Origin of the sequence: Nocardia sp. GP40 (genome assembly GCF_050434125.1) — a bacterium.
GTDB classification, from domain to species: Bacteria; Actinomycetota; Actinomycetes; order Mycobacteriales; family Mycobacteriaceae; genus Nocardia; species Nocardia albiluteola.
The window spans coordinates 56,506-285,546 of record NZ_JBNPVW010000009.1; the positions used below are offsets into that span (position 1 = coordinate 56,506).

The window sequence follows — 229,041 nt, forward strand, 5'->3', positions numbered from 1 at the left end:
GCAAGTTGGCCGTGCCCGTGAACTCGTCATCGCCTCGGGCGCCGTGGACGAGGCACAGGCCGTCGCCGACGAATTCATCGACCAGGCCCAGGATCAGCTTGCTGGTCTGCCCGTCGACCCTCGCGTTCGTCACGCGATGATCGGTTATGCCCGGTCGGTACTCGATCGGCGAACTTTCCGCCCCGCCGTTTCCGAGCCCTCGCCACAGCCACCCCAGGCCGACAAGAAGGATTCGATCTCGCCGCAGGCCATGTCATGGCTGAGGAGCTGGATGACCGATACCGGCCTGATCGTCTCCTCGGCCGAGTTCGACCACAACCATCGGTGGGCAGGAGTATTCCGGTTGTCGGCACAACACTTCGTGGCCCCGGCGGATGCGGACCATGAACAGGCCTTCGCCGGCATGTCCGCGCTCGTCGCCGTGCTCGACGACCTGTTCGATGATCCACAGCTGGACGACCCGGAAGCTGTCACCGCGCTGAAGAATGGTCTGGTGGCTGTACTGCGCCAGGATCCGCAGGCACCGCCGCGGTCCGGCGCGATCGCGACGGCGTGGGCGAGTGCGTGGCCACGGGTGCGCGAGGGCCGCACCATCGAGTGGCAGCAGCGGTTCCTGGGAACCGTCGAGGCGTTGTTCGAATCCTACGAACGCGAAGCACACCACCGCATCAACCGCTACATCCCCGCCACGGCCGACTGGCTACCGCTGCGGAACTCGACCGGTGGGTTCGACATCGCTGCCGCCTTGTTGGAGGTGCACCAGGACTGGGAAGTACCGTCGACACTGCGGAACCACCCTGTGATCCACCGTCTCGAGGAACTTATCTGGTGGGTGGGCTTGGCGGAGAACGATTTGGTGTCACTGGACCAGGACGAAGCCGACCATCTCCCCTACAACCTGATCAGGGCGATCAGACATGAAACCGGGTGCACCCGTCGTGAAGCCGTCGAGCAGGTGCAGCGCCAGGTGACCGAGAAACGCGTACGGGTCGACGCGGTGATCCGCTACCTCCCCGCTCTCCTGCGCGTACTTCCCGGTCTATCCGGCCGAAGGAAGGAGTACATGTCGCTCTACGAGACCGCAAGGGATGCGGCATTCGCGGCGCGGAATGCCGATCGGTACACGCAGACCTGGGCGACCGCAGCGCCGGACTTGGAACGCCTGCGCCGCGAGGTCTACCTCTACCCGGCAGCCGACCCGGCTCCTGCCGGGCCGTAAACCCACGCAGCCGAAGCATTTTCACTGCTCCGCCGGCCTCTTGGACCTCGCCGGTCCGGACCGGCGAGCCGGTTCAGGGCCGGGGGTCTCCGTAGCCCGCGATCGCGAGGTTGTCGGTCACACGTGCGGAGCGCATCGTGCCGCGAATTGGCCTTTCCAGCACGGGTTTTCGTCGCTACTTGGTAGCATGCAAACCCGATGCCGGGCCACTGCATCGGCGGCAGACAAGGGGCGATGATGGAAGTGGAGAACGTCCACCACTCCTACGGCAGGCGGTCGGTGCTGCGTGGCATCGACATCATGTTGCCTGCAGGGACATTGGTGGGCATCGTCGGTGAGAATGGGGTGGGGAAGTCGACGCTGTTGAAGGTCCTCTCGGGAGGGCTGCGACCGGATCGGGGAACGATCCGGCATCGTGGGCGGTTCGGTTACTGCCCGCAGGAGGTGATCCTGAACGACGCGTTCACGGTTCGCCAGCACCTGGACTTCTTCGCCGCGGCGTATGCCGTTCCGAATCTGCGTCGGGCCGAGGAGACCATGGAGATCCTGCGGTTCTCCGAGTACATCGGTGAGCGGGTCGCGACGCTGAGCGGCGGCACCCGGCAGAAGCTCAACCTGACGTTGGCGGTGATGCACGACCCGCAGGTGCTGCTGCTGGACGAGCCGTACCAGGGTTTCGACTGGGAGACGTATCTGCGTTTCTGGGATCTGGTCACGGAGTTCCGTGACACCGGCCGGTCGGTGCTGGTCGTCTCGCATTTGGCCCACGACACCGACAAGCTGGATCAGGTGTGGCGGTTGCACGACGGGGTCCTCCAAGACAGACAGGAGACGGCAGCATGAGCAACGGTGTTCGCCTGTTCCTGATCGCCACCCGCTACGGCCTCATCGAGCACGCCCGCAACCGGTTCGCCATGCTGTTGGTGGCCGCGTTCATCCCCATACTGATCACCCTGGCGCGCGTGGCTATCACCGACATCGAGGTACCGTTTCGGCTTCGAGACACCGGTCTTGTTTTGCGCGCCAACGGCAATCAGCTCGCTCAGATCAGCGCCGCCCTGATGGGGGTCTCACTGATCGTCGGGTTCATGATGTTCGCGGCGACTTTCAGCAGTGGAGCATTCGACCGGCGACTGTCGATGGCCGGGTATCCCCGGGTCGCGCTGGGTATGGCGAAGATCGCCTGCTTGGTGTTGGCCTCTGCGGTGGTGTGCGCGTACGCCACCGCGATCATCTGCTGTTACTGGTCGCCTCGCCAGCCTGTCCTGCTCGCTGCGGCGCTTTTCGGCGCGGCGATGACCTACGGGGCGCTGGGTGTTGCCCTCGGTGCGCTGCTGCGCCGCGAGGTGGAGGGCATGTTCGCCATCGCGATGATCAGCTGCGTCGACATGGCCGTGCAGAACCCCATCGCCAGCGTCGGGGCAGACAGCGATCTCGTGCGCTGGCTGCCCTCCTACGGGGCAATGCAGGCTTCGACCGAGGCCGGTTTCTCCGACACCACGCCATTGGCGGGCTTCGCCGTGCAACTGGCCTGGTTCACCGCGAGCGCCCTCGCCGGACTGGTCGCTTTCCATCTGCGCACCCGCTCATCTCTTCGACCCACGACGTGGATCCGCATCCCCGGGCCGACGAGGTCCGGACAGCCAGCGAAGCACTGAGGGCGTGTCCTGCGGGATCCACCGGTGGATCCCGCGGGACCGCCGTCGAGGAGCATCTGGGAGAGAAGCGAACACGGACTGCTGTTCAAGCGAACACGGACTGCTGTTCATCGGCATGCCCGGCATCGAGAAACCTTCTCCCGCTACCCCCAGCTCTACAGCCGCGTCGGCTTCGCCCACCACTACCGACCCCTGACCGGCGAATAACTTACCTTCGGCCTCACCTTGCACTGGCACAAACTTGGCCTCGAGCTCGACCCCTACGACTTCACCGACGCCCAAGCGCCACCGGCGAAGCACTGAGGGTGTGTCCCGCGTGACCACCGCGGTGGATCGGGCGGGACACATCCTGCTTTGCCGCCTGCGGGGGCTTACGGCGCGGTAGGAGTCAGGTCGTCGGCCGGGTAGTAGATCTCACGCCGCAAGCGTTCCAAGTCCGGCGCTGCGGAAGGGGAGGTTTGCTCGTACCGGTCACTCTCACGCCCCCACAGCCCCACGTTCGCCAGGTTCATGTACATTTCCGCGTAGTCCTTCCCCCGGCCCGACAGGCCGGGAAGCACGCGGAAGAGCGCGGGGACGTAGCGGGTCAGCGCCTCGAGCTGGGCGCGATGCTCGGCCACCTGGCGCTGCACCTGCTCGACGGCTTCGCTGCGGGTGCACCCGGTCTCGTGACGGATCGCCCGCACCAGGTTGTAGGGGACGTGGTCTGCCTCGTCCTCATCCAACCCCACCACGTCGTTCTCCAGGAACGTCACCCAGAAGCCGAGTTCCTCGAGACGGCGGATCACGGGGTGGTTGCGCAGCTTCGGCGGCAGTTCCCGGTCCTGGTACATCTCCATGACGGCGAGACCGGTTTCGATCCCACTGGTCGACATCCGCAGCGGCAGGTAGTCGGCCGTGGGCGGGATGTAGCCGTTGATGCGATGGTGCGCTTCGCGTTCGCAGGCTTCGCACCACTGCTCGAGGCCGTCGAGGAACTGCTCCTGCCAGCGGGTGCTGCGGCCCTCGCGCAGTCGCGGCCACAAACTCGCCCACGCCGTCGGGATCGCGCCGGGCCGCCACGGTTTCTCCGGGTCCTGACGCAGCATCGCCACCATGCCACGCCGCAGCGCGGTCACGGCTGCCGGGTCCCTCAGCTGCGGATCCTCGAACAGGTCGTCCCACACAAGGGCCAGCACGGCCGTGGCGTAGGCGGTCTGTTCCCGGGCCGCGTCCGCTGTTGGGGCCAAGATTTGTGCCGGGCTCCGGATCGCTCCTGTCCACCGGTGATAGTCGGCCTCGGTCGGAGTGAGGGCAAGGCCGGTGTCCATCAGCCAGCTCCTCAGCCATTGCGAGATCCCCGGCGGGAGCCCATCACTGCGAGCTCCGGGGTCCTGCGCCGCCTGCGCGGGGACCGCGGGACCAGGAGTTCGCCGGTCGAGGATGGACCGGGCGTAGGCGGTCATTGCGTGGCGGGCGCGCGGGTCAACGGACAGGGCGGCGAGGTGACCGCCGGCCTGGTCGATGAATTCCTCGGCGACCGCTTGTGCTTCGTCCACGGCGCCGGAGGCGATGACGAGCTCGCGGGCACGTGCGGCTTGCTCACCCGTCATTGCTCTGCGCAGCAGGTTGGCAAGGTTTTGGTCGCGGGAAGCGGCGCGGATCACGGGAAGGGTGTAGATGCCCTCGGGCAGGTCCGCGTTGACGGGCTTGCCCATTTCCTCTGCGGTCGAGGTCACGTCGAGGATGTCGTCATACAGCTGGTAGGCCAGCCCGAAGTGGCGGCCGAACTCGGCCAACGCCTCTTCCTGATCCTCGGAGCAGCCGGCCTGCATTGCGCCCACCCGGCATGCCAGCGACAGCAGCGCCGCCGTTTTGCCGTCGATCGTGTCCAGGTAGGACTGCTCGCTGCGGGAGGCCACATGAAGGTCGGCGGCCTCGGTCACCATGCCCGCGCACATTCGCTCGCCCGCGATCGCCCCCGCGAGAACTTCACGCCCGCCGAGCTCGGCCAGCATGCGCATGCCCGAGAACGTCACCGAATCCCCACCCAATACCGCCATGTGCGAACCCCACACCACGTTGGCACTGGCACGGCCTCGACGCTCGTACGCGTGATCGACGACGTCGTCGTGATACAGCGAGCCCAGATGCATCAACTCCACACCTGCGGCGGCGCGCACCACCCGGTCGTCGGCCGGGACCGCGAGATCGGTGAGCAGGTAGTACGACAGCAACGTCAAAGTGGGACGCACCAGGCGGCGAGAGCTGTCGGGCCCTTCGTCGGTGAGCGCGGTCAGCTCCGGCCTGCCCCGCAACTGCACGGGGCCGAGAACGTCACGGACGCGGTCCAGGTCCGCATCCAGATGCGGGAAGACAGCCGAATCGATTTCACGTGGCACGCGGGCACTCCTGACTGATTACATCGATCATCTACAACACCGTCGATCAGTGGCAATTTGACACCACCCTGACGCGGAAGATGTTGGTATCGGCCGATTTTGATGGGAGACAACCCGGGAGCGCCCGGGGTGGGCGAACCCATCCGCGCTAACGCCATGGCCGACGGTAGGTAGCGGAAATCGGTCTGGCCGGTCGGCGGGAGCGACGGGATCGGCTCATCGGGAAGGTTGGTAGAGAAGCATAATTCGGCTAAGCACCCGTCTGTGGGATTGCCGGATCGGGGGTTTCGAGAAGTCGCTTCGGGTGCATGCCGTCGACGGCCCCCATGAACGGCGGGTGGATGCTGTAGCCGAGCATGCGGCGGATGTCCTCGGACACCGTTCGTGCGGTATCTCTGCTGGTCGACAGCGTGTACGCCTCCTGAGGGCGCAGCCACGGCTCGCAATACTGTGCGGTCACGGCGAGCCGAGGAGCGGTGGTCTGGTTCGCGCCGCCGCCGTGCCAGAGGGTTCCGAGATAAAACACGCATGAGCCCGCGGGCATCCGCGTGCCGACCCGGGCGTCGGATTCGGTCGGCTGACGTGAATCCCATCGGTGGCTGCCGGGCAGAATCACCGTGCTGCCGTTGCGATCCGTGAACGGGTCTATGGCCCACATCGTCGCGGCGCTCAGCGGCGGGCGGGGCCTGGGTATCGGATAGAAGCCGTCGTCGTGGTGCAGGAGCTGGGCCTGCTCACCGGGGAGGATGTTGATCACCTGCAGCTGGGAGAGCAGGTAGTTCGGCAGGAACAGCCGGTCGAGCAGGGCCAGCACGCGCGGATGGTCGAGCAGCCGGTCGTACACGCGGGTCTTCTCGAGCAGGCTGTACACCCGCTGGGTTTGTTTGCCCTCGAACGTATTTCGGCCGGGTGGGCCAAGCAGAGCCGTGCTCGCGGCGCGTATGCGTTCGCATTCCTCGGGTGTGATCAGGTCCGGTAAAATGACGTACCCGTCGCGGTCGAGGGCGCGCATATCGGCATCGACCACTGCGGGGTCGATCGTCGCTCCCGCGCTGGCCGTGGCCCGGTGGCGTCCAGCAAGGTCGACTCGCAGGTCGTCGAGTTCGGTGATGACATCGTTCACGCGGGGCGTGCGTCCCGGGTTCATGACTGACTCCTCGCCGGGTAGAGGGCGGTCACGCCTCGGGTGGCGGATCAGCCACCTTGCGAAGCGAGATTCGGTAGAGCACAAGGTGTTCCCGGTCGAACTGCCGGATGGACGCCTCCAGATAGCGTTCGTATGCCTCGGTGATGCGGGCGCCGACGAGCCGTTCCGCGTCCGTGCGGTGTGACCGGAGCCTGCGGAGCCACTCCGCGCAGGTGGTCGAGTAGTCGTGACGATCGTTGACCACCGAACCGATTTCGAAAAGTTTCTCCGCGGCGTGGGCGAGTTCGGACAGTCGCGGTGGATCCGACTCCGGAAATATCTCGTTCGCTAGGAACTGCACATCATTGAGCGCGTTGTGGTCGAGCGGCCGGTTGCCCTTGCCGATCGTCTGGATGATCAGCCCGCCGCCCGGGCGGACCATGCGAGAGCAGTGAGTGAAGAACTCTTGATAGGCCGCGGTGCGGTCGCGCCGAGACAGTCCGAATTTCACGAAGTGTTCGAGTGCGCCGACGCAGAATATGACGTCATAAGCACGGTCCGGACGATGTGTGTTCCAGTGTTCGAGCTGGACATCGATCCGATCTGTGGAATGCGTTCGGACGTAGTCGTATTGGTCTCGGCTCAGAGTGAGGCCGGTGATGCGGGCCTGCCGGTTCCGGTCGGCTACCCGCCGCATCAGGCTGCCCCAGCCGCACCCGATGTCGAGCACGCGCTCCGCGCCGGCGATGTCGGCCCGCTCGATCAGGTACTCGAGCTTGCGCTGCTGTGCGTGGTCGAGATCGTCGCCCTCGGACCATAATGCGCACGAGTAGGTCAGGCTGCTGTCGAGCCACAGCCGATAGAACTCGGTTCCGATGTCATAGTGATGGCGGACCGCATCCGGTGACGCGCCTTGGTATTCATTGATTTCCGATACCATCATCGAGTCCTTGCCGTTGCGAATCCCCCGGTGAAGTCGAGTCGGATAGACCGCTCAGCCTCGGGTGTGGCCCACAGGCCACGATGACGTCAGGAACCTCCCCGGGAGTGGCCGATCTAATGTGCCAATGATCTTCTCGGCAAACGTATTCCACCTTAGCCAATTGACCCAGTACCGGCAAGGATCCGGAGTCGATTTGACATGGCATGCACCAGAGCGGATTTCACCATGGCGGCCAGGGTCTGGGTAAGGGGGGTGCATGATCAGCGCCAGGAGACGGCGGATGTCGGCGACTGTGACCCGGCCCTGCCCCGCGTGGGCTTTTGGGTCGCTGACGGCGAGGAAAGCGTGGGCGAGCATGACCAGGATGATGTGGCGGTACTGGCGCCCGGCGACCCGTTCCCAAAACGGATAAATCGGATTAATCCGACTTCTGGTAGCCGAATCCCGCTTCAATCGTCAACGTCCCCCAGGAAAAACGCTGTTCAGCGCCGGTCCCATCCTTATAGTGCCCCGCCGGGGGGCACGAACCTGCGACAACAAGCACCGAGCCGATCGGGTTGGCATCGACCTGTCGGTCGGGTTCCTGGCGCCGATCCGCGTGGACACCGGACCGGTGCTGCGCACCGGAACCGTCCGGCACCTGGGAAGCCGGGTCGCCCTGGCCGAAGCGGCCATCACCGGCCGAGCGGGCAAGCTCCTCGCGACCGCGACCAGCAGTTGCCTGCTGTTCGCCGTACCCGGGACCGCCAGCGGGCCGTGCACGGCTGGACGATGCGAGCGGATCGCAGCTCTCGACAGCCGGTAAAACACTCGAGCTGCTGCTCCATCCACCGGCTACGCAGCTCGCGACCGATATCGACCATCGGAACCCCCCAGTTCAAGCTTCAAGATCTCGGTGACCGCAGTACTGATATCCGGTGTTGTCCGCAGGCTGAATCATGTTCTGCTGCAATCAGTTACCGTGCCCGTTGCGCCGTGGTCGGGAGTTCGCCCACCCGACCTGACAACCGATTGGGCACCCGGGAACGAACCTAGCAGCGCACGTGGTCCGCCGTGGCTCGAACGGATCGAGGGACCGGTGCAGCGGGGGCTTGACTAGATGTGAGCCGAACCCGTCCTGGCCTCGTCTTCGGCATAGCTACGGCCACGCTATCGGAGCGCCGGAAATCGACGAGACTGGTGCTGGGACCGTAACGAATGGAGGAAACATGCGAGCGACGGTCACCCACGGCCCCGGCGCCGTCACCTCGAACCCTGACCGAGCCTGAACGCGGTGACTCGAAGCCTCGGACCGGCGGCCACGGACACCCTCGACGGAAGAGGTAAGGAACCATGGAAGAAACGGAGCGAGACCAGCGATTGATCCACCGGGTCGACCATCTGTACGCGACCGACCCACAATTTCGGGCCGCAGCACCACTGCCGGAGGTAACCGACGCCGCGCACAGGCCGGGCCTGCGGCTGTGGGAAGTGGTGGAGGAGTACCTGGACGGCTACGCCCGCCGACCGGCCTTGGGGCAGCGAGCGCGGGAGGTGACGCGGGACGAGGCCACCGGACGTCGCACGACGACGCTGCTGTCGGGCTTCGACACGATCACCTACGGCCAGCTGCACGACCGCGTCATCGCGTTGGCCAACTCGTGGCAGTCGAGCGGCTTTCGTGCCGGTGACTTCGTCGCCGTGCTGGGTTTCACCAGCGTTGGTTACGCGGTGATCGATCTGGCGTGTATCCGCCTGGGCGCCGTGTTCGTGCCGTTGCAGACCAGCTCGACTGCCGCCCAGCTGGCGCCGATCGTCGCCGAGACGCAGCCGCGGATCTTCGCTACCAGCATCGAATCCCTCGACGTTGCAGTCGATGTCGTGCTCGGTGCTCCCACAGTCCAGCGGCTGGTGGTCTTCGACTACCTCGGTGACGACGATGAGCAACGCGAGCGTTTCGAGGCGGCGACGGTGCGGCTGGTCGCCGCAGGCCGCACGCTGGATGTGGTGCCGCTGCTGCAGGAGCTGGCTGTCGGGCGCGGGCTGCCGATGGCGCCGCCGTTCGTTCCCGCGGCCGGCGAGGATCCGCTGGCCACGCTGATCTACACGTCGGGCAGCACCGGCACGCCCAAGGGCGCCATGTACACCACCGATCTGGTGGCGAGACTCTGGCTACGGCCGCACAGTCCGTCGCTCGACATCGGTATCGAGGTCCCGGCGATTCACCTGCAGTACATGCCGCTGAGTCACGTCTATGGGCTGGCGTGGCTGATCAGCACGCTGTCCGCCGGCGGCATCGGATACTTTGCCGCCGAGAGCGACATGTCCACGTTGTTCGAGGACATCGGGTTGGTTCGTCCTACGGCATTGAACCTCGTTCCGCGGGTGTGCGACATGATCTTTCGGCGATACCGCCAGGAGCTGGATCAGCCGCCGGCCGACGGGCAAAGTCCCGACGAACTGGACGACGCTGTGAAATCCGAACTGCGCCAAGATTTTCTCGGTGGCCGAGTGGTGTCGGCGATGTGCGGCAGCGCGCCGCTGTCGAAGCAGATGCATGCTTTCATGGAGTCGCTGCTCGACTGTCCCGTCAGCGATGGCTACGGGTCGACGGAGAACGGCGGCGGAATCATGCGCAGCGGAAAGATTCTGCGTCCGCCGGTGACCGATTACAAGCTCGTCGACGTTCCGGAGCTCGGCTACTTCACCACCGACGAGCCGCATCCGCGTGGGGAGCTCTACATGAAGTCGACCAGCCTGATTCCCGGCTATTACAAGCATCCCGAGCTGACCGCCGAGATATTCGACGAGGACGGTTTCTACAAGACCGGCGACATCATGGCGGAGATCGCGCCCGATCAGCTGGTGTACCTCGACCGCAGCAATAACGTCATCAAGCTTTCGCAGGGCGAGTTCGTCGCGGTGTCCAAACTCGAGGCGGATTTCGCTGCCAGCCCGTACATCCGGCAGATATTCGTCTACGGCAGCAGCGAGCAGGCGTTCCTCCTGGCCGTGGTCGTACCGAACCACGACAGGATCGGCGACGGCGACGCCCGTGCGCTGATCGCGGAGTCGTTGCATCAGATCGCGGCCGAGAACGATCTTCCCGGCTATGAGATCCCGCGAGACTTCCTGGTGGCGTCCGAGCCGTTCACCCGTGCCAACGGCCTGCTGTCGGGAATCGGCAAGTTGTTGCGCCCGGCGCTCAAGGTCCGTTACGGCGAACGGCTGGACGCGATGTACGCCGATATCGCAGCGGGGCAGGAGAACCAGATCGATCAGCTACGCGCGGTTGCCCGGGAGCTCCCGACGATCGACACCGTTCGACGCGCCGCTGTGGTAACGCTCGGCTCGGAGGCCGCTGGGACGGGTCTGCCAGCCGACGCCAAATTCGTTGAGCTCGGCGGTGATTCGCTCTCGGCATTTTCCTACGGCTCGCTGCTGGAGCAGATCTATCACATCGACGTGCCGGTGCAGACGATCATCGGCCCCACCGCAACACTGGACACCATCGCGGATTACATTGACGGCGAACGTACTTCGGCCTCGACGCGGCCCACGTTCGCCTCGGTGCACGGCCGCGACGCGACCGTCGCCCGCGTAGCCGATCTGACATTGGACAAGTTCATCGACGTGCAGACGTTGGAGGCCGCGCCCGCGCTCGAGGCGCCGACCGGCACGGTGACCACTGTCCTGCTCACCGGCGCCAACGGGTATCTCGGCCGCTTCTTGTGCCTGGACTGGCTCGAGCGGCTGGCGCCGATCGGGGGAAGACTGATCTGCCTGGCTCGCGGCGCCGACCCGATCGCGGCGCGCCAGCGCATCGAGGCCGCGATCGACAGCGGTGACGCCGAGTTGTCCCAGCACTTCCGCGATTTGGCCGACAAGCACCTCGAGGTCCTCGTCGGTGACGTGGGAGCCGCGCACCTCGGCGTCGACACCCCCACCTGGAACCGCCTGGCCGAGTCGGTCGACCTGATCGTGCATGTGGCTGCGATGGTCAACCACGTGCTGCCGTACAGCCAGCTGTTCGGTCCGAACGTGGTGGGCACCGCAGAAATCATCAAATTGGGAATCACCAAGCGGCTCAAGCCGATCGATTACATTTCGACGGTGGCGGTGACCGCACTGCCCGACGGCAGCTTCGTCGGCGAAGACGTGGACGTGCGCGCGGCCAGTCCGTCCCGTTCCCTGGACGCGTCGTACGCCAGCGGCTACGCAACCAGCAAGTGGGCCGGTGAGGTGCTGCTGCGCGAGGCACACGATCTGTGTGGGTTGCCGGTAGCGGTATTCCGTTCCGACATGATCTTGGCGCACTCGCGGTACTCGGGCCAGGTCAACGTGACCGATATGTTCACTCGCCTGGTCCTGAGCCTGGTGACGACCCACATCGCGCCGCGGTCCTTCTATCAGCTCGACGCGGCCGGCAACCCGCAGCGCGCCCATTACGACGGGCTGCCAGCCGACTTCACCGCCGCGGCGATCGCCACCCTGGGTGGGATTATCACCGGCGAATACCGCACCTACAACGTGCTCAACACCTACGACGACGGTATTTCCCTGGACACGTTCGTCGACTGGCTCACCGCGGCAGGCAACAAGATCGACCGGATCGAGAACTACAGCGAGTGGCTGATCCGGTTCGAAGCGGCGCTGCAGGCATTGCCCGAGGACCAGCGGAAGAACTCCGTGCTACCGCTGCTGAGTGCCTATGCCCGCCCCGCGGCACCGATGCCGAAAGCCCCCATGCCTGCGGAAAAGTTCCGCGCCGCAGTGCAATCCGTCGCGATCGACAGCGCAAAGGATGTGCCACACCTGACCGAACCGTTGATCGACAAATACGTGACCGATCTACAGCAGCTGGGGCTGCTCGCGTCCGCCTCGGGAGCTTCCGCGGCCTGAATTCGCTAGGCGGAGCCGAGCGCTAGCGAGGTGGAGCTGTGACCTCGAGTGTCGAACTGCGGGTGTATGCCGAGCTGAACGACTTCGTGCCGGTGGCTGCGCGGTATGCGGCGCAGCTGCGGCCGATCCGTCCGCATCAGACCGTGAAGGACATCGTCGAGGCCGCGGGCATCCCGCACACCGAGGTCGACCTCCTGCTGGTGAACGGTGAATCGGTCGACTTCGGTCATCGCCCGCGGCCGGGTGACCGGCTCGCCGCCTACCCGGTGTTCGAGACATTGGATATCGGGCCGCTGACGCGGGTGCGTGCCCGTCCGCTGCGCGATCCGCGGTTCGTTGTGGACGTCAATCTCGGCGGGCTCGGGCGGCTGATGAGGTTGATGGGACTCGATGCTCGCGTCCCGGCCGATGCCGACGACACCGCGCTGGCTGCGGCCGCCGCGGCCGAGCGCCGGATCATACTCACCCGCGACCACGGACTTCTCAAGCGCCGCACCGTAACTCACGGGGTGCTCGTGCGTTCGGACCGGCCCTTCGAGCAGATCGTCGAGGTGATCCGCCGCCTCGATCTGGCCGATCGGTTGCTGCCGTTCAGTCGCTGCTTGCGCTGCGGCGGGGTCTTGGCCGACGTGGCCAAACAGGACGTCGTCGACAGACTGGAACCACTCACCCGGGACTACTACGACACCTTCAGGCAGTGCCGGGAGTGCAGCTGGATCTATTGGGAGGGTTCGCATCAGCAGCGGCTGAACGACCTCGTTACCCGGATCTGCGACGCGATCGGACCGGATTAGATGCCGTGCGCCCGTGCATAATTCGGTCCGGTTCGTGCCATACGACATTGTCGGCACAGGTCTCGGCGATGGCTGTGGCCCGGCGGGCTACCGTACTCGCTGCGACTGTGCTGTCCGGGTGGCGATCTGCGTCCGCGACGAGACGCCGAGTTTGCCCAGGATCTTGCCGACGTGGTGGTCGACGGTGCGCGGCGAGACCACCAGCTGCTGTGCGATCTGCCGGTTGCTCAGGCCCTGTGCGACCAGTTCGGCCACCTGCTGCTCGCGTGCGGTCAATACGACGCCATCCTGCTTCGAGGGTTCGACGGCGGCACACTCGTCACGCTCGAGGGCGCAGGCGATCGCCTGGTCGTGGTCGAGGCTCTCGCCGCGTGCGCGCTTCGAGCGCAGCACCGCCTCGGGCAAGGCCGCGGTGACGGTTCGTTCGCAAGTGTCGTGCAGCTCTCGGTAGGGACCGAACGCCGTGACCGTTGTATTGATTCGCCGCCACTCCGATGCGACTGCTCCGAGCAGCCCTGCCGCTCGCTGGTACTCGCCCCGGGCGGCGGTGCTCCAGGCCAGCAGTTCGATCATGAGTGCCGTGGCCACGCGGTCGTTGAGCTCGGTCTGGATCTCCAGACCGGCACGGGTCGTCGCGATTGCCTGGTCGTACTCGCCCTGCACGTGATGGTGCATGCCGAGGGCCCACAGGGCCAACGATTTACTCCATTGCTCGCCGCACTTGTCGGCCAGGGCGATCGCCTGCCGGGCGGTCTCCGGTGCTCTGTCGTCGCGGACGTGTACTTGCGCGATGGCGAGCCGGAACAGGGTCATCCGGGCCAGGTCGTCATCGTCGGGGTTATCGGCGAGGAGGCGCTCGCAGATGGCGACGGCCGCTGCGGGCAGGCCGTGAAAGCGCATCGAGGTGCCGCGCAGAACCTCCACCCAGGCAATGGCACGGTGATCGCCCACAGCAGCGGCGCGGGCGGTGCACTCGTCCAGTGCCCGGTCGGCCTGGTCATGGTCGCCTTGTAGCAGCATCACCCATGCCGCGACCCACAGCGCTGGGATCCGTTCTGGGTCGCCCTCGTCGGAGTTGCGCAACGCTCGCTCGATCCATCGTCGCCCGTCGCCGAGGTATTTATCGGTACACCAGTGGTAGCGCAGCGATGTGACCAGTGTCAGGGCCTCGTGTGTGGCGGTCGGCTCGTTGGTCGCCCAGTCCAGTGCCGCCCGGAGGTTGTCGTGCTCTGCGCGCAGCTCGGCCAGACCGGCCGCCTGGCCTGGCCCGTTCCATGCCTCGGCGGTCCGCTCGGCGAGCGCGAGGTAGTAGTCGCAATGTCGCTTGCGCAGGGCGTCGGTCTCACCCAGTTCGCTCAGCTGGTGCCATCCGTACTCTCGGATCGTTTCCAGCATCCGGTACCGCGGTGGGCCGTCGGTCGGCGTGAGCACGAGGATCGACTGCATGATCAAGCGGTCGATCAGGTCCATGATCTCCTCGCGCGGCAGGTCGGGGCCGGCGCACACGCCCTCCGCGGCGTCCAGGGTGAAATCTCCGGCGAACACCGACAGGCGCGCCCACAGCAGCCGCTTCGCCGGTCGCAGCAGCTCGTAGCTCCAGTCGATCAGCGCCCGCAGCGTCCGCTGCCGCGGCACCGCGGCCCGCACGTCGATGTCCAGCAGGGTGAACCGGTCGTCGAGTCGTTCCAACAGCGCCGGCATTGTCAGCGACCGTAGCCGGGACGCGGCCAGTTCGATGGCGAGCGGGATGCCGTCGAGCCGGCGGCAGATTCGCGTAACCGTGTCCATATCCTCGTCGGTCACAGTGAGTTCCGGACGCACTGCCCGGGCCCGTTCCACCAGCAGTGCCGGCGCTTCGAAAGTGGCAAGTGCCGCCGGTGTGACCGCCGTGCCCGAGTCCGGAATCGACAGCGGCAGTACTGGATACACGTGCTCGCACACGATCCCGAGCGCTTCCCGGCTGGTGGCCAGAATCCGCAGGCCGGCACATGCTTTCAGGAGGTGCTCGCACAGCTCACCGGACCTTTCGACCAGGTGTTCGCAGTTGTCCAGCACGAGTAGCGCCCGCAGGGGAGCGAGATGGTCGACGAGCTGCTGCTCGGCGCTCCGGTTCGACATGTCCACGATTTCCAGGCTGGTCATCACCGCCCGTGCTATCAGATCCGCGTCGCCGACGCGGGCCAGATCAACCAGCCACACCCCGTCTGGAAACGACTGGCCGGCCGCGGCCGCGACCTCGGTGGCCAGCCGGGTTTTTCCGACCCCGCCCACACCGGTCAGCGTGACCAGGCGCGCACTCGTGAGAAGCTTGCGGACGTTGCGGATATCCCGTGCTCGTCCGACCAAGCTGGTGACCGCGAACGGCAGGTTGCCGACCACGCGAGCAGGCTTGCTTCTCGCCACAGGACCAATCTAACCCCGCCGACTAGGATGCGGTCGTAGTTCGATCCTCGATGATCAGGGAGGGGCTCGACGATGACCATGATCCCACTGACCGCACCCGACGGGCCGATCGACGCGATGCTGGAGACCCCCGAGGGCTCCGGCCCGTGGCCTGGAGTCGTGGTCCTGCACGACGGCATCGGATTGAGCGAGGATGTCCGCGACACCTGCCGTCGCCTGGCCGCCAACGGTTATCTGGCCGTCGCCCCGAATCTGTACGCGCGCGGCGGCGCCCGCTGTGTGCCGGCCGTGATGCGGGAGGTCATCAGCACCGGTGGAGGTCGCGCCACCCGTGACATTCTCGCTGCCCGTGACCACCTCGTCGCCGACGGCGACTGCACGAGCAAGGTTGCCGTGGTGGGTTTCTGTCTCGGCGGTGGTTTCGTATTGCTGGTGGCCCCCAAGGGTTTCGACGCCGCAGCGCCGTTCTGCGTGTCACCGGCCTGGGGTACAACGCGAAGGCCACCGAGGACGCCTGGCAGCGCATATTCGCCTTCTTCGACACACATCTGAGCTGAGCGAACCTACGAGGCCTTGGATTCCTTTGAGCACCGGACTATTTCGGGGCATGGTGCGGATTCGGGTTCGTCGCCTCGATGCGCTCGAGCTGTCCCGGCGACAGCTGGATTCGCGGTAGTGTGCGGGAGTCGCGCTGCGCGCAGCCACCCGCTCACTGTCCTGCAGCCTGCTCAGTCGGTGATGTGGTCGAAGTCGATCAGCAAATGTCTAGGGCCGCGGAAGATTTGGCTTCGCCGATAGGGTGGCGGATCGACGACCAGGCGGGGTGTCGCGACGCGGCGAAGGAAGATTTCGAGTGTCAGGTTGACTTCCAGTCGTGCGAGCGGACCGCCGAGGCAGGTGTGGATGCCGCTGCCCCAGCCGAAATGCTCGTTGTCGGGGCGGTGGATGTCGAAGTGGTTCGGGTGGGCGAACCTGTTCGGGTCGCGGTTGGCGGCGGCGTAGACCAAATGCACCGCCGCGCCTTTCGGAATGATTGTGCCGGCGATCTCGATATCGGCGGTGGCGCTGCGGCTGGGGAAGAACTGCACCGCCGCTTGTAGTCGCTGGACCTCTTCGATTGCGCGGGGGAGCAGCTCCGGTCGGCGGCGCACCTGGTCGTAGCACCCGGGATTGCGTAGCAGCGTCATCACACTGTTGGCAATTGTGTTGACCGTCGAGTCGTGACCGGCGACAAGCAGCAGCATCGCATTGGACAACGCCTGCTCGGGAGGCATCGGGCCATCGGGGCCGTCGTCGCGAATCAATGTCGACAACAATCCCTGGCCGGGCTCGCGGTGCAGCGCTTCGATCAGGTCGGCCAGATATCGCAGGAGCGCCGCACGGCTTGCGCGGGCTTGCTCGGTGCGGGTCCTGCCCTGCTCGGTGGCCGCATCCGGGCCAAGATCGATGCCGGTCAACATGTCGTAGATCCAGGCATGGAACCGGGGCTCGTCTGCGAGCGGAACCCCGAGGATCTTGCAGATCACCGTCACCGGCACCGGGTACGCATAGTCGTCGACCACGTCCAGCCGGGTCTCGCCGGCGGCTGCGAGGTCGTCGAGCAGCCTGTTGCACACACGCACGATGTCGGGCTCCGCGCCGGGGATGACATCGGGTGAGTGCGGTGGACCGAAGTGGCGCATCACCTGTCGGCGCGCCCGATCGTGTGCAGGGGGATCGGACACGATGATGCTCGGCCGGCGACCGTAGGTCAGCATGTCCTCGGCGCCGGGTTCGGGGTCGGCGTCTGCTGTCAGTGTGGCGCCCAACGGACTGCGGCTGATGTCGGAGCTGATCCGCGGGTCGTGTGCCAGCGCCAGCAATTCCCGGTAGCCGGTCACCACGTACAGGTCCTCGGCCACTCGCGCGACCGGGGTCCGGCGCAGTTGGTCGAAGAACGGGTACGGGTCGGCGCGGTGCTCGTATTTCATTGCCTCTGCCCAGGCGGTCGCTGCAGTCATGCTGGCTCCCTTGGTCAGTGGAACTCGGCACCCCGTGAGGTGGGGTCGTGGCCGGTCAGCACCACGTCGGGAAGCCCGGTCGGCTCTCGCGGGTCGGGGAAGCGGGCCGGCACGGGGGTCGGGTCGGCGGCCTGGTCGTAGCCCGGCGGTGGTGGCGGGAAAGGCGCAGAGCGCTCGATCATCGCCGCGTAGTACGGCAGCCACTTGCCGTGGTTGAACGTCACGGCACCGACGATGCGACCACGGCGGCCGTAGGCGGCGGCAAAGCGATAGTCGCCGGGAGACCCCTGGGTGAACGCGATCTGATCGCCGAACGAGCACACCCCGACACCTTTGATGTTCACCCCGAATTGCGCCGACCAGAACGACGGCAGCGGCAGATGGGGTCGCCGGTCGGTTTCCAGGCTGATCATGTTGTTCGCGGCGACCTGCGCCCCGTACACGGCGTTGTCCCAATGCTCCATCGAGATGAACTGGTATTCGTACAGCACGTGTGGCTGACGCGCGATATCCCCGGCCACGAAGATGTTGTCGGTCACCACCGCGTTGATGTCGAACGCGCGACAGCCCGCATCACAACCGACTCCCCAGAAACCGGCGGCCAGCCCGGCGCCCTGCAACCACTCGACGTTGCGGATGGACCCCAGCGACGCGACCACCACATCGACATCCAGCGTGGTCCCATCCGATAGTCGGGCCCGGCGCACATGCCCGCCGTCGTCGCCGTCGAGCGCTTCCACCGACACGCCGGTGCGCAGGTCGACCCCGGCGCTGCGCTGCATGCGTGCGGCGATATCGCCGATCACCCCGCCCAGCGGCCCAACCAGCGGCCCGCTTCCCCGCTCGGTGACGGTCACCGGCAGGCCCAGTTGGCAGCACACCGAGGCCATCTCCGAGCCGACGAACCCCGCGCCGACGACGAGAACCCGCTTCGGGCCCGCGTGCAGCGCCGCCTGCAGCCGGGCCGCGTCATCGCAGGTGCGCAGTGTGAACACCCCTTGCAGGGCGCCCTCAGCCGGATCGAACCATGGTCGCGCCCGGACGCCGGTGGCGATGAGCAGCCGATCGTAGGGCACCGTGTCCCCGGTGGCCAGCAAGACCCGGCGGTTCACCCGGTCCAAGCCGGTCGCGGCCACACCGAGCCGCCAGTCCGCGTCGATGGCCCGCATACGGGGCAGCTTGGTGTGATCGGCGCGAACCGATCCCCCGAGGACCTGCTTGGACAACGGCGGGCGGTCGTAGGGTTCGTGCGGCTCATCACCGATGAGGGTCAAGGGCCCGCGGAAACCCTTGTCCCGCAATGTCTCCGCGGCGCGTAACCCGGCCAGCGACGCCCCCACGATCACGATGCGACCCTCGGCCCGAAACGTCGCAACGACGTCCGCGACCAGCGATGCGGTGCTCACGTCGCCTGCTCCGCCCCCTCGGGGGTGTAGCTCTCGATCAGGATCGCCTGCACCGGGCACGACGCCGCCGCCCGCAAAACCCGCTGGCGCTGGGTGTCGTCAGGATTGGGGTCGTAGGCCAATGCCTCCTCACCCAGCAGTGTGAGCACCTTCGGCGCCAGCGGAACACATTGTGCGTACCCCTGACACCGGTTCAGATCAACCACGATGCGCATCCGTCAGCTCCTCGTTCGAAGCGCTTTCCGGTGTAGCCACCGCCGATGCCGTGGCCTGTTCATTCGTCGGCTGACAACCATCTACGGTCTTCAGTTTCCCACGGTTGGGATCGGTTCGGGTGGGTGTCGTGGCGAAGGCAGTGGCGTCGCCAGTTCCCCCCGTCGGGCAGCCCGCCACCGCCGCTGCCCGGAGTCGATGGCACTGCGGATCTCTCCAGCCCGGTCGGTCGAGCCCGACTTTCCGTGACCGGTACTCGATGCCACCGAGCCCGGCACGCTGTGCGTGTCCGGACTCGGTCATCGGCGCTAGAAGCTGCCCCAGCTACCCCAACCGGGTGGCTTCCACCAGTTCCCCCAGCCGGGACCCCAGCCCCCACCGCCGCCCCAGCCGCCGCCGTGGCCGTGGCCCCAGCCGCCGCCGTGGCCGTGGCCCCAGCCGCCGCCGTGGCCGTGGCCCCAACCACCGCCGTGACCCCAGCCGTGGCCGTCGACGGGCTGGGTTGCAGAGGGGGGCGCCGATGCCTGCGCGGCGGGTGCTGGTGCCGCGGCTGTGATGACCGGAATCGCAGCAACTGCGGCTATACCCGCGGCAGCCGCCAACCGCGCGAACTTGGTGTGTGAATTCTTTCTCTCGATCATGATTGGGCTCCAGATGCTGTCCCGACCTGCCCGAATTCTACGCGGTTTCGCCGAAGTCCAGAAGTTGCCGCGTTAACCCGGCTATAATCCTCGACCGATTCTCCACGGGTGCTTCGGCCACAACCATTTCGAGGTCGCGCGCTAGCCAGTTCATCAACGGCCACTCCGATCTGCTGCTCGGGCTGGTCACCGGAACTCTCGATGCCCTCGCCGACGTTCGTACATACTGCGACCGCAGCGGCACCCACGCCGCACCGGATACCTGCTGGCTCACGCTGCGCGGGCTGCGCACACTGGCTGTTCGCATGGAACGCCACGAACGCTCAGCTCTCGCCGTCGCGCAGTGGCTGCAGTCGCAGCCCGGTGTTCAGCGGGTGCTCTTCCCTGCGCTCGATACCGATCCCGGCTACGAGCTGTGGCGCTCCCGATTGTCGTGGTTGGTCTGTGGTCGTTCATGGTCATCCGCAACCGTTCTCGTTGAAAGTTTTTGGGCGAGCTGCATGTTCGAATCAGAGGCAAGCACTCACGGCATGACCGAGCCGCCCGCGATGTCGAGCGTGATGCCGGTGATCCACGATGACGCGGCGGAGGCGAGGAACAGCGCCGCGGAAGCGACGTCGTCGGGTGTGCCCAGTCGTCCCATCGGGAAGCCGCGCAGCAGGTGCTGCCGTTGTTCGTCGCACATGAAGCGCCGCATCCGCTCGTGCTCGATCGTGGCGGGCGACACGCAGTTGACGCGAACCCCTTGGGGTGCCAGCTCTTTGGCCAAGTGACGACTCATCGACACCACTCCCGCTTTGGCTGCCGCGTAGGCGGCCGAGGCCGGGGTGGCCTGTCGGACCGACGATGACGCCATGGTGACGACGGAGCCGCGGCGGGCGATCAGGTCCGGTAGGAACGTCGAGACGGTCAGGAACGTCGCCGTGAGGTCGGAATCCACTACGTGACGCCAGTGGTCGGCGGTCTCCTCGATCGACGGACCGCGCAGGTCGAGCAGAGTCGCCGGCAGGTTCTCGACGCCGCCAGGGCTGTATTGGGTGAGGCCGACAGCTACACCGGATTCACGGTGGATGCGGTAGCCAAGCGCGCGGACGTGGCACGTGCCACGGTCTACTACCAGTTCGGGTCGAAAACGGGCCTGCTGGAAGCGGTTTGCGATGATCTCGGTATGGTCGGCGGCCTGTCCCAGCTGGTCAACGCGTTCACCAATCCCGAACCACTCGCGGGGCTCGCCGAATTCATCGTCTGCTTCGCGCGGTTCTGGCAGGCCGACCGTCCCGCCATGCGACGGCTGCGCGCGTTGGCCGCACTCGACGCCGACGTCCGCGCGGTCATCAGCGCCCGCGACGAGCGACGCCGCGAAGGTTTGGAGGTATTGGCGACTCCCTTCACCGACACCGACGGGAACCGGACGGAGGAAGGCGCCGATCGGCAGGTGCGAATCCTGCTGGCCCTCACCAGCTTCGAGACGTTCGACACGATGGCCGGCCCGGACGGCGACCTGTTCGACGCCGTCCCGGTGATCACCGGGATCGCGTCCACCGTGCTGGGAGCAAACGCATAGGAATATTCGGCCCCGGAAGACAAGCCCCGGCGGCGCATCGGCGCGCTGTGCAGGTGCCGGTCCCGCCGTCGATCAGGCGCTGCGTACGTGTTCGGCGGTATGGACTTCGGCCTTGTCGTCGGTTGGTGTGTCGCCGGCCCCAGCCTTGATCTGGGCGATTTGCTTGGCGGCGTCCGCGGTGAAGTACCCGCCGACGACGACGCCTGTGAGCACGGTGAAGTTCGCGGTCAGCGGATCCAGGGCGTGATCGCCTCGACTACCGACGAGACTCGAGAAGGCCGTCCAGGCAACGAGAATCAGATAGGTCACGACGAATCCGGCGGCGATGGCATCACGCATCGAGTTCCGGCTCGCCCGCCCCTGTGCTCGCTTGCGTTGCATGAGCCAGACCCCGAAGAAGGTCGCCGCGGCTATCACTCCGGCGCCGCCCGCGAGCGGGCAGTCCCTCCTTTTGAAGAAGTAGTCCCATAGTGGGGCAACAGCCGCGACGAGGACCGACGAGGTCACGAGAACCGTGGCGCCGATCGTGGTCGCGCTGAGTTCGGAAAGTTTGGGCATGGTGTTCTCCCGAGGGTAGGTCCGCCCGGCTCGGTATCAGCCTCCGGTTCCGTTGAGGGCGTTGATATCTGCGCGGAGTGCGGCGATGTCGATGAGCTGCGTGTTGGTGTCCTCCTGGGTGATCACGACCCATGCCTCGTCCAGGCAGGCCGCCGTCCAGGCGGTGGTGGACTGCTGCTGCGCGCCCCAGGTGACCCAGGTGTCGGTGTTGTTGCCGTCGGCGGCCACCTTGAGGATGCAGTGGCCTTCGCTCGGGTCGGGCTGTTCACCGTTGGCGACGGTCCACGGCCGGTGTCGGCTGAACAGTTGGTCGGCATCGTCGGTGAGGGAGACCCCGCAGTAGGTGCCGGCGAAGGCGGCCATAGCGGCGTCGACGGCGGCCGGGTCGGTGTGGTCGACAGGGGCGAAAGCGCTGATCTTGCCGGCCCGATACCAAGCCAGCAGCAGCTGGGCGATGTTGGCGCCCTTGTCCACCCCATGATCGTATTTCAGGTATTCCGCGACGAGATCGTTTGAGCTTTCCCAGCTTTCGCTTTCCTGGCCGCGGGCGGCCTTGGCCATCCGGTAGTGCTGGCGGCCGGCGAAGGTACAGTCGCCGACCCCGCTCGGGTGACTGTTACAGGTCGGGTCGGGTCCGTTGCCGAGCATGCCCCAGTCGGTGATGCCTTGGCTGACATCGACCGGGTATTCGGGTGCGGGCAACGGTTGGCCGGACCGGGTGTAGTCGTGCAGATATTTCAGCGGAAACCGGTCGGCGGGCGCCAGTGCGGGTAGCCGGCCGCGTTTGCCGGGTGTGCGGTGTTCAGACATGTGCTTCTGCCTTTTCTGTGACGAGTCTCGTGAAAGCCGGTGCGACGCCGTTGCCCGGGCCGCCTGTGAAGAAGTAACTGCGTTTCCTCCAGTGGAATCGGATGCCTTCCACTACACCCGGACACCGGACCTGCGGAAACGATCAAATCGAGCTGAGGTTTTCACCGTTTGCGATCACCGCAGGGAAACGGCGGGGATGCCGGGAGCGACGCCCGCCTCAGGCGGCGTCGTCGGCGGGGACATCCACCCGCACTTGGTCGATACCGACTTCGCGCAGCACAGAACCCAATGCAACGCTTCGGAATCGTCGGAGGCACGCCACAACAGCGACCACGGATAGCACGCGGCAGGCTCGATCAGTGGCAGCCACCGCAGCCCGGGAATCGGTGTGCAGGACCGGGGTACGCACAGTGCGCACCGGCGCTCCCGCAGCAGGATGCGTGCGCACATCATGCTCTGGACGGTGCCCGGAAATACGGTGGGGATGAATCCCGCCAGCAGGCACAGGTCCCGGACGAACTGGTTGTATTCCGGCGCGCGTGTCTCGTCCGCGAACAGCAGTGCCGTGTCGGCCAGATCGGCGACCGCCACCGCATCCCGGTCGCCCAGCCGGTGCCCGTCTCCGACGAGCACACCCATCGGGTCCAGCCGTACGATCTGCGAGGCGATGCCGTTCGGGGCGTGCGCAGCGCGACCGATGCCGATGTCCAGCCGGCCCTCGGCGAGTAGCCGATACTGTTCGGGCACACCGGCTTCCACGTGATGGATCTCGATGAGTGCCGGAAGGTGATCGCGCACCGCGTCGAGAATCAGCGGCATCGTGTCGAAGCTGGCGTCGCCGACCGCGACCCGGAGTTCGGCGGCTACGGTCGCAGCGCGGGTTGCGGCGACGGCGCGGTCGAGGTTATGGAGGATGCGGCGGGTCTCCGACAGCATGACGTCCCCGGCTGGCGTGAGCCGCACGTAGTGGGTGGTGCGTTCGAGCAGTGCGACCCCGAGCTCGCGTTCCAATCGCTGAATCTGCTGGCTCAGCGCAGACTGCACAATGTGCTCGCGGGCGGCGGCGCGTCCGAAATGCAATTCCTCGGCCACGGTCACGAAGAACCGCAGCTGTCGTATCTCCACCGGTAGTCTTTCGGCTCAGCAATCTCGGTAGACACAAGTGTGCGCGGTATCCAGGGCCGAGACCTGCGTACTCGGCTACCTGTTTCTGCTGGTCACGACCTCGCGGAAGCAGGTAGGAGGCAATGCCGAAGTGGTCGGCCACAGGGGGAGCGGCTTTCAGCTGTGATCGGTCCAGGCGACAGCTCGCAACGGAAATGACCCCGTCCCACGCACTGGCGCTGGCAGTGCGACCAGCCTGGCACCGATGTCGGGAACCGCGTCCAGGTTCGTCATCTGCTCGATAATCGGAATTCCCGCGCCGAGCAGTGTGTGGTGGCACGGTCGTGTCGGCAGTGTCGTGTCGTCGATGTCGAGCGAATCGATTCCGACCAGCGCTACATTGGCGGCGACCAATGCATCCGCGACCTCGCCAACCAGGAACGGATGGTCAGGGCTCCGGTACGCCGGCCCACCCCACCGGGCCGACCATCCGGTGTGCACGAGCACCGCCTTGCCCCACAACCGCGCGGGATCGCCGAGCACGTCCGGCCCCACCACACGGGTCCCCACCGCGCGGATCATCACGATCGCCACGTTGAACAGCCGTTCCAGCGGCAACTCGGCGATGTCGGCGCCATCGGCGTGGAAAAGAAAAGGCGCGTCGATATACGTCCCGGTATTGCCGACCATATCCACACTGTCCGAGATCGGATGGGACAGCTCCACAACCGCCCTTCGGCCGCCTGGACACCCCAACCAGGTCACCATCATTCCGGTCAGACGCGCAGCAGGAAGTAAGCGGCGGCTCCCGAACCGATCACGGCGCCGCCGTAGCAGGCCAGGCTGATCAGCACGCTGAAACGCCTCAGCCGCAAGCCGTCGTAGAGCGTGTAACGGAAGCGGTGTGCCCAATGGAACAGAGCCAGCACACAGAGTGCGAAAAGGACCAGCCGGGTGACAGGATTGCGCAACACCGAGAGCAGGTATGCGTGGTCCGGCGCCGAAAGCCAGCCCAGCGGGAAGGCGAGGCCGAACAGGAACAGCACCACCGGTACGAGCAGCGCAGCGGCCATGCCGCCGACGCTGAACAGCAGCCACACCAACGGTTCCGGGGATTTCCGGTTCGTCATCGCAGCACCACCCACGCCACGATCGCCGTAAGCAGACCCCACAGCAGGTAGTTCAGCCCGACGATGACGACCGGTGCGACGCGCCGGCCCCGCACGCGCACCACGATCGCCTTGGGCGTGAGGTTGAACCAGGTGACCGTGTGCATGAGCACGAACAGCAGGGCGATCGTGTTCAGCGCGAGCACCCACGAGCCGGCGCTCCAGCTCAGAAACCGTTGGTACTCTTCGCTTCCGGAGCTGACCGCGTGGACCAGAAGCAGGAGGTACACCACGAACCAGGCGACGAACACGCTGCTGAGTTCGCGCAGGACGAAGATCAGGTACGAGCGGCGTCGCACCCACCAGAACGTGGAGACCGGCTTTCGGTACAACCGGGGTGTCGTGGTCATCGTGCCCGCCAGGGCATGAGGAAGTCTCGGAGCGCTTGCGTGGCCGCGGTCAGCTTGTAGCGTTGGATCGCGCCGGCCGGGTCGACCCCCTTGGGGCAGGCGGTGGTGCACTCGCCGACAAAGGTGCAGGACCATACACCGTCGGCGGACGCGAGAACGTCCCGCCGATCGGCGGCTCCCTCATCGCGCGAGTCGAGGTTGTAGCGTTGGGCCAGCGCGATCGCCGCCGGACCCAGGAACTCGGGCTCGAGCGCGTAGACGGGGCAGGCCGAGTAGCAGAGCATGCAGTTGATGCACATGCTGTACTTCTGGTAGTCGTCCATTTCGGATGGTGTTTGGAGGTACTCGCCGTCTTCGAGTGGGCGGTGTTCCTCCCTGATCAGCCATGGCTTGACCTCGGTCAGCTTGTGCATGAAGTCGCTGATCTCGATGACGAGATCCCGAATCACCGGGAAGTTGCGCAACGGTTCGACCCGCACCGGCCCCGGCGCGTAGTCGGTCAGGAAGGTGGCGCAGCTCAGTTGTGGGTCGCCATTGACGGTCATGCCGCAGCTACCGCAGATGCCCATCCGGCAGGACCACCGGTACGACACCGTTCCGTCGAGGTAGTCCTTGATGTGGTTGAGGCCGTCGAGCACTGTCCATTCCTTGCGCAGCGGAACCTCGTACGACTGCAGTACCGGTGCGGCCTCTCGGTCCGGTCGGTAGCGCGCGACCTGCATGGTTATCCGGTCTTCCATTGCCATCACCTCCCGTATACGCGTTCGCCGGGTGGCCAGCGAGTAATCGTCACCGGGAGGTGCGAAACGCGGCCCGAGCCGTCCGGCTGCCGATGAATCACCGAATGGGCCAGGAATCGCTCGTCGTTCCTGGTGGGGAAATCGGTCCGCTGGTGCGCGCCCCGGGATTCCTCTCGCGCCAGCGCGCAGGCGATGATGCATTCCGCCACGTCGAGCATGCACGACAGTTCCAGCGCCGCAACCAGTTCGGTGTTGAACGCCCGGCTGCGGTCATCGAGGCGGGCGTTGCCGAACCGATCGCGAAGCCGGCGCAACGTATCGGCCGCCTCGGCAAGGGAGTCGCCATCCCGGTAGATCCCGGCACTGGTCTCCATCGTCTGCTGCATCTCGGTGCGGATGTCCGCGATGCGTTCGGAGCCCTCGGCGTGGCGCGTGAGGTCCCGTTCCAGCCGGTCCTGTTCGGCACGGCCGAGCGCTGCGGCTGCCGGCGTCGGGCCGGCCGTAGCCGAGCTCGCGTACTCGGCGGCGGCACGACCGGCTCGCGCACCGAAGACCAGGCACTCGGGAAGGGAGTTCGACCCGAGCCGGTTGGCGCCGTTGATGCTGACACAGGCGACCTCTCCGGCGGCGTACAGCCCCTCCAGGGGTGTCGCGCCATGGATGTCGGTATGAACGCCGCCCATCATGTAGTGGACGACGGGGCGTACCGGGATCAGCTCCCGGACCGGGTCGATGTTCTGGTACTTCAAGCACAGCTCGCGCACGAACGGCAGCTTGGTGTCGACGAGATCCGCACCGAGGTGGCGTATGTCGAGGTGGACGACGTGTCCGTACGGTGTGTCGATGGTCCGGCCCTTGGCCAGTTCATGGACGAAGGCCTGCGACAGTCGGTCGCGTGGCCCGAGTTCCATGCTTCGCATCACCGGCTGCGGTGATGGCGTCCCGAGGTCGTAATCCTGCAGGTAGCGGTAGCCGTCCTTGTTGAGCAGCCAGCCGCCCTCCGCGCGCGTTGCCTCGGTGATCAAGATGCCGGTGAACGGAAGGCCGGTCGGGTGGTATTGGACGAACTCCATGTCCTTGAGCGGCGCGCCCGCCCGATAGGCCAACGCCATACCGTCGCCGGTCTTGATATTGGCGTTGGTGGTGAACGGGTACACGCGGCCGCAGCCACCGGTACACACGATGACAGCGCTGGCGAGAATCGTTTCGACGCGTCCGGTGGCCAGTTCTATGGCCACGACACCGCACACCTTGCCGTCGTCGACGAGCAATGTTGTGGCGAACCACTCGTCGTATCGGACGATGCCCTGATAGGACAGTGCGGTCTGGAACAGGGTGTGCAGCAAGTGAAAACCGGTTTTGTCGGCTGCGAACCAGGTGCGGTTGTTCGTCATGCCGCCGAATGCCCGTACCGCGATGTGCCCGTCCGGCCGGCGGCTCCATGGGCAGCCCCAATGCTCCAGCTGGAGCAACTCCCGGGGTGCTTCCTCCACGAAGGTTTCGACAGCGTCTTGGTCGCAGAGCCAATCGCTGCCGGAGACCGTGTCGTACGCATGGTCTTCCAAGCTGTCGCCGGGACCGGCGACTCCCGCGGCGCCACCCTCGGCGGAGACGGTATGGCTGCGCATCGGATAGACCTTGGACACGATGGCGATACTCAGCTGCGGGTTGTGTTCCGCGATGGCGATGGCCGCGCGCAGACCCGCGCCGCCCCCACCAACGATCACGACGTCGTGAAAAACGGTCATGTGGCACCACCCGGGCGTCGTCTGTCAGACCTCGAAATCGGCGCTGTGCTCGTCCATCAGGACCTTGCCGTCATGGCGGATGATTCTGATCCGAACGCTGCCGTCGTGGAATTCGTGCCGAATCCGGCGGCAGCCACAGTCGTAACGCAGATCGTCGATAACCAGGCCCGCTTCGTCGTCTTCGCGGTGGCGAGCCCCGCCCCTCAGTCTCCCGCACGGGGCGCGTTCCTTGCTGAACTGCTCGGTGGCGCTAAGCATCTCCACCTCCCGGCGAACCGATGGCACACCTTACTGGCAGGTAGGCACATAAGCGTACGCGCATTGCGCCGCGGTCGCAGGAGGCGTTCTGCCCTGCCTGACGCTCCCAACATGCACCCGAGGCAGTCTGTGTTGCTTGGCGATCCGGCTCATTGGAGAATCGAGGAGACACGATCGAACTCGGTGTGTTGCGGGTGCCGGTTGGTTTCTGCTGCGATCGGCGGTGATGGGTCTTGTTGGCTCGGATGTCGATACGACGCGTATTTTCGGCGATCATTGTCGCGATCGCGCTGCTCTTCGGGGTGTCGGCCGCGTCGGCCGTAGTGAGCAGGGTGGTAGTCGGGCGGTCGGTGAATGATTTGAATAACCGAGTTTTCGTGGCGCAACGGTCCGCCTCGGCGTTGCTGCGAGCCTATGTGGATCAGGAGACGGGCCAGCGTGGGTTCCTGCTGACCGGTGACCCGGTGTTTCTCGAGCCCTATACCGAGGGGCGCGCCCAGGCCGCACAGGCGCAGACTCGGTTACAGCAAGTTCTCGCCGGCGACGCGCAAGCCATGACCGCGCTCGACGCTGTATCGGCAGCCGCGAATGCCTGGGAAACGACGGCGGCCCAACCGGAAATCGCCGCTCGAATGGCCGGCCCGGTGCCTGGCGAGCAAATCGAATCATTGGGCCTCCTCGGCAAAGGCCTGTTCGATGCGCTTCGCAACAAAGCTGCCCAGCTTCAGTCTCGAACAGACGAAATGGCCGCACGTCAACTTCAACGGGTGTCCGCTGCGCAGCATGTCGCCAGGGTCGCGACCTTCATCTCGGTCGGGCTCCTGCTGCTGATCGTGGTGACGGCCCTTACGGTGCTGCCGCGACTGTTGAACAGGCCCGTCACCCGTCTGCTCAGACAAGTACGGGCAGTATCGGAAGGGAACTACGCCGTCGAGATCGAGCGGAACGGGCCGGTCGAGATCGCCACCATCGCCGACGCCGTCAACCACATGCGCGCCAGCATCCTCGCGAGCATTGATGACCGGCTGGCAGCCGAGAATGCGCTGACCCGGCACGACGAGCAAGCACGGATGGCCGCCGATCTGCACGACCGCACGATCAACCGAGTGTTCGGGCTCGGGCTCTTGCTCACTTCGGCAGCGAACCGGCATCCCCGTGTGAGATCGACGTTGAAGCCACTGATTGCCGAGACCGACGAAATTATCAGCGAATTGCGTAAGGTTATCTTCGATTTGAGCCATACCGACAATCCCGGCGCCCATGCCGAGCGTGGCTTGTCGGCCACGGTGATCAGGGTCGTCGAAAACATCTTCGACGGCACCGACACCGTGCCCGCGCTGGAATTCAGGGGCGCGGTCGACGGATCCGCCATCGAGCCTGGACTGCGACTCGCCGTGGTCGAGTTCCTGCACACGGCACTGGGCCCGATGGTTCCCGTCGTGAACCCTGCCGACCTGACCGTTCGGTTGGTCGCCACAGACGACGCACTGTGTCTACAGGTTGCGATCCGCAGCGATCACGCTGACGCCGACCAGGCTGAAAACCTCGACCGGCTCTCTGCTCTCATTGCGCGGTTGGGCGGCACGCTGAGCGCCGTCACCGACGAATCCGAGACGACCATCGCGTGGACCGTCCCCGCCGGCATGCAGCCACTGGTTGGTGATTGATGGTTCAACGCTCGAGACCGACTGTCGATCAGTGTGATGCGGGCGGGATGCTCTGCTCGTACCGGAAGACGTTGTGGGGGTCGTACTTCGCCTTGATCCTGCGCAGGCGCTCGAAGTGCGGTCTGCCCCAATAGGCGGTCTCCCACTCTTGCATTCCGACGTTCGGCACGTTGACGTAGGCGCCGTCCACATACGGCCGCAGCGCCTGACTGAACTCGGCGATCCAGCCCTGGGCCTGCGAGGTCAGCGGGTCGCTGACGCCCGGTTGTGGTGAACGAGTCCCCCAGGCCGCGCCGATCTCGCCGTAGAAAAGCGCGTCGCGATGCACGAACGCCGTGCCGCCGCGCGGCTCCCTGCCGATCGCCCCACCGAAGGCATCGACGAAGTAGTTGCTCTCCTGCGAGGGAGCGTTTCGCATGAAGGAACCGATCACGTCGATCGCCTCCTTCGGAAACCGCTCTTTGACGAACTGCGAGAAGAACTTCCAGTTCGCGGGCTCCTGCGCGAGCGGGACCTGGGATCCGGCAAAGATATCGCCCCAGTTACCGACCTGCACCGTGACGTCGGGCGTGCCGACCGACAGGATCGGAGCCAGCATCTGCCTGGCCTGCGCCTCTGCCCCCTCCACAAGCCACGCGGACAGCTGCATCTCGGACTTGTGGATCTCGAACTCGGATCCCAGACGGCTGTCGGCAGACGGCACCGTACGCTGCCATGCCTCGAAGACCCCGGACAGGTCCCCGAGTCCACTCCACGTCGCCTGCACGTTGGCCAGCCGTGTGAGCGGATGCACCTTGTAGGTGAGTTGCGTGACGATCCCGAAGTTGCCGTTTCCCGCGCCGCGAAGCGCCCAGAGCAGGTCCGAGTGGTGCTGCGCGTCAACGTTGATCACCTCGGCGCAGTCGTGACCCGACGGGACGACGACCTCGACCGCCATCAGACTGTCGCAGGCCATGCCGAGCCAGCGGTTGAGAGGCCCGAGGCCACCACCGAGCGTCGCACCGCACACACTGACGCTGCCCTCGCTTCCGGTTGTGACCGCGAGGTTCTGCTTCGCGAGCGTCGTCACCGCCTCCAGCTGGTTCAGCCCGGCGCCGATCGTTGCGTTACCAGCGCCGGGGTCGATCTTGACCGACTTCAGCTCGCTGACGTCGATCACGATGCCGTTGTCCACGTTCGACCAGCCCTCGAGGGCGTGGCGGCCGCTGCGCACCCGCAACGCGACGTCGTGCTGCCGCGCCCACGTGAGAGCGTTCACCACGTCCCGGGTTTCCTGCGCGAAGACGATGACCAGCGGATAATGCGAAAAGAGCTGGTCCCAGCCGAGTCGCGCGTCCGTGTACGACACGTCACCGGGGCGGACGATGTGACCGGTCAGCGTCGCGGGCGGGCATCCCGGCGCGTTCGCTTCGGCAATATCCGGAGTGTCTGCGGCTGTAAGGCCCGAAACAACGACTGCTCCGACACCGACGGCCGCCGACGATCTGAGCAGGTCACGACGAGAAAGATCGCTCATGTCCGGGTCCTCTCGATCGGGCTACGCCAGTACCCGGCCGCTGAGGAAACAATTACCCGTCAACCGCCGGGCAGTCCTTCGTGGTCTTCCCGAATGGCAACGGGGTCACGTGGCGGTGTGTCCCGACACATCAATCGAGGACGATCACGACCGCCCAAAGCGTAACTCAGCTCCGAACGCCTACCGGCCCGATTTGAATTTCTTATCCATCGGCCGTCAGGGTGTTCGGGTGGCGGAGCGTTCGGCCCATCCCCCGGTCACCGAGCATTTGGCCGGTTCGATTTGGGTCGGCGCGCCGACACTGTGGGCATCAAACGGGGTAGGGGTGGCAGCGGCGCGGCCCCGGGGGAGGCATGGAACGCTTGGATCATGAGGGCGGCGAAGCGCCGGGAGGCCGCGAGGCGTGCTGCCGGCGTGGTCGCGTGGATGCCGTTGTTGGCCATGATCATGAGGATGAGGTCGTCGAGCATTAGATCAGGGCGCAGGTGCCCGGTGTCCTTGGCGCGGCGGATCAGTTCGGCGGCGGCGGTCAGCGAGGATGTGCGGATGGCGGCGAAATCCAGCGCGTTGGGGTAGGTGGACATGAAGGCCGCGGTGAAGCCGTGGTCGCGCGCTTGCAGCTCGCAGAGCTTCTCGATCGTGAGGCAGAAGCCGCGCCAGGGATCGGGGTCGGCGAGCCCGTCGTCCACGAGGGACCGACAGGCCAGCATCTGATCGGTGAACGCCTCCGCGACCAGCATCTCCTTGGTCGGGAAATGGCGGTAGAGGGTCGCGGGCCCGACCCCGGCACGCCGGGCGATCTCCCGCATCGGCACGTCCAGGCCCGCACTGACGAATACCGTGCGAGCCGCCTCGAGGATGCGTTCGCGATTGTCACGCGCGTCCGAACGCAGTGCGTGAGGCAAATGAGCAGTCACCGCTCTCACTTTAGCTAAACGGACGGGGGCGTCCGTTAGGTTCCGATGGTTGGTTCCGATCGAGGTGAATATGGAGAAACCGGTGAAAGCAGTGATGGTCCAGGCGTTCGGAGGTCCCGAGGTGCTCGCGGTGGCCGACCTATCCGACCCGAATCCGGCCGCCGGGCAGGTGTCGATCACGACCGAGGCGATCGGCGTCGGCGGTATCGACGCTCTTATCCGAAGCGGCGCGCTGGCCGCGTACGGCGCCACACCCGGTCGCATCCTCGGCAGCGAGGTCGCGGGGACCGTGACCGAGGTCGGGGAGGGCGTCGACACCACCTGGGTCGGCCGGCGCGTGTGGGCGCTCACCGGTGAGAGCGGCGGCTATGCCGAACAGGCCGTCGCACCGGCCGAGACGCTCGTCCCTCTCCCGGCGGACCTGTCGGCCGTCGACGCAGTGACGCTCGGCAGCTCGGCAATGGTGGCCCACTTTGCCCTGCGCCATGCCCACTTCGCTCGCGGTGAGTCGGTGCTGGTGCGTGGCGCGGCCGGCGGCATCGGGGTCATGGCGGTCCAGATCGCAGCCCGTGGCGGTGCCGGTGCGGTGGCGGTCACGACATCCTCGGCCGAACGTGGCGATCGCCTGCGCGAGCTGGGCGCGACGCATGTGCTGGACCGGCTCGGCCGGGGTGCGCCGGATGCTCCTGCGAGCTACGACGTCATCCTCGACATCGTCGCCGGTGCGGATCTGCCTTCATTCTTCGCCAGGCTCGAGCCGAACGGTCGCATGGTGGCTGTCGGCGCGATGGCAGGCATGCCGCCAACGGACTTCGGCATGGAGATGGTCGCGGCGTTCCGGAAGTCGATGTCGTTCGCCACCTTCAGCGCCGACACCGTGCCCCCACTCGAGCGACGGGCCGCGACCGCCGAACTGTTCACTGCCGCCAGTCGTGGCGAGCTGAAAGTCGTTGTGCACGAAACACTTCACTTGGAACAGGCGGTTTTGGCCCACCGGAAAATGGAAGCAGGCGAGGTATTCGGCAGGATCGCACTCACACCGTCGCGAAACTAGACCACATCGCTCGCGATGAAGCCGACGGCACGCGATGTGGCCGGCGTGACTGTCGGCGCGCGGCCCCCGACTCGTGGCGCGAGTGTTCTATCCGGATGGCGCTGTGGTTCACGCGCCCGTGGTGCGGTTGTTCCTAGGCTCGACGCGAGTCCGATCGGTCGGTTGTGGCGTTGGCAGCCGAGGACCGGCAATCATCATGCGAGATAGGGAGTTTCCATGAATTGGTCTACTGTTCGCCGGAACCTGTGTGCCGCGGGGTTCGCCGGGATGGCCGTGCACTGGCCACCGCCCAGGCGATATCGCTCATTCCGATCGTCCATGCGGACAACGCCGGTGACCCGAACACGGGGCAGAGCGGTCCGGGCAACCCGGGAACGCCGGGGGCCGGTCCGGGTAACCCGGGTACGCCCGGAACTTAATCGTCAACGGCCACAGCTCATTTACAGCATCGACGGCACGCCCCCTGCAGCGGAGCGGTAGCCCTTTTATCACGACACTGATCACCGGTCGGCCTGCCGCCTTCCTATGACTCGAAGGCGATGGCATTTCGATGGAAGATCAGTGTCATGGAGGAAGGGGGAAGGTCATGACGGAGCCGGAGAAGTCCGGACCCGGCCCGACGTTCGTCGGGAAGGCGGCACCCGCGCCCGGCCGGGCGGCAGAAGGCTTCGGCAGCTTCTGGCGCGGGTGGGAAGCGCAGCTGGGCCGCAAGCAGCCGCCGCGCCTGTTCACCCCGGGCGGCGGCGGTGGTGGTGACTTCCGGCTCGATGTCCGCGCCGTCACCGCACACGACATCGTGATCGCTGATGTCCGCAGTGAGTCGGCCACCGGCACGCATGCCAGTCCGTCCGGCGACGGCGACGGCCAGGTGATGCTGATGCATGTGATCAAGCAGAACTCCTGGCGGTTCGCCCGGCCGGACGAGGGCGACTATCGCGTTCCCGCAGGGAATTTCATGCTGCAGCGCAACGGCCCGCCGACGTTCGAGGACGCGCGGCATACCGCGGCGTCGGTCCTGATCGTGCCCGCATCGCCGCTGGACCGTCTGGTCCAGGACAAGCTGATCACCGGACCGGCCTCCACGGCCGAGATGCGGTTGCTCCTGGGCCACATGCATTTGGTGGAGCAGGCCGCCCCGGATCTCACGCCGGCCGGTGCACTGGCGGCCCGCAACTCTCTGCTCGAGCTCCTGGCCGGGGTGCTGCGGCAGCAGGCGGACAGCACCGAGCCCACGTTCGGCCCCGCGCTGGCGCAGGCGGCGAAGGACCTCGCGGACCGCCTGCTCGCCGACCCGGAGCTGTCGCCGTCGATGCTGGCCGGCGAGCTCAGTGTCTCCCTGCGCACGCTCCAACGGGCATTCGCCGCGGCAGAGGACAGCGTCGCGGGATACATTCGCCGCCGCAGGCTGGAGCAGGCCCGGCTCGAACTCCTCAGTGCCACAGGGCGTCCGAGCAACACGGAGCTGGCCGCCCACTGGCAGTTTGCCGACAGCAGCCATTTCGTCCGTGCCTTCAAGGGCCGATACGGTTGCACCCCAACCGAGTTCGCCCGGGCAGCGGCCAACGGTGATACCGACCTGGTCGTCGGGAGCGCTCGCAACTGACGACTTTTTGACGCAAATGTTCCATCGAGATGCCGCCCTGATTCACCTAGTGGCGCTGCCGAACTTCCTAAGCTTCCATGTGATACCTCGATCTGCGGTTGCGCGCGAGGTGTACGCGAGTGACCAGATGACGCTGCAAGGGCATGCGCGATGCCGCAACCAAGATGGACACCATGGATTTCCGGAAGGAGTAGTCTGCGCTGGCGCTGGGAGGGGAGTCAGCGCCGGACGAAGCGCGCCAGCGCGGCCAGCGTCTGCTCCATCGTCTGCCGGTTGCGCACCGAGCGGCGCCCGAAGCCGGTGGTGACCACCGAGGTAATCTTGTAGAACAGGTCGCGCCGGTCGGCGAATCGCTCGATGACCTCGCACCCACCCGGTTGCGCGGTGATCTCGAATTCCCAGGCCGACACCGGCCGGCCGGCGGCGTGGACGGCGAAGGCGAAGCGCTTTGCGGGGTCGGCCGCCGTCACCGTGCAGATCGTGCTCCACTTGATCCACGGACGCCGATTGTCGCCCCGGAACGTCGATCCCACGGCGCCGGGTTCGCCGGTGAGCCACTCGCCGCCCGCCGACTCCGGACTCCACTCGCCCATCCGGGTCACGTCGGCGATCAGTTCGTACACGGTCTCCGGGTCGGCGGCCATCACGTGCCGGACCTCGACTGTCGTCATGAAAACCTACCTCGCGCCTCGCCCGGAAGCCCTCGCGCGACCGGAATTCTCTTGCTTCACAGTCATTCTCGCCCGTCCGGCAGCGTACGACACCGCTCGTTCGGCTACTGTCCTACGGTACGTAGGTGAGTACGTATGCGCTTGAACCACAGCGCCACACGGACAGGACATTTGCGCCGAAGCCGATCGGGTTGTGGCAGTGGGCAACAGCGCGAGCGGCCTCGGGTTGTCCGGTGCTGGACCGATTTTCAGTGACGATAGGTTATAACCGCAGTGACAGATTTCAGCCTTGATCGTCCCTCGACCGGGTACCGCGAATCGGATCCGAGTGCGCCGCAAGAGGAGTTCGTCATGGACTCCACACCGCCGGACGCCCCGCCGCGTCCCTTCGACTCGCACCGGCACAGATGGGAGGCACGGTTTCCCGGGGGACGAACACTTCCCACCTTCACCCCGGACACGGTCGGTGACTTCCGGATCAAGGCTCATGCGGTCCGGATGCGTGAGCTGACGATGGTGGACATCCACGGCGCATCGACGATCCGCACGACGCGTCCGGTCGAGGACGTCGAGGGGCAGGTCCAGCTGCACCTGGTGTCGCGCGGCGCCTGGACGCTGGACGGCCGGTCCGATCGCGGCGAGCACACCGTGCCTGCCGGGCAGTTTCTGCTCCAGCATGTCCGGAAGCCGACGCATTTCGAAACGGCGCCGCACACGACGGCGAAGATCATCACCGTCATGCCACCCACCCCGCTCGAACCGATGCTCCGGGACCGGATGGTCACCGGACCGGCGGACTCGACCGAGATCCGCCTGCTGGTGGCCTACGCGGACATGGTCCGCACCACGATGCCGGATCTCGGTCCGGCCGGCACACACGCCGCCAACGGCGCCCTGCTCGAGCTGATCAAGGGTGTCGCCCTGGGCGGGTTCGACGACGCGGAACCCCAGCTCGCTCCCGCGCTCGCCCAGGCGGCGAGGGACCTCGCGGACCGCTGGCTCGCCGATCCCGGCCTCTCCACGACAACGCTGGCCCGCGAACTCAATGTCTCGATCCGCACCCTGCAGCGCGCGTTCGCTTCGGCGGGAGAGCCGGTGACCGCCTACATCCGCCGCCGCCGTCTGGAAGAAGCCAGACGCGCCCTCACCGCATCGCCCGACCGGCCGAGCATCTCGGAAATCGCCGCGCACTGGCAGTTCTCGGACAGCAGCCACTTCATCCGAGTCTTCAAGACCGCCTACGGCCGAACCCCCGCCGAGTACACCCGCTCGATATGGGCACGCCGTGAGTGCGAGCGAACTACTCGCCCGTAACACCATCCTGCCTTTATCGTGCTATCCGACAATGGCGTCGGGTCAGCGCACATGCGCAAACTTCTGCCCGAACGGATTCGACAGTGTCCTGCGCTATTCATCGTTTTCTGGTCCAGCCCGCCGACGCGGGCATCGTGGGGTCGGTCGACGGCGGCAAACTCCTGGAGTGGATCGACAAGGTGGCCTACGCCGCCGCAGCCCAGTGGAGCGGCCGCTACTGCGTCACGGCCTACGTCGGAAACATCCACCTCGACAGGCCGATCGCTGTCGGTGAACTGGTCGAATTGCACGCGAATCTCGTACATACGGGACGCACCAGCATGCACATTCTGGTCACGGTGTACTCGACCGATCCCACCCGGGTGAGGCCGGTGCAATCCGCCCAGTGCCTGACGATCTTCGTCGCCGTGGACGATGATCGGCGAACCGTCGAAGTGCCCCAATGGGTTCCATCGACAATTCTCGAGCAACAACGCAGTCGGCAAGCGCGAGCACGGATTTCGGTACGCAAACACATCGAGGACGCGATGGCCGGGCAGTCCTACACCAGCGCGGGCACCGCACCCAGCGCGACGCTGCGCTTCCTGGCCGCACCGTCGGATATCAACTGGGGCGGGCGGGTACACGGCGGTCGCACGATGCACTGGATCGACGAGGCCGCGTACGTGTGCGGCGCGGGGTGGGCCGAACAACACGTGCTCGCTTCGTACTTCGGTGGCATCCGTTTCTACCGGCCCATCGCGATCGGCGACGTCGTCGAGATCACCGCTCGTCTCATACACACCGGACCGCGCAGCATGCACATCAGCGTGCACGTGACCTCGGCCGACAACCAGACGGACGAACCCGCACTCGCCGCACACGGCCTGGCCGTGGTCGTGGCCCTCGACGACGATGGCAAGGCCCGGCCCGTCCGCGCCTGGCAGCCCGTCTCCGCCGAGGACCACGACCTCGATGTGCACGCGCGGCATCTCATCGAGCTGCGGAGCTCCGCGGAGCCGTTCACATCCGTGAGCGCAACGTCGGCAGACGTCGAACCGAGCTTCTTCCGCGTGCCCGCCCACACCGCCTGACCTGCCGCAGCCTTCGAAGGACGGAGGCCGCGACGGATTCCGTTGGGGTCATGGATGATTGGCCAAGTCCAGGTCCCTGTCGGTACTTGCCAGGTGAATATCAGCGGGCCCTGCCAGGCTGGTACAGATGACGACAATTTCCCTGGTCACCGGCGGCAGTCGCGGTATCGGACGCGAGGTGTGCCGGCAGCTCGCCGCACGCGGGCATGTGGTGCTGTTGACCGCCCGCACAGCCGATTCCGCGCGAGCGGCCGCGAAAGCCGTCGGGGCGATTCCGCTGCAGCTCGATGTTACCGACGACGAGAGCGTCGCCGCTGCGGCGCGTGCGGTCGAGCGTGACCACGGTCGGCTGGATGTGCTGGTCAACAATGCCGCGATCAGCTACGACACCTGGCAGCGGGCGGCCACCGCCGATCTGGCCGTCGTGCGCGACGCGGCCGAAACCAACCTCTACGGTCCGTGGTCGGTGGTGCAGCACTTTCTTCCCCTGCTGCGCATGGGATCTCATGCCCGCATCGTCAACGTATCGAGCGAGGCCGCCTCGCTGACCAGTATGGGCGGCGGTACCCCCGCCTACACCGCCTCGAAGGCGGCACTCAATGCGCTGACCCGCATGCTCGCCAGCGAGTTGCGCGGTGATCGGATCCTGGTCAATGCGGTGTGCCCGGGATGGGTTGCCACGGACATGGGCGGCCCCGGCGGGCGTCCGGTCACCGAGGGCGCCGCGAGCGTGGTGTGGGCGGCCACTCTCCCCGATACCGGGCCGACCGGGGGCTTCTTCCGCGACGGCCACCCGCTGCCCTGGTAAAACGGGGATCGACCACGACCGCGATCGGCCCGAGTCCGGAAGCGCCGGGCTCGGGCCGATGTCGGACGTCGTCGCCATTCATGCGTTGCGTTGCAGCCGCGCTCCGACGATCATCGCGCCGGTCGCGATGACCACCAGGATGGCGGCGAGTTGGACCGTGGTGGCCATTCCGAACGCGGCTGATGCGGCGCCGAAGGCGAACGGCGCGACCGCCGCACCACCGAACAGGCCGATCTGCACGGTCGCTCCGGCTTTTGCGCCCTGGCCCGGCAGCAGCCGCATGATCGCGGCCAGCAGCAGCCCGGTCCAGCCCCAGCCACCCGCGACGGCGAGCAGGGCACCGATCGTGAACGTGCCGATGGTCGCCATCGAGATCAGAGCCAAGCCGATCGCGCCACTGAACATCATCGCGGCGACGATTGCCGGGTTTCGGCGCGGTGCGCGGTCGGCGAGAACGCCGACCAGCAGGCGGACGACGACCGCGACAACGGCGGCCATCGACTGCATCAAGCCCGCCGTGGCAGTGGACAGACCGGACTGCGTGCCGAGCTGCACGAAGTAGGACGCGGCAATGTTCGAACCGATCGTGGCCAAACCGGCGGCAATGGTCCACAGCAGCAGAATCGCATTCGTCCGCGCTGACGGAGCGACCGGCGCGGTCTGCGGCGTACCGGGTGAGCTCGTCGTGGTCCGGTCCTGGTTCAGTCTGGCCAGTGGCGTTGTCAGCAGCGACACCAGGGGAAGCAGCGCGGCCACGCCGAGGGCGGCGTGCCAGCCGAGCGGCTGGGCGACCAACGCGGCGAGTACGCCGGGCAGCAGCGGTGCCGCGCCGAGCGCCGCGCTGAGCATGCCGGCCGCCATGGACAGCCGGTGGGACGGCACCCTGGCGGCGATATACCGGCCGGCGGCCGGCTGGGTCAATGCATTGGCGGCACCGGCCAGCAGCAGCGCGGCAACCAGGGCGCCGATGCCCGGCAGCAGCGCCCCCAGCAGCAGCGCGGTCAGCGCCGCGCCGTTGATCCCGGCCAGCATCAGCGGCACCCGGATCCGGCCGGCCAGGCGGCGGGCCAATGGCGCGCCGAGCGCGCTGACGGCGAAGAACCCGCTGAGCATCAGGCCGAAACCGGTGGACGAAATGTGCAGGTCGCGCTCGATCGGAGTGGCCAGGGCGGCGACGCCGAAGACCGGTGTCATGGCGGAGATCGAGCTGAGCACGATCGAGCCGACCCCGAGCCACACCCCTGGCCCTGCCGATCGCGTTGTCCGGCCCAGTTCCGCAGTGGTACTTGTCATGACTTTCCTTCGCTGATCCCTTGTGGGGGTTGATGATTCGCCGCTGGCGGAGAAGAGCTCAGGCCAGCCGGTCGGGCAGCGGGGCGAGTGCGTAGTTGTTCCAGACGTAGGTGTCCATCTGGTGCTGATCGGCGGAAAGGTTGACCACTCGGTCGACCTTGCCTTCGGCGTTGAAGTGCCACACCAGCGCCCAGAGGGTGTCGACCTTGCCGACGCCTTCGGAGGTCCAGCCGCGGTGGATGTCGACCACGTATTCGTCGTTGGCTTCCAGGAACAGCGGGTCGGCCTGGAAGCCGGCCTTGCCCAGTTGAGTGAGGAAGGCCGCAACCTCCTCCACGCCTCGCTTGGCTCCCGACAGGGGGTGGTGACCGGGGATGGTCCATTCGATGTCATCGGTCATCACGGTTCGCATGGCCGCGATGTCGTAGGTCGCGTAGGCGGCGAAGAACTTGTTGATGCTGTCGATCTTCGCGGTCGTGTCGCTCATGGCCCCATGCTGGTCCGTGCCGGTTGTGACCGTCCAATACCTGTATCCATAACCTGACGGCATGGATATCGACACCCGGTTGCTGCGCTACTTCGTCGCTGTCGCTGAAGAAAGCAATCTCACCAGGGCGGCGGGGCGGCTGTTCGTGTCCCAGCCTGCGTTGACCAAGCAGATCAAGCAGTTGGAGACCCAACTCGGAGTCGAGTTGTTCACCCCCTCCAGGGCCGGTATGGCGCTCACCGAAGCCGGGCACAAACTGGCGCAGCGGGCGCCGGCAGCGCTGGAGGCATGGGACGTGGCGTTGCGCGAGACCCGCAGCGCGTCGAGCCGGGCCGCTCATGTGCTGCGGGTCGGGTTCGTGGCCAGCGCCGCGAACGAAAGCACGCAGCCGATCGTGGGAACGTTCGCCCAGCGTCATCCCGGCTGGCGGGTGGAGATGCGTCAGACGGACTGGTCCGATCCCACCGCGGGACTGGCCGACGGGGCGGTCGACGTCGCGCTGCTGCGACTGCCGTTTCCCGGACAAGACCGGCTGCGGATCGAGGTCATAGTCACCGAGCCGCGCTGGGTGGGCTTACCCAGCTCCCACCCGCTCGCCGAACTCACCGAGATACCGTTTCGACAACTGTGGGACGAGCCGTTCGTCGCTACCCCGCCGGAGTCGGGCTGGTGGCGCGACTATTGGCTGGCCACGGACGAACGAGACGGCCACGAGGTCCGCATCGGCGCGGTCGCTCGCAATCCGGATGAGTGGCTGACGGCCATCGCCAACGGCTATGGAGTCAGCCTCACCCCGGAAGCCACCGCCCGCTTCTACCAACGTCCCGGGGTCGCCTACCGACCCGTCACGGGCGTCAGCCCCAGCCGAGTCGGGGTCGCCTGGGCTCCTGCCGATGACAACAACCCAGTCGTCGGCGGCTTCGTCCGGGCCTGCCTTCAGCACCGTCCCCCTGGTCAACGTTGCGCGAACACCGGCGCGATCTGATCGATGCGGTTCGTCCATACGCCGCCGGAGTAGCCGGCCGGTAAACGCTGTAGGTCCTGCGGCGAATCGAATCCGCTCGAGAATTCCTCACTGCCGTCGCCCTTTTCGACCACCACGGTCGTGTCGTTGTTCCTCATACGGTCGAGAAATACCCCGGGCCAGCCCCACTCCCAGCGCGCGAGCCGGTCCGGCAGGAGGAGTTCGATGTGCTTGCAGGAGGCGGGGACGTGCCCGGTCCATCCGACACCCGCGTACCACGCCGCGCAGCGCTCGATGATGGACTTCGACATGACGCGCAGGTGTGGAAGTTGTTGGCGCACTGCATCGATAGACCTGTCGCCGCCCTCGACGGTGAGCACGGATCGACGGGCGTCGGGCAACCCTGCGAGGATGTGCGCGAGCAGCGTTCCGTCGGCCGGGTCGTGGAAGACGACCAGGTGTTTGTCCCTGGTGGGCTGGACATCGAACTCGACTGTCCCGGCGCCGAGCCGGAACGCGGCCGCCATCGATTCGATCGTGTTCTCGAGGTATCGATGCACCGGGGGCAGTATTCGGCTCGCGATGCAGGTCTGATTGGTCAGTCCGACAGGCGAAAAGTGTTGCTGTATCCCACCATTGGCCAGAATGAACGGCTTGTCTGCGGTGTGGTCGGCGAGCGCGTTGGTGTTGTTGGTGTACGCGAAGGCTGCGAGCAGCAGCATGCTCACAGCACCCGATGCGCCGATCTGCCGGACCCGGAGCCGGTTCTTCCTCTTCGCGATACGCGGCACCGAAGATGGATCTTGCTCCGGCTCAATGGTTGCCAACGTTCACTCTCGTTCGATTGGTAGTAGGTGTGCAGATGCTACTTCTCGAGATTGGCGCGCAGGGCCTCGCCGAACCAGGTGAACACCGGGCCGAGGTCCTCCAGCGGAGGCCCGCCGTTGATGGTGGCGACCAGCCGCCAGTACCGCGCCACCCGGGAGTCGTTGGCGACCTCGAGCCGCTCGAGGATCCAACTCCTCAGCTCGGTGTTGTCGGCTTTGTCGAAGGTCTCGGCATAATGCGCGGTCAGCGAGTCGACGATGGTGGATCCAGCCTTCGAGTCCGGTGCGGTGCCCTCCGTCAGCGCCTCGCCGACCTCCGCACACACGGCTTCGGTCAGGTCGTGATGCAGGCCCGTGGTGTCGCCGGCGGCGCGCTCCTTCGCCTGGTATTCGGCCATCCGTCGCACCGCGGTGCGGAAGTCGTTGTCCTGCACCAGCTCCACGAGTTCCATCCAGGCTTGGACCTGCTCGGGCGTAGGATCGTCCGGAAGTTCCGGCATGGTCGTGCGCAGCAGTTCCACGAGGGCGGGGTTGGCGTCGACACCGCCGTACGTGTTGTCGATGAAGTCGTGGATGTAGCGGTCCCGTTCGGACTGCGACAGGTTCACCAGTTTGTGCATCAGATCCATCTCCTGTGGTTTCGATTCCCGCTCGGCCACCGCCCGCAACACCGCCCGCCGCAGGCGCAGCACCCGGATCTGGGCATCGAGCGCCGCCGCGTGCGCCGCGGCAACCTCGGCCAGCGAACTCTCGCGGGCCAGGATGCGGCGGACGGTGGCCAGATCGATGTCCAGCGCACGCAGGGTGCGGACCAGTTCCAGGCGGGCCAGGGCGTCGATGTCGTACAGTCGGTAGCCGCTCGGGCTGTGACAGGTCGGCGGAACGATCCCCTTGTCGGCATAGAAGCGGATCGTCTTGACCGGCAAGCCGGTTCGCTCGGCCAGCGCTCCGATGGTGAGGAGGTTCTCGTCGTCCATACCCATAGCGTGGAGTCTCCCCCTGGTGGAGACTCAAGCCCTAAGCGAGAAGTGACTTTCGCAGGAGCTCCAGGGTGTGGCGGTAGGCGTGCTGGGGCGGGGTGCCGTACCCGGCGACGAGTGCGGGGCGCACGCGGGATTCGTGGGCGAAGATGCCGAGCGGGTAGATGATCAGCCCGTTGTGCTGGGCGGCGTCGAGTGCCGCGCGCTCCCTGGCCAGGGTGCCCAGGTCGATGACGGCGTGCAGACCCGCCGCGATCCCGCTGACGGGAGTGTCGAGGGAGTCGAGCGTCTCCAGGAGTTGGGCGCGGCGCGCTCGATAGTGGTTGCGCGCCTTGCGGCGGTGGCGGTCCAGGGCGCCGGTATCGATGAGGTGGGCCAGGGATAGTTGGTCGATGACGCCGGATTGCCTGTCGGCGAACGACTTCACCTCGGTGAGCCGGTGCCGGAGCCGGCGCGGGACGACCATCCACGCCAGCCGCAGTCCAGGAGCGAGAATCTTGCTGGCCGTGCCGATGTAGACGACATGTTCGGGGGCCAGGCCCTGTAGAGCGCCGATGGGTTCCTGGTCGAACCGTAGATCGCCGTCGTAGTCGTCCTCGACGATGGTCCCGCCGGTGCGTTCGGCCCAGCGAACGGCCGCGAGCCGGCGCTCCGCCGACAGCGCCACTCCGAGGGGGAACTGATGGGCCGGGGTGAGCAAGGCCATCGCGTCGGTATCGCGGAGCCGGGTCGTGTCGGCTCCCTCGGCGTCCACCGGGAGATGGTGGATGTGGTATCCGGCCCGCTCGAACGTCAGTCGATTCGACGGCAGCGTCGGATCTTCGATGGCCACCGAGTCGCCGGTCGAAAGTAGTTGCGCGAGAAGGCTGATCGCCTGCGTGGTGCCGGTGCACACGAGGATGTCGGCGGGGTCGGCGACGACACCGCGGGCGCGGCCGAGATACGACGCGAGCGCGCGCCGCAGTCCGACCGCACCGCGCGGGTCGCCATAGGACAGCGCGGCGTCCGGGACCGTGGACAATGCGGCGGCCGTGGCCCGGCTCCACTCCCGTCGCGGGAACAGCCCGATGTCGGCGCGCCCCGGGGTGAGGTCGTGGTTGGTGGTGGGGTCGTAGTCGAGGTCGCCGGGGTCGGCGGCGCGCGGGGGCAGGGCGCGGACCCAGGTGCGTGCGCCGGCTCGCGCCTCGAGGTAGCCCTCGGCGACCAGCTGCGCGTAGACCTCGGCGACGGTATTGCGCGCGACTCCCAGGTCGGCCGCGAGCACTCGGGAGGAGGGAAGCGCGGTGCCCGGCCGCAACGTTCCACACTGGACAGCATGGCGCAGCGCATGCTCGATACCGCGCCGCACTCCCAGTGCGCGATCCCAGGACAGTAGTAGATCCGATGCAGAACCTGTCCAAGATTCCATGGGCCGATTAGACCATGCTTGTGGTCAGGTTAGCGTGCGACGGTCATGGGTGAGCGCGCTGCGAGCCGCAACCGGCCCAAGATTTATGTCGCCCATTGGCCCATGATTGTGGTCAGGTTCGCCAGTAGATTTCGTTGCGGGGCATTCGTCGGGCGAATGTCGTTGGGCCTGTGCCACAGGGAAATTCGAGACAAGGAGGCCGATAACCGATGGCTGTTCTGTTGATCACCGGGGCATCGGGCACGCTGGGGGCCACCGTTGCGGATCATGCCGTCGCGGCCGGGCACGAGGTGCGGCTGCTGAGCCGCCGGAGCCGTTCGTCGAACGACCCGGCGCGCGAGTGGGCGGTGGGCGATCTGCTCTCCGGTGCGGGGATCGACGCCGCGCTGGACGGAGCGGACGCCGTCGTGCACTGCGCGCACGATCCGGGGAAGCCGCAGGCGACCGTGATCGGCACGCGGAATCTGGTGGACGCCGCGCGCTCCCGCGGCCCGGCGCATCTGGTCTACATTTCGATCGTCGGCATCGATCGCGTGCCGAACGCCTACTACCGGGCGAAGCTGGACTGCGAACGGCTCATCGCCGAGTCCGGCGTGCCGTTCACGATTCTGCGGGCCACCCAATTCCACGAGTTCGTCCTCGAACTGGTGCGCAAGCTCAGCCGGGGACCGCTGGCGATGGTCCCGGCGAAGACGCCGTTCCAGCCGATCGATGTGGCCGAGGTGGCCGGGCGGCTGGTCGACCTCGCCGTTGCCGCTCCCGCGCGACGGGTACCGGATATCGGTGGGCCGCAGGTGCGTTCGGCCGAGGAGTTGATGCGCGCCTACCTGACCGCGGCAGGCAAGCACCGGCCCGTCGTGCCGCTACCGGTGCCGGGTAAGGCCGCCGCCGCCATGCGCGCGGGCTACCTGACGGTGCCCGAGCGTGCGGTCGGAGGGCGCACCTACGATCAGTTCCTCGCCGAACAGTTCATGTCGGCGAAGGCGTTGCCGCGCAAGGGTGTCCGTCGATGATTTCACGTGTGACCGCGTTGCGCGGAGGCCTGGCACTACTCGCGGGTTTCCAGATCGGGCTGGGGATCTGGTCGGAGTTCTTCCCGCGCAACTTCTTTGACGACTTCCCGCTGCCCGGGCACAGCTGGGTGTCGATGGTGCCGCCGTACAACGAGCATCTGATCCGGGACTACGGTGGACTGAATCTCGGTTTCGCGGCGCTCTACGTGGCGTGCGCGCTGTCGATGCATCCCGCGCTGCTGCGGCCGGTCCTCATCGGATTCGAGTTCTTCACGGTGCCGCACTTCATTTTTCACGCGATACACCTCAACGGATTCCCGATGCTCGACGCGGTGGCGCAGACGGTGTCGCTGGCGATCGTGGCACTGCTACCGCTGGCGCTGTTGGCGCTGGTCGGAGGCGAACCGCGGTACGGTGCTATCTGCCCAGCGGGAGCTGCTGCCACTGTTCGAGAATCTGATTGATGGTGTGGTTTTTCCAGGTCATCACGATCACGAACCGGGTGTAGGCGGGATCGGGGAAGAACGTCCACACCGGGGGGTGGGTGGTGTCGCGGTTGTAATCGGTTCCGGCGCAGGTGACTATCTCGGGGCGCTGCGCCTGCCTGGGATGGGCCAGGTTCTGGGGGCGCGGATCGCATTCGTTGAAGAGTTTCGAGACCAGGGCGTCGAGACCGAGGTTGGCGTGTACCGATCCGGTGCGGTCCATGACGTCGATGTTCAGCGGATCCTCGCCCATCGGGACGTGACAGGAGATGCGGGCGTAGTCGTGATCGGCGGGATCCTCCGTGGAGCCGGGATCATTCGGCGCGCAGGTCGCCCCGTGCCATCCGGTGTTGGCGTTCACACCGCCGATGAGTTCGGGGAAGGCCGCGGCGGCGGGGGAGTGCCGGGCATCCCACGCCGATGCGGTGCCGGGCGAGACCGATACGGACGCATCGGTTTTGCGCGACGAGCCGAACAGGTCGGTCCCCAGGATCAGGTACAGGACCACCGCGAGAATCACCACCGCGGCGCCTGCCACCGGCAGCACCCTGCGCGCCGCAAACCGGCTGCTCGATGAATTGTGCTGGGGTCTTTGGTTTTCCACCGGCGACGACACGGTGGTGAACTCGCTGGCCGGTAGTGCCCGCTTCACCTCGGCGATGAATTCGCTGCAGCTCCCGTAGCGGTCTTCCGGTTCCTTGGCCAGAGCCTTCCGGAAGACCGGATCCAGCGCGGCCAGGCCCGGCATCAGTTCGCCCGGCAACTGTGGCGGGGTATGAACGTGCGCATAGGCCAGGGCGATCGGACCGGTCACCCGGAACGGCGGCTGTCCGGTCAGTAAGACGAACAGGCTGCAGGCCAGGGAGTACTGGTCGGACCGGTGGTCGATGGGCCCGCCGGAGACCTGTTCCGGCGAGATATAGGCGACCGTCCCGGTCATCGAGCCGGTTCTGGTCAGACCGGTGGTCACATCGCGCAGGCGGGCTATGCCGAAGTCCGTCAGCAGGGCTCGTTCCGGACGGCCGGACGTGGGGGCGGCGATGAGGAAATTCGAGGGCTTCACATCGCGATGCAGCACCCCGGCCCGATGCGCGTAGTCCAGGGCGTCCGCGATCTGCTCCCCGATCCGCAGCACCCGATCGGGTGTGACGTCGGTGATCGCGCCGGCATCGGTGCCGTGCACGAATTGCATGGCGATCCAATGGATATCGTTGGTCACGCCGCGATCGAAGATGGTCACGATATTCGGATGGTCCAGCTGGGCGGTGAAATCGCCCTCGTGCTCGAACCGCTGCCGAGCCTCGGGATCGGCCTTGGTCGGATCGAGCAGTTTCAGCGCGACGGCCCTGGGCAACCGGGGGTCCTGCGCCAAATAGACGATGCCCCAACCGCCCACGCCCAGCTTGCGGTCGATGACGTAGCCGGCGAACGACTCACCGGCGTCGAGCTCGAGCATCGGTACTCTCCCGGGCCCTTCTCCGCATCCCACCTCGACGCATGCGCCGACCATCGAATCGACCATACCGCAGGCCGATCGACAGCGGGTCGCCACCGATCAGTGGCCTCGATGCCACGGTGAACCGAGGTGCACACGCGGTCCCACGACTACAGGGCGCAGGGCGGATGAACTGGTGTGGTGGCCGTTGCAACACCTACCTGAGCCCCGATCTGTCCGCCTGATCTCTCACGGTTTCCGATTCACCGGGTGCCCGGCCGACCGCGGCGGAGGGCATGGTGGGCGTGTTGGTGGGGCCGCCCACCTGCGTCACCTGGTCCTGCGGCGGGGGAGTCGGCGGGAATACCGGCTGCGGGCTCGTCTCCGGGACGCCGGCGGCCGCGCCCGCATCCAGTGCCCGCTCGATCGCCGTGACGAATTCCGTACAGCTGTCGAATCGGTCGTCCGGCTGTTTGGAGAGCGCCCTGGCGAAGACCGGGTCGAGCACACCCAGATCCGCACGGACGTCACTGATCGTCCGGGGTGGTTGCTGCACATGCGCGGCCATCAGGGCAATGGCGTCCTTGATCGCGAATACCCCATGGCCGGTGAACAATTGGAACAGGGTGCAGGCCAACGAGTACTGATCCGAACGATGGCCGATCGGCGCACCGGACACCTGTTCGGGCGAGATGAAGGCCCCGGTGCCGATGACGGCTCCGGTGGCGGTGAGGTGTGCGCTGTCCTGATACAGCCGGGCGACACCGAAATCGGTGAGTGCCACCTGCTCGGGACGGCCGTCCTCGAGCCCGAGCAGAATATTGGATGGCTTGACGTCCCGGTGCAGGATCCCCTCACGGTGCGCGTAGTCGAGGGCGGCGGCGATTCCGGCGCCGATCCACAACGCCCGCTCGGCAACCAGCGGAACGGTGAGCGCGGAGGCGTCGGTACCCGGGACGTACTGCATGGAGATCCACATGATGCCGTCCTCGACACCGCGGTCGTGGATCGTGACGATGTTGGGGTGTTCCAGGCGCGAAGCCAGATCGCCCTCGCGGATGAATCGCTGACGTGCCTCGTCGCCACCGGCGTTGTGGGTCAACAGCTTCAGGGCGACGAATCGAGACGGTCGCGGATCCTTGGCCAGATATACCGTCCCCCAGCCGCCCGCGCCGAGACGGCGTTCGATCGTGTACCCGGCAAATTCCGCATCGGGCTGCAGATCAATCATCCCGCTGTTCCAGACTTTCCGGCCGATCGTGCTTCGACCCTATGGCCGAGGGGTTGCGGCCCCGAGCGCACCACTTCGCCCACCTGGGTAATCGTACAGCGGGCGTCATAGTGCGGCGCGCGCCGAGCGGAACACCGATCTCGTCGATGGCGGGCACCTCACCGAGGCTCAGCTCGCTGAGCCTGCGGCGCTCATCGGCGAGGCGCTGTGCGACCGCGGCCATCGACCAGCCGGGGCGAGCGGCTAAGCGGGTAACCATGATTCGTACCGCCAGGGGGAGATGTCCGCAGGCCTCGGCGATCCGGCGGGCGGGTATCTCCGCGGCGATCCGGTCCGCGCCCACGATGCCGCGTAGCAGTCCGAGCGAGTGGCTGCGCTCGGCTCAGCGCCAGCGCTTCATCCCACAATCGCACGGCCGCAAGGGAATTCCTGGCAGCGCGGGGGCGCACCGAGACCGACCTCATGCGGAAATGAATCTTGTTGAGCAAGTGAACAACCCGGCTGGCCGAGATCCAGAGTGACTGCGAAGCGGTTGGATCCGGTGTCGGAGGTCAGCTGGTGGCGCAGCGCCGGGACAGTCGAGGGCTGCGCTGCGGCTCGCACAGCGCGGCGAGGTGGCCGAGGCCGAAACCTGACGTCACCGTGAAGTCTGGACCGGTGGCGCCGCTTCGCCAGTTGCCGGCCGAGCGGCTGATCCCGCTGCCCGCCATCGGGCACCTCTGACTAGGGCGTCTTCTTCAGAAGGATGGTGACACCGACGATCGCGAGCCAGACGGCCGCATAGCCGTTGAACATCGCGACCGCGCCCCAACCGTTGGAGGCGTAGAACTGCGACGAGTTGTAGCCGAAGAACATCGATGGCACACCCGCCAGATGCAGGGCCGCGATGGCGAACGAGGACCAGCCGATCCATCGCGGAAGTGCGCGACTGCGCAGGACCGCGTACCCGAAGGCAAGACCGAAGACCAGCAGCATCAGGTGGCTGATGCTGCCGTAGAGAAGGTAGGTGGGAACGGTCCGGGTCGGGTCGATCCGGGCGGCGGTCCTGATCGCGGTGCCACCCTCGAGGCCCTTGGCGACCATGTCGATGATCGTCCAGGCCACACCGGCGGTGCCGGCGAGCGCACCGAACCACTCGTAGCGAGCGTCCGCCCGCGCGATCAGCGGCCGGACGCCGGTCATGAAGACCAGGAACAGCGTGAGCGACAGAAAGTTGAACAGCGTGCGGGTGAGGATCAGCCCGGTCGGCATGAGGCTGCCGGTGTCGACGCTGCACCTCGGAGGGTTGCACGACGGTACGACGAAGTAGAGCGGGAGCTCGGCCATCGCGAAGACAGCGCCGAGGACCGCGGCAACCCCGACCCAGCGACGAGCAGAATCCGGAAAACCAATCTGTGTATGCCATGAAGTGTTCATGGCATACACAATAATGGTAACTGTGCATGCCGTCTACTGTTTCGTGCCCGCCTCTGGAAGGATTCCGGCTATGACCCCACCCAAGAGCTCCCGAGGTGTGGCCGCGGACGGCGATGCCGCATCGCAGGTCGAGTCCGCCGACACCGCCCCCGAGGCGCTACCATCAGGCCTGGCCGCAGCGTGGGGTGTCCTCGACACCGGAGGACGGCGCGGCCCCAAGCCGGCGCACACGGTCGAGGAGATCGTGACGGCCGCGATGCAACTGGCCGACGACGAGGGCCTTGCCGCCGCTTCGCTTCCGAGGGTGGCCGGTCGTGTCGGCGTCACCGCCAACGCGCTGTACCGTTACGTCAGTTCGAGAGATGAGCTGATCACGCTCGTGGCCGACCGTGCCTGGGGTGACCCGCCCGCGCTGCCGGACGGCGACTGGCGAAACGGGGCTGCGCTGTGGTCGCGTCAGCTGTTCCAGCGCTTCCTGTCACGCCCATGGCTGCTGGACGCACCGACGACCATCCCGCTGACACCACACAACGCGGCCTGGCTGGATGCCCTCATCACCGTCCTGAAGCCGACCGGCATGGCCGCACAGCAGATGCTGAACTGCGCGTACCTCCTCGACAGCCACGCACGGTACGGGGCCAACCTGCATCGCAACACCCCGGCCCCGGCTGCGCTGCGGCGCGCGAATCCCGATCAACAGCGGGCGATCCACACGATCAGCGCATTCTTGGACCAGCAGCTGCGCGCCCGCAACCTGAACGCGGTCGCCGAGGTGCTCCGAGACCCGGCATACCTCACCGACGAGCCACCGCTCGACGGTTTCGAATTCGGCCTCGCGAGGATCCTCGACGGCATCGAAGCATACGTGCGGCAGCAGCAACTCACAGCCGGTGGTCGCGGTACCGGCGCAGAGCCGGCACGCTGATCGCGCGATGACAGGCACGAGGGCGGCACTCGAGGCACACCCATGGCGGTGCTGAGCCATCCGCGTGTCGTAGGGATTACGGCCTGAACACGTTGCACGAAACTCCAGGACAGATTGATTCCGATTATGAGCTGTAAGCCGGCGCCGCGGTCGTGCTCGACTGCCGGAATGCTGTCCGCATTCGGAGGTCTCCGGGATGAACAGTCGTGGAAATGTGTTCGCGGGCAGTCTGTCCCGGCATTCTGTACAGTCGCCACCGACGCGCGATCGTGGCCGCCGTCACGATCATCTCGGTCATCGCATAGTGGTCGCCTATGCATTTGCGAATGCCGAGATTAAACGGAATGAACGCACCATCAGCGATGCCGGGGCGGCGTTCGGGCAGCCATCGGTCCGGATCGAATCGCATCGGGTCGTCGAACAGTTTCGGGTCACGATGCATCGTCGTCGGACTGTAGATGATTTCAGCACCAGCCGGTATCACCCAGCCGTCCAGCTGTACCGTGTCGAGAGCACGTCTGCTCAGAAACCAGGTCGGCGTGTGTAACCGCAGCGTCTCCTCGATCACGCGACGACAGTAATCGAGCCGAGGGATGGTGTCGGCATCGATGCGATCCGAGGAGAGGTGCTCATCCAGTTCAGCGTGCAAGCGCGCCTCGATGTCGCTGTGGCCCGCAAGTTCGTAGAACAGCCACGAGAGTGTGACCGACGCGGTCTCCGTACCGGCCGCGAACAAAGTAGTGACCTCGTCCAGCAACTGTGTGTCGGTCATCGCGGCGCCGGTTTCGGCATCCCGCGCGGCCACCAAGAGCGCCAGCAGTCCGTCCGGTTCGACATCCCCGGCTCGCGCTGCCGTGATGAGCTCGCCGGTCGCGCTCCGTAGCCGGCGGATCGCGCGCTGGTAGTTCAGATTGCCGGGCGTCGGCAAGAATTCCCAGAACTGGTAGGGAACCAATGTCCTGATGATCACCCCGCGCAACACGATAGCCAGAGAACGTTGCAACTCCTCGACGATCGATCGGCTCGACATATCCGGGAACATGGTCGTGGCGATCACGTCGGAACTCAGCCTGTGTAGGTCGTCGGTCAGTGTGATGGTCTCACCGTCGCGCCAACGAGCCGACAGCGATGCTGCGAGGTGGTTCATGGACTCGATGTAGTGCGCGATGTGTTTGCGATTGAACGCGGGCTGCATCAGCCGACGCTGCCGCGCGTGGAAGGAACCTTCGGAGTTGACCAGCCCGTTGCCGAGCAGCGGGCGTACCCGCTGAAGCAACAGGCCCTTACCGTATTTCGCCGCATCCTCGACCAATGCCTTGCGTATCACTGTCGGCGAGTTGAGCACGTAGAACTGCTTGGAGCCCAGCTGAAGCCGCACGATATCGCCTTCGCTGCGGACGGATTGCAGGAAGCCCAGCGGATCCCTTGCGAATGCGATGGCATGTCCGGCCAGGGGCAACCGCCGTCCGGCCGGCGTGACCATTCCTCGAAACCTCCCATCCACAGACGCTGCGCGTCCACATAGCGGTTGATGTGGTGCTGTTCCTGCGCTGGAAGGCGGTATCGATCGGCCAGGGTTGGTATGTCCGCCGTCAGTGCGATGAATTGAGCGACCTTTTCCTCGATGAACTTCCGGGCAGCGTCGAGCGCCTCGTCGCGATCGCAGCTATGTTGTCGTTCCAGCACCAGCACCAGGTTGTTGACCTCGCCGGCGTTTTCCTCTTTGGGCAGCGTGACCACATCATTGGTGAGCGCCGGGATCAGCGCGGCCAAGCGACGCAACTGTCGTAGCTGAGGTATGTGAAATGCCTTGGGAGTCATGTGAAACCCGCCGAGTCGTTCACACAGGTCGAGATAGTTCTCCAGGCAGACCGTGCCCCGGCGAAGGCACAGGAAGTGGTCGAGCGGCGGTATCCGGCCCAGCCCGCGTTCGGTCGCTTCGTGCATGTTGGCGCATAGATAAAACTCCCAGTTGTGCGCCGCGCGGCGTCGCCAGGATGCCGGCATGTCCGCGCTACACCGCGACCAGATATCGCTGAAGGCGTGCACCAACGGAGGGGCCGATCGTTCGACTGGCCGCTCCGGCCCTGTGAGCACGTCGATCAGCCTGTCGATTACCGCGTTGACGGACTGCAACTCGAGACCGGAGTCGAACCAGTCGTCGAACACCAGGGTCCAGCCGACCACGTCGCATCCGAGCTCCAGATCGGCGCCGCGCGCATAAGGCCACACCAGCGCCGCCAACCGAGGCAGGTCGGTGTTGCGATACTGTGCCAATGCCCTCGTGTCGTCGGTGCAGAGCAGTCGGTGCCGGACCATCCACTCGTTGTGGGATCGCCGAGCACTCTCCAGGTCGGGACTGATATCGACCGGAAAAGGCATAGAAATGCCGGCCGGCGAATCGACGGCCCCGGGAGTGCTGCCTCCGACTACCGGCTCTGAACTGTCGGGGTACATCACAGGGACTCCTCTCCGGTGCTGGCAACGAGTGTGTTCGTCCCGGCTGTGCGTGCACACGGACGTCATGCTGTGCAGAACCGCAGCGCTTTCCTATCACCTGTTCCGCGCACGGGAGACTGTGGCTATTGCCACCGCGGGGAACGGAGCGTTGCCGCCTTGCACCGTGCCGACCCGGCCCCGCCGCTGTCTCGAGCGCGACCCAAGGCCCCCAGCGGAAATGCGATCGAGGTTCCCGAGGGCGCGGGACCCGAACTGGAAAAGCGATTCGCCCATCGTGCCCACGCGGTGGAGAACTCGCCGGGCTTCCTCGGGTTCCAGCTCCTGCGCCCGGTCGTCGGGGACAACCGGTACTTCGTTGTCACGCAGTGGGATTCGGAGGAGGCATTCGCCGCCATGCGGCGGGACATCCGGTCGCTTTCATGTTTCAGTGTGGCGATCATTTCCGGTGTGGCATCGGAGAAGTGGATGGTGCGGACCGGATTTGAACCGGTCTTCGTTACTCCCGCCCAGGACTATGTCACCATCACCGGCATCCTTCTCCGGGCCGGCGAAGATGGACTCGATCTGCCCGCGGGACTCTTCGATGTCGCCGCGGAGGCGGCCCAGGTCGCGTACGGCGAGGCCGGACTACCGGTGTAGCGGCCCCGTCGCGTAATACGAGCGACAGACGCCCTGGTCCAGATCGGTGGCGGCTTCCAGGACCGAGGTTCCGTCGGCGGACGGGAGTAGGGGCGAGCTGTAGTTTTTGCAGGGGGCGTCGACGATGTCGGCGATGGGGATGGGCGCGGGGATTTCGTACCAGAGGCCGTTGCCGAGGTTGTTGTTGGCGAGTATGTCGTGGCCCGAGTAGGGGGTTTGTTGTCCGGCGATGTTGGACTGCATTTGGCCCGAGAGGAGGATGGTGCCGTGCGGGGCGGGGGTGGGGCTCCAGACGGGGTAGGGGGTGTGCTGGGTGTAGCCGTTTCCGGCCGCGGTGCGGACCATGGTTCCGAGGAAGCGGGGGTCGCCGTAGTTCCAGCCGTCGGCGGAGCGGCGGAAATAGATGAGGCAGGGGTGGACCATGTCGGTGTTACAGATCTCGTAGGTCATGAAGTACGAGCCGTCGGGCAGTTGGATGGCGTTGGCCATGCCGGGGCGCACGTCGGGGACGTCGCTGACCACGGTGTCTGCCTTGTCCACCCAGTGCATGGCATCGGGTGAGCGGACCTGGACGAGTTTCTGGCTGTGCGCGAGGCTGTCGGTTTCATCGGAGTAGTAGGCGACCAGTTCGCCGTCGCCCGCCACCGACAGGCTCGGTTCCCAGGCCGCGGGCAGACGCGGGCCCCAGTCGGCGAGGCTGAAGAAGGTGTCGGCGGATTCGATGCTGGAGACGTATTGCCAGTGGAAGCCGTGGTCGGTGCTGGCCCAGAGCCGCTGCTCGACATGCCGGACCACGTTCAGGATGTCGAAATACGTGGTGTCGGCCCACAACAGCGTGCCCTCCGGCAGGGTGCCGACCGCCAGCGGCAGTTCCATCAGGCTGGAGCAGCACAGGCGGCGGGCGGTGACGTCGGTGGTGACCGGGTCGACGATGGTGGCGCGCTGCTGGAAGGTCTTGCCGCCGTCGGTGCTGGCCAGGATGACGCCGGTCTGCTGCAGGGTGTTGACGCTGGCGACGATCGTGCCGTTGGCGTTGCCGCTGTGTCCCAGGCGAATCAGCCGCGGATAGAAGCTGCTTCCCGGATAGAGCAGGCCGCGCGCCGCGTTGCGGCCCGGGACGTGTGGGGCGGCATCGACCGGCGTGGCGAGGGCGCCCATGCCCAGTGCAGCCAGCGCGGTGACCAGCAATACGACCAGACGGCGCACCGAGGAACCTCCAAGCTGATCGGCGGACTATGGCAACCGTTCGACACCCGGAAAATGAACCCTAGCAGCGGATACGGTCTCCCGTCCCTCGAACCGCCCACGCAACAGCCGTCTCTCGGCTGGAACGTGTGCTGGAGAACCAACCGGTCCGGCTGCCCTCAGCCCCGCCCGGTTGATCCTTCGAGCTGGGCCGCCAGCGCGACCGCGGTGGCGGGGTATCGAGCGAGCAGGTCGGTTGCCTCGCGGTTTCCTGTCGGTTCTGGTTCCTGCCAGCCGTCCTGGATGCCGAGCAGTCCGGCGAGGGCGTCGCAGGCGGCGGGGTGGGCGGCCAGGAGCTCGGTGGCCGGGCCGCGCGGTGTCACGACGACCGGTGCTGCGGGGGTGGCGGATTCGGCCGACCAGGGTGGGACGAAGGTGTCGATGGCGGGCAGGGCGGCAGGGAAGGTGCGGGCCGCTTCGCGGACCAGGCCGGGGATCAGGTGGGCCGTTTGATCTTTGAGGGTGGTGATGAGCTTGGGCAGCCAGGGCAGCAGTACCGCGTCCGGTAGCGTGCCGAAGGCCTTCGACAACAGCTCCACCACAAAGGGTTTCAATGCCGGGGCGGGGTCGATGGCCTGGACGAAACCGCTCACGTAGTGCGGAACCGTCGGCAGCACCAGCGGGTTGGCGAGCATGTCGTCGCATCGCTCGCGCAGGTCGGGCATGGTGAGCAGGCCGAGCTGGAATCGTGCCGCCCACAGCAGGGCCACCTTGGCCGGCGCCTCCGGATGTGATTGCAGCACAGCCAACTCCAGCTGGGTGTGATCGCAGCCCAGCGACAGCGCAAGGTTCTCCATCCCGAACAGGAAGCCGAGCATGGCCGCGACCTGCGCCGGTCCGGTCTCCTCGGCGGCGAACGCGGTGGGCAGCAGGGTGCAGTAGTGCGCGTACCCGGCCGTCACGAACCGCTCGCACCACGTCGGCAGGCCGCTTTCGGTGGAGCGGAAGTAGTTGAGCAGCACCCGGATGTGACGCAGCACGACGGGCGCGTCGTCCACCGTTCGTTCGGCGGCGAGGAGTTCGACCGCGCGATGGCCCAGCTCGTCGGCGAGCCGGGCCGATCCCAGATAAACGAGCGCATCCTCGACCGTGGCCAGCGCCGCCGCCGCGGTCGCGCCGGGTGCGGCGACCGCGGCCCGCAGGCGCTGCTCCAGCACCTGTTCCACCGACACGCCCTCGTAGCCGAGCTCGACCAGCGAGCGCTGGTATTTCCCGAGCCCGATGTCCCAGCTTTCCTGGATCGAGGTCTCGCCCAGTCCCCGTGAGCCCATGATGGGTCGCAGCGCGTCGTGTGGGAGCAGCCTGCGCAGCAGCCACAGCAGATCCGAGCACGGCCGCAGGTCCGGATTCGTCTTCAGGTCCAGCAGGGCGCGGTGCAGCGTCCGTTTGGACAGATCCAGCCCGAGCGGCGCCAGCCGGTCGAGCACATCGCGCGCCAGCGGCGGCAGCGCCGCGTAGCCGACCTGGCCGATGCGGTCGCCGCCGAGCAGGATTTCGCACAGCCGCTGCACATCGCGCCGGCCCGGCACCGTGTCCTTCTCGATGCAGGTGACGGCCGCGTCCTGGAAATCGTACGGTGTCGGGCGGGCGCGATTGCGCAAGCCAGCCAGCAGGATCGAGGTCTCGAAGATGGCGATGGCGTCGGCCGTACTGGCCAGGTACCCGTTGCGCCGGGCCAGTCGGACGATATCCACCGACCACTCCAGGAGTTCGGCCTCGTCGAGCGGATCCAGCACCGCCGGGCGCGACAGGAATCCCGAAAGTCGGTCCGTCACTTCGGCTTCCGGCGTGGCGGGAAGCAACGGTTTCTTGACGCGCTTAGTCGGCTTCTGCTGGCCTTCCAGCTGGAACGACTGCAATCGGCTGCGCCGCAGGCCCTTCGCCCAGGTGGCCGCCGCGATCGACACCGCACCGCCGGCCAGCCCGAACTGCGCCTCGATGGCGGAATGGCTGGAGGGAATCAGCCCGTAGTGCCACACCGTTGCCGAGCGCGGCGAGATCTCGAACGTTGCGCTCGACGCAAGCCCGAACTGTTCGACCGGGCTGGCCGCGTGGGCCGCGCCGCACACGTACAGTGCCTGGGCGGGGTCGATGTCGTTGGCGGCCAGGTGTTCCCGCATGCGGGTCCACATGTACCGCTCGCGGTCCTCGTCCTCGGTGGTACTGCCGCGCCGCAGCCGCCGGAACAGGCTACCGATCATCACCATGACCTGGCGGTAGGTGTCGTAGTCGGCGTCCACCAGCGGCTGCTCGACGTATTGGTCCCACCATTCCGACCAGTGCCGGACCTTGCCGTGGTGCAGCAGGTGTTCTTCGAGATCTGCGAAATGCGGTCGCAGATCACCGATTTCGACGCCGATCGCGCCGCCGTGCAGGTCCCCGTCCGCTGGCTGCTCGCCCTCGGCGGACGGTTCCACGGGCTCCGGCCGGGGCGCCCACTGGAAGACATGATCGGTGGACCGGTCCACCAGCACCAGCTCGACGCCCGGCGTGTCCAGCGCGTAGGCGATGGCCTGGTATTCGGCCGACGATTCGGTGATCGGGGCGACCACCGACAGCGGCGCCCATTCCGCCGGGAAGCCCTCGGTGTCGGTGGCGAAGGCCTGCAGCGCGATCGGCAGCCGGCAGTTGCGCAGCTCGTCGAGCAGCGGCCGCATGTCCTCACAGAGCTCCAGGTAGATGACGCTCGGCTGCTTGTCGCGCAGCCGCCGCACCATGGCCAGACCGGAGGCGGGGGAGTGGTGGCAGACCGGGAAGATCTCCAGCCGCTGCGACAACGCCCGATCGACATCGTCGACCATGCCCGCCAGGATGTCGCCGGGCGCCCCGGCGAACGCGACGGCCGCGTCCGTGAGCTGATCCCGCAGGGCAGCAAAGGTATTCGGCGCGGGCCGGGCCTGCGAGACGGTCACGAGAGCCTCGCGATCGCGGCCCGGCCGCCCTCCAGGAATTCGCCCCAGGCGGAATCACCCTTCTCGGCCTTGGTGCGCGGCTCGACCACGCCGTGCAGGTACTTGTTCAGAATGGCCAGATCCTCCGGGGTGCGCCGGGCCAGGGAGCCGACGAGCGAGCCGGCGAGGGTCTCGGCGCGCAATTCCCGCTCGCCGAAGAACTGGCTGTGCAGGATGGCGTCCTCGAGCACGCCTATCTGCTCGGCGGTGGACAGCGCCGATTCCAGCTTGTCGTCGTCGCTGGTGGCGGCCGACGCGGCGGCGCGCAGGTCGGCGAAGCTCTCCAGCAGGATGTCCAGCAGCGTGGGCGGCAGCTCCAGCTCGATGGAATGGCGGCGCAGCAGTTCCGCGGTGCGGAATCGCACGATCTCCGCCTCGCTCTTCTTGTTGGACACCACCGGGATCCGCACGAAGTTGAAGCGTCGCTTGAGCGCGGAGGACAGGTCGTTCACGCCCCGGTCGCGGCTGTTGGCGGTGGCGATGATGGAGAATCCCGGCTGGGCGAACACCACATTGTCGTCGTCGAGCTCGGGAATGGAAACGTACTTCTCCGAGAGGATGGAGATCAGCGCGTCCTGTACGTCGCTGGTGGAGCGGGTGAGTTCCTCGAAGCGGCCGATCACGCCCTGTTCCATGGCGGTCATGATCGGGGAGGGGATCATCGACTCCCGGGACTGGCCCTTGGCGATGACCATGGAGATGTTCCACGAGTATTTGATGTGATCCTCGGTGGTGCCAGCGGTGCCCTGCACCACCAGCGTGGAATTGCGGCTGATGGCCGCGGACAAGAGCTCGGCCAGCCAGCTCTTGCCGGTGCCCGGATCGCCGATGAGCAGCAGGCCGCGGTCCGAGGCCAGAGTGACGATGCTGCGCTCGACGAAGCTGCGGTCACCGAACCACTTCTGCTCCACCTCGCGGTCCAGGCCGTCCGCGCGTTCGGAGCCGAGTATGAACAGCCGCACCATCTTCGGGCTCAGCCGCCAGGCGAACGGCTTGGGGCCGTCGTCGATGGACTCCAGCCAGTCCAGTTCCTCGGCGTATTTGACCTCGGCGGGGGCGCGCAAGACGTCGTTCATGGTGGCAGGTCTCCTAATCGAGGAAGTTTTTGAGTTCGTGTACGAGCTTCTGGATGCGTCCGGAAATCACCGGGGTGCCAAGGTTTTTGAACCGTTCGCGGAACCACGGGTTGACGCTCTGGTGGCCGGAGCTGTTCACCGAGCCGACCGGGATGAGCTTCACTCCGGAGCGGTGCACCGCCTCCATGGACTCGAAAAGCGGTTGGGAGCGGTCGAACTCGTAGAAGTCCGAGATCCACACCAGCACGGTATTTTTCGGGTCGGTGATCTTGGGCTGGGCCATGGCCATGGCGACCGGGCCGTCGTTGCCGCCGCCGAGATTGGTGCGAAGGAGCACCTCGAACGGGTCGTGCACCCAGGGGGTGAGATCCAGGGCGCGGGTGTCGTAGGCGATGAGATGCACATCCACCTTGGGCAGTCCCGCGAAGATCGATGCCAGGATCGTGCAGTTCACCATGGAGTCGACCATGGAGCCGGACTGGTCCACCACCACGATCATGCGGGCAGGGACGGTGCGCTTGGCGGTCCGGCGGTAGTAGAGCCGGTCGACATAGAGGCGTCCGTCCTGAGGATTCCAGTTGGGCAGGTTCTTCCAGATCGTCCGGTCCACATCCAGGTTGCGCAGGATGCGCTTGGGTGGGACCGAGCGATCGACGGTGCCGGCGCTGGTCTGCTGCACCTGGGTGCGGAGCACCTCGGCGACCTCGTCGATGTAGCGGCGGATGAGCCGTTTGGCATTGGCCAGGGCCACGCCCGACAGATTGTGCTTGTCCCGCAACAGCTGTTCGATGAGCGACATGCTCGGGGTGAGCTGGGCCGCCAGGTGCGGATCGGCCAGCACCTCGCGCAGCCGCATGCGGGACACCAGTTCGCCTTCCAGGCCGGTGAGCACCCCGTGTACCGCGCCGGCCTGCTCCTCGCCCAGGCAGCGGCGCAGCCAACCGGCATCGGACTGCCAGCCCGCCAGCTGGGTGGCGCTGACCGTGCCGGAGCCGGTGGCGAACACGTTCAGCAACAGCTTGGAAACCAGTGCGGCAGTGCGGACATCGGCCGCGCCGATGGCCGGCGCCGCGGCGGGTTCGGCCTCGTCGTCGGTGTCCTCGGAGAAGTCGAGGCGCTCGAACTCCGCCTTCATCTCCGGATAGCGTTGCACCACATTGTCGATGGAGATACCGGGATCGAGGAGGGCCAGCGGCAGGCCCAGATCGCCGGTAATGCTCGCGCTCGCCTGTTCCAGCGTCGGTTGCTGATCCGGGTTGAAGACACCGGCAAGCAGACGCCAGTACAGGATCTGACGTCGCGTCTCGTGATTCGTCATTGGCGCAACAGCTTTCCCGCGCGCTCGCGCAACACCGCCACGGCATCGCCCGACTTGGCCTGTGCCTTGGCAACTTTCGGGTCGGTCGGGCCCAATGCCCAATCGCCGTTGTGGAAGGCGGTGAGCGCGCTCTTGACCTTGCGCCGCACCGCCAGCGGTCGTACCGACCAGGCGCCGTCCCAGCGCAGCAGGCCGATCATGGTGCTGGAGGCGCTCACGCCCGCCGGAGTAATCGGACCCGCCGTCGGCAGCGCGGCCATGTCCACGCGAATTCGCTGGTCACCCAGCTCCAGTGCACCGTCGCGGAATCGGTACTCCTCGAGCAGAACCGGCTCGGCGATGTGCACTGGATCGCGATCCAGCGGTGTGACGGCCGGGGCATGGGCCTGCGGCAGCTGTACCGTGGCGGTGACGAATGGATCGGCGGCCTCCCCGGCCTTGGCCCGATCGTCGTCCCACAGCAGGTCTCCGGTGGCCGTCAGCGGCATGCCGGTCAGCTCCAGCATGCGGTGCTCGGCCAGGGCGGTGAGCAGTTGCCGATGCGCACCCAGCAGCTGCCAGATCGCCGGTCCCACAATGGTGTCCACCTTCGCCGCCGCCACGGACACCCGCACCCGGCGGGTCGGCACGCCCGCGGTCTCGACCACGCCGTGCAGCTGTGCCTGCACCGCGGTCCCGTGCTCGTGCAGCTCCACGCCCAACGGCAGCAGGCGACCCGAAACCAGCTCGCTCGCAGTAGATTCCGCGCCGCGCCAGGACAGCAGCAGGGCTCGGGCCCACAGATCGGCCCAGCGTCGGGCGGGCACCTGATCCATGGTGGCGATCGGTGCGCAGGCGCCCAGTTCGGCGGTGAAACCGTCCAGCAGCATCGCCAACCGCCGCAACGCGGGCTCGGCGAGCAGCGATTCCACGGTGCGATCCGCGGCCGCAACCAGGTCGTGGTCCACGCCGCGCCATCCGGCGATGGCCAGTTCGCCCAGCCAGCCGCGCGGGCCCGCGGCGAGCGGGTTCGGGGCGGCGGCATCCGGTGTGCTGGTCCACTCGAATCGACTGCGGCCCAACGCCGTATCGGCCTGTTCGGTCAGCGCGTCGTGCACCGCGCCCAGCAGGGCGGCCCGAGCGGCGGCCAGGGCCGCCAGGTCCTCCGTGCCGATCGCGCCCGTGCTCACCTTCGACACCGCCCGCGCCGCCGCCTCGGCCAGCGGCGAGCCCGCGACGGCCCCGGCCAGCGCGGCCAGCGCCGCGCCCTGCGGTTCGGATACCCGGGCGAATCCGTTCACCAGGGCGGTATCGAAGCCGCCCACCACCTCCAGGGCCGCCGCGGTGCCGGTGGGCAGATCCGCCAGCGCGGCCAGTTGTACCGCCTGCATCAGCGACCCACCCCCGCCGGAAACCAGTGCAACTCCGGGATCGGCGTGGCGCCGCCCGGCAGTTCGAGATAGGTCAGATGCCGCAGGAACCGGCTGAACACCGCGGCAGCGGGGGCCGGATCGCGAGTTCCGTTGAGACAGGCGGTAATCGAGCCGCCATCGGGGACCTCGACCCGCAGGAAGCGGGCCACCCGGTCCTGCCCGTATTGCAGCACCGCCTCATCGATGAGGGCATCGATGTGCTTGCAGGCCCACCCCTGATTCAACCCGCCGCACGGGCGATTGTTGTTGGTGCTGCAGCTCAGCCCGTGCGTGCCCGCGGCCACCGACGCGACGTACACGCGCGAGATATCGGAGCCGCTCGAGACCACCCCCTGTAGGCGCCCGTCGGCCAGCTCCACGAACGGCACCTTGTTCAGCTTGCGCGGCGCGATGGCGGGCAACACCCGCACTATGGAGGCGCCTTCCCAGGCCGGTCCATCCGGCGTGGCACTCGGATTCGAGCTCATCGTTCTCCCTCCCGGTCGATCACGATGCGCCCAAGGTATGCGATGCCACCGACAAGTTCCGCCCCGTTTCCGAATCGGCTGGTGCGGAACGTTTTCCCGCGACGCCGAGCCCGGCGTCGCCGATCCGCGTGGCGGCGGATCAGCGCAGCCGATTGTGCTGCTTCCACCAATTCATCAGGCCCGCCGCGTCATTCGGGCCGGCGGCGAAGTAGACCCCGAGAACGTTCTGGGGATTCGAGGTGAATTCGATCGTCGGCACGACCCCGGCGCCGTTGGACAGGATGCATTCGTATCGCCCCGCCGAGTAGGCGTTGTCCGGTGCGCCGTCGGCACAGGCCGTGTGCGCCGAGGACTGCCGGTCGTTGTCGTAGCTCTGCTGTAGTGTCGCGGCGTCGGGGTAGAGAAAGAAGGCCGCCTCCAGGCGGCCCGCGTGCGGGTCGCAGTGCAGCGCGGCCACCTCGCTCGGTTCCGGATTCTGGTGGTAGCAGTTCGTTTGGTCGTATCCGGCGGGCAGATGCTGCAGCAGCGCGGCATCCTCCGGTGTGTAGTCCGGGCGCGCGTTGCTCGACGCGGTCGCGGTCGCGGGTCCGTACGGCATGCTCGCCGGTCTGCTCGATCTGGTCCGGCCGGTCGGGAGCGCCACTATCACGATGACGACGACGATGATCGCGATCGCGATAGCGACTGCGAGAACGATCGGTCCCCAGCTTCCGCGCCGCGCCGGGGCCGGGGCCGGTTCCGCGGGCAGCTCCGTGAGTGGATGCGGGACCTGCAGATCACCGAGCAGGGCGTGTAGATCCCCGCGCGTCTTGGCTCGGGTAGCGGCCTCGAGGCGGGAGTGATACTCCGCATTGTCGAGTTCGCCGTCGGCATAGGCATTGTCGAGCGCGGTACCCGCCATCGATCGGTCGAGGTCGCTGGCTCGCAGGGCGGCGCCGTCCTGCGGATGTTCGGAAGACACCGCATCATGGTCGCAGCCGGATCGGCTCGGCGGTAGATGCTTCGGTCGGCAATCGGAGCGGCCCGAAACCGGTTCACGCCGATAGCCGATAGTGCGCCAATCCACAAATGTCGGAAGGTAGCGGCTCGGATTCTCGCCGATCCCGGCCATGTCGATGGTGTCGCACGCCGCGGGTGGGAACGCATCGACGCGCGGCGCTGACCGGGCGGCCCACGCCCGCCGCCCGCTTCCGATTCGCGCTACTTTGGCACACGTGCAGCAGATGGAGCGTGGCGGGGTGGAGGGCATATTCGCCCTGTGGTCGGCGCCGCGCGGCACCGAACGGCCCGAGCTGTCCCGGCTGGAACTGCTCGCACTGTGTGCGTCGGTAGCGGAATGGCGCCGGCACAACGGACCGGCGACGTTGTACTGCGACGATCCGTATGCCCAATACCTGGAATGGATCGGGCTGCTCGGCCTGTGGGACAAGGTCGACACCGCGTTGTTCGCCTCGATGCGGTCGCTGGATGTCGACCCGAAGGCATACTTCAGCCTGGCGCGCATTCTCGCCCTCGGCGCCGCCCGGATTCCGTTCGCGTCGATCGACTGCGATTTGATCGTATGGCGCAGCCTGGCAAGGGAATTCGATACCCAGGGCGTGGTGTTCACGCACTGGGAATCGACTTGGCCCACGGTGTGGTACCCGCCGCCGCACGAGTTGCGGACGCCGGATGCTTACACCCTCGACCCGCGGCGAAACTGGCGGCTCAACGCCGCCAATTCCAGCGTGCTCTATTTCGGGGCCGACGCCGCCCGGGTGCGCGAGGCCTACGTCGAGGAGGCGACGCGGTTCATCGTGGGCAATCCGGGGCGGTCCCATTACGAGGTCGGCCTGGCGCGAGAGCTGTTGTTCGCCGAGCAACGCCTACTCCCGGTGATCGCCCGTGAGCACGCGCTCACTGCGACGCCGATCATCAACGCCGTCCATTCGCCGCTCGCCGGTGAATTCATCACCAACGACCCACGTTACGGCGTGTGGAACAATCTGCACATCATCAATCAGCCCACCGGGATCACGCACCTGTGGTATCACAAACGCTGGCGCGGCGATCTCCGGCTGCTCGGGGTGGAGCGCATCCTTGCTGCCAGGCTGAAATCCGATCATCCGCACGTCTTCGATATGGTGCAGAAGGCCTGTGCGGTCATGGAGGCCGCCAAAGCGGTCAGGGTCGAGAGGCGGCCGTGGTGGGAAGGCGATGCGCCGGAATGACTTTCAGGACAGGTGCTTGCCGGCCTCCTTGCCGACCGATTCCTGATAGATGTCGGCATAGGTGCGCTCGTCCTTGACCAGGTCGTCGCAGAAGGCCGCGACGTCGTCGCCGATGAGTTCCATGACGCCCTTGCCGGACGCGACTCCCTCTTCGAAGAAATCGACGAGTCCCGAGAGCAGATCCCCGTCGGTGAGCCCGACCGGGCCGATCTTGAAGAAATACTTCTGAATCTCGTCGTAGACGATCCGGTAATCCGGCGGGAGCGCCTTGACCCGCGCCACGTGCGCGCGCCATTCCCGCTTGCCTTCGATGATCTCGCGAATGCCCACGTTATTCTCCCAGCCTGCTCAGTTTCTTCGCAACGTTCTTGTTCAGCTGATCGCGCCACTTGTCGCGATAGCTCTTGGCGCCCTCCTCGCCGGCGATCGCGGCACAGAAGCCCTGGATATCGCCGCCCAGTGCATCCTGGACGCTCTGGCCGTCCGACGCGGTTTCCTCCAGCAGTCCCAGGACGCCGTCGAGGATCGGCATCAGGTTGCGACCGGTGAAATCCGTGTAGGGCGAGAGATGGCCCTTGATTTCCTCCCAGGCGGCTCGATATTCGTCCGGAAGTGCCGCGGCCCGCGCGTCGAAGGCCTTGTATTCCCGGGTGAGGTCGCTGCCTGTGATTGTCTCCCAGAAGTTCATTTCCTACTGTCCTTCAGCTCGTTGATGCGGGACGATACATACAGCCATTTCGCCCAGAACGTCGCGAGCTCTTCACGTCCGGCGTCGTTGAGTGTGTAGAACTTGCGCGGCGGGCCGACCTCGGACGGTCGTTTCTCGACATCGACCAGCCCGTTCTTCTCCAGCCGCAGCAGAATGGTGTAGACGGTCCCCTCGATGACGTCCGCGAAACCGAGTTCGTTCAGCCGTCGCGTGATGGCATAACCGTATGTCTCTTCGGTGTCGATGATCTGGAGAACGCAGCCCTCGAGCGTGCCCTTCAGCATCTCGGTCAAGTTGTCCGTGGCAGACCTCCTTCGATCCTCGGTCCACTATTCGGTGGTACCGACTACCACTAGACTGTATCACAGGGTAGTGGAGTGGCGATCGTGCAAGAGGGGCCCCGTCGGGAGTGGATCAGCGCTGGCGTCCGGCGTCTGCCAGGGCCTGGTACCCCGCGTTGTATCCGGGAATGAAGCTGATGCCGGGGCCGCCGTGGCAGCCCGCGCCGCACAGATAGAGCCCCTCGAGCGGGATGGGAAGGTCGGTGAATCCCCGCGGGCCGGGCCGGTTGATCCCGATCTGGTCGGGATGCAGCAGACCCTGGCAGAAGTCGCCGCCGGGGGCGCCGAACATCCGCTGCATATTCATCGGCGCGAAGGTGGTGTTCCGGATGATCAGTTTCTCGAAATTGGGTGCATAGCGGGTTATTTTCGCGATCACCCGGCGGGCCATCTCGGCTCGGAGCGAGTTGTAGTTCCCGTGCCGGGCCTCCACCGGAAACCAGAGCGCGAAGGCGCTGGCCGCATGCTTGCCGGGCGGGGCCAGGCTGTCGTCGACGTCGCTGGGTATCTGCAGGGCGATGGACGGTTCCCGGGGCACCTGCCCGTGACGGCACTCCTCCCACTGCTGCTGCAATTGCTCCGTGGTGCTGAACAATGCGATGGATTCCTGCATCCCGGGAGCGTTCAGAAGCTCGTACGGCGCAGCGAATTCCGGGCGGCCGTCGAGGGCGAAATGCATCTGAAGATAGGCGCCGCGATGGTCCACGCGGGAGACCCTTGCGACGAGATCGGCGGGCAGCGCGCTCGGGTCCACCAGCTCGGTCAGGGTGACGTCGGGGGAGAGGTTGGACACGACGATCGGCGCGGAAATCGTTGAGCCGTCCTCGAGTTGGACCCCGGAGATCCGGCCGTTGGCGGTCGTAATCGCGCGCACCCTGGCGTGCAGGCGCAGTTCGCCGCCGTGCTCGGTGAACATCCGCCGCAGATGAACGGGAAGGGCCCCGACCCCACCGGCGAACTTCGTCATCATCGGCATGCCGTCGGGTGGCGAGGCCAGACCGTAGGCCAGGCCCGCGGCGCTGCCCGGCGTCGCCGGACCGCGATAGGTCGTGTTCACCGCCAGGTAGGCCAGCATGGCGCGCAGGGACGCGTGCTTGTCCCGATCGGGCAGGTGCCGGTCGACGACGTCGGTGACGGATCCGAACAGCATGTCGGTAATCGCCTGGCGCTCTTGCTCATTGGTCGCGCAGGCATACATCTCGTCGTAGGTCTTGGGCGGCTGCCGGACATCGAAGCGGCCCAGCGCCCGGGCCGGGGCCTGCGCCCAGAGGAACATCGCGGCCATGCCCATAACGGCCTCGTTGCCGTGCGCCTCGCCGAGATGAGCCATGAGCCGCACCGGATCTCGGTAGAAGATCAGCGGCGGGCCGCTGTCGGTGACATTGGTCGACATCACTTCGGGTTCGATCGTGGGCAACGTGTCGAGGCCGAGGTCCTCCCGGATGACGCCGGGCGTGGGAAACTGCACCGAACCGGCGATCTCGAAGTGGAAGCCGTCGACGAGCTCGAGCGAGGCGGCCATCCCTCCGGCGTAATGGTTCGCCTCCAGGCACACCGTCCGCAGGCCGCCGCGCTGCAGGATGGCGGCCGCGGTCAATCCGTTGTGTCCGGCTCCGACAACGATCGCGTCGTAGTCACTCATAGCATCACGCCTTGTCGCTGGTGACGTTGATCACGTCATTAGTGACAAAAAGCTACACCCGGTGGGCGCACTCGGGCAGCCCTCGACATTGGCTACGGCGCATGTGCCTTCAGCGCCGCGGCGACGAACGATGCGACGAGCGGCCGGCGGGCATGGGCTCCCCGCCCGCCGCTTCGGTGTCAGCGGGTGCGCCACGCCGGGCTGCTGGATCCGCGGGGCACCAGCGGTGGGTCCGGCCAGGACGGGGTGAAGTGCGAGAACCGGACGGGCGGGGCGAGCATGTGGACGTCGCCGAGGGGGCTGGGGGCATCGTAGGGTGTGGGGTCCCGGAGGGAGTGCGACTCGTCGGCGCCCGCGGCGGCGGGGTCGACCAGGCCCAGCGTCTGGTACCACATCGCGGTGCGCGTCAGGTTGACCGTGACGTGCCAGGACCCGCCCTCGGTGGCGCGCTTGTTCAGTGCGGCGAGTGCGCCGACGGCGCCCATGTAGCCGGTGATGAAGTCGTTGATCATGCCGGTGACGGGGAGCTTCGGGGCCTCGGGTGTGCCCTCGAGGGTCATCAGGCCCGAGGCGGCAGAGCCGTTCATGTCGAAGCCGCCGCGGGTGCGCCAGGGGCCCTCGGAGCCGTAGCAGGTCACCGAGACGACGATGATGCCCGGATGGCGGGCGGCGAGCCGGCCGGGGTCGAGCCCGAGCCGCTCGAGTTTGTCGCCGCGATGGTTGTCGACGACGACGTGGGCATCGGCCAGCAGTCGATCGGCGCGCTCGCGACCGACGTCGGTGTTCAGATCGAGGTAGGTGCTGCGGGAGCCGACATTCGCCTCGGCGTAGATGAAGTCGTGCTCGTAGTCGTTGGGCCGGGTGGCGCACAGCACGTCGGCGCCGTACTCGGCCAGGGTGCGCCCGACGGTGGGCCCGGCGATGGCGTGCGTGAACGACAGCACCCGGATCTCATCCAAAGGCCTTGTAGCGGAGCCGAAGTCGTGGATGGGCGCATCGCCGATCCGGCGCAGTCCGACTACCGGCTGCCCGGCCAGCAGCGCACCCTGCGGGTGAGCCAGCCACTCCTGCGGGGTGCGGGCGACGCACAGCGGCAGCCCCGCGGCATTCGCGGACTCCTCCAGCTCGAACGCGTCACGGGCGGCGAACGCCGCGGCGACCTTCGCGTAATCCGGTGGGACATCGAGGTATCGACACCACTTCGCGGCCAGATGCGGATAGACGCCCGAGGCCATGACGGTCCGTCCGTCGGCGGTGCGGTAGGGCGCGAGCAGGAAGGGATTGTCGGCGACGAGCGGGAACGGCGGCAGCTCGCCGGCAAGGGTGGGATGCCAGAACGCGTGCGGCGTGATGCCGTGCACGGCCTGGCGCAGGTCCAGGTGCAGATCCTGATCCGGACCACCGCGGCGGCGGTGCAGCGCGACCGCGCCGACGGCGGCGGCCATGATCGGAATGCCGATGCACGCCCCGAGCCGGTGCCGGGCCGCCACGATCGGATCGTGACCGGCGAAACTCACACTGCCCCCGGCGGCTTCGGTCGAGAGCCCGAGATTGGCCACGAGATCGTTCAGTGCCGCACCGTGATCCAGGTCGTCCATGGTGCCGGGGGTGGCGATCTGCTCAGTCATGGTCTGCTCCTTCGTATTCGAGCCGTGGGCGTACCGCGAAACCGGCCGCCAGAGCCCGCCGGGTGAGTTGTGGAGTGAGTACGCGCACCCGGGTCGAGGGGGCGGGCGGCGGTGACTCGGAATATCCCCGGTCCGGGGTCCACGCGTAGGCCGTTCCGGCCCAGAGCAATACGGGGCGACCGTCGTAGGTAACAAACGTTCCGGCTGGGAGGCAACCGATTTCGGCATACCCCGGTGCCAGGCGCTCCCGGTGCAGTATCGAGTCGAGCGTGTCCACGGACGCGGCCGTATCGAACATGGCCGCCTTGTACTCGCGCAGCCGCCGATGCTGGCATTCGCCGCACGGACGATGGCCGGCGGCCAGGGCCACGGCCTCGTCGAAGAAGAACAGCTCGGTGTATTTGCGTCCGGGCTCGCGGAATACGCGCGTACGCCCCTTGAAGGCCAGCCTGCAGTAGATCCAGTGCGTGCTCGCCCACTGCCTGCGCCCCGGGGTGCCGGAGATCGGGCCGCCGCGATTTCCCATCCAGCTCCCGCGATGCACGTCGGCGACTATCTCTCCGCCGGGAAGCACCCGATTACGGTGCGGCACAACCTATCCCCGCCCACTCGTGCCGCGTCCCGCCCGGCCGGACTCCGGCAACCGCGCACCGAGCGTCGCGGACGGAGAGGCCCTCGTGAGGAATTTCTGGATCCGGCAGCATTTCCTCACCCATGCTGCCAACCGAACCCGCCGAACGCAATGTGTGGTGCAGCCGTGCGCCGGAACTCGATCGGGATATACGGAACACACGAAAGGCGACGGCGCTAGTCGAGAGAACGGGAATGAATTCAAACAGATACCGCTCCCCTTCCCGTATTCATTATATAGCGCACCCGGGGGCTTGCGGCAAGGGCGGGGTGATGCCGCATACTCGCTGGCCGAGGCCGGAACCAGCGGAAATGGATGTTGAGAAACGACGGTGCGGTCCGTCGATCGCGGGAACTGTGCAGGGAAAGCGAGGGCGTGTGTCGGATCTGGGGTATGACGACGAATTGCGGGACGAGCGCGGCTACGTGGCCGGGCTTTACGCGCGCCTGGACGCCGAGCGGGCGCGGGTGCGGGGGCGGTACCGCGCGGCGCTGGGCGGTACCGGTGGAACGCCCATGGAACGGGATTTCGAGGTGCGTGCGCTTGCCAGGGAGGCGAAACGGCTGGACGTGGCCGACAACGGGCTGTGCTTCGGCCGGTTGGACACCGTGGCCGGTGAGCATGCGTATATCGGCAGGATCGGCCTGCTCGATGAGCAGAACGACTACGAGCCGGTACTGCTGGACTGGCGCGCGCCGGCGTCGCGGCCGTTCTATACCGCGACCGCGGCGACGCCGGAGAACATGCGGCGGCGGCGTCAGTTCCACACCCGCGGCCGCACCGTGGTCGATTTCACCGACGAGGTGTTCGGCCGTCCCGGCGCCGGCGAGCGCGGCGATGCGGCCCTGCTCGCCGCGGTGAACGCGCCGCGCGGCGAGGGCATGCGCGACATCGTGGCGACGATCCAGGCCGAACAGGACGAGATCATCCGGCTCGACCATCCCGGCGTGCTGGTGATCGAGGGCGGCCCCGGCACCGGCAAGACCGTGGTGGCGCTGCACCGCGTCGCCTACCTGCTCTACACCCAGCGCGAGCAGATGGAACGCCACGGCGTGCTGGTGGTCGGCCCCAATCCGGCCTTCCTGCGGCACATCGGGCGCGTGCTGCCGTCGCTGGGCGAGACGAACGTGGTGTTCACCACGACCGGCGGCCTGGTGCCGGGCCTGACCGTCACGGCCGAGGACGGCCCGGAGGCCGTGCGCCTGAAGGGCTCGCTGAAGATCCTCGACGTACTCGCGGCGGCGATCGCCGCCCGGCAGCGGATTCCGGCGACGCCGCTCGTGATCGAGCTCACGGACGTGGCGGTGCGGATCGATGCCGAGACCGCGGAGTGGGCGGTGCAGGAGGCGCGCGAGAGCGGACGGCCACACAACGAGGCCCGCGTGGTGTTCCGGGAGATCATCGAATGGGTGCTCACCGAGCGCGCGATCGCCCGGATCGGCAAGGGCTGGCTGCACCGCGAGGACAAGCAGGCGTGGGAGGACATGCGGGCCGATCTGGTCGCCGAGCTCGCCGACAACGAACAATTCACCGCGGTCCTCGATGAGCTCTGGCCGATCCTGACGCCCGAACAGCTACTGTCACAGCTGTATTCGTCGCGGGACCGGCTGCGCGCGGCGGGCGCCGACGGGGTGCTGTGGCGCGCCGATGGCGAGGCATGGACGGTGTCGGACGTGCCGCTGCTCGACGAACTGGTCGATCTGCTCGGCCGCGACACGGTGGCCGAACGGGCCGCCGAGCAGGCCGTGGAGCGCGAGCGCCGGGCCGAGGCCGAGTATGCCGCGGGTGTGTTCGACACGCTCATCGAGCGCGAGGACCTGAACGACGACATCGGCTTGATCGCCCAGGACATCATCGTCGCCGAGGATCTGGCCGGCCGTTTCGTCGAGCACGACACCCGGGAACTAGCCGAACGCGCCGCCGCGGACCGCGAGTGGACCTACCGGCACATCGTGGTCGACGAGGCGCAGGAGCTGTCCGCGATGGACTGGCGGGTGTTGATGCGGCGCTGCCCGGGCAAATCCTTCACGGTCGTGGGCGATCTGGCGCAGCGCCGGTCGGCCGCCGGGGCGATCTCGTGGGGCGCGATGCTCGAGCCGTACGTGCCGGGCCGCTGGGTCTACCGGTCGCTGACGGTGAACTATCGCACTCCGGCCGAGATCATGGCCGTTGCCGCCGCAGTGCTCGCGGAGTTCGCACCGGAGGTGCAGGCACCGGACTCGGTCCGCGCGTGCGGTGTGCGACCGTGGTCCCGTGGGGTCGACGAGGACGAATTGGCCACCGCGGTAGCGGAATTCGTGCGAGACGAGGACCGCCGCGAGGGCACGAGCGTAGTGATCGGGCCGCCGGATGTGCCGGGAGCGGTGCCCGCGTCGGAGACGAAGGGCCTGGAATACGACGCTGTTCTGATCGTGGACCCGGACCGGATTCTCGCCGACGGCCCGCGCGGCGCGGCGGAGCTCTACGTCGCGCTGACCCGCGCCACGCAGCGCCTGGGCGTGCTGCACCGGGATCCGTTGCCGGGGGCGCTGTCCGGGCTCCTCGAGCTCGAGAGTCCCGCCCGGACCGCGAGCTGACCGGCGTAATACGAGCGATGACGCACATCGGGACTCCCGCCTGGGTAGTCTCCGCGGCATGACCGAGGTTTCGGGACAGGCGGGCGTCGGCCGGGCCACGGGCCGGGCAGCGGTGCTGGCGTGGGGATTCTGGGATTGGGCCGTCTCCGCGTTCAACGCGGTGATTGTGACCTTCGTATTCTCGGTCTACCTCACCGGCAAGGTGGGCAAGAATCTGCCCGGCGGGATTTCGGCGAGCGCGTGGCTGGGGTGGGCGCTGGCGGCGGCCGGACTGGTGATCGCCGTGACCGCGCCGGTGAGCGGGCAGTGGTTCGACGCGAATGCGAAACGCAAACTCTCCCTGGGAATCCTGACCACGATCACGGTTCTGCTGATGGCGGGCATGTACTTCGTGCGCGCGGACTACCACTATCTGTGGCTGGGGCTGCTGTTGCTGGCGGCCGGGGCGACCTTCGCCGAGCTCGCGCACGTGCCGTACAACTCGATGCTGCGGCAGGTCTCGACTCCCGCGACCGTCGGGCGGATCTCCGGATTCGGTTGGTCCATGGGATATTTCGGCGGCATCTTCCTGCTGCTCATCTGCTACTTCGGTTTCATCTCCGGGACGGGGGACACCAGGGGGTTCCTGGGCATCCCGACCGGCGACGGCGAGAACATCCGGTTGGTCGCGGTGCTGGCGGCGGCGTGGTTCGCGGTCTTCGCGGTGCCGCTGTTCTTGTTCGTGCCCGAATTACCGGGCACCGCAGCAGATTCCGGGGCCGCGGTCGGTTTCCTGCGCTCGTATCGGGTGCTCTGGAGCGACATTCGCGAGCTGTGGCGGGCGGATCGGCGCACCGTGGGCTTCCTGGTGGCCAGCGCCGTCTTCCGCGACGGCCTGGCCGGCGTATTCACCTTCGGGGCGATCCTGGCGGTCCGGGTGTACGGCATCGCCGACGCTGATGTGCTGCTGTTCGGGATCGCCGCGAATGTGGTTGCGGCCCTGGGGGCGGTGGTCGCCGGGCGGTTCGACGACCGCCTCGGCCCGAAGATCGTCATCGTGACCTCCCTGACGGGCATGCTCGCCTGTGGCCTGGTCCTGCTGGTCGTCTCGGGCCCGATCATGTTCTGGATATTCGGCCTGGCCCTGACGGTCTTCGTCGGTCCCGCCCAGGCCTCGGCCCGCTCGTTCCTGGCCCGGGTGGCCCCGCCCGGCCGCGAGGGCCAGCTCTTCGGCCTGTACGCGACCACCGGCCGGGCGGTGTCCTTCCTGGCCCCAGCGCTTTTCGGCTTCTTCGTCTGGGCTCTGCATGCCGAACGCGCCGGAATCCTGGGCCTGCTCCTGGTGCTGGGCGCCGGGCTGCTGCTACTGCTCCCGGTCCGCGGAAACGACCTGCGCACCCGCTGAATCCAGCCACCGAATGGCCGCGGCTATGGCATGCAGGGCCAGGCCCTGACCCCACGGCTGCGGGCGATCGTCGCGAATCACGCTGTAGCCGAAGGGAACCAGTTGCAGCACGGTGCCCGCACTGACCCGGGTCAGCAGCCCGTCGTCGCCGACATAGGCCAGCGCTCCGCACACCGCGCGCCTGCCCGCCGCGACGATCTCGGGGGGACAGTCGGGGACCACCGCGGCCGCCCGCAGCATCGCCGCGCCGAGCCCGGCCGCGGCGGAGGTCTCGAGGATCCCCGCGTTCTCGGCCTGATCGTCGACCAGCACGCTCCACACTCCGTGCTCGGGCTGCAGTGCGGCCAGCGTCGAGAGCTGCCGCAGCAGCGATTCGGTGATGCGCCGCGCCCGGCCGGGATCGACGGGCGGGTCCGCGCGCGCGGCGAGTTCGAGATACTCCACCGCGCTCAGCGCGCACCACGCATTGGCGCGTCCCCAGTGGCACGGGATCGTCTCGCCCCGGTGTGAACCGTGCGCGAACAGGCCGGTGGACGGGTCCTGCAGGATCGCCGCATGAGCGATGAGCTGATCGCCGAATTCGTCCAGCGGCGCCGCGTCGTGGCGGTATTCCCCGAGATGCCCGAGAAAGACCCCGGCCATGAATGTGGTGTCCGCCCATACGCCCCCCGGCCAGTGCTCCAGTGCACCGCTGGGATCCCTTGTCGCATACGGTGATTCGCGTAGCCATCGGCCCAGCCGCTCGGCGGGCTCCGCGAACTCGGGATATTCGGTGGCGGCCAGCAGCGCCGCGATACCGGGGGCCAGATTATTGACGTGGGTAATGCTGATCCCTGCCCGGCTCTGCTCCCGGAGCCAGGCCACCACCTCGCCGGGGACCGGCAGACCGCAGGCCTGCGCGAGGCGGATCATGCCGAGCAGGCACACGCCCTCACCCCAGAACCACGACGGCAGACCGGATTTCCACGTGGCCCGCACCACCCGTTCGCCGAGTTCGACAAGGCGATCCCGGGTCAGGTCCGGGAGCGGGGGCAGGGGCGGCGCGGCGTCGCGGGCCGAGGTCAGATCATCGGACGACATCGCGGCCTCCCGCGCACCGGCCGGGCCTGCCCGCGGTGTTCATCGCCGGGGCCGTCGGACGGGGAGAACCGCGCTGGCGGGTTCGATGCGCCGCCCCTCGGCCAGGTCCAGCACGAGGCGATGGCCGTCCCACACGGCCTCGAGCCGATCGTCCCCGAACCCGACGTGCACGGCGGGGTTGTCCAGGTGCGGCGGGTCCGCGACGAAATCCGTTGCGGCCGAGCCATTCACCGTGAAGGCCCCCGGCCAGTGCAGCGCCAGCTCCCGGCCGTCCCCGGCTCGCCAGCGGACGAACCCGTCGCCGAACTCCGGATCGCCCAGGGCGGCAACGTAATCGGCGAAGCATCCGGACACGGCCGCCCGCCCCACCGTGGCGACGTAGCCGAGGCCGTCACCGCGCGGCAGCCAGCTCTGGTAGGCCTCGTCGCCGGTGGTGTGCGGCCGGAAACCACCAGCCGCCGCGACCGCCACGTAACCGGCGCCGAGGCGGCCGGCCAGCCAGGGGCCGTGCACGGTCCACTCGTCCAGGTGCGGGGTGGGGAACCACAGGTGGGTCGAGCCGAACGGGTCGTCGCCCGGAATGCGATGCAGCGCCAGCACGGTATCGCGGTGCTGGTGCGCTCGCGGCAGAATGCGTTGTCCCGCCCAGGCATTGGGGCGCGCCGAGGAGGAGGTGCTCGCGGCCGCCGGATGGGTGGCGAACACCTGCACCTCCGGCCCGAGCGTGGCGCCCCAGATATGTTCCTGCAGGCCGGGCAGCCCGGAGCGATAGTCCTGCACGCTGGACAGCATCGCGTCGGGGGTCCGCCAGACCCGCAGGTCCGAGCCGTAGGGCCGGGAGAGCAGGTCGTGGTACTGCCGATAGTCGCCGCGGTACACCTGGCGGCCGTCCCACTCCTGCGGCTGCGCGGTGGCGATGGCCCGGATCAGTTCGGGCAGGTGATAGCGCCGGGCGGTGGCCAGCGCCGTGGCGGGCAGGACCGCCGCGTTCAGCGCCCCCGCGCCCCACAGCGTCCACATGATCGGCGCGGTCTCCTCGAATCGCGACGAGCGCAGCGTGGGCACATACGAACGTCCGTGCGCCGCACCGTGAATCCCGTGCCAGGAATTGCACGCCAGGGTGAGCAGCGCCTTGTCCAGCAGGGCCTCCGCCAACCGGCGCAGTCGGTCGTCGGCGGCGAACTCGACCCACGAGACCAGCGCCAGCGAGTCGATCGCGAGGTAGGCATTGGAGTCGAACTCGCTGAATCCGCCGGACATCTTGCGGCGCATCCACTCCACGGCCAGCTGCCGGCCGTGCTCGGCGTGGTCGCTTCCCATTCGGCCGGTATTGGTGAACATCTCGTCGGGAAACAGCTCGCCCGCCAGGGTTTCGGCGGTGTGCCAGACGAACTGGTGATTTTCGGTGAAGTAGCACATGGCGTCCAGGCCGGGCTGGTCGATCCAGTACTTGAACCCGAGTAGCGAGCGGCGCACCCGGTCGCGCTGGTCCGGGGTCCAGGCCTCCTCGTCGAGGCGCTTCCACAGGTGGATCAGGCCGACGGCCTCGAAATCGGCACAGTCGGAGCGGGAATCGATCATCCACAGCGGCGGGGCGAGATCGTCATCGGACAGTTTGGTATGCGGGTCCAGGACATGCCGGGCCAGTGCTCTGGCCACTCCGGGGACTCCGGCCGCGACATGCCGCACCAGCTCCGCGCGCCACCGCTGGGGATCGCCCTCGGGTCCGGCGCGGTAGCTCTCCGGGACCCGGGCCGCACGCAGCTGCCGCGTCACCGGCGCGGCCGGATCCGGGATGCGTACGGTCAGTGTCGTTTCGCCGGTCGAGAGCATGGAGGCGGTCGCGTCGGCCGCGGTGGTCGCGGACGCCGGATCGTCGAGATCGGCTGCGGTGCTATCGGATACCGCGCTGTTGTCGAATCCCGGCGCCGCCACGCCGATCGTCCTGGCATACGAATCGACTGCCGCGCTGAAGCTTTGATCGGGAGCCGTGCCGTCGAGACCGGGCGTTGCCTGCTCGACGAGCGACGCCGCTCGGTCGTCGAGCGCCACGATCGCGGACCCGTCGGTGAGCACCACCTCCCGCACGGCGCCGTCGGCCGTGGCCACCTCGTACCGCGCGCCGACCGGCCCGGTCAGGCGGACGGTGCCGTCGATGCTCGCCCACGGGCCGGTGCCGACCGCCTCGAGCAGGGATTCCGCTGCGGCCGAACGATATTCGTCGGCCTCGGGAGAGGGGATGACAACCCGGACCGGCAGGCCCTGCACCCGCAGGCTCGCCACGTGACGGCATTCCCGGAAGGCAACCTGCCAGGTGACCAGATGGATCGCTGTCGTGCCCGAACGCAGCCGGACCCGCACCCGATCGCGATGCGGCTCCATGTAGGTGAAATCCTCACTCTGCCAGAGCAGTTCACCGTCAACGAACAGCGCCGCCGGTCCGGTATAGCCGACCTCGAGGATGCGGTACTCGGCCTGATCGACCTCGAGCACGGTAGCGGCGATCGCCTGACGGTACTGCGGGGTGAAACAGAACTCGCTCCAGTCCAGCAGTCCGTCGGCGCCGACGTGGCGGCGCTCCCACCGCGATGTGCGACGGGCACGCTCCACGTACCACGAAAAGTCCTCGCCCTCCCGGATTTCCGGCAGCTGCTGGCCCAGGTCGAGCGGGCGAATCTGATAGAGGCGGCCCTTGAGTGGGCCGACATCGGGGCCGTTGGTCAGCACCCACCGGCCGTGCTCACCCCACGGGCTACCGTCGGCCTCGAGCACCATGTCCAGATCCTCACAGGGCGTCGACCAGGCCGGTGCGGTGAGCCAGTCGCGGATGTAGCCGCGCGCATCGAGGGTGTGCACGGTGCGCTCGCCGATGGGGTTGTGCGGCAGCAAGGGGCTGTTCACTTGACGGCTCCTTGCACCAGCCCGGAAATGATCTGTCTCTGCAGAATAAGGAAGATCACGATCACCGGCACGATGGACACCACCGATACCGCGAGAATCTGGTTGAACGGTATCGCCTGCTGCCCGGCGAAGCGCGCGATCGCCACCGGCAGCGTCTGTTTCGATTCGTCCTGGGCCACGATCAGCGGCCACAGGAAGTCGTTCCAGCGCCAGATGACCGAGAAGATCGCCAGCACGGCCAGCGCCGGGCGGCACAGCGGCAGCACGATGCGCCAGAAGATCACGAATTCCCCGGCGCCGTCGATCCGGGCGGCCTCGAGCGTCTCGTCCGGCAGCGACAGCATGTACTGCCGCAGCAGGAACACCCCCGTGGGGGTGGCCGCGGGCGGAATGATCAGGCCCAGTGGCGAATTGGCCATCCCGAGCGACGAGACCACCTGGTAGACCGGCAGCAGGATCACCTGCAGCGGAATCATGATGGTGGACAGCGTGATCAGAAACAGCAGGTTCCGGCCCCGGAAGTTGTACTTGGCCAGGGCATACGCCGCCATCGAGTTGATCAGCAGCGTCAGGGCCGTCGCCGCGGCCGTGACGATCACGCTGTTGAGCAGGTAGCGCGGAAAGTCGAAGGCCGCCAACCCGGTCCGGTAGTTGTCGAAATCCAGGTGGTGCGGGTACAGCGTGGGTGGTTGCGCGGCGAGTTCGGCCGGTGTCTTCAACGAGGACAGCCCGGCCCAGATCAGCGGGGCCACCACGACGATCGCACCCACGATCAGCACGGTAGCGCGCACGACCGTGGCCGTCGAGGGCGGGCGCCCGCCGGTGGAGGTCCAGGTGTTCACACCGCCTCCCGGCGCCGGCCGACGACGTAGTTCAGGAAGGTGACGGCGAAGACGACCAGGAACAGGATCACCGCCGCCGCGCTGGCCACGCCGTAACTGATCGGCGAGGTGAACCCGTTGGTGTAGATGTACTGCACCAGGAGCGTCGTCGCACCGACCGGCCCGCCGCCGGTAAGCGTGAAGATGAAGTCGAACGCCTGGAATCCGGCTATCGTCGCCAGCGTGATCACCACCGTCGTGGTGGGCCGCAACAGCGGTAAGGTGATGTGCCACACCGTATTCCATACCCCCGCGCCGTCGATGGTGGCGGCCTCGTAGATCTGCGCGTCGATCGCCTGCAGGCCGGACAGCGTGATCATGGTGTAGAACCCCAGATGAATCCAGACCCCGACCAGGATCACCGAGATCAGCGCCAGGCGCGGAGTCACGAGCCAGGCGGGATGTCCCAGGCCCACCGCGCCGATCACCTCGTTGACCAGCCCGGTCCGGCGGTCCAGCGCGGCGTTCCAGATCAGGCCGACGACCACCGGCGACACGACGAAGGGCAGGAAGTACGCCGCACTGAGCGCGCCCCGGCCCCGGCGCTGGCGGTTGAGCATGAGCGCCAGCGCGGTCGAGGCCACTGCGCTCACCACCACGAATCCGGCGACGAATTCCGCGGTCTGCCGTGCCACCGCCCAGAATTCGTTGCTGCTGAGGATCCTTCGGTAGTTGCCGGTTCCGACCGGGTGAAAGGTCAGCCCGTTGTTGCTGTCGTAGAGGCTGAGATTGAATCCGTTCAGCGCCGGCCAGATCGTGAACAGGCCGAAGATCGCCATGTTCGGCAGCACGAACAGGTACGGAACGAGGCTGCGCCGGAAGCGAATCCGGCGCCTCGGTCTCCGGGTGAGCGGCCGATCGCTCATTTGCTCGCCTTGATGATCTGCGTGACCTGATCGCGCAGATTGCGCACGCAGTCCGGCACCCCCTCCTGGCCCGCGACGGCCTTGTCGAACTCCTTGACCAGGGCGTTGGCCGCGCCGGTGTAGGCGGGGCTGGCGACCGCGGTGAAATCGGGCGCGGGGGTCGAATTGATTTGGGAGATGAAGATATTCATGTCCGCGGCATGCGAGGGATAGGGGATGCCCGAGGCGACCAGATCCTTGCGGGTGGGCAGCCAGTACGAATCGATATCGGTCTGGCGCTGGTTCTCCGTGCGGTTCATCCACTGCACGAACGCCGCGCCGAGGGTCGGCTCCTTGCTGTGCGAGAAGGCGACCATCATCTTCATTCCCGGGAAGCCGCCGCATTCGGTCGCGCACGGATCCGGAACCGCCCGCCAGGAGAACGGCGCGGACTTGGTGAACGCGCCGACCTGCCAGGGCCCGGACAGGTACACCGGCGCCTGCTGGGCCAGGAAGGGGTCGTTGCCGCCCTTGTAGTTGGTCCCCGCGCCGAGCCAGAAGTCCTTGGAGATCTTGTCGCTTTGCAGCAGACCGTTGAACATGCCCAGGGCCTGTTCGGTTTTCGCCTGGTTCAGGCCCACCTGACCGTCCGGTCCGATGAGATTGGTGCCGTATTCGCTCAGGACCGTGCTGAGCCGGTTGCCCGAGACGTCCATGGTGAGCGCGTTGGGCATGTGGTTGGCCTGCGCCACCTTGGTGGCGTCGTCGACGAACTGCTGCCACGTCCACTTGGCGGACGCATCGGGCAGGGGCACACCGGCCTTGGCGAAGGCGTCGGCGTTGACGAAGGGGCCGTTGATGGTCTGATCGCTGGGCACCGCGTACATGTGACCGGCCGCGTCCTCCGCGGTGCCCACCGCGCCCGCGGTGAACTCATTGGGATACGACTTGCCGAAATAGTTGGTGAAATCCAGTAATTCGCCCGCGTAAGGATGCCAGTCCTGGACCCGTGCCACCTCCGGCTCGGTGTGCGAGGCGATGCGCGCCTGCAGCGCGGTGTTCAGCTGGGCGAACGGCACCGTCTGCAGATCCACGGTGGCACCGGTGGCCTGCTCGAAGCGGGTGATGGCGGCCTTGGTGGCGTCGAGGTCGGGCCCGTCGGTGAAGTACAGGTAGGTCATGTGTTTGCCCTTGAAGGAGCTGAAATCCACCGTGACCGGCCCGGTCGGGGTGCTGCTGGACTGCTGGACGCCCGGTGCGCAGGCGGTGGCCACAGCCAGCGCCACCCCCGCGACCATCGAGCCGACTGCTGCGCTGATTCGCATTCGAATCACTCCTGCTCGTGCGCTCGGTCACATCTTGCCGCTGTCTTGCCTCGTACGGCATACTCCACCGGCATCCTGTGTGAAGGAAAGCGTTTTCCGTCCAGCGGGAAAAGCTGCCGGTCGAGGATGTGAATCGAGGTGACGGTGCCGTCGCGTCGATGCCGGGAACAGATCGGTATGCCCACTCCGATTGATAGGCAACAGATATGACAGACGTTCGATACGCCACGAGTCCGGACGAGATGGCGACGCTGTCGCCGGAAGAGCTGCGCGGGCGCTTCCTCGTCACCGACCTGTTCGCCGCGGGAGAGCTGCGTTTCGCGTTCTCGCAACAGGATCGCTTGCTGATCGGCGGCGCCGTGCCTGCCGGCGGCACCCTCGAGCTGACCGCCCCGGACGAGGTGCGCGCCGAAAACCTGTGCGATCGCCGCGAACTCGGCATCGTCTGCCTCGAGGGGCAGGGTTCGGTGCGGGCGGACGGCACCGAGCATGCGGTGCGGGCCGAGGACATCGTCTACGTCGGGCAGGGCACGAAAGCCGTGGCGGTATCCGGCGATGCGGTGTTCTATATCGTCTCGGCCCCGGCGCACAGGTCCTATCCCACCACGCTGATACCCCGCTCCGAGGCCGAAACGGTGAGCATCGGCGAGGCGGACAAGGCCAGCGCGCGCACCCTGCGGAAATACGTGCACGACAAGGGCGTTCAGTCCTGCGAGCTGGCGCTGGGCATCACGACGCTGGAGCCGGGCAGCGTCTGGAACACGATGCCGTGTCACACCCACGACCGGCGGACCGAGATCTACCTGTACTTCGGCCTCGACGCGGGCGAGCGGGTGGTGCACCTGTGCGGGCAGCCCGCGCGCACCCGCAGCATGATTGTCGCCGACCGGCAGGCGGTGATCAGCCCGCCATGGTCGATCCACACCGGCGCCGGCACCGCCCCATACCGCTTTGTATGGTCCACGGCAGGAGAGAATCTCGCCTACACCGATATGGATATGGTTGCCACCGAGGCCCTCTCATGAGTTTCACGACGCGGTCGATGCGAATGTCACCTTCGGCTGGGGCGTCGAGTGGCTCGCGAACGCTGTCGGGGAGGGGGAGACGTGAGTGAGTTGTTCCGGCTGGACGGTCTGCGGGCGCTGGTGACCGGTGCCCGGACCGGCATCGGGCGGGCGGCGGCGTTGGCGCTGGCCGATGCGGGTGCCGACGTTGTGCTCTGGGGGCGTGAAGAGGCAGGGCTCGAACCCGTCGCCGCGGAGGTCCGCGCGTTGGGGCGGGAGGCCGATACCGTCGGAGTGGACCTCGCCGATCTCGCGGCGGTGGAGGCCACCGCGACCGAACTCGCCGCCGTCCACCGCATCGACCTGCTGATCAACAACGCCGGAATCATCGGACGCGGTCCCGCGCAGGGTATTTCGCTGGCCGAGTGGCAGCGGGTGCTCGCGGTGGATCTGGACGCGGCATTCCTGCTCGCGCGGTGCCTCGGGGCGCCGATGCTCGAACGCGGCGCGGGGCGGATCGTGAACATCGCCTCGCTGCTGTCGTTCCAGGGCGGCATCAACGTCGCCTCCTACACCGCGGGCAAGCATGCGATCGCGGGCCTGACCAAGGCGCTGGCCACCGAGTGGGCCGGGCGCGGGGTCGGGGTCAACGCGATTGCGCCGGGCTACATCGCGACCGCGAATACCCTTCCGCTGCACGAGGATCCGATTCGGAACCGGGCGATCGTGGACCGCATTCCGGCGGGCCGCTGGGGCGAGCCGGACGACCTGGCCGGGGCCGTGGTGTTCCTGTGCTCCCCGGCGGCGGCCTATGTGCACGGACATGTGCTGGTGGTGGACGGAGGGTGGCTGGCGCGGTGAACGAGGCGGCGAAATCCCCGGCGCCGAGCGCGGTGGCCAAGGTGGTCATGGTGCTCGAGGCGCTGCTGAGCTGCCACGGGGTGAGCGAGCGACTGATAGGCACAGCCGAGCCCTGGCTCGCGCCGGAGCGAAGCGGAGGCGTGAGGGAGCGCAGCGAGCGACCGATATACACAGCCGAGCTCTCGCTCGCGTCGGAGCGAAGCGGAGGCGTGAGCGGAGGCGTGAGCGAGATCAGCCGCAGCACCGGGCTTCCCACCTCGACCGTGCACCGGATCCTGCGGGAGCTGTCCGGATTGGGCTGGGTACGAGTCGATTCCGAGCATCGCTATCTGCCGGGCGTGCGGCTGTTGTCGCTGGCGGGGCAGACCGCGGGCGTCACCCACATCGTGCGCCCGATCCTGCAGGGGCTGTGCTCGTCCACCGGGCATACGGTGCACTTCGCCCTGCTGTCCGGCGAAGAGGCCGTGTACGTCGACAAGCTCGAGGGCGATCGCGCCTACGCCATGCGCTCGCGCGTCGGGTTGTCGATTCCGTTGCACTGCACCGCGATCGGCAAGGCCATCCTGGCCTGTCTACCCCGCGCGGAGCTGCGCGAGCTGCTGACGCGGATGCCGTTGCCCGCCATGACCGCCCGCACGATCACCGACCCCGATCTGCTGATCGCCCACTTGGACAACGTGGCTCGCCGTGGATACTCGGTCGACGACGAGGAGAACGAGGAGCACACCCGCTGCCTGGGCGTCGCGGTCCTGGATCCGCACGGCCGCCCGATCGGAGGCATCAGCGTTTCGGCGCTGACCTTCGACCTCGACCGGGTCAAGGTCCGGGCCTGTGCGCCGCTGCTGATCGCCGCGGCGCGGGAGGCCTCGCAGGCCCTGGGACCGCCGGGGGTGGCCCCGCGTCCACCGGACGGGCGCCCCGGCTGACCTCGTTCTCAGCGTGCTCACAGCCCGCGGATACTATCGTCACGCGCTGTGACGGACACGACGAAATCGCAGGTACGCACGACCCGGCACATGCTGAGCAAGGTGCCCGAGGTCACGGTGTGGTTCTGGATCATCAAGATCCTGTGCACCACGGTGGGCGAGAGCTTCGCCGACTGGATCAACAACTCGCTCGGTGTCGGGCTGGTGCCGACGGCGCTGATCTTCACGGTCGTGCTCGCCGCGGTGCTGGGCTGGCAACTGCGGCTGGATCGGTATGTGCCGTTGGCCTATTGGCTCAGCGTCGTGGTCCTCAGCGTCACCGGCACGCTGTACACCGACATCCTCACCGATCAGCTGAATGTTCCGCTCGCGCTGAGCACGTCGGTGTTCGCGGTGGTGCTCGCGGTCGTCTTCGGGATCTGGTTCGCCCGGGAGCGGACGCTCTCGATCCACAGCATCGTCACGCTGCCGCGCGAGCTGTTCTACTGGCTGGCGGTGCTGGTCACCTTCGCCCTCGGTACCGCCGTGGGCGACTGGACGCTCGCCGCGACCGGCTGGGGCCCGGGCACCTCGGTGCTGCTGCCCGCCGGACTGATCGTCGCCATCGTCCTCGGGTGGCGCTTGGGTGCCAACGCGGTGCTCTCGTTCTGGCTCGCCTACATCCTGACCCGGCCGCTGGGCGCGAACCTCGGCGACTGGCTGGCCTCGCCCACCGCCGACCACGGCCTCGGCCTGGGTACCGCGCTCACCAGTGTGATCTTCCTGGTGGCGATCCTGGCGACGGTCGGGTATCTCACCCGCACGCGTGGGGATGTGATCGCCGATCGGCCCACGCCCGTGCCCGCGAATCCCGGTCAGGAGCGAGCTGGCGAGCGACCCATGGGCACAGTGCGCACCGCGCCCGACGGAGCGAAGCGGAGGAGGGAGCGAGCTGGCGAGCGACCCATGGGCACAGTGCGCACCGCGCCCGACGGAGCGAAGCGGAGGAGGGAGCGAATCATGCTGGGGTACTACGCGATTGTCGCGATCCTCGTCGCAGTCCTGCTGGGCTGGGCGGCGGGACAACCGCATGCCACCCCGTCCACCGACGAGGAAGCCGCCCCGGCATCCGCCCCACAGACCCCGGGGCAGGCGATCGCGCACTTCCCGCCCGCCGAGGTCGCGAACTTCCGGACCATCACCCGGGACACGCTGGTCCTGGTGCAGAGCGGGAAGCAGACCGAGGCGAAGGCCCGCATCAAGGACCTGGAAACGGCCTGGGACAAGGACCAGGACGCTCTCCAGTCGCTCGATCAGTCCGGCTGGACCGTCGTGGACGGCCGGATCGACAGCGTCCTGAAGGCGATTCGTTCCAGCCATCCCGACTCGGCGACCGAGACCGGGGCGCTCGACGCGCTGCTCGGCACGCTGGGGTAAGGTCGCGAATTGCCCTGTTGTGCAGGCTATTCCGGCGGACCCGGTAGCGGCCAGGCCAGGGCGTCCAGCGCTATCAGCCGGGCCGGCAGGGTACGGAGGGGGACCGGGAGCCCGCAAGGCGCCACCGTCGCCGGACTCCCGGAACACCGCCGCGAGCTCGAAGCCGGCCTCCCGGGCGTACCGGCACAGGTGCCGTTCGCACTGCTCGATGAGCGGCACGGCCTGATGCGCGCGCCGCCGGCCGGTCGAATGTGGTATCGACAGGCCGCCGTCCGCGGCGACGTGGGTACCGGCCAGCGCGGCCAGCATGCCGCCGACGTTGGCCGTCACCGTCTCCCGAAGGTCTTGTGCCGGCACGACTCCGTGCTGCGCGTAGGAGTCCTCCTGGCCGGTGATCGATCGGATGATGTGGGCGGCGACGGCGGGTAGATCGGCGTCGAGTTCCAGGGCCAGCGCGGTGAGCACCGTCGTGGAATCGGCCGACATTTCGGGCAGAGGCGACCAGAGCATCAATTCACGGTAGGGCGCGAATCACGGGTTCGGGTCACCCATTCGGTGACGCGGACGATCAGCCCAGGGCCGCAACCGCCGCCGGGATGGGGGTGTTGCCGGAAATGAGCTCGAAGGTCTGCCCGATTGTTGCGGGTGCGTCGAGCACCGCGAGGAGCGCGGCCGCGACATCGGCGCGGGGGATCGCGCCGCGACCGGTCGACTCGGCGATGCGGACCGAGCCGTTGCCGGGATCGTCGGTGAGCACGCCCGGGCGCACGATCGTCCAGTCCAGGTCGGGGCGGGCGCGCACCGCATCGTCCGCGGCGGCCTTGGCGCGCAGGTACGCGGCGAAGACCGGGTCCTGACCGGTCTGTTCGGGGGACGGCGGATTGGCCGCACCCATGGCGGAGATCATCACGTAGCGGCGCACCCCCGCGGCCCGGGCCGCATCGGCGAGCAGAATTGCCGCGTCGCGGTCGACGGTCTCCTTGCGAGCCGCGCCGCTGCCCGGTCCGGCGCCCGCCGCGAACACCACCGCGTCGGCGCCCCGCAGCTGCTCCGCGACCGCCTCGGCGGACGCCGACTCCAGGTCGATCACCAGCGCTTGCGCGCCGACGGCCGTCAGATCCTCCGCCTGGGCGGGATTGCGGATGAGCCCGGCCGCGGAATCACCCCGTGCGGCCAGGAGGTGTTCCAGGATGAGCGCGATCTTGCCGTGCCCGCCCGCGATGACAACACGCATGAAATGTCTCCTTCGGTGGTAGCGATCAGGATGCGAAAACCTGGGAATCGTCCGCGAAAGCCTTGAACTCCAGCGCATTTCCCGCCGGATCGAGCAGGAACATGGTCCACTGCTCCCCGGCCTGCCCCTCGAACCGCACATAGGGCTCGATCACGAATCGCACACCCGCGCCGCGCATCCGGGCGGCGAGATCGTGAAACTCCGGGATTGTCAGGATGAGCCCGAAATGGGGCACCGGGACGTCGTGCCCGTCGACCGGATTCTCGATCCGCTCCAGCCGGGCGGGCGCGAGGTGGGTGACGAACTGATGGCCGTGCAGATTCCAGTCCACCCACGTCTGCGCGCTGCGCCCCTGTGTCAATCCGAGCACCTCACCGTAGAAGTGGCGCGCGGCATCCAGGTCGTCGACCGGCATGGCCAGGTGGAAACGGGGGATCGGGGAGTCGAGAACGGTCATTGTCGTGCCTTCCTTGCTGTGCTCCATCCGAGATGTCCTAATGTTAACATTAGGACAAGATGAGGGAAGGAGCGGCATGAGCCCGGGAACAGCGGAGTCGCGGGGCGCGGTTGCTCCGGCGCGTCGCCGGGGCCTGGCCGACGAGGTGGTCGATCGACTCCGGGACGCGATCTTCGACGGCGGGTATGCACCCGGCGCGCAGCTGCGGGAGGTCGATCTGTCGGCCGCTCTGGGCGTGAGCCGCGGTCCGGTCCGAGAGGCGCTGCTGCGCTTGGAACACGAGGGCCTGGTCCGCAGCGAATGGCACCGCGGCGCCACCGTGACCGCCCTGACCCCTGTGGACATCGCTGAACTGCACAGCCTGCGTGGCGCCCTGGAACAGCTTGCGGTGCACCAGGTCTGCGCGAACGCCGCCGACGATGATCTCGCGGCGGTCGTGTGCGCGGCCGAGCGCATGGCGGGGGTGACCGACGAGCACACCATGGTCCGCCGCGATATCGCTTTTCACGACGCGGTCTACGCGGCGGCCCGGCACGGGCGCCTGGCCCAGGCGTGGCAGGCGATCCGATCCCAGGTTCATCTGTTCCTGCTCACCCGGATCGGGGGCGGCCAGGACGCCTACCTCGCGCACATGCCCGCGGAGCATCGCGAGCTCGCCGAGGCCCTGTGCGCGCGGGATGCCGCGGTGGCGGCCGAACTCTTCGCCGTGCACCGCCGCCACGCCTTCGACGTACTCACCGGCGGGGCAGGGTGATTCGGCTCCGGGTGGTTCAAGCGCCGGTGAGGATGCCAGCGCCCGGAATGGAGTCCAGGAGCTGGCGAGTGTAGGAATCGGCAGGCGTGCTGAGGATTTTCCCGGCCGGTCCCTGTTCGACCACGCGGCCGCCGCGCATCACCACGACGTCGTGGGCCAGGGCGCGCACGACGGACAGGTCGTGGGAGATGAACAGGTAGCTGACGCCGAGGCGGTCCTGCAGATCGGACAGCAGTGTCAGGATCTGCTTCTGGACCAGGACATCCAGGGCGGAGACGGCCTCGTCGCAGACCACGAGGCGGGGATTCACGGCCAGGGCGCGGGCGATGGCCACGCGCTGGCGCTGACCGCCGGACAGTTCGTTCGGGTAGCGCTGCGCCAGTGTGGCCGCGAGGCCGACCTGATCGAGGAGCTCGTTCACCCGTCCGCGGCGCGCTGTCCGGTCGCCCGCGCCGAAGGCGCGCAACGGTTCCGCGATCAGGCGCTCGACGGTCCACATGGGGTCCAGCGACGAGTACGGGTCCTGGAATACCGGCTGCATGGCGCGTCGCGCCGCCCGCAACTGCGCCCCGCGCAGCCCGCCCGTCTCGGCGCCATCGAGGCGGACAGTGCCGGACGTCGCGGCTACCAGGCCCAGCACGATTCGCGCCGTCGTGGTCTTCCCCGAACCCGATTCCCCGACGATCGCGGTGGTGCGGCCGCGGGCGATCGTGAACGAGACGTCGTCGACCGCACGCAGCAGCCCGCCGCGGCCCCGGATCCGGTACTCCTTGCTGAGATGCGAGACCTCCAGGATCGGAAGTTCCGCGGTGGGTTCGGCTTCGGTGGCATCGGTCTCGGAAACCACTGGTGTGGAATGCGATTCGGGAGCCTTGGCCTGCGACGCGACGAGTGCCGGAGCGGCGGACACCAGACGGCGCGTGTACTCCTGTTGCGGATCGGTCAGCACCTCGCGCGCCGGACCGGACTCGACGATCCTGCCCTCGGACATGACCACCACCCGGTCCGCCCGCTCGGCCGCCAGCCCGAGGTCGTGGGTCACCAGCAGCAGTGCGGTATCCAGTTCCCCGGTGAGCCTTTCCAGATGATCGAGGATCTGCCGCTGCACGGTCACATCCAGTGCGGAGGTGGGCTCGTCGGCGATGAGCAGCCCGGGCCGGCAGGCCAGGCCGATCGCGAGCAGCACGCGCTGGCGCATGCCGCCGGACAACTCGTGGGGATACTGCCGCGCGCGCCGCTCGGGTTCGGGCAGACCGGCCTCACCGAGCAGTTCGATCGCCCGCCGGTCCGCGGCCCGGCCCCCGTACATGCGGTGCGCCACCAGGGTTTCCGATACCTGGCGGCCCACCCGCGACACCGGGTTCAGGTTGGACATCGGGTCCTGCGGCACCAACCCGATCTCCCGGCCGCGCAGGCGGCGCAGCCGCTTCTCGTCGGCCCGCGCGAGATCCTCACCGCGCCACCGGATGCTGCCGCCGGTCACCCGCGCCGCACCGGGCAGCAGTCCGATGATCGCATGCGCGAGAGTCGATTTCCCGGCCCCGGACGCGCCGACCACCGCGACCCGCTCGCCCGGAGCAACAGTGAGCTCCGCGACATCCACCGTCGTCGCGCCGCCGTAGGACACCCGAAGATCGCGGATCTCCAGCAGCGGCTCGGACTTGTCGCTCATCGTGCCCCTCAGCGGCTCGTCTTCGGGTCGATCGCATCGCGCAGCGCATCGCCGAAGAGGTTGAATCCCAAGCAGATCAGTAGCAGCGCGACGCCAGGGAACACGCCCGGCCACGGCGTGCGCATCAGGTACTGCTGTGCATCGGACAGCATGATGCCCAGGCTGGGCGCGGGCGGTTTGATGCCCAGTCCCAGGAACGACAGCAGCGCCTCGCCCAGCACCGCCGTCGGCATGATCACGGTGGCCTGCACGATGATCGGCCCGAGCGCGTTGGACAGGATGTGTTCCCCGAGGATGCGCAGCGGACCGACGTGCATGGTGCGGGCGGCGAGGACGAAATCGGTTTCCCGCAGCCGCAATGTTTCCGCGCGCACGACCCGCATCATCAACGGCACCTGCGCGATGCCCAGCGCGATCGCGGCCTGGGTCAGGCCCGCGCCGTAGATCACGGTCAGCCCCACCGCGATCATCACGAACGGAAAGGCCAGCAGCACATCGACCAGCCGCGACAGCACCGCGTCCAGCCACCGCCAGTAGCCGGCCAGCAGACCCAGCGGAACGCCGATGACCACCGCGCACAGCACCGACAGCGCGCCCACCTCGAGCGAGGCCCGGGTGCCGTAGAGCAGGCGCGAGAGGATGTCGCGCCCCAGATCGTCGGTGCCCAGGGCATATCCGACGGTGCCCGGCTTCTGGAAGGGGATCGTGAAGTGCACGTCGGCGGGCGGGTAGGGCGCGAGCAGCGGCGCGAAAACACCGGCGACGATGACGATCAGCAGCAGTGCCGCACCGACCATACCCAGCGGATTTCCGCGCACATGGCGCAGCGCGCTACCTCGCCCGCCGGATGAAATGGGCACTGCAACAGTGACTTCGGTGACAGTCTCGCTGCCCCCCTGCGCGTCGGAAACCTCCTCGGCCGCCGTGCCGGACGTGCCCCCCGCGTCCTCGCGCTGTGCGTTCGGTGCAGTGCTCATTGCGCCCTCCCGGACACGCGCACCCGCGGATCGATCATCGTGTAGAGCACGTCGACCAGCAGATTTATCAGGATGTAGGACGCGGCGATCACCAGCACGACCGCCTGGATCACCGGATAGTCGCGGCTGAACACCGAATCCAGGGTCAGCTTCCCCAGGCCTGGCAGGCTGAAGATGCGCTCGGTGACCACCACGCCCGCGATGAGGAAACCGAGCTGCATGCCGACGACGGTGGTCACCACGATCAGGCTGTTGCGCAGGCCGTACCGGACGATCACGGCGCCGCGACCGAGCCCCTTCGCCCGCGCGGTGCGCACGAAGTCCGTGGTCAGCGTCTCCACCATGGCCGAGCGCGTCTGCCGCTGGATCACCGCCGCGTGCGTGACGCCCAGGATCACCGCGGGCAGGGTCAGGAAGTAGACCCCGCGCAGCGGATGCGCGAGCGGGGATACGTACCCCGAGGCGGGGAACAGATGCAGTCTCACCGAGAGGTACAGCACCGCAAGGATTCCCAGCCAGAACGTCGGCACCGACAATCCGACCAGCGAGAAGCTGCCCGCGAGCCACTCCGGCCAGCGGCCCCGGTACACCGCGGCGACCACGCCCCCGGCGATTCCGATCAGCACCGCGACGAGCAGCGCGTACACCGCCAGCTGCAGCGTGACCGGCAGGGTCGTGCCGATCATGTCGCGCACCGGGATTCCCGTGCGGATGGACCGGCCGAGGTCACCGGTGAGCGCGTGTCCGACGAAGTCGAGGTACTGCACCGGCAACGACTTGTCCAGGCCCAGCTGAGCCCGCACCGCGGCGATCGCCGCCGGATCCGCCTGCTCCCCGGCCATGACGGTGGCGGGGTCGCCGGGCAGCGCGCGCACCGCGAGGAAGACCACGATCGAGACCAGCACGAGGGTCAGTGCGGACTGCCAGAGACGATGAAATACATACCGCAGCAATGGTGTTCAGCTCTTCCCATCCGAGACGAACGCGGCCTTGCCGAGCCGGACGGTGCCGTCGGCGTACACCTCGATGCCGGTGACGCGGACCGAGTGCACGGTCAGATTCCGCAGACGATACGTGTAGATGTAGGGGTTTTCGCGCGCGACGAGGCGAACGGCCTGCTCGTACAGCGCCCCGCGGCGCGCCACGCTCGTGGTGTGCGCGGCCCAGGCCAGCACGTCGTCGAGATCCGGCGAGCTGAATCCGCTGTAGTTGCCGGTCGATCCGGTCATCAGGAACCGGGAGATGTTGCCGTCCGGGTCGAGCCGGCCCGACCAGCCCAGCAGCAGCGTCTCGTAGGTGCCGCGCTTCTGCGCGTCCAGCAGCGCCGAGTACGAGGTGGGCACGATCCGCAGATCGAAGCCGCCCTGGGCGAGGCTGGCCCGTAACGCCTGGGCGTACTGCAACTGATCCTGAACGTTCATCACCTGCATGGTGATCGGATAGGGGATCTGCACACCGGCCTGGGCCAGGAGGAGTTTCGATCGTTCCGGATCGAACAGCGGGCACGCCGTCGCCGCCTGGGTCGCGTAGGAGGTGCGCGGCGCGATCGGCGTGCAGGCCGGCTCGTACCAGCCCTTGAAAACCTTGTCCACCAGCGCCTGCCGATCGACACTCAGCGACAGTGCAAGGCGGACACGGGCATCGCGGGCCAGCGGGGTATTGATCTGCTCGACGGGCGTTCCGGCGCCGTGCACATCGCCGATATTGATGTAGAACCCCTGGAAACCGAACGAACCCGACCGCAGCAGGTGCAGCGACGGGTCCGCCGCCAGCGCGTCGACGTCCTGCGGCGACATGGTGTCGGCGACCTGGATGGTGCCCGATCGCAGTGCGGCCGCGCGCTCGCCGGCCTGGGTCATGATGCGGTAGACGATCCGGTCCAGGTGCACGTTCTTCGCGTCGTAGTACAGCGGATCGTGCGCGACCGTGATCGACGAGCCCGCCGCCCGGTCGACGAACGCGAACGGGCCGACGCACACGGGATGATCGCCGAAGTCCTTGCCCTCCTTGGCGAGTGCGGTCGGCGACATGATCATCCCGGCCCGGTCGGCGAGGGCCGCGGTGATCGGCGCGAACGGCGTGCCGAACCGGATAACCACCTGGGAGCCGCCGTCAGCGGTGATGCCGGTGATCGGGCCCATCTCCCCGGTGCGCTGCGACCCCGCCATCGTGAGGTGCCGCTCCAGGCTGGTCACGACCGCGGCCGCGTCGAACGGCGTGCCGTCCGCGAAGCGGATGCCCGTGCGCACCGGGATGGTGACCGTCAGTCCGTCGGGGGAGAAGCGCGGCAGGTCCGTCGCCAGCTGCGGCACCAGATTGCCCGAAGAGTCGTTGTCGTAGAGCTTTTCGCAGATCGTGCTCATGACATAGCGGGTGTAGAGCGAGCTGGAGGTGGTCGGGTCGAGCCGGTCCGGATCGTTGGACAGGCCCATCACCAACTCGCCGCCCTGGCGCACGGTCTGCGAGCTCACCGGCGTGCCGTAGTCGTCGATGTGCACGACGGGCGCGGCCACGGGCGGCACGGGTGCGCAGGATGCCAGGGCACAGGCGATCAGTCCCAGCACGAACGTCCGGAAGAGTCTGTCACGCATGGGCACTCAGGCCCTCCGGTTCGTGCGGAAGGCGGCCCGGCCCAGCCGCACGACGCCGTCCGGGAACACCTGGATGCCCGTCACCTGCCTGGACTGCACCGTCAGCAGGCGCTCGCGGTAGGTGTAGACGTACGGGTTGTCCTGCTGCAACGCTTGCACCGCCTGCCCGTAGAGGTCGGCGCGGGTGGCGGTGTCGGTGCTCTGCGAGGCCCGCGCCAGCAGATCGTCGACCGCGGGGGAGCTGTAACCCGTGTAGTTGGAACTCGCCCCGGTCCGGTTGAACAGCGTGATGTTCGCGTCCGGGTCGATCCGTCCGGACCAGCCGATCAGCAGAGCCTGGAAGGTGCCGCGCTTCTGCACGTTCAGCAGGGTGGAGTATTCGGTCGGCTCGATGGCCAGCTGGAAGCCGCCCGCGGCGACATTGGCCTGCAACGCCTGCGCGTAGCGGAGCTGGTCCTGAGTGTCCGTCACCTGCAGGGTGATCCGGTACGGGATCTTCACTCCGGCGGCGGCGAGCAATTGCCGCGAGCGCTGGGGATCATAGGTGGGGCAGGCGATTCCGGCGAGCGTGGCGAACGCGGTCTGCGGCACGATCGGTGAGCACGCGGGCTCGAACCAGTTGTCGAATACCGTATTCACCAGGGTGTTTCGATCGATGCTCAGCGACAGTGCCTCGCGCACACGAGGATCCTTCGCGAGCGGGGTGTCGATCTGTTCGGTGGGCTTGCCGACGCCGTGCACGTTGGCGATATTGACGTACAGTCCCCGGAAGTTCAGCCCGCGCGTCTGCAGCAGGTGCAGCGACGGATCCTTGGCCAGCGCATCGACGTCCTGCGGCGAGATCGTGTCGGCGACCTGGATGTCGCCCGAACGCAGGTTGGCCGCGCGAATATTGGCGTCGGGCATGATCCGGTAGGTGATGGTGTCCAGGTGCACGTCCTGGGCGTCGTAGTACAGCGGGTCCCGTGCGACGACGATCTCGGTTTGCGGCACCCGCTTGACGAACTTGAACGCCCCCACGCACACCGGATGATCCGCGAAGTGCGTGCCCTCCTTGTCCAGGGCGGCCGGTGACATGATCATCCCGGCCCGGTCGGCCAGGGCGGCGGCGAACGGCGAGAACGGCTCGGTGAAGTGCACGACAACCGTTGCCGCGCCGTCGGTATCGATCGATGCGATGGGCCCCATCTCGCTCTTGCGCTGCGAGGTCTTCAGGGTCAGGTGCCGCAGCAGGCTGGTCCGGACCGCGTCGGCGTCGAACGGCGTGCCGTCGGCGAAGCGGGTGCCGGTGCGCACCGGAATGGTGACGGTCAGCCCGTCGGGTGAGAAGCTGGGCAGCGCGGTTGCCAACTGCGGCACCAGATTTCCCGCGGCGTCGTTGTCGTAGAGCTTCTCGCAGATCGAGTTCATGACGTAGCGGGTGTAGAGCGAGCTGGAGGTGGTCGGGTCGAGCCGGTCGGGCTCGTTCGACAGCCCCATCACCAGGTCGCCACCGGCGCGCACCGACTGCGCGCCCACCTGGGCGCCGAAATCGTCCGCGTGCGTTGCGGTTCGCGCCGGATACTGCAGCGGCGCGCAGGCGGCCAAGGCCACCGCGACGACGCCGAGGCACAGCATCCGCCGCCACGGTCGTCGGGGGCCGGCCGGGCCGTCGGAGGTCTTCGCGTCACAGTGCGCGGACAAGATCCCTGATCCTCTCGATCGCGGAAATGGACAGGTCGGGGGATTTGTGTACGGTGACGAAGCCGGCGGCGGCGAGGTCGCTCACGATCACCTTGGCGACACCGACCGGAACACGCAGCGCGGCACCGATTTCCGCGATGGAACATCGGCGCTGGCACAGCCGCACGACGGCGAGCTGTTCGAGCTGCAACGGGGCGGACAGCGCCGAGCGGGGCGCGTGCACCAGCGTCTCGATGCGCAGCCCGTCGATGACAGGCGTGGTACGCCCCCCGGTGACGACGAAGGCGCGCAGGAATTCCTCCTCGCCCTCGTCGTCGTGCTCGTCCGGGGAGTCGTGCGGCGGCGTCGAGTGGGGTAGCGGGGGATCGAGGTCTCTCATCTCGGATTCCCCTGAGCGACAGGCTCGCTCGCCGGGCCGGACGAGGATTCCGCGGTGGCGCCGTTGGACACCCAATCGGTGGCCGAATACGGCACCAGCCCGTCGTTGGCGACCTTGGCCTGCACGAGGGCGGGCTGCTGACCGTTTCCGGCGGCGAGCAGATTCTGGGGCAACCTCAGCCGCGCGACGACGCCGCCGTCCGGCGAGGAGGTCAGCTCCACCTCGATGCCGAGCCGCCGGGCGAGCCGGCCGACCACGTAGTGCCCGAGGTAGCGGGTCGGCGCGACGATGAAGTCCTGTTCGCCGCGCAGCTTCGCATTCGCCTGGGCCAGTTGTGCTTCGGGCATGCCGACGCCGTGATCGACCACGGCCAGGACGTATCCGTGCGCCACCAGGCGGCCGTAGACCTCGACGTCCATGTCGGGCGGGGAGAAGGCGATCCCGTTCTCGATCAGCTCGGCGAGTATGTGCGCGAGCTCGCTGGCCACCGCACCGCTGACGAGTACGTCGTCGACCCGGCGCAGCACCACCCGCCGGTAGTCGTCCACCTCCGACATGCCCGCGCGGATGACGGTGGTCAGCGGCAGCGGATTCGACAACCGGCGCGGGCTGCCCTCACCGACGAGGATGAGCAGGCTCTCGGCGTTGCGGCGCATACGGGTCGCCAGATGGTCGAGCTGGAACAGGTTGGAGAGGCCCTTCGGGTCGAGTTCCTGGCGCTCGAGCTGGCTGAGCAGCCCGAGCTGGCGGCGCACCAGGTTCTGATTGCGCCGGGCCAGGTTGGACATCGACTCGGTGGTGTTGCGCCGCAGCAGCGCCTGCTGCGAGGCGAGTTCGAAGGCGGTGCTCTGGACGCGGTCCAATGCGCCCGCGACGGCGGCGATCTCGGTGCTGGTCCCGTCCGGGATGCGGACCGGTCCCGGTGCGTCGGGCTGGTGGTCCTCCTCGGCCCGCGACCAGGCGTCGATGGCCTCGGGCAGGCGTCGCGACGCCACGTCGTCGGCCTCGCCGGCCAGCTTCGCCAGCGGCCGGACGATCGCACGCTGGGACAGCACCACCAGCACGACCATGGCGACGATCGCGAGCAGTGCGGCGACCAGGAACGCCGTCAGCTTGGTCAGGGCCGAGGCACGCAGCTCGTCGGCGCGGGCCTGCACCTCGCCGCCCACCGACTGCTGCACGGCACGCTGTTCGTCGATGACCTTGCTGATGCGCATCCACCAGGTCGCCGGGTCCACCGGGCGGACCAGGAGCCCGTCGCCCGATGCGAGGGCGACGCTCTCGGCCTGCTCCACCGCAGCCTCGTCCCCGCCCTGCATCACCGCGTCCAGATCGCCCTGCAAGGCGGGTGTCGAGTAGCTCGAGAATGCTTGCAGTGCAGCCTGTTTGGTGGCACGGATCTCCGTGAACTGGCCGTACTCGCCGCCGGAGAAGCGGCCGACGGTGAAGACGCCGTTGAGGAATCCGCGCTCGGCGTCGAACTGCGACTTGGCCGCGCCCAGCGAGTAGAACGCCTGCAGTCCGCGCTGGATCTGCTGGTCCCGGGCCAGGTCCAGGCCGAGGGTCGGGCGATCGAGCGCATCGACCGCGTCGGTGTAGAACTGGGACGCGACCGGCCTGCTCATCCGGTGCGTGTCGATTTGGGTCCGAGTGTCCGCGAGCTGATTCAGGCGGCCGAGCGCGGCACGCACCTGGTCGGCGCCGGGCACATTCGAGTCCGTGGCCGCGTGGACGGCGGCGAGCGTCGCATCGACGGCGTGGCGCTGGGTGAGCAACTGCTGCTTCAGCTGATCGTCACCGCCGAGCAGGCCGTTGCTGAGGCCGGATTCCCGCTGCACCTGGTCGGTCAGGTCCTGCACGTGCTGGGCGAGCGATACGGCCTGCCTGGTGTCCTCGGACTCGCGGAAGTTCGCGATCTCGTTGAGGGTGGTGATCGTCAGCAGGGCGATCGTGAGGATCAGGGCGACGGCCAGGATCCGGGTGAGCTGACCGCCGATCGTGCGCGGCCGCAGCACCATGCCCATCCTGCTCGGTGCGGCGGGGCCCGATCCGGACTGCGGATCCGTATCGTGCCCGGGCGTATCCCGTCGTAGAGGTAGGCGCAACTGCTACTCCTTGCGAAACCCGTGACCGTTCGATGTGGAGTCCACGAGAGCCCGTGAGGAAAATCTCACATGTGCCGCCGGGCCGCAACTCGAGAGCCGGTTTATATCAACGGGTTCGGGGGTACATTCGTTGCCCGCCTCGATGCTCGCCGGTTGCCGGGCGAGTTTGTACGCGCGGATTCGGCCGGTGCGCTAGGCGCGCAGGGCGACCCTGGCTCCCGCGGCCTCGAGCCGGATCTTGGCGGCGTCGGCGGCATCGCGGTCCAGACGCTCCAGGATCGGGGTGGGCGCGGACTCGACGAGGTCCTTCGCCTCCTTCAGGCCCAGTCCGGTGACGACCTCCCGGACCGCCTTGATCACCTGAATCTTCTTGTCCCCGAAGGATTCCAGGATCACATCGAACTCGGTCGGTTCCTCCGGTGCGTCCAAGGGGACAGCGGTCTGGGGCCCTTGCACGAGGGCGACGGGAGCTGCGGCGGTGACGCCAAATTCCTTCTCGAACGCGCTCACGAACTCCGAAAGTTCCAGCAGTGTCATACCTTTGAAAACATCGAGCAATTCGTCGATGGTCATTTTCGCCATGATGTACCCCTTGAAACGCCCCGGGCGATACATCCATGATAGGTAGCCGGAACGGCTGCAGGGAAGGCGTTTTCGAGATCAGCGCGCGGCGGCGCGCCGGGCGGCGGTGTTCACCCGGCCCAGCACGGTGTGCAGCTGCTCGAGATCCTCGAGGGTGACCCCGAGTCGTTCGACGACCGCCGGAGGAATCTGCTCGGCCCGCGCGCGCAGGGCCCGGCCGGCGGCGGTGAGATCGATGACGAGCGCGCGCTCGTTGCGCGCGTCGCGGCGGCGGGTGATGTAGCCGGCGGATTCGAGCCGCTTGAGCAGTGGCGACAGGGTCGGCGAATCGAGCTGCACCAGTTCGCCGATGTCCTTGACCGAGAGCGGCGCCTCGGCCCACAGCGCCAGCATCACCAGATACTGCGGGTGGGTCAGGCCCATCGGCTCGAGCAGCGGACGATAGACACTCAGCACCGCACGGTTCGCCAGCGCCAGCGCGAAGCAGACCTGCCGGTCCAGGCGCAGCGGATCGTCGATGTCGGATGTCATGGGCCGCCTCTCCGGAGTCGTGCAGTGTGCGAACAGTTCGCGCGCTAATCGTAGGAGCGCGGTCAGTGTCGTGCAACCAAGCTCACAGTTCGCCAGCGACGTATCCACTGTATCCGATGCCCGAAAGCTGGCATTATTGTGTTAATAGTTAGTGCACGAACAACGGTGCTCGAAGGAGAGACGATGAGCGCGGAGACACCGAGCCCGCTGCAGCGGCTGCGCTATATCTACGGCGCGGCGCTGCCGTCGTCGATGAACCAGTGGGTGCTCGAGGATCTGACCGGGCGGGGTGCCGCCCGGCGCTACCTGTTGCGGATCCTGGTGCCGCTGCTGGTGGTGCTGAGCCTGTTCCTGCTGGTGCCGGGTCCATTGTGGATGGGTGCGGCGATGGCGGCGCTGATCTTCCTGCCGCTGGCGTTCTTCTCGATCGCGCTGACCTACGTCTACCGCCGCTATCGCCTGGCCCGGCAGGGCCTGGACCCGGCGCTGGCCGATGCGACCCGCCGCGATCGCGCCGCGTCCGTACGAGAGGCCTACGAGCGCAGTCACGGCCGTGGCTGAGAACCGCACTCGGTCCGCCCTCCTCGCGGGCGCCCGGGTGAGAGGATCGCAGTTATGGGTGAGCGAACGATCGATACGGACGGAGATCTGCGGTTCGTCTCGACTACCGAACAACTCGATGCGCTGCCGCTGATGTCGGTGATCATGGCCGCCAAACCCTCGCGCGCGGTCTACCAGAAATGGCTCGCCCAGCGTGGCGGCCCGCCGACCTGGGTGCGCACGATGAGTAGTGATCGCTACACCTCCGAGGAGCTCAGCGTGGGTCCCTTCCCGCTGTCGGCGCCGCGGCAGTTCCGGTTCGTCGTGCTGTACGACCCGGCGGTCGACGGCCACCCCAACGACTGGGAATGGGTGCGCGAATAACCGAGTGCCGCAGTGACGGTCGGCGCGAAGCCCCTGGAACGGTGGGCTGTACCGGCACCGTGACCGGTGTTAAGTTCCTCGCTGCCGGGTGAGCAGCCGTGCTCGCCCCGGCGGGTGCAGGAGGGGCAGTGCGTAGAGCGTCGATGCTGGTGATCGCGTGTGTGGCGATGGTGGCCGGATGGTCCGGAGGTCCGGCGGCGGCCGCGTCGCCGGTCGATGAATATGTCGCCCTGGGCGATTCGTGGGCCGCCGATGCGACGCTGAGCCAGGTGAGCGGCGAGTACGTCCCGCGCGGCTGCGTGCAGAGCGCCCACGACTATGCCAAACAGGTGGCGGCCGCGCTGCGGGTGGCGACCTTCCGGGACGCCACCTGTGGCGGCGCGGAAACCCGCGACATGACCGGCATACAGGACGCCCCGCTCGGTGGAGCAAACCCTCCGCAGTTCGATCGGCTGACTCCCGCAACCGATCTGGTGACGCTCGCGATCGGCGGCAACGACGCGGGATTGGCCGCCGCCGTACAGGACTGCCTGACACCAAATCCGGCGGTCTCACCGTGCCAGGCCCAGTGGGTACCCGGCGGGGTCGACCGGATGTCGGCCCGGATCGCCGCGGCAGCGCCCAGGGTGGGTGCGACGATCGCGGGCATCCGGGCGCGATCTCCGCACGCGCGGATCCTGCTGGTGGACTACCTCGAGGGCATCGGCGTCACCGGCGGCTGCTTTCCGGTCATTCCGATCTCGCCCGTCGATGCCGCCTGGCTCGGCCGCAAACTGATCGAGCTGGACGCGATGCTGGCCGGGGTCGCGGCCGACACGGGCGTGCAGTTCGTGAACACCTACCGCGACAGCGTCGGCCACGATGCCTGCCAGCTGCCGGGCGTCCGCTGGGTCGAGGGGCTGATCCCGTTCTCGGTCAGTCCGCTCGGGCCGGCGGTGCCTTTCCATCCCAATCAGCTCGGCGCCGACCAGCAGGCGCGCAGCGTGCTGGCCGCGCTGGGCCGATAGCGGACCCGGCCGCGCCGAGCCCGTGGCGGGCGGCACCGTCACGGACGGAATGCGCGAGCCGTGCCGGGATGTTCCACTCAGGAGCAGACCCGATCCCGAAAGGTAGCCTCGCATGCCCCTGGCCCTGTCCATCCTCGATCTCGCCTCGATCGCACCGGGTCAGACGGCGCGTGACAGCTTCGCCAACAGTGTCGATCTGGCCCGGGCGGCCGAGCGCAGCGGGTATCGGCGGGTCTGGTACGCCGAGCACCACAACATGGGCACGATCGCCTCCAGTGCGACCAGTGTGCTCATCGGGTATGTCGCCGCGCACACCGACAGCATCCGGCTCGGTTCGGGCGGGATCATGCTGCCCAACCATTCACCGCTGGTGATCGCCGAGCAGTTCGGCACCCTCGAGACGCTGTTCCCCGGCCGGATCGACCTGGGCCTGGGCCGGGCGCCGGGCAGCGACCAGAAGACCATGCTGGCGCTGCGACGTGACCACGCCTCCGCGGACTCGTTCCCGCAGGACGTGCTCGAGCTGCAGGGATATCTGTCGGGGGACTCACGGATCCCGGGCGTGCGGGCGGTTCCGCGGGCGGAAGGCGTTGTGCCGCTGTACATCCTGGGGTCCTCGCTGTTCGGTGCCCAGCTGGCCGCCCAACTCGGCCTGCCGTATGCGTTCGCCTCCCATTTCGCGCCGGAGCTGTTGCACCGGGCGATCGAGGCGTACCGCGAGAGCTTCCGGCCCTCGGAGCAGCTGGACGAGCCGTATGTGATGGCCGCGGTCAACGTCTTCGCCGCCGACACGTACGAGGCGGCCGCGCGGCAGCGCGCGGACGCCTATCGCAACCGGGCCCGGGCCTTCATCCGGCGCGGCGCCGCCGATGTCGAGTTCAGCGACGAGGAGATCGACGCGTTCCTGGTCTCGCCCCAGGGGGCGCACCTGGCCTCCATGACCAAGTACACGGCCGTCGGTCTCGGCGAGGACGTGCGTGAGTATCTGACCGAGTTCGCCGGCGCGATCGGCGCGGACGAGCTGATCCTGGCCCACCACGCCGTCGAGATCTCCGAGCGCATCCGCTCGGTGGAGCTCACCGGCGCGGCCGTGGCCGCCGCGGCCGCGCGGTAGTCAGCTCACGTACGACAGCACCGTCATCATGCCGGCCTCGCCGTGATATGCGTTGTGGCAGTGCAGCATCCACTGCCCGGGATTGACGGTGTCGAGGTCCGCGACAACGGTCCGCATGGGCCCGACGACGGCGGTGTCCTTGCGCGGTCCGGTGCCGCCCGGTAGCGCCAGCGCAAAGGTGTGGCCGTGCAGGTGCATCGGATGGAACATCATCGAGGAGTTCACGAAGCGCAGCCGGATGCGTTGTCCCGCGGTCACATCCACCGGGACGCGGTGGTCGTAGGTCTTGCCGTTGATCGTCCAGATGTACTTCGTCTTGTCCGAACCCAGTGTCAGGTCGAGGGTTTCGGCGGGCTTGCGCTCGGGGAGCCGGACCGAATCCGCGGCGGTGAGCCGGTCCGCGGTCAGCGGGGCGGCGGCGAGCTCGTGCGGTCGCACATCGGCCGGGGGCGGTGTGCCGCCGCCGGTGCGGATGAGCGCGAAGCCCTGCCCGGACTTGCCCTCGGCGGCGGCGACGAGGGGGAAGACGCCGTCGCCGAGTTCCACTATCGCGTCGTAACGTTCGCCCATGCCGATCAGCACGCTGTTGGTGTCGACGGGCACGACCGGGAAGCCGTCGGTGTGGGTGACGCGCATCCGATGGCCGCCGACCGCGACGCGGAAGGCGGTATCGGCGCCCGCGTTGATGATTCGTAGCCGGATGCGCTGGCCCGCACGCGCGGCGATGGTCTGTGGATCGGCGCCGATCCGGCCGTTGATCAGGTAGTACGGGTAGTCCTTGACGTCCCCGGCGTCGGAGCCGAGCGGGGCGTTCGGATCGGCGGGCATCGACATCGCGCCGGTGCCCATCCTCATGCCGCCCATCGATCCGCCGGACATGTCCATTCCTGCCATGCCTTTGGCTCGCAGCGCGCTCAGCTCCCGGTCGGGATCGCGGCCGTTAATGCCGTCGAGCCAATCATCCAGTACCACAACGGCTTCCAGGTCGTAGTCGGAGCCGTCCGCGGGATCCTCGACGATCAGCGGCGCGTAGAGCCCGCGATCGAGCTGGACGCCGACGTGGGAGTGGAACCAGTAGGTGCCCGCGTCCGGCACGGTGAATTCGTAGTCGAAGCGGCCACCGGGAGCGATCGCGGGTCCGGTGAGGTCGGGGACGCCGTCCATATCGTTGCGCAGCGCGATGCCGTGCCAGTGTGCGGTCGTGGGCGCGGGCAGGGCGTTGGTGACCCGGGCGCGCAGCACCTCGCCGCGGCGCACGCGAATCTCCCGGCCGGGCAGTTGCCCGTCGAAAACCCAGGTGGCGGCCTGGACGCCGCCGAGGTCGACGGTCGCGGGCTCGGCACGCAACGCGACCTCACGCACGGCCGCGCCGGGCGCTCGGCGGACCCGCTCGGCCGCGGCGACCGCGGGCGAATCGGGTAGCACGGGACTACGCCCGGACGATCCGGCCGAGCACGCGGCGAGGGTGAGCGCCGCACCGGCGCCGAGGCCGAGGCCGAGGAATCCGCGGCGGGACAGCGGGAAATGATCCACCATGATGGCCAGCCTAGTCGCGATCCGCCCGGATTCACGTAATTACCCCCGTGGGGTATCACACATTTTCGGTGCCGTGAGCAGCCGTTTGCCGATCGACCGCCAGTTGATAGCGTGCGATGAGGGTGCGAAGCGCCGCCACGAGCTCGGGTGAATCCTCGACCTCGAAATCGGCGTCGAGCAGGCCGAGATAGAGGGCGAGCATCTGGGCGTGGTCCGAACCGGGTTCGAACGCGCAGCGGTCCGGGCCGAGGTCCTGCACCTCCATGGGGATCGGCAGGCGGCCGCGGACGTACTCGGCGGGTGCGTGCACGATGATCCGGGCCCGATAGCGCCAGGTGGCCTGGCCGATGGCCTGGCGGAGCCGAGCTGATGCGCCGCCTGGGATACGAGCGCTACGGCGTGCACGGCGGCGATGTCGGGGCGGGCGTGTCCGGCATGGTCGCGAGTTTCGACCACGACCATGTGATGGGCATCCACACCGTCACCGACCCGCTGACCGCGGCGAATGTCGCGACCTTCCTGCCGGGCATGGTCGATCGGCTCGACCCGGAGGATCCGGTGGACAAGCTGATCCTGACCCGGATGAACGAGTTCACTACCGCCGGTTCGGGGTACCTCGCCATCCAGAACAGCCGTCCGCAGACCATCGGCTACGGCCTGGTGGATTCGCCACTGCTGCAACTGGTCTGGATCGCGGAGAAGTTCGAGGCGTGGACCGATCTGCCCATCGACCGCGACCAGCTGCTGGCCACGGTGAGCCTGTACTGGTTCACCGGCGCGGGAGCCAGTGCCGCGCACACCCTCTACGATCAGGCGCACTCTTCGGAGTGGGGGGCGCCCGGGCCGGTGCCGCAGGGTTTCGCGGTCTTCGGCGCGGATGAGACGGCGCGCCGCATCGTTCCGGCGGCACCGGATGCCCATTGGAGCGAATTCGAACGCGGCCTGCACTTTCCGGCCATGGAGGCGCCCGAGGTGCTGGCCGGGGACCTGCGGGAATTCTTCGGGCCGCTGAAATAATTCACGGCGGGACCTCGCGGCGGCGTGACCCGGAACGGGCCCCGCCGCCGCGGTAATCGCACGCCTTGGCATACCCCCGAACGGTCCGGATCGCATCCCACCGTTGGGGATTCGTGAACGGTGCATGACCTGGAAAAGTCGATACTGTGCGCTCGCCGATGGATTCGATACCGTCCGGTGCCTGTCACACACTTCGATGCATCGATTGGAAAACTCACATGAACACCGCAAATCTCCCGAGCATCCTCAGCACGGTCCTCAGCGCCGGCAGCAGTGTCCTGAGTCTCGGGAGCAGCCTGCTGGCCCTGTAGCCGCGGCGGCGAGCGGGCGGGCAGTTGCGAGCCCGCCCGCTCGCTGTCCGATATCGACGCACACGCAGGTGTGAACCCTCGCTGAACGGGTAATTCCGCGAAAGCGCCCCCTCCGGCCGCACGCACGGGTCAAGATCGACGCGGCGCGTACCGGCCGGACCGGGTGAACGATTCCGGGACGACGGTGGCGCGCGCAAGTGGGCGACCGGCCGGTCAGGAGGTTTCGATGCGACGGCGCATGTCGAGAGCCGATGTGTGGCACCACATCATGTGCGGGCTCATCGCCCTGGGCGGATCCCTCGGCGCGGCCGAGGTCTACGGCGAATACATGCGCGAGCGGCGGCAGCCCGAGCAGGAGCCGGTGGCGGAGTTCTGGGACTGGTCGATTCCCGACCGGTGGTACGACCAGGCCACGGGCCGCGGCCGCGCCTGACCCGACGCGATCGGGGTGGCGCCGCGCCGGTCGCCGGCGCGATGTTGCATGCTGGTGCGGTGCGGATGCTGGTGGTCGAGGACGAGCCGCGGTTGGCGCAGACCCTGCGGCGGGGTCTCGAGCTGGAGGGATTCCTGGTGCAGCTCGCCGGGACCGGCACCGACGGCCTGTGGTGGGCGCTCGAGCACGACTTCGATGTGATCGTGCTGGACATCATGCTGCCGGGCCTGTCCGGCTACGAGGTGCTGCGCAGGCTGCGCGAACGCGACGTGCAGACCCCGGTGCTGATGCTCACCGCCAAGGACGGCGACTACGACCAGGTCGACGCCCTGGACATGGGCGCGGACGACTACCTGACCAAACCGTTCTCCTTCGTGGTGCTGATCGCCCGCCTGCGCGCCCTGCTGCGCCGGCGCGCCCCGCAGCAGCCCACGCGCCTGCGGGCGGGGGATCTGGTGCTGGATCCCGCGCGGCGCGCCGTGCACCGCGGCGACGTGGCCCTGACGCTCACCCCCCGGGAGTTCGGCCTGCTGGAATTCCTGTTGCGGCACAAGGGAAATGTCCTGACCAAGTCCGAGATCCTGCGCAACGTCTGGGATGTGCATTACGACGGCCCGGAGAACGTGGTCGAGGTCTACGTCGGCTACCTGCGCAAGAAGATCGATACCCCCTTCGGCCGCAGCAGCATCGAGACCCTACGCGGGGTCGGCTACCGGCTGCTGGACCCCGACGGGACCGGTGACGGGCAGTCGCACGACGAAACGGGCCCCGCCCCAGCGTGATTCGCCCACGGTCACCGAGCCGCCGTGCGCGGCGACGATTTCGGCCACGATCGCCAGCCCGAGACCGGATCCGCCGCTGCTGCGCGCCCGGTCGGCCTCGAGTCGGACGAACCGGTCGAACACCCGCTGCCGCTCGTCGGGCGGAATGCCCGGGCCGTCGTCGTCGACGGTGATGCGGGCGAATCCCGCGGCGGCATCGGGGCGCGGCGCATCGCCGGAAGGCCGGGCGGCAGTGGATGATTCGGCGAACTCCACGCCGATCGAGACCTTGGACCGCGCGTGCGCGGCGGCATTGTCGGCGATGTTGCGCAGTGCCCGGGCCAGTTTCGCGCGGTCGCCGATCACCCGGACCGCCGCGATCGTGGTCCGTATCTCGACGTCGCCGCGTAGGCGCAGCATGGCGGCCTCGGAGCCGGCGAGGTCGTCGAGATCCACCTCGCCGATGCGCAGTTCGAGGCCGTGCTCGTCGGCGGCGGCCAGGGTCAGCAGATCCTCGATGAGATGCCGCATGCGGCCGGTCTCGGGCAGCAGGGTGCCCTCGATCAGGTCGCGGTCCAGGGCCTGCGGGCGGTCGCGGGCCAGCTCCAGCGCGGCGGTGATGGTCGCCAGCGGGCTGCGCAACTCGTGCGAGGCGTCCCCGACGAAGCGCCGCTGGGCCTGATGCCCGGCCTCGACCCGCGCCAGCATCTCGTTCATGGTCTCGGCCAGCCAGGCGATCTCGTCGCGCGCCACGGGTACCGGAACCCGCTGCGCCAGCCCCGTTGCCTCGATCCGGGCGACCCGGGCGCGGATCGCCTCCACCGATCGCAGCGACCTTCCGACCAGGAGATAGGTCGCGGCGGCCGCGGTGAGTACGACCACCGGACCGCCCATCGCCAGCAGCGCCGCGACCTCGGCCAGCGCGTGCTCGCTCGGCTCGGTGTCGGCGGCAACGAGGATCGTATAGGTCCCGGACGTGGTGTCCACGGTGCGCGCGGCCACGCGCAGATCCCCGGCGTAGTCCTGGGCGGCATGCAGTCCGAGCGCACGGGCGGGCACGGGGAGCGGGGCCAGCGGGGCGCGCAGCTTCGGGGAGGACGCCCACGCCATGCGCCCGTCTGCGGCGATCACCTGCACCGCGCTCACGCCGCCGTCGGTGGCCAGCAGACCGTCGGGCACCTGGTCGCCGTCGCCGCGCTGCAACTCGTCGGCGATCTGCCCGGCCCGCGTATCGGCGGCGACCTCGACCTCCCGCACGAGCGAGTGACGCAGCAGCGCCAGCATCGCCGCGGCCGCGGCCAGCAGGACCACGCCCACGACGAGCGCGGCCACCACCGCGGACCGGATCCGCAACCCCCACCGCGAGGGTCGCAACCAGGCCGGAAGTCTGCGCACCCACCCATCATGGCCTGCGTCGTCCGCGCCGGCCGCATCGATCTCAGCGTGTTCTCAGGGACGCGGCCCTGCCCTATAGCTGAAACCTGTTCTATTTTGTGCGGGAACTGGTGCGCTCGCCGCGTTGAGCGATCAACGCCTGGTCTCGTCGAATTTCCTTGTGGGTCATGGGGGATTCACTCGCGTGCGGTGTCGTGGGGAGATGGGTCTGTACCTGCCACCGGAGCTGCGCTGGCTGGGATGGGTCGCCGGGAGCAGCTGGCCCGACGGCGACGAAGACGGCATGTGGGCCATCTCGGACGACTGGAAGGCCGCCGCCGCCGCGCTGACCAACCAGGAGCCCTTGGTCCTGAAGGCCAAACAGGACACCGAGCGGGCGTACACCGAGGGTGCGGGCGCCGATGCCATGGGTGCGCATTTCGATCAGCTGATCGAGGGCGACCATTCGGTCAAGGCGCTCGCCGAGACGTTGAATGCGGTCTACGAGTCCACCTTCGACATGGGGACCCAGCTGCAGGCGACCAAGATCACCATCATCGCCTCGCTGTGCTGGCTGGCGATGGAGATCGCCTGGGCGTGGTTGTTCCCGCCGACCGCACCGGCCGCGGAGGCCGCCGGCATCGCGACCACCCGGTCGTTCCTGAAGGCGGTCGAGGACTACATCCAGAACGCCATCGAGCGCCTGGCCGGTAATCTCGGCGCGTCGACGATGAAGAACCGCTACTTCTGGAAGGAACTCGTCACCGGCGGCAAGCTGATCGCGCCCAGCGCCAAGGGTTTCGGCGTGTACGCGGTCAAGGCGATGGAGGGCGCCGCCATGTCGGCGGCCATGGACGGTGCGGTACAGGTGGGGCAGATCGCGGCGGGGAAGCGCCACGGATTCGACTGGAAGGAATTCGGGGTGTCGATCGGCGCCTCGGTCGCGGGCTCGATCCCCGGGCGCGAGATGGCCCGGTACGCGGGCAACGGGATCGACAAGCTCTTCGGCAACGAGCTGAAGAAGATGAACATTCCGCTGGGTTCCTGGACCTACCCGGCCGGTGCGGTGATCCGGGGCGGAGCCATCGGCGTGATCTCCGGTGCGACCAGCTCGCTGTTCGGCGACATGGTCGCGGCGGCGGCCTACGGCCCCTCGGCATTCACCTCGCCCGCGGGCTGGGTCGGCGGCATGGCGCGGGGCGGCATCGTCGGCGCCGCGCGAGGCACCTTCGTGAAGAACACGCCGGCCACGGAGGGCGATATCCGGGCTTCGGCCTGGATGAAACAGAACAACTTCTCCACGACCAACAAGGTGAGCCGCACGTCCCGCCCGACCGCGGCCCCGCCCACCGAGAACGCGGGTGGCGGTACGGAGAACGCGGGTGCCGGGGGCGGTAATAGGGCTGGTGGAACGTTTTTGGATGATGCGTCGTCGGTGAGCGGTGGAAATCGTGGTGGCGGTGGGTCTTTGGATGATGCGTCGTCGATCGGCGGTGGGAACCGTGGCGGCGGAACATTTCTGGACGACACCTCGTCCATCAACAGCGGTAGTCGAGGCAGCGGGTCGATTTCGGATGGCTCGTCGCTCAACACCGGCGGGCGGGGAGGTGGGGCGTTTCTGGATGACAACTCGTCTGTCAACGGCGGAAATCGTGGTGGCGGAACCTTCCTGGACGACAACTCCTCGGTCGGCGGCGGTGGCCGGGGCATGCAGGGCGGGCGGTCGTTCTTGAACATGGACGACCAATCCTCGATCTACAGCCACGGAAGCAACGAGACCGACTCGGCGCAATCGTTCGGACACGACGGCAGGTCGGTCGGCCCGTCCGAGCAGGGGTCCGAGGGCGGCTCGCACGATTCCATCCTGAGCTACTACTTCAACCACGCGGGAGGCGGTTCCGAGGAGGTGCCCCCCGCCGGGATCCGGCCCACCGTGGAGCCACCCGCCCGTTCGGCCGAGCCGCCCAATTCGTTCCAGTCCTCGGTGGATGGCGGATGGACGCCGCCCAACCGCGGCGGGGGCGCGACGGAGGGGCTGCAGGAAAACATTCGCCCTGGCGGAAACGATGCGGCCCAGGGGGATTCGTCGACCACGGGGATCCGCAGTGGCGTGGCGGGGCAGGGCAACGAGAGCGTGGGCGGTGGGGTGCGTGGCAGTTCGGTCGGGGAGGAGGGGCAGCTCGGGGGCGGTGGCCGGCCGGGGCGGTCCTTCCTGAACATGGATGATTCCTCGTCCGAAGGGTCGTCGATCCGGGGATCCGTAGGTGGGGAGAGCAACGGCGGGCGCGCCGGCGGCGCCGCGGAACGGCCGGAACCCTTCTTGGGCAAGGCAACCGATATGAAGGGCAAGACCCGCCCCAAGCGGGAACCGGAGTGGGCGCCCCTACCGGGTCCCTTCGAGGCGCCCAAGGCGCCGAGTGCCGCGGACTGGTTGCCGGGCGCGACGGGCCCGGACGCCACGGGCCCCGGCGGACCGCCTTCCGGTGCCACCGGCTCCGGCGCCACGGGCTCGGGCGAGAATCCCTCGGGGACGAATCCGAGCGGGAACAACCCGAACGGGACCGATCCCAATGGGAGCAACCCCAACGGGACCAATCCGAACGGCACCAATCCGAACGGCACCAATCCGTCGGGTACCAATCCCACCGGAACCGACCCGACGGGTACCAATCCCGGCGGGACCGATCCCACGGGCACGAATCCGACGGGCACCAACCCCAACGGCACGAATCCCAATGGCACCGAAAAGGATATCCGAGCGGGCATTTCGACGGTGGACGTGCCCTTCAACCTCGGCGGCAACAACAGGTAGCGACGTGACCGGCCGGGCACAACCGGTACGTGCGTGGCGATGACGGGAAATCGAACGGATGTCGCTTCAGATTTCCTTGTGCGCCACGGCAAATTCACCGCGATGCGATGAGCTGGACCGGCGGAGACAACGGTGGAGGTGTGATGGTCAACGAGCGACTGGCGGCCAATATGGCGACGATGCTCGATGGATTACAGGATCAGCTTCGTGGGATCGCCGAACTGCAGCAGCAGCGCTCGTTGCTGACGGCCACCGCATCGGTCGGTGAGAAGCGGATTCAGGTCACGGTCAACGCCGACGGCATGGTCGTGGAGACCCGCTTCAGCGACGATATCTCAGACCTGAGCTACGACGAGATCGCCGAATACGTCACCGCCGCAGCGCAGGCCGCCACCGAAGGAGTGCTGCGCCGCAGCCGCGAACTCATGCAGCCGCTGATGGAGCGCAAGTCGAGGCTGCCCAAGCTCTCCGAATTCGTTGAGGGTGCACCGGATCTGGAGGACTTCCTGCCGGTCGCACCGCCCGCGCCCAAGGAACCGCCGCCGGCGGATGCCACCCATCACGACGACGAGGACGGACCTCGATCGTGGATCTCCGACCGGGAAGCTGAGTGACGACGATGACCAGCCCCTCCACGGTTCAGCTCGACCCGAGCCTGCTGCGCGCCGCCGCGCAGGACAGCGGCGCCATCAAGGACAACATCGCGCAGGTATTTGCCAACCTCCAAGCGTCCCTGAACGCCAAGGGAAGTCCCTGGGGCAAGGACTCGTTCGGTGACAAATTCGCCAACGGCGACAAGGGATACGTCGCCGTCAGCAAGAATGTGCTGTCCGCTGTCTCCGATATGGGCACTACCTTCGACTCCATCGCGCAGGGGCAGGCGCAGGCCGCCGACGAGCTGTCCGCCGCGGACGCCGGAAGCGCGTAACCGGTGCGCCGGCGGCCCGGGCCGGATGTCCACCGAGTCGTCAAAATTGCGTAAGTAACTGGCGCGCAACGAGATATCGGTCGCCGGTCGGTCGCCGGTCGGTGATCAGCGGCTATCCCGCCGGGCGCGCATCCAGGCGCGGCAAAGTGTGAAATGCCTCTCGACACAGCGCATCAGGGTCCCATCAAACCGGTGCCGGGGAGCTGGCCGCAGGGATCGTGCGCATGCGATCGTCACTGGGTAGTCCAGGGGAAGAGAGGCGCGTGGTGACCGATCGTATCGAGGTGGACCCGGGTCTGTTGCGCGATGCGGGCAATCGGTTGCTGCAGGTGTATCAGCAGGTGTCGCAGGTGAATGCGACGCTTCCGAATGTGCTGTCGGCGGCCGGGACGCCGTGGGGGGACGACAGTTACGGCAGCACCTTCTACACCGGTGACGGCAAGAATCCGGGGTATCAGTCCGGCAGCGCGGGCCTGCTGCAGGGCCTGAACACCCTGACCGCGACGGTCCAGGACTATGCCGATGGGATGGTGGCGGCCGCGGCCGCGCTCCAGGGGCAGGACACGATCTCGGCCGCCGGTCTGTCCGCCTGACGGATCGCGCGATGTCGCTGTACATGCCGCCCGCGCTGCAGTGGCTCGGCTATGTGGCCGGGTCGGCGTGGCCGCAGGGTGACGAGGACCAGATGTGGGCGCTGGGCCGGGACTGGCACAGCGCCCACGACCAGCTGCAGGAACCGATCTCGGAGATGCAGCGCATCATCGCCCAGGCCGGGCAGGCCTATGGTGCCGGTGCCGGGCGCGACGCCGTCATCGCGGCGCTGACCAAGATCACCCAGGGCGACGGCTCGCTGACGGATCTGGCGAAGCTGCTGGACGAGATGGGCGATGCCGCGGACGGCATGGGCACCGAGATCCAGTACGTGAAGATCATGATCATCACCTCGCTGGCCGACCTGGCCGTGGAGATCATGCTGGCCTGGGTCTTTCCGCCCACGGCGCCCGCGACGGAGGCGGCGGCGATCGCGGGCACCCGTGCGGTGCTGCGCGTCGTGTACGACAGGTCGATCGGCGCGATCGAGCGCCTGCTCGGCCGGGTTCTGGGCAAGGTGTTCGGAAAGTTCGGCGAGACACTGAGCAGGTTCCTGGTCCGGCACGTGGCGATGTCCACGTTTCTGGGTACGGCGCAGGACCTCCTCATCCAGGCCGGGCAGGTCGGCGCCGGGCACCGCAAGGGCATCGATGGGACACAGCTCGCCATCACCGCGATCTCGAGTGCGGCGGCGGGTGCGGCCGGCGGGCTGCCGATCGCGGATCTCACCGGCAAGGGAATCGTCAAGGGCATAGGCAAATTCACCGATCATTTCCATCTGCCGGAGATCACCGACCTGCTCACGAAGAAGGACCTCACCACCCCCGAACTGAGCTTCGCGCGTCCCTCGCTCTCCGGCATGTTCCACGGCGACTTCTCCGCGACCGTCACCCAGACCATCAGGCCGCGCTCGACCAGGGCATTCGTCGAGGGGGCGGTGTCGGGCGGGGTGTCCGGCATGGCGGGCGCGATGGCGGGTTACGTGGCCGGGACCGGTGCCTACTCCGCGATCACCGGAACGAATTTCGGCCAGAACCTGAGCAGCAACTGGGGTTTTCAGCCGCTGTCCTCCGGCGCCACCGCGGGTGCGATCGCGGGTGGCGCCAAGGGGGAGATCAACTTCGGGGGCAAGTTGCGCCTCGACCAGTTCAACGACGGCGCGGCATTTCGGCCCGCCGATGACATTCCCCTGAACGATCTGACGCATCGGCCGGGTCACGACGATCCACAGGCACCCCAGGCGCAACCGCAGACCACGACGGATCAGCCCGCGTCGCAGCAGCCTCGGCCCCGGCCGCAGCTCACACCGCAGCCTCGGTCGCGGTTCACGACGGAACAGTCTGCGCCGCAGGTGATGTCGCCTCATCAGGATGCGCCGCAGCAGTCGCAGCATCAGCCGGACATCTCACAGCAGTCTCAGCTGCGGACGCTGCCCGCCACGGAGCAGTCTGCGCCGCAGGCGACATCGTCTCAGCAGAGCGTGCCCCGCCAATTCGAGCAGTCGTCTTCGGTGCCGCAGCCGCATCAGCGGGATGTACCGTCGTCAGGCAGGGCTCCGCAGGTGGAGTTGCCGGCGCACGTGCAGGCTCAGGTCGATCACAACACGTCGGATTTTTCGGGGGAGCTCGACCGGGCGTTCGGCCTGGGTCCCGGTGCGGCGCAGCACGATGCCACCGTGCACACCGAGCCGCACTCTCCGGGCCAGTTCGAGATCGCACCACAGTCGCCCCCGCGGGTCACGACGGAACATACTGTGCCACACCAGATGTCGCCTCCGCAGAATACGCCGCGCCCACGCGAGCAGTCCTCGCCGGTGAATCAGCCCCAGCAGCGAGGCAATCCGCAGCGTCAACCGCCGTCCGGCACCGCTGCGCGGGTGGAGTTGCCGGCGCACGTGCCGCCACAGTCTCCGCCGCGACCGCCGCAGAATCCCGCGCCCCGCACGGGCGTACCGACCCGGCCGACGCCGTCGCCACCACCGCCGCAGGACGAGCCGATCGCGACCCCGAAACCGACGCCTTGGCCCACCGGATGGGAATTGCCCAATACGCCAAGGTTTTTCCCTGCCCCCGCGGATATACCCTTTCAGCCCGCATCGGCGCCGTCTCCCGACTTCTGGCTGGACCCGTCCGATTGGAGCCGGGGCGCAACGGGACCGAGCGATGGCGCGTCGGGTCCCGACGGCGCGTAGCGGTCGGCGCGGTGATCGGGACGGAAAGCGACTACGGAGGTGTGATGGGCAACGAACGACTCGCGGCCGACATGGCGACGATGCTCGACGGGCTGCAGGACCAGCTGCAGGGCATCGCCGAGTTGCAGCGGCAGCGATCGCTGCTGTCCGCCACGGCGTCGGTGGGCGATAAGCGCGTGGAGGTGACGGTCAATGCCGACGGCATGGTGGTGCAGACCCGGTTCAGCGACGATATCGCGGATCTGAGTTACGACGAGATCGCCGAATACGTCACCGCGGCAGCGCAGGCCGCCACCGAGGGCGTGCTACGCCGCAGCCGCGAGCTCATGGCGCCGCTGCTCGAGCGCAGATCCCGGCTGCCCAAGCTGTCCGAAATCATCGAGGGCGCACCGGATCTGGCGGACCTGCTGCCGGACGCACCGTCGGCGCCCACCGAACCGCCGCAGGAATGGCCCGAGGAGGACCAGGCGCGCCGACCGAGGATCGCCGACCCGGGGGAGTAGGCGGCGGTGCGCCGGAAGTCGGCGAGATAGTCACGGCATTCGCGAAATGCATTTGCCGTATCAGGACCGATCAGTCTGTTTGTCATTGATGTGCACCTCCGATCGGGTGTCGCAGATACGCCACCGGTGTGCAAAATATATGATAGTTCGTCCACTGATTATGGGCTGTGGTGCGAAGCGAGCGCGGCATCGGCGTCCATATCGCGGGCGAGGTAGCGCCGCGACCTGCGCGACCTGGTAGATCTCCGGCCAATTATGTCCGGGTGAACAGATTGGCGGCGCAAAAGGGTCATCGCCGGATTGATGAATCCAATAGTGTTGTGGCACAGTCAGATTAACGATCAGCCACGGTTTTCGGTGAACAGCCGCTATTTCACAAGTAGATCACGATGTGATATCTGTCGTATCACCCACGGAATTGACCGGGGGGATGCACGATCGCTGCGGCAGAAGGTGTCGTAACGGCACATCCATGAACGGATCGTCGGTCAGCGCCGCCCGAGGATCACGCGACGGGCCGGCCCCGGGCCAGCACGACAGCCGGACGACATCCGGGGCCGGTCCGCCGTAATCCGCGCGCAGCGGGCCGATGGTAGGCAGCGCCACCGTCGGCCCGCTCGCCGTTGCCCCGAATCAGGGACCCCTCCCCGGGCTATCGTGGAGGAATGGGCGTTTTCGGCGAAATGTTCGGTAAGAAGCTGACCGATGAGAGCAGCGAGGACAGCGACGGCCAGAACCACCGGCCGCGCCTGGAACTCGACCTCGACGGTGGGGTGATCCGGCTGTCCGGGCCCGCACCGCGCGCGGCCGAGGATTCCCCGGGCGATCGGTAGTGGCCGCTACGCCGGGTCCGTCAGGCCGCGACCGCCCGGGTGAGCTGGGCGCGGACCGCATCGGGGTCCGCGACGTCCAGGACCAGGCGGGTGAAATCGCTGCCGGACAGGTCGATTTGCAGCCCGCGGCCGTCGAACAGGGTGTCCCAGAATTCCTTGCGGCCCTTGCCGCGGAAGATGCCGGCGGCGATCACGCCGGGGAAGAAGGTGCCGGGCGCGCGCAGCCATGGCGGGCGCATGTCGACCCCGGCGGGCGCCACGGCGACGACGTTCGACAGGTCGAAGGTGACCTGGTCGCGTAGCGAGAGAAAGCGGTGTGCGCCGAGTATGTGCACAGTCACCGTCGTACCCGTGACCTCGATTTCGACCATCGTGTACCTCGCCCTCGCCGTATCTGCGTTCGCGATCCAGGATGCGATGCGACCCTGAAAGAATCCTGTGCCATTGCTTGGATTTGGTTCGCAGCTCGGACCGGGCCGCGGCGACCGGTCCATCGACCCAGCTGAGGGCGCCTCCGGTGCGCGGCGAGTGCCCTTCATCACGGTAGCGGTGAGTAAGCTGCGTCACATGAGACTCAGCACACGGAACCAGCTCGAAGGCTCGGTCGTCTCGATCACGCGGGGCGAGGCGATGGCGGTCGTGCGCGTCCGGCTCACCGGTGGTGACGTGGTGACCTCCTCGGTCACCGCCGACGCGGTGAATGATCTCGGGCTCGCCGAGGGCAAGCCCGTCACGGTCCTGATCAAATCGACCGAGGTCGCGCTCGGCGTCGACTAACGGCGCGGGATCGGACGACGGCGGCTCAGCCGCCGAGTCCCACCGTGACCCACGCCGTGGCGTCCGGGGCGGCATCGCCGGTCCGCGCGCACAGCAGCGCGGCACGCAGATCGACCCGGTCCGCCAGCTTCGCCAGGTCGCGGCCGGTCACCTTCTCCACCCGTTCGATCCGATAGTGCACCGTATTGACGTGCACGAACAGTGCCTCGGCGGTGCGCGCCCAGGAACCGTTGTGGTCGAGGAAGGCGCTGAGGGTGTCGCGCAGGCCAGCGTGTCCGGGGTCGTCCTCGAGCAGCACTCCGAGCACCCGCCGCGCGTAAGCGGTGCGGACCGCGGCCGGCACCCCGGCCAGCAACTCGTGCAGCGTCGCCAGCTCTTCGGTCGCGGTTATCGAGCGCTCGAGTCCGGCCGAGGTCCGGCACGCGTGCAGCGCCTGGGCCAGGCTGTCGCGCGGATCCGCGGTCGCCGCACCCACGCCGAGATGTAGTCCGCCCTGCGGATCGCACGACCGCACGAGCTCGTACACCGCGCTCAGGCGCTCGGTGAGGGCGGGCAGATCCGCCAGCACCGCGAACGCGTGTTCCCCGATGGCGCCCACCGCACACGGCCGATCGGTCATGTGCGACAACAACTCTCGTACCGCCGCGATCGAATCGGCGCGCCGGAAGGGCGTGGTGGCCCCGCACACCACCCGGAACGTTCCGCGCCGCGGGAGCCCGCAGGATTCGAGCGCGGCGGTGGTCTCCGCGTCGGTGGCGCCGTCCAGCAGCCCGGTCAGCAACTCGTCGGCCGCGCGCTGCCGGCCGGCCTCGTCCTGGGCCCACAATTCGCGATATCCGCGCAGCACCTCCGCCACGTCCTGCAGCCTGCGCGGTGGAGCCTCGCGTCCGGCGTCGAGCGTCACGAACCAGCTGTCGTAGGGCACCTCGGCCGAGCCGAGCTGCGCGACCGTGCGATCGGCCCGGCGCAGGCCGCGCACGATCGCGGCGGGCGGACTGTCGGCCGCCGCTCGGGTCGATCGGGCGATCGTGCGGCCCGAGGCGGTGACCAGCGCACACGGCGAGCCGCCCAGCTGACCGGCAATCTCGTCGAGCAGCAGGCCGGGTTCGGCGCGGTCGCGAATGAGCCTGTCCAGGCGCCGCCGCACGTGCTCGGGCAGCGAGGAGTGCGGCGAGGAGCTCAGATCGCTCCAGCGCCGCAGGTAGATCGCATCGGTGATGGTGCGGAAGGTGGTCTGTTCGGGCACTGCCACCAGCGCCAGACCGTGTGCCCGGCAGGCCCGCACGACCTCGTCGGGGATGCCGCCGTGCCGGACCGTTCCGGCCAGCAGCGCCACCGCGCCGGCGTGCTGGAGTGAGCTCACGAAATGGTCGGCCCGGCCCCGGCCGCCGCGCGCGGTCCACCACACCAGGCCCGAGAGCACCACCTCGCCGGGCTCCAGGAACGAGGAGGGATCCAGCAGATCGGTCGCGGTCACCCCGCTGATCGGCTGGTTCAGCAGGGCCGGCTCACCCCACACCAGTTCCAGCCCGAGGTCCTGCACCTCCAGCAGGTCGTCCACCCGCATGATCGGCTCCCTTCCACATCCGGCGCCGCGGCCGCGCGGGACGACGCCTTGGACACCGCATCGTAGACGGGTGTCGCGTGCGCCGCCCGAACCTGGTGAATCCACCAACACACGGCGGCGCCGGTGGCGGAATTCCGTATTCGGGAGCCGATGCCAGGCCCGCGGCATGCGCAAAGAATCGGTCGGTATGGATCTGAATACGGTCGTCGAGGTGTGCGACGCCCGCGCACACGAGCACTGGCGGCCCGGCGATGCCTGGCTGGGCGGGGGAACCTACCTGTTCTCCGAGCCGCAGCCGCGGGTGCGGCGGCTGGTGGACCTGAGCCGGACGGGCTGGCCGCCGCTGCAGTGGCTTGCGGGCGGGGACCTGGAGATCGCGGCCACCTGCACCGTGGCTCACCTGTTCCGGGCCACCGAGCATCCGCTGGTCGGCCAGTGCTGCAATGCGTTCCTGGCCTCGTTCAAGATCTGGAACATGGCCACCGTCGGGGGGAATCTGTGCAATGCGCTGCCCGCCGGGCCGATGATCTCGCTGACGGCCGCGCTCGACGGGATGTGCACGCTGTGGGCGCGCGACGGCGGGGTGCGGCGGCTGCCGGTGGCCGAATTCGTCACCGGCGCGGGCCGAAAGGACCTGCGGGAGGGCGAATTGCTGCGGTCGGTCACCCTGCCAGCGCGAGCGCTGGCGCGCCGCACCGCATTTCGGCAGGTGTCGCTGTACGGGCTGGGCCGATCCGGGGCACTGGTCATCGGGACCCGGGATCCGCGAGACGGCGAGCTGGCGCTGACCCTGACCGCGTCGACGACTCATCCTGTGCGGCTGTGGTTTTCCGCCGTGCCCACCGCCGCCACGCTGGCTGCAGCGATCGATGCCGCCGTGCCGTCCGCGGTGTGGTTCGACGACATCCACGGGCTGCCGGACTGGCGGCGCCACATGACCCTGCGCCTGGCCGAGGAGATCAGGGTCGAGCTGGCCTGAGCGGCCGAATCGAGAGGAGATAACCATGGGCTTCCGAATTCAGGTAAACGGCAAGGACTTCGACGAGGATCCGCGTCCCGGGCAATGCCTGCGCACGTACCTGCGCGAGCGCGGCTGGTTCGGGGTCAAGAAGGGCTGCGACGCGGGCGACTGCGGGGCGTGCACCGTGCATATGGACGGTAATCCGGTGCACAGCTGCCTGTTTCCGGCCTTCCGGGCCGACGGCCACCGGGTCACCACCGTCGAGGGGCTGGCCCGCGCGGACGGCCTGCATCCGGTGCAGCAGCGCTTCCTGGACGCGCAGGGCTTTCAATGCGGCTTCTGCACCGCCGGATTCCTGATGACCACCGCCGCCCTGAGTGAGGCGCAACTCTCCGACCTGCCGCGGGCGCTGAAGGGAAATCTGTGCCGCTGCACCGGATACCGCGCGATCGAGGACGCAATCCGCGGCGTGCGGCACACCGAGAACCCCGAGGCAGGAGCCACGGTCGGCAGCAACCTCGGCGCCCCCGCCGGGCCGCAGGTCGTCACCGGAACCGCCCGCTACACCTTCGACATCGATGTGCCGGGACTGCTGCACATGAAGCTGCTGCGCTCGCCCCACCCGCACGCGCGCATCCTCGACATCGACACCACCGCGGCGCTGCGGATACCCGGCGTGCGCGCGGTCTTCACCCACCACGACGCCCCCGAACGCCGCTATTCCACCGCGCGCCACGAACATCCACAAGAGGATCCGGACGACACCCGGGTATTCGACGACGTGGTGCGCTACGTCGGCCAGCGCGTCGCCGCGGTGGTTGCCGACAGCGAGGGCGCCGCCGAGGCGGGCTGCCGCGCGATCGAGGTGCGGTACGAGGTGCTGCCCTATGTGCTCGATCCGGAGGAGGCGATGCGCCCGGGCGCGCCCGTCGTGCACGACAAGCCGGCCGAGCTCGCGCGCATCGCCCGGCCGGAACGCAATATCGTCGGCGAGGTACATGGCGAAATCGGCGATGTGACAGCCGGATTCGAGGAGGCCGCGGTCGTCTACGAGCAGACCTTCAACACCCAGCGCGTGCAGCACGCGAGCCTGGAGACGCACGGGGCGGTGGCCTGGTTCGACGAGGACGACCGCCTGACCATCCGAACCAGCTCGCAGACACCGTTTCTGACCCGTCGCGCGCTGTGCGCGCTGTTCGATCTCCCACTCGAGCGCATGCGCGTGCTGGCGGGGCGGGTCGGCGGCGGCTTCGGCGGTAAGCAAGAGATGATCGTCGAGGATGTCATCGCCCTCGCCGCGCTGCGGCTGCACCGACCGGTGAAGCTGGAATACACACGCGCGGAGCAGTTCTACGGCGCGACCACCCGGCATCCGTTCACCGTGCACATCAAGGCGGGTGCGCGTGCCGACGGCACGCTCAGCGCGCTCGAGGCGCGCGTCGTCGCCAACACGGGCGCCTACGGCAATCACGGCCCGGCCGTGCTGTTCCACGGCGTCGGCGAATCACTCGCGGTCTATCGCTGCCCGAACAAGAAGGTCGACGGGTACTCCGTCTACACCAATACCGTTCCGGCCGGTGCGTTCCGGGGATACGGGCTGGGGCAGGTCGTGTTCGGCATGGAATCGGTGATGGACGAGCTGGCCCGTCGCCTGGACATCGACGCCCTGAGTTTCCGCGAGGCCAACATGATCGGCCCCGATGAGCCGATGATCACTCCCGGCGGACACGAGGAGGATCTGCAGATCGCCAGTTATGGCCTGGGCCAATGCTTCGATGTAATCCGCCGCGCCCGCGCCGAGCCGTTTCCGCCCGCCCCCGCCGGCTGGCTGACCGGTACCGGCGTCGCGCTGTCGATGATCGCCACCGGCCCGCCCGGCGGGCACTTCGCCGATGCGCGAATCACACTGTTGGCCAACGGATCCTACGACCTGGCGGTCGGTACGGCGGAATTCGGCAACGGCACCACCACCGTGCACCGCCAGATCGCCGCGCAGGAACTGGCCACCGATGCGGACCGGATCGCGATCCGGCAGTCCGATACCGATGTGGTGCGGCACGATACGGGCGCGTTCGGATCCACCGGAACCGTCGTCGCGGGCAAGGCCACGCTGTATGCGAGCAGCGCCCTGGCCGAAACGCTCTGCGAGGTAGCCGCCGAGCATCTCGGTGTGCCGCGCGAGCGCTGCCACCTGAATGCGCATGCGGTGGTGTGCGGTGATCGGCAACTGCTGCTCACCGATCTGCACCGAATCGCGGCGGAGCAGGGCAAAACCCTTGCCGGGGAGGGGCATTGGGGTGGAACACCGCGTTCGGTCGCCTTCAACGCCCAGCTGTTCCGGGTGGCGGTCGACCCGGACACCGGTGAGCTGGCGATCCTGCGCAGCGTGCATGCCGCCGACGCGGGCAAGGTGATGAACCCGATGCAGTGCCGCGGCCAGGTGGAGGGCGGGGTGGCGCAGGCGCTGGGCGCCACGCTGTTCGAGCAGGTGCGCCTGGACGAACGGGGCGAGGTGAGTACCGCGGCGTTCCGCCGCTACCGGCTGCCCGCCTTCGCGGACGTCCCGCGCACCGAGGTGGTGTTCATGCAGACCTGCGACGCCATCGGCCCGCTGGGCGCCAAATCCATGAGCGAGAGCCCGTTCAACCCGGTCGCCCCCGCCCTGGCCAACGCCCTGCGCGACGCCACCGGGATCCGGTTCACCGACCTGCCGCTGACCCGCGACCGCATCTGGCAGGCCATCCACCACCGGCATCGCGGGGCCGGGACACCGCGTGAAGATCACCACACTGCACCGGTCACGGAGTCGAGACCGGCTACCGTGTAGTGACGTGGCGGTGGGGCTCGCCACTTCCACTCGGAACAACCGCGGCCGCCGCGCCGCCAACAGTCCCTACTTGACCAGTACTTTCATGTTCGAGTAGGAGTCTGTGATGCCCCGAGTCCGTCTTGCCGAGAGAGCCGATGCCCGCGCGAGGAGTTCGCGCCGCGCCTGGCTGCGCGACCAGGGGCCGGTGCTGGCCGTCATCGCCGTGGGCGGCGCGCTCGGCGCCGAGGCCCGGTTCGGCCTGGCGCGTCTGCTGCCGACCCGGCCCGGGCAGTTCCCCTGGGGCACCTTCCTCACCAATGTCATCGGATGCTTCGCGATCGGTGTCCTGATGGTCTTGATCACCGAGGTGTGGACCGGGCACCGGCTGGTGCGGCCCTTTCTCGGCGTCGGCTTCCTGGGCGGGTTCACCACCTTCTCCACGTACGCCGTCGAGACGCGGAACCTGCTGCAGCCCGGCACCGTCTACCTGGCGTTCGGATACCTGGCCGGGACGCTGCTCGCGGCGATGCTCGCCGTGCTCGGGGGCGTGATGTCGACTCGAACGCTGGTGCTGCGCAGGCGAATACCGCGAGACACCGAGAAGGAGGGGGCGCGCGCATGACCCTGGTACTGGTCTTCCTCGGCGCGATCCTCGGCGCGCCGGCCCGCTACCTCACCGACCGTGCCGTGGGCACGCGTCACGACAGCCCGTTCCCGTGGGGCACCCTGACCGTCAACCTGGCCGGCTGCCTGATCCTGGGCGCGCTGACCGGCGCGGCCGTCTCGAACCCGGTCATGGCCCTGCTCGGCACCGGCTTCTGTGGCGCGCTGACCACCTACAGCACGTTCAGCTTCGAGACGCTGCGGCTGCTCGAGCAGCGCTGTTACTTCTACGCGGTGATGAATGTGACCGTGAGCGTGATCGCCGGTCTCGGTGCGGCCCTGCTCGGCTACACCGCCGCCCATGCGCTGGCCGGCTGAAAACTCTCCGGTCTTTTCCCGCGCGCCGCGATTGCCCCGAGTGTGCTGGTCGGGGATGATTTCCGCATGCCTCGCGCACCATGTCGTGGGGCGGTTCGAGCACTCCCGGATCGGCGACAACGACGTGGCGTATGGGGAAGAGGTGCGAAAAGTGATGAGTAGCAAGCGTTTCCGCAACGGTGCCGCGCGACTGGCGATATTCGCGGGCATCGGATTCGCGGCGATGATCATGGCGGGCCCGGCCCCTGCGGCCCCTGCGGCCCCTGCAGCCCCGGCGGCGCCGGATGTGGCGGATTTTTCCGGATTTTCGATCGCCGCGCCGGTGCTTCCGGGCGGTCTTACGATTCCGGGAGCGTCGGATACCACCCAGTTATGGCCCGGCGGCCCCAGGGTCGGGATGACCCCCGGCGACTCGCTCTGGCCCGGCGGACCGGCCCTGCCCGGCCTGGCGGTGGTCAATCCGCAGCAATCGGTCAGTGCGCCGTGCACGACCCCCGGCACCCGTGCCTGCCTGCAGCTGTCCTCGAATCTGGCATGGCTGATGGACAACGGCAAGGTCACCTTCGGCCCGACCCCGATCTCGCACGGGCGGCCCGGGTTCGAGACCCCGCCGGGCGTGTTCCATGTCGCGTCCAAGGAGTGGTACCACTGGAGCACCATGCACCACGCCGAGATGCGCTACGCGGTGTTCTTCAACGGTGACATCGCCACCCACATCGGCCCGATCCAGGAGAAGTCGCACGGCTGCATCCGGATGACCCCGGACGGCGCACGAGCGTTCTACGACTACCTGCGCCCGGGCGACCAGTTCGAGGTGGTGCGCTGAATTCTGTGTCGACGTGGTGAGGGCGGGCCGAGCGGGCCCGCCCTCACTGGTCTCCGACTCGCTTCCGAACTGCTTCCGCTCCGCTTCGGATCGGATGGAGCCTGCTCCATCGGCGCGAGGATCCTCAGCCCTTCAGGCCCACCTCGACGGCGAGGGTGAGCTCGATCTTGTCGCCGATGACGACACGGCCGCCCTCGAGGGGCATATCGATGGTGATGCCGAAATCGCGGCGGTTGATGGTCGTCTTGGCCTCGAATCCGGCGACCGGGCCCTGTCCCATGCCGGGGTCGACGCCGAGGAACTCGACGTTCAGCTTGACGGGCTTGGTGTTCCCGCGGATGGTGAAGTCGCCCTCGGCGGTGAAGTCCTCCCCGTCGGGGCGGATTCCGGTGGCGGTGAAGGTCGCGACCGGGAATTCCTCGGCCTTGAAGAAGTCGGCGGTGCGTAGGTGGGCGTCACGCTGATCGTTGTCCGTGGTTACCGAGTCGACCTTGATCTGCACGGAGGCATGGGCCGTGCCGTCCTCGTTGACGACGAGCTCGCCCGAGAAGTCGCTGAAGCGGCCCTGGACCTTGCTGACCATCAGATGGCGCACGCTGAAGCCGAGGGTGGAGTGTGCGGGGTCGATGACCCAGGTACCCGCGGTCAGGCCGATGGGAGTGGACATGGCGTTCTCCTGTTCGGAAGGGGGCGGGATGCCGCGCTGCGGCATCATCCGACAGCCTATTTGGTTTCCATGTCCACCTAACTGAAAACCGGCCGTCGATATTCCAAATTGTTGTTGCGTTCTGCCGTATCGGAGGTCAGAGGCGCGACTCCAGGTACGTCATTACCTCCGCGGGTGTGTCGGCGAAGTGCGCGAGCTCGGCCAGCGGCAACGGCAGGAACCCCTCGGCCTCCATGCGCTCGAACTGCTCCCGCAGGCCGTCGTAGAATCCGGCGGTATTGAGCAGTACCACCGGCTTGTGGTGCAGCCCATGCTTTTTCAGCTCCAGGATCTCGGTGGCCTCGTCCAGCGTCCCGGTCCCGCCGACCATGACCACCACCGCGTCCGCCCGCTCGAGCAGCAGCGCCTTGCGCTCGGCCAGATCGGCCGCCACGATCATCTCGTCGGCCCCGGCGCGGGCCTTGGCCCGCAGGAATTCGACGGACACCCCCACCAGGCGGCCGCCGCTGCTCTGCACGCCGTCGGCGACGACCTTCATCAGGCCCGCGTCCGACCCGCCCCACAACAGGGTGTGCCCGCCCCCGCCGAGTAGCTCGGCGAACTCGCGCGCGGGCACAGTGTAGCGCTCGGAGAGATCGGCGGCGGAGAGGAAGACGCAGATATGCATTCGCCCACCCTACGAAACGGCCATATGGCACGGGGTGCTTCGGGTACCGTTGAGATCCGGCATTCGAGGGACAGTGGGGCAGTCGTGCAGGGTCTCGTCGTCGATTCTCCCGATCAGCAGTTGCTGCGCGAGGCCGTCGCGCAGATCGCGGCGAAGTACGGGGCGGAATACTTTCTGGAGCGATCCCGCTCCGGCGCGAAACTCGGTGAGCTGTGGGCCGATCTGGGTGCGGCGGGGATGCTCGGGGTGCACCTTCCCGCCGCGCACGGAGGTGGCGGCGCGGGTCTGACCGAATTGTCGATTGTTGTCGAAGAGCTTGCCGCGCATGGTATTCCGTTGCTGCTGACGGTCATATCGCCGGCCATCTGCGGGTCCATCATCGCCGCGCACGGCTCGCCGGAACTCGCGCGGGACTGGCTGCCCGGCCTGGCCGAGGGCAGCCGCAAGATGGCCTTCGCGCTCACCGAACCCGATGCCGGATCCAACTCACATGTGCTGCGTACCTTCGCCCGGGCGGACGGGGACGGCTGGATACTCTCGGGGGCAAAGCAATTCATCTCCGCGGCCGATGAGGCCGACGCGCTGCTCGTGGTCGCGCGCGCGATCGATGTGGTCGACGAGCGCCGGAATCCGCTGTCGCTGTTCGTGGTTCCCTCCGGCGCGAAGGGGGTGACGCTGCATCCGCTGCAGACCGTGGTTGTCTCGCCGGACCATCAGTTCACGGTGTTCCTGGACGAGGTCCGGCTGGGTCCGGATGCGCTGATCGGCCTGCCCGGCAGGGGATTACCACAGGTGTTCGCCGGGTTGAACCCCGAACGCATTCTGGCCTCGGCGATCAGCGGCGGCATCGGCCGCTACGCCATCGCCAAGGCCGTGGACTACGCCAAGCAGCGCCGCGTGTGGTCGGTTCCCATCGCCGCGCACCAGGGCATCTCGCATCCGCTGGCCGAATGTCATATCGCGGTCGAGCTGGCGCGCCTGGCGACCCGCTCGGCAGCGCAGCAGTTCGACGCCGGGGGCGATGCCGCAGGCGCGGCCAACATGGCGAAATTCGCGGCCGCGGAGGCCTCACTGCGGGCGCTGGATCAGGCCATCCAGGTGCACGGCGGCAACGGTCTGACCGCCGAATACGGATTGGCCGAGATGTGGTTCACCGCAAGGCTGATGCGCACCGCCCCGGTGAGCCGGGAGATGGTGCTCAACTATGTCGGCGAGCACACCCTGGGACTGCCCGCGTCGTACTGACGAGCCCGGAATTGTCGTACTGACGAGCCCGGAATTACAGCTCGCTCGGTGCCTGCTTGGCCGCGCTGCGCACCCCGAACGCCTCGATCACCTCCATGATGCCCATGACCAGCAGCCACCAGCCGGTGACGATGGTCAGCGCCGCGATCGAGTGGATCGGCCACACCACCAGGGCCACGCCGCCGATCAGCAGCATGATGCCGAAGAAGATTGTCCAGCCCTTGTTCTTGGTGCCCTCGGGGGCCTCCGCGCCGCCGATAAGCGCCGCCATGCCGCGGAACAGCCAGCTGATGCCGATCCACAGCGCCAGCAGTATCAGCGAGTCACCGATGTGGCGGAAGCAGAACACCGCCAGGATGAACGACAGGATGCCGCTCACGATCGATAACACCCGCATACCGGTGCCGATGTGCGGGCCCATCGCCGCGATCAGCTGCAGCACGCCCGAGATCACCAGGTAGAAGCCGAACAGGATGCCGGCGACGACGAGCGTCGGCCCCGGCCAGACCAGGATCATGATCCCGATGACCACCGACAGAATGCCGATGACCAGCAGTGACTGCCACGCACCACGGGCCAGCTGCTGCAGCGGCCCCACGTAAACTCCCTCTTTGCTGGTTGTCATGTTGGCAGAATAATCCCAGTTTGAGTATTAGCGGGCGATTCGCTGTAGATGAGTTGGTAACGACACGGCGCGGCGGCTGTGCGCCGGTCGATACCCGGCCGTGGTGCGCGCGGGCGAAGGTGCCCGGCGACTGGCCCTGCAGCCCCGGAACGCGGTGGCGAAGGCCGAGACGCTCGAGTACCCCAGCCGCTCGGCGGCGTGTTCGACGGTGAGCCCGGCGATGAGCATTTCCTCGGCCAGTAGTCCGACGGTCTCGTTGCTGACCTCGCGGAAGGTGGTGCCCTCCCGGCCAGCCTCCGGCGCAGCGTGTGCACGCCCGGATTTTCTTGTGGCAGAGGGAGATTCAGGCTGGCACTGTGGCCTACCAGGACGGCCTCCAGGGCGATCCTCGGCGCGGATGATCGGAAGTCGCGACCCCAGCACGTCCTGCTGCACGGTCGCGACGGCGGCCGGATCGCGCTCGAGGACGAACCGGTGAATATCGGCGGGGATGGCGTGATCGTCGCGGATGAACCGGAACTCCTCGCCGTGGTCCGTGAGCGTGTGCTCGGCGAAGGTGACCGTCAGATCGGCGTACTGCATGGCGATCTCGGCGGCCCGCCGCATCGATGGGCTGCTGATCACCGCGAATCCCATGACGCCGAAGTTCGGTGGGTGGCACATGAGCCCGGCCGTTTTGTGCCGGAATGCTGTGCGGCCGTTCAGTTTACTCGACGGTAAGTTGCTGGGTACGTCCCATATTCGCCGATTCCTGGCCCAAACTGCGCTGGTTGAATCTTCACGATAGCCATACGGTTTCTCGTATGCCGCATCGTGATCGGCCCCCCTTGTCGACCCGGTCATTTGTTCAATCTGCCGGTGAGCTGTGCGTTCGCCCTGCGGCACTTCCATACTCGACGCGTCCGGAGTGATTCTAAAATGCTGTCGGTTCCCTCGAATGCCAGGAATGCCTGGATCACCGTGTCCGCGCCGGCCGATGGCCGGGTGCTGGGTACCTTGCCGATGCACTCGCCCGACCGGGTGCAGGCGGTGGTCTCCTGCCTACGCGAAACGCAAGTCCTGTGGCGCTCGATGGGCGCCGTCGGCAGGGCGAATTGGCTCACCAAGTTCCGAGACTGGTTGCTGGGCAACGAGGATATGGTCGTCGGGTCGCTGGCCGCGGAAACCGGCAAACCGGTCGCCGCAGCGTATCGGGAGTTCCGGATCGGCATCGACGCACTGGACTACCACCGCACGCGCGGGGCGGAATTCCTCGAGTCGCGGCGAGTGCGCACCGGTGGCGTGCCGAACGCGTCGCTGCAGCTCGCGATCGCCCAGCGTCCCTGCGCGGTCGTCGGTGTCATCTCCCCCTGGGCCTACCCGCTGGCCGCGGCGCTGTTCGAGGTCATCCCGGCGCTGCTATCCGGATCGGCCGTGGTGGTCAAGCCGTCCTCGGTGACGCCGCTGACGCTGCGCGCCCTGGTCATCGGCTGGGCCGAGCTCGGTGCGCCGCCCGTGCTGGATTTCGTGACCGGTCACGAGGCCGGGCCCGCCCTGGTCGACGCCGTCGATTTTGTGCATTTCAGCGGTTCGCCCGAGACCGGCAAGGTCATCGCGCTACGCGCGGCCGCACGGCTGATTCCGTGCCGCCTCGAGCTGGGGGGCAAATCGTCGGCGGTGGTGCTGACCGGGGTGGACATCGGCCGCGCCGCCGCCGGGATCGCCCTGGGCGGTCTGGCCGGGTCGGGGCAGAGCTGCAGCTGCATCGAGCGGGTCTTCGTCGAATCCCCGATCTACGACGCCTTCATCGATCGTCTCGTCGACGAGGTCGACGCCTTCGGCGCCCAGGATCCCGACGACACCACCGTCGAGGTCATGACCTCGGCCGCGCACGTGAGCCAGGTGAAGAACCAGGTCGAGGACGCGGTGAAGCGCGGCGCCGTGGTGCGCGCGGGAGGGCACGGTTCCGGGCACATCTTCGCCCCGACCGTGCTCGTCGATGTCGATCCGGCGATGTCCGTGCTCACTCAGCAGACCCTCGGCCCGGTACTGCCGGTGGTGCGAGTCGCCGATGCCGAGCAGGCCATCGCGCTGGCGAACGATCCGTACGGGCCCTGCGCGAGCGTGTGGACCACCGACGGCCCCGCGGGATCCTACGTCTGCGGCCGTCTCACCGCGGCGCGGGTCGCGGTCAACGATGTATCGGTGCACCTGACGCCGATGCTGCATGTGTAACACCTCTCCAATGTTCTGTAACCCCCTCTCCAACAAGGAAATTCACGACTTTAGAAGAGAGCGATGAACACAATTCCCGAGTTCGTGGTCGATCCTTCGGTTCTCGTGTTCGCGGAGGTGAAATGATGGGCAGCTGGCAGATCTTCGCCGCCACCATGGTCATGGCCGGCGCGATGGCCGGTGTGCTGATGCGGCTGCGCCCGGAGCGGTTGCCCAGCGGCCGCAGCGTCGCGGAGATCCGTGAGCGCATCGTCGCGGAGAGCCTTCCCCCCATCCCCGTACTGCTCGCCGGGCACGGTGCGCCGGAGCACGCGCCCGAGGTGCCCGAGGCACACCGCATCATGCAGGAGCATCTGGACTGCACGGTGTCGGACTGCCCGCGCAAGGCGGCGGCTCACCGGGTGCTCGTGGCGGCGGGCCGGATCACCCCGCGCCGGCTCGCATCCCCGGCTCGCTAGCGCTCGCCCTCTTCGCCGCAACCGGCCCGCGATCCCGATAGGGTGAGACGGTCGGGGGATATGTCCGTCCCCTGCCCGCCCGGCGAAGGGATACGCAGCATGGATTTGAGCCTGCATTACTGGAACTATTCGACCCCGGCGGACCCCGCCCGCATCGCGACCACCCTCGGCCGCACCGCCCAGCTCGCGGAGCAGGTCGGATTCGCCGAATTCACCGTGATGGACCACTATTTCCAGATGGAGCACCGCGGCGTCGCCGAGGAGCCGATGCTCGAGGCGTACACCACCCTGGGGTATGTCGCGGCGCTGACCGAGCGGATGCGGCTGGCGGTCCTCGTGACCGGCGTGATGTACCGCTATCCGGGTCTGCTGGCCAAGATCGTCGCGACCCTGGACGTGCTGTCCGGCGGGCGCGCGCAGCTGGGCATCGGCGCCTCCTGGTACGAACGCGAGCAGCTCGCGCTGGGTGTTCCGCTCGTGCCGATGGGCGAGCGGTTCGAGCGGCTGGAGGAGACGCTGCAGATCTGCCTGCAGATGTGGAGCGACAACAACGGCCCGTACAAGGGCGAGATCTATCAGCTTGCCGAGACCCTGTGCGTGCCCGCGCCGTTGACGCGGCCGCGGCCTCCGATTCTGATCGGCGGCGGCGGTGAGAAGAAGACCCTGCTGTTCGTCGCGCGCTACGCCGATGCCTGCAACCTGTTCGGTTCCGGCATCGACGACGTGACCCACAAGCTCGACGTGCTGCGCAAGCACTGCGATGCCGAGGGTCGCGACTACGACGCCATTCGTAAGACGGTGACCTACCTGGGCCCCGTCCTCGACGACGCCGACGCGTTCGTCGCCGATGCCGAACGCTATGCGGGGCTGGGGATTACGCAGCTGGATGTCATGCCGGACCCGGGCGTGGATCCGCTGGAGTACGCCGAGCGGGCGGGTGAACTGATCCCGCGCCTGGCCGGGTTCTGACGCGAGGCTCACGCCGAATCGACGCCGTGGGCGCCGGACCTGGTTCCGGCGCACACGGCGTCGTCGTCTGCCGGTCCGCGGTGAGCCGCGCTTGCCAGATACCCATAGGGGGTATAGGTTATCTGAGGTTCGAGCAGGTCGATGGTGAGTGAGGTGGGCAGATGCAGACGGTATGGCACGCGATAGTGCATGCGCTGGCGCTGGCGGGGTCTATGACATGGGAGATCCTGTGGGCGCTCGTCCTCGGCTTCGCGCTCTCGGCGGTGGTGCAGGCGGTGGTGCGCAAGTCCACGATCGTGCGGTTGCTCGGCGATGACCGGCCCCGCACGCTGGCGGTCGCATCGGTGCTCGGGGCGGCCTCGTCCTCGTGCTCCTATGCCGCGGTTGCCCTGGCGCGTTCGCTGTTCCGCAAGGGGGCGAACTTCACCGCGGCGATGGCCTTCGAGATCGGTTCGACCAATCTGGTCGTCGAACTCGGCATCATCCTGGCGCTGCTGCTGGGCTGGCAGTTCACCGCGGCCGAGTTCATCGGCGGCCCGATCATGATCGTGCTGGTGGCGGTGCTGTTCCGGCTGTTCGTGCGCTCGCGCCTGGTCGAGGCGGCGCGGGAGCAGGCCGAGCGCGGGCTGGCCGGATCGATGGAAGGCCATGCGGCCATGGACATGTCGGTCTCCGGCGACGGATCGTTCCTGCGGCGGCTGCTGTCACCGCGCGGATTCACCTCCGTCGCCCACGTTTTCGTGATGGAGTGGGCGGCGATCCTGCGCGATTTGGTCATCGGGCTGCTGATCGCGGCCGCGATCGGCGCGTGGGTTCCGGATCGGTTCTGGCAGAGCTTCTTTCTGGAGGGTCATCCGCTGCTCTCGGCGGTGTGGGGGCCGCTGGTCGGGCCGCTGGTCGCGATCGCCTCGTTCGTCTGCTCGATCGGCAATGTGCCGCTGGCGGCGGTGCTGTGGAACGGCGGCATCAGTTTCGGAGGCGTGACCGCCTTCATCTTCGCGGACCTGCTGATCCTGCCGATCCTGAACATCTACCGCAAGTATTACGGCACCCGCATGATGCTGACCCTGCTGGGCGTGTTCTACCTGGCCATGGCCGGCGCCGGCTACCTCGTCGAAATCCTCTTCGGCGCAACGGGGCTCACCCCGCACGCACGCAACGCGATGGTGATGGCCGAGGGCATCCGCTGGAACTACACCACCTGGCTCAACATCGTATTCCTGGTGCTCGCGGCGGTTCTGGTGATCCGCTTCGTGCGCACCGGCGGAATTCCCATGCTGCGCATGATGGGTGGTTCACCGGATGCCGAGCATGATCATGCGGGGCACGATCACGCCGCGCACGATCATGCCGAGCACGGTAATGGCGCGCACGATCACGCCGCGCACGGCCATGCCGGACACGAGGATGCCGAGCACGATCACTCTGCGCACGGCCATGCCGGACACGAGGATGCGGAGCACGTCCACGCCGAGCACAGTCATAGCGAGCAGGATCACTCCGCGCACGGCCATGCCGGGCACGAGGATGCCGAGCACGAATCCGGGCACCGATCACGGTAGCGATCCGAACGGATCGGATTGTTCGCCAACGATATTGCCTCGACGCGGCCCCAAGTGGGGCCGCGTCGAGCTGGAATAGAGCGCTCGGATCGAGCGTTGGGGTGAGCCATGACGGTGAGTGGAACTGTGGCGCCCGGATTCGAGCCGGTGCGAGAGGCCTTCGAGCGCAACTTCGCCGAGCACGGGGATGTCGGCGCCGCGGTCGCGATCTACCGGGACGGTCGCCCGGTGGTGGATCTGTGGGGCGGCCTCGCCGATCCGGCGACCGATCGTCCCTGGGAGCGCGACACCGCCGCGTTGGTCTATTCGGCGACCAAGGGGGGTGCTGGCGGCCGCCGCCCACCTGTTGGTCGAGCGGGGGCAGCTGGATCTCGACGCGCCCGTCGCGCGGTACTGGCCGGAATTCGCCGCTGCGGACAAAGGGGAGATACCGGTGCGCTGGCTGCTGAGCCATCGGGCCGGCCTGCCCGCCCTGGACAGGGCGGTCCCGCTCGCGGCCGCGCTGAGCTGGGATCCGATGGTCGAGGCGCTGGCCGCGCAGCGCCCGCAGTGGACGCCGGGTACCGCCCACGGTTACCACGGGCGGACGTTCGGCTGGCTGGTCGGGGAGGTCGTGCGCCGGATCACCGGCCTGACGCCCGGCCGTTTCGTGGCACAGGAGATCGCGGGCCCGCTGGGGATCGACTTCTTCATCGGCCTGCCCGAGTCCGAGCGCGCCCGGGTGGCGCGACTGGTCTTCGCGCCCAGGCCCGAGCTCGGCAGCGTGGCCATCGAGGACATCCCCGAGGCGTTTCGCGGGATCTTCGCCGCCATGCAGGATCCTGACCACCTGATCAACCGGGCATTCCAGGTCACCGATCCGGCCGATCCGGACTTCGATTCCTACGAGGTGCAGGCCGCGGAGTTTCCCTCCTCCAACGGCATCGGCACCGCGCGCGGGCTGGCCCGGCTCTATGCCGCGCTGATCGGGGAGGTGGACGGCATGCGCCTGCTGTCCCCGGCCACGCTCGCCGATGCCGTGCGCGAGCAGGCCGAGGGCATCGACCGGGTGATGATGATGCCGGACCGCTACGCCAGCGGATACATGCTCCCCACCGCGAGCCTGGAGTTCGCCGGTCCCGACTCGTTCGGGCATCCCGGCCGCGGTGGATCGCTGGCCTTGGCCGATCCGAGCCGGGGGCTGGCCTTCGCGTATGTCACCAACTACATCATCGAGGGCGCGGAGGACCTCCGGGCGGCCGGGCTCGTCGCGGCCTTGAACTCGGTCGCGAGCTGAATCCCGCGGCGCCGGTGTCGCGGGCGCGGTATCAGACCGGGACGACCAGAGGTGCCGCCGGAGCGCGGAATCGCTCGACGGCCCGGGAAAAGCGGCCGCGGTACTCCCGCGACACGGTGAGCGCGTCCTCGACCGTGTCCACATCGGTGAGAATCGGCAGCCTGCGCACCCGGCATCCGCAGCGGCTCAGGGCCTCCCGGGTCAGCTCGCCGGTGCGGTCGGTCGACATGGGTACCTCGGCGAGCGTGCGGGCCGGGCGCGGGTCGGTCAGTCCGAGCGCCCACCAGCCGCCGTCGGCCGCGGGGCCCAGTACGGAATCGCCGCATTCGAGCAGGAGCGAGGCCGACACCGCGAGCAGTGCCGGACCGGCCTGCGGGGTGTCCATGCCGATCTGCAGGACCGGCAATCCCAGCCGGGCGGCGTCGGCGTGGGCATTGGCCAGCCGCTGCCCGAAGCTGTCGCCGCGCTGCGGTACCAGCTCGAATTCCTCCAGCGCTGTGGACAATTCGTCGGACCGCTCGGCCCGGGACAGATCGCCGGTCCAGGCCACCATGCGATGCTGGACGCCGCTGTGCCGCACCGCGGCCAGGGTGTCCAGCAGTGCGGCGGCCGCCAGCTGAGCCGACTCGCGCGGCGAAAATGGCGGTGTGAGACGGGTTTTGGCGAATCCGGCGATCGGGGACTTCGCGATCACGAGCAGTGTCGCGGCGATCTCCGGCTGCGTCGCGGCCGTCGGCTCACTCATCGCACGCTCCAGAAATCCTGGACCGCCCGCAGGGTGCCGCGCACCGACCCCGAAACCTTGGATACGCCATGGGTTCTGGGTCGGTAGTTGATGTCGCGCTCGACGATCCGCCATCCGGCATCGGCCGCGCGTATCAGCAGCGCCAGCGGATATCCCGAGCGTGGATGCAACGGCCCCAGCGCCAGAAGTCGTTCGCGGCGGGCAACCCGCATGGCGGCGATGTCGTGCACCTGCAGGCCGTGCCGGCGCCGCAGCAGCGCGGCGATCAGGAGGTTGCCCGCACGGGCATGCCAGGGCCAGGCGCCCGCGCCGACCGGCCGCCTGCGGCCGACCACCATGTCGACGTCCGCGTCCAATTCGCCCAGCAGGAAAGACAATTCGGCGGCATCCATGGATCCGTCGCCGTCGAGCACGGCCACCAGTTCGGTATCGGCCGCGCGAACACCCGCATGGACCGCCGAGCCGTAGCCGGGAACCGGTTCTCGCACCACGGTGACCCCGGCCGCCCGCGCGACGGCCGCGGTGTCGTCGGTGGACGCGTTGTCCACCACGATCACGCGGAACCCGGACGGAACGGCCGCCAGCACGCCGGGGAGCGCACCGGCCTCGTTGTGGCACGGGATCACCACGGTGACCTCCGGCGCGCCCACGGTGTCCTCCGGCGCTCCGGCCGGTCGGCGCTCCGGCTCCGCGGCATTTGCTGATTCGCTCGCAAGCTTGCTCACAACTTCCGACCGTAGGCCCGCGACCACCGAATTCGGCCAAGCGAACCGGTGACAAAAGTATGACGGGGTGTGGTGGCGACCGGTGGATCCGTCGGTGTGGCCGATGCCGCGGCTTAGGGTGAACCCTGTGCACCAGCAAACGACCGCCCCGGCGCGTCCCGGTTCCGGCGTCCGCGCCGATCTGTTGTGTGCCACTGCGGCGGCGGTGCTGGTGGCCGCGGCCTTCGCGCTGCCGTTCGTGAAGGGCCGTGCCTGGTCCGAGCATCTGTACGCGGCGGCCGCACCGATCTTCGGAATCTGGGGGCCGCACATCGGCTGGGGGACCGGTCCCGCGATCGCCGTCGCGGTGCTCGTCGTCCTGTTCGGGCCCGGACTTGCCCACAGGTTGCCATGGCGGCCGACGCTGGTGCTGGCCTGGCTCACCTCGGTCGCGTGGACGTTCTCGCTGGCGATGATCGACGGCTGGAAGACCGGATGGGCCGGCGATCGGCTGGCGCGGCAGGAGGAGTATCTCTACACCGCGCATCGGATCACCGACGTCGGCGCGATGCTGCGCGGATTCTCCGGCCGCATCCTGGATTTCCGGCCCGACTCGTGGCCCACCCACGTCTCCGGGCATCCCGCGGGCGCGCTGCTGACCTTCGTGCTGATGGACCGGATCGGCCTGGGCGGTGGGGCCGCCGCGGCCTGGGTGGTCGTGCTGGCCGGGTGCAGCGCGGCCGCCGCCGTTCCGGTTGCGCTGAATGCGCTGGGCTCGCCCGGGCGGGCGCGCGCCGTGGTGCCCTTCCTGGTTCTCGCGCCCGCTGCGGTGTGGATCGGTGTGTCGGCCGACGCGCTGTTTACCGGCGTGACGGCCTGGGCCGTCGCACTACTGGCCGTCGCGACCCGCCGTCGCGCCGGATGGCCCTTCCCCGCGCTGGCGTCGGGGCTGCTGTTCGGATACGGGCTGTTCCTCAATTACGGGCTCACGCTCATGGTCGTCCCGGCGGCCGCGGTACTGCTCGCGCGGGGCGTGCGCGGGGCGCTGCCCGCGCTGGTCACGCTGGTGGGTGTGGCGCTGGTGGTGGCGGCGTTCGCCGCCGCGGGATTCTGGTGGCTGGACGGCTATCACCTTGTGGTGCAACGGTATTACCAGGGCATCGCCTCGGAGCGGCCGTACAGCTATTGGGTCTGGGGCAATCTCGCGGCCACGGTGTGCGCGGTGGGACTGGCGGCCGCCGGGGCGCTGCACCGGGTGGTCCGCGGAGTCGTGGAACCGTTGGCGCCGAACCGGTTCGGTGTGAGCTCGGCCGGAAGCCGCGGGGGGAGCCGGCGCGCGCGGCGTCCGGACGAGGGCGCACGAATGCGGCAGGTCGAAAGTGCGGACGTGAGAACAGGTATCGCCCCCGCTGCTCCGGGTGGGGCCGGATCGGTGCCGGCAGCGGACCGCGCGCCGAGGGCCGCAGGCGTCGCGGTCGCCGATCGGGAGAGTACCGGTGGTAGTGCGGGGATATCGGCGACGCCGAGGAGAATGGCGTGGCTTCGCCGGGAGCCGGTCTGGCTCGAGCGGTGGCGGGTGCGGGTCGATCCGGCGGCATTGCTGGCGGCGGCGGGCCTCGTCGCGATCCTGGCCGCGGACCTGAGCGGCCTCAGTAAGGCGGAGACAGAACGGATTTGGCTGCCGTTCGATATGTGGGTGCTCGCCGGGACGGCCCTGCTGCCGCGCCGCGGCGCGCACTACTGGCTGGCCACACAGGCGGTGGCGGCACCGCTGATCAACCATCTACTGATGACGAACTGGTGATTCGATGCGCATTCTGGTAGCCGACGACGACGTGGTGGTCCGCGAGGTGGTGCGCCGCTATCTCGAGCGCGACGGGCTCACCGTGGTGGAGACGGCCGATGGTCCCTCGACCGCGGAAGTGCTGGCGCGCAACGAGATCGATCTGGCCATCCTGGACGTGATGATGCCGCCCCCGGACGGCATCGACCTGTGCCGTGCCGTGCGGTCCGGCGAGCATCCCGACATGCCGATCATCCTGCTGACCGCGCTGGGCGAGGAGGAGGACCGGGTCTTGGGCCTGCGGTCCGGCGCGGACGACTATATCGTGAAGCCGTTCAGCCCCAGGGAGTTGGCGTTGCGGGTGGCCTCGGTGCTGCGCCGGGCGCAGCGGTCCCCGGTCGCGGCCGAGCAGCCACTGCGCAGTGGCGCCATCGAATTGCGGTCCGATGCGCAGGCCGTGCTGGTGGACGGCGTCCGGGTGGAGCTGACCGCGCGCGAATTCGACCTGCTGGCCTTCCTGCTCGCCCATCCGCAGCAGGTGTTCGGACGGGCCGAACTGCTCGAGCGGGTCTGGGGCTGGACCTTCGGCGACCAGTCCACCGTCACCGTGCACATCAAGCGGCTGCGCGCGAAACTCGGTGCCGCACATCGCATCGAAACGATCTGGGGCCGCGGGTATGCCTGGGGCCGGCCGGGAGAGGAGTCCGCCGATGCCTCATGACATCTTCGCGCTGATCGGCTACGCGCTGGCGGGTTCGGTGCCGGTCATGGCGCTGGGGGCGCTGGCGATGCGCCTGACCCACAACCGCAGCCTGACCTTCAGTTTAGTACTGCTGGTGTTGATTCCGACGCTGGCCACCCTGGTCGGGGTGGTCGCGGTCAGCGGCCTGATGTTCACCGACGAGCTGTGGCGCATCGCGGTGGTGCTGGCGGTGGTGACCGCTGTCACGGTCCCGGCGGCGATCGTGCTGGGCCGGGTACAGGCCCGGAAGATGGTGTGGGAGCGGCAGATGCGGGAGCAGGAGCGTGCCGCGGAGCGCGCTCGCCGGGAGCTGGTGGCGTGGGTCAGCCACGATCTGCGCACCCCGCTGGCCGGCATTCGCGCCATGGGCGAGGCGCTGGTCGACGGCGTGATCGACCAGCCCGAGACCATCGAGCGATACGCGAATCAGATTGTGCGCGAGACGAACCGGCTCTCGACGATGGTCGACGACCTGTTCGAGATGTCGAAGATCAACTCGGGTGCGCTGCGGCTGGAGCTCGAGCCGGTGGACCTGCGCGAGCTGATCGACGAGGTGGCCGCGGCCAATCAGCCGACCGCCGAGCGCGCGCGGGTGAGCCTGACCGCGCGCCAGCCCGGCTCGGAGATCATGGTCGCGGCCAGCGACCGAGCCCTGACCCGGGTGCTGACCAACCTCGTGGCCAACGCCATCGAGCACACCCCGCCGGGCGGCCGCATCGATATCTCGTCCGGTGTGCACGACGACCGGGCCTGGGCACACGTCACGGACACCGGCCCCGGCATCGCGCCGGACGATCTACCCCGCATCTTCGAGGTCGCCTACCGCGGCACCGCGGCCCGTTCCCCGGCCGCCACCGCCGCCATCGGCTCCAACAGTGGAATGGGCCTGGCGATCGCGGCGGGCCTGGTGCAGGCCCATCACGGCGAAATCAGCGCCTGCAACCAGGATGTCGGGTGCCGCTTCGAGGTGTTGCTGCCACTGCTCGACGCTACTTCAGCGTGACGCTGCGTGCGGTGAGATCGCTCGCCGGGTCGGCGTGCTCTGGGACGGCGTCGACGCGATCTCGGTGCCGCGGCTGGGCCATGGACGCGCACTCACGCGGGATCAAAGCCACCATCCCGATGAAAACGGATCAGGCGGCCAACCGGAAGAACAAGGGCTCCGCCGGTGGCCGGCCGCCGGCGTTCGACCCCGAACGATCCCGCTCTCACCCACTTGTGAAACGCTGGCTAGTAGCTGGGGTCGTGCTGGCAGGTGCGGTCGGCACCGGGGAGGGTGCCGTCACGGAAGTAGGTGCTGACGATGTCGTTCACGCATTGGCTCAGGTTGTTGGCGAGGATGCTGTGAACGCGGGTGTCTGCCAGGGTGACCATTCGTGACGCTGTGAGGTCCCGGTGCAGTGCAAGGCCTTCCTGGTAGGCGGCGCGGGTGTCGCGGGTTGCCTGCAAGATCAGGGCTGGTGTCGGGTTGTGCACGGCGGTGGGTGGCTCGATCGGGGCCGGCCAGAACGCGCAGGCGGTGATGTTGTTGGCGAACGCACCGAATACCGGTTGGGTCGCCCGGACGCTTTCGATGTTGCGGTAGTACCAGGCCGGATCTCGGGGTGCGGCCTTGTCGCCACACAGGACTGCGGCCGTGCCGGAGGCATCCATCGGAACGGGACCGCTGATCTTCGCCTTCAGCTGCTCCATTTTGACGGGCAGCCCGGACACCGCGTCGGCTACGATCCGCACGACCTCGGCGAGGTTGGTGTTCTTCCGCGGATTCGACAACAGCGCCAGCATCATCATCGGTACGGTGTGTTCGTCGATGAGATAGCCGTTGCCGATGACCGGATGCGCGGCGGAGCGTTGGATCATGTCCTCGACAAAAGCTCGGACCTGCGGTCCGCTGCTACCGAAATGGTAGTCGGCGTCGTGGCGGGCCGCCCAGATGGCCCAGTCGTCGAGCCCGGCCTCGTTGACGGCGCCCATGTCCTGGTAACTGCCGATCCAGTAGCGGTCCGGGTCGATCGCGCTGTCCAGCACAATCCGGTCACTGTGCTGAGGGAACATCTGCGTGTAGACCGCACCCAGGTAGGTGCCGTAGGAGGCGCCGAAATAGCTGAGCTTGCGTTCACCGAATGCGCTGCGGATGACATCCATGTCTCGGGCGGTATTGCGGGTGGTGATGAACCGGGCCTTCTGGGGATCGGGTGCTACGCAGGAAGCCGCGAGCGCGGCGGCCAGGCCGGCGTCGCGCGCGTAGCCGAAGGCGTCGAAGCCGGCCGAGAACAACATGGTGGGCAGCGGCAGCGCACAACTCAGTCGGTCCGATCGGCCGATCCCACGCGGGTCCATGCCGATCAGGTCGTACCGGGCACGGGCATCCGGTGTGAGTCGATCCCGGAGGTCGACCATCATGCCCAGGCCCGGACCGCCGGGACCGCCCGGGTTGGACAGCATGATCCCGCGTCTGTGGGCTGGGTCGGTGGCCGGGATACGCGAGATCGCCACGGTCAGCGTGCGTGAGTCCGGTCGGTTGTAGTCGAGCGGTACGACGACACCCGCGCACTGAGCCCCCGCACGGTCGAGCGCCGCGTCGTTACACGGCTTCCAGTGCAGCTGCTGGTGATAGAACGACTGCAGCCCACCCGGGATGTCATCGACCGGATCGGCGCTTGCCGGTACCACTGGCACCGTGGCGAATGCGGCTGCTGATATGACCCCCGTTACAAGCCATCGAACCCATCGCATCCGCAACCGCATCGGCATCGCATCTTCCTGCTCGCGCCCCCGTGTACGTGTCCTTGATTCCGCACAGCCATTTTCGGGGTCTCGAACGCACCCTACTAGCCATTTGCTGAAGCCGGCTTGGTGATGCCGGGATTTCCAGTGGCGCCATTCATGCTTGACCCCCGGTCACATCGTGGTTATGGCTCCTACATCAGGTTTTGCGGGGCATGCAAATGTGTTACGGATCACAGGATGGCGCGATTGGGGCGTATGCCGGGCAATTGCCCGCCATGTCTACTGGATCACCCGTGCTGGTATCGGCTCGGTCTCGCGAATTTCCCCCTCCTGGCCGGGCGGTCTCAATGGTTGTCGAAACATATCTGCTTCGTAGTCATATTGTTATGCTATCGTGACGTCGACCCCGAGTGGTGGGTTGGTGCGGGCCCAGAGTGCCTGCGCGTCGGAAGTTGGACGCGGGAGACTCGATGGAATCCAGGCATATGTTGCCGACGTCTCGGAAAAATGCTTGCCGCACAGCGTGTTCGGCTACCGCTGTGCCTGGCCCGTCGGTCGACGGCGCGCCCGGGCAACCAGTGATGTGGTTGCGGATCGGCAGTCTATGGCTTGCGACCCTTGCGCTTGCCGTGATCATGCTGCCGGCGGCATTGTCGATGCCGGTCGCGCGAGCCGCGGTGCTGTTGCCTGGTAACGATCCCTTCTATGCCGCACCCGCCGACCTCGCGTCACATCCGAACGGCGCGGTGCTCGGGGCGCGGACGATCCCACTGCTCGGCCTGTCGACGCCGGTGGCGGCGTGGCAATTGCGGTATCGCACAACCGATTCCGAAGAGCATCCGCAGCTGGACGTGACCACGGTGCTGGTGCCACCTGTGCCCTGGAGCGGGCCGCGGCCGGTGTTGTCGTACCAAGTACCCGAGAACAGTCTCGACACCCGGTGTGCACCGTCGTTCACGCTGCGCGGCGGACGCATCACCGACATGGCGAGCACCATGCAGGATGCGCCGTTCATCGTGGAGGCACTGCGGCGCGGATGGGCCGTCGTGGTCAGCGATTACGAGGGGCCGCAGTCCCGGCTCTTCGACGGCGTGACATCCGGGCGTGGAGTCTTGGACGGAATCCGGGCCGCACGGTCCTTCTCGCCGGCAGGCATCGATGCCGCGAGCCCGATCGGCGCCTGGGGATACTCGAGCGGTGCCTTCGCCACGCTGTGGGCCACGCAGTTGCGTCGGGAATACGCACCGGACGTGCGATTCGTCGGCACCAGCGCCGGCGGAATCCCCACCGATATCCCGGCCATGGCACAACGCGCCGACGGCTCCGGGGTGATGCTGATCCTGCTCGGGCTGGCCCGCGATGAACCCGGCTCCCGGTTGGCCGACTTGCTGAACAACCGGGGCCGCCGCGCGTTGCTTGCCGCAGGCACCTCCGGCTGCGGTGCGGATCTGGCGCAGAAGTACTCCGACGCCCATGTCGATAACTTCGCCTCGGTCCCGAACCTGTTCGCGCAGCCCGCTTTTCGCAACGCCGCCGCACCCAATGAACTCGGCCGTACCGTCCCCGACACCCCGCTGTACCTGTATCACAGCGTGACCGACGACAAGATCCCCGTTGCCGGCTACAGCGCCCTCGTCGATACCTACTGTGCTCAGGGTGCCACCCTCACCGCGATCCACTCGCTGATCCCGACGCACATCGGAGCCGCCGCCGGCGAAGCCTTCGGTGGCATGGACTTCCTCGCCGACCGCTTCGCCGGCATCCCACAACCCCCGGGGTGTGTGGTGCGGTGAGAGGGGCCTGCGGCACGTAGCGGGGTGCTGGGTGCTGGTTGCGGTGACCGGGTGGTCTGCCCGGTCCGGGGCGTGAAGGTCTCGGTGCACTGGCGGGACAGGCGATGTTTGCGCGTTGGTGCCGAAATCCTCGTCGGACGCGGGCGGGTGTAAGCCGTTGCAGGGCAGCGGGTTTCTCCCACCGGCGTCTCAGATCGGCAGGTTTCGGGATCGCCCCGGACGGCAATCGCGCGATGTCGAGCCGGATCACGGTGCCCTCGATAACGGGCAACGTTCCGGTCTGGGCGACCCAGGACGAGAGGTGAGTAAGCCTGGGATGCAACCGATTCCATGATCTAGCAGTAGCCGGGCCGTAAGGCGGGTTCCGGTCGCAGTAGCGGTGTCGGGCTCGCCCCAGGTAGCCGGATCGGCGAAGACGAACTCACCGCCGTGCCGCCGCGGGCGACCGTTGGTGCCCGGCAGCCGTAGTGGTGTGGCGCGGCGCAGCACCCGGTCCGACCGCATCCGACCCAGCACAGCCACCGGCAGGTCAGCCAGCAGGAACGTCAGCCGCTTCGACGGCGTCACCAACATCGGCGAAGCCTGCCGCCCACCGCCCTCACTCTCAGACGCCGACTCGGCCTCCTCAACCCCCGAAAACCCAGCTCAACGCCCTGCTGATCAACAACGCCGACTCAGTACCGCACGGACCACGTCGGTGGTCGCTGCGGCGTCCTCGTGCTGGTCCACCAGATCGTGTCGACCGGCCGCGGCGATCGCCAGACCGCTCGCTCCGTCCACCAACGTCGCGCTGCACGCACCGGGGATGTCCATGATGCGTTGCAGACAGCCGTCAATATCGGTCACCGTGCCCTGGCCTGTCCGTCTGTCGTGTGAGATTTTCAGCAGACCAGGCGGTACACAATGCGCCGAGCGAATGTACAGAAAATAGCGGAAATCCATAGTAGAAATCACATTCCTCGGCCATGACCGTCCTCGGCCAATTCGCCCAGAATTCCCCGAAGCTGGAATCGCGCCATCGCCAGATTCCCGGTGTCGCCGTCGAACAGGACGTGCACGAAGAGCCGACCGTCGAAGTCGCCGTTCAGCAGATTCAACAGGTGATATCCGTGGGTCCCCGAGACGATCGTGCTGGCGGGCTCCGAGGTGAACGTCGGCCGGCTCCATCTGGAGTCGCGGCCGGTGGCTCGGACGATCGCCGACCATCTGACGGTCCCCGAAAAAGACTAGGCAACAAACACCGATTAGGAACACACATGTCCAATCTGGATCTGGCGCTCAAAGAAATGATGGCGATCGACGGCGCGATCGGAGCCGCCGTCGTCGATTACAACAGCGGTATGGCCCTCGGGATGCGGCCAATACCACATCATCCGGCCGATGACCGGCCGCAAGTCCCAGGGCCTGTTCCTTTACCTCGCTCTGGATCGGGCGCGGGCGAACCTTGCCCTGGCCCGGCACCACCTCAAGGGCATCGAGGAGGACCTGGAGGTGTGATCCGCTCGCAGAGCGCCGGGCGGTGGGCGACTCGCCGCCCGGCGTTTTCGAGCGGGTCCGTCGCAGTCCGAATCCTCGTTTGAGATGACTGATGCGGGCTTCGACGCCGACGCGCCAGTTACGCATTCGCCGGAAGGCACGGGTGCGTTCATGGTCACGGCGAGTGAGCCGGCTCGTATCGACGCCTATCTCGACGACGAAATCAATTGTCGCTGACGGCATTGCGCTCGCCAGCTGTCGAGAAGTCTGCGTCGGCCGACTGGCGGCTGGTGGTTCACCACTCCGGAGCACCGGCGCCTGCGACGGCACGCAACGGAGCGGTGGCGAACTCCGTAATGCCCTGCGCCGGAGTGATTACGGCCGCGAAATCGAGCTGGGTGCGGGCTCTTTCGGGGCTCGCGACGATATGGCGGACGTCGCCGGGGCGGTATTCGCCGGTGACGACGGGGGGTTTGCCGTCGTGGGCGCGTGCGAGCAGCTCGGCGACCTCGCGGATGGTGATGGGGGTGCCCGATGCGATGTTCAGCGGCACGAATCCGGGGAGCGGACGGTGGACGGCCGCCACATTGGCCGCGGCGATATCGCGGACGTGCACGAAATCGCGCATCTGGGCGCCGTCCTCGAACACCCGCGGCGCCTCCCCGGCCTCCAGCGCGGACCGGAAGATGGCGGCCACGCCGGAGTACGGTGTGTCCCTGGGCATATCGTCGCCGTAGACGTTGTGATACCGCAGCGCGGTGACCGTGCCGCCGGTGGCCGCCGCCCAGGCGCCCGCGTAATGTTCCTGTGCCACCTTGCTCGCCGCGTACAGGCTGCGCGGGCGCAGCGGACTGTCCTCGTCGATCGCCGCCCAGCGCAGCGGATCGCCCGTGGCGGGATCGAGATGGTCGAAGATGCCCCGGTCCAGTTCCGCCCGGTCGCGCGGGGCGGGCACGACCGGCACGGAATCGGCTGTGCAGTAGCGTCCCTCGCCGTACACGACCATCGACGAGGCCAGGACCAATCGGTGCACCCGCGCCTGTGCCATCGCCGCGAGCAGTACCGCGGTGCCGAGGTCGTTGTGGCTCGCATAGGCCGGCGCGTCGGCCGCGCTGACCCCAGCGCCCACCACTGCGGCCTGGTGGCATACGACGTCGATGCCCTGCAGCAACGCGGCAACGGCCTCGGGATTGCGCACGTCGACCCGGTGAATGCCGTCGGGTGTCGCCGCACCGGCGCCGTGCGCGGCGGCGAGCATCAGGTCGGCCGCCACCACCTCGTCGCCGGCGTCGGTCAACGCTCGGTGGATGTGGGATCCGATGAAACCGGCCGCGCCGGTGAGAAGTACCCGCATCGGTCAGGCCGCGATCGGTCGCAGGGAGGTCATGCTTCGATCTTCGACGCCGCCGGGCGATTCGGGGGTACCGAACCGCCGTCCGTAAGAAATTCGTCATACGGCTGCCCGTGGCCTCAGGCGGCGGCGTAGCTGCCGAGGGCGGGTTCGAGCAGGTCGAAAACCTGTTTGGCCTCGGTGACGAGGGTGTCGGTGAGACGCTTGCGGGAGAAACCGGCCAGGGTGAGTTCCTGGACTCGCTCGAACAGCAGCCGGTGGGCGGCGCCGAACTGGGCGGCCGCGGCGCGGCGCAGGATGTCCGGTCCGGGCAGTGCCCGTGCCAGCGCGCGTTCGCGTAGCTCGTGCAGTTCGCGCAGCCGGGCGGTGAGGGTGGGGCTCTCGGCGATCATGCGACAGAAGTCGCGGTCCGCGAACCCCGCGGAAGCGTGGTGATCGATTGCGGCGGCGTGGAATTCGCGGCGCAGGGCGGTCAGCGCCGACTCGCCGGGCGCCCTGGCCGCGACGGTCGCGGCCAGCGATGCCACGAACTCGTCGTGATAGTCCAGCGCCAGATCCTCCTTGCGCGGAAAGTAGTTCGTCACGGTCTTCTTCGCGACCCGCGCCACCTCGGCGACCTCGGCGATGGTGGTCGCCTCGAAGCCGCGTGCGATGAACAGGCGCGTGGCGTGATCGGAGATCGACTGGCGGGTCTCGCGCTTCTTGGACTCGCGGAGTCCGGGCGGTGCGCTGCTCATGGGGAGAATTTACCACGGTACTAGAAATACTCTTGACGCAATGAAGGGAATTGTCATAATCTTACGTCGGTAGTAAGAATATGGTTCGGTTGCCTGTTGGCGACTGTCACGTGAAAGGTGCTTCCCGTGCGCAAGATTCGGTTTTCACCCCGCCCGGAAGTTGCCGAGGCTCCGCGCCCGATCCCCGGTCCAGGGCAGTTGCTGGTCCGCGCCGAGCTGGCCGGAGTTCACGTCGGGCTCGTGCGCATGCTTGCCGCGGGTGGCGGGGCGGATCCGGGTGGCGAGACCATCGGCACCGTCGTGGCCGCGGGGGAGGGCGTGCCCGGCTCCTGGATCGGCAAGACCGTCGGCGGGGTCGTCTTCGAGGGTGTCTATGCCGACTACGTGCTCGCCACCCCGGCACTGGTCACCGAGATTCCCACCGGCATCGACGGCGCGGACGCACTCGCGGTGGTGCGCGGCGGGATGGTGGCCATGGGGGCGCTGCGTGCGGGGCGGTTCGAGAAGGGGGAGTCGGTGCTCGTCACCGCCGCCGCCAGCGGCAGCGGCCATCTGGCGATTCAGATCGCCCGCGCGCTGGGCGCGGCGCGCGTCGCGGCGGCGGTAGGGTCGCCCGACAAGGCGGAGTTCGCGCGCGAGTGCGGGGCGGACGCTGTGGTGGGTTACGACGGGCCGTGGGGCGATCCGGTCGATGTCGTGCTGGACGGCGTCGGCGGCGAACTCGTGCGGCGCGGGGTGGAATCCCTTGCGCCACACGGCCGCCTGGTGGCCTACAGCGCGGGTGGTGGCTCGGTGGACGCGGGCAGCCTGCTCGCGGAACTGAAGACGGTCACGGGATTCTCGGTGGGACTGCTCAGTCGCGCCCACCCCGATCTCGTTACCGCCTACCGTGCGGACCTGTGGCGGTTACTGGCCGATGGCGAGATTCGCCCGCGGCACAGGGTATTCGAATTCGCCGACATCGCCGCGGCCATCGATCTGGTCCGCACGCGCCGCAATACCGGTCGCGTCGCGGTGCGCACCGGATCACCCGATTCGGCCGGGTAACCCGGACACCGTGGTGAAGCTCGCCATCATCGCCATGTCCTCATGCTCCAGATCGTGGCAGTGCAGCACGTAGCGGCCCGGATAGTCGGTGAACCGCACGGCGATCTCGACGACCTCGGTGGCCCCCAGATAGACCGTGTCCTTCCATCCGGCATCCGCCCGCCGCGGCGGCCCGCCCTCGCGGGAGAGCACCTGAAACTGGTTGAGATGCATGTGAATCGGATGATCCATATCGGTGACGAGCCGCCAGATCTCCAGGTCGCCGAGGCGCGGCGTCGCGATCGGCTCGGTGGGGTCGTAGCTGCGGCCGTTGATCAGCCAGCCGCTCATGGATCCGGAATCGCCCTGGCGGAAATCGAATTGGCGGGTGCGGACCGCCGCCCGGCGGTCGGGCACCGGAACCTCGGCCAGGCGGTCCGGCACGACGGAGGTATCGGCCACCCGCTCGGTGACGACGAATTGCATGACCCGGGTGGTGGTTCCGGCGCCGAGGTCGTTGTGGATGGTCACTGTGTCACCGATCGCACATCCCGAGAAGTCCAGGATCACCTCGTACCGCTCGCCGGGGGCGATGGTGACATCGTTCAGCTGCTGCGGGCGTGCGAGCAGTCCACCGTCGGATCCGATCTGCACGAAATGCCCATCGCCGTGGGGCATCTCGGCCCGCAGCCGGTACACCCGGGCATTGGAGCCGTTGATCAGCCGCAGCCGGTAGCGGGCGGCACCGACTCGATGCACCGGCCACGGCACGCCGTTCACCAGCACCACATCACCGAGTACGCCGCGCGAGAATTTCCCACGCACCCCGGGCGTGTGCTGCGCCGTGGGATCCAGCGCCGGATAGCTGAGTGCCCCGGACGCGTCGAACGCCCGATCGGTGATGAGTAGCGGTAGATCCCGCGCTCCGGACGGCAGCCCCAGCCCCCGTTCGGACTCGTTGGTGACCAGGTGGATGCCCGCGAGCCCGCGCCAGACCGAGGCGCCGGTGAAGTCCATCCGATGGTCGTGGTACCACAGCGTCGCGGCGGGCTGACCGGCTGGATAGATATAGTCCCGCTCGCCGGAGGCGATGTGCGCCAAGGGATCCGAGGCCATGTCCATTCCAGGCATCGCGCCCATGCCACCGGCCGGGAGCAGCAGATCGGTCGGGTAGCCGTCCGATTCGGTGGGCACATGCCCGCCGTGCAGATGCACCACCACTGGATCGGGCAGCTCGTTGCGGTGTGTCACCACCGTGCGGCGCTCGCGCGAGGACACCAGCATCGGTCCCGGGAAGGTGCCGTTGTATCCCCAGATCGGAGTCGAATATCCCGGCAGGATCGTCGCATTCGCGCGGCGCTGCACGATCCGGTAGTAGTCGGTGTTCGTATCGCGGCGGATCGGCGCCAGCGCCTCGGGCACGGTCAGCGGCAGCGTGAACGGCTCCGGCAACCGGGCGGCGCTGGTGAGATGCACGCGGTCGGCGGGGGAGTCGGCCGTGAACTCCCATGCTCCCACCGCCGCCACCGCACCGGCCGCAGCGGTGATCCGGAACAGCGCCCGCCGGGTGATTCGCGGATTCATCTGCGCTCCAACTCGATTCGTCCAGCGGGGCGCCTCGGCGGCTCGATGCCGGGTCGTTCCTCGGGGTCGGGGCGCGGCTGCTCGTCGATCCCTCCGGTGGGCTGATCCCCGCCCTGCGTACCCGGCGGCCGCCAGGTCTGCATCGTGACCAGGACGAGTCCGGCGATAAGTGCTACGCCGAGCGGAATGTGTACGGCGAGTATCTGCTGATGTCCCAGCGCAATCTCGACGCCCGTCACGACGGTCACGGCCGCACACCGTGCCGCGGCGCGCCCGGGTGCTGCTCCGAATCGCCAAGCGATCGCGAAACACACTGTCATGAACAGCATTCCGGCCGCCATGACCATACCGTTCAGCGCATGGGCGTCCAGGCCGTCGTAGCTGCCGGCCATGAATCGCCCAGCGAAGATCGCCTGGGCGAACCCGTCCAGGGTCATCAGGGCCGTCACGCCGCGCAGGAACGGCTGCCACGCGCGATGTGCACCGACCCCGCTCACGCGGTCCGCCGCGCGCTCAGCAGCCATGCGGGGATGGCCGCTTCGTCATCCGATCCGGGCAGCTTGCCGAGCATGTCGACCGCGCGCAGTTCCTCGACGACCCACCCCGCCGAAAATGATTCGCGCAGTTCGGATTCGGCAATCCGCCGCGGTCCGGGGCCGGGTGGCACCGCATCGCTGACCGCCAGAATGTGGACGGTCCCGCCGGGCGCGCAGGCGCGGCGCAGCGCAGCGACATACCGCGACCGATCGGTGTCGCCGAAGGTGTGGAACAGGCCCGAGTCGACGACACTGTCGAAATCGCCGTCGTAGCCCGGCAGGTCGCGGGCGTCGCAGACCGCGAACGTGGCCGCGAGCCCGCGCCGGGCCGCCTTGCCCCGGGCATGCTCGATCGCGGTCTCGGCGGCATCGACGCCGGTGACGAGGTGCCCACGCGCGGCCAGATGCAGTGCGTTGTCGCCCGTTCCGCAGCCGGCATCGAGCACGCGGTGGCCGAATGCGCCGGTTCGAGCCAGCTCGACCACCGGCGGCTGCGGTCGCCCGATATCCCATCCGGCCGCGCGGATTGCGGTGCCGTCGGGCGGCTGCGATCGGTACACGGATTCGAAGTAGACGTCGGGATCCCGAGGGGGTGTGGTCACGGAAGCTCACCTCAATAGTTCATATTTCCGAATAGTTCAGAAGTTTGAACTTGTATGCTGTGTGCTGTCAAGTGGATCGCGGGCGTCGGGCAGGTGACGCGCGGTGGCGGGCCGTGGTCGGAGGAGAGGGAGGCGCGCATGGAGCAGCAGCCGGTGCACGATGGGGATGCGTCGACGGTGAGCGTCGAGCAGCGGCGGCGACTCGCGACGCTGGTGCCGCTGATCTCGGCGTACCTGCGGCGCGCGCGCCATGACATGTCACCGGCGATGCGGCAGACGTTCGAGTCGGCGGGATTGGGACCGCGGCACGGCGCGGTGCTGATGTGCGTGTTGTCCTCGGGGCCATCGAGCGTCAGCGAGGTCGCGCGGCAGCTGGGGCTCGGGCTGACCAATGCCAGTCAGCTCAGCGGGGAGCTCACCCGCGCGGGTCTGCTGGAGCGTCGCAGCGACCCGGCCGATCACCGGCGCACCCTGCTGTCGGCCGCGCCGGAGCACCGGGCCGCGTTCGAGGAATTCCTGGCGCGCCGCGGTGCGGCGCTGTTCCGTGCGATGGGGCGGCTGACGCCGCAGGAGCAGGACGGTTTCATAGCCGGCCTGCAGGCCTGGGTCGACGAGATCGCCGTGGGGGAAGCGCGGGACTGACTTCCCGGACTACAGCACCGCCTGCGTCTGGGTGATCTTCGCGACGAGTTTGTCCGCGTCATCCCGGATTTCGGTCTCGACCACGATGAACGTGCGCCCGGCGTGCAGCGGCCGCGCCGTCGCCAGCGCATACCCCGAGCGCACCGCGCGCAGGAAGTTCGTCTTCGACTCCACCGTCGTCGTGCCCTGTTTGCCCTCCGGGAGATTCAGGAAGGCGCAGACCGCCGCGGTGGAATCCGCCAGTGCCATGAGCGCTCCGCCGTGCATCACTCCGCCGAGCGTGCACAGGTCCTCCTGCCAGGCAAGACGGCTGTGCACCACTTCGCGCCCGTGCTCGAGCACCTCGACACCGAGCTTCTCGGTGAACGGCATCGTCGTGTGGAACAGCTGTGTCCCGGCGGTATCGATCATGAAACGAGCTTGCCGCATTCAGTGCCCCGAGTCGATTACCTCGGGGGTAATCGTCCGTCACACCAGATCGTCGAATTCTCCCGCGCGGCAGCCGAGTATCCACGCGGACATTTCGGCGTGAGTGAACAGGAGCGTGCCCGCCTCGGGGCGATTGCTGTTGCGGACCGCGATCATTCCGCCCGAGAGCGTCGCGCATTCGACGCAGTGTCCGTCGGGTCCGCTGAAACTTGACTTGCGCCAGGCGATCTGGGCTGGACCTGCCGCGTTGACTGCATCGGAGTTGGTCATGATGTCCCTCCATGGGCATGTTGGCGGGCGAACCGCGTAACGCGAACGGTCACGGCGCCGATGGGTGCGAGCGGAAGGGTCGTGGGCGACCTTGCGGAGCGAACCGGGGGCACTTCGCGTTTTCGCGCACGACGAAGCCGAGCGTCAGCCTCGACAGTCGTGGGGTTGTGCAGGTCACGGCGAGGGCTGACCGGTGCACAGCCTCGCGGCGCGCTGCTGATGTAACTATTCCCATTCGGCTGCCCGGCTAACCATCCCCCGATGCCGTGTCATCCGCGGACTTCGGGAATCACGCCACCCGGTGTGGGAATCACGCCACCCGATGGGCGCCGGCCGACGGAATCGCCACGAATGTGCGCGGTCCGGCGAAATCCGCCGCCCGGAAGCGATTCTCGATCGCCGTCACAGTGGCAGCCGTGCGATCGGCGTCGACCAGCGCGATGATGCTGCCGCCGAATCCGCCGCCGACCATCCGCGCGCCGTGGGCCCCGGCCTCGAGTGCGGCCTCGACGGCCGCATCCAGCTGGGGCGTGGAAATCTCGAAATCGTCGCGCAGCGACGCGTGCCCGGCCGTGAGGATCGGCCCGATCTCGCGCGGATCCCGGCCCCGCCGCAGCATGTCGACGACCTCGAGCACCCGGGCGTTCTCCGAGACGATGTGGCGGGCCCGCTTGCGCGGCGCCGGCGCCGGAATCTGCTCGACCGCAGCGATATCGGTGATCTCGCGCAGCGAGCGCACGCCGAGGGCGGCCGCGGCCTCCTCGCATTCGCGGCGGCGATCGGCGTAGCCGCCGCCCGCGTGGTGATGCGGGGTGTTGGTGTCGGCGACCAGCAGCGCCAGCCCGGCCGCGGCCAGATCGAACGGCACTTGGGCGTGCTCGCCCTTGCCGAAGTCCAGGAACAGCGCGTGCCCGGCCGTGCAGAGCACCGACGCGGACTGGTCCAGCGTGCCGGTGGCCGCGCCGACGTACGAGTTCTCCGCGGCCCGGCCGATATCGATGAGCTCGGCATCGGTGACCGCCCCGGCGAACAGGTCGCGCAGGGCCACGGCCACCGCACATTCCACCGCCGCCGAGGAGGACAGTCCGGCGCCGACGGGTACCGCGCCGTCCAGCACGAGCTCCACGCCGCCGATCGACCGGCCGCGCCGGGAGAACTCGTATACGACCCCGAGCGGATACCGGGCCCAGCCGGCCACCGTCGAATCCGCAAGTCCGGCAACGGGTTCGCTGATGAGTTCGCCGGGGTGCTGGCGCGAGGAGACCGTCACCGTCCCGTCGGAGGTGGCGCGCGCGGTGCAGCTCACCACGTGCGGCAGCGCGATCGGCAGCGCATACCCGTCGTTGTAGTCGGTGTGCTCACCGATGATGTTGACCCGCCCGGGCGCCACCCACACCCCGCGCTGTATCGCATTCATGATGTCGCGACCTCTCGCAGTTCGGCCGCGACCGTCTCCGGCGTGGTATCGCTGACGAAGACGTTCATGCCGGATTCGGACCCGGCCAGGTACTTCAGCTTCCCGGGCGCGCGGCGAATCGAGAACAGCTGCAGGTGCAGCCACCAATCATCGCGCGCTGCACCGGATTTCGGCGTGGGGGCCTGATTCCACGCGGCGATGTAGGGCATCGGATCGTCGAAGCGGTGCGCGAAGCGGCCCAGCACGTCCAGGTACAGTTCCGCGAACGCGTCGCGCTGGGCGTCGTCGAGCTCGGGAATGTCGGCCACGCGGCGGTGTGGATACAGCTGCACCTCGTACGGCCAGCGCGCGAACGGCGGCACGAAGGCGGTCCACTCCTCGTTGGCCGCGACCACCCGCAGCCCGGCCGCGCGTTCGGCGGCCAGTACATCGCCGAACAGGTTGGCGCCGTGGGTTTTCCGGTACTGCGCCACATTGGCCGAGATCTTGGCGACGCGCGGGGTGACGAACGGGTACGCGTAGATCTGCCCGTGCGGATGGGACAGGGTCACTCCGATCTCCTCGCCATGGTTCTCGAAGCAGAACACCTGCCCGACGCCGTCGAGCTCGGCCAGTTCCGCGCTGCGATGGGCCCACACGTCGACCACCAGCCGCGCCCGTTGCCGATCCAGCTGGGCGAAGGACGAGTCGTGAACGCTGGTGAAGCACACCACCTCACAACGGCCGTATCCGTCGCGAAGCGGTGTGAGTGGCGAACCCTGCACCGTGGCGGGCCAATCCATGTGGTCGGTGGACAGCGAGGGGAACCGGTTCTCGAAAACGGCTACCTGGTAATCGGATTCGGGAACCTCGGTGGCTCGTTCCGGCGTGGACGGGCACAGCGGGCACATGTCGGCCGGCGGCAGGAAGGTCCGGGTCTGCCGATGCGAAGCCAGCACCACCCATTCGCCGAGCAGCGGATCGAAGCGCGTCTGTGAATGCGTGGTGGTCTGCGGCAGATCGCGGGTGTCGACCGCGGTGCGGGACACCGACTCCCGATCGAAATAGCGGATCTCGCGCCCGTCCGCGAGCGTGCGGCGTGTGGTAATCACCGGGCGGCTCGATGGGTAAGCAGGGGGGACGGTGAGCCGACGGAGCTTGCGGAGTCGGCGGGGTGGGTGAGCAGGGGGGACGGTGAGACGACGGAGCTTGCGGAGTCGGCGGGGTGGGTAAGCAGGGGGGACGGTGAGACGACGGAGCTTGCGGAGTCGGCGGGGTGGGTAAGCACAGTGGTGTACTTGTGCTCGTGAGCGAACGGCGCCATGACAACCTCCGATCGGGACGCGTGAGACTCGGTCCGGAGAGTACACGGGATGCATGTGAGCGCTCACATCGGGTCGCGGACACAACGCCGCCCGGGGGTCCGGGCGGCGTTCCGGAACAGGGAATTTCGGGCGGATGAGCCCCGGTCAGTACTCGCTGCCGAACAGCCCGCCCGGCCCGTAGGAGCCGGTGCTGGGCGGTGGCGGCACCATGACCCAGGCGCCGCAGTTGACGGCCTTGAAGCCGACGTCCGTCGCCTTGATCATGACCCGCACCGGGTTGCTGTGGGTGATGTCGCTCGCCACGATGTACCCGTTCGGATCGGCGTGGTCGCCGGGACCGGCGATCTTCCACAGGCGCTGCCAGTAACACGCGTGCACCGGGTCGTGAGACCCCGCCGACTGATAAATGCCGGGGGTGATATCGATACCCACCCGGTAGATCCCGTCACCGGGCATCGCCTTCGCCGGTGCGGCGCTGGCGGTTCCGGTGGCGAGCAGCGTCGCGGCGGAGGCCATGGCCCCCGCGACCGCGAGCGTGCCTGAACGCACGACGTTTCCTCCTGAAGCTAGGGTGGCGCCGCCGAGCGCGGACGGCCCCGGGAGTTTCCGGTGCTCCCGGGGTTGGTCTATCAGAATTGCTCGCGCCGGTTGCTCGAATCGGCGAAATTTGTGATCGGTCCGCACCGTGCGCTGTGTCGGCCGGTTGATACCCACTGTGTCGCGACGGCGATAGACACCACGAAATCGTTGCAGTTCCGGGGACTGCTCGCGATATAGGGGCATGACTGCTCTGCGAGCCCTCGCCCCGGAGACCGCGTGCGGCGCCGGCTGTGCGCACCTGTGTAACGACGAAGGTCTGGCGGCCGTCATCGCCGCCGACGGCGCGCTCCTGCAGTGGCGGGCCAGGCGCAGCCTGGGCGATCCGGGACTGGCCGAACACGCCGTGCAGGAGACGCTGCTGCGGGGCTGGCGCGCATGCGCCACCTACAGTGCGGCCCGGGGCAGCGTGCGCACCTGGCTCCTGGCGATCGAGGCCAATGTGCTCACCGACATCGCGCGCATGCGGGCGGTGCGGCCGGTCGAGACCAGTTGGGAGGCCGATGAGCGGCCGGTCGACATCCGATGCGCGCGCCCGGATTTCACCGAGCGTCTGGCCGACGGCATGCTCGTGGACGAGCTGCTGGCGCGGCTGCCGGTGCCGCAACGCGACGCGGTGGTCCAGGTGATCCTGCGCGACCGCGCGTATCAGGACGTGGCCGACGACCTGGGAGTGCCGGTCGGCACCGTCAAGACCCGGGTGCACTACGCGCTGCGCTCGCTGCGGCAGTTACCCCGCCCGGCGTGACAATGCTCAATCATGGTGCGGGCCCCGAACATGATCGTGAACTCGTCCGATGCGGACGGCGGCGCGAGTAGGGTTGCCCTGAACCGAATTCGGCCCCGATACGTTCGTTGAGGTAGTCGCTGCGTTTCGGTACGCCGCATCACACGTAGGGAGTTATGCCGATGACCCGTCACGATCTTTCCGCAGGTCCCGTCGATCGCCGCACCGCCCTGGCCGGGGCGGGCGTCACCGCGGCGGCGCTGACCCTGGCCGCCGCCTGCAGCTCGAACGACTCCTCCGCGCCCGCGGCCTCCTCGGCGACCGTTGCTCCGGCGGCATCGGGCGCGCCGGCCGCGCCCTCCGGTGCGCTGGTGTCCACGGCCCAAGTCCCGGTCGGGGGCGGGGTCATCGTCGGGGACACCGTCGTCACCCAGCCCACCGCGGGCACCTTCGAGGGGTTCTCCACGACCTGCACCCACGCCGGATGCAAGGTCAACCAGGTCGTCAACGGCCTGATTCAATGCCCCTGCCACGGGAGCGAATTCCACCTGGACGGCAGTGTTGCCCGCGGCCCGGCGAGCCGCCCGCTGGATGCCCACCCCGTCAAGGTCAGCGGCGACAGCGTCATCCGGGCATAACGGATGCCGAAATGTTGCGGAAGCCTGAGAATCCGAGGGGGGTGCGAGACAGTGAACTCCAACACCGTTATGCTCACCAGTAACAACCGCAACAGCAGTAACAGCTAGGGCGGTATCGCGCCCCAGCTGTGCTCCTGGAACCGTCAGACGGTGCCAGCACGGATTTGGAGGGCGTTGTGTTCTCTCGCCAGCTGTTATGCCGCACACCGAATATCGCCCGGGCCGGAATGTGCCTGGTCGTCACCGCGGCCGCCGTCACGGCGGGCTTGGCCCCGGTGGCCTACGCCGCCCCGGTCCCGCCGGATGTGGCGACTAAACTCGCAGGTAAGACCGTATTTCTGGACCCCGGGCATCAGGGACCCGATCACACCCAGAATCTCGCCAGGCCGGTCAACAACGGCCGTGGCGGTACCAAAGAGTGCCAGACCACCGGAATGACCGCGCTCGACGGCACGCCCGAGCACACGATCAACTGGCGGGTTGCCAGCCTGGTCAAGCAGTCGCTCGAGGCGCTGGGCGCCCGAGTGGTGATGAGCCGTCAGGACGACACCGGGTGGGGTGGCTGCGTCGATGAACGCGCCGCGGCGGCCAACCGATCGGGTGCGGACATCGCGATCAGCATTCATGCCGACAGCGCACCCCCGCAGGACCGCGGATTCCACATGATCGTTCCGCAACTGCCGGTTCCGAACGCCAAGGTCAACCAGGTGCAGGCCGGGGCCGGGATGGCCGCGACCAAGGCCGTTCGGGACGCCTACGTGAAGGCGGGGTTCCCCGAGGCCACCTACGCCGGCGCGGTCAACGGCCTGCAGACCCGCTCCGATATCGTCGGGCCCGCGCTGACCGAGGTGCCCGACGTCTTCATCGAGATGGGCAACGGCGCGAACAAGGACGACGCCGCGCAGCTGGTCTCCAATGACGGCCAGATCAAGCACGCGATCGCCATCACCACCGGGCTGGTCACCTACCTTCTGGGCGGACAGCCCTCGAGTGGTTCCGCGGACAGCCGGGCGGCGGCTCCGCTGCCCGGGCAGCCCAATGCGGTCCCGGCGGCGAACCTGGCTCCGGGTGCGGCGCAGGACCCGCCCCAGAGCCCCGCGCCCACCGCGGCACCCACGGCGCCGGAGCAGAGCGCGCCCAGTGCTTATACCCCCGGCACCGCGCCGCAATACCAGGCGCCGGGTACCGCGCCGCAGAACCAGTCCGTGCCGGGGGCAACGCCGCAACCGGGCACGAGCATCACCCCGGGTACCCAGACCCAGCCGGGCGCCGCCAATTCCACGGACCCCAACTCCGCGATGGCGACCCTGATTATCAGCGCGATCAAGCTGCTCGCCCCGCTGGGCAAGGCCCTGGGCCTCGGTGATCTGGCGAATTCGGAACTGATCAACCTCGCGTACACCCTGGTGTCGACCCTGATCGGTGCGGCCGGTAACGCGGCGACCGCTGCCGCGGGTGCCATGACGAAGTAGCGTTGTCGCTCGACTCAGCGCCCTGCCGCCCGAACACAGCGGCAGGGCGCATTCGTATCCGGGTGATCGGATGGCGCGGCTCGGAACCCGGGGCGTGGCGATGTGGCAGCCGATGGTGCTGTTCGGGCCCGGAATATGTCGGACCGGTCTGCCATTGTGATCAATGCAGTTTGTCGGCCCGGTGAGCAATCCGGGATGAGCAGTGGAGCGAGGCACGATGACCCGGCGCGGGTGGGTGTTATTTCTGGCGATGGGCGTCATCTGGGGTGTGCCGTACGCGATGATCCGTATTGCGGTGCGGGACTTCGATCCGGTGGTGGTGGCCTTCGGCCGCACCGCGCTCGGCGCCCTGCTGCTCCTGCCTGTTGCGTTGTACACCAAGGCCCTCGGGCCGGTGTTGCGGCGATGGGGCTGGCTGCTGGCCTACACCCTGGTCGAGATCACCGGACCGTGGCTGCTCATCGGCTCGGCCGAGACGAAGTTGACCAGTTCGACCGTGGGGCTGCTGATTGCCGCGGTGCCGCTGATCGCGGTGGTGATCGTGGCAGTGCTGGGGCACGATCGCATCGATGCCCGCCGCATCGTCGGTCTGATCGTCGGATTCGGCGGTGTCGCAACGCTTGTCGGCCTGGGGCTGGACTTCTCCGATATGGGCGCGTTCGCGGCCATCGGAGTCACCGCGATCGGCTACGCCGTCGGCCCGGTCATCATCAACCGTAAACTCGCCGACCTGCCGTCCATGGGCGTGGTCGCGGCATCGCTGGCCCTCGCCGCGCTGATCTATGCCCCGTTCGCGGCCTGGCGATGGCCGGCCCGGTTCACCGCCAGCGCCAGTTGGTCGGTGGTCGGTCTCGCCGTAATCTGCACTGCTGCGGCATTTCTCGTGTTCTTCGCGCTTATCGCCGAGGTGGGCCCGGCCCGCGCCACGGTCATCACCTACATCAACCCGGCAGTGGCGCTGCTCATCGGCGTCGCCCTGCTCGGCGAGCCCCTCACGGTGGGTATGGCAATCGGCTTCCCCCTGGTCATCATCGGCTCGATCCTCGGCACCGCCCGCGCCAAACGGCAACCGGCACCGCACCCCGTCGAAGTGAGTGTGGGGGAGTAGAAGCCGGCACACGCCGTCGGCCATGCTCTGGTCCGTCTCGGGTCGTAGCCGCGCTCAAATGCTACGAGATGCTCGCAGCTCGTGGTCGAGCGGAGGGCCGAACTGAGGGGAGCGCGACGACGCTGCTGAAGATCTTGGCTCAGCGGTTCGGTCCGCCGTCCGAGGCTGTCGAGCAGAAGGTGCGTGCTGCGGCGATCGAGAGGCTTGAGGTGTGGACCGATCGGGTATTGACCGGGACCAGTGTGGACGAGGTGCTGGCTTGACTCGGGCCTCTCGTTCAATCGGGTGACGGGTTAGGGCATTTCATCTGCGCTCGATCGCAGGCCGTTGAGTATTTGGTTCTGCATGGTCAGGTGGGACTGGGGGCTTAGATAGACGACGGGTGGGTAGATGAAGCCGGGGGAGTCTTCGAAGTATGAGATCGTTTCGGCTGTTGCGTGATTGAGGATTGCGCGGAGCTCGCCGGTGTTGGTGCGTTCACGGAGGGCCGCGAGGTCCAGCAGGGCGAGGGGGGCCGTGCAGACCAGGACGGTGCCGGTGGGGATGGTGGCGATGCGGTCTGCGTGGAGGATGTTGCGGGTTTGATCCGTCAGTGCCAGGTTGACCGAGACGAAATCGGCTTCGGCTAGGAGCGCGTCCAGCTCCTGGTAGTGAAAATCGCTGGTGTCTTTGCGATGTCGCGACCAGTAGTGCACCTCGGCGCCTAGACCTTGGGCCATGTGGGCCACTCGCGTGCCGATGGTACCCAGCCCGACGACCGCAACCCGGCTGCCCCGGAACTGGCGGGCGGGGTAGGCGAGCGGAAACAGGTTGCCCTCGCTGCGCAGTCGCCGGCCCTCGGGCAGGCCCGACGCCTGCTCCAGCATGGTCGCCAGCACGAACTGGGCCACCGGCTCGGTGGTGTAGTCCGGCAGGGTGCGCACCGTGATTCCGCGGGCGCGGGCGTAGTCGACATCGACGACATCGAATGCGGTCGAGGCGACCTGCAGGTGACGCAGCCGCGGCGCGGCATCGATCTCCTTGCGGCCGAACGGAACCGCGAAGGCCAGCACGACCGCCTCCGCATCGGCCAGCTCGCCGACGGGATCCGAACCGCGCGGCACCGTCACCACGGTGGTGGCGAAGGCATCCAATTCCGCGCGATGCTCGGCATCCAGAACCGCCTCGACCCCGCCGACGATCACAATCTTCCCAAAGCTCACGCCCGGCACTGTAGCGGCGGGAGGTGACACGTCAGATTAGTGCAGCCGCCGACACCTCGTCGTCGCTGAGCTCGCGCGGCACGTATCGCCACACCCCGAGCAACGTCTGTTCGTCCAGCGGTTCTTCCGCGGTGTGGACGGTATCGCGCAGGCGAGCCTCCGCGGCGGCGGTATCCAATCCGGATCCGATGAGGACCAGGCGGGTTTCGCGAGTTTCGCCACGGGACCAGGCCGTCGGTTCGAACACGACATGGCGACCCACCATGTGCAGCAGGAACTTTCGTCGATCGCCGGGGACGGCGAACGCCACGCAGCCCTTCGCGCGGAACAGGCCCGGGGGTGGATCCTCGAGCAGTGCGATGAGCCTGCGCGGATCGAGATCCGTTGTGCTGGTGAAAGATACGCTGTCGTAATCATCGTGCAGGTGATGATGATCGGCATCGCCGTGGTCGTGGTCGTGGAGCAGTTCATCGAAGCTGAGCTGCTCGGCGACGGTCGGCGCGGAGCGTTCGGGCGGGTCGAACAGCAGCTCCGGGTCGATGCGGCCGTGCGTGGTCGCGTGAACCGGCACTCCGCGCACCAGCTCGCCGATCTCGCGACGCAGCAGCTCGAGGCGCTCCGCAGGCACCCGATCGGCCTTGTTCACCACCACCAGATCGGCGAGCCGCAAGTGACTCGCCAGTTCCGGATGCCGGTCGCGGCTGTCCCGGAAGTGCTCGGCGTCGACCACCTCGATCAGTCCGCCGTACCCGATTCGCGGATTGTCGGTACCGATCACCATCCGAATCAGATTGCGCGGCTCCGCCAGACCGCTCGCCTCGACCACGATCACGTCGATGCGGTTGGCGGGGTGGGCCAATCGGGTGAACATCTGGTCGAGCTCGCCGACATCCACTGCGCAACAGACACATCCGTTGCCCATCGATACCATCGCGTCGACCTGACCCGCCACCAGCATCGCGTCGATGTTCACCGCACCGAAGTCGTTGACCACCACGCCGATTCGTGCGTGGCGCTGCCGCAGCAGGAAGTTCAGCAGCGTCGTCTTACCGGCCCCGAGGAATCCGGCGACGATCAGTACGGGAATGCGCCGAGTCATCCGGCCCACCCTACTAGTGCCCCCGCGGCCCTCGATACGCGCTGGCCGGTATCCACTTCCACATCTCCACCAGCGTGCCCTGTCCGGGCGCCGACTCGATCGACAGCCCATCCATCAGGCGGCGCGCGCCGGGCAGCCCGAGCCCCAGGCGCCGTCCGGAGGTGATGCCCTCCCCGAGCGCGGCGACGGTGTCCGGGATGCCGGGACCCTCATCGCGGGCCTGCACGACCAGTGCGTCGCGGCCCTGAACATCGCTCACCCGCAGGCGGATCTCGCCGTGACCGGCGTAGCTGGTGATATTGCGGGCCACCTCGGAGATGGCGGTGGAGATCATGGTGACGTCGGTGGGAGAGAAACCGAGTTCGATGGCGCATTCGCGCCCCGCCTGGCGTGCGGTGGCGATATCGGTGGAGACGGCGATGGGTATCGCTGCGGCCTCCGGGTCGTGCAGCGCGAACCGGGCGGTTGCGGAGCGTGTGGCGATCGGCGCGGATGTCTGCCTCGGTGGTGTGTACTCCCACCTGTGCACGCTGCGCCCCTTTCTGCATCGCCCCGTGGTCGGGCGATTCCTTCTCTCCCGCATCCCGCGATCTGCGGAGGGGACTCATGCGCCGGCGGGCAAAGGTCGGTGAGTGGCACCCCGTTCGCCTGACCCGGGAACTTGACACTAGTCGCAATCGTCCCGGGCCGCACGCGCGTCATTGCGACAGTGCAGGCCGTCCGGCAGATCAATTCTGCTCTATTGCCGTTCGGAGCTCAATGTGAGATGCCCGGCAGCGCGTGCCGTCGCGATGGGGGTGGCGTTTCGTGGTGGAGTGCTCTAGAGCGCGTGCACCTCCGGCAGCAGTTCGGCCAGCTGTGCCAATCGCTTCTCGTCCCAGGGCCCCTGCACGCCGAGCATCACGTGTTCGATGCCGAGGCCGGCCAGTTCGCCCATGTGCTCGACGAAGTTCTCGGCGGTCGGATCGAGGTGGGTGGCGATGGTCTTCTCGATCTCGTCGAAGTCCCGGCCGACGTCGCCGCAGTGCGCGCGCAGCACCTCGAGCTTGTGCACGATGTCGTCCGCGTATCCGGCGTCGGGCAGATCGAACAGGCTGCATGCGTCGCCGTACTGGGCGACCAGCCGCAGCGTCTTGCGTTCGCCACTGCCCGCGATCAGGATCGGCGGGCGCGGGCGCTGCACCGAATTCGGCGAGTTGAGCGGGCGGGCCAGGTCGTAATGCTTTCCGTGGAAGGGTGTTTCATCGCCATCCCACATCCGGTGGGAGATCTGGAGCAACTCCTCCAGCATCTCGAAGCGTTGCCCGAGTGAGGGGAACGGGATGCCCAGGCCGTCGGTCTCGAAGATGCCCTCCAGCTTCGCCGGATCGATCGCCGCGCCCGCACCGACGCCGAAATACATTCTGCCGCCGCTCAATACGTCCAGCGCGGTGAGCGACTTGAGCAGTACGCCCGGATGCCGATAGGCCACCGAGGTCACCAGCGTGCCCAGGCGGATGCGCTTGGTTATCCCGGCCAGGAAGCCAAGTGTCGCATAGGCTTCGAACATCGGGGATTCCTGCGGTAGCCCCGTCATGCGGATCTGGAAGAAGTGGTCCATCACCCACAGGCTGTCGACTCCCGACTCGTCGGCTTGCTGGGCGAGATCGGCGATGGTGGGGCCGAGGCGTTCGGGCGGAACGGGATTGGAGAAGTTGGTCAGGCTGATGCCAAGCTTCATCGCTTACCTCCGATGTTATCGTTAGCTGCACAACGATCTTATCGTAAGTCGGCTAACGAACTCAAGGCGTACGTCCGCATCCTCTCCGGCCGTGCGTCGTCCACGGACGGATCGACCGGGAGCGCCCATTGGCTACTCTGAATCCATCATGACCGCCGATTCGTCCGATGACTTCCTCACCGCGTACTGGACCGCCAAGCACGCGCTGGTGGTGGCGTCCGCATCCGCCTACGCCCGGCACGGGGTGTACGAGGGGCAGCAGTTCATCCTGCGCACCCTGTGGGCGCAGGACGGCCTGACGCCGGGGGAGGTCGCCAAGCGGCTGAGCCTGTCCACCCCGACCGTGACCAGGGCGACCAGCCGCATGGAGGCCGCGGGCCTGCTGCGCCGCGAACCCCACCCCACCGATCGCCGGCTGGTCCGGCTGCACCTCACCGATCGCGGCCGCGACCTCGAGGCCACCATCGAGGACGAGATGGCCGGTCTGACCGAGCGCGCGCTGGCCGGATTCGACGATGCCGAGCGCGAGGCCGTCGTGCGGGCCCTGGACCGGATTCGCCACAATCTGACGCCCACGGACTGAGGTCGGGCCGCGGCCCGAACGGCTCAGGGTTGTTCTCCGGCAGTGAAACCGCGCGCGGAGTGCTCGCGCGCGGGCGATGATGAAACCCGTCTCCGCGGCCGAGCCCGCCGGGACGTCGCTGAGCGGAGTGGCCGCCTGGCGTAACGGCCGCCGCATCGGATGTACCGCCGAGGGGAACAGCATGACCCAGACATCACACGATCCCGCCGCGTCGGCGATCCCGTCCGGCGGTCGCGGGCGGCTGGCGCAGGTGATCGCCACCAGGGGTGGCCTGGCCGCGCCCGAGGCGCCCTTCCGCATCGAACACCGCGAGGCGCTCATCTACATGCTGTGCCAGGCCGCCGAACTCGAGCACGGCATCATGTGCCAGTACCTGTTCGCGGCGTTCTCACTCAAGCAGAGCACGCAGGAGGGGCTCACCGCGGAGCAGGCCGAGATGGTCGTGCGCTGGCGCAAGACCATCGGGCACGTCGCGGCGCAGGAGATGCTGCACCTGGCGCTGGTGCAGAATCTGCTCTCCGCGATCGGCGCCGCACCGCATTTCGCGCGGCCGAATCTGCCGCTGCCCGCTGCCCATTACCCGGCCGGGGTGCAGCTCGCACTGCTGCCGTTCGGTCGAGAGGCCCTGGCGCACTTCATGTTTCTGGAACGCCCCGAGGGCATGGACCTCGAGGATGCCCAGGGCATGGCGACCATCGAGCGGGCGGTGTCCTCGACGCAGGCTGGTGAGATCGTGCCCAGGGTGCAGGATTTCGCGACGGTCGGGCACCTGTACCGATCCATCGAGCACGGATTCGATCGGCTCGCCGAAAAGTACAGCGAACGCTGGCTTTTCGTCGGCCCGCCGCGGGCGCAGGCGGTCGAGAAGTACTTCCGGTGGCCCGAGCTGATCGCGGTCACCGATATCACCACCGCGCACCGTGCCATAGACACCATCCTGGAGCAGGGAGAGGGAGCGCGCGGCGACTGGCGCGAGGCACATTTCGGCCAGTTCGTGGCGATACTGGACGAGTACGAACAGGCCGTCGCCGCGGACCCGGACTTCGACCCGGTCCGGCCGGTCATCGCCGCCAACGTCCGCGAACCCGAACGGACACAACAGGTCCCGCTGATCACCGATCCGCAGACCGCGCGAGTGACCGATCTGTTCAATGTCGGCTACGAGATTCTGCTGCAGATGTTCGAGCGGTTCTTCGCACATACCGAGGAGACCGACGCCCAGCTGGGAACCCTGTCCGATGCCGCGGTCGGGCTGATGTTCCGGGTGATCAACCCGCTCGGCGAGCTGATCACCACGCTGCCCGCCGGGCCGGATCATCCCGGCTGCACGGTGGGGCCCAGTTTCGAACTGTTCTACGAGACGGACTATTTGATGCCGCACCGGGAGGCGGCATGGATTCTGCTGGCCGAGCGGCTCGGCGAGGCGGTCGCGCTGTGCGAGGACATCCGAGCCGAGGCCGGCGGCGCGGTCGCCGAGCAACTGGGCAGGGTCTCCAGCGGGCTGGCCGACATCCAGAAGACACTGGCCGCGCACGTGCCGGACTGGGACCTGCATGCGCATCCGGCGAGTTCCACCGCGCCCTCCGATCAGCCGGACAGCGCGAGCTGAGGCGGCCGGACCGTTCGAATTCGGCTGGGGCGGTGAAGAAGTGGGCGTGCGCTACCCGCAGGCGTTGACCCATTCGGACAGCCCGTCGGCGAACAGCTGCCGCTTCCAGATCGGTACCTCGTGCTTGATCCGGTCCACCAGATCCGCGCACGTGCCGAAGGCCTCGGCGCGGTGCGGCGCCGCGACGGCCACCACGATCGCGAGATCGCCGATGCTCAGTGCGCCGACGCGGTGCGCCGCGGCGACCGGCAGGCCGGATTCGGCCGCGACCTGCGAGCAGATTCGGTGCAGGAACTTCTCCGCATCCGGATGCGCGGAATATTCCAGGGCCGAAACCTGCAGCCCGCCATCATGATTGCGGACCTTGCCGGTGAACACGACGACCGCGCCGTACTCGGGTCCCTCGACCGCGCGCTCGACCGTCTCGGGGACCAGGGGTTGATCGCTGATCGCCGCCAGGCGTACCTCAGTCATGGCTACCTCCTCCGGCCACCTGGGCCAGCAAATGGTCGAGCAGTGGCTCCAGCACCGTGATGCCGTCGCGCACCCCGCCCGGCGACCCGGGCAGGTTGATCACCACGGACCGCCCGGCCAGGCCCGCGATTCCGCGGCTCAGCGCCGCCAGCGGGAAGGTCGCGGTGCCCTTCAACCGGATCTGCTCGGCCACCCCGGGCAGTTCGCGATCCAGTACCGCCCGCGTCGCCTCCGGTGTGGCGTCGGTGGGGGAGGCGCCGGTCCCGCCGGTCGTGATCACCAGGCCCGGCTTCCCACTCAGCGCGTCCGCCAGCCCGGCCGCGATGTCGGCGTCCGCGTACACCAGCGGGCCTCGCACCGAAAAGCCCAGTCCGGCAAGCCAATTCCGGAGAACGGGGCCGGTCTTGTCGACCCGCGTCCCGGCCGCGGTGCCGGTGGAGGCGACGAGGACCACCGCCGACCGCGATCCCTCGGGCGCACCGGCGCCGTGGCCGGTTATTGCCGGTGCGGGAGCCGGAGGCATTGCGGCCGTATCGGTTTCGCCGGATATGGACCCACTCGGCGCCCCGGCGTCGGGTCGCTGCCAATGCCCGTGCTTACCACCGTCTTTGGTGAGCAGCCGCACACCGTTGAGCACCGCCGCGGGATCCACGGCCTTCACCATGTCGTGCAGGGTCAGCCCCGCCACGGCGACGGCGGTCAGGGCCTCCATTTCGACCCCGGTGGGGCCCTTGGTCTTCGCGGTCGCCTCGATGGTGATGGTGTCCGCGGTGAATCCGAAGCGGACATCGACCTTGGACAGCGCCAGCTGATGGCACAGCGGGATCAGCTCCGAGGTCTTCTTGGCGCCCGAGATGCCCGCCAGGCGCGCGGTGGACAGCACATCGGCCTTGGGCATGTCGTCGGCGCGCACCAGCGCCACTACCTCGGCGGTAGTGCGCAGCTCCCCGGCCGCCACGGCCACCCGGGCGGTTTCGGCCTTCGCACTGACATCCACCATCCGGGCGCGGCCCTCGGAATCCACATGCGAGAGCGCGCCGGGTGTCTGCTCGGTCATAGTTCCCAGACTCTCACAATCGATCCCGCGGCCAACTCGGTGACCTCCGGCGGAATATCGATCAGGACATCCGCGTGCGCCATCGCGGCCACCAGATGCGATCCGGGCCCCGACGCCAGCCGCACGCCCTCGCCCTCGAGGCGGCCGCGCAGGAACTGCCGCCGTGCCGCCGGTGAGCGCACCGGATCCAGCAGCGCCACATCGTGTCCGGGCACCGGCGGCAGGCCGCCCAGCTCCCGCAGGATCGGCCGGGCGAACACCTCGAACGACACCATGGTGCTCACCGGATTGCCGGGAAGGCTCAGCACCGGTACCCCGTCGGCGACCGAGAGTCCCTGCGGGCCACCTGGTTGCACGGCAACCGAACCGAATTCTCCACCCCGCGTGGACAATACCTCCTTGACGACCTCGAAATCGCCTTTGGAGACGCCCCCGGAGGTGAACACCACGTCGGCGGATCCCGTTGCCGCCGAGAGCTTGCGGGTGAACTCGGCCGGGTCGTCGCGGCTGTGCTCGACCGAGACCACCTCGACCCCGTTGGCACTCAGCGCCGCCGCCAGCGCGATCCCGTTGGAGTTGTAGATCTGCCCGGGCCGCAACGGAACTCCCGCAGGCATCAGCTCGTCACCGGTCGTGATGATCGCCGCGCGCACCCGCCGGAACACCGGCAGCCGTGCCAGCCCGACCGCGGCCAGCGCGGCGATGTGCCGGGGGCCCAGCAGCGTGCCCGCCGGAACCAGCGACTCACCGGCCCGTACATCGGTTCCCGGCTCGCGCACGAAATCCCCGGCCTTGCGGCCGCGCTCGATGGTGACGGTGTTCCCGTCGCCGTGGGTGTCCTCGACCGGGACGACGCAGTCCGCGCCCGGCGGAATCGGCGCGCCCGTCATCACCTTCATCGCGGCTCCGGGCGGCAGCGGCGTCTGTCCGGCCTGCCCGGCCGCGACGACCCCGGCCAGCGGCAGGCGCACGGGCGTCACCGCCACCGACGCCGCGCGCACGGCGTACCCGTCCATCCCCGAATTGCGGAAGACCGGCAGATCCAGCGGCGCGCTCACCTCGCGGGCCAGCAGCCGGTTCAGCACCTCGGCCATCGCGACATCCTCGATCTCGCGGATCGTCAGCGGGCGCAGCAATTCCTCGACGCGATTGCGATGGTCCTGGACGGACCGAGTCGAGACGGCGGGACTGCTCTTCATATATCGCAGCGTAGTAGGCACGCCGTCACAGATTGTTCGTACGTTCCTCCGAAGCGTGCCCGGCGCGGGGCAGCAATAATGGGTTCCGTGAGTGTGGTCGTCATGGGGATTCCCGCCGTCCGCCGCGGGCAGCCCCCGCAGGCGGGACGGCCCGACACCCCCTATCTCTTGGACAAGTTCGGTCGCGTCGCCCGCGACCTGCGGGTATCGATCACCGAGAAGTGCTCGCTGCGCTGCACCTATTGCATGCCCGAGGAGGGGTTGCCCCCCATCCCCGCCGACGAGCTGCTCTCGGCCGGGGAGATCGTGCGCGTGGTGGAGCTGGCCGTGCGCGAGCTGGGTGTCCGCGAGGTGCGCTTCACCGGCGGCGAACCGCTCATGCGGCGCGATCTGGAGGAGATCATCGCCGGATGCCGGGCCGCGGCGCCGGGCGCGCCCCTGGCCATGACGACCAATGCCGTCGGCCTCGAGCATCGGGCCCGAGGGCTGGCGCGTGCCGGGCTGAGCCGGGTCAACGTCTCGCTCGATACCGTGGACCGGCTCGGTTTCGCCCGCCTGACCCGGCGCGATCGGCTCGACTCGGTGCTGGCCGGGATCCGTGCCGCGCAGCGCGAGGGCCTGGCCCCGGTGAAGGTGAACGCGGTCCTGATGCGCCCGACGCTGGCAGGTGCACCCGATCTATTGCAGTGGTGCCTCGACGAGGGCTGTGAGCTGCGGTTCATCGAGGAGATGCCGCTGGATGCCGATCACGAATGGGCGCGCGCGAACATGGTTACCGCCGCCGAACTGCTCGACGTGCTCGGTTCCAGATTCGCCCTGACCCCGGCCGGGCGTTCGGATCCCTCCGCCCCGGCCGAGTCCTGGCTGGTCGACGGTGGCCCGGCGAGCGTCGGCATCATCGCCTCGGTCACCAGGAAATTCTGCGGCGACTGCGACCGCACCCGCCTGACCGCCGACGGCAAGATCCGTTCGTGCCTGTTCAGCGACGACGAATACGATCTGCGCGCGCCGCTACGCGAGGGCGCGAGCGACGCCGAACTGGCCACCCTGTGGCGCGGCGCGATGTGGAACAAGTGGGCCGGACACGGCATCGACGCGGCGGATTTCGTGCCGCCGGAACGAACGATGGGAGCCATCGGTGGTTGAGGTCCGCTATTTCGCCGCGATCGCCGACGCGGTAGGCAAGTCGACCGAGCACCTCGACCTCCCCGCCGAGGCCACGGTCTCCGACCTGCGCCACACCCTGTCCGCCGCCTACGGCCCGAACCTGGACCCCATGCTGAAGGTCTGTGCCTTCCTCATCGGCGATGAACTCACCCGCGACGCCTCCGCCGTTCTGACAGAGCGAGTAGACGTTCTCCCGCCCTTCGCTGGCGGGTGAAGCCTGCGATCCTCATGTGGCGCTGGGAGTTCGGATCGAATAGTGGCCGGCGACCATGTCTGTCCTCGCCGTCCGCTGTGTTGAAGTGGGTCGTTCCCGAGGGTTTGGAGTGATCGTCCATGACCGTCTCTGTGGTGCATCCGCGTCCCGGTAATTTGCGTGCCGTCGCCGAGCGTGCTGCCGGATTCGTGGGACGCCGACGATGAGTGGCTGGCGGACCCTGCGGATGTGGAACTGGCCGTCGAGGTGATCTCCAAATCGGAGAAGGCGCGGCAGATTACCGATAAGAACGGTTGGTACAGCGTGGCCGGTGTCCGTACCCTGCTGGTCATTGATCCCCGCTTCGGTGTGTGGGCCCTGTACACACATCCCCGAGACGGGGAGTACCACGGAAGACTCGACGGGGTATTCGGCGATCCAGTTCGTCTGCCCGAGCCGTTCGATGTCTCTCTGGATACGGGGAGTCTGCTCCTGTACTCGTAGGCATGTCGCACGTTGTCCGGTTCACTCGGCGCGTGTGGCGCCCAGGTGCTGCCCTCGCGCGGTGTCGGCAGGACCGCGCTGCACAGTCGTCTTCGTTGTCGATGTCGCGGCCCGTTCGGATGGCTACGCCTATAGCATTCTGCGCGCATCGAATTCGCTGATTTCGTCGAGGAGAAGAACGATCATGTCGCAGACGAACAAGCCCGTGCACCATCCGGTAATCGCCGATTTCCGGGCCAAGCGGGCGGAGAGTCTGCAGTTGCGGGTGGCGGACTGGATCACCAAGTTCGCGGGGTCGATGTGGTTCGTCTACATCCATGCCATCGGGTTCGCGGTGTGGATGGTCTGGATCGAGAAGAATCCGTGGCCGACGCTGACGCTGATCGTGTCGCTGGAGGCGATCTTCCTGTCCACATTCGTGATGATCGGTCAGAACCGGCAGGGCCAATTTCAGCAGATGAAGGCCGACCACGACTTCTCCCAGCAGGAGCTCCAGCTCAAGACCAATCTCGAGCTGACCCGTGCCATTCATGCGATGACCACCGAGCTCCATCGCCGGATCATCGAGGATCCGGACGGCAGCGGCATTGACGCCCTGCGCTGAAATCGGCACAAGCACACCGGTGTTCGGCGCTACCTCCACCACGTATCGATCGGTGTGGCGGGAACGGTCCGCTTGTGGCGGGTGGCCTGGAAGATTCGTTCGATCGTGGCGGCGACATCGGAACTGACCTCACGGCCCTCCAGGTAGTCGTCGATCTCGGCGTATTTCACGCCCAGGGCGACCTCGTCGGGGAGGGCGGGGCGGTCGTCCTCGAGGTCCGCGGTGGGCACCTTCTCCCAGACGCTGGGAGGTGCGCCGAGTTCCTGCAGCAGCGCCGCGCCCTGGCGCTTGGTCAGGCCGGTGAGCGGGGTGAGGTCCACGCCGCCGTCGCCGTATTTGGTGAAGAATCCGGTGACCGCCTCCGCGGCGTGATCGGTGCCGACGACCAGCATGTTCAACTGCCCGGCAAGGGCGTACTGGATGACCATGCGCTCGCGCGCCTTGATGTTTCCGCGCACGAAATCGCGCAGCTCCGCCTCGTCGAGGCCGCCGGCTACCTCCGCGGCCACCGCGTCGGCGCCGGGCTTGACGTTGACCTCGATCGAGCGGTCCGGCCGGATGAATCGCAGCGCGATCTGCGCGTCGTGTTCGTCGGCCTGCACACCGTACGGCAGCCGCACCGCGACGAACGTCGCCTCGTGCCCCTCGGCGCGCAGTTCCTCCGTTGCCAGCTGGCACAGCCGCCCGGTCAGCGTGGAGTCCTGGCCGCCGCTGATACCCAGCACGAAACCCGTTGCGGGAGTGGAGCGAAGGAAATCCTTGAGAAAATCGATGCGCCGGCGCACCTCGACCTTCGGCTCGATGACCGGCTGCACACCCAATTCGGCGACGATGGCCTGGCGAAGAGTACCCACGCCGGTCACTCTACCGAGCCCGCCGGTCCCGCCGCGCCGGCCAGCACCCGGCGCATCATGCTCGGCCGCTCGCTGAAACTGGGCAGGTCATGTGTGGGCGTTTGCGAGTGCTCGGCGGATCATGCGCGGGCGTCCGCGAGAACCCAGCGCACCAGGTGCTCCCAGTTGTCCCCGACCTGGTCGATGGTGTACCCCAGCACCCGGATCTGGTGCAGCACCAGTGCGGCGTCGAGCGTGGCGATCAGGCTGTCGGCCAGCAGCGAGATCTCCCCGGCCGCCCCGGCCTGCCGGAGCAGCAGCGACACATGGGTTTTCATGACGGCGTAGGGCGCATTGCCGTAAGTGCCCCCGAGGTCCGCGGCCCGGCGCGTCTCGCCCTCGACCTCGACCAGGGACAACCGCGCCCGCCCGAAGGCGATCAGCCGCTGCGCCGGCGGCGCACCCGGGCCCAGCGGCGGCTCCCCGAACATGTACGCTGCCTGGAGTTTCCGGTCCGACTGGTCCAGTAGTGCGAGCATCAGCCCGGAACGACTGCCGAAGCGGCGGAATACGGTGCCCTTGCCGACACCGGCGAGCTTGGCCACGGCGTCCATGGTGACGCCGTCGGCGCCGCATTCGCGCACGAGCTGTTCGGCCGCGTCCAGGAGCAGCTGGCGGTTGCGGGCCGCATCGCTGCGCTCGGCGGTTTCCCCGGCGACGGGCAGGGCCGCGGCCAGGGGATGCTGCGCGGTCGGATCGGACACCGCCTCGATCGGCAGCGCCGTTCCGGTGATCGGCGACCTCGGTTGGGTCGTGTCGTAGCTCACAGAAGCTACCCCCTGCTGATCGGAATGAAAGCGGACCATGGTCCGGTTATTCTACGTGACTGCGGCAGCGACCGCCTCGACACATTAAGGAGTGACATCATGTCTCAGACCCGAATCCTCGCTCTCGTCGGCAGCCTGCGCTCCGGCTCGATCAATCGGAAGCTGGCCGAGGCCGCGGTGCAGACCGCTCCCGAGGGCGTCGAGATCAGCATCTACGAGGGGCTCGGCGAGATCCCGTTCTACAACGAGGACATCGACGTGGCCGGCAGCGTGCCGGCGTCCGCGACCGCGCTGCGCGAGGCCATCGCCGCCGTCGACGGCCTGCTGCTGTTCGTTCCGGAGTACAACGGCTCGATTCCGGCCGCGCTGAAGAACGCCATCGACTGGGCCTCGCGTCCGTACGGAGAGGGCGTCGTCAAGGGCAAGCCGGCCGCCGTTGTGAGCGCGTCGATCAGCCCGAACGCTGCCAAGTGGTCGCACGGCGACACGGTCAAGGTGCTCGGCGTGGCGGGCGCCTCGGTGGTCGAGGGCGCGCACCTGCACTTCGGCGTCATCGGGCAGCGTTTCGCCGAGTCGCACCCGCGTGACGATGCCGAGGCGCTGACCGAGCTGGCCGCCGCGGTGCACGAGTTGGTCCAGGCCGTGCAGGAGTCGGTGAACGCCTGAGGGCGGGTCCGGACGCGCTGAGCAGAACAACACGAGACAACATCGCCCGGCGAGGCGCCGCCGTGAACATGTGAGTGTTCGCCGGGTGGAACATCGCCGATGCGGGTCGCTGTGGCGGCGATTCCGGTGCGATGAGGGATGACCGGGGCCGCTCCGTCCGATGCGACGGGGCGGCCCGGTCGTGTGTCGGGGGCCTGTCCGTCGTTCCGGGGGCCGGGTTTCGGTGGCGAGCAAACGCGGGGCGTCTGTTTCGAGCGGCGCCGGCGGAGTTCCAGTGCCGGTTGAACGCGGCGTGTCGCGATCGTGACGTCGGGTCGGCGGGCGTGTTGCCAGGAGGTTCGTTGCGGATGGGATTTACGGGACCGGCGAGACGCGCGAGATTCGTGCGGCAAGGGCTAGAACTTGGTTTGCTGAGAATAAGCTACGGTGCGAAATCGTGATCCGCACCACAGTCGTGTCGCGTTGCGAATCGACTGTCCAGGTACTTACGCCGACCGAATTCCACCAATGTGACTCGCAACATGTCGTGCTGTATGAATCTGTCGGCCACTAGGTGTAGTGTCTTGAGCACTGGAAGACGACGCGGCCCAGCGGCCGCCGGCGGCCTCGCGACCAGGTGGTCAGGGCCAGCTTCCAAGGGTTTGCGCAGTACATCGTGGATCGTGCTCAGTCCTGCACTGCATACGGATTCAAAGGCTCAGGAGAGAGGGATACTCATGACCATCACCGTCTACACCAAGCCCGCTTGCGTCCAGTGCAACGCCACCTACCGCGCCCTGGACAAGGCTGGTGTCGATTATGAGGTTGTCGACATCTCGGAAAACCCCGAAGCGCGCGACTACGTCATGGCCCTGGGCTATCTGCAGGCTCCGGTCGTCGTCGCGGGTGAGGATCACTGGTCCGGCTTCCGCCCGGATCGCATCAAGGCTCTAGCCATGCAGGCGGCCTAGCCGCCGCAGCGGTTGCTGTTGCTCCGACAGCGTTCAACTGGGAAGGGGAAGTAGGCCATGGCAACGGACAAGACGCCGAACCTGGTCTACTTCTCGAGCGCCTCGGAGAACACGCACCGGTTCGTCGAACGGCTCGGCCTCGAGGCCGTTCGCATTCCGCTTCACACAGCCGATTCGCTTCGCGTCGACGAGCCCTACGTGCTGATCTGTCCCACCTATGGGGGAGGTCGGCACGTTCTGGGTCGCAACAGATCCGATAAGGACTTCATCCCCCGTCAGGTGGCGAGGTTCCTCAACGATCCGCACAATCGTGCGTTGTTGCGCGGCGTCATCGCGGCCGGCAACACGAACTTCGGCGATACGTATTGCTATGCGGGAGAGCTGATCTCGCGCAAATGCGGGGTGCCCTACCTGTATCGCTTCGAACTTATGGGAACTGCCGAGGACGTCGAACGCGTCCGAGAGGGATTGGGAGTGTTTTGGCAACGACAACAGCACCTGCCGGTAAGTCGGCCCGCCTAGAGCGTCCGGTCAGCACCGTCGACACCGCATCCACCGAGGGGCTGGACTACCACGCCCTCAACGCGATGCTGAATCTGTACGGCCCCGAGGGGGAGATTCAGTTCGACAAGGACGTGGCCGCGGCGCGGCAGTACTTCCTGCAGCACGTCAACCAGAACACGGTCTTCTTTCACAACCTCGACGAGAAGCTCGACTACCTGGTCGAGGAGAACTACTACGAGCCCGAGGTGCTGGACAAGTACAGCCGGGCGTTCGTGAAGAAGCTGTTCCAGCAGGCCTACGCCAAGAAGTTCCGGTTCCCGACCTTCCTGGGCGCGTTCAAGTACTACACCTCGTACACGCTGAAGACCTTCGACGGCAAGCGGTATCTGGAGCGGTTCGAGGACCGGGTCTGCATGGTCGCGCTGACCCTCGCCGACGGTGACGAGGTGTTCGCGAAGCAGCTGGTCGAGGAGATCATCGGGGGCCGTTTCCAGCCGGCCACCCCGACGTTCCTCAATGCGGGCAAGAAGCAGCGCGGCGAGCCGGTCAGCTGCTTCCTGCTGCGCATCGAGGACAACATGGAGTCCATCGGGCGCTCGATCAACTCCGCGCTGCAGCTGTCCAAGCGCGGCGGCGGTGTCGCGTTGCTGCTGAGCAACATTCGCGAGCACGGCGCGCCGATCAAGAAGATCGAGAACCAGTCCTCGGGCGTCATCCCGATCATGAAGCTGCTCGAGGATTCGTTCTCCTACGCCAACCAGCTCGGCGCGCGGCAGGGCGCGGGCGCGGTGTATCTGCACGCGCACCACCCCGATATCTACCGCTTCCTGGACACCAAGCGGGAGAACGCGGACGAGAAGATCCGCATCAAGACGCTGTCGCTGGGCGTGGTGATCCCGGACATCACCTTCGAGCTGGCGAAGAAGAACGAGGACATGTACCTGTTCTCGCCGTACGACGTCGAGCGCATCTACGGTGTGCCGTTCGCCGACATCAACGTCACCGAGAAGTACCACGAGATGGTCGACGACAAGCGCATCCGCAAGTCGAAGATCAACGCGCGCGAGTTCTTCCAGACCATCGCCGAGCTGCAGTTCGAGTCCGGCTACCCGTACATCATGTTCGAGGACACGGTGAACCGGGCCAACCCGGTCAAGGGCAAGATCACCCACTCGAACCTGTGTTCGGAGATCCTGCAGGTCTCCACGCCCTCGGTGTTCAACGACGATCTGTCCTATGCCACCGTGGGCAAGGACATCTCATGCAACCTCGGCTCGCTCAACATCGCCAAGGCCATGGACTCACCGGATTTCGGGCAGACCATCGAGGTGTCGATCCGGGCGCTGACCGCAGTGTCCGATCAGACCCACATCTACTCGGTGCCCTCCATCGAGCAGGGCAACAACTCCTCGCACGCGATCGGCCTGGGGCAGATGAACCTGCACGGGTATCTGGCGCGGGAGCGGGTCCACTACGGATCCGAGGAGGGTGTGGATTTCACCAACATCTACTTCTATACCGTTGCGTACCATGCGGTTCGGGCCTCGAACAAGCTGGCCATCGAGCGCGGCCGCGCCTTCGGCGGATTCCCGGAGTCCAAGTACGCCACGGGCGAATACTTCGACAAGTACACCGAGCAGGCGTGGAAGCCGGAGACCGAGCGGGTGCGTGAGATCTTCGCCGAGGCCGGGGTGCACATTCCGACCCAGGACGACTGGCGCGAGCTGAAGGCCTCGGTCATGGCCCACGGCATCTACAACCAGAACCTGCAGGCCGTGCCGCCGACCGGATCGATCTCGTACATCAACCACTCCACCAGCTCGATTCACCCGGTGGCCTCGAAGATCGAGATCCGCAAGGAGGGCAAGATCGGGCGCGTCTACTACCCGGCGCCCTACCTGACCAACGACAATCTCGAATACTTCGCCGACGCATACGACATCGGCTACGAGAAGATCATCGACACCTACGCCGCCGCCACCCAGCACGTGGACCAGGGCCTGTCGCTGACGCTGTTCTTCAAGGACAGCGCCACCACGCGCGACGTCAACCGAGCTCAGATCTACGCCTGGCGCAAGGGCATCAAGACCCTCTACTACATCCGCATCCGCCAGATGGCTTTGGAGGGAACCGAAGTCGAGGGCTGCGTGTCCTGCATGCTGTAGCAGTCGTTGTGCGAGAGGCGCTTCCGGTCCGTCCGGAGGCGCCTCTCGTCGTCTCCGGCTACGTGCCCTCGAGCTGGGTGAGGTAGGCGTCGAGTTGGGCGGCGCCGGCGAGCAGATTGCGGCTGCGGGTGGTGAGGCGATCCTGCCAGGAGTCGAGAAAGGTACTCAACGCTTCCGGACCGCCCGCCTCGTGCAGCGAGTCGAGGAATTGCGCCACTTGGCGCAGCGGGTAGCCGCCGCGGCGGAGTTGTCGGGCGATCTCGGCGTCGCGCACGGCGTCCGGACCGTATGTGCGGTAGCCGGTCGCCTTGTCGCGTTCGGGGTGCAGGATGCCCTCGGACTCCCAGGTGCGCAGCGTTGCCGGGTGCACGCCGAGCCGGCGCGCGAGTTCGCCCACGGTCAGCGGCGGACCGGCGATCCGGGGAGTGCCGGTGGACAGCGTGCCCAGTGCGGCGGCGACCTCGGTGCGGGTGCTGCGTTCGGTGCGCAGCGCGACGTGCGCGGCATCGATGAGCCGGTAGGCGGACTCGGCATCGCCCTGGTTCACCGCGCGCATGATTTCGGTCGCCTGCTGGTGCCCGTGACCGCTGCGAAGGGTGAGGAAGGCGCGCAGGGCCTGCGCGTGCAGGGGCGTGTAGCGCCGGTATCCGGTCTCGCTGCGCGCGGTCGTCGGGAGGATTCCGGCATCGTCGTAGTTGCGGATCGCCTGGGCGGACAAGCCGTGTTCCCGGGCGAGATCGATGGGTCGCAGGGTGCACCTCCGATTGAGGCTTCGGGCTATCAAACATCGGTGAACATTGTGAAAGTCTCACACGATTCTTCAACGATATCGTCGAGGGGAGTTGCTACTCGAAGGGGTCTTTCATGTCTGCTGCCACCTCACTGCGTCCGATGGCGCGCCAACTCGACGACCCGGCGGGCCTGGGCCGTGCCCTCGACGAACTGCTCGCCGAGCCGCCCGCCCTGTTCGCCCTCGGCGAGCCGACCCACGGCATCGTCGCATTTCCCTTGCTGCGCAACGACATCCTCGCCCATCTCGTCGAGCGCGGATGCCGGTCGATCGCACTGGAGACCGATGTCTTCGCCGCCTCGCTCGTCGACGACTACGTCAACGGGGGTGCGGCGGCGATCGAGGAGGTGCTCACGACCGGATTCAGCCACGGCTTCGGCGCCATTCCGGGCAACCGCGAACTCGTCGAATGGCTCCGGGCGCACAACGCCGATCGCGAGCCGGGGGATCGGGTGCGCTTCTACGGCTTCGACGCGCCGCTAGAGTTCTACGCCGCGCCGAGCCCGCGACGCGCACTGTCCACCGTCGTCGACCATCTGCCCGCCGCACAGCGACCGGAATCGGCCCGCGATCTCGATGCGCTGCTCGGGCCGGATTCGGACTGGTCGAACGAGGCCGCGATGTTCGACCCGGCGGCGTCGATCGGCAACTCCGAGCGCGCCCGCGCGCTGCGCATCGTCGCCGACGATCTCGCCGCCGCGCTGCACCGCGTGGGCCCCGGCCTGCGCCCCGCCGACCCGGCGGGTTACGACCTCGCGGTTGCCCACGCCCGCACCGCCGTCGGCCTGCTCCGCTATCACGCGGCAATGGCCCTGGCCGCGCCCGATCGCATCGAAACCCTGGGCAGCGTGCGCTCGGAGATGATGGCCGAGAACCTGCTCGCGATGCGCGCGCGGGAGCGGCGACGCGGGCCCAGCATGGTGTTCGCGCACAACCATCACCTGCAACGTCATCCGTCCGGCGAGGCGAGCTGGGGGAACGCCGGCGCGCTGGTCGAGTTCGCGCTGGGCGGGCGCTACGTGTTCGTGGCCAGCGACGCCCGGCCGGACAGCGATCCCGGCACGCTGCAGGCGAGCCTGGCCGAGGCGACCACCCGTCGCGCGATGTTCCCGGTGCCGGAATTGCTTGCCGCGCTTCCTCCGTCGATCCACGCCGGCGAACCGATCGTGCCCGGTCACCTCGTACTGCAACCGTCGGAGGTCGAGCGCGCCGATGCTGTTGTCTTCATTGCCGACACCGACGGAAAGCAGCACAAATACTGGTAGCCGCACGCGATGTCGGATGATGTTCGCAATTCGACGCTCTCCCCGCCGTGCCGGCCGCGGCCGACGCGCGATCGTCGCGGTGTGTGCCTGTTCACCCGCCCGCACGGGGCGGCGGGTGAAATCGGTGGTGACAGTGATCGGTCGGGGATGCGTGCGGGTGATCAACCTGCAGGAGTGTAAGTCCTTGCATCGGTGACGAATTCGGGATTTCCGTAGGTCGCCAACCGGCGCTCGACGAGCCTGATGAGGTACCGGTCCACGACCGGTGCCAACCTCGGCACCCGGCCCGCGCCCAGCGCAATCAGCAGCCGTCCGATGACGAACAGGGCGGTCACGGCGATCCGCGCGAGATCGCCGAAGCTCAGCGGCACACAGTCGAACGCCGTAGTTCCCGGATTCGGCGTCCTGATGGTGTCCTGAGTGTCGCACCACCGTTGGGCGACAGGCCATGCCGCCCAACGAGTTTCGGTCAATGCAGGCCGTCGGCGAGCGGGCCCAGCGCCAGGGCGGGGAAGTACTCCAGTCCCACCACGACCAGTGTCGTGCCGACGACCAGGCCGACGAACATGGGCCGATGGGTGGCGACGTGGCCGACGGTCACCACGCCGCGCTGCTGCGCGGCGAAGCTGCCCGCCAGCGCCAGCACGAAGATCATCGGCAGGTAGCGGCCCAGCAGCATGGCGACGGCCAGCGCGGTATTCCACCAGGTGGTGTTGCCGCTCAGGCCCGCGAAGGCGCTACCGTTGCCGGCGCCGGAACTGGTGAAGGCATACAGCACCTCCGACAACTCGTGCGCGCCGGTGTTGGCCATCGCCGCCCTTTCGCCGGGCAGCGTCATCGCGATCGCGGTCCCGGTCAGGATCACCGCCGGACCGGTCAGGATGAACAGGCCCACCAGCTTGGTCTCCCGCGCGCCCACCCGCTTCTGCAAATACTCGGGCGTCTTGCCGACCATCAGGCCACCCAGGAACATCGCCAGCAGGGCCATCAGTAGCAGTGCGTACAGGCCGCTGCCCGCACCGCCCGGCGCTACCTCGCCCAGCATCATGTTGCCCATCAGCACCGCGCCGCCGAAGCTGGTGAAGCTGTCGTAGGCGGAATTGGCGGCGCCGTCCGCGGTCGCGGTCGCGACCTGGCCGAACACGGCCGAGCCCGGCACGCCGAAGCGGGTCTCGGTGCCTTCGGCGGCGGCTCCCGCGGCCTGCACGACGGTCTGGCCGACGTGCGCCTCGGCGCCCATCATCAGGCCCAGACCCAGCGCGAACAGGAATCCGACCACCGCGAGCAGGGCCCAGCTCTGTCGCTTGTCGCCGACCATCACGCCGAAGGTGCGGACCAGCGAGGCCGGAATGAGCAGCATCGCCACCATCTCGAGCACATTGGTCCACGGCGTCGGATTCTCGAACGGGTGCGCGCTGTTGACATTGAACGCACCGCCACCGTCGCCGGACATCAGCTTGATCGGCTCCCAGGAGGCGGCCGGTGCCCGCAGAATCGTCTGGCTACCGCCGGTGATCGTGTGCACCTCGACCGGGCTCGCGCCCTGCACCACGCCCGCGACGAGGAACACCAGCGACAGAATCGCCGCGATCGGCAACAGGATTCGCACGATGCCCCGGATCAGATCGACCCAGAAGTTGCCGACCTCGTCGGTGCGATGCCGGGACAATCCGCGGATGAGGGCCATTGCCGCACAGATGCCCACCGCTGCGCTCGCGAACGCCTGCACGCCGAGCCCGGCCATCAGGCCGAAATGTCCCATGATCTGCTCGGGGGAGTAGTTCTGCCAGCTGGTGTTGGTGACGAAGCTGACCGCGGTGTCGAATGCGAGCGCCGGGGTCATGCCCGGACGTCCCCATGGTGCCGGCAGATACTGCTGAATCAGCAGCAGCGCATACAAACTCAGCACGCTGATTCCGGAGAAGGCCAGCAGCGAACCCAGATACTTCTTCCAGTTCTGCTCGTCGCGCGGCTCCACGCCGACCAGCCGGTAGATCGCTCGCTCCGCCCGCAGATCACGGCTGCTGGTGAACACCCGGGCCATATAGTCGCCCAGCGGAACGTGCACCGCGGCAATGATGATGATGACCGCGGCGACCTGCAGCCACGCCGCCGTCCCCCACTGTGGTTCCGCCATTGGCGAAGAATAGGAACCTCGCAGGCCCGGATCGGATATCCATGCGGCATTACTACGGGTGTGTCGCGGATGCTGACGAGATCCGGGCGGGGGTGTTTTCAAAACGTCAGGATTTCGGGTCGATCCGTGAACATGGCGTTGCCGCCGGTCAGGATGGTAAAGGCGACGTCGAAGCTGGTGTCGCGGCGCGTCGGCGGAGACCACCGGGGTCGGCCCGTCATTCACTGAGTCGGTGATCATGGAGTTCGGGTGAGAGGGACATTTCGTGTCTACCTGGGCGCCGCCCCGGGAGTCGGCAAGACGTTCGCCATGCTCGAGGAGGCTCGTCGCCGCGCCGCCCGCGGTACCGACGTGGTCATCGGCCTGGTCGAAACGCACGGGCGCGTGCACACGGAAGCGGCGATGAAGGGGCTCGAGGTTGTCCCGCGTCGTGAGGTCCGATATCGCGGTGGTGTTTTCACCGAGATGGACACCGACGCGGTGATCCACCGGGCCCCGCAGGTAGTGCTGGTGGACGAGCTGGCGCATACCAATACCCCGGGTTGCCCGTACGAGAAGCGCTGGCGCGACATCGAGCAGCTGCTGGACGCCGGCATCGACGTGATCTCCACGGTGAACATCCAGCATCTGGAGTCGGTGCACGACGTGGTCGAGCACATCACCGGGGTCTCCCAGCGCGAGACCGTTCCCGACGAGGTGGTGCGCCGCGCGGATCAGGTCGAGCTGGTCGACATGACGCCCGAGGCACTGCGCCGCCGGATGGCACACGGCAACATCTACCCGCCCGAGCGCATCGATGCGGCGCTGAGCAACTACTTCCGGGTCGGAAACCTCACCGCGCTGCGGGAATTGGCCCTGCTCTGGGTGGCCGACAAGGTAGAGGAGCAGCTGGCGAACTACCGCGCACAGCACAACATCGCCAGCACCTGGGAGTCCCGCGAACGTGTGGTGGTAGCGCTGTCGGGAGGCTCGGAGGGGGACACCCTCATCCGGCGCGCGGCCCGGATCGCGGCCCGCTCGCACGCGGATGTGCTCGCGGTGCACATCACCCGCATCGATGGGCTGATCCGTTCGGCCCCGGTGCATCTCGAACGCCAGCGGGGTCTGATCGAGAGCCTGGGCGGCACCTACCATCAGGTGGTCGGCGACGACATTCCGACCGCCCTGCTGGAATTCGCGCAGGCGGTCAACGCGACTCAGCTGGTGCTGGGGACCTCGCGCCGGAACAGGCTGGCGCCCCTGCTTTCTCGCGGAGTCGGCGCGGAGACCGCGGTGCGCTCCGGCGCCATCGACATTCATCTGGTCAATCACGAACACGCTGGGCGGGGCCGAGGCGCCGGGCGCTCCCCGGCGTTGAGCCTCGGCAGACGACTATGGGGATTCGGCGTCGGCTCGGCCTTGTTGGCGCTGGTGACCGCGGTGCTGTGCACTCTGCGCACCGAGCTGTCGCTGACCAGTGACATCCTGATCTACCTGTTCGCGGTGGTCGGGGTATCTCTGGTGGGCGGTATGTACCCGGCGATCGTGTCGGCCGTGGTCGGATTCCTGCTGCTCGAATACTATTTCGCGCCGCCGCTGCATTCGTTCGCCGTGGCCGATCCGCAGAACATGCTCGCGTTGGCGGTCTATTTGGTGGTGGGTGCGGCGGTCGCGGTCGTGGTCGAACTCGCGGCGCGACGGACGCGGCAGGCCGCGGCCGCGAGCGCGGATGCGAGCGTGCTGGCCACCCTGGCCGGGAGCGTCTTGCGTGGCGAGGACACCGCCGCGGCAATTCTCGAACGCCTGTGGCACACATACACTTTGGAATCGGTGACGCTGCTCGAGCGGGTGCCGGGCATGCCGGTGACGCCGGCGCGCCAGAGCGAACCGCGGCGCTGGCAGGCCATCGCGAGCGTTGGGGAGCGGCCCTGCGCGAGTCCCGACGAGGCCGTCACCGCGATCCCGATCGGCGACGATATGGTGCTGGCGCTGCGTGGCCGGGTGCTGGACTCCTCGGATCGAAAGATCTTGGAGGCGTTCGCCGCTCAGGCCGTGGCGGCGCTGCGCCGCGAGCGGCTGGCCGAGACCGCGCAGGAGGTCCGGCCGCTGCAGGAGGCGGACCGGTTGCGCACGGCCCTGCTCAACTCGGTGGGGCACGACCTGCGCACGCCCCTGGCCGCGGCCATCGCGGCGGTCGACGGGCTGCAGAGCGACGGCCTGCTCACCCGGGAGCAGCATCACGACCTGCTCGACGTGGCCGCAACCTCGCTGCGCCGCCTGGACCGTCTCGTCGAAAACCTGTTGGACCTGAGCCGATTACGCGCCGGGGTGCTCGGAATTGCCGCGCGCCCCATCGCCATCGCCTCGATGATCGAGGACACCGTCGCCAATCTCGGTCCCGCCGCGGCCGCGGTGCAGGTGCGCATCGCCGCGGAACTGCCCGACGCGGTGGTGGACTCGGTGCTGCTGGATCGCGCGCTGGACAACGTGATTCGCAATGCCCTGCGCTACGCGCCCGGTGACAGCGGGGTGCTCGTCACCGCGAGCGCGTTCGGCGATCTGATTCAGCTGCGGGTGATCGACCACGGTCCGGGAGTTCCCGTGCCGCAATGGGATCAGATCTTCCAGCCGTTCCAGCGGCTCGACGACCGGGACAATCATTCCGGGGTGGGCCTGGGCCTGGCGCTCGCGCGCGGTCTGGTCGAGGCGATGGGCGGATCGCTGATCCCGGACGAGACTCCCGGCGGCGGGCTCACCATGATCATCGCGCTGCCCGCGGTGGACGGCCGCATCGCCCTCGACCTCGCGGACGACGAGATGATCGGTGACCCGAAGGGATTGCCGACGATCGGACGGTGAGTTCGTCGGGGAGAAATCAGTTGCGGACACCGGATGTCGGCGGCACTCTGAGCCCATGTCCGGTTCATTCACGGGCCCGCGATCGGGGGAGTTGTCGACATCGGGGAAACATGCTGTCCCCCAACGCCTGGGCGTCGATTTCGGACGCGTCATCCAAGGCGCGACGACCGAACCCGGTGCGGCGGATACGGTTTTCCTGTCCGGCGGCGTCGAGCAGGCCATGCGTACCCCGCCCAGCCCCGGGGCCCTCGAGGTGCTCGCCAGGCTGGTGCCGCGATTCGACGAGACCTGGATCATCTCCAAGTGCGGCCCGCGCATCGAGCAGCGCACCCGCCAATGGCTCGACCATCATGATCTTTACGGCCGCACCGGAATTCCGCGTGAGCATGTGAGATTCTGCCGCGCCCGGGCCGACAAGGCCGTCCACTGCGCCGAGCTCGGCATCACCCATATGATCGACGACCGTCTCGATGTGCACATCGCGCTGCGCGGGCTGGTGCCCCATCTGTTCTGGTTCGGCGCGCAGCGCCAACCCGCTCCGGACTGGGTGACCTCCACCCGTACATGGCCCGATGTGGAGGCCGAGGTCACCGCGACCATGTAGGCGGGGCGTAGGGGAGAAGATCGCCCGGGCCTCGAAGGGTTACCGGTGGCGGGCTGACCGGTGGGCGGGATCGGGCCGCGAGCCGGCATCTGGCAAACTGTGGGCATACCTCGGGTCCTCCGGAGAGCCGTCGTCCGTGTCGCGAACCCGTGTGACGAGGTGCATGTCGCCGGCCCTGCCGTATCGGTGTGGGGCGCCGCACGCCCGCACGCATCTCCGCAGGACCCCGGGAGGACACAAGGGGTTGTGCTGCGTAACGTTGTCGGCCCCCAGTAGTAGTGTTGTGGGTGAGGGAATTCCGCAAGGTTCGGCGAGGTGAGAAGGGTGAGTGAGCGGGCGTGAAGCTGATCGATCGAGTGTCTGCGATCAACTGGAATCGGGTGCCCGACGAGAAGGATGCGGAGGTCTGGGACAGGCTCACAGGCAACTTCTGGTTGCCCGAGAAGGTTCCGGTCTCCAATGACATTCCGTCGTGGAATACGCTGACGCCGCATGAAAAGCAGCTCACCATGCGGGTTTTCACCGGCCTGACGCTGCTGGACACCATTCAGGGCACCGTCGGTGCGGTGAGCCTGATCCCCGATGCGCTGACCCCGCACGAGGAGGCGGTGTACACCAATATCGCGTTCATGGAGTCGGTGCACGCCAAGAGCTACAGTTCCATCTTCTCCACGCTGTGCTCCACCCGCGAGATCGACGATGCCTTCCGCTGGTCCGAGGAGAACCGGAACCTGCAGCGCAAGGCCGAGATCGTGCTTGACTACTACCGCGGCGACGAGCCCCTGAAGCGCAAGGTGGCCTCCACGCTGCTGGAGAGCTTCCTGTTCTACTCCGGCTTCTACCTGCCGATGTACTGGTCCTCGCGGGCCAAGCTCACCAACACCGCCGACCTGATCCGCCTGATCATCCGCGACGAGGCGGTGCACGGCTACTACATCGGCTACAAGTATCAGAAGGGCCTCGAGGCGCTGTCCCAGCCCGAGCGCGAGGAGCTCAAGAACTACACCTTCGAGCTGCTGTTCGAGCTGTACGAGAACGAGGTCGAGTACACCCAGGATCTCTACGACGAGGTCGGCCTCACCGAGGACGTCAAGAAGTTCCTGCGCTACAACGCCAACAAGGCCCTGATGAACCTCGGCTACGAGGGCCTGTTCCCCAAGGACGAGACCGACGTCAACCCCGCCATCCTCTCGGCCCTGTCCCCGAACGCGGACGAGAACCACGACTTCTTCTCCGGCTCCGGCTCGAGCTACGTGATCGGCAAGGCCGTGAATACGGAGGATGAGGACTGGGCGTTCTGAGTCCGGCTGTGGGCGAGAACCACACGGTGACATGCTCGGGCTCCGGCTCGAGCTACGTGATCGGCAAGGCGGTCAATACGGAGGATGAGGACTGGGCGTTCTGAGTCCGGCTGTGGGCGAGAACCACACGGTGACATGCTCGGGCTCCGGCTCGAGCTACGTGATCGGCAAGGCCGTGAACGCGGAGGATGGGGACTGGGAGTTCTGAACCGGGTGCATCGAATGGTCGGTTCCGAGGGGCCCGTGAATTAGACAGGTCCGCGTCGTCCCCATCGCAGTGCGAGTGCTTCGCTCGTACGTGCGGCGAGGTCGTAGACGAGCATGGTGTAGTCCATCCAGAAAAGGCGGATCGCGCCGGTAGCGTCGGCAGTTCTCTGGACTGAAATGGTCGGCTTCCAGTTCGCGAAACAGGGCGTGGCCCAGGTCGAGGTGGAAGGACTCGTGGTCACCGCCTTCGATCACCGCGACTCCCGTGCCGGAGACCCCGACCTGCATACCCATTTCGTCGGACACGCCTGGGGAGGCATGCTCGCGTTCGACGGAAGAGCCGGCTTCCGCTGCTGAGGTCGCCGGCCACCACACGCCCGGGGCCCAGCAGACCTGCTCGCCGCCGCTATCTCCGACTGGCTGGACCGCAACAGCCTCCGCTGACTCGTCACGCCGCTGACTCGTCACGCCGCTGACTCGTCACGCGGCCCGGTGAACGCCGGCAGCAGCCTCGGGCGAACCACCGCCGGATCCGATTTCCCTAGTCCTCCGGGACGAGCCTGAGGTACCGGTGGCACATCCTGCGGCCGCGTTCCTCCTCCACAAGGTCGTCGTCCCACGGAATCAGCCGCACATGGAGCCTGTCCAGTCGCAGTACTCCGGCGCTGCAACGGCAGATTTCTGGCAGTCTCCCCACTACCGATCCGCCCGAAGTTCGCGGTGCTTGCCGATTGCCTCCGCAGCGGCCATCGCATGGGCCGGCTCCGGCGCTGAGCTGGGCATCCGAAAACCGACGTCCGTGGAACATCAAGCCCCCCAACATTTTACGGTGGCGTTCGACTCCCGCGATCACTGCGAGGTGATGCGGACATAGGGCTGCGCAGAGGCTCTTGATATTTGCCGCTATCTAACGGTACGGTGTTAAATGGCACAATAAACATGTATGAAAGGGTCTCCCGATGGCGACCGTTCGACCCCCTCTCGTGTCATCCCCACCGTCCGAGGCCTTGCGGCACGAGGATGCCGGCTATCACAAGTCGCTACGCCCGCGCCAGTTGCAGATGATCGCCATCGGCGGTGCGATCGGGACGGGCCTGTTCCTCGGTGCCGGTGGCCGGCTGGCGAACGCCGGGCCCGGACTGTTCCTCGTGTACGCCGTGTGCGGGCTGTTCGTCTTCCTCATCCTGCGAGCGCTCGGCGAGCTGGTGCTGCATCGACCCTCCTCGGGCTCGTTCGTCTCCTACAGCCGGGAGTTCTACGGCGAGAAGCTGGCCTTCGTCGCCGGGTGGATGTACTTCTTCCAGTGGTCCATGACCGGCATCGTGGACATCACCGCCATCGCCACCTACGTGCACTACTGGGGCGCCACACGGGCGATTCCACAATGGGTGATAGCGCTGATCGCCCTGACGATCGTGGTCGGCATCAACCTGATCTCGGTGCGATGGTTCGGTGAACTCGAGTTCTGGGCCGCCCTGATCAAGGTTGTCGCGCTGGCGATCTTCCTCATCATCGGCACCGTGTTCCTCGCCGGGCGGTTCACCATTCAGGGGCAACATACCGGCATCGGGATGATCTCCACACACGGCGGACTGTTCCCGACCGGCGCGCTGCCGCTGGTCATGGTGACAACTGGTGTCGTGTTCGCCTACGCCGCAGTGGAATTGGTGGGCACTGCCGCCGGTGAGACGGAGCACCCGGAGAAGATCATGCCCCGGGCGATCAACTCGGTCATCGCCCGGGTTGCGCTGTTCTACGTGGGCTCGCTGGTGCTGCTCGGGATGTTGCTGCCCTACACGGTCTTCAAGTCGGGGGAGAGCCCGTTCGTCACCTTCTTCTCGCGGCTCGGCGTACACGGCGCCGGTTCGGTCATGAATGTGGTCGTGATGACCGCGGCGTTCTCGAGTTTGAATGCCGGTTTGTACTCCACCGGCCGGATCCTGCGGTCGATGTCGATGAACGGCAGTGCCCCCGCCATGGCGTCCCGGATGTCGCGGTCCGGCGTGCCATATGTCGGCGTGCTGGCTACCGGCAGCATCGCGCTGCTGGGTGTCGGCCTCGACGCCGTGGTTCCGGACAAGGCATTCGAAATCGTGCTGAACATGTCGACACTCGGCACTATCACCGCCTGGGCGACCATAGTGCTCTGTCAACTCCAGCTCTGGCGCTGGTCGCGCACGGGGCACGTGGAGCGGCCGGCGTACAGGATGATGGGGGCGCCGTATACCGGTATCGCGACGCTGATATTCCTGGCCGCGGTCCCGGTGCTGATGGCCGTCAACAGTGACGGTGTGCAGCGCGTGGCGGTCTTCGCCGCCGGGGGTGTGCTGGTTCCGTTGCTGACCGTGGGCTGGTTCCTGGCGCGTACCCGAGTGCTACGGATCATGCGGGAACGGTCCGGCTACACCGGACCGTTCCCGGTACTCGCCGAACGGCCCCCGCGTCAGTCGTCCGAGTGACCGCCCGGAACTACCGCCCCGGCCCGGTCCGTAGGCATCGCACGACGATTCCGGCCAAGGACGGCGTGCGCGCTGGTGACAAGCTCAACCGGGATGTCACCGCTGATGCCCCGAATCTGGACACGGTGCCGGTCGTAAGCGTCCAGGGCGGCGCTGGGGCATTCCGCCGGGGAGCGTGGTCACCAAGGCGATGGCTGCGACGGTGCCGCAGCGCGATGCGCTGTACTGCATCATGGCCGGGGGAGCCCTTCGGCGGAGCGCGGGGGGCGCAGATGCGGCCGGTCAACGAGGCCAAGCTCGACCAGTCGCGGGTACTGGATCCCGAACCGGGGCGCGAAAGCGGATTGAACCAGTTCCTCGACGACACCGAAATCTCGCCCTGGGCGGGCCCCTGCCGGTCAGGGCCGGAACTGCTGCAGCGGCGGCCACTCCTGTCTTGTGCGCGCATCGCGCTCGCGACCTGGATCAATCCGACCGCTGCATTCCCCTGTTGATCGTACCGTTGTTTGATGGTACGTTAATCAGGTCACAGGCTGGCGGTGTTCGGTAGCGAGGATTCTGACCTACATGCGCCGATGAGTGCCGGGCCGTGGCGTCCACGTCTCCGACTGCTCTGGTCCGAAGGTCTGCTCATGGCTGTCATCACCCTTGGGTTCGTATTTCTGTTCATCCTGATCGCCGGCGGGCTACGTTCGGTGGAGGTCGGTTGCCAGAACACGCAGAAGCTCTACATCCGTGATGTGTGGTTATGTGCGGTGATCTCGTATGCCGTTGCCCTGACCGGATTTTCGATCTTCCTCGGGATTTCGGTGCTGGTGTCGAAGTCGGCTTGGCCGACCCTCGCGGACGTGCGGCACATGCCGTGGTGGGCGCCGTTCGGCGGCCTCGTCGGCGGCGTGGCCGTCATCGGCATGATCACGGTCGCCAGGTATGTCGGCGTCGCCACCTTCAATGCCGTCGTCATCGTCAGCGAGATGCTGGTCGCGCTGGTGATGGACGACCTGGGGCTCATGGGATTCGCGACCCGGCACGCGACGGCCCCCCGGCTGGTTGCCGCCGCGCTGATCTGCGCTGCGGTCTACCTCATGGCCAAGGACTCCGGCGAGGCCGACTCGGTACCCGCCATGGCGACCGAAAGGGTTTCCCGATGACGACAACTTCCGCCTCGGACACGGCCCGTCGGGTGCTGCCGCGCTCGGTCATGGCGCTGGTTTTCCTGTTCATGCTGATCGGCGGCGCGCTGCGTTCCGTCGAGGCCGGATGTCAGAATTCGCTGAAGCTGGCATTGCACAACGTGTGGCTGTGCGGGGTGATCTCGTATGCGGTGGCGCTCACCGGTGTCGGCATCATTCTTGCTGTGTCGCTGATGTTTTCGTCGCAACGGAGGTGGCCGACCCGGGCCGACCTCGCGGCCATGCCGAAGTGGGCGCCCTTCGGCGGTCTCACCGGCGGGGCGGCGATCTTCGCGATGATCACCGTTGCCTCCAGCGTCGGCGTCAGCACGTTCAATGCCGTGATCATCGCCGGGCAGATGTTCCTGGCCACGGCGATGGATCACTTCGGGGTGATGGGCTTCCCTCGCCAGCGAGTGAATGCGCAGCGGCTTGCCGCGTGCGCCATGATCGTCGTCGGCTCCTACCTCATGGCGAAGTACTGAACCCGCACCCGCTCGAGCGCGAACTCCTGGTTACTCGGTGCGGGCGGCCGCATCGAGCAGCGCGTCGGCCAGATGTTGTGCGGCAGGCATCATCTGGCCGATGGGCGGCGAAGCGAGGTAGACCCGCCAGATGACGGGTGTGGTGAGTTCGACCTGTCGCAGCTCCGGGAATCGCTGTGCCTCGGACCGCGGCATGAAGGCCGTGCCGAGTCCGTAGCGGACCAGGTCAGCGACGGTGGCAAAGCCGTCGGTGACCTCGTACTGGGTCCGCGGCCGTGCCCCGGCCGCGTGGAAGGCCTCGTCCATGAGGCGCCGCAGGCCGAATTCGGGCGGATATCCGACGATCTCCTCGTCCGTAGTCTCGGAGATACCGATGCGCCCGCGGGCGGCCAGCGGGTGTGCCGCGGGGCAGACGAAGACCATGGGCTCCTCGAACAGCAGGCGCATATCCAGCTGCGGCGGAAAGCGGTGGGGCGCCGAGACCAACGCCAGATCGAGTGACCCCTCGGCCAGGGCGGCCAGATAGGCCGACGCGCCCGCCTGGCTCAGCCGCAGCCGCAGGCGCACATGCGGATTGGCCCGGCGGAACTCGCCGAGCGCGCGGGCGATGTTCAGTGGGCCGAAGGAGATGAGAGAGCCGAATTCAACCGTGCCCGAAAGAGTTCCACGGAATTCGGAGACCGACTCGGCCGCGGCGCGAGTCGCGCGCAGCACCTCGTAGGCATGCGTGCGGAAGCGCTCACCGGCGGCCGTGAGCCGGATCTGCTGGCGGGAGCGATCGAACAGGGGAGTGCCCAGCTCGCGCTCCAGTTTCGCGATCGACGCCGACAGCGCCGACTGGACGACGTGCGCCCGCTCGGTGGCCCTCGAAAAGCTCATCTCGTGCGCGACCGCGAGGAAGTGTTCGATCTGGCGCATCTCCACGCGCCGGAGCCTATCAATTTTAACGATGGAACTGATCGAATGTGATCGTTGGACGTGATGGCATCGGCCGGGTGTGATGGGTGAGGACTTCACGGACAGCAAGGAGCAGATGTGATGAGCAGCGCCGATCGCGACGGTGTCACCACCGGAGGCGCCCTCGGCCGGGCGGCACGAACGATGAGCGGGTTCAGCCGGAGGGATTTCGCTCGCTTCACCACCGCGGCCGCGGGTGCGGCGGCTCTGGCCGCCTGCGCGTCGCCGGTCGGGCACACCGGCCCGCCGAGCGCGCCGCGGCACACCCTGGGGCCCGTCGAGCAGATCGATGCGGGTCCGCTCAGCATCGGATACACCGAGGCCGGCCCGGCCCACGGCCGCCCGGTCATCCTGCTGCACGGCTGGCCGTACGACATTCACAGCTACGCCGCCGTCTCGGCGATCCTGGCCGCGCGGGGCCTGCGAGTGATCGTTCCGTACCTGCGTGGCTTCGGCTCCACCCGATTCCTCTCGAAGGACACCGTCCGCAACGCCCAGCAGTCCGCGATCGCCCGCGATGTCGTCGCGCTCATGGATGCGCTCAACATCCCGACCGCCGTACTCGGCGGCTACGACTGGGGCGCGCGCACCGCCGGCATCGTGGCGGCGCTGTGGCCGCAACGGTGTTCCGGACTGGTGGCCGTCAGCGGGTACCTCATCGCCGACGTGGCCGCCAACGCCGCTCCGCTGCCGCCGCAGGCCGAATACGGCTGGTGGTACCAGTACTACTTCAGCACCCAGCGCGGCGAACTCGGATATCGCCGCTACACCAAGGATTTCAATCGGCTCGTCTGGCAGATCGCCTCGCCCCACTGGAAATTCGACGACGCCACCTACGACCTGTCCGCGACCGCGTTCGAGAATCCGGACCACACCGACATCGTGGTGCACAACTACCGATGGCGGCTCGGCCTCGCGCCCGGCGAGGCCCAGTACGACGCCGATGAAGCCCGCCTGGCCACCAAACCCCCCATCACGGTGCCGACCATCACGATCGCCAGCGATTTCGACGGCGCCGCCAACAACGGAACGGCCTATCGCGCGCTGTTCACCGGCCCCTACGAACACCGCACCCTGGACGGCATCGGTCACAACGTGCCCCAGGAGGCGCCGAACGAATTCGCCACGGCCATCAGCGATGTCGTCCGGATGATGTGAGAAGTTCGGCTCGCACCGAGCGCACAGCAACCGCACAGGGGGTCATCGGTGGGCCTACAGCTTCGGTGCCTACTGTTGAATCCGGCGGGTCCGGTAGGTGGATCCGCTGCAAGCCAACGGGTTTCACAGCGGTGCGGAAGAGGGCGGGACATGGAGACATCAGAATTCGTCGTCGGGCGGGCCGCGCCGGTGACAGCGCCCACCGTGCGGACCTGTCAGGCCCGGCTGCGGAAGGCGATGCCGATGACGTCGACCACGCCGGTGATCCTGCTGCACGGTCAGCCGGGGGACCATCACGCCTGGGACGGGGTGCGGGCGTGCCTGCCGTCATCGGTGCGGGCGCTGGCCTGGGACCGGCCAGGCTACGGCGACAACGAATCTCCCGCGGGCACCCTCGAGGACAATGCCGCATGGCTGCTGGAGCGGCTCGATCGCGCGGGCATCCGCGAGGCGGTACTGGCCGGGCACTCGTACGGTGGCGGCGTCGCACTGGCCGCCGCGGCGATGGCTCCGGAGCGCGTGCGTGGACTGATTTCCGTCGCGGGGATCGGGCCCGGATGCGTGGGCACCTGGGACGAGGTGCTGGCCGCGCCGGTTGCCGGGCCGATGCTGTCGATGGCGATGTGGTCGATGATGCCGTGGCTGGCCCGGCAGCATCGGGCGCACTACCCGAACCCGGCCTCGGCCTGGCAGGCGCTGGCCGACATCCGGCACGATCACGGCCAGGTCTGGCGCACGGTGCTCCTGGAGCAGCGGGAACTGTTCGACAGCCTGGATCGCTGGCTCGAGCGGCTGGCCGGCATCGACGTACCCGCATTGATCGTGGCCGACCCGGCCGATAGAGTCGTGCCGGTTTCGACCGCACGCGCGCTGCACGATCGGTTCCCACGGTCCCGCCTCGAGCTGGTCTCCGGGGGCGGACATCTGCTGCCGCAGCGGATTCCCGAGGTGATTGCGGCAAAGATAGGTGAGTTTGTCGATTCGGTGGGCTGAGCACGTCCGGTCGGGTGCGCGCGGACGGTTGTGGGCATATCTGCGTGATCAGCACGTGCACCCGGCGCCCGCGCCCATGTCGCCCGACGACGGCCTGGTCCGGCGGGTGATCGACGAGGTGCGCTGGTCGTTCGCCCCGCCGCGGTACTGGCTCGAGGGCGTCGGCGTCAACGTTCTGCTCTCACTGCTGTACCTGGTGTATTCGCCACTGGCCCATCCCCATCGCCGGTTCGGCTGGGTGGTGCTGGTCGGCACGTATTTCGCGACGTTCATCCTGGCCGACGTCACCACCACGAATGTCCTGGGCCTGGATGCGCCGCGGGTGCGCAGGAGCCTGGACGCGGGGATGCCCATGCGTGGCATTCTGCTGACGAAAAACCTTGTGCTGCTGGTCATCGTGGGCATGCCGACGCTGCTGCTGACCGCGATCCTGGCGCATTCGATGCGCCCGCGCCAGTTCATCGGAACGCTCTTCGCGGTGGCGCTGCCGCTGCTGTGCTGGCTCGGGGTCGGCAACATCGTCTCGGTGCTGCTGGCGGTCGAGACGCGGACGCTGATCCGGCGCTGGCGCGAGTTCCGCAGCTGGACCACCGTGCTGTGGATCGCCCACCTGGCGCTGCCGTACGGCGTGTACTACCTGATCGCCCCGATCGACGGCCTTCAGCACGATCCGCTGCTGCGGTTGCTGCCGCATCTCGACCGGAACCTGCGCTTCATCTGGAACGCGGGCGTCGGTCTACTGGTGTGGATCATCGGCACCGCGATCGCGCTGGCCATCGTGCGCCGCCGCGGATTGCGCATCTACTGATCCGGGCGGCGTCCGATCGGCTCAGCCGCCGACGTAACCGTTCAGATTCGTGCGCAGATCCTCGAGGATGGCGCGCGCGGCGGTGATACCCGAGCCGTGCCAGACGGTGTTGTCCACGACGAAGGTGCGGCTGTCCGAGACCGCGCCGAGCTTCTTCCAGTCGTCGCCGCCCATCACCTTCTTGCCGCGGCTCAGTCCGTCGCTGCCGTCGAACATCACGAAGATGGCATCGCCCTCGACCTTGTGCCGGTCATCGGCGGTGCTCACGCCGCTCACCGTGAACGAGGGCCCGCGCTGCGCGGTGGGACGCTGCACGTCCGCGTCGGCCAGCACCGCCCCCGCGAAGCTGTTGTCGCCCTGCACCTGGGTGTCCGCGGCGTCGAATCGCAGCACCGAGAGCTGCGAGAGCTTCGCGGCAACCGCGGCTCCGGCCGCCTGTGCCTCGGCGTGATAGTCGGCGACCGCCTTGGCGCCCGCGCCCGAGCGGCCCAGGGCGGCGGCGAAGGCGCTGAAACTCGCCTGCCAGCTGGAATCCTTGCCGATCAGCACGGTCGGCGCGACGCCGCGCAGCGCATCGGCACTGCCGTCGCCCACCGTGCCCAGGATCAGATCCGGTTGCCGCGCAGAGATTTTCGCCACATCCGGGGAGCCGGCGGCACCGACGTCGGGCAGGATCTGCAGCCCGTCTCCCAGGTACGACGGCTCGGGGGCGGAGCCGGGGACCGCCGGGGACGGCTGGCTGCCGGGGTTGGCGGGCTCGGCGGTCTGGGGGGACGCGGTGGCGCCCTGGACCCGCTGCCACAGCCCCAGGGCACACACCGCGTCGAGGGCGGCGGTGTCCAGCACGACGATTCGCTTCGGATCGGCCGGTACCTGCACGACTCCGCTCGGGGTGGTCACCGCGTGGGTGCCCGTGGCCTGGTCGGGCTCGCTCGGCAGCGGACAGGCCTTGGCGGTGTCGCGCTCCAGTCCGACGACGTCGGCGCCGGCGACGTTGGTGGTGGTGCGCACGATGGAGCTGGCGTTGTCGCTGGATCCGTTGCCGCACGCGGTAAGCGTGGCCACCGTGATCGCCAGCAGCAGGCAGCCCGCACGCAAACGCCGTGCGTGAGCGCGGTCGCGGGGCTTGGTGTTGCGGGCTCGGAATACCTCGATCACCGGCATGCCGGGAAGGGTACACACGGGCGGCGCGACACCCAATGACGACACCAAGTACGACGCTGAGTAGGACCGGGCGCGATGGTTGCGGCACCACGGTTTACGATCCGTAGTAGCGAAAGCCAACCCGTCGTTCGCCGTGCGCCGATCCGCCAGGTAGGAGCCAGACGTACGACAACGACCAGAAGGCACACCTTCAGGAGGATCAGTGACTGCTGTAGAGCCCCAGCCAGTCCCCCAATTGGAAGCGACTCGGCCGTACCCGAAACGTCTGGGTCCGAAGGGTTCGTTCATCTACAAGTTGGTCACCACCACCGACCCGAAGGTCCTCGGGGTGATGTACCTGGTGACGGCCATGTCGTTCTTCATGATCGGCGGCTTGATGGCGCTGCTGATGCGTGCGGAGCTGGCCCGCCCGGGCCTGCAGTTCCTCTCGCCCGAGCAGTTCAACCAGCTGTTCACCATGCACGGCACCATCATGCTGCTGTTCTACGCGACCGCGATCGTGTTCGGCTTCGCCAACATCGTGCTGCCGCTGCAGATCGGCGCCCCCGACGTCGCCTTCCCGCGTCTGAATGCGTTCAGCTACTGGCTGTACCTGTTCGGCGCCTCGATGGCGACCGCGGGCTTCATCACCCCCGGCGGCGCCGCGGACTTCGGCTGGACGGCCTACACCCCGCTCTCGGACATCGTGCACTCCCCGGGTGTCGGCGGTGACCTGTGGATTCTGGGTCTGGCCGTCTCCGGTCTGGGCACCATCCTCGGTGGCGTCAACATGCTCACCACCGTGGTCTGCCTGCGCTGCCCGGGCATGACGCTGTTCCGCATGCCGATCTTCACCTGGAACATCGCCGTGACCAGCGTGCTGGTGCTGCTGGCGTTCCCGCTGCTGACCGCCGCGCTGTTCGGCCTGGCCTACGACCGTCACCTGGGCGGGCACATCTACGACCCGGCCAACGGCGGTGCGATCCTTTACCAGCACCTGTTCTGGTACTTCGGCCACCCCGAGGTGTACATCATCGCGCTGCCGTTCTTCGGCATCGTCTCGGAGATCTTCCCGGTGTTCAGCCGCAAACCGATCTTCGGATACACCACCCTGGTCTACGCGACCCTGGGTATCGCGGCGCTGTCCATCGCGGTGTGGGCGCACCACATGTACGCCACCGGCTCGGTGCTGCTGCCGTACTTCTCGTTCATGACGTTCCTGATCGCGGTGCCGACCGGCGTGAAGTTCTTCAACTGGATCGGCACCATGTGGCGCGGCCAGCTGACGTTCGAGACGCCGATGCTGTTCTCGGTCGGCTTCCTGGTGACGTTCCTGTTCGGTGGTCTGTCGGGTGTCATCCTGGCCAGCCCGCCGATCGACTTCCACGTGTCGGACACCTACTTCGTGGTCGCGCACTTCCACTACGTGCTCTTCGGCACCATCGTGTTCGCCACGTTCGCGGGCATCTACTTCTGGTTCCCGAAGATGACCGGCCGCATGATGGACGAGCGCCTGGGCAAGTGGCACTTCTGGGCCACCATGGTCGGGTTCCACACGACCTTCCTGGTGCAGCACTGGCTGGGCGCCGAGGGCATGCCGCGTCGTTACGCGGACTACCTGCCCACAGACGGTTTCACCACGCTGAACACCGTCTCCACGATCGGTGCGTTCATCCTGGGCGCCTCGACGCTGCCGTTCATCTGGAACGTCTTCAAGTCCTACCGCTACGGCGAGGTCGTGACCGTGGACGATCCGTGGGGCTACGGCAACTCGCTGGAGTGGGCGACCTCCTGCCCGCCGCCGCGGCACAACTTCTACGAGCTGCCGCGCATCCGGTCCGAGCGCCCCGCGTTCGAGCTGCACTACCCGCACATGGTGGAGCGGATGCGGGCCGAGGCCCACGTCGGCTGGGGCTCCAAGTCCCACACCGTGAAGGAGCTGGACAAGGTTTCCAGCTAGGCGTACCTCCGCATTCGCTCCGGCCATGCGCGGTCTGTGGACCGCTCCGCCGACAGCATCGATTATGCGGAACTGCACCGCGGCGGTCGTCCTACGGGACGGCCGCCGCAGTCGTTTCCGGGGCAGAGTGATTCGTGCCACGCGGACCCGGACCGGGGGGCGGCGCAACGGCATTGACCTGAGAGAATGAGGGTGCCGTCGCTCGACGGCCGAGCGCGCCACGTGAGGGAGTCGAATTCGTGAATCAGTCCGAGACGACGGTGCTGATCACCGTTACCGGACCCGATAAGCCCGGCGTCACCTCGGTCCTGCTAGCGGCCCTGGCGCACAACGGGGTCAGCCTCCTGGACGTGGAACAGGTCGTGATTCGCGGCCGCCTCACCCTCGGTGTGCTGGTGTCCTGCCCGGGCGATCCCGAGGGCCTGCAGGACGAGCTCGAGGATGCGATGGCATCGATCGGCATGCAGGTCGACGTCGAGATCGGTGCGGACTCGGCGACGGGCGCGCGGCTGTCGACCCATGCGATCGTGGTGCTGGGTAGCCCGGTGACCGCACGGGCGTTCAGCGTCATCGCCCGCAAGCTGGCCGGCCAGGACGTCAACATCGACGCGATCCGCGGCATTGCCGACTACCCGGTGACCGGCCTGGAGCTGATGGTCACCGCCCTGCACACCGAGGCCGCGGAAACCCTGCTGCGCACCACCCTGGCCGAGATCGCGGCCAAGGAGAGCATCGATATCGCCGTCGAGCGCGCGGGGCTGGCCCGGCGCGCCAAGCGGCTCATCGTCTTCGACGTGGATTCCACGCTCATTCAGGGCGAGGTGATCGAGATGCTGGCCGCGCACGCCGGTGTCGAGGACGAGGTCCGCAGGGTCACCGAGGCCGCGATGCGCGGCGAGATCGACTTCGCCGAATCGCTGCGCCAGCGCGTGGCCACGCTCGCGGGCCTGTCCGAATCGGTGATCGACGAGGTCGCCGAGAACATCGAGCTGACCCCCGGCGCGCGCACCACCATTCGCACGCTGCGCCGGCTGGGCTTCCGCTGCGGCGTGGTGTCCGGCGGCTTCCGCCAGGTGATCGAGCCCCTCGCCCACGAACTGGAACTGGACTTCGTCCAGGCGAATACGCTCGAGGTCGTGGGCGGGCGGCTCACGGGCAAGGTAATCGGGGAGATCGTGGACCGGCCGGCAAAGGCGGTGGCGCTGCGGCGTTTCGCCGCCGAGACCGGGGTGCCGATGGAGCAGACCGTCGCGGTCGGCGACGGCGCCAACGACATCGACATGCTCAACGCGGCGGGCCTGGGGATCGCGTTCAACGCCAAGCCGGCACTACGGGAGATCGCCGATGCGGCGCTGTCGCATCCGTTCCTGGACGCGGTGCTGTTCATCCTCGGCGTCACCCGCGACGAGGTGGAGGCCGCCGACGCCCGCGACGGGCTGATGCGCCGGGTGCCCCTGACCTGAGTGCACCGTGCCGGTTCGCCGGCGCGGCCCCGACACCGTCGATCGAGCCCGGTCGTGCGCCCGAATCCCTTGCGCCGGGCCGATCTCAGGCTTGCGCCGGCGGGGGCGGGGGTATACCGTCTGCCGCATCGAATGCCAGTCGATTGCTGACTGATGGTTTTCTGGTCGGGGACGGTGGTCGTCGCGCGATGCGGGATTCTCGGCGACCGTGCTCTGCCTTCGCGATATGACCTGCTGGGTGCGGCGCGAGAGGACTCGAAGGCGATGACGGTGGTACGGCGTGCCCGATGGCTCGCACTCGTGGTCCTGGTGAGCTCGGCGGTCCTGGGTACCAGCGGATGTTCGAGCGGGTCGCAAGCCTCGTCCGGGGTCTCTGGCACATCGAATTCGCCTACGGCCGAACGCGATCCCAGCGGCGTGCGTATTCCGCTGGGGCAGGTCGCGCGAGTTCCGGTGCCCGCCGATGCCGTACTGGTGATAGTGGTTCCCGATGCGTGGGGCGAGGCCGCGGCCACGCTGCAATGCACCGCGACGGACACCTCCGTCGGCGAACGGCTCACGCTCCATCCGCCGCAGGGGGCACCGGCCGCGCGGACCGATCCGGGCTGGCGGCCGCTGTGGATGATCCCGGCCGGCCCCACCGCGGTGCTGGAGGTGGGGTGCACGGATCCCGAGTCGGCGGTTCCGGCCGGACACGGCAACGAGATTCGTGTCGAGCCCCGGGGCGTCATGCCCACCGCCGGACCGAATACGCCGGTGAACGTCGGCCAGGACTCTGACGGCAGGGATGTCTCGCTGAGCCCGAACCAGCGACTGATCGTGTCGCTGCGAGCCAATCCGAGCACCGGATTCGGTTGGCAGCTCCAGCAACTCGACCAGAACATCGTGAAGCAGACCGGCGATGCGGACTACCGCGGCGACGCGAACGAGGGGCAGCTCGTCGGCGTGGGCGGAGCGTCGGTGTGGACGTTCACCGCCGCCGCCCCGGGCACGACCACTCTGATGCTGACCTACCAGCGTTCCTGGGAGCCGGGTATCCAACCGGCCCAGCGTTTCTCGCTGACGGTACACGTCGTGTAGGCCTCGCTCGTCGCCGAACCCGGTAGCAGGGTGTTCGCCGGACGCGCGGATAGGCTGGAGCGCGAGTGGCGGCGATGAGTTGGAGGGTGCCTTGTCCAGACCTGTAGGCGACGCGTATGAAACCGGGCCGGCGCCGGTCGGCATCGTGTCCGGGGGCCTCGACGCCGGATTCGTTGCGCGGCACGCGGAGCTGGCGCTCGGGTACGGCGGCGGCGGTGATCCGGACGATCCGGCGCTGGTACAGGCGATGCAGCTGGTGCTGCACATTCCGAAGAACGATCCGCCCCGGCGCAGCGCCCTGCTGGCCGCGGCGGCCGCCGCGGCGGCCGCGCTGTGCCTGGATCCGCGGGTCGGTGCGGACGGGGAGTGGGAGCAGCGGTACTTGACGTGGAAGCACTCGCGCATCCGGAAGGTGGCGCGGCGGGCACGGGGCGCGCAGTGGCTGGCGGCGAACGAGGTGGACGGCGTGACGATCGAGGTCGACGGAGCCCAGGCGCGGGCACTGGTTCCCGGACCGGTCGGCGACATCGACCCACGCGTCCGCAAACTGCAGATCGGCGGCACCGACATCGAGCCGGACGAGCCGGGCCCGATCGATCCGGAACTTCCTGTGCTGTGGGTGGATTCGGAACTGGGCATGACCGTCGGCAAGGCCGCGGCACAGGTCGGTCATGCGAGCATGCTGCTGGCCGGCGCGCTGCCGGTGGAACAGGCATTCGCGTGGAGCGCCCACGGATACCGCTGCTCGGTGCGCGAGGCCGGGCCGCGCTGGCCCGAGCTGTCCCGCCTGGTCGGCCGGGGCGCGGCGACCGCGGTCCGCGACGCCGGATTCACCGAGGTGGCGCCCGGGTCGATGACGGTGATCGGGGTACCGCCCGCCGGCTGGGGTGATCCGGCCTGAGCGTGCGTTTTCCGGCACGGCGGGGCGGTAGATCGGCGGTCGTCCGGTCAGGGGACACTCGCCCATCTGAGCCGGGCGCTCGACCCGGCGGTCGCTGTGCGGCACTATCGGCGCACGAGTCCGCGGGAGGTGCCACGGATATGACCACGCTGTGGATAGTGCTCGGCGTCTGGGTGATGTGCTCGGTGCCGATTGCGCTGATACTGGCCCGGCTGCTCCGCAGGCCGCGCCCCGGGCGTCGGGGGCGTGTCGGGTCGTCGGGGCCGGGCTTGCCGGGCGGGGGTGCCCATCCGGTCGGACCACCGGATTCCGAACCCGGAAGTGTCAAATCTCACCAGCTGGATGACGAATTCCCGCCCCGCAGAAAGCGCGGCGGGATATGACACTAACCGTGCATTCGGACCATGTTGGGAAGGATCCGGGCGCGTGGTCCAAGATGGAGCCCGTGCCGCAACCGGATCCCGATTTACTCATCGACTTCAACCAGGTGACCGTCCGGCGTTCGGGCCATACTCTGGTAGGTCCGCTCACCTGGCAGGTGGAGCTCGACGAACGCTGGGTCGTGCTCGGCCCCAACGGAGCCGGGAAGACCTCCCTGCTTCGCATGGCCGCCGCCGACCTGCATCCGACCTCGGGCACCGCCCACCTGCTGGGCGAGAGGCTGGGCCGGACCGATATCAACGAACTGCGTCCCCGCATCGGCATGTCCTCGGCCGCGGTGGCCGCCCGGGTGCCGCTCGATGAGAAGGTCAGCGATCTGGTCGTGTCCGCGGGCTACGCGGTAATAGGCCGCTGGCGCGAGGAATACGACGACATCGACACCGACCGGGCCATCGACATGCTCGAAACCCTGGGTGCGGAACACCTCTCGGACCGCGCCTACGGCACGCTGTCCGAGGGGGAGCGCAAGCGGGTGCTGATCGCGCGGGCGTTGATGACCGATCCGGAGCTGCTGCTGCTCGACGAGCCGGGCGCCGGCCTGGATCTGGGCGGTCGCGAGGAACTGGTGGAAAAGCTCGGTGATCTCGCGTCGGATCCCGATGCACCGGCGACGGTGCTGGTCACCCACCACGTGGAGGAGATCCCGCCGGGCTTCACGCACGGCCTGCTGCTGAACGAGGGCACCGTCATCGCGCAGGGCCTGCTCGAAGAGGTACTCACCTCGGAGAATCTGAGCAAGGCGTTCCGCCAGTCGATAACGCTGGACCGCATCGAGGGCCGCTACTTCGCCCGCCGCAGCCGCCGCCTCGGCCGCCACCGGAGCAAGTAGGAACCGCGCGACGCGGCGTGCGTCCCCCGAACCGCGGCCGCTGAGTGGATGCCCGGCGGATGCGCCGAGCGGGCCCGCGTTAGGGTGCGAAGAGTGAGGGAGTCGCCGAGGTGCACTCCGTGCCACGCCCCTCGCGCGGAGCGTTGCGAGGTGGAGCCGTGAGTGAGGCCGTGGTGGAATCCGATACCGAACCCGTGCCGCTCAAGGATGCCTCGACGGTGATGCTGGTGCGCGACGGCGCCTCGGGGCCGGAGGTGTTCCTGCAGCGACGGGTCAAGGCGATGGCGTTCGCGGCGGGGATGACCGTCTTCCCGGGCGGCGGCGTAGACGCCAGCGATGCGGAGGCCCAAATCGCCTGGGCCGGACCGGATCCCGCCTGGTGGGGGGAGAAGTTCCGGATCGATGCCGCGCGGGCGCAGGCGCTGGTGTGCGCCGCGGTGCGCGAGACGTTCGAAGAATGCGGGGTGCTGCTGGCGGGCCCGACGGCCGATTCGGTCGTCTCCGACACCGCCGTCTACGGCCGGGCGCGGGCGCAGCTCGAGCGCCGCGAGCTGTCCCTCGGTCGGTTCCTGGCCCGCGAGAACCTGGTGCTGCGTGCGGATCTGCTGCGGCCCTGGGCCAATTGGATCACCCCGACCGTGGAGACGCGCCGCTACGACACCCGCTTCTTCGTCGCGGTGCTCCCGCAGGGGCAGCGCGCGGACGGCGCCACCTCCGAGGCCCATCAGGTCCTCTGGAGCACCCCCGCCGCGGCCATCGAGCGCTGGAAGGCCGGAACCGACGTTCTGCTCCCGCCCACCTGGTCGCAGCTGGTCGCCCTCGGCGAATTCGCCTCCACCGCGGACATTCTGGCCGCCACCCCGGAATTCGAGCCGATCGAGCCGGTGCTGGAGACCGTCGGGGACAAGCCGCGCCTGCGGTTCCCCGGCAACGAACGCTACTTCGCGGACTTCCCGGCGGGTTCGCGCATGCGCGGCTCGCAGCGACCGGAGTAGGCGGGAACGGCCCGTCCCATGGCACCCATCCGGACCTGAACCGTGCGCCCAGTAGGCTCGTGCCCCGTGGCCGAATTCGTGACCGTGGACCGACCCGAGCCGGGGATTGCCGTCTTGCGCTTCGCGCGCCCGCCGATGAATCTGATCGATCTGCAGGTGGCGCGGGAGCTGGCGGCCGCGGCCGAGGAGATAGGCGCCGAGGCCGGGGTGCGGGCGGTGGTCCTGTACGGCGACGAACGGGTGTTCTCGGCCGGTGACGAGCTGGCGGAGCTGGCCCGGCTCGCGCCGGAACAGGCCGCGGCGATGGCGGCCGATCTGCAAGCCGCACTGGGCTGCCTGGCCAGGCTGCCGCAGCCGACGGTCGCTGCCATCGCCGGATATGCGCTCGGAGCCGGGCTGGAGCTGGCGCTGGGTGCGGATCGGCGCATCATCGGCGACAACGTCAAGCTCGGGCTGCCGCAGATCCGGGCGGGCCTGATCCCGCTGTCCGGCGTCCGCCGCCTGAGCCTGCTGATCGGTCCGGGAAATGCCAAGGACCTGGTGTATACCGGGCGGTTCGTGGAGGCGAAGGAGGCCGCGGCCCTGGGCCTGGTCGACGAGGTGGTCCCGCCCGACGACGTGTACGTGGCCGCGCTGGCCTGGGCCCGGCAGTTCACCGCCGGCCCGGCCCGCGCGCTGGCCGCCGCGAAGCGCGTTTTCGAGGCCGGGACGCACGGCCACGACCGGGCCCGCGGCGAGTGGGCGGAGCTGTTCGAGACCGAAGATCGCAGCATAGGAACAGGTTCTTATTTGGCGGCCGGTCCGGGGTCCGCGGAATTCGTGGGCCGCTGATGGGGCCGGTTCGGACTCTCGAGTAACCTCTTCCACCATGACCGCAAGTCCACAGGACCCAGCGCCGAACCCGCACGCCACCGAGGCGCAGGTCCAGGCCGCGCTCTCCGACAACAAGCTCGCCCAGGTGCTCTATCACGACTGGGAAGCCGAGACCTACGACGACAAGTGGTCGATCTCGTACGACGAACGCTGCATCGCCTACGCCCGCGGCCGCTTCGACGCCGTGGTGCCCGACGCGCCGCTGCCCTACGATCGCGCGCTCGAGCTCGGCTGCGGCACCGGCTTCTTCCTGCTGAACCTGATGCAGTCCGGGATCGCGAAGTCCGGCTCGGTGACCGATCTGTCGCCAGGCATGGTCAAGGTCGCCACCCGCAACGGCCTGAACCTCGGCCTGGATGTCGACGGCCGCGTCGCCGACGCCGAGACCATCCCGTACGACGACGACACGTTCGATCTGGTCGTGGGTCACGCGGTGCTGCACCACATTCCCGATGTGGAGCTGGCCCTGAAGGAGTGCCTGCGGGTGCTCAAGCCGGGCGGGCGTTTCGTCTTCGCCGGTGAGCCGACCACCGTCGGCAACTTCTACGCCCGCAAGCTGGGCCAGATCACCTGGAAGGTGACGACCGAGGTCACGAAGCTGCCGTTCCTGTCCGGCTGGCGGCGTCCGCAGGAGGAGCTGGACGAGTCCTCGCGTGCGGCGGCCCTCGAGGCCGTGGTGGACCTGCACACCTTCGATCCCACGGACCTGGAGGCCATCGCGAGCCGCGCGGGCGCGGTCGAGGTGCACGCGGAGACCGAGGAGTTCGCCGCGGCGCTGTGGGGCTGGCCGGTGCGGACCTTCGAGGCCGCGGTCCCGGCCGAGAAGCTCACCTGGCGCTACCGCACGGCCCAGTACAAGGCCTGGCTGGGCCTGAGCAAGCTGGACGAGAAGGTGCTGCGCCACATCGTGCCGCGGCAGTTCTTCTACAACGCCATGATCACCGGCGTGAAGCCCGGCGCCTCGGGCAAGTAGGCGCGGCGGGCGATATCCCTTGGGCTACGCGTTCACTCGCGAGGATGTCGCCTACCTCGGCAGCGCGGCCGGTCGGGCCGCGCTGATCGAGACCGGTGCCCTCGCCCTCACCCCATCCTCGCTCCTCGAGGATCTGACGCGCCTGCGCCGCAACCGATACGCAGATCGTGCCGCGGCGCTGGTGGAGACGGTGCGCCTGCGGCGGCGGGCGGCGGCGAAGCTGGACGACGCCGGGGAATGGCTGTTCACCGACGACGCACTGCAGCAGGCGACGCCGAGTGTCGTTGCGCGGCACCGGGCTCGGCGGCTCGCCGGGCGCACGGTGCACGACGTAACCTGCTCGATCGGCGCGGAACTCGCCGCGCTCGGGCGGGTCTGTCCCGTCGTCGTCGGGAGCGATCTGGACGGAATCCGGCTCGCCATGGCCGTGCACAATCTCGGCTCTCGCACGCGAAATGTGGTGTTGGTCAAGGCGGATGCCCTGGTGCCGTGCAGCACCGCGGAGGTGGTGATCGCCGATCCGGCCCGCCGTGCGGACGGTCGCCGCACTCACGATCCCGCGAAACTGCAACCGCCGTTGCCGGATCTGCTGGCGGCGTATCGTGGCCGCGATCTCGCCGTGAAGTGCGCTCCCGGACTGGATTTCGATCGTCTCGGTGATATGGGCTGGGACGGTGAGGCCGAGGTGGTCTCGCTGGACGGATCCGTGCGCGAGGCGTGCCTGTGGTCGCGGGGGCTGGCCGAGCCGGGCGTGACCCGGCGTGCCACGGTGCTGCGGTCGGATGGGGGTCCGCTGTCCTTGACGGACGCCGAGCCGGATGACATCCCGGACCGGGCACCCGGCGCATGGATCATCGACCCGGACGGCGCGATCGTGCGCGCGGGTCTGGTGCGGCACTACGCCGCGAAATACGGCCTGTGGCAACTGGATCCCCGCATCGCATACCTGACGGGCGATGCCGTGCCCGAGGGGGTGCGGGGTTTCCGCGTGCTGGATCGCATGGACTTCAAGGAGAAGCCGTTGCGCGCCGAACTCCACCGGCGCGATTGCGGCCCGCTGGAAATCCTCACCCGCGGAGTCGATCTCGACCCGGACGCCTTGCGCAGCCGCCTCAAACCCCGGGGCACGATCCCGCACACCCTGGTGGTCACTCGAATCGGATCGGCCCCTACCGTATTTCTCTGCGCAACTCCGCCGGTTCGGTGATCTCCGGGACGCGCTACTTGTCCGGCTTGAAGACGTAGATCTCGCCGACGCGGGTGGTGATCACCACCTGGCCCTTCGCGCCGACGGAGGTGCCGGTCGTCGTGCCCTGCGCGCCGGGCAGTACCGCCGAGGCGACGGTGCTGCCGGTGGTGGTGTCGAAGGTGACCAGGTGCAGCGCGCCGCCGATCGGGGACACCGTGTAACCGGTCCCGCCCGCGGTCTGCACCGGCTGCCCGCTCAACCGCAGGTCCTTACGCTCCCAGGCGATCTCGGCACCCGTGCCCTTGTCGCGCAGGGCCATCAGGTGGCCGCCGTTGCCGCCGGGGATCAGCAGGCCGTCCTGCTCGGAGATCGCCCCCTGCGGCGAGAAGCCCAGGGGCTGGACCCATTTCGTATGGCCGTTCGACGCATCGACAGCAAGCAGGCGTCCGCTGTTGTCGCCCACATAAACCGTCTTGCCGTCCGGGGAGAGCGCGGGGCTGGTGGCGCTGCCGTTGGTCAGCATGTCGGCGCTCCACAGCTGCCGAATCTGCTTGTCCGCGTAGCGCAGTGCCACCAGCGAGGCGACGGGGGAGCCGGGCCGCCACGCCGTGGCGTAGAAGTTGCCGCTCGGATCGATGGCCGAGACGTTGGCGACCGCGCACTGCGGCCCGCCGGTCGCGCAGTCCTGCAGGCCCTGGCCGTCCTGGGGGCGCGGGAGGTCCGGGTGCGCAAGGGGATCGGGCCAGCCCAGCAGCTGGAACGTCGCGGCCATGCGGTCGCCGGTCTGCCGGCTCAGCACGTCGATTTGACCGGACTGGGTCACGGTCAGCACGTGGCTGTCACCGGTGAACTGCACCGAGATCGGCACGCCGGCAACGGGTGTGCGCCAGCGCGGCTGGCCGAGTGCATTGATCGAGTTCATGCCGCCGTCGTCGCCGACGTAGACGTTGGTGGCGCCGTCGATCGCCGAGGCGGAGTAGATCGCGCTGGGACCCATCGGATCACAGAACCGCTTGCGCCCGGTCGGCATCTGGAAGCCGAACAGCGCGCCGCTCGCGGGGGTGGGGGCGACGCAGCCGGTGTCGAGGTCCGTGGTCACGAACATTTGCCCGTCGGGGCCGACGGTGGTGGCCGCGGCGGCCGGACCGCCGATCGGCCGCGTCCAGTTCAACGTCAGGTGCCGGGATCCGGTGACCGGGCTGGCCGCGCTGTTGCGGCTGTCGTGGTAGGTGGTCGGCCAGCCCTTGCCGGGGCCCACCGTAATATTGTCGAGCGTGGTGCCGCCGCATCCGCTCAGCGTCAGCACACCCACCACCCCCAGGGCCGCGGCGGCACGAATCGCCGGGCGACGCACCGCGGACCGCGGCGACGCCTGCGTGTTCCGGAGGTCGTGCGCGGGTCGCCGGATGCTGGTACGCACCTGACCGTTCTCCCCTCTGCTCGTACGGGCCTGCACGAGACTAGCCGCACGGACCGACCGACGGCGTGCCGCCTCACTGTCTCGTCTCCAATCGGGCCGATTTCCGCGCGCGCAACTACGCCTCGCTGACGCTCGGCTCCGTCGCGCGTAAGGCAGCTGTGCCTATGGTTCGCTCCGCTCACGTCGAGGGCAGGGGAGGTGGCGGGATCGGGCGAAAGTACCCTGGTACCTCGACGACGACACTGCGGGCCGACACGGCCGCCCGATGGACGCGAGGAGCACTTCGTGACGAGCATGTGGGGCGCACCGTTGCGCGCGCGATGGCGGGGTGCGCGGCGCCGGGATCCGGAGCAGGCGCGCTTCCTGACGGTCGCCTCGCTGCGCTGGGTGCTCGCCAACCGGGCCTACACGCCGTGGTACCTGGTGCGGTACTACCGGCTGCTCAAGTTCCGCCTGGCCAATCCGCATATCGTGCTGCGCGGCATGGTCTTTCTGGGCCGTCGCGTCGAGGTCCACGCCACCCCCGAGCTGGGCCGCATGGAGATCGGGCGCTGGGTGCACATCGGCGACGGCAATGCGATCCGCTGCCACGAGGGTTCGCTGCGCATCGGCGACAAGGTGGTCTTCGGCAAGGACAACGTCGTCAACACGTACCTCGACATCGAGATCGGCGCCTCGACGCTGGTCGCGGACTGGTGCTACATCTGCGACTTCGACCACAAGATGGACGACGTCACCATGCCGATCAAGGATCAGGGCATCGTGAAGAGCCCGGTCCGCATCGGCCCGGACACCTGGATCGCGGCCAAGGTCACCGTGCTGCGCGGCACCCGGGTCGGACGCGGATGCGTGCTCGGTGCCCACGCCGTCGTCAAGGGCGACGTTCCCGACTACGGCATTGCCGTCGGCGCCCCGGCGAAGGTTGTCAAGAACCGCAAGGACGCGTGGGAGGCGGCCGCGGAGGCGCGGGAGGCGCGGGCCGCGGCCCTGGCGGATATTGAACGCAAGAAGTCCAACGGGGTCGGGGCGTCCCACGGCGGATAGCCGGGCGTCGCCGCGGGTCCGGGTGCGCGCTCGGCCGATCTGTCGGTAGGGCGGAGTACCTTCGACCGCATGAGCCCGCGGAGTGGGAAGCCCAGAGGAGATAGCGGCAGCGCGTCCCGCGTCGATGGGGAGCAGCATCGATATGTGGCACTGTTGCGCGGGATCATGCCGACCAACCCGAACATGCGTGGTGAGAAGCTGCGGGGCGTGTTCGGCGGGCTCGGGTTCAGCGATGTCGGGTCGGTGCTGGCCAGCGGCAATATCGTGTTCGGCAGTGCGGAAACCGACTGTGCCGCACTGGAGTCGGAGATCCAGCAGGCGTTGAATGCCGAACTGGGTATCGCGGGCGGCACCATCATTCGCAGCAAGCAGCAGCTGCAGGCACTGGTCGATTCGGATCCGTTCCCGGGGCTGACGCACTCCCGTGAGACGTATCTGATGGTCAGCTTTCTCAAGAGCACCGACAATGTCGGCCGCAAGCAACCGCCACCCGAGCTTGCCGAACTGGTGCGAATCGTCCGGTACGACCAGCCCGCGCGCGCCGTGCTCGCGATCATGGACAACAGTTCGCCGAGTACTCCGGCCCACATGGCATGGCTGGAGAAGGCGTACAGCAAGGACATCACCACCCGCACCTGGTTGACGGTGCACAAGATCCTCGCCAAGCTGTAGCGTTGGCGGTGCCCTCCGGCGATCCGCGGATCGAGGGGTTCACATCGGGAATGCCGGATCATCCGATGGGTAGCAGTAACTCAGCCATAGCGTCGACATGCATACCGAGAGAGTTCGTCTCGGGGGACCGCAATCGAAATAGATTGCAGCACACGAATTTTCGATAGACGTCTCACTCGGTATGTCCTCGTCGAGCCGTCTCGCGATCGGTGCGCCGTGCGCCGGATCGCCGAGGCGGGCTCGTTCGCTCGGGCGATGTTGTAGTGGGCCGTCGTTCATCGGCGAGCTAGGGGGAAAGTATGAGGACATTCAGAACACGGCTGGCCGTGGTCGTTGCGCTCGCGACCGTCGTGGTCGCGGGGCCGGCGGTGACCAGTCCGGGCGTGATCGGCCGGGCAGCCGGGCAACCGCAGCCGGATTCGCCGTCACTTGTGGCTGCGCCCAAGAAGATTCATCGTGATGCGCACGGATCGGTCCGGCAGGTGGTCCCCGATCGCCCGGTGCCTCGGCCCGGTGGGGCGGGTGGTTCCGGCCGACCCGGTGGATCAGGGCACTCCGGCGATTCCGCTGGTTCCGGCAATCCGGATGGCTTGGGTGGTCCCGGCGGTCAGGCTAGCCCGGGAGGTGCGAATCGCCGGGGAGGTCCGAATGGTTCGGGCGTTGCGAATGGTCCGGGGGATGCGAATCGCCCGGGAGGTGCGAATGGTCCAGGGGGCGCGAATGATTCGGGAGGCGCTGGCAGTTCGGTAAGGGTAGGGGGTGCGGGCGGCCCGGGAGACCTCGACGGCGTGGAAGATGCGGCTGGCCCGGGCGGCCTGAGTGGTGCGGCCGCAGCGCACGCGGCGGATATCAAACGAATCTTCGGCGCCGCGGATCGCGCGGATCTGGTGGTGCAGAAGACGTCTCGGCGCGGCCGAGGGGCGACCGTCCGGCTCACGCAATCGATCGATTCGGTGCCCGTCTACGGTGCGGGGGTCGCACTGGCGCTGCGAGCCGACGGCTCGCTACTCTCCGCAACCGGCGCCTTGGCAGAGCGCACCGCCGGTAGATATCCCTCCGGGGCGACGACTCCCACCGCGCCCGCCCGCACGACAGCGGTAACCAAGGCTGCCGAACTCGCCGGAGTCGCCGCGGAGGCGGTACGGGTGCGGGCGGCTTCGGCGGCCTGGTACGACCCCGAACTGTCCGGCAGCGGTGCGGACAAGGCCGCGGTGGCTGCGTTCCGATTCGATATCGCGGCGGGTGCGGGCGGCTGGCGAGTGTTCGTCGCGGCGGGTTCACCCGGTGTCGTGCTGGACGCATGGCAGTCCGAGGAGAACCTGAGCCGAGTCATCTGCGACGCGAACCGTCAGCGGGGGGAGGCCCGGATCGAAATTCCATGTGGCGCAGAGGGATCGTATCCGGTCGTCCGTGCCGAAGGTGCACCCCGCGTTGCCCGGAACGACGATGCGAACAAGGTCTACGACTGGATCGGCGACACCGAGAACTTCTACTCCCACAACACCGACCTGGGCAGCCTCACCGATCTGATCGGCATCGACGCCCACGACGGCCACGGCAAGGCGCTGCGTGCCACCGTGCGGGTCTGCCTGGACTCCTGCCCGTACGCCAACGCCTTCTGGTCCGACACCGAGGGTTTCGTGATGGGCACCGAGGTGTTGAGCCCCGACGTCGTGGCCCACGAGCTCACCCACGGCGTCACGGCGAAGACCAGCAACCTGGACTACGTCAACGAGTCCGGCGCCATCAACGAATCCCTGTCCGACATCTTCGGCGAATTCACCGAACTGTCCTCCCACACCAAGCATGCCGCGAAGGACCGCTGGAAGATCGGCAACGGCACCCGTCTCGGCGTCATCCGCGACATGAAGTCCCCCACGAAAACCGCCGACCCGCAACCGGATACCTACCAGGGCCCGGGCTGGTCCCCGGCTACCTACTCCGACCGCAACCGCGTCCCCGACCGCGGCGGCGTCCACATCAACAGTGGTGTAGGCAACAAACTCGCCTACCTGATTACCGACGGCGACACCTTCAACGGCCAGACGATGAAGGGCCTCGGCCTGCAGAAGGCGGCAGCCCTCTACTGGACGGTCGAAACCGAGCTGTATACCAGCGCCGACTACCCCGCCCTGGCCACCACCCTCCTCACGGCCTGCCATGAGGCCGTGGACGACAAGTCCGCCGGTTTCGCCGATTCCGACTGCGACCAGGTCCGCAAGGCCATCACCGCCGTCCACATCCCGATCTCGCAGGACCGGGCCTGAGCGCCAACCAGCTTGCTATCGTTCCTCACTATTGAAAGGACCCATCAGTGGCAACCGCATCGCTCGAGAGCAGGGTGACCCACTTGGAGCGCAGTCAGATCGACACCGCCGACCGAATCGACAAGCTTGCGAAAACGGTCGAAGACAACCACGTCAAGCTGATGGACCACATCGGTGCGGTGGTGCACGGAAGTATCAACAAACTGTCGAGCGACGTCGCGGAGGTCAAGGGCGACCTGGCGCAGGTCAAGGTCGACGTGGCGCAGGTCAAGGTCGACGTGGCGCAGGTCAAGGTCGACGTGGCGCAGGTCAAGGTCGACGTGGTGCAGTTCAAGGACGACGTGGTGCAGTTCAAGGACGACGTGGTGCAGGAGTTCCGTGCGGTGCATGAGAGGTTCAGCGCGGTCGACGAGAGGTTCACTGCGGTTGATCAGAGGTTCGATGCGGTCGACGAGAGGTTCGCTGCGGTTGATCAGAGGTTCGATGCGGTCGACAAGAGGTTCGCTGCGGTCGATCAGAGGTTCGATGCGGTCGACAAGAGGTTCGCTGCGGTCGATCAGAGGTTCGATGCAGTCGACAAGAAGTTCGACACAGTCAACTCCATACTCCAGGGGCAAGATGCGATCCTGAAGTCTCAGACGCAGATGCTGACGGCGATCCTCGAGCGGCTCCCGTTGAAGGAGTAAGGCGCAGGTGAGCCCCCGTGGATGCCGGGGGCTCACGCTCGCCCGGCGTCCCACCCGGACAAGCACCCGGCCCCTGTCCGGGTTCCGTGGCCGAGGCCCGTACCGCGCCACGCCGGACATCCGGCTAGGCGTATCCCCACTCGACCCGGTAGCATCGCCCACGCCCGCGTGTACTGCGGTCGGGGGGCGGTAGCTCAGTCGGTTAGAGCCGCGGACTCATAATCCGCTGGTCGTGGGTTCGAGCCCCACCCGCCCCACAAATCCCCTTCTACCAGCGGAAACGCTGATACGGTTCAGTCGGGTCGATCTAGAACGGCGCTTGTTCAGCTCTAAACTTTGCGGGTACTGGTCATCGATTCCCAGCTCATCGTCGAGACCGACGCCCGAGACGACGAGCAGGACGACGGCCTGCGCGCGATCACCCTCGACCGGGACGTCCAACGCGCGATCAGCGCGGGTGTGCGCCGGGCGCGTGCCGGCGGATTGGCGATCGGCGGCCGGATCGAGGGCCTGCTCTACGTCGGTCCGGTCGAGGGCGGCGGCTACGGCCGTATCTACGACCTCGGCGCCTACATCGCACCCGCCGCCTAGCGATCCCCACTCACCAGAGCCCCCGGCCCGTGATGAACGGGCCGGGGGCTCTGTCATGTCCGAGATTCTCGGCTGCTCGGCTACATCGGGACCGAAGATCCGTGCCGGGGGATTCCCTGAAGCGTTTCCCCAGTTCAGAACGCCGGAGTCTATGGCCATTGACCTATGGAGTGATGGAAGTAACGTAAACGTCGTAGGAGTCGATGGCTGCGGCGCCGTCGCTGACGTGGCCGTTATTCCTGACGACAACGTCGAGGAAGAAGCTGGTTGTGGGCTCACCGGGGTCGCCCTGACTACGTGTGGCCATCTGTATCACCTCGGCAAACACGGGTGCTCCCGAACCTGAGGCTGCCTGGACAGTGACGGAAATGGCGGCGTTGCCGAGCCGATCATCCGGGCCAACCATGAAGAAGACCGTCCCGTCGGGCGGAATGGTCTGGGGCTGGGGTCTCTCGACCTTGAAACAGGAGACGGTGGCCATGATTTATTCTCCCTCCGTTGCCCGAATGTGGTTGCCGTCACAATAGTGCACGCACGGTCTAGCCCGCCAGCAAACCCGCAGCGTCAATGGCGCCGGTGAAGAGGCGCGCCGTGTCCGGGGTGGAAATGGCCGACCTGCTATCGGCGCCGATCGACCCAGTGAACCGGTGGCGATCTCATCAGGTCCGGATGATGATCATCATTAGCATGCCGGGCGGACTTCGGTGCGGACGGTGCTGGCCGGCACCACCTGGTTGGCCGACCCGGTTATTGCAGCGCAGTTCGACGTTCAGCCCGTGCTGCGGAACACGCTGTTATCGCCGGGGCTTCTGTCGGACATGCTTCGGCTGTTCGGCGCATCGGCTTCGGATCCTCCCCGACTGCTCCCCCGGCCCCTTCCTCCGAAGGCTTTCCGTGACCGGACAGCGGGTTGCTCAAGGGTGGCCGCAGGCCATCGCCGCAGGCGACGCGACGCCGGCCGTTGTCGCTGCCCTCCCCGATCTGGCGGGCATCGGCCAGGGCGTGCGCGGCCTCGTGTAGCAAGTGCCCAGGACCTCCCGGGTGCCGGCGGCCAAGCCTTCTGCGCCGACGAACAACTCCGGTAGCCACACCCCGTGCTGTTCCCACCGGGATGGACCGAAATGCCCCAGCCGCAGCCCGCGGCCGCGTCCCTGCGACCCGGACGCCATCGCGACCACGACATTCGGCGCCTCCGGATGCCGTACACGGATCGATTCCCACACCGCATCCAGCGCCGTCGCCAACGGGCCACCAATAGCCATCTCACGACCTCCAAGTCGAAATCACTGCGTAAGAGGGAAATTCCCGCGTAGGAAGGGAAACCGGGACACCGGTCAGAAGAAGGGGATGCCTCGATTCTACCTGTTTCACCTCTTACGCGGTAGAGATCCGTTGGCGCAGTGGATGATTGATGATCAACGACGACGGGCGGCGACGGCCCAGATCTGTCGGTCCCCGGTTATACCGTTGGAGGATGGAGAAATTCAGCAGCTCCACCGATAACACCGACGCCGCTGGATCCGATGCAGCACCGTCCAGTCACACGACCGGGGGCCGGTCTGTGCGGGTGCTGGAAGAGGTGTGGGCGGAGATCCGGTTCCGGCACCCCGACCTGCCGCCGGTGGCCGTGGTGGTGGGCTCGGGCTCGGCCGGCAACTCCTCACTCCGGTTTGGGCAGATTCGAGCCAGGTCGCTGGCGAGTCCACGGCAGCCCCGTCGCCGAGCTGTTCATCGCCGCCGAGGGATTCGTCACCGAACCCCACTATGTGCTGGGCACGATGCTCCACCACGCCGCGCACGCAATCGCCTGCGAGCGAGAAGTCATCGATGCCAGCCGCGCTGGCGCCTACCACAACAGCCATTTCCGCAGCATTGCCGAACAGCTCGGACTGACTGTCACCCGTCACCGAACCCAGGGATGGTCCGAAACCACCGTGCCCGCGCACACCCGCAGCGCCTACAGTGCGCAGCTGGCGCAGCTCGCCGCCGAGATCGGACCACACCGCCGCATCCAACTGGCACCGGCCACGGTGACAGAAACCGGGACACCTCGAGCAACCCGCAACGGACGATCACTGACCTGCGCCTGCACACCGCCGCGGCGGCTGCGCGCCTCCGACCGATCCATCGCAGGAGGCCCGACCCTGTGCGGACTCTGCGGTCGCGAATTCCTCAACGACCACTGACCGCACCCCTGACGGCGGGGCATGTCGGTAACAATCAGCTGAGAGGCGAAAACATATGCAGCGCAATCAATACGGTGCCCTCTGCGTCGAATGCTCGCAGGGAGTAGCAGCCAACCACGGCTTCATCTACTCCCGCCCGCCCGCAACCTGGTCGTGTGCGACGACTGCATCTATCGCATTTACGGCCTGAACAAGGGTTGGCTGGCGCCACTTCAACCGCCGACGACGGACTGAGGATCGAGAGGTGCAGAAGTCGCTACCAATTCGCGGCCAAAAACCCGCACCTCGAAACGGCGAAACTCGCTGATAGACATACGTGCCAGCGGCTGTGCATCTCCGTGCAGCTTGAGATGGAAGACCTTAGTTGTGCTGTCCCGGGAGATTGGTTACACGGGTCTGGGTGGACCGCGCCCAACGCAGCCACTACCAGCGACGATCCTGACTCACACTGTCCTGTGCCAGTGAGGGTCGCGATCCGGCGCAGTCCGGCCCGCCGCCGCAGGCGTTGAAACTCGTCGCTGTACCACTCCGGCCGGACCGGAGTCCCGTCCTCGTGTACCGCGATCAGCCGATCGTCCGACCACGGGATCCCGAGTGCCAGGCATTCGGACATCTGCCGTGCTTCAAGGCGCGCAACGCCTCCGCGAGGTCAGGTGGGGGCTGCCCTAGCCCCGACAGCAAAGAATCGTTGCGGCCATTGTCGGTTTCGATGCCGAGGTACTCAGCGTGCGCCGTTGATCAGTGTCCTCAAGATCATGAAGATGGCGGCTATGGCGAAGCAGGAGAGTCCGACGACCCATACCGTGAACATCTGCCGCATCGGTATCAGCTTGCCTACCCACCCTGCGTCCAGGTCCGCAATGTCCTGCTGCTTCTCGAAGGCGTGGCCATGTACGCCCAGGTTTCCCGCACTGAGTTCGCCCTGTTCGAAACGCTCCAACCAGAGCGCATCCCTGCGTCCGGCGAGGCGATGGCTTGCCATGAGCATGATCGAGATGATCGAAACGATCAGCGCGAGAAGCGATGAAGCGATCCGCGCAACGGGGTCGTTGCCCGCACTCATCGAGATGCTGAACAAGAAGGCCTGCGCGGTCAAGCTGAGGGCAGGCACCTGCCAGAGCAGATTTTCGTATTGGAGATGTCGGTTCGCCACGGCCTCGTAGAGCATCGTCAATTCGAGCGAACGCCGCGAAGATGACTTGTCCACGCCAGGTACTCTTGCACAGCCGTGCAGGCCCCCCGGAGGTTTGTCACTTCCGACACACCTTCGTGTTTTCGCTCGGATCGTGGCTGCCCAGGATCAATCGGGCTCCGCACGCCGTTTGTCGATCAGCCCGGCGCGGGTCAGGAGGAGACCGCTGACCACGAGCACCCAAGCCGGAAAGGCCAGCGTCACCCATCGGCTCAGGTCACTGGCGATCAGCAGTGCCAAAGCCGTCAAATAGCTGAGGCCGACGAGCCAGCGGGGCATCAGCCTGGTCTTCAGCCAGATCGTGGCGAGCGAGATCATGAACACCGCGGCCATGCGGAGCGCATAGGTCTGGCTCGCCGAAATCAGCACCATCCTGCCGAAGCGGATCACCTCGGCGCGGGCGGCCGGGTCGGCGGCGCCGGTGTTGCCGGCCACCAGACCGGCGGCAACAGCGGTGGCGACGAACATCATCGCCAGGAACAGTAGCCCGCTGCCCAAGAATACCGACAGGAAGAACCGGTCTTCGTAGCGCCCGAATCCGTCGCGCACGACGCCGATGAACCACAGGAAGCTGATGCCGGCGAAGGGCATCAGCACCGTCGCCGTGGTGATCGCGCCGTGCCGGCTCTGCAGCCACTGCGTCGAATCCTCAACGTGTTCAGGCATTGTGATTCGGATCAAGACCAGCGTGGTACCGAGCAAAACCGCAAAGAGCACTCCGGCCAGTGCCGCGGCGCGCGGCGTTGACAATTCCCTCAGGGGCGGCGCAGTCTTGATGTGTTCTGACGGAGTCGGCATGCGGCCATCCTTCCAAAGTCGGGTGCCTGCCGCCGGAATTTCCGTGCATATCGCGATTCGTACAGTGCGGCCGGGCAGCGTCACAAATCGACAACAAGTTCTCGACGATGTCCTCACTCGACGGACGGAATCGGATTCTGGCGCCATAGGCCGTGTCCGAGACGGTTCGATAGTTGACATACTGCGATGGCGAAAGCAGGTGACCACAACATGTCGACCGCCGATCAAGACTGGAGCAAACCAGCGGCGATGGCGATTCCCCAGGACGGCTACTTCGAGCTGCAGCGGGGCAGATACGGCCCGATCTATCCACGAACTCCGGCCTGCTATGGGTTCTCGATCATCGCCAAGGTGAAACCGGGCCGGGAGGAGGCCGTCCGCGCATACGGCAAGCAGATCGAAGACGCGGTAGCGGCCAGCCCGGACGTGCTGGCGCCACTGCGGCTGCATTATCTGCGGTGGGTCTTGTTCGACGTCGGTTCGGGCCTGCATTTCCAATATCAAGGCATCTTCGACACGGATTTCGACAAGTATACCGAGGACGCCGTGATGCTGTTCGCGCAAACCGGCATAACCACCGTTTTCACCAACCTCGAGGGATTCCCCGAGGACTGGAAGGAAAACCCGGAAGCCTTCGTGAAATTCGTTCGCGAACATCAGTTCCCGAGTTTCCTCGAGTACGGCGAGTACCCGTACGTCACAGCTGACGAGATCAAGAAGGCGTTGCGGTTGAAGGCCGCGTTCTCCGACATGCTCGATCAGATGCAGTGACCGCCGGCATGCTCGAGCTCGACGATATTCAGCACATCCTGTTGACCCGGACACCGGCGATGACCGGCCGCTACGAGTTCCTGTCCTTCGACGATCCCGCCGGGGGCCGGGCCTGGTTGACTGCGCTGCTGGACCGAGTGCAGTCGGCCGCGGACGTGCGCACCACTATCGATAGCTCTACACGTTGGGTCACACTGGCCTTCACCTGGAACGGACTGCGGGCGCTCGGCCTGCCCGAGCCGGCGCTTGCCACCTTCCCCGACGAGTTCCGGGAGGGCATGGCCGCCCGGGCAGACATCCTGGGCGACACCGGCGCCAATCATCCCGACAACTGGGTGGGCGGGCTGGCCGGTGACGACCTGCACGCCATCGCAATCCTGTTCGCGCGCACCGAGGCCGACCGACAGCGAAGCACGGCCGAACACGAAAAACTGGTGTCCGGCTGTCCCGGTGTGCGCGTGTTGTCGTTCCTGGATTTGAACGCAACACCGCCGTTCAATTACGCCCACGACCACTTCGGGTTCCGAGACCGGTTGTCCCAGCCCGTGATCGAAGGATCCGGGGAAGAGCCGACTCCAGGCTCGGGCGCGCCGCTGCAACCCGGGGAATTCATCCTGGGCTACCCCGACGAGCACGGGCCGCCCCACGGGCTGCCGCAGCCGGAGGTCCTGTCCCGCAACGGGAGTTACATGGCCTACCGGCGACTGCAGGAACATGTCGGCGCATTCCGGAACTTCCTGCACGAAAACGCCGACACCCCGCAAGGGCAGGAACTACTCGCCGCCAAACTCATGGGCCGGTGGCGCAGCGGCGCGCCGCTGGTGTTGTCCCCGGACCATGACGATCCCGAACTGGGCGCAGACCCGTTGCGTAACAACGACTTCAACTACAAACAAATGGATCCGCACGGTTATGCGGTGCCGTTGGGCGCGCATGCGCGGCGACTCAATCCGCGCGACACCGCGGTGAACATGAACCGGCGCAGGATGATTCGCCGTGGCGCCACCTATGGGCCAGCGCTGGCGCCGGAAGCATCCGACGACGGCGCGGACCGGGGAATAGCCGCGTTCATCATCTGTGCCGACCTGGTCCGCCAGTTCGAGTTCGCCCAGAACGTCTGGATCAACGACAAGACCTTTCACGAACTCGGCAACGAGCACGACCCCATCTGCGGCACCCAGGACGGCGCCCTGGAGTTCACGGTCCCGAAACGGCCGATCCGCAAGGTATATAAGAGCCTGCCCGCCTTCACCAGCCTCAAAGGCGGCGCGTACTTCTTCCTGCCCGGTATCCGCGCCCTGCGCTACCTGACCACGCTCGACAGTGAGAGGTGACCTCATGAGCAGCCTGTCAGCGGCACGTACCTACAACCAGAGCCACATCCTGCGCACCGCCGACGGACGGCGGCGGATCAGCATCTACTGGACGTGGAGTTACCCGTGGGAAGCCCAACGCAATCCCGCCGAAATCTACAACCGCTTTTCCACGATGACCGAAGTTCGCAACGTCGCATGGCCGGGCTACGAAACCACCGAATACGACGCCGCACATTTCCTGCAGGGCATCGCCGGCACGCTCGAACTGTTCCACCGCTCGACACTCGGCTTCCAACAGCTGGCCGGAGAGGTCACCGGTCATCCCGTCGCGGCATTCCAGCGCATCGACCAGGCCGGCTACACCTTGCCCATCGACGAGCGGATCCTGGCCGACACCGACACGCTGATGGTGTTCGGGCTCGACCACCTCCTCTCCGAACAAGAGGCCGCACCCGAGGAAATCGACGCCCTCCGCGAGTGGCTGCACCGCGAGGGCACCTGCCTGCTGCTCGCGCCCCACCACGACGTCGGATTCACCGACGACAATGCGCAGCGACAAATCGAGTACCTGCATCACGGCGACCCGCTGGTGCCCCGGCAGCAACGATTCGGCCAGTACACCCGCTCGCTGATGAACGCGCTCGACGTGCCGGTGTACAACACCTGGGGCCTACGCCCGGCGGTCGTCGACGGCACCACCGAGATCGCCCCCGTCACCGCATACCGCGACCTGGACAGCCCCCGGCTCCTGGACAGCGTCACCACATTCAACTTCCACCCCCACCTGCCGCACTACGAACTCACCGCACCGGAAAGCGACTCGCTGCGGGTGCTGGCCCGCCAGCGCGTCGACCCCACCCGCCCCCACCCCTTCACCGCGGCCGGGAATACCGAATTCAACGCGCTGATCTGGATGCCACCCACCGGCCCCCGCGCCGGCGACATCCTGCTCATCGACTCGACGAACTTCACCACACTCTTCGGCGGAACCGACAGCCTGAAGAATCTCTGGCACAACCTCGCCACCATGAAATGAAAAGCGAAGCCGCGGAACACTAGCTGTACTTCGACCACCAGGCGGGTCAGCAGTACCTGCACTCGGAAAAACCGTTAGCGAGATAGACCCCGCGGCGGCGGGACTGTAAAACAACGACTCTGTCTCACTTTCGGTGGTTCGGTGGTGTCGAGTGGCACGATGTCCGTGTGTGTGAGGTGAATGTGCCTGCTGCCGTGGTGTTTTCGGGGTTACTGCCGCTGGTGATGGAGGACGTGGTCGACGAGGGTAGGCAGGTTGTGGTGTGGGCGCGGACGCCCGACGATCCAGTCTCGTGTCCGGGCTGCGGCGCCGAGTTGGCGCGAGTGCACAGCTATCACTGGCGGACGGTAGCTGACGCTCCACTCGACGAGCGTCCGGTAACGGTGAACGTAAAGTGCTGCGGCAGCCTGTCGTTGGGCAGCAGCTCTTCCGCGAGATCAAGGCGCTCGGCTACACCGGCGGGCTGAATCTGCTCTACCGCTACGTCAACGAAGGCCGGAGAGAACGTGATTGCTACACAGGCAGTGGTTTGGGGTGGCGAATAGCGCCACCGCGAGGGCGGCAGTACGCGGTCCGCACCATTCCGCAAAGTCCGCTCCCACCGCCGCAGTGCCCTGCGGTTCTACTGTGACTACCACAAGGGATCACCGTGGATCGTGTTCGCGCCGCTGGTGGCGGCCGGACTGAAAATTCGTGGTTTGCCGGCGTTGACGCTCTTGCGTTGAATGTGGTTGCGGCTCAGGCCAACAGCTCGATGCTCATGCGTCGGCGGTGACGGCTCCGAATGCTGAGCGGTGTTGCCGCACAAAGTTTCGGAAGGTCAGCGGGGGGCGGCCGCTGGCCGCTGCGAGGGCCGAGGGGTCGATGTCCTTGCGCAAGATCGTGGTGTTGTCCTCGCACGTCTTTGCCTGGGTGGTGATGTGCTGGATCATGGCGTGGTTGGGCAGGCCCCCGGAGTGGGCCAGCAGCTGGCGGCTCCAATCGTTCGCGGTGATGTACTGATAGCGGACTTCGCGCCCGGTTTCCTCGCTGATGATGTCGGCGATCTGATGCTGGGAGAGCAGCTCATGGCCCGGCGGGTAGATGATTGGGGTGTTGGCGTGGTGTTGCGGGTCGAGCAGGGCGGTCGCGCACAGATCGCCGGCGTCGGCGGCGCTGATCCAGGCCGGGCGGGCATCGCCGAAGCAGTTGGCGAATACGCCGGTCTCTCTGATCGCGTCGGAGTGCAACAACAGGACATTCTCGTAGAAAAACGCGCAGCCTCGCACCGAGGTGAAATTCACCCCGAGCTGGAGCAACAGCTCATCGGCGAGGGCATGTTCTCGGGCGATTCCGCTCGCGGCGTTGTGGTCGGCCGCGCCGTTCCCCATCATCACGACATGCGGCGAGGAGCCTAGCTCGCGGATCACCGACGCCACATTCGCCAGCGCGTCCACAATGCCCGCCGCGACCGGATACGCGACATACACCGAACCGGCTCCATCCAGCGCGGGGAGCAAAGTCCGGCGGTCGTGCAGGTCGCCGACCAGGGTTTGCACCCCGGATTCGCGCAGCCGCTGGGCGCGGTCGTCGTCGGAGCGCACCAACGCCCGCACTAGCCGCCTCGCCGTTTGCAGCCGCTCGACTACCCGGGCTCCGGTGCCGCCATGGCGGCCCGTCGCTCCGATGACCAGCACCGTTTCCTGATCGCTTGTCGACGCAGTCACGCTGGTACCCTCCTCCCTGGATCTGATTTCAAGACTCAGGGTACCAAGGCTGGGTAGCATTGTCAAACTCTGCTACTATTGGCTCATGACCAGGAGTTCTGTTGATCTCGAGGAGGCCGGGCCGGCCAGCTTTGAGGAGTTGCGGGTGCGGGACTGCTCGATCAAGCGCACCCTGGACATCATCGGGGAGAAGTGGACGCTGCTAGTGCTCCGCGAGGCGTTTTACGGCGCGCGCCGCTTCGAGCAGTTCCTCGCAAACGTCGGCTGCGCGCGGACCCTGCTGAGCGAACGACTCGCCACGCTCGTCGAGCACGGCGTGCTGCAACGCGAGCCATATCGCGAAGCCGGACAGCGTGAACGCCATCAATACCTGCTCACCGAAAAAGGTCATGACTTGTTCGCGGCCTTGGTCGTATTGATGCAGTGGGGGGACCGATGGGAAGCCGGTCCGCAGGGAGGGCCCGTAGTGGTCAGGCACCGCGAGTGCGGCCAGCCGGTGCACGTGGAGCTGCGCTGCGCGCACGACCATCGCGTGTTCGAGGTCCAGGAAACCGAATCCGGGCCCAGGCCCGGCTTGACTGATCTGCCCAACAGCCAACCGTCCGAGCGATAATGAAGATCAACGGCGCCTGCGCTGTGCGATGACACTGCTCATCGGCCCGCGCTGACAACTCGGGACTGTTCCCCTGGTTGTTCCCAGCCGTGGTACCCCGGGACGAGCAGTTAAGCTCGCCGAATGTCGTTGAACCCGATCATGTTGGGCCTGCGGTTTCTGCTCGAGCTCGCTGCAGTCGCCTCGTTCGGGATCCTCGGGTGGCGGGAGTTCGATGCGCCATGGCGGTATCTGCTGGTACTGATCTTGCCGATTGTGGTGGCTACGGTGTGGGGGACGTTCGCGGTGCCGGGGGACCCGAGCCGGAACGGGCAAGCAACGATCGCAGTACCCGGTGCAGTGCGACTCATGATCGAGATCGCTGTGCTGGGGGGCGGAGTGGTGGCTTTGTGGGCTGCCGGACTGTCGACGGCGGCGCTGCTGTCCGCCGTCTCGCTCGTGATTTACCAGGCCCTCGCCTACGACCGGGTGGGCTGGCTGCTCGGCCGCTGAACCAGCAAAATCGATGATGATCGCCGCCGCACCCGTTCGGGCTGCTATCCGCCGATTGACCTTCACCGCCGCAGCGCCGAGTAGGAAAATTCCATGCTCGAATGCGATCGATATCGTGACACAATCGGAGAATCGATGAATTCTCCCGATCGCGGGGCCGCCCGGCCGACGGCGCACGCAGCCGGTATGGTCGCGGCGTATTCGAATGTGCGGCAACGACAGCCCTGGATCAGCATGGTTGCCGGGCTTTCTGCTGGTGCCGCTGAAAGGGTGCCATCAAATCTCCGAGCCGGTTGATCTGGGCGTGCCGCCGGTGGGGGCATTCGAGTTCACCCGGGCGCCGCCGGAAAAGCGTTCACCGACTCCAAGACCAGGCTGACGCGACTTCGGGTATCGGAAGCTGCCGTCTACCGCACCATTTACGTCATCGCAGTTGGCACACCCATGCCCTGCCGGCCAACCTCAGAACCTGACTGCCATCGGGTACCGTCGACCTCCTGCTGCCGGGGCGAGCGCAGCGTGCGCACGAATTGCGCGACGGCAGTGCCGATTTCGTCGGGGGTGTCCTCCTGGACGAAGTGCAGTCCGCTGACGGTGGTCTCGGTGAGGTTCGGCCACGAGCGGATGAGGTCGCGGATGCGGCCCTGGACGATGGCCCCGGGTTCGGCGTTGACGAAGAGTTTGGGCACATCGCTTTCGGCCAACCAGTTGCGGTAGTCGTTGACCACCGATGTGACGTCGGCGGGCTCGCCGTCGATGGGGATGTTGCGCGGCCAGGACAATGTCGGCCGACGCGACTCACCCGGGTTGATGAACGGCTGCCGGTAGTGGTCCATTTCTTCGTCGCTGAGCCGGCGCGCCATCCCTGCGGGCAGAACTTCTTCGATGAAGATGTTCTGCTCCAGCACCATGGTCTCGCCCTTCGGTGATCGAAAGCGCCTGAACAAGCCGCGGAGATCCGATGGGAACTCCGACCAGCTGATTGGGGTGACGCTGGCTTCCATGAACGCGATGCCCTGTATGCGGTCACGATGCTGGTTGGCCCAATCGAAGCCGAGCACTGAACCCCAATCGTGCAGCACGAGTGTCACGTTGTCGCCGAGATCCAGTGCATCCCAGAGCGCGAACAGGTAGTCGCGCTGTTCGGCATAGTTGTAACGGTCCGGACCCGACGGGTGCAGTTTGTCCGACTTGCCCATACCGATCATGTCGGCGGCGACGAGACGGCCCAGTCCTTCCAAGTGTGGCATCACGTTGCGCCACAGGTAGGACGACGTGGGGTTGCCGTGCGCAAAGACGATGGCATCGCCGTCGCCCTCGTCGATGTAGGCCATCCGGTTTCCGTTGACCTCGCGATAGTGCAGTTGCCCGTAAGGTTTTGCCCCGACCATGCGTATCTCCTCATTTGCTTTTTGTGGACGTGGGGGCGGCTCATTACGTTCGTGGTGACGGCAACGAGCTACTTCATCAGCCCCCGCGTGTCTGATCAGATGGCGGTAAAGCCGCCGTCCACCGTCACGGTCGCACCGGTGAGGTAGCTCGCTTGCGGCGACGCCAGGAAAACAATCGCTTCGGCGATCTCGGCTGGGTTCGCGGTCCGGCCCAACGGCGTCGCGGAGCCCAGCTGTTCCAACCCGTCGCCGAACGTGCCGGCGGCGCCGTCGGTGCGGGTGGGCCCGGGCGCCACGGTGTTGACGCGAATCCCGTTGGCGCCGAACGCCGCCGCCCAGGACCGGGTGAAGGATTCGAGTGCCGCCTTGGCGGCCGCGGTGACCGGCGCGAAGGGGACGCCGACTGACGCGCCCATCGAGGAGATGTTGACGATGGCACCCGATCCCCGGGCGATCATCCCTGGCAGTAGCGCCGCGGTCAGAAAGAACGGTGCACGCACGTCGACGTCGAACATCGTGTCGAACGACTCGACGTCCTGCTCCAGTGTCGGAGCGGCCGTGAGCGAGGCCGCGTTGTTGACCAGCACGTCCACGTCACCGGCCTGTTCGGCCAGGCGTCGAACGGATCTGATGTCGTTCAGGTCGGCGGCGATGAACTCGGCACGTCCACCCTCTGCCTCGATCGCCGCGACGGTCTGCGCGCCTCGTTCGGTGTCGCGCCCGGTGATGACCACGCTGGCGCCGCGGCGAGCGAACAGTTTGGCGGCTTCCTGCCCTATTCCGGCGGTCGCGCCGGTCACCAGCACCCGTTGGTCCGGTAGTTCCATTACGCGCTCCTCGGTTGAGTCCGCTTTCCAGACTCAGGGTAGAGCGAGCTGAGTAGTATTGTCAAACTCTGCTAGTGGGCCGGGCCAGTGGGGAGATCGATGGGAAGCCCGCCCCCAGGGAGGCCCGGTGGCGGTCAGCCGCCGCGACTGCGGCGAGCCGGTGCACATGGAGGTGCGGTGGGCGGGCGCGCGGCGCCGACTGGCGCTTTCCGGTTCGGCCACTGCCATGCGGCTCAGCCTGGGGATGCCATGTCCGATCCGACGACCGCCGCCCACGAGGCCGAGACCCCCGATATCAACAGCTGGAACGCCCGAATCGTCGCCGAGGTCCGGGCGAACGCCGGGTATGCGGCGTGGAGCAGCGAAGCGGAGTTCGCCGCGGGCCGACCGGTCCCACCCCGCATGCCCGGTTTCGGCGAGGCCATGCCGCTCATCCTGGTCCATCACATCGGGGCCGAGACCGGGCGTGCACGGATCAGCCCGTTGTTCTATCTACCGGTCGGCGACAGCTGGGCTGTCTTCGCCACCCATGGCGGCAGCCCGCACCATCCGGCGTGGTTTCGCAATCTGATGGCGAACCCGCGGACCACCGTCGAGGCGGGCGCGGAAACGGTACCGGTCGTGGCCCGGCTCGCCGAAGGCGCGGAGCGCGAACGGATCTGGGCGCAACAGATAGCGCTCGTCCCGAAGTTCGCCGAGTTCGAGGCGGCCGCGGGCACGCGCATCCCGGTCGTTGTGATGCAACGAGTTCAGGGGAACGAAGCGCACACATAGCCGGGAATCAGCGGTGGCGGGCACGGCCTCGAGCCTGTGCCCGCTCATCGGCATCAGCGCGTTCTAGAAAGTTGCGGTGGTTCCGCGTGGACTTGGGCCAACGCATGAGCTACCTGTCAACGACCGGCGATTGGCCATATTTACTTGAACAGGCCATGAATAGGCGCTTTTCCTTCTGATGGGTTTCGTCGATCATGGTTGAGCAGTGGCTTTGGGCGATATGTCCGTGCCCGCCTACTCGCCCACGGCGAACTCGTGCAGCGCGGCCTGGGTGATGGTGCGGGCGGTGCGTTGGAGGCTGGCGATTGCCTGGTCGGTATTCAGGCCGCACAGGTCGGTAAGGGAGAACAGGGCGTCGGCGCTGACGACGGCCGCCAGGTCCTGTTTGAGCTGGATCAGACGCGCTGCGGTCGCCGGGGTGTCGGCGGGGAGCACCGGGTCGAGGGCCTCGTCGATGAGCCCGAAGCGGAAGCCCGGACGTTCGCGCGCCCGGGGCGGGTTGACGACGGTGGCGGCGATGACGGCGCGGACCGAGCCCTGGTAGGCGACGACGCGCCGAAGGAGGAATTCCGTGGCGAACTCGAGGCGCGCCAGCGGATCGGTGTTCCCGACGACCGGCACGAGGGCCTCGGCGGGTGTGGGCCAGGTCCCGGTGAGGGCGGTGTTGATCAGTTCCACGAGTTCGGAGAAGTGGCGGTAGGCGGTCGCGTCGGAAACCCCTGCCTTCTCGGCCACCTCCGGCATCGTCACCGCGGAGCCCGAGGCCATCAGCTCGCGGCAGGCATCGATGAGCGCCGCACGCGTGCGGCGCTTCTGTTCGGTGCGGGTCACCCTCTCGCCCTTGGTCATCGCGGGCCGTCCTCCTCGTCGGTGGTGCTGGTCGCTCGATTCTGCACCAGCCCGAATGTGCGAGTGTCAGCGCAACCCATCTTACGCGACTTCACTTGCGCGAGTTAACTCGCGCGAGTAGGTTCTTGCTTACCGCAACATGAGGAGTGACACATGGCAGAGGTATCGGTCGTCGGACCCGACGGTGGCGAATCGATCGGCATCGGGACCACCCGGGTGCGGATCCTCGAGGACGGCAGCAACACCGAGCATCGGCTCGGAATGGCGGAGATCATCGTGGCGCCGCACACCGACGGGCCGCCACAGCACCGCCACGCGCGGCACGACGAAGGCTTCTACGTCGTGTCCGGAACGGTCACGTTCACCGTCGGCACGGAAAAGCACGAGGCGCCGCCCGGGACGCTGATCATGGTCCCGCCGGGCGCGCCGCACACCTTCGCCAACCTGACCGACGGCACCGCAGTCATGTTGAACACCTTCACTCCGGATCTGTACGTGCAGTACTTCCGCGACCTGCGCGACATGATCGCCGCCGGCGGTCAGCCCACCCCGGAGGCGATCGTCGGGGTGATGCGCAACTACGCGACCGAACCCGCCACCGAACACGCCTGATTCCCACAATCGACCGGAGTGCCTTCATGACGACCACCCATTCCGTCCGCCTCGACGACGGCGATTCCGTAGAACTCACCGTGACCACCTACGGCTCGGGCCGGCCGGTGCTGCTGCTACACGGCGGCGCGGGCCCGCAGTCGGTCACCACCTTCGCCGAGAAGCTGGCCGCCGCAGCGCAAGTCGAGGTCCTGGTGCCGGTCCACCCCGGCTTCGACGGCACCGCCCGCCCGGAGGGGCTCACCACGATCGCCGGGCTGGCCCGTCTCTACGCGGCCCTGCTGGACAAGCTGGAACTCGACGGCGTCACGGTCGTCGGCAACTCGATCGGCGGCTGGATCGCGGCCGAACTCGCCCTGCTCGCCGCTCCCGGCGTCGCGGGCGTCGTCCTGGTCGACGCCGCGGGCCTCGACCTCCCGCAGGCCCCGATCGCCAACTTCTTCGGTCTCACCCTGGATCAGGTCGCCGACCTGAGCTACGCGAACCCGGACGCCTTCCGCATCGACCCCGCGCAACTGCCGCCCGAGCGCCAGGCAATGATGGCCGCCAACCGCGAAACGCTGCGCGTCTACGGCGGCACGACGATGACCGACCCGTCGTTGCTGGGACGCCTGCCCGATGCGACCACCCGGGCCCTGGTGGTGTGGGGTGCGGCGGACCGCATCGTGCCGCCCGAGCACGGCGTCGCCTACAGCGAGGCACTGCCGAACTCGCGCTATGTGCTCATCGAGACCGCGGGTCACCTGCCGCAGCTCGAGACCCCGCAGCAGCTGCAGGATCTCCTCGTAGAGTTCACGACGTCCGTGAACGCCGAAAACGCTTAATTAGCACCGCTTTTCAGGAAGTGCATCGCTGGCATCTATATACCTCGACCGCCGCGATCACGGTGCCGCATCCGCCCACCACAAAAGCCGTCGAACCGACCGCTGGTAGTCGTGGCCAAGTATCCGGGGCCGAACGAGCCCGAGTGATTCGAATTGCTGCTCGACCCGGACGTGCGGGATCGGATGGATAGCGCAGGCTCATCGTGTTCGCCGGTACTGCGCCGTGATGTCGTGCGAAGATGTGAATCGCCGCCCCGATGCATACGCATCGGGGCGGCGAATTCCGTTGTGCGACTGTGCAATCAGGCGATCAGGGGTGCACCGACCGGGAGCTGTATTTTGCCGCCGATGCCCTTGGCTACTCCGGCGGCCGAGGCGTACCAGGCGGTCAGGGCGGTGATCACCCCGATGTAGCCGCCGAGCTTGACCCAACCGGAGCTGGTCGCGAAATTCCCTGCGAACAGCACGATCTCGGTCAGTTCCAGGGTGAGGAAGACCGCGAAGACCGCCATGTTCACCTGCAGGGCCAGGACCATCATGTAGGTGTTGAAGATCGCGAAGGCCAGCAGGATCCAGCCGAGGTCGTGCGAGGCCTGCGCCGCGGTGGCGTGCGGCGCGACGAGCCGCGCCCACAGGCCCAAGCCGATCCAGAAGCCGCCGTAGGTGGAGAACGCGGTCGCGCCGAAGACGTTCTTGTTCTTGAATTCCCACATGCCCGCGAGCAGCTGGCACAGGCCGCCGTAGGCGAAGGCGTAGCCCACCCAGGCGTCGCCCGACGCGGCCGTGGCCCAGCCGGCGTTGACCGCCGATAGCAGGAATGTGGTCAGGGCAAAGGCGCCCAGACCCAGCGGTCCGGGATCGGCGATCGAGGGAGTGGACGGAGCAGTGCGATCATCAACGCTCATGATGCATCCTCTGGAAAGGTGGCTCGCTTGGCCGGCGCCACGCCGGGCGCAAACAATCCGCGGTGCAACGCCCCTGTCAGGGTAACGCCGCCCCGTTCCCGAAGAGACCGGTTTGCCCGTTCCGGATCGGTCCGTCAGGCGGGTCCGGAAGTGGTTGGCGGGGAGGGGAATGCATAGGCCTCGACCTCGGCCAGGTAGCGCGCCCGGCGCGGCTCGTCGTGCTCCAGGAAGGCGGCGTTGAAGGAGTTGCGCGCGAGCTCGCGCAGCTGTTCCTCGTTCAGCGCGAGCACCTTTCGCACCGCGTCGAAATTGTCCCCGGCGTATCCGCCGAAGTAGGCGGGGTCGTCGGAGTTGACGGTGCACATCAGACCCGCATCCAGCATCGCCGGGAGCGGATGCCGGTCCAGGGTGTCCACGGTACGCAACCGCACGTTCGACAGCGGGCACAGCGTCAGCGGAATTCGCTCGCGCACAAGGCGTTCGACCAGCGCGGGATCCTCCATGCAGCGCAGCCCGTGGTCGATGCGCTGCACGCCCAGCACGTCCAGCGCCTCGGCGATGTAGGCGGGCGGGCCCTCCTCGCCCGCGTGCGCGACGCGGTGCAGCCCGAGCTCGGCGGCGGCCGCGTAGACCTCGCGGAACTTCGCCGGGGGATGCCCGACCTCCGCCGAATCCAGGCCCACCCCGGCGATCCGGTCCAGGTACGGCTCGGCGCTGCGCAGCGTCTGCATCGCCGACTCGGCGGATTCATCGCGCAGGAAACACAGAATGAGCTGAGTGGACACCCCGTGGGTGCGTTCGCTGTCGCCCAGCACCCGCCACAGGCCCTCGACCACCGTGCCCAGTGCCACTCCGCGCGAGGTGTGGGCCTGCGGATCGAAGAAGATCTCCGCGTGCCGCACTCCCTGCGCCGCGGCCCGGGTGAGATATGCCGCGGCCAGATCGGCGAAGTCCTGTTCGGTGCGCAGCACCGCCATCAGCTCGTAGTACAGGTTCAGGAACGATTGCAGATCCTCGAACGCATACGCCGCGCGCAGTTCCGCGGCGTTCGCATACGGCAGGTCGATGCCGTTGCGGGCGGCCAGGGCGAAGGCCAGCTCCGGTTCGAGGGTGCCTTCGATGTGGAGGTGGAGTTCGGCTTTGGGGACGGGCATCGGCGTATTCTACGTTCCACATATCCGCAGGTCCGCGCTACCCCACAGCCGAATCCGCGACCGGCATCGGCGGGAGGATGAAGCGCAGTTCGCCGCGCCGGGCGACCGAGAGCTTGCGATACACCCGGGTCAGGTGCTGCTCGACCGTGCTGGGGGTGATGTGCAGGGCATCGGCGATCTCCCGATTGCGTCGCCCGAGCGCGGCCAGGTCGGCGACGCGGCGTTCGGCCGGGCTCAGGGTTTCCACGCCGCTGGGCATCAGGCGGACCTGCGGTTCGGTCGGCGGACCGTCCGTCGCGGGGGGCGGTTGCACCGGTCGTACCAGCGCACCGTGGCTTTTCGTCGGCGCGCTCGTGGGCGTGCCCGGCGCCGTGGCGGGGTCCGGTGTGGTGCGGAGTGCGACCCGGCCGGGTGCGTCCGATCCGCAGGCCACGGCCAGTCGCGTGGCCTCCCGCAGCAGCGGCCTGGCCTTCTCCGCATCGCCGACCGAGCGATGCGCACGGCCCAATTCGGCCAGGGCGGTGGCCAATTCGAGTCGATCGTGGCCGGACCGGGCCACCGCCACCGCATGCCGCAGCAGCGACAACCGGCGGTGCGGGTCGCCGGTGGCGGCGAGCAGCCGCAGCGACGCCGCGCCGCTGTGATGCCGATCGGGCCCGCCGATCAGCTTCAGATGCATGGTCGCGAAGGCCTGCGCGCGCCGCGGCTCCCCGGCCTCGACGTAGGCCGCGGCCATGTCGTTGCGCCAGGGCACCAGCCACGCGAAGTCCATGTCCCACTGGCGCGTCAGCTCTCCGCAGCGGCGGAAATAGCGCAGCGCCACCTGCGGCTGTCCTGTCGCCAGGCAGTGATGTCCGTAGGACTGCAGATACGGTAGGGCGAAACGGGATTCGAACATCGCCCGCGGCACCGGGCGGCAGAGCTGCGCGCTCGCCTCGGTATGCCTGCCCTGCGCGGTGAGCGCTCGCACCAGCACCGCGATCGGCCGCCCGGCCCAGACCCCGAGATGCTCGGCCGGAACGAGATTCAATGCCTGCACCGCGCTGTCGATCGCGCCGGTGAGATTTCCCTTGCGCAGCAAGGCCTCCGCCCGCACCGCCGCGAAGATCGAGCGCCAGGTGGGCGCGCGCCGGGCCTGCGCCTCGGCCAGCAGCGAGGCACACCAGGCCTCCGCGGTATCGAGCCGATCCAGGTGGATGAGACAGTCCACCGCCGCCACCAGCGCCTCGACCGTGGCCGAATCGAGGCGGTGGGCGGTCAGGATGCGCTGTGCCAGTGCGCCGATTTCGGCGGCCGGATGCTGCACCGACAGCGCGGTCAGCAGCCCGGCGACGGACAGCTCGGGAGTCGCCGGGGTCTGTTCGCCGGGCTGCTCGAGGGCGTGCGGGCCGGATCGGAGATGCCGCGCGAACAGCGCCCGGTGCCGGTCGACGTGCGCGGGGTGGGTGTATCGCAGCCAGGCGCAGAGGAATTCGACCCGCGCGGTCGCCGCGGGCGGCCCGGGTGGCTGCTGGGCCAGGCGCGCCAGCGCGTGGTCGGCATGCTGGACGTGCCCGTGCCACAGCATCTGCAGGGTCGTCGCGGGGAGTTCGGCGTGCGGTAGCCGCCCGCTGTAGAGGGCCGCCCGGAGTCTGGCGAAACTCCTGGTCCGGGTGGAGGGGGCGATCCGCCATTCGACCGCGACCTGCCTGGAGGCGATCGCCGCGCGGTCGTCCGCGCGGCGGCTGGCGCGATAGGCGAGTTCGAGCCGCTGTGCCGCGCAGTCGAGTTCGTCCCGTGTCAGCGCCTCCGCCGCGGCATCCAGCAGCACCTGCCTGGCCCACGCGCCGCGTGCCTCCCCCGCCCGGGCGAGGTGCGCGGCCACCGTCGAGGCCGGGAATCCGTTCCGGTGCAGCAGTTCCGCCGCGCGGGCGTGGAGCTCGCGCAGCTCGGCGGCGGACAGGTCGCGCAGCACGTGGGCCGCGAGCGCGGGATGGATGAATCGTTCCCGCTCGATCAGCCCGGCCGCGCTGAGCTGCCCCAGCGCGCCGCGCATTTCGTCGGGCTCTGCCCCGGACAGCTGCGCCGCCAGGTCGACGGTGCTGGCGGCATCCAGCACCGCGACCGCGCGCGCCGCACGCAGCCGCGCGGGATCGGCGCCGCGGAGCAGGGCGGCCAGGCTCGCCGCGCGCTGGTCGGACTCGTCGGATCGTCGGGTCCGCGCGGGACGGGGTCCGCGCGGATCGGCGACGATCGGTGTC

General features: G+C 67.6%; 218 protein-coding genes, 1 tRNA gene and 8 pseudogenes (2 of these 227 cut by a window edge). 114 read left to right on the top strand and 113 right to left on the bottom strand.

All coding sequences use genetic code 11. The features are described from left to right. The 3 genes from ABH933_RS25735 to ABH933_RS25745 form a co-directional block, all read left to right on the top strand. A protein-coding gene (locus ABH933_RS25735) for a polyprenyl synthetase family protein (protein WP_429426336.1) crosses the window boundary here: on the top strand, window positions 1-1,219 show its 3' portion. The gene continues 800 nt to the left of window position 1, outside the view; the window shows 1,219 of its 2,019 coding nt (coding positions 801-2,019); its start codon lies off the left edge, out of view; it ends in the stop codon at window positions 1,217-1,219. A 234-nt stretch (window positions 1,220-1,453) separates the two neighbouring features. Further along, complete coding sequence (locus ABH933_RS25740; RefSeq protein WP_429426334.1) at window positions 1,454-2,062, top strand: ABC transporter ATP-binding protein; 609 nt, start codon at window positions 1,454-1,456, stop codon at window positions 2,060-2,062. Then, window positions 2,059-2,877: a hypothetical protein gene (locus ABH933_RS25745; RefSeq protein ID WP_429426332.1), complete on the top strand. Its 819-nt coding sequence runs from the start codon at window positions 2,059-2,061 to the stop codon at window positions 2,875-2,877. Before ABH933_RS25740 ends, ABH933_RS25745 begins: the two co-directional genes overlap by 4 nt. Window positions 2,878-3,248: 371 nt before the next feature. On the opposite strand, the gene ABH933_RS25750 is transcribed toward ABH933_RS25745, so the two are convergent. From ABH933_RS25750 to ABH933_RS25760, 3 genes are all read right to left on the bottom strand, one after another. Next, entirely contained in the window at window positions 3,249-5,258 is a 2,010-nt protein-coding gene (locus ABH933_RS25750; RefSeq protein ID WP_429426330.1) for a polyprenyl synthetase family protein, read from the bottom strand. Window positions 5,259-5,508: 250 nt separating this feature from the next. Beyond that, complete coding sequence (locus ABH933_RS25755; protein WP_429426328.1) at window positions 5,509-6,405, bottom strand: phytanoyl-CoA dioxygenase family protein; 897 nt, start codon at window positions 6,403-6,405, stop codon at window positions 5,509-5,511. Window positions 6,406-6,433: 28 nt separating this feature from the next. Continuing rightward, window positions 6,434-7,327, bottom strand: a complete 894-nt coding sequence (locus ABH933_RS25760) for a class I SAM-dependent methyltransferase (RefSeq protein WP_429426326.1) — start codon at window positions 7,325-7,327, stop codon at window positions 6,434-6,436. Between the two features lie 505 nt (window positions 7,328-7,832). On the opposite strand from ABH933_RS25760, the gene ABH933_RS25765 reads away from it, so the two are divergent. The 3 genes from ABH933_RS25765 to ABH933_RS25775 all read left to right on the top strand — a co-directional run bounded on the left by ABH933_RS25765 (window position 7,833) and on the right by ABH933_RS25775 (window position 13,002). Next, window positions 7,833-8,132 (top strand): PaaI family thioesterase, encoded by a 300-nt coding sequence (locus tag ABH933_RS25765; RefSeq protein WP_429426324.1) that lies wholly within the window; start codon window positions 7,833-7,835, stop codon window positions 8,130-8,132. Window positions 8,133-8,659: 527 nt separating this feature from the next. Next, window positions 8,660-12,208, top strand: coding sequence for a carboxylic acid reductase (gene car / locus ABH933_RS25770; RefSeq protein WP_429426322.1), 3,549 nt, complete (start codon window positions 8,660-8,662; stop codon window positions 12,206-12,208). Between the two features lie 38 nt (window positions 12,209-12,246). Then, complete coding sequence (locus ABH933_RS25775) at window positions 12,247-13,002, top strand: Mut7-C RNAse domain-containing protein (RefSeq protein ID WP_429426320.1); 756 nt, start codon at window positions 12,247-12,249, stop codon at window positions 13,000-13,002. An 87-nt stretch (window positions 13,003-13,089) separates the two neighbouring features. On the opposite strand, the gene ABH933_RS25780 is transcribed toward ABH933_RS25775, so the two are convergent. Next, window positions 13,090-15,405, bottom strand: coding sequence for an ATP-binding protein (locus ABH933_RS25780; RefSeq protein WP_429426318.1), 2,316 nt, complete (start codon window positions 15,403-15,405; stop codon window positions 13,090-13,092). 72 nt (window positions 15,406-15,477) lie between these two features. Here ABH933_RS25780 and ABH933_RS25785 point away from each other — a divergent pair. After that, window positions 15,478-15,962, top strand: a pseudogene (locus ABH933_RS25785) (dienelactone hydrolase family protein). A gap of 171 nt (window positions 15,963-16,133) precedes the next feature. Here ABH933_RS25785 and ABH933_RS25790 read toward each other — a convergent pair. From ABH933_RS25790 to ABH933_RS25805, 4 genes are all read right to left on the bottom strand, one after another. Then, window positions 16,134-17,405: a cytochrome P450 gene (locus tag ABH933_RS25790; protein WP_429426316.1), complete on the bottom strand. Its 1,272-nt coding sequence runs from the start codon at window positions 17,403-17,405 to the stop codon at window positions 16,134-16,136. A 14-nt stretch (window positions 17,406-17,419) separates the two neighbouring features. Next, window positions 17,420-18,811, bottom strand: a complete 1,392-nt coding sequence (locus ABH933_RS25795) for an NAD(P)/FAD-dependent oxidoreductase (RefSeq protein WP_429426314.1) — start codon at window positions 18,809-18,811, stop codon at window positions 17,420-17,422. Beyond that, entirely contained in the window at window positions 18,808-19,026 is a 219-nt protein-coding gene (locus ABH933_RS25800) for a ferredoxin (RefSeq protein WP_215921590.1), read from the bottom strand. Before ABH933_RS25800 ends, ABH933_RS25795 begins: the two co-directional genes overlap by 4 nt. Window positions 19,027-19,332: 306 nt before the next feature. Then, a complete protein-coding gene (locus ABH933_RS25805) occupies window positions 19,333-19,665 on the bottom strand; it encodes a hypothetical protein (protein WP_429426312.1) in 333 nt (110 codons plus the stop codon). A 2-nt stretch (window positions 19,666-19,667) separates the two neighbouring features. Between ABH933_RS25805 and ABH933_RS25810 the strand changes: the two are divergent. Beyond that, window positions 19,668-20,084 (top strand): annotated as a pseudogene (locus ABH933_RS25810) (PLP-dependent transferase); the annotation flags it as partial. Between the two features lie 104 nt (window positions 20,085-20,188). Here ABH933_RS25810 and ABH933_RS25815 read toward each other — a convergent pair. Next, a complete protein-coding gene (locus ABH933_RS25815; protein ID WP_429426310.1) occupies window positions 20,189-20,605 on the bottom strand; it encodes an SDR family NAD(P)-dependent oxidoreductase in 417 nt (138 codons plus the stop codon). 3 nt (window positions 20,606-20,608) lie between these two features. Between ABH933_RS25815 and ABH933_RS25820 the strand changes: the two genes are divergently transcribed. Beyond that, a complete protein-coding gene (locus tag ABH933_RS25820; RefSeq protein ID WP_429426308.1) occupies window positions 20,609-21,229 on the top strand; it encodes a TetR/AcrR family transcriptional regulator in 621 nt (206 codons plus the stop codon). 72 nt (window positions 21,230-21,301) lie between these two features. Here the strand turns inward: ABH933_RS25820 and ABH933_RS25825 are convergent, their stop codons facing one another. The 9 genes from ABH933_RS25825 to ABH933_RS25865 form a co-directional block, all read right to left on the bottom strand. Further along, window positions 21,302-21,787: a hypothetical protein gene (locus ABH933_RS25825; protein WP_429426306.1), complete on the bottom strand. Its 486-nt coding sequence runs from the start codon at window positions 21,785-21,787 to the stop codon at window positions 21,302-21,304. Window positions 21,788-21,823: 36 nt separating this feature from the next. Further along, window positions 21,824-22,597 (bottom strand): hypothetical protein, encoded by a 774-nt coding sequence (locus ABH933_RS25830; RefSeq protein ID WP_429426304.1) that lies wholly within the window; start codon window positions 22,595-22,597, stop codon window positions 21,824-21,826. 174 nt (window positions 22,598-22,771) lie between these two features. Beyond that, complete coding sequence (locus ABH933_RS25835) at window positions 22,772-23,722, bottom strand: LysR family transcriptional regulator (RefSeq protein WP_429426302.1); 951 nt, start codon at window positions 23,720-23,722, stop codon at window positions 22,772-22,774. 156 nt (window positions 23,723-23,878) lie between these two features. Then, window positions 23,879-24,472, bottom strand: coding sequence for a cyclase family protein (locus ABH933_RS25840; protein WP_429455121.1), 594 nt, complete (start codon window positions 24,470-24,472; stop codon window positions 23,879-23,881). A gap of 5 nt (window positions 24,473-24,477) precedes the next feature. Further along, a complete protein-coding gene (gene frdD, locus ABH933_RS25845; RefSeq protein ID WP_429426300.1) occupies window positions 24,478-24,831 on the bottom strand; it encodes a fumarate reductase subunit FrdD in 354 nt (117 codons plus the stop codon). Further along, entirely contained in the window at window positions 24,828-25,220 is a 393-nt protein-coding gene (locus tag ABH933_RS25850; protein WP_429426298.1) for a fumarate reductase subunit C, read from the bottom strand. The genes frdD and ABH933_RS25850 overlap by 4 nt, the downstream gene beginning before the upstream one ends. Next, complete coding sequence (gene sdhB / locus ABH933_RS25855; protein WP_429426296.1) at window positions 25,217-25,960, bottom strand: succinate dehydrogenase iron-sulfur subunit; 744 nt, start codon at window positions 25,958-25,960, stop codon at window positions 25,217-25,219. The genes ABH933_RS25850 and sdhB overlap by 4 nt, the downstream gene beginning before the upstream one ends. Before the next feature lie 5 nt (window positions 25,961-25,965). Next, window positions 25,966-27,708: a fumarate reductase (quinol) flavoprotein subunit gene (gene frdA, locus ABH933_RS25860; protein ID WP_429426294.1), complete on the bottom strand. Its 1,743-nt coding sequence runs from the start codon at window positions 27,706-27,708 to the stop codon at window positions 25,966-25,968. Between the two features lie 24 nt (window positions 27,709-27,732). Continuing rightward, window positions 27,733-27,966 (bottom strand): hypothetical protein, encoded by a 234-nt coding sequence (locus ABH933_RS25865; protein WP_429426292.1) that lies wholly within the window; start codon window positions 27,964-27,966, stop codon window positions 27,733-27,735. Window positions 27,967-28,211: 245 nt separating this feature from the next. Between ABH933_RS25865 and ABH933_RS25870 the strand changes: the two genes are divergently transcribed. Continuing rightward, window positions 28,212-29,633, top strand: coding sequence for a CHASE3 domain-containing protein (locus tag ABH933_RS25870; RefSeq protein WP_429426290.1), 1,422 nt, complete (start codon window positions 28,212-28,214; stop codon window positions 29,631-29,633). A 28-nt stretch (window positions 29,634-29,661) separates the two neighbouring features. On the opposite strand, the gene ABH933_RS25875 is transcribed toward ABH933_RS25870, so the two are convergent. Both ABH933_RS25875 and ABH933_RS25880 read right to left on the bottom strand, forming a co-directional pair. Beyond that, on the bottom strand, window positions 29,662-31,149 hold the full coding sequence (locus ABH933_RS25875) for an FAD-binding oxidoreductase (RefSeq protein ID WP_429426288.1): 1,488 nt from the start codon (window positions 31,147-31,149) through the stop codon (window positions 29,662-29,664). 257 nt (window positions 31,150-31,406) lie between these two features. Continuing rightward, window positions 31,407-32,066, bottom strand: a complete 660-nt coding sequence (locus ABH933_RS25880) for a TetR/AcrR family transcriptional regulator (protein WP_429426286.1) — start codon at window positions 32,064-32,066, stop codon at window positions 31,407-31,409. A gap of 82 nt (window positions 32,067-32,148) precedes the next feature. Between ABH933_RS25880 and ABH933_RS25885 the strand changes: the two genes are divergently transcribed. Both ABH933_RS25885 and ABH933_RS25890 read left to right on the top strand, forming a co-directional pair. Beyond that, on the top strand, window positions 32,149-33,120 hold the full coding sequence (locus tag ABH933_RS25885; protein WP_429426284.1) for a zinc-dependent alcohol dehydrogenase family protein: 972 nt from the start codon (window positions 32,149-32,151) through the stop codon (window positions 33,118-33,120). Window positions 33,121-33,706: 586 nt separating this feature from the next. Next, the gene (locus tag ABH933_RS25890; RefSeq protein ID WP_429426282.1) at window positions 33,707-34,723 is read left to right on the top strand and encodes a helix-turn-helix domain-containing protein; all 1,017 of its coding nucleotides are present in this window, start codon (window positions 33,707-33,709) and stop codon (window positions 34,721-34,723) included. 218 nt (window positions 34,724-34,941) lie between these two features. Here the strand turns inward: ABH933_RS25890 and ABH933_RS25895 are convergent, their stop codons facing one another. Further along, window positions 34,942-35,394, bottom strand: coding sequence for an SRPBCC family protein (locus tag ABH933_RS25895; protein WP_429426280.1), 453 nt, complete (start codon window positions 35,392-35,394; stop codon window positions 34,942-34,944). A 351-nt stretch (window positions 35,395-35,745) separates the two neighbouring features. On the opposite strand from ABH933_RS25895, the gene ABH933_RS25900 reads away from it, so the two are divergent. The 3 genes from ABH933_RS25900 to ABH933_RS25910 all read left to right on the top strand — a co-directional run bounded on the left by ABH933_RS25900 (window position 35,746) and on the right by ABH933_RS25910 (window position 38,589). Then, the gene (locus ABH933_RS25900) at window positions 35,746-36,708 is read left to right on the top strand and encodes a helix-turn-helix domain-containing protein (RefSeq protein WP_429426278.1); all 963 of its coding nucleotides are present in this window, start codon (window positions 35,746-35,748) and stop codon (window positions 36,706-36,708) included. A gap of 83 nt (window positions 36,709-36,791) precedes the next feature. Beyond that, window positions 36,792-37,781 (top strand): acyl-CoA thioesterase, encoded by a 990-nt coding sequence (locus ABH933_RS25905; protein ID WP_429426276.1) that lies wholly within the window; start codon window positions 36,792-36,794, stop codon window positions 37,779-37,781. Window positions 37,782-37,908: 127 nt separating this feature from the next. Beyond that, entirely contained in the window at window positions 37,909-38,589 is a 681-nt protein-coding gene (locus tag ABH933_RS25910; protein ID WP_429426274.1) for an SDR family NAD(P)-dependent oxidoreductase, read from the top strand. Between the two features lie 78 nt (window positions 38,590-38,667). On the opposite strand, the gene ABH933_RS25915 is transcribed toward ABH933_RS25910, so the two are convergent. Further along, a complete protein-coding gene (locus tag ABH933_RS25915; protein ID WP_429426272.1) occupies window positions 38,668-39,882 on the bottom strand; it encodes an MFS transporter in 1,215 nt (404 codons plus the stop codon). 58 nt (window positions 39,883-39,940) lie between these two features. Next, window positions 39,941-40,369, bottom strand: a complete 429-nt coding sequence (locus ABH933_RS25920; protein WP_429426270.1) for a nuclear transport factor 2 family protein — start codon at window positions 40,367-40,369, stop codon at window positions 39,941-39,943. Window positions 40,370-40,430: 61 nt separating this feature from the next. On the opposite strand from ABH933_RS25920, the gene ABH933_RS25925 reads away from it, so the two are divergent. Further along, window positions 40,431-41,354: a LysR family transcriptional regulator gene (locus ABH933_RS25925; protein WP_429426268.1), complete on the top strand. Its 924-nt coding sequence runs from the start codon at window positions 40,431-40,433 to the stop codon at window positions 41,352-41,354. Here ABH933_RS25925 and ABH933_RS25930 read toward each other — a convergent pair. The 3 genes from ABH933_RS25930 to ABH933_RS25940 all read right to left on the bottom strand — a co-directional run bounded on the left by ABH933_RS25930 (window position 41,324) and on the right by ABH933_RS25940 (window position 44,548). Further along, window positions 41,324-42,055 carry a glycerophosphodiester phosphodiesterase family protein gene (locus tag ABH933_RS25930; RefSeq protein ID WP_429426266.1) on the bottom strand — a complete coding sequence of 244 codons (732 nt, stop codon included), beginning with the start codon at window positions 42,053-42,055 and terminating at the stop codon, window positions 41,324-41,326. The genes ABH933_RS25925 and ABH933_RS25930 overlap by 31 nt on opposite strands. A gap of 143 nt (window positions 42,056-42,198) precedes the next feature. Further along, entirely contained in the window at window positions 42,199-43,137 is a 939-nt protein-coding gene (locus tag ABH933_RS25935; RefSeq protein WP_429426264.1) for a MerR family transcriptional regulator, read from the bottom strand. A 40-nt stretch (window positions 43,138-43,177) separates the two neighbouring features. After that, window positions 43,178-44,548 (bottom strand): PLP-dependent aminotransferase family protein, encoded by a 1,371-nt coding sequence (locus tag ABH933_RS25940; RefSeq protein ID WP_429426262.1) that lies wholly within the window; start codon window positions 44,546-44,548, stop codon window positions 43,178-43,180. A gap of 209 nt (window positions 44,549-44,757) precedes the next feature. On the opposite strand from ABH933_RS25940, the gene ABH933_RS25945 reads away from it, so the two are divergent. After that, window positions 44,758-45,561 (top strand): SDR family oxidoreductase, encoded by an 804-nt coding sequence (locus ABH933_RS25945; RefSeq protein WP_429426260.1) that lies wholly within the window; start codon window positions 44,758-44,760, stop codon window positions 45,559-45,561. Continuing rightward, window positions 45,558-46,025, top strand: coding sequence for a hypothetical protein (locus ABH933_RS25950; protein ID WP_429426258.1), 468 nt, complete (start codon window positions 45,558-45,560; stop codon window positions 46,023-46,025). The genes ABH933_RS25945 and ABH933_RS25950 overlap by 4 nt, the downstream gene beginning before the upstream one ends. On the opposite strand, the gene ABH933_RS25955 is transcribed toward ABH933_RS25950, so the two are convergent. The 4 genes from ABH933_RS25955 to ABH933_RS25970 form a co-directional block, all read right to left on the bottom strand. Beyond that, a complete protein-coding gene (locus tag ABH933_RS25955; protein ID WP_429426256.1) occupies window positions 45,979-47,502 on the bottom strand; it encodes a serine/threonine-protein kinase in 1,524 nt (507 codons plus the stop codon). The two genes, ABH933_RS25950 and ABH933_RS25955, sit on opposite strands and share 47 nt — an antisense overlap. 196 nt (window positions 47,503-47,698) lie before the next feature. Beyond that, entirely contained in the window at window positions 47,699-48,712 is a 1,014-nt protein-coding gene (locus tag ABH933_RS25960) for a serine/threonine-protein kinase (RefSeq protein ID WP_429426254.1), read from the bottom strand. Next, window positions 48,705-49,055, bottom strand: coding sequence for a hypothetical protein (locus ABH933_RS25965; protein WP_429426252.1), 351 nt, complete (start codon window positions 49,053-49,055; stop codon window positions 48,705-48,707). The genes ABH933_RS25960 and ABH933_RS25965 overlap by 8 nt, the downstream gene beginning before the upstream one ends. Window positions 49,056-49,435: 380 nt before the next feature. After that, on the bottom strand, window positions 49,436-50,128 hold the full coding sequence (locus ABH933_RS25970) for a hypothetical protein (RefSeq protein WP_429426250.1): 693 nt from the start codon (window positions 50,126-50,128) through the stop codon (window positions 49,436-49,438). Between the two features lie 70 nt (window positions 50,129-50,198). Between ABH933_RS25970 and ABH933_RS25975 the strand changes: the two genes are divergently transcribed. Beyond that, on the top strand, window positions 50,199-51,053 hold the full coding sequence (locus ABH933_RS25975) for a TetR/AcrR family transcriptional regulator (protein ID WP_429426248.1): 855 nt from the start codon (window positions 50,199-50,201) through the stop codon (window positions 51,051-51,053). Window positions 51,054-51,177: 124 nt separating this feature from the next. Here the strand turns inward: ABH933_RS25975 and ABH933_RS25980 are convergent, their stop codons facing one another. After that, window positions 51,178-52,491: a cytochrome P450 gene (locus ABH933_RS25980; RefSeq protein WP_429455135.1), complete on the bottom strand. Its 1,314-nt coding sequence runs from the start codon at window positions 52,489-52,491 to the stop codon at window positions 51,178-51,180. After that, the gene (locus ABH933_RS25985) at window positions 52,377-53,510 is read right to left on the bottom strand and encodes a terpene synthase family protein (RefSeq protein WP_429426419.1); all 1,134 of its coding nucleotides are present in this window, start codon (window positions 53,508-53,510) and stop codon (window positions 52,377-52,379) included. Before ABH933_RS25985 ends, ABH933_RS25980 begins: the two co-directional genes overlap by 115 nt. A gap of 186 nt (window positions 53,511-53,696) precedes the next feature. On the opposite strand from ABH933_RS25985, the pseudogene ABH933_RS25990 reads away from it, so the two are divergent. Continuing rightward, window positions 53,697-53,906 (top strand): annotated as a pseudogene (locus ABH933_RS25990) (antibiotic biosynthesis monooxygenase family protein); the annotation flags it as partial. 234 nt (window positions 53,907-54,140) lie between these two features. Here the strand turns inward: ABH933_RS25990 and ABH933_RS25995 are convergent. The 7 genes from ABH933_RS25995 to ABH933_RS26025 form a co-directional block, all read right to left on the bottom strand. Beyond that, complete coding sequence (locus ABH933_RS25995; protein ID WP_429426246.1) at window positions 54,141-55,358, bottom strand: hypothetical protein; 1,218 nt, start codon at window positions 55,356-55,358, stop codon at window positions 54,141-54,143. Window positions 55,359-55,516: 158 nt separating this feature from the next. Next, entirely contained in the window at window positions 55,517-58,309 is a 2,793-nt protein-coding gene (locus ABH933_RS26000) for a DUF5682 family protein (protein ID WP_429426244.1), read from the bottom strand. Further along, a complete protein-coding gene (locus tag ABH933_RS26005; RefSeq protein WP_215921410.1) occupies window positions 58,306-59,424 on the bottom strand; it encodes an ATP-binding protein in 1,119 nt (372 codons plus the stop codon). The genes ABH933_RS26000 and ABH933_RS26005 overlap by 4 nt, the downstream gene beginning before the upstream one ends. Window positions 59,425-59,437: 13 nt before the next feature. Beyond that, window positions 59,438-60,742: a vWA domain-containing protein gene (locus ABH933_RS26010; protein ID WP_429426242.1), complete on the bottom strand. Its 1,305-nt coding sequence runs from the start codon at window positions 60,740-60,742 to the stop codon at window positions 59,438-59,440. Further along, a complete protein-coding gene (locus ABH933_RS26015) occupies window positions 60,739-62,112 on the bottom strand; it encodes a hypothetical protein (RefSeq protein WP_429426240.1) in 1,374 nt (457 codons plus the stop codon). The genes ABH933_RS26010 and ABH933_RS26015 overlap by 4 nt, the downstream gene beginning before the upstream one ends. Continuing rightward, window positions 62,112-62,621, bottom strand: coding sequence for a hypothetical protein (locus ABH933_RS26020; RefSeq protein ID WP_429426238.1), 510 nt, complete (start codon window positions 62,619-62,621; stop codon window positions 62,112-62,114). The genes ABH933_RS26015 and ABH933_RS26020 overlap by 1 nt, the downstream gene beginning before the upstream one ends. Before the next feature lie 139 nt (window positions 62,622-62,760). Then, window positions 62,761-63,582 carry a DUF1707 SHOCT-like domain-containing protein gene (locus tag ABH933_RS26025; protein WP_429426236.1) on the bottom strand — a complete coding sequence of 274 codons (822 nt, stop codon included), beginning with the start codon at window positions 63,580-63,582 and terminating at the stop codon, window positions 62,761-62,763. A 253-nt stretch (window positions 63,583-63,835) separates the two neighbouring features. Here ABH933_RS26025 and ABH933_RS26030 point away from each other — a divergent pair, with 253 nt between their 5' ends. Next, window positions 63,836-64,831, top strand: a complete 996-nt coding sequence (locus ABH933_RS26030) for a hypothetical protein (RefSeq protein WP_429426234.1) — start codon at window positions 63,836-63,838, stop codon at window positions 64,829-64,831. A 3-nt stretch (window positions 64,832-64,834) separates the two neighbouring features. Here the strand turns inward: ABH933_RS26030 and ABH933_RS26035 are convergent, their stop codons facing one another. From ABH933_RS26035 to ABH933_RS26060, 6 genes are all read right to left on the bottom strand, one after another. Further along, window positions 64,835-65,161 carry a DUF1048 domain-containing protein gene (locus tag ABH933_RS26035; RefSeq protein WP_215921402.1) on the bottom strand — a complete coding sequence of 109 codons (327 nt, stop codon included), beginning with the start codon at window positions 65,159-65,161 and terminating at the stop codon, window positions 64,835-64,837. Between the two features lies 1 nt (window position 65,162). Beyond that, a complete protein-coding gene (locus ABH933_RS26040) occupies window positions 65,163-65,519 on the bottom strand; it encodes a DUF1048 domain-containing protein (RefSeq protein ID WP_215921400.1) in 357 nt (118 codons plus the stop codon). Further along, window positions 65,516-65,824 carry a PadR family transcriptional regulator gene (locus tag ABH933_RS26045; RefSeq protein WP_429426417.1) on the bottom strand — a complete coding sequence of 103 codons (309 nt, stop codon included), beginning with the start codon at window positions 65,822-65,824 and terminating at the stop codon, window positions 65,516-65,518. Before ABH933_RS26045 ends, ABH933_RS26040 begins: the two co-directional genes overlap by 4 nt. A gap of 130 nt (window positions 65,825-65,954) precedes the next feature. Continuing rightward, on the bottom strand, window positions 65,955-67,523 hold the full coding sequence (locus tag ABH933_RS26050) for a phytoene desaturase family protein (protein ID WP_429426231.1): 1,569 nt from the start codon (window positions 67,521-67,523) through the stop codon (window positions 65,955-65,957). Between the two features lie 179 nt (window positions 67,524-67,702). Continuing rightward, entirely contained in the window at window positions 67,703-69,151 is a 1,449-nt protein-coding gene (locus ABH933_RS26055) for a CoA transferase (protein WP_429426229.1), read from the bottom strand. Continuing rightward, window positions 69,144-69,743: a hypothetical protein gene (locus tag ABH933_RS26060; RefSeq protein ID WP_429426227.1), complete on the bottom strand. Its 600-nt coding sequence runs from the start codon at window positions 69,741-69,743 to the stop codon at window positions 69,144-69,146. Before ABH933_RS26060 ends, ABH933_RS26055 begins: the two co-directional genes overlap by 8 nt. 416 nt (window positions 69,744-70,159) lie before the next feature. On the opposite strand from ABH933_RS26060, the gene helR reads away from it, so the two are divergent. Then, window positions 70,160-72,358 (top strand): RNA polymerase recycling motor ATPase HelR, encoded by a 2,199-nt coding sequence (gene helR, locus ABH933_RS26065; RefSeq protein WP_429426225.1) that lies wholly within the window; start codon window positions 70,160-70,162, stop codon window positions 72,356-72,358. 58 nt (window positions 72,359-72,416) lie between these two features. Then, a complete protein-coding gene (locus ABH933_RS26070) occupies window positions 72,417-73,742 on the top strand; it encodes an MFS transporter (protein ID WP_429426223.1) in 1,326 nt (441 codons plus the stop codon). Here ABH933_RS26070 and ABH933_RS26075 read toward each other — a convergent pair. Genes ABH933_RS26075 through ABH933_RS26095 form a run of 5 tightly spaced genes read right to left on the bottom strand, consistent with a single transcriptional unit; the run spans window position 73,701 to window position 80,774 of the window. Next, complete coding sequence (locus ABH933_RS26075; protein WP_429426221.1) at window positions 73,701-74,822, bottom strand: glycoside hydrolase family 88 protein; 1,122 nt, start codon at window positions 74,820-74,822, stop codon at window positions 73,701-73,703. The two genes, ABH933_RS26070 and ABH933_RS26075, sit on opposite strands and share 42 nt — an antisense overlap. 39 nt (window positions 74,823-74,861) lie before the next feature. Beyond that, window positions 74,862-77,723 carry a hypothetical protein gene (locus ABH933_RS26080; RefSeq protein ID WP_429426219.1) on the bottom strand — a complete coding sequence of 954 codons (2,862 nt, stop codon included), beginning with the start codon at window positions 77,721-77,723 and terminating at the stop codon, window positions 74,862-74,864. Next, window positions 77,720-78,565: a carbohydrate ABC transporter permease gene (locus ABH933_RS26085; RefSeq protein ID WP_429426217.1), complete on the bottom strand. Its 846-nt coding sequence runs from the start codon at window positions 78,563-78,565 to the stop codon at window positions 77,720-77,722. The genes ABH933_RS26080 and ABH933_RS26085 overlap by 4 nt, the downstream gene beginning before the upstream one ends. Next, on the bottom strand, window positions 78,562-79,470 hold the full coding sequence (locus ABH933_RS26090; protein ID WP_429426215.1) for a carbohydrate ABC transporter permease: 909 nt from the start codon (window positions 79,468-79,470) through the stop codon (window positions 78,562-78,564). Before ABH933_RS26090 ends, ABH933_RS26085 begins: the two co-directional genes overlap by 4 nt. Continuing rightward, window positions 79,467-80,774 (bottom strand): ABC transporter substrate-binding protein, encoded by a 1,308-nt coding sequence (locus tag ABH933_RS26095; RefSeq protein ID WP_429426213.1) that lies wholly within the window; start codon window positions 80,772-80,774, stop codon window positions 79,467-79,469. The genes ABH933_RS26090 and ABH933_RS26095 overlap by 4 nt, the downstream gene beginning before the upstream one ends. Before the next feature lie 206 nt (window positions 80,775-80,980). On the opposite strand from ABH933_RS26095, the gene kduI reads away from it, so the two are divergent. The 4 genes from kduI (at window position 80,981) to ABH933_RS26115 (ending at window position 84,981) form a co-directional block, all read left to right on the top strand. Beyond that, entirely contained in the window at window positions 80,981-81,799 is an 819-nt protein-coding gene (gene kduI / locus ABH933_RS26100) for a 5-dehydro-4-deoxy-D-glucuronate isomerase (protein ID WP_429426211.1), read from the top strand. Between the two features lie 81 nt (window positions 81,800-81,880). Next, window positions 81,881-82,639 (top strand): SDR family oxidoreductase, encoded by a 759-nt coding sequence (locus ABH933_RS26105; protein WP_429426209.1) that lies wholly within the window; start codon window positions 81,881-81,883, stop codon window positions 82,637-82,639. Next, complete coding sequence (locus ABH933_RS26110; RefSeq protein WP_429426207.1) at window positions 82,624-83,565, top strand: IclR family transcriptional regulator; 942 nt, start codon at window positions 82,624-82,626, stop codon at window positions 83,563-83,565. The genes ABH933_RS26105 and ABH933_RS26110 overlap by 16 nt, the downstream gene beginning before the upstream one ends. A gap of 48 nt (window positions 83,566-83,613) precedes the next feature. Beyond that, entirely contained in the window at window positions 83,614-84,981 is a 1,368-nt protein-coding gene (locus ABH933_RS26115; RefSeq protein ID WP_429426205.1) for a COG4705 family protein, read from the top strand. 568 nt (window positions 84,982-85,549) lie between these two features. On the opposite strand, the gene ABH933_RS26120 is transcribed toward ABH933_RS26115, so the two are convergent. Together ABH933_RS26120 and ABH933_RS26125 are read right to left on the bottom strand one after the other, a co-directional pair. Then, window positions 85,550-86,215, bottom strand: coding sequence for an NAD(P)H-binding protein (locus ABH933_RS26120; protein WP_429426203.1), 666 nt, complete (start codon window positions 86,213-86,215; stop codon window positions 85,550-85,552). Between the two features lie 25 nt (window positions 86,216-86,240). Beyond that, window positions 86,241-86,672: a VOC family protein gene (locus ABH933_RS26125; protein ID WP_429426201.1), complete on the bottom strand. Its 432-nt coding sequence runs from the start codon at window positions 86,670-86,672 to the stop codon at window positions 86,241-86,243. A 76-nt stretch (window positions 86,673-86,748) separates the two neighbouring features. On the opposite strand from ABH933_RS26125, the gene ABH933_RS26130 reads away from it, so the two are divergent. Then, window positions 86,749-87,426 (top strand): GntR family transcriptional regulator, encoded by a 678-nt coding sequence (locus ABH933_RS26130; protein ID WP_429426200.1) that lies wholly within the window; start codon window positions 86,749-86,751, stop codon window positions 87,424-87,426. 16 nt (window positions 87,427-87,442) lie between these two features. On the opposite strand, the gene ABH933_RS26135 is transcribed toward ABH933_RS26130, so the two are convergent. From ABH933_RS26135 to ABH933_RS26180, 10 genes and pseudogenes are all read right to left on the bottom strand, one after another. Beyond that, on the bottom strand, window positions 87,443-88,273 hold the full coding sequence (locus tag ABH933_RS26135; RefSeq protein ID WP_429455137.1) for an ATP-binding cassette domain-containing protein: 831 nt from the start codon (window positions 88,271-88,273) through the stop codon (window positions 87,443-87,445). A 30-nt stretch (window positions 88,274-88,303) separates the two neighbouring features. Then, window positions 88,304-89,098: pseudogene (locus tag ABH933_RS26140) on the bottom strand (ABC transporter ATP-binding protein); the annotation flags it as partial. 8 nt (window positions 89,099-89,106) lie between these two features. Next, the gene (locus tag ABH933_RS26145; RefSeq protein ID WP_429426198.1) at window positions 89,107-90,075 is read right to left on the bottom strand and encodes an ABC transporter permease; all 969 of its coding nucleotides are present in this window, start codon (window positions 90,073-90,075) and stop codon (window positions 89,107-89,109) included. After that, on the bottom strand, window positions 90,072-91,028 hold the full coding sequence (locus ABH933_RS26150) for an ABC transporter permease (RefSeq protein WP_429426196.1): 957 nt from the start codon (window positions 91,026-91,028) through the stop codon (window positions 90,072-90,074). The genes ABH933_RS26145 and ABH933_RS26150 overlap by 4 nt, the downstream gene beginning before the upstream one ends. Window positions 91,029-91,034: 6 nt before the next feature. After that, a complete protein-coding gene (locus ABH933_RS26155) occupies window positions 91,035-92,666 on the bottom strand; it encodes an ABC transporter substrate-binding protein (RefSeq protein ID WP_429426194.1) in 1,632 nt (543 codons plus the stop codon). 6 nt (window positions 92,667-92,672) lie between these two features. Next, complete coding sequence (locus tag ABH933_RS26160) at window positions 92,673-94,349, bottom strand: ABC transporter substrate-binding protein (protein WP_429426192.1); 1,677 nt, start codon at window positions 94,347-94,349, stop codon at window positions 92,673-92,675. Continuing rightward, entirely contained in the window at window positions 94,333-94,728 is a 396-nt protein-coding gene (locus tag ABH933_RS26165) for a DUF742 domain-containing protein (protein ID WP_429426190.1), read from the bottom strand. The genes ABH933_RS26160 and ABH933_RS26165 overlap by 17 nt, the downstream gene beginning before the upstream one ends. Beyond that, the gene (locus ABH933_RS26170) at window positions 94,725-96,833 is read right to left on the bottom strand and encodes a sensor histidine kinase (RefSeq protein WP_429426188.1); all 2,109 of its coding nucleotides are present in this window, start codon (window positions 96,831-96,833) and stop codon (window positions 94,725-94,727) included. The genes ABH933_RS26165 and ABH933_RS26170 overlap by 4 nt, the downstream gene beginning before the upstream one ends. Window positions 96,834-97,025: 192 nt before the next feature. After that, the gene (gene rplL, locus ABH933_RS26175) at window positions 97,026-97,415 is read right to left on the bottom strand and encodes a 50S ribosomal protein L7/L12 (RefSeq protein WP_215921343.1); all 390 of its coding nucleotides are present in this window, start codon (window positions 97,413-97,415) and stop codon (window positions 97,026-97,028) included. A gap of 78 nt (window positions 97,416-97,493) precedes the next feature. Next, window positions 97,494-97,946 carry a MarR family winged helix-turn-helix transcriptional regulator gene (locus tag ABH933_RS26180; RefSeq protein ID WP_215921341.1) on the bottom strand — a complete coding sequence of 151 codons (453 nt, stop codon included), beginning with the start codon at window positions 97,944-97,946 and terminating at the stop codon, window positions 97,494-97,496. 183 nt (window positions 97,947-98,129) lie between these two features. On the opposite strand from ABH933_RS26180, the gene ABH933_RS26185 reads away from it, so the two are divergent. The 4 genes from ABH933_RS26185 (at window position 98,130) to ABH933_RS26200 (ending at window position 100,991) form a co-directional block, all read left to right on the top strand. Next, a complete protein-coding gene (locus tag ABH933_RS26185; protein WP_429426185.1) occupies window positions 98,130-98,507 on the top strand; it encodes a DUF5313 family protein in 378 nt (125 codons plus the stop codon). 54 nt (window positions 98,508-98,561) lie between these two features. Next, window positions 98,562-98,870 (top strand): hypothetical protein, encoded by a 309-nt coding sequence (locus tag ABH933_RS26190; protein WP_215921338.1) that lies wholly within the window; start codon window positions 98,562-98,564, stop codon window positions 98,868-98,870. 128 nt (window positions 98,871-98,998) lie between these two features. Next, on the top strand, window positions 98,999-99,877 hold the full coding sequence (locus ABH933_RS26195) for an SGNH/GDSL hydrolase family protein (RefSeq protein WP_429426183.1): 879 nt from the start codon (window positions 98,999-99,001) through the stop codon (window positions 99,875-99,877). 112 nt (window positions 99,878-99,989) lie between these two features. Further along, window positions 99,990-100,991, top strand: a complete 1,002-nt coding sequence (locus ABH933_RS26200; RefSeq protein WP_429426181.1) for an LLM class flavin-dependent oxidoreductase — start codon at window positions 99,990-99,992, stop codon at window positions 100,989-100,991. Here the strand turns inward: ABH933_RS26200 and ABH933_RS26205 are convergent, their stop codons facing one another. Both ABH933_RS26205 and ABH933_RS26210 read right to left on the bottom strand, forming a co-directional pair. Beyond that, window positions 100,992-102,527 (bottom strand): multicopper oxidase family protein, encoded by a 1,536-nt coding sequence (locus tag ABH933_RS26205; protein WP_429426179.1) that lies wholly within the window; start codon window positions 102,525-102,527, stop codon window positions 100,992-100,994. 55 nt (window positions 102,528-102,582) lie between these two features. Beyond that, complete coding sequence (locus ABH933_RS26210) at window positions 102,583-102,837, bottom strand: hypothetical protein (protein WP_429426177.1); 255 nt, start codon at window positions 102,835-102,837, stop codon at window positions 102,583-102,585. A gap of 59 nt (window positions 102,838-102,896) precedes the next feature. Here ABH933_RS26210 and ABH933_RS26215 point away from each other — a divergent pair, with 59 nt between their 5' ends. The 3 genes from ABH933_RS26215 to ABH933_RS26225 all read left to right on the top strand — a co-directional run bounded on the left by ABH933_RS26215 (window position 102,897) and on the right by ABH933_RS26225 (window position 105,070). Next, on the top strand, window positions 102,897-103,544 hold the full coding sequence (locus ABH933_RS26215; protein WP_429426175.1) for an alpha/beta fold hydrolase: 648 nt from the start codon (window positions 102,897-102,899) through the stop codon (window positions 103,542-103,544). A 549-nt stretch (window positions 103,545-104,093) separates the two neighbouring features. Continuing rightward, a complete protein-coding gene (locus tag ABH933_RS26220) occupies window positions 104,094-104,288 on the top strand; it encodes a hypothetical protein (protein WP_215921326.1) in 195 nt (64 codons plus the stop codon). 59 nt (window positions 104,289-104,347) lie between these two features. Continuing rightward, complete coding sequence (locus ABH933_RS26225; protein ID WP_429426173.1) at window positions 104,348-105,070, top strand: response regulator transcription factor; 723 nt, start codon at window positions 104,348-104,350, stop codon at window positions 105,068-105,070. Here ABH933_RS26225 and ABH933_RS26230 read toward each other — a convergent pair. Next, entirely contained in the window at window positions 104,984-106,444 is a 1,461-nt protein-coding gene (locus ABH933_RS26230; protein ID WP_429426171.1) for a sensor histidine kinase, read from the bottom strand. The two genes, ABH933_RS26225 and ABH933_RS26230, sit on opposite strands and share 87 nt — an antisense overlap. Window positions 106,445-106,646: 202 nt before the next feature. On the opposite strand from ABH933_RS26230, the gene ABH933_RS26235 reads away from it, so the two are divergent. The 7 genes from ABH933_RS26235 (at window position 106,647) to ABH933_RS26265 (ending at window position 114,281) form a co-directional block, all read left to right on the top strand. Continuing rightward, the gene (locus tag ABH933_RS26235) at window positions 106,647-109,235 is read left to right on the top strand and encodes a hypothetical protein (RefSeq protein ID WP_429426169.1); all 2,589 of its coding nucleotides are present in this window, start codon (window positions 106,647-106,649) and stop codon (window positions 109,233-109,235) included. A gap of 143 nt (window positions 109,236-109,378) precedes the next feature. Then, entirely contained in the window at window positions 109,379-109,849 is a 471-nt protein-coding gene (locus ABH933_RS26240) for a YbaB/EbfC family nucleoid-associated protein (RefSeq protein ID WP_429426167.1), read from the top strand. Then, window positions 109,846-110,163, top strand: coding sequence for a hypothetical protein (locus ABH933_RS26245; protein ID WP_429426165.1), 318 nt, complete (start codon window positions 109,846-109,848; stop codon window positions 110,161-110,163). The genes ABH933_RS26240 and ABH933_RS26245 overlap by 4 nt, the downstream gene beginning before the upstream one ends. A gap of 266 nt (window positions 110,164-110,429) precedes the next feature. After that, on the top strand, window positions 110,430-110,756 hold the full coding sequence (locus ABH933_RS26250; protein WP_429426163.1) for a hypothetical protein: 327 nt from the start codon (window positions 110,430-110,432) through the stop codon (window positions 110,754-110,756). Window positions 110,757-110,767: 11 nt separating this feature from the next. Next, window positions 110,768-112,945, top strand: coding sequence for a hypothetical protein (locus ABH933_RS26255; RefSeq protein WP_429426162.1), 2,178 nt, complete (start codon window positions 110,768-110,770; stop codon window positions 112,943-112,945). A gap of 44 nt (window positions 112,946-112,989) precedes the next feature. Then, window positions 112,990-113,448, top strand: a complete 459-nt coding sequence (locus ABH933_RS26260) for a YbaB/EbfC family nucleoid-associated protein (protein WP_429426160.1) — start codon at window positions 112,990-112,992, stop codon at window positions 113,446-113,448. A gap of 665 nt (window positions 113,449-114,113) precedes the next feature. Continuing rightward, entirely contained in the window at window positions 114,114-114,281 is a 168-nt protein-coding gene (locus ABH933_RS26265) for a hypothetical protein (RefSeq protein WP_215921307.1), read from the top strand. Between the two features lie 20 nt (window positions 114,282-114,301). Here the strand turns inward: ABH933_RS26265 and ABH933_RS26270 are convergent, their stop codons facing one another. Next, a complete protein-coding gene (locus ABH933_RS26270; protein ID WP_215921305.1) occupies window positions 114,302-114,652 on the bottom strand; it encodes a hypothetical protein in 351 nt (116 codons plus the stop codon). A 196-nt stretch (window positions 114,653-114,848) separates the two neighbouring features. On the opposite strand from ABH933_RS26270, the gene ABH933_RS26275 reads away from it, so the two are divergent. Continuing rightward, window positions 114,849-115,058 carry a TOBE domain-containing protein gene (locus ABH933_RS26275; protein WP_429426158.1) on the top strand — a complete coding sequence of 70 codons (210 nt, stop codon included), beginning with the start codon at window positions 114,849-114,851 and terminating at the stop codon, window positions 115,056-115,058. Between the two features lie 25 nt (window positions 115,059-115,083). On the opposite strand, the gene ABH933_RS26280 is transcribed toward ABH933_RS26275, so the two are convergent. Next, window positions 115,084-116,625 carry a PucR family transcriptional regulator gene (locus tag ABH933_RS26280; protein ID WP_429426156.1) on the bottom strand — a complete coding sequence of 514 codons (1,542 nt, stop codon included), beginning with the start codon at window positions 116,623-116,625 and terminating at the stop codon, window positions 115,084-115,086. Window positions 116,626-116,812: 187 nt separating this feature from the next. Between ABH933_RS26280 and ABH933_RS26285 the strand changes: the two genes are divergently transcribed. The 5 genes from ABH933_RS26285 (at window position 116,813) to ABH933_RS26305 (ending at window position 122,202) form a co-directional block, all read left to right on the top strand. Further along, entirely contained in the window at window positions 116,813-117,604 is a 792-nt protein-coding gene (locus ABH933_RS26285) for an FAD binding domain-containing protein (RefSeq protein WP_429426154.1), read from the top strand. A gap of 25 nt (window positions 117,605-117,629) precedes the next feature. Next, complete coding sequence (locus ABH933_RS26290; RefSeq protein WP_429426152.1) at window positions 117,630-120,413, top strand: molybdopterin-dependent oxidoreductase; 2,784 nt, start codon at window positions 117,630-117,632, stop codon at window positions 120,411-120,413. A gap of 106 nt (window positions 120,414-120,519) precedes the next feature. After that, a complete protein-coding gene (gene crcB, locus ABH933_RS26295; protein WP_429426150.1) occupies window positions 120,520-121,017 on the top strand; it encodes a fluoride efflux transporter CrcB in 498 nt (165 codons plus the stop codon). Continuing rightward, complete coding sequence (gene crcB, locus ABH933_RS26300; protein WP_215921293.1) at window positions 121,014-121,376, top strand: fluoride efflux transporter CrcB; 363 nt, start codon at window positions 121,014-121,016, stop codon at window positions 121,374-121,376. The genes crcB (ABH933_RS26295) and crcB (ABH933_RS26300) overlap by 4 nt, the downstream gene beginning before the upstream one ends. 154 nt (window positions 121,377-121,530) lie before the next feature. Next, the gene (locus ABH933_RS26305) at window positions 121,531-122,202 is read left to right on the top strand and encodes a L,D-transpeptidase (RefSeq protein WP_429426148.1); all 672 of its coding nucleotides are present in this window, start codon (window positions 121,531-121,533) and stop codon (window positions 122,200-122,202) included. A 124-nt stretch (window positions 122,203-122,326) separates the two neighbouring features. Here the strand turns inward: ABH933_RS26305 and ABH933_RS26310 are convergent, their stop codons facing one another. Further along, a complete protein-coding gene (locus ABH933_RS26310; RefSeq protein ID WP_429426146.1) occupies window positions 122,327-122,869 on the bottom strand; it encodes a YceI family protein in 543 nt (180 codons plus the stop codon). A gap of 136 nt (window positions 122,870-123,005) precedes the next feature. Then, window positions 123,006-123,536, bottom strand: coding sequence for a TIGR00730 family Rossman fold protein (locus ABH933_RS26315; protein ID WP_429426144.1), 531 nt, complete (start codon window positions 123,534-123,536; stop codon window positions 123,006-123,008). Between the two features lie 84 nt (window positions 123,537-123,620). Between ABH933_RS26315 and ABH933_RS26320 the strand changes: the two genes are divergently transcribed. Further along, window positions 123,621-124,781, top strand: coding sequence for an acyl-CoA dehydrogenase family protein (locus ABH933_RS26320; RefSeq protein ID WP_429426142.1), 1,161 nt, complete (start codon window positions 123,621-123,623; stop codon window positions 124,779-124,781). A gap of 34 nt (window positions 124,782-124,815) precedes the next feature. Here the strand turns inward: ABH933_RS26320 and ABH933_RS26325 are convergent, their stop codons facing one another. Further along, a complete protein-coding gene (locus tag ABH933_RS26325; protein WP_429426140.1) occupies window positions 124,816-125,406 on the bottom strand; it encodes an HdeD family acid-resistance protein in 591 nt (196 codons plus the stop codon). Between the two features lie 27 nt (window positions 125,407-125,433). Then, window positions 125,434-126,297, bottom strand: coding sequence for an AraC family transcriptional regulator ligand-binding domain-containing protein (locus ABH933_RS26330; protein ID WP_429455124.1), 864 nt, complete (start codon window positions 126,295-126,297; stop codon window positions 125,434-125,436). A gap of 27 nt (window positions 126,298-126,324) precedes the next feature. On the opposite strand from ABH933_RS26330, the gene ABH933_RS26335 reads away from it, so the two are divergent. The 6 genes and pseudogenes from ABH933_RS26335 to ABH933_RS26360 all read left to right on the top strand — a co-directional run bounded on the left by ABH933_RS26335 (window position 126,325) and on the right by ABH933_RS26360 (window position 131,885). Next, a complete protein-coding gene (locus tag ABH933_RS26335; RefSeq protein WP_429426136.1) occupies window positions 126,325-127,620 on the top strand; it encodes an aldehyde dehydrogenase family protein in 1,296 nt (431 codons plus the stop codon). A 125-nt stretch (window positions 127,621-127,745) separates the two neighbouring features. Further along, on the top strand, window positions 127,746-128,078 hold the full coding sequence (locus ABH933_RS26340; protein WP_429426134.1) for a hypothetical protein: 333 nt from the start codon (window positions 127,746-127,748) through the stop codon (window positions 128,076-128,078). Between the two features lie 99 nt (window positions 128,079-128,177). After that, window positions 128,178-129,047, top strand: a complete 870-nt coding sequence (locus ABH933_RS26345; protein ID WP_429426132.1) for an LLM class F420-dependent oxidoreductase — start codon at window positions 128,178-128,180, stop codon at window positions 129,045-129,047. A 161-nt stretch (window positions 129,048-129,208) separates the two neighbouring features. After that, window positions 129,209-130,390, top strand: a pseudogene (locus tag ABH933_RS26350) (permease); the annotation flags it as partial. Window positions 130,391-130,717: 327 nt separating this feature from the next. Beyond that, window positions 130,718-130,870 (top strand): annotated as a pseudogene (locus ABH933_RS26355) (esterase); the annotation flags it as partial. Window positions 130,871-130,931: 61 nt separating this feature from the next. Continuing rightward, entirely contained in the window at window positions 130,932-131,885 is a 954-nt protein-coding gene (locus tag ABH933_RS26360) for a serine hydrolase domain-containing protein (protein WP_429426131.1), read from the top strand. A 31-nt stretch (window positions 131,886-131,916) separates the two neighbouring features. Here ABH933_RS26360 and ABH933_RS26365 read toward each other — a convergent pair whose 3' ends face one another. After that, window positions 131,917-132,630, bottom strand: coding sequence for a TIGR04282 family arsenosugar biosynthesis glycosyltransferase (locus ABH933_RS26365; RefSeq protein ID WP_429426129.1), 714 nt, complete (start codon window positions 132,628-132,630; stop codon window positions 131,917-131,919). Then, window positions 132,627-133,280 carry a glycosyltransferase family 2 protein gene (locus ABH933_RS26370; protein ID WP_215921637.1) on the bottom strand — a complete coding sequence of 218 codons (654 nt, stop codon included), beginning with the start codon at window positions 133,278-133,280 and terminating at the stop codon, window positions 132,627-132,629. The genes ABH933_RS26365 and ABH933_RS26370 overlap by 4 nt, the downstream gene beginning before the upstream one ends. A gap of 202 nt (window positions 133,281-133,482) precedes the next feature. Between ABH933_RS26370 and ABH933_RS26375 the strand changes: the two genes are divergently transcribed. Genes ABH933_RS26375 through ABH933_RS26385 form a run of 3 tightly spaced genes read left to right on the top strand, consistent with a single transcriptional unit; the run spans window position 133,483 to window position 136,862 of the window. Beyond that, window positions 133,483-135,138 (top strand): hypothetical protein, encoded by a 1,656-nt coding sequence (locus ABH933_RS26375; RefSeq protein ID WP_429426127.1) that lies wholly within the window; start codon window positions 133,483-133,485, stop codon window positions 135,136-135,138. Between the two features lie 4 nt (window positions 135,139-135,142). Then, window positions 135,143-135,838 carry a response regulator transcription factor gene (locus ABH933_RS26380; protein ID WP_215921271.1) on the top strand — a complete coding sequence of 232 codons (696 nt, stop codon included), beginning with the start codon at window positions 135,143-135,145 and terminating at the stop codon, window positions 135,836-135,838. Beyond that, a complete protein-coding gene (locus ABH933_RS26385; RefSeq protein ID WP_429426125.1) occupies window positions 135,828-136,862 on the top strand; it encodes a sensor histidine kinase in 1,035 nt (344 codons plus the stop codon). Before ABH933_RS26380 ends, ABH933_RS26385 begins: the two co-directional genes overlap by 11 nt. Before the next feature lie 227 nt (window positions 136,863-137,089). Here the strand turns inward: ABH933_RS26385 and ABH933_RS26390 are convergent, their stop codons facing one another. After that, a complete protein-coding gene (locus tag ABH933_RS26390; protein WP_429426123.1) occupies window positions 137,090-138,538 on the bottom strand; it encodes an alpha/beta fold hydrolase in 1,449 nt (482 codons plus the stop codon). A 590-nt stretch (window positions 138,539-139,128) separates the two neighbouring features. Here ABH933_RS26390 and ABH933_RS26395 point away from each other — a divergent pair. Beyond that, complete coding sequence (locus ABH933_RS26395; protein WP_429426121.1) at window positions 139,129-140,382, top strand: lipase family protein; 1,254 nt, start codon at window positions 139,129-139,131, stop codon at window positions 140,380-140,382. Window positions 140,383-140,628: 246 nt separating this feature from the next. On the opposite strand, the gene ABH933_RS26400 is transcribed toward ABH933_RS26395, so the two are convergent. The 3 genes from ABH933_RS26400 to ABH933_RS26410 all read right to left on the bottom strand — a co-directional run bounded on the left by ABH933_RS26400 (window position 140,629) and on the right by ABH933_RS26410 (window position 141,479). Next, window positions 140,629-140,955 (bottom strand): transposase, encoded by a 327-nt coding sequence (locus ABH933_RS26400; protein WP_429455126.1) that lies wholly within the window; start codon window positions 140,953-140,955, stop codon window positions 140,629-140,631. Window positions 140,956-141,042: 87 nt separating this feature from the next. Further along, a complete protein-coding gene (locus tag ABH933_RS26405; RefSeq protein WP_429426119.1) occupies window positions 141,043-141,228 on the bottom strand; it encodes a hypothetical protein in 186 nt (61 codons plus the stop codon). A gap of 104 nt (window positions 141,229-141,332) precedes the next feature. Then, window positions 141,333-141,479: a hypothetical protein gene (locus ABH933_RS26410; RefSeq protein WP_429426117.1), complete on the bottom strand. Its 147-nt coding sequence runs from the start codon at window positions 141,477-141,479 to the stop codon at window positions 141,333-141,335. Between the two features lie 159 nt (window positions 141,480-141,638). Here ABH933_RS26410 and ABH933_RS26415 point away from each other — a divergent pair. After that, window positions 141,639-141,879 (top strand): annotated as a pseudogene (locus ABH933_RS26415) (hypothetical protein). An 84-nt stretch (window positions 141,880-141,963) separates the two neighbouring features. Next, on the top strand, window positions 141,964-142,095 hold the full coding sequence (locus ABH933_RS26420) for a hypothetical protein (protein WP_429426425.1): 132 nt from the start codon (window positions 141,964-141,966) through the stop codon (window positions 142,093-142,095). Between the two features lie 58 nt (window positions 142,096-142,153). On the opposite strand, the gene ABH933_RS26425 is transcribed toward ABH933_RS26420, so the two are convergent. Further along, the gene (locus ABH933_RS26425) at window positions 142,154-143,212 is read right to left on the bottom strand and encodes an NAD-dependent epimerase/dehydratase family protein (protein WP_429426115.1); all 1,059 of its coding nucleotides are present in this window, start codon (window positions 143,210-143,212) and stop codon (window positions 142,154-142,156) included. A 116-nt stretch (window positions 143,213-143,328) separates the two neighbouring features. Further along, window positions 143,329-143,946, bottom strand: coding sequence for a TetR/AcrR family transcriptional regulator (locus tag ABH933_RS26430; protein ID WP_429426113.1), 618 nt, complete (start codon window positions 143,944-143,946; stop codon window positions 143,329-143,331). Window positions 143,947-144,072: 126 nt separating this feature from the next. Here ABH933_RS26430 and ABH933_RS26435 point away from each other — a divergent pair, with 126 nt between their 5' ends. After that, window positions 144,073-144,993: a quinone oxidoreductase family protein gene (locus tag ABH933_RS26435; protein WP_429426111.1), complete on the top strand. Its 921-nt coding sequence runs from the start codon at window positions 144,073-144,075 to the stop codon at window positions 144,991-144,993. Here the strand turns inward: ABH933_RS26435 and ABH933_RS26440 are convergent. The 3 genes from ABH933_RS26440 to ABH933_RS26450 are packed head-to-tail and all read right to left on the bottom strand — an operon-like array spanning window position 144,973 to window position 147,694. After that, entirely contained in the window at window positions 144,973-146,556 is a 1,584-nt protein-coding gene (locus ABH933_RS26440; protein ID WP_429426109.1) for a multicopper oxidase family protein, read from the bottom strand. The genes ABH933_RS26435 and ABH933_RS26440 overlap by 21 nt on opposite strands. Beyond that, the gene (locus ABH933_RS26445) at window positions 146,553-147,080 is read right to left on the bottom strand and encodes a hypothetical protein (protein WP_429426107.1); all 528 of its coding nucleotides are present in this window, start codon (window positions 147,078-147,080) and stop codon (window positions 146,553-146,555) included. Before ABH933_RS26445 ends, ABH933_RS26440 begins: the two co-directional genes overlap by 4 nt. Then, complete coding sequence (locus ABH933_RS26450) at window positions 147,050-147,694, bottom strand: class I SAM-dependent methyltransferase (protein ID WP_429426105.1); 645 nt, start codon at window positions 147,692-147,694, stop codon at window positions 147,050-147,052. Before ABH933_RS26450 ends, ABH933_RS26445 begins: the two co-directional genes overlap by 31 nt. 138 nt (window positions 147,695-147,832) lie before the next feature. On the opposite strand from ABH933_RS26450, the gene ABH933_RS26455 reads away from it, so the two are divergent. Continuing rightward, a complete protein-coding gene (locus ABH933_RS26455) occupies window positions 147,833-148,336 on the top strand; it encodes a MarR family winged helix-turn-helix transcriptional regulator (protein WP_429426103.1) in 504 nt (167 codons plus the stop codon). 9 nt (window positions 148,337-148,345) lie between these two features. On the opposite strand, the gene ABH933_RS26460 is transcribed toward ABH933_RS26455, so the two are convergent. The 5 genes from ABH933_RS26460 to ABH933_RS26480 form a co-directional block, all read right to left on the bottom strand. Then, a complete protein-coding gene (locus tag ABH933_RS26460; RefSeq protein ID WP_429426101.1) occupies window positions 148,346-148,747 on the bottom strand; it encodes a PaaI family thioesterase in 402 nt (133 codons plus the stop codon). A gap of 57 nt (window positions 148,748-148,804) precedes the next feature. Then, window positions 148,805-149,035: a DUF397 domain-containing protein gene (locus ABH933_RS26465; protein ID WP_215921236.1), complete on the bottom strand. Its 231-nt coding sequence runs from the start codon at window positions 149,033-149,035 to the stop codon at window positions 148,805-148,807. A 310-nt stretch (window positions 149,036-149,345) separates the two neighbouring features. Further along, complete coding sequence (gene galK, locus ABH933_RS26470; protein ID WP_429426099.1) at window positions 149,346-150,452, bottom strand: galactokinase; 1,107 nt, start codon at window positions 150,450-150,452, stop codon at window positions 149,346-149,348. Continuing rightward, the gene (galT, locus tag ABH933_RS26475; protein ID WP_429426097.1) at window positions 150,449-151,543 is read right to left on the bottom strand and encodes a galactose-1-phosphate uridylyltransferase; all 1,095 of its coding nucleotides are present in this window, start codon (window positions 151,541-151,543) and stop codon (window positions 150,449-150,451) included. The genes galK and galT overlap by 4 nt, the downstream gene beginning before the upstream one ends. A gap of 357 nt (window positions 151,544-151,900) precedes the next feature. After that, on the bottom strand, window positions 151,901-152,305 hold the full coding sequence (locus tag ABH933_RS26480; protein WP_429426095.1) for a hypothetical protein: 405 nt from the start codon (window positions 152,303-152,305) through the stop codon (window positions 151,901-151,903). A gap of 232 nt (window positions 152,306-152,537) precedes the next feature. On the opposite strand from ABH933_RS26480, the gene ABH933_RS26485 reads away from it, so the two are divergent. The 4 genes from ABH933_RS26485 to ABH933_RS26500 all read left to right on the top strand — a co-directional run bounded on the left by ABH933_RS26485 (window position 152,538) and on the right by ABH933_RS26500 (window position 156,298). Beyond that, on the top strand, window positions 152,538-153,101 hold the full coding sequence (locus ABH933_RS26485; protein ID WP_429426093.1) for a sigma-70 family RNA polymerase sigma factor: 564 nt from the start codon (window positions 152,538-152,540) through the stop codon (window positions 153,099-153,101). Between the two features lie 161 nt (window positions 153,102-153,262). Continuing rightward, the gene (locus ABH933_RS26490; RefSeq protein WP_429426091.1) at window positions 153,263-153,718 is read left to right on the top strand and encodes a ubiquinol-cytochrome c reductase iron-sulfur subunit; all 456 of its coding nucleotides are present in this window, start codon (window positions 153,263-153,265) and stop codon (window positions 153,716-153,718) included. A gap of 176 nt (window positions 153,719-153,894) precedes the next feature. Further along, entirely contained in the window at window positions 153,895-155,190 is a 1,296-nt protein-coding gene (locus ABH933_RS26495; RefSeq protein WP_429426089.1) for an N-acetylmuramoyl-L-alanine amidase, read from the top strand. Window positions 155,191-155,407: 217 nt separating this feature from the next. Then, window positions 155,408-156,298, top strand: coding sequence for a DMT family transporter (locus tag ABH933_RS26500; RefSeq protein WP_429426087.1), 891 nt, complete (start codon window positions 155,408-155,410; stop codon window positions 156,296-156,298). A gap of 293 nt (window positions 156,299-156,591) precedes the next feature. Here ABH933_RS26500 and ABH933_RS26505 read toward each other — a convergent pair whose 3' ends face one another. From ABH933_RS26505 to ABH933_RS26520, 4 genes are all read right to left on the bottom strand, one after another. Next, a complete protein-coding gene (locus ABH933_RS26505; protein WP_429426085.1) occupies window positions 156,592-157,500 on the bottom strand; it encodes a 2-hydroxyacid dehydrogenase in 909 nt (302 codons plus the stop codon). Window positions 157,501-157,531: 31 nt separating this feature from the next. Next, a complete protein-coding gene (locus tag ABH933_RS26510; protein ID WP_429426083.1) occupies window positions 157,532-158,599 on the bottom strand; it encodes a CobW family GTP-binding protein in 1,068 nt (355 codons plus the stop codon). A gap of 13 nt (window positions 158,600-158,612) precedes the next feature. Further along, complete coding sequence (locus ABH933_RS26515) at window positions 158,613-159,050, bottom strand: anti-sigma regulatory factor (RefSeq protein ID WP_429426413.1); 438 nt, start codon at window positions 159,048-159,050, stop codon at window positions 158,613-158,615. A 369-nt stretch (window positions 159,051-159,419) separates the two neighbouring features. Further along, complete coding sequence (locus tag ABH933_RS26520; RefSeq protein WP_429426081.1) at window positions 159,420-160,319, bottom strand: TIGR03560 family F420-dependent LLM class oxidoreductase; 900 nt, start codon at window positions 160,317-160,319, stop codon at window positions 159,420-159,422. 148 nt (window positions 160,320-160,467) lie between these two features. Between ABH933_RS26520 and ABH933_RS26525 the strand changes: the two genes are divergently transcribed. Next, window positions 160,468-160,902, top strand: a complete 435-nt coding sequence (locus ABH933_RS26525; protein WP_429426079.1) for a MarR family winged helix-turn-helix transcriptional regulator — start codon at window positions 160,468-160,470, stop codon at window positions 160,900-160,902. Between the two features lie 181 nt (window positions 160,903-161,083). Continuing rightward, the gene (locus tag ABH933_RS26530) at window positions 161,084-162,511 is read left to right on the top strand and encodes a ferritin-like domain-containing protein (RefSeq protein ID WP_429426077.1); all 1,428 of its coding nucleotides are present in this window, start codon (window positions 161,084-161,086) and stop codon (window positions 162,509-162,511) included. A 51-nt stretch (window positions 162,512-162,562) separates the two neighbouring features. Here the strand turns inward: ABH933_RS26530 and ABH933_RS26535 are convergent, their stop codons facing one another. Genes ABH933_RS26535 through ABH933_RS26545 form a run of 3 tightly spaced genes read right to left on the bottom strand, consistent with a single transcriptional unit; the run spans window position 162,563 to window position 165,241 of the window. After that, entirely contained in the window at window positions 162,563-162,985 is a 423-nt protein-coding gene (locus tag ABH933_RS26535) for a molybdenum cofactor biosynthesis protein MoaE (RefSeq protein WP_429426075.1), read from the bottom strand. After that, window positions 162,978-164,042: a bifunctional molybdenum cofactor biosynthesis protein MoaC/MoaB gene (moaCB, locus tag ABH933_RS26540; RefSeq protein ID WP_429426073.1), complete on the bottom strand. Its 1,065-nt coding sequence runs from the start codon at window positions 164,040-164,042 to the stop codon at window positions 162,978-162,980. Before moaCB ends, ABH933_RS26535 begins: the two co-directional genes overlap by 8 nt. Then, the gene (locus ABH933_RS26545; protein ID WP_429426071.1) at window positions 164,039-165,241 is read right to left on the bottom strand and encodes a molybdopterin molybdotransferase MoeA; all 1,203 of its coding nucleotides are present in this window, start codon (window positions 165,239-165,241) and stop codon (window positions 164,039-164,041) included. Before ABH933_RS26545 ends, moaCB begins: the two co-directional genes overlap by 4 nt. An 87-nt stretch (window positions 165,242-165,328) precedes the next feature. Here ABH933_RS26545 and moaA point away from each other — a divergent pair, with 87 nt between their 5' ends. The 4 genes from moaA to ABH933_RS26565 all read left to right on the top strand — a co-directional run bounded on the left by moaA (window position 165,329) and on the right by ABH933_RS26565 (window position 167,709). Further along, a complete protein-coding gene (gene moaA, locus ABH933_RS26550) occupies window positions 165,329-166,387 on the top strand; it encodes a GTP 3',8-cyclase MoaA (RefSeq protein ID WP_429426069.1) in 1,059 nt (352 codons plus the stop codon). Beyond that, window positions 166,380-166,622, top strand: coding sequence for a MoaD/ThiS family protein (locus ABH933_RS26555; RefSeq protein WP_429426067.1), 243 nt, complete (start codon window positions 166,380-166,382; stop codon window positions 166,620-166,622). Before moaA ends, ABH933_RS26555 begins: the two co-directional genes overlap by 8 nt. Before the next feature lie 159 nt (window positions 166,623-166,781). Continuing rightward, window positions 166,782-167,105 carry a Uma2 family endonuclease gene (locus tag ABH933_RS26560; protein WP_429426065.1) on the top strand — a complete coding sequence of 108 codons (324 nt, stop codon included), beginning with the start codon at window positions 166,782-166,784 and terminating at the stop codon, window positions 167,103-167,105. A 184-nt stretch (window positions 167,106-167,289) separates the two neighbouring features. Continuing rightward, window positions 167,290-167,709 (top strand): DUF1003 domain-containing protein, encoded by a 420-nt coding sequence (locus ABH933_RS26565; protein WP_429426063.1) that lies wholly within the window; start codon window positions 167,290-167,292, stop codon window positions 167,707-167,709. A 29-nt stretch (window positions 167,710-167,738) separates the two neighbouring features. On the opposite strand, the gene nadE is transcribed toward ABH933_RS26565, so the two are convergent. Both nadE and ABH933_RS26575 read right to left on the bottom strand, forming a co-directional pair. Then, entirely contained in the window at window positions 167,739-168,563 is an 825-nt protein-coding gene (nadE, locus tag ABH933_RS26570; RefSeq protein WP_429426061.1) for an ammonia-dependent NAD(+) synthetase, read from the bottom strand. 119 nt (window positions 168,564-168,682) lie between these two features. Then, window positions 168,683-169,315, bottom strand: coding sequence for a TetR/AcrR family transcriptional regulator (locus ABH933_RS26575; protein ID WP_429426411.1), 633 nt, complete (start codon window positions 169,313-169,315; stop codon window positions 168,683-168,685). Window positions 169,316-169,468: 153 nt separating this feature from the next. Here ABH933_RS26575 and ABH933_RS26580 point away from each other — a divergent pair, with 153 nt between their 5' ends. The 4 genes from ABH933_RS26580 to nrdE all read left to right on the top strand — a co-directional run bounded on the left by ABH933_RS26580 (window position 169,469) and on the right by nrdE (window position 173,654). After that, window positions 169,469-170,035, top strand: a complete 567-nt coding sequence (locus tag ABH933_RS26580) for an NAD(P)H-dependent oxidoreductase (RefSeq protein WP_429426059.1) — start codon at window positions 169,469-169,471, stop codon at window positions 170,033-170,035. A gap of 716 nt (window positions 170,036-170,751) precedes the next feature. Beyond that, window positions 170,752-170,985 (top strand): redoxin NrdH, encoded by a 234-nt coding sequence (locus ABH933_RS26585; protein WP_429426057.1) that lies wholly within the window; start codon window positions 170,752-170,754, stop codon window positions 170,983-170,985. Between the two features lie 57 nt (window positions 170,986-171,042). Then, entirely contained in the window at window positions 171,043-171,507 is a 465-nt protein-coding gene (nrdI, locus tag ABH933_RS26590) for a class Ib ribonucleoside-diphosphate reductase assembly flavoprotein NrdI (RefSeq protein ID WP_215921195.1), read from the top strand. A 65-nt stretch (window positions 171,508-171,572) separates the two neighbouring features. After that, window positions 171,573-173,654 carry a class 1b ribonucleoside-diphosphate reductase subunit alpha gene (gene nrdE / locus ABH933_RS26595; protein ID WP_429426409.1) on the top strand — a complete coding sequence of 694 codons (2,082 nt, stop codon included), beginning with the start codon at window positions 171,573-171,575 and terminating at the stop codon, window positions 173,652-173,654. A gap of 58 nt (window positions 173,655-173,712) precedes the next feature. Here nrdE and ABH933_RS26600 read toward each other — a convergent pair whose 3' ends face one another. Next, complete coding sequence (locus ABH933_RS26600) at window positions 173,713-174,405, bottom strand: TioE family transcriptional regulator (RefSeq protein ID WP_429426408.1); 693 nt, start codon at window positions 174,403-174,405, stop codon at window positions 173,713-173,715. Between the two features lie 113 nt (window positions 174,406-174,518). On the opposite strand from ABH933_RS26600, the gene ABH933_RS26605 reads away from it, so the two are divergent. Next, entirely contained in the window at window positions 174,519-175,709 is a 1,191-nt protein-coding gene (locus ABH933_RS26605) for an erythromycin esterase family protein (RefSeq protein ID WP_429426055.1), read from the top strand. 161 nt (window positions 175,710-175,870) lie between these two features. On the opposite strand, the gene ABH933_RS26610 is transcribed toward ABH933_RS26605, so the two are convergent. After that, entirely contained in the window at window positions 175,871-176,080 is a 210-nt protein-coding gene (locus tag ABH933_RS26610) for a hypothetical protein (protein WP_429426053.1), read from the bottom strand. A 98-nt stretch (window positions 176,081-176,178) separates the two neighbouring features. Further along, window positions 176,179-177,846 carry a potassium-transporting ATPase subunit KdpA gene (gene kdpA / locus ABH933_RS26615; RefSeq protein ID WP_429426051.1) on the bottom strand — a complete coding sequence of 556 codons (1,668 nt, stop codon included), beginning with the start codon at window positions 177,844-177,846 and terminating at the stop codon, window positions 176,179-176,181. Between the two features lie 249 nt (window positions 177,847-178,095). Here kdpA and ABH933_RS26620 point away from each other — a divergent pair, with 249 nt between their 5' ends. The 8 genes from ABH933_RS26620 to ABH933_RS26655 all read left to right on the top strand — a co-directional run bounded on the left by ABH933_RS26620 (window position 178,096) and on the right by ABH933_RS26655 (window position 186,912). After that, complete coding sequence (locus ABH933_RS26620) at window positions 178,096-180,684, top strand: DUF4118 domain-containing protein (RefSeq protein ID WP_429426049.1); 2,589 nt, start codon at window positions 178,096-178,098, stop codon at window positions 180,682-180,684. A gap of 55 nt (window positions 180,685-180,739) precedes the next feature. After that, window positions 180,740-181,288: a hypothetical protein gene (locus ABH933_RS26625; protein ID WP_245401615.1), complete on the top strand. Its 549-nt coding sequence runs from the start codon at window positions 180,740-180,742 to the stop codon at window positions 181,286-181,288. Between the two features lie 338 nt (window positions 181,289-181,626). Beyond that, window positions 181,627-182,589, top strand: a complete 963-nt coding sequence (gene nrdF, locus ABH933_RS26630; protein WP_215921177.1) for a class 1b ribonucleoside-diphosphate reductase subunit beta — start codon at window positions 181,627-181,629, stop codon at window positions 182,587-182,589. A gap of 348 nt (window positions 182,590-182,937) precedes the next feature. Beyond that, window positions 182,938-183,153 carry a relaxase domain-containing protein gene (locus tag ABH933_RS26635; protein ID WP_429455139.1) on the top strand — a complete coding sequence of 72 codons (216 nt, stop codon included), beginning with the start codon at window positions 182,938-182,940 and terminating at the stop codon, window positions 183,151-183,153. Between the two features lie 602 nt (window positions 183,154-183,755). Beyond that, window positions 183,756-185,255 (top strand): amino acid permease, encoded by a 1,500-nt coding sequence (locus tag ABH933_RS26640; RefSeq protein WP_429426762.1) that lies wholly within the window; start codon window positions 183,756-183,758, stop codon window positions 185,253-185,255. Window positions 185,256-185,527: 272 nt separating this feature from the next. Continuing rightward, window positions 185,528-185,749, top strand: a complete 222-nt coding sequence (locus ABH933_RS26645; protein ID WP_429426788.1) for a hypothetical protein — start codon at window positions 185,528-185,530, stop codon at window positions 185,747-185,749. Window positions 185,750-185,887: 138 nt separating this feature from the next. Next, the gene (locus tag ABH933_RS26650; RefSeq protein WP_429426759.1) at window positions 185,888-186,406 is read left to right on the top strand and encodes a DMT family transporter; all 519 of its coding nucleotides are present in this window, start codon (window positions 185,888-185,890) and stop codon (window positions 186,404-186,406) included. Beyond that, a complete protein-coding gene (locus ABH933_RS26655) occupies window positions 186,403-186,912 on the top strand; it encodes a DMT family transporter (RefSeq protein WP_429426757.1) in 510 nt (169 codons plus the stop codon). The genes ABH933_RS26650 and ABH933_RS26655 overlap by 4 nt, the downstream gene beginning before the upstream one ends. A gap of 30 nt (window positions 186,913-186,942) precedes the next feature. Here ABH933_RS26655 and ABH933_RS26660 read toward each other — a convergent pair whose 3' ends face one another. Further along, the gene (locus ABH933_RS26660) at window positions 186,943-187,836 is read right to left on the bottom strand and encodes a LysR family transcriptional regulator (protein ID WP_429426755.1); all 894 of its coding nucleotides are present in this window, start codon (window positions 187,834-187,836) and stop codon (window positions 186,943-186,945) included. Between the two features lie 177 nt (window positions 187,837-188,013). On the opposite strand from ABH933_RS26660, the gene ABH933_RS26665 reads away from it, so the two are divergent. The 3 genes from ABH933_RS26665 to ABH933_RS26675 all read left to right on the top strand — a co-directional run bounded on the left by ABH933_RS26665 (window position 188,014) and on the right by ABH933_RS26675 (window position 190,828). Beyond that, window positions 188,014-189,027 (top strand): alpha/beta fold hydrolase, encoded by a 1,014-nt coding sequence (locus ABH933_RS26665; RefSeq protein WP_429426781.1) that lies wholly within the window; start codon window positions 188,014-188,016, stop codon window positions 189,025-189,027. Between the two features lie 150 nt (window positions 189,028-189,177). Continuing rightward, a complete protein-coding gene (locus ABH933_RS26670) occupies window positions 189,178-190,020 on the top strand; it encodes an alpha/beta fold hydrolase (protein WP_429426753.1) in 843 nt (280 codons plus the stop codon). Beyond that, window positions 189,995-190,828, top strand: coding sequence for a hypothetical protein (locus ABH933_RS26675; RefSeq protein ID WP_429426752.1), 834 nt, complete (start codon window positions 189,995-189,997; stop codon window positions 190,826-190,828). The genes ABH933_RS26670 and ABH933_RS26675 overlap by 26 nt, the downstream gene beginning before the upstream one ends. A gap of 21 nt (window positions 190,829-190,849) precedes the next feature. On the opposite strand, the gene ABH933_RS26680 is transcribed toward ABH933_RS26675, so the two are convergent. Next, window positions 190,850-191,992 (bottom strand): ABC transporter substrate-binding protein, encoded by a 1,143-nt coding sequence (locus ABH933_RS26680; RefSeq protein WP_429426749.1) that lies wholly within the window; start codon window positions 191,990-191,992, stop codon window positions 190,850-190,852. Between the two features lie 202 nt (window positions 191,993-192,194). On the opposite strand from ABH933_RS26680, the gene ctaD reads away from it, so the two are divergent. From ctaD to ABH933_RS26725, 9 genes are all read left to right on the top strand, one after another. Then, window positions 192,195-193,931: an aa3-type cytochrome oxidase subunit I gene (ctaD, locus tag ABH933_RS26685; RefSeq protein WP_215922558.1), complete on the top strand. Its 1,737-nt coding sequence runs from the start codon at window positions 192,195-192,197 to the stop codon at window positions 193,929-193,931. Between the two features lie 239 nt (window positions 193,932-194,170). After that, window positions 194,171-195,394 (top strand): phosphoserine phosphatase SerB, encoded by a 1,224-nt coding sequence (gene serB / locus ABH933_RS26690; RefSeq protein WP_429426746.1) that lies wholly within the window; start codon window positions 194,171-194,173, stop codon window positions 195,392-195,394. Window positions 195,395-195,658: 264 nt separating this feature from the next. Beyond that, window positions 195,659-196,474 carry a protease inhibitor I42 family protein gene (locus tag ABH933_RS26695; protein WP_429426744.1) on the top strand — a complete coding sequence of 272 codons (816 nt, stop codon included), beginning with the start codon at window positions 195,659-195,661 and terminating at the stop codon, window positions 196,472-196,474. 91 nt (window positions 196,475-196,565) lie between these two features. Further along, window positions 196,566-197,375 carry an aminoacyl-tRNA hydrolase gene (locus ABH933_RS26700; protein WP_429426742.1) on the top strand — a complete coding sequence of 270 codons (810 nt, stop codon included), beginning with the start codon at window positions 196,566-196,568 and terminating at the stop codon, window positions 197,373-197,375. 436 nt (window positions 197,376-197,811) lie between these two features. Continuing rightward, window positions 197,812-198,645 (top strand): ABC transporter ATP-binding protein, encoded by an 834-nt coding sequence (locus ABH933_RS26705; protein WP_215922596.1) that lies wholly within the window; start codon window positions 197,812-197,814, stop codon window positions 198,643-198,645. 221 nt (window positions 198,646-198,866) lie between these two features. Then, window positions 198,867-199,640 carry an NUDIX hydrolase gene (locus tag ABH933_RS26710; protein WP_429426777.1) on the top strand — a complete coding sequence of 258 codons (774 nt, stop codon included), beginning with the start codon at window positions 198,867-198,869 and terminating at the stop codon, window positions 199,638-199,640. Window positions 199,641-199,706: 66 nt separating this feature from the next. Then, window positions 199,707-200,471, top strand: a complete 765-nt coding sequence (locus ABH933_RS26715) for an enoyl-CoA hydratase-related protein (RefSeq protein WP_429426740.1) — start codon at window positions 199,707-199,709, stop codon at window positions 200,469-200,471. 37 nt (window positions 200,472-200,508) lie between these two features. Then, entirely contained in the window at window positions 200,509-201,486 is a 978-nt protein-coding gene (locus tag ABH933_RS26720; protein WP_215922553.1) for a class I SAM-dependent methyltransferase, read from the top strand. Window positions 201,487-201,505: 19 nt separating this feature from the next. After that, window positions 201,506-202,693, top strand: coding sequence for a THUMP-like domain-containing protein (locus tag ABH933_RS26725; RefSeq protein ID WP_429426738.1), 1,188 nt, complete (start codon window positions 201,506-201,508; stop codon window positions 202,691-202,693). A 13-nt stretch (window positions 202,694-202,706) separates the two neighbouring features. Here the strand turns inward: ABH933_RS26725 and ABH933_RS26730 are convergent, their stop codons facing one another. Then, entirely contained in the window at window positions 202,707-204,095 is a 1,389-nt protein-coding gene (locus tag ABH933_RS26730; RefSeq protein ID WP_429426735.1) for a PQQ-binding-like beta-propeller repeat protein, read from the bottom strand. A gap of 294 nt (window positions 204,096-204,389) precedes the next feature. Here ABH933_RS26730 and ABH933_RS26735 point away from each other — a divergent pair, with 294 nt between their 5' ends. The 6 genes from ABH933_RS26735 (at window position 204,390) to ABH933_RS26760 (ending at window position 209,355) form a co-directional block, all read left to right on the top strand. Then, window positions 204,390-205,139, top strand: a complete 750-nt coding sequence (locus ABH933_RS26735) for an acyltransferase (protein WP_215922594.1) — start codon at window positions 204,390-204,392, stop codon at window positions 205,137-205,139. Between the two features lie 144 nt (window positions 205,140-205,283). After that, the gene (locus tag ABH933_RS26740) at window positions 205,284-205,811 is read left to right on the top strand and encodes a DUF1697 domain-containing protein (RefSeq protein WP_429426733.1); all 528 of its coding nucleotides are present in this window, start codon (window positions 205,284-205,286) and stop codon (window positions 205,809-205,811) included. A gap of 788 nt (window positions 205,812-206,599) precedes the next feature. Next, window positions 206,600-208,078, top strand: a complete 1,479-nt coding sequence (locus ABH933_RS26745) for a M4 family metallopeptidase (protein WP_429426731.1) — start codon at window positions 206,600-206,602, stop codon at window positions 208,076-208,078. Window positions 208,079-208,125: 47 nt separating this feature from the next. Continuing rightward, window positions 208,126-208,764 carry a hypothetical protein gene (locus tag ABH933_RS26750; RefSeq protein ID WP_429426729.1) on the top strand — a complete coding sequence of 213 codons (639 nt, stop codon included), beginning with the start codon at window positions 208,126-208,128 and terminating at the stop codon, window positions 208,762-208,764. Between the two features lie 183 nt (window positions 208,765-208,947). Further along, window positions 208,948-209,021, top strand: a tRNA-Ile gene (locus ABH933_RS26755). Between the two features lie 79 nt (window positions 209,022-209,100). Then, window positions 209,101-209,355 carry a hypothetical protein gene (locus ABH933_RS26760; RefSeq protein WP_429426726.1) on the top strand — a complete coding sequence of 85 codons (255 nt, stop codon included), beginning with the start codon at window positions 209,101-209,103 and terminating at the stop codon, window positions 209,353-209,355. 163 nt (window positions 209,356-209,518) lie between these two features. Here ABH933_RS26760 and ABH933_RS26765 read toward each other — a convergent pair whose 3' ends face one another. Further along, window positions 209,519-209,836 carry a hypothetical protein gene (locus ABH933_RS26765; RefSeq protein ID WP_429426723.1) on the bottom strand — a complete coding sequence of 106 codons (318 nt, stop codon included), beginning with the start codon at window positions 209,834-209,836 and terminating at the stop codon, window positions 209,519-209,521. Between the two features lie 433 nt (window positions 209,837-210,269). Next, the gene (locus ABH933_RS26770) at window positions 210,270-210,617 is read right to left on the bottom strand and encodes a hypothetical protein (RefSeq protein WP_429426722.1); all 348 of its coding nucleotides are present in this window, start codon (window positions 210,615-210,617) and stop codon (window positions 210,270-210,272) included. Window positions 210,618-211,025: 408 nt separating this feature from the next. Between ABH933_RS26770 and ABH933_RS26775 the strand changes: the two genes are divergently transcribed. Then, window positions 211,026-211,541, top strand: a complete 516-nt coding sequence (locus tag ABH933_RS26775; protein WP_429426719.1) for a hypothetical protein — start codon at window positions 211,026-211,028, stop codon at window positions 211,539-211,541. Between the two features lie 721 nt (window positions 211,542-212,262). Here ABH933_RS26775 and ABH933_RS26780 read toward each other — a convergent pair. Both ABH933_RS26780 and ABH933_RS26785 read right to left on the bottom strand, forming a co-directional pair. Next, complete coding sequence (locus ABH933_RS26780; protein WP_429426717.1) at window positions 212,263-212,748, bottom strand: hypothetical protein; 486 nt, start codon at window positions 212,746-212,748, stop codon at window positions 212,263-212,265. Between the two features lie 93 nt (window positions 212,749-212,841). Further along, the gene (locus ABH933_RS26785) at window positions 212,842-213,531 is read right to left on the bottom strand and encodes a hypothetical protein (RefSeq protein ID WP_429426715.1); all 690 of its coding nucleotides are present in this window, start codon (window positions 213,529-213,531) and stop codon (window positions 212,842-212,844) included. 210 nt (window positions 213,532-213,741) lie between these two features. Here ABH933_RS26785 and ABH933_RS26790 point away from each other — a divergent pair, with 210 nt between their 5' ends. The 4 genes and pseudogenes from ABH933_RS26790 to ABH933_RS26805 form a co-directional block, all read left to right on the top strand. Further along, window positions 213,742-214,302: a hypothetical protein gene (locus ABH933_RS26790; protein WP_429426775.1), complete on the top strand. Its 561-nt coding sequence runs from the start codon at window positions 213,742-213,744 to the stop codon at window positions 214,300-214,302. An 8-nt stretch (window positions 214,303-214,310) separates the two neighbouring features. Continuing rightward, the gene (locus ABH933_RS26795) at window positions 214,311-215,636 is read left to right on the top strand and encodes a Dyp-type peroxidase (RefSeq protein ID WP_429426772.1); all 1,326 of its coding nucleotides are present in this window, start codon (window positions 214,311-214,313) and stop codon (window positions 215,634-215,636) included. Window positions 215,637-215,640: 4 nt separating this feature from the next. Then, window positions 215,641-216,654 carry a hypothetical protein gene (locus tag ABH933_RS26800; protein ID WP_429426712.1) on the top strand — a complete coding sequence of 338 codons (1,014 nt, stop codon included), beginning with the start codon at window positions 215,641-215,643 and terminating at the stop codon, window positions 216,652-216,654. A 224-nt stretch (window positions 216,655-216,878) separates the two neighbouring features. After that, window positions 216,879-217,037, top strand: a pseudogene (locus ABH933_RS26805) (transposase family protein); the annotation flags it as partial. A gap of 375 nt (window positions 217,038-217,412) precedes the next feature. Here the strand turns inward: ABH933_RS26805 and ABH933_RS26810 are convergent. Further along, window positions 217,413-218,360 (bottom strand): NmrA family NAD(P)-binding protein, encoded by a 948-nt coding sequence (locus ABH933_RS26810; RefSeq protein WP_429426709.1) that lies wholly within the window; start codon window positions 218,358-218,360, stop codon window positions 217,413-217,415. 85 nt (window positions 218,361-218,445) lie between these two features. Between ABH933_RS26810 and ABH933_RS26815 the strand changes: the two genes are divergently transcribed. Both ABH933_RS26815 and ABH933_RS26820 read left to right on the top strand, forming a co-directional pair. Then, window positions 218,446-218,973: a winged helix-turn-helix transcriptional regulator gene (locus ABH933_RS26815; RefSeq protein WP_429426707.1), complete on the top strand. Its 528-nt coding sequence runs from the start codon at window positions 218,446-218,448 to the stop codon at window positions 218,971-218,973. A gap of 123 nt (window positions 218,974-219,096) precedes the next feature. Continuing rightward, a complete protein-coding gene (locus ABH933_RS26820; RefSeq protein WP_215922541.1) occupies window positions 219,097-219,465 on the top strand; it encodes a YrdB family protein in 369 nt (122 codons plus the stop codon). Window positions 219,466-219,884: 419 nt separating this feature from the next. Here the strand turns inward: ABH933_RS26820 and ABH933_RS26825 are convergent, their stop codons facing one another. Together ABH933_RS26825 and ABH933_RS26830 are read right to left on the bottom strand one after the other, a co-directional pair. Continuing rightward, entirely contained in the window at window positions 219,885-220,856 is a 972-nt protein-coding gene (locus ABH933_RS26825; RefSeq protein WP_429426704.1) for a haloalkane dehalogenase, read from the bottom strand. A 95-nt stretch (window positions 220,857-220,951) separates the two neighbouring features. Beyond that, window positions 220,952-221,683, bottom strand: a complete 732-nt coding sequence (locus ABH933_RS26830) for an SDR family NAD(P)-dependent oxidoreductase (protein WP_429426702.1) — start codon at window positions 221,681-221,683, stop codon at window positions 220,952-220,954. Between the two features lie 249 nt (window positions 221,684-221,932). Here ABH933_RS26830 and ABH933_RS26835 point away from each other — a divergent pair, with 249 nt between their 5' ends. After that, entirely contained in the window at window positions 221,933-222,457 is a 525-nt protein-coding gene (locus tag ABH933_RS26835) for a nitroreductase/quinone reductase family protein (RefSeq protein WP_429426700.1), read from the top strand. A gap of 234 nt (window positions 222,458-222,691) precedes the next feature. On the opposite strand, the gene ABH933_RS26840 is transcribed toward ABH933_RS26835, so the two are convergent. Further along, window positions 222,692-223,306 carry a TetR/AcrR family transcriptional regulator gene (locus tag ABH933_RS26840; protein ID WP_429426697.1) on the bottom strand — a complete coding sequence of 205 codons (615 nt, stop codon included), beginning with the start codon at window positions 223,304-223,306 and terminating at the stop codon, window positions 222,692-222,694. A gap of 153 nt (window positions 223,307-223,459) precedes the next feature. On the opposite strand from ABH933_RS26840, the gene ABH933_RS26845 reads away from it, so the two are divergent. Next, window positions 223,460-223,918 carry a cupin domain-containing protein gene (locus ABH933_RS26845; protein ID WP_215922536.1) on the top strand — a complete coding sequence of 153 codons (459 nt, stop codon included), beginning with the start codon at window positions 223,460-223,462 and terminating at the stop codon, window positions 223,916-223,918. A gap of 26 nt (window positions 223,919-223,944) precedes the next feature. Then, on the top strand, window positions 223,945-224,742 hold the full coding sequence (locus ABH933_RS26850) for an alpha/beta fold hydrolase (RefSeq protein ID WP_429426694.1): 798 nt from the start codon (window positions 223,945-223,947) through the stop codon (window positions 224,740-224,742). A 302-nt stretch (window positions 224,743-225,044) separates the two neighbouring features. On the opposite strand, the gene ABH933_RS26855 is transcribed toward ABH933_RS26850, so the two are convergent. The 3 genes from ABH933_RS26855 to ABH933_RS26865 all read right to left on the bottom strand — a co-directional run. Continuing rightward, window positions 225,045-225,647: an acetate uptake transporter gene (locus ABH933_RS26855; RefSeq protein WP_215922534.1), complete on the bottom strand. Its 603-nt coding sequence runs from the start codon at window positions 225,645-225,647 to the stop codon at window positions 225,045-225,047. Window positions 225,648-225,781: 134 nt separating this feature from the next. Further along, window positions 225,782-226,801, bottom strand: a complete 1,020-nt coding sequence (locus tag ABH933_RS26860; protein ID WP_429426692.1) for an adenosine deaminase — start codon at window positions 226,799-226,801, stop codon at window positions 225,782-225,784. A 37-nt stretch (window positions 226,802-226,838) separates the two neighbouring features. Continuing rightward, window positions 226,839-229,041 carry the 3' portion of a LuxR C-terminal-related transcriptional regulator gene (locus ABH933_RS26865; protein ID WP_429426689.1) on the bottom strand. The gene runs 32 nt beyond the window's last position, so the window shows 2,203 of its 2,235 coding nt (coding positions 33-2,235); the start codon falls outside the window, past its right edge; it ends in the stop codon at window positions 226,839-226,841.

Bases quoted from the DNA above. Each gene is read 5' to 3' on its own strand.
- ABH933_RS25890 (WP_429426282.1), top strand. From the start codon at position 33,707: ATGACGGAGCCGGAGAAGTCCGGACCCGGCCCGACGTTCGTCGGGAAG.
- ABH933_RS26625 (WP_245401615.1), top strand. From the start codon at position 180,740: ATGTCCGGTTCATTCACGGGCCCGCGATCGGGGGAGTTGTCGACATCG.
- ABH933_RS26220 (WP_215921326.1), top strand. From the start codon at position 104,094: ATGTCGAGAGCCGATGTGTGGCACCACATCATGTGCGGGCTCATCGCC.
- ABH933_RS25825 (WP_429426306.1), bottom strand. From the start codon at position 21,787: ATGCCCAAACTTTCCGAACTCAGCGCGACCACGATCGGCGCCACGGTT.
- ABH933_RS25950 (WP_429426258.1), top strand. From the start codon at position 45,558: ATGATTTCACGTGTGACCGCGTTGCGCGGAGGCCTGGCACTACTCGCG.
- ABH933_RS25940 (WP_429426262.1), bottom strand. From the start codon at position 44,548: ATGGAATCTTGGACAGGTTCTGCATCGGATCTACTACTGTCCTGGGAT.
- ABH933_RS26155 (WP_429426194.1), bottom strand. From the start codon at position 92,666: ATGCGTGACAGACTCTTCCGGACGTTCGTGCTGGGACTGATCGCCTGT.
- ABH933_RS25900 (WP_429426278.1), top strand. From the start codon at position 35,746: ATGGACTCCACACCGCCGGACGCCCCGCCGCGTCCCTTCGACTCGCAC.
- ABH933_RS25895 (WP_429426280.1), bottom strand. From the start codon at position 35,394: ATGACGACAGTCGAGGTCCGGCACGTGATGGCCGCCGACCCGGAGACC.
- sdhB (WP_429426296.1), bottom strand. From the start codon at position 25,960: ATGGAAGACCGGATAACCATGCAGGTCGCGCGCTACCGACCGGACCGA.
- ABH933_RS26385 (WP_429426125.1), top strand. From the start codon at position 135,828: ATGCCTCATGACATCTTCGCGCTGATCGGCTACGCGCTGGCGGGTTCG.
- ABH933_RS26770 (WP_429426722.1), bottom strand. From the start codon at position 210,617: ATGGCTATTGGTGGCCCGTTGGCGACGGCGCTGGATGCGGTGTGGGAA.
- kduI (WP_429426211.1), top strand. From the start codon at position 80,981: ATGACAGACGTTCGATACGCCACGAGTCCGGACGAGATGGCGACGCTG.
- ABH933_RS26705 (WP_215922596.1), top strand. From the start codon at position 197,812: ATGGAGCCCGTGCCGCAACCGGATCCCGATTTACTCATCGACTTCAAC.
- ABH933_RS26800 (WP_429426712.1), top strand. From the start codon at position 215,641: ATGAGCAGCCTGTCAGCGGCACGTACCTACAACCAGAGCCACATCCTG.
- ABH933_RS26070 (WP_429426223.1), top strand. From the start codon at position 72,417: ATGACCGAGGTTTCGGGACAGGCGGGCGTCGGCCGGGCCACGGGCCGG.
- ABH933_RS26055 (WP_429426229.1), bottom strand. From the start codon at position 69,151: ATGACTGAGCAGATCGCCACCCCCGGCACCATGGACGACCTGGATCAC.
- ABH933_RS25970 (WP_429426250.1), bottom strand. From the start codon at position 50,128: ATGAACACTTCATGGCATACACAGATTGGTTTTCCGGATTCTGCTCGT.
- ABH933_RS26095 (WP_429426213.1), bottom strand. From the start codon at position 80,774: ATGCGAATCAGCGCAGCAGTCGGCTCGATGGTCGCGGGGGTGGCGCTG.
- ABH933_RS26235 (WP_429426169.1), top strand. From the start codon at position 106,647: ATGGGTCTGTACCTGCCACCGGAGCTGCGCTGGCTGGGATGGGTCGCC.
- ABH933_RS26485 (WP_429426093.1), top strand. From the start codon at position 152,538: ATGACTGCTCTGCGAGCCCTCGCCCCGGAGACCGCGTGCGGCGCCGGC.
- ABH933_RS26840 (WP_429426697.1), bottom strand. From the start codon at position 223,306: ATGACCAAGGGCGAGAGGGTGACCCGCACCGAACAGAAGCGCCGCACG.
- ABH933_RS25850 (WP_429426298.1), bottom strand. From the start codon at position 25,220: ATGACCACGACACCCCGGTTGTACCGAAAGCCGGTCTCCACGTTCTGG.
- ABH933_RS25925 (WP_429426268.1), top strand. From the start codon at position 40,431: ATGGATATCGACACCCGGTTGCTGCGCTACTTCGTCGCTGTCGCTGAA.
- ABH933_RS26460 (WP_429426101.1), bottom strand. From the start codon at position 148,747: ATGATCGATACCGCCGGGACACAGCTGTTCCACACGACGATGCCGTTC.
- ABH933_RS26790 (WP_429426775.1), top strand. From the start codon at position 213,742: ATGTCGACCGCCGATCAAGACTGGAGCAAACCAGCGGCGATGGCGATT.
- ABH933_RS26365 (WP_429426129.1), bottom strand. From the start codon at position 132,630: ATGAGTGAGCCGACGGCCGCGACGCAGCCGGAGATCGCCGCGACACTG.
- ABH933_RS26855 (WP_215922534.1), bottom strand. From the start codon at position 225,647: ATGAGCGTTGATGATCGCACTGCTCCGTCCACTCCCTCGATCGCCGAT.
- ABH933_RS26670 (WP_429426753.1), top strand. From the start codon at position 189,178: ATGGAGACATCAGAATTCGTCGTCGGGCGGGCCGCGCCGGTGACAGCG.
- ABH933_RS26330 (WP_429455124.1), bottom strand. From the start codon at position 126,297: ATGGAAGTGCCGCAGGGCGAACGCACAGCTCACCGGCAGATTGAACAA.
- ABH933_RS25975 (WP_429426248.1), top strand. From the start codon at position 50,199: ATGACCCCACCCAAGAGCTCCCGAGGTGTGGCCGCGGACGGCGATGCC.
- ABH933_RS26205 (WP_429426179.1), bottom strand. From the start codon at position 102,527: ATGGTGGATCATTTCCCGCTGTCCCGCCGCGGATTCCTCGGCCTCGGC.
- ABH933_RS26785 (WP_429426715.1), bottom strand. From the start codon at position 213,531: ATGCCGACTCCGTCAGAACACATCAAGACTGCGCCGCCCCTGAGGGAA.
- ABH933_RS25870 (WP_429426290.1), top strand. From the start codon at position 28,212: ATGTCGATACGACGCGTATTTTCGGCGATCATTGTCGCGATCGCGCTG.
- ABH933_RS26380 (WP_215921271.1), top strand. From the start codon at position 135,143: ATGCGCATTCTGGTAGCCGACGACGACGTGGTGGTCCGCGAGGTGGTG.
- ABH933_RS25740 (WP_429426334.1), top strand. From the start codon at position 1,454: ATGATGGAAGTGGAGAACGTCCACCACTCCTACGGCAGGCGGTCGGTG.
- moaCB (WP_429426073.1), bottom strand. From the start codon at position 164,042: ATGACCGAGCAGACACCCGGCGCGCTCTCGCATGTGGATTCCGAGGGC.
- ABH933_RS26420 (WP_429426425.1), top strand. From the start codon at position 141,964: ATGACTGATGCGGGCTTCGACGCCGACGCGCCAGTTACGCATTCGCCG.
- ABH933_RS26580 (WP_429426059.1), top strand. From the start codon at position 169,469: ATGTCTCAGACCCGAATCCTCGCTCTCGTCGGCAGCCTGCGCTCCGGC.
- ABH933_RS25805 (WP_429426312.1), bottom strand. From the start codon at position 19,665: ATGATCGAGAGAAAGAATTCACACACCAAGTTCGCGCGGTTGGCGGCT.
- ABH933_RS26290 (WP_429426152.1), top strand. From the start codon at position 117,630: ATGGGCTTCCGAATTCAGGTAAACGGCAAGGACTTCGACGAGGATCCG.
- ABH933_RS26605 (WP_429426055.1), top strand. From the start codon at position 174,519: ATGTCTGCTGCCACCTCACTGCGTCCGATGGCGCGCCAACTCGACGAC.
- ABH933_RS26120 (WP_429426203.1), bottom strand. From the start codon at position 86,215: ATGCGTGTTGTCATCGCGGGCGGGCACGGCAAGATCGCGCTCATCCTG.
- ABH933_RS26735 (WP_215922594.1), top strand. From the start codon at position 204,390: ATGTGGGGCGCACCGTTGCGCGCGCGATGGCGGGGTGCGCGGCGCCGG.
- ABH933_RS26130 (WP_429426200.1), top strand. From the start codon at position 86,749: ATGAGCCCGGGAACAGCGGAGTCGCGGGGCGCGGTTGCTCCGGCGCGT.
- ABH933_RS25910 (WP_429426274.1), top strand. From the start codon at position 37,909: ATGACGACAATTTCCCTGGTCACCGGCGGCAGTCGCGGTATCGGACGC.
- ABH933_RS26325 (WP_429426140.1), bottom strand. From the start codon at position 125,406: ATGACAACCAGCAAAGAGGGAGTTTACGTGGGGCCGCTGCAGCAGCTG.
- ABH933_RS26830 (WP_429426702.1), bottom strand. From the start codon at position 221,683: ATGGAACTACCGGACCAACGGGTGCTGGTGACCGGCGCGACCGCCGGA.
- ABH933_RS25840 (WP_429455121.1), bottom strand. From the start codon at position 24,472: ATGATGGTGACCTGGTTGGGGTGTCCAGGCGGCCGAAGGGCGGTTGTG.
- ABH933_RS26645 (WP_429426788.1), top strand. From the start codon at position 185,528: ATGCGGCCGGTCAACGAGGCCAAGCTCGACCAGTCGCGGGTACTGGAT.
- ABH933_RS26525 (WP_429426079.1), top strand. From the start codon at position 160,468: ATGACCGCCGATTCGTCCGATGACTTCCTCACCGCGTACTGGACCGCC.
- ABH933_RS26565 (WP_429426063.1), top strand. From the start codon at position 167,290: ATGTCGCAGACGAACAAGCCCGTGCACCATCCGGTAATCGCCGATTTC.
- ABH933_RS26545 (WP_429426071.1), bottom strand. From the start codon at position 165,241: ATGAAGAGCAGTCCCGCCGTCTCGACTCGGTCCGTCCAGGACCATCGC.
- ABH933_RS26265 (WP_215921307.1), top strand. From the start codon at position 114,114: ATGGGCGTTTTCGGCGAAATGTTCGGTAAGAAGCTGACCGATGAGAGC.
- ABH933_RS26655 (WP_429426757.1), top strand. From the start codon at position 186,403: ATGACGACAACTTCCGCCTCGGACACGGCCCGTCGGGTGCTGCCGCGC.
- nrdE (WP_429426409.1), top strand. From the start codon at position 171,573: ATGCTGAATCTGTACGGCCCCGAGGGGGAGATTCAGTTCGACAAGGAC.
- ABH933_RS26240 (WP_429426167.1), top strand. From the start codon at position 109,379: ATGGTCAACGAGCGACTGGCGGCCAATATGGCGACGATGCTCGATGGA.
- ABH933_RS26190 (WP_215921338.1), top strand. From the start codon at position 98,562: ATGGGTGAGCGAACGATCGATACGGACGGAGATCTGCGGTTCGTCTCG.
- ABH933_RS26010 (WP_429426242.1), bottom strand. From the start codon at position 60,742: ATGACGAATCACGAGACGCGACGTCAGATCCTGTACTGGCGTCTGCTT.
- frdD (WP_429426300.1), bottom strand. From the start codon at position 24,831: ATGACGAACCGGAAATCCCCGGAACCGTTGGTGTGGCTGCTGTTCAGC.
- ABH933_RS26400 (WP_429455126.1), bottom strand. From the start codon at position 140,955: ATGTTGGTGACGCCGTCGAAGCGGCTGACGTTCCTGCTGGCTGACCTG.
- ABH933_RS25790 (WP_429426316.1), bottom strand. From the start codon at position 17,405: ATGACTGCAGCGACCGCCTGGGCAGAGGCAATGAAATACGAGCACCGC.
- ABH933_RS26335 (WP_429426136.1), top strand. From the start codon at position 126,325: ATGCTGTCGGTTCCCTCGAATGCCAGGAATGCCTGGATCACCGTGTCC.
- ABH933_RS26270 (WP_215921305.1), bottom strand. From the start codon at position 114,652: ATGGTCGAAATCGAGGTCACGGGTACGACGGTGACTGTGCACATACTC.
- ABH933_RS26490 (WP_429426091.1), top strand. From the start codon at position 153,263: ATGACCCGTCACGATCTTTCCGCAGGTCCCGTCGATCGCCGCACCGCC.
- ABH933_RS26695 (WP_429426744.1), top strand. From the start codon at position 195,659: ATGACGGTGGTACGGCGTGCCCGATGGCTCGCACTCGTGGTCCTGGTG.
- ABH933_RS26530 (WP_429426077.1), top strand. From the start codon at position 161,084: ATGACCCAGACATCACACGATCCCGCCGCGTCGGCGATCCCGTCCGGC.
- ABH933_RS26280 (WP_429426156.1), bottom strand. From the start codon at position 116,625: ATGCGGGTGGACGACCTGCTGGAGGTGCAGGACCTCGGGCTGGAACTG.
- ABH933_RS26305 (WP_429426148.1), top strand. From the start codon at position 121,531: ATGAGTAGCAAGCGTTTCCGCAACGGTGCCGCGCGACTGGCGATATTC.
- ABH933_RS25960 (WP_429426254.1), bottom strand. From the start codon at position 48,712: ATGATTGATCTGCAGCCCGATGCGGAATTTGCCGGGTACACGATCGAA.
- ABH933_RS26275 (WP_429426158.1), top strand. From the start codon at position 114,849: ATGAGACTCAGCACACGGAACCAGCTCGAAGGCTCGGTCGTCTCGATC.
- ABH933_RS26850 (WP_429426694.1), top strand. From the start codon at position 223,945: ATGACGACCACCCATTCCGTCCGCCTCGACGACGGCGATTCCGTAGAA.
- ABH933_RS26710 (WP_429426777.1), top strand. From the start codon at position 198,867: ATGCTGGTGCGCGACGGCGCCTCGGGGCCGGAGGTGTTCCTGCAGCGA.
- ABH933_RS26465 (WP_215921236.1), bottom strand. From the start codon at position 149,035: ATGACCAACTCCGATGCAGTCAACGCGGCAGGTCCAGCCCAGATCGCC.
- ABH933_RS26260 (WP_429426160.1), top strand. From the start codon at position 112,990: ATGGGCAACGAACGACTCGCGGCCGACATGGCGACGATGCTCGACGGG.
- ABH933_RS25930 (WP_429426266.1), bottom strand. From the start codon at position 42,055: ATGCTGCTGCTCGCAGCCTTCGCGTACACCAACAACACCAACGCGCTC.
- ABH933_RS26825 (WP_429426704.1), bottom strand. From the start codon at position 220,856: ATGGTCGGGGCAAAACCTTACGGGCAACTGCACTATCGCGAGGTCAAC.
- ABH933_RS26585 (WP_429426057.1), top strand. From the start codon at position 170,752: ATGACCATCACCGTCTACACCAAGCCCGCTTGCGTCCAGTGCAACGCC.
- ABH933_RS26500 (WP_429426087.1), top strand. From the start codon at position 155,408: ATGACCCGGCGCGGGTGGGTGTTATTTCTGGCGATGGGCGTCATCTGG.
- ABH933_RS26820 (WP_215922541.1), top strand. From the start codon at position 219,097: ATGTCGTTGAACCCGATCATGTTGGGCCTGCGGTTTCTGCTCGAGCTC.
- ABH933_RS25920 (WP_429426270.1), bottom strand. From the start codon at position 40,369: ATGAGCGACACGACCGCGAAGATCGACAGCATCAACAAGTTCTTCGCC.
- ABH933_RS26680 (WP_429426749.1), bottom strand. From the start codon at position 191,992: ATGCCGGTGATCGAGGTATTCCGAGCCCGCAACACCAAGCCCCGCGAC.
- ABH933_RS26765 (WP_429426723.1), bottom strand. From the start codon at position 209,836: ATGGCCACCGTCTCCTGTTTCAAGGTCGAGAGACCCCAGCCCCAGACC.
- ABH933_RS26860 (WP_429426692.1), bottom strand. From the start codon at position 226,801: ATGCCCGTCCCCAAAGCCGAACTCCACCTCCACATCGAAGGCACCCTC.
- ABH933_RS26200 (WP_429426181.1), top strand. From the start codon at position 99,990: ATGCCCCTGGCCCTGTCCATCCTCGATCTCGCCTCGATCGCACCGGGT.
- ABH933_RS26720 (WP_215922553.1), top strand. From the start codon at position 200,509: ATGACCGCAAGTCCACAGGACCCAGCGCCGAACCCGCACGCCACCGAG.
- ABH933_RS26345 (WP_429426132.1), top strand. From the start codon at position 128,178: ATGGATTTGAGCCTGCATTACTGGAACTATTCGACCCCGGCGGACCCC.
- ABH933_RS26535 (WP_429426075.1), bottom strand. From the start codon at position 162,985: ATGACTGAGGTACGCCTGGCGGCGATCAGCGATCAACCCCTGGTCCCC.
- nrdI (WP_215921195.1), top strand. From the start codon at position 171,043: ATGGCAACGGACAAGACGCCGAACCTGGTCTACTTCTCGAGCGCCTCG.
- ABH933_RS26255 (WP_429426162.1), top strand. From the start codon at position 110,768: ATGTCGCTGTACATGCCGCCCGCGCTGCAGTGGCTCGGCTATGTGGCC.
- ABH933_RS26445 (WP_429426107.1), bottom strand. From the start codon at position 147,080: ATGGCTGCTGAGCGCGCGGCGGACCGCGTGAGCGGGGTCGGTGCACAT.
- ABH933_RS26050 (WP_429426231.1), bottom strand. From the start codon at position 67,523: ATGAGTGACTACGACGCGATCGTTGTCGGAGCCGGACACAACGGATTG.
- ABH933_RS26815 (WP_429426707.1), top strand. From the start codon at position 218,446: ATGACCAGGAGTTCTGTTGATCTCGAGGAGGCCGGGCCGGCCAGCTTT.
- ABH933_RS26310 (WP_429426146.1), bottom strand. From the start codon at position 122,869: ATGTCCACTCCCATCGGCCTGACCGCGGGTACCTGGGTCATCGACCCC.
- ABH933_RS26835 (WP_429426700.1), top strand. From the start codon at position 221,933: ATGTCCGATCCGACGACCGCCGCCCACGAGGCCGAGACCCCCGATATC.
- ABH933_RS26520 (WP_429426081.1), bottom strand. From the start codon at position 160,319: ATGAAGCTTGGCATCAGCCTGACCAACTTCTCCAATCCCGTTCCGCCC.
- ABH933_RS26020 (WP_429426238.1), bottom strand. From the start codon at position 62,621: ATGAGCTCGAATCCGAGTGCCACGCCGGATGGACCGGCCTGGGAAGGC.
- ABH933_RS25955 (WP_429426256.1), bottom strand. From the start codon at position 47,502: ATGCTCGAGCTCGACGCCGGTGAGTCGTTCGCCGGCTACGTCATCGAC.
- ABH933_RS26510 (WP_429426083.1), bottom strand. From the start codon at position 158,599: ATGACTCGGCGCATTCCCGTACTGATCGTCGCCGGATTCCTCGGGGCC.
- car (WP_429426322.1), top strand. From the start codon at position 8,660: ATGGAAGAAACGGAGCGAGACCAGCGATTGATCCACCGGGTCGACCAT.
- ABH933_RS25760 (WP_429426326.1), bottom strand. From the start codon at position 7,327: ATGATGGTATCGGAAATCAATGAATACCAAGGCGCGTCACCGGATGCG.
- frdA (WP_429426294.1), bottom strand. From the start codon at position 27,708: ATGACCGTTTTTCACGACGTCGTGATCGTTGGTGGGGGCGGCGCGGGT.
- ABH933_RS26665 (WP_429426781.1), top strand. From the start codon at position 188,014: ATGAGCGGGTTCAGCCGGAGGGATTTCGCTCGCTTCACCACCGCGGCC.
- rplL (WP_215921343.1), bottom strand. From the start codon at position 97,415: ATGGCGAAAATGACCATCGACGAATTGCTCGATGTTTTCAAAGGTATG.
- ABH933_RS25800 (WP_215921590.1), bottom strand. From the start codon at position 19,026: ATGCGCATCGTGGTTGATCTGAACCGGTGTCAGGGGTACGCACAATGT.
- ABH933_RS25915 (WP_429426272.1), bottom strand. From the start codon at position 39,882: ATGACAAGTACCACTGCGGAACTGGGCCGGACAACGCGATCGGCAGGG.
- ABH933_RS26145 (WP_429426198.1), bottom strand. From the start codon at position 90,075: ATGAGCACTGCACCGAACGCACAGCGCGAGGACGCGGGGGGCACGTCC.
- crcB (WP_215921293.1), top strand. From the start codon at position 121,014: ATGACCCTGGTACTGGTCTTCCTCGGCGCGATCCTCGGCGCGCCGGCC.
- ABH933_RS25755 (WP_429426328.1), bottom strand. From the start codon at position 6,405: ATGAACCCGGGACGCACGCCCCGCGTGAACGATGTCATCACCGAACTC.
- ABH933_RS26215 (WP_429426175.1), top strand. From the start codon at position 102,897: ATGCGCCGCCTGGGATACGAGCGCTACGGCGTGCACGGCGGCGATGTC.
- ABH933_RS26455 (WP_429426103.1), top strand. From the start codon at position 147,833: ATGGAGCAGCAGCCGGTGCACGATGGGGATGCGTCGACGGTGAGCGTC.
- ABH933_RS25745 (WP_429426332.1), top strand. From the start codon at position 2,059: ATGAGCAACGGTGTTCGCCTGTTCCTGATCGCCACCCGCTACGGCCTC.
- ABH933_RS26440 (WP_429426109.1), bottom strand. From the start codon at position 146,556: ATGAATCCGCGAATCACCCGGCGGGCGCTGTTCCGGATCACCGCTGCG.
- ABH933_RS25945 (WP_429426260.1), top strand. From the start codon at position 44,758: ATGGCTGTTCTGTTGATCACCGGGGCATCGGGCACGCTGGGGGCCACC.
- ABH933_RS26125 (WP_429426201.1), bottom strand. From the start codon at position 86,672: ATGACCGTTCTCGACTCCCCGATCCCCCGTTTCCACCTGGCCATGCCG.
- ABH933_RS26015 (WP_429426240.1), bottom strand. From the start codon at position 62,112: ATGCAGGCGGTACAACTGGCCGCGCTGGCGGATCTGCCCACCGGCACC.
- ABH933_RS26425 (WP_429426115.1), bottom strand. From the start codon at position 143,212: ATGCGGGTACTTCTCACCGGCGCGGCCGGTTTCATCGGATCCCACATC.
- ABH933_RS26165 (WP_429426190.1), bottom strand. From the start codon at position 94,728: ATGAGAGACCTCGATCCCCCGCTACCCCACTCGACGCCGCCGCACGAC.
- ABH933_RS26650 (WP_429426759.1), top strand. From the start codon at position 185,888: ATGGCTGTCATCACCCTTGGGTTCGTATTTCTGTTCATCCTGATCGCC.
- ABH933_RS25875 (WP_429426288.1), bottom strand. From the start codon at position 31,149: ATGAGCGATCTTTCTCGTCGTGACCTGCTCAGATCGTCGGCGGCCGTC.
- ABH933_RS26795 (WP_429426772.1), top strand. From the start codon at position 214,311: ATGCTCGAGCTCGACGATATTCAGCACATCCTGTTGACCCGGACACCG.
- kdpA (WP_429426051.1), bottom strand. From the start codon at position 177,846: ATGGCGGAACCACAGTGGGGGACGGCGGCGTGGCTGCAGGTCGCCGCG.
- ABH933_RS25865 (WP_429426292.1), bottom strand. From the start codon at position 27,966: ATGCTTAGCGCCACCGAGCAGTTCAGCAAGGAACGCGCCCCGTGCGGG.
- ABH933_RS25935 (WP_429426264.1), bottom strand. From the start codon at position 43,137: ATGGACGACGAGAACCTCCTCACCATCGGAGCGCTGGCCGAGCGAACC.
- ABH933_RS25830 (WP_429426304.1), bottom strand. From the start codon at position 22,597: ATGTCTGAACACCGCACACCCGGCAAACGCGGCCGGCTACCCGCACTG.
- ABH933_RS26005 (WP_215921410.1), bottom strand. From the start codon at position 59,424: ATGAACGACGTCTTGCGCGCCCCCGCCGAGGTCAAATACGCCGAGGAA.
- galK (WP_429426099.1), bottom strand. From the start codon at position 150,452: ATGAATGCGATACAGCGCGGGGTGTGGGTGGCGCCCGGGCGGGTCAAC.
- ABH933_RS26315 (WP_429426144.1), bottom strand. From the start codon at position 123,536: ATGCATATCTGCGTCTTCCTCTCCGCCGCCGATCTCTCCGAGCGCTAC.
- ABH933_RS26045 (WP_429426417.1), bottom strand. From the start codon at position 65,824: ATGCTGAAGGGCACGCTCGAGGGCTGCGTTCTCCAGATCATCGACACC.
- ABH933_RS26640 (WP_429426762.1), top strand. From the start codon at position 183,756: ATGGCGACCGTTCGACCCCCTCTCGTGTCATCCCCACCGTCCGAGGCC.
- crcB (WP_429426150.1), top strand. From the start codon at position 120,520: ATGCCCCGAGTCCGTCTTGCCGAGAGAGCCGATGCCCGCGCGAGGAGT.
- ABH933_RS26040 (WP_215921400.1), bottom strand. From the start codon at position 65,519: ATGAACTTCTGGGAGACAATCACAGGCAGCGACCTCACCCGGGAATAC.
- ABH933_RS26075 (WP_429426221.1), bottom strand. From the start codon at position 74,822: ATGTCGTCCGATGATCTGACCTCGGCCCGCGACGCCGCGCCGCCCCTG.
- ABH933_RS26285 (WP_429426154.1), top strand. From the start codon at position 116,813: ATGGATCTGAATACGGTCGTCGAGGTGTGCGACGCCCGCGCACACGAG.
- ABH933_RS26185 (WP_429426185.1), top strand. From the start codon at position 98,130: ATGAGCGCGGAGACACCGAGCCCGCTGCAGCGGCTGCGCTATATCTAC.
- ABH933_RS25985 (WP_429426419.1), bottom strand. From the start codon at position 53,510: ATGTACCCCGACAGTTCAGAGCCGGTAGTCGGAGGCAGCACTCCCGGG.
- ABH933_RS26340 (WP_429426134.1), top strand. From the start codon at position 127,746: ATGGGCAGCTGGCAGATCTTCGCCGCCACCATGGTCATGGCCGGCGCG.
- ABH933_RS26090 (WP_429426215.1), bottom strand. From the start codon at position 79,470: ATGAGCGATCGGCCGCTCACCCGGAGACCGAGGCGCCGGATTCGCTTC.
- ABH933_RS26430 (WP_429426113.1), bottom strand. From the start codon at position 143,946: ATGAGCAGCGCACCGCCCGGACTCCGCGAGTCCAAGAAGCGCGAGACC.
- ABH933_RS26180 (WP_215921341.1), bottom strand. From the start codon at position 97,946: ATGACATCCGACATCGACGATCCGCTGCGCCTGGACCGGCAGGTCTGC.
- ABH933_RS26845 (WP_215922536.1), top strand. From the start codon at position 223,460: ATGGCAGAGGTATCGGTCGTCGGACCCGACGGTGGCGAATCGATCGGC.